General features: G+C 36.0%; 222 protein-coding genes, 6 tRNA genes, 1 rRNA gene, 1 pseudogene, 2 riboswitches and 3 other annotated features (1 of these 235 cut by a window edge). Of the genes and pseudogenes, 56 read left to right on the top strand and 174 right to left on the bottom strand.

The genetic code is table 11. The features are described from left to right. A protein-coding gene (locus tag ACVYAD_RS10630; protein ID WP_349659318.1) for a hypothetical protein crosses the window boundary here: on the top strand, window positions 1–538 show its 3' portion. 80 nt of this gene lie to the left of the window's left edge; 538 of the gene's 618 nt are visible here — the last part of the coding sequence; the start codon falls outside the window, past its left edge; its stop codon occupies window positions 536–538. Window positions 539–792: 254 nt separating this feature from the next. Here ACVYAD_RS10630 and ACVYAD_RS10625 read toward each other — a convergent pair whose 3' ends face one another. The 12 genes from ACVYAD_RS10625 to putP form a co-directional block, all read right to left on the bottom strand. Next, window positions 793–1,107 carry an antibiotic biosynthesis monooxygenase family protein gene (locus ACVYAD_RS10625; RefSeq protein ID WP_079562489.1) on the bottom strand — a complete coding sequence of 105 codons (315 nt, stop codon included), beginning with the start codon at window positions 1,105–1,107 and terminating at the stop codon, window positions 793–795. A gap of 1 nt (window position 1,108) precedes the next feature. Further along, window positions 1,109–2,119, bottom strand: a complete 1,011-nt coding sequence (locus tag ACVYAD_RS10620; protein WP_476426319.1) for a siderophore ABC transporter substrate-binding protein — start codon at window positions 2,117–2,119, stop codon at window positions 1,109–1,111. Window positions 2,120–2,182: 63 nt separating this feature from the next. Further along, window positions 2,183–2,944 carry an iron ABC transporter ATP-binding protein gene (locus ACVYAD_RS10615; RefSeq protein WP_349659320.1) on the bottom strand — a complete coding sequence of 254 codons (762 nt, stop codon included), beginning with the start codon at window positions 2,942–2,944 and terminating at the stop codon, window positions 2,183–2,185. Then, complete coding sequence (locus ACVYAD_RS10610; protein ID WP_349659321.1) at window positions 2,941–3,894, bottom strand: iron chelate uptake ABC transporter family permease subunit; 954 nt, start codon at window positions 3,892–3,894, stop codon at window positions 2,941–2,943. Before ACVYAD_RS10610 ends, ACVYAD_RS10615 begins: the two co-directional genes overlap by 4 nt. Continuing rightward, window positions 3,887–4,837 (bottom strand): ABC transporter permease, encoded by a 951-nt coding sequence (locus ACVYAD_RS10605; RefSeq protein WP_349659322.1) that lies wholly within the window; start codon window positions 4,835–4,837, stop codon window positions 3,887–3,889. Before ACVYAD_RS10605 ends, ACVYAD_RS10610 begins: the two co-directional genes overlap by 8 nt. A 413-nt stretch (window positions 4,838–5,250) precedes the next feature. Then, window positions 5,251–6,303: a YkvI family membrane protein gene (locus tag ACVYAD_RS10600; protein ID WP_349659323.1), complete on the bottom strand. Its 1,053-nt coding sequence runs from the start codon at window positions 6,301–6,303 to the stop codon at window positions 5,251–5,253. Between the two features lie 62 nt (window positions 6,304–6,365). Then, a complete protein-coding gene (gene menC / locus ACVYAD_RS10595) occupies window positions 6,366–7,472 on the bottom strand; it encodes an o-succinylbenzoate synthase (RefSeq protein ID WP_476426316.1) in 1,107 nt (368 codons plus the stop codon). 22 nt (window positions 7,473–7,494) lie between these two features. After that, the gene (locus ACVYAD_RS10590) at window positions 7,495–8,319 is read right to left on the bottom strand and encodes a GNAT family N-acetyltransferase (RefSeq protein WP_476426314.1); all 825 of its coding nucleotides are present in this window, start codon (window positions 8,317–8,319) and stop codon (window positions 7,495–7,497) included. Further along, window positions 8,319–9,464 carry a M20 peptidase aminoacylase family protein gene (locus ACVYAD_RS10585; RefSeq protein WP_476426312.1) on the bottom strand — a complete coding sequence of 382 codons (1,146 nt, stop codon included), beginning with the start codon at window positions 9,462–9,464 and terminating at the stop codon, window positions 8,319–8,321. Before ACVYAD_RS10585 ends, ACVYAD_RS10590 begins: the two co-directional genes overlap by 1 nt. 193 nt (window positions 9,465–9,657) lie before the next feature. After that, window positions 9,658–11,145, bottom strand: coding sequence for a peptide MFS transporter (locus ACVYAD_RS10580; protein ID WP_476426311.1), 1,488 nt, complete (start codon window positions 11,143–11,145; stop codon window positions 9,658–9,660). 408 nt (window positions 11,146–11,553) lie between these two features. Further along, window positions 11,554–12,840 carry a GTPase HflX gene (gene hflX, locus ACVYAD_RS10575; protein ID WP_476426308.1) on the bottom strand — a complete coding sequence of 429 codons (1,287 nt, stop codon included), beginning with the start codon at window positions 12,838–12,840 and terminating at the stop codon, window positions 11,554–11,556. 159 nt (window positions 12,841–12,999) lie between these two features. Beyond that, window positions 13,000–14,487, bottom strand: a complete 1,488-nt coding sequence (gene putP / locus ACVYAD_RS10570; RefSeq protein ID WP_349659329.1) for a sodium/proline symporter PutP — start codon at window positions 14,485–14,487, stop codon at window positions 13,000–13,002. Window positions 14,488–14,670: 183 nt separating this feature from the next. Between putP and ACVYAD_RS10565 the strand changes: the two genes are divergently transcribed. Beyond that, a complete protein-coding gene (locus tag ACVYAD_RS10565) occupies window positions 14,671–15,831 on the top strand; it encodes a class I SAM-dependent methyltransferase (RefSeq protein WP_476426307.1) in 1,161 nt (386 codons plus the stop codon). Window positions 15,832–15,840: 9 nt separating this feature from the next. On the opposite strand, the gene ACVYAD_RS10560 is transcribed toward ACVYAD_RS10565, so the two are convergent. From ACVYAD_RS10560 to ACVYAD_RS10550, 3 genes are read right to left on the bottom strand one after another with little or no spacing between them, the layout of a single operon-like run. Further along, window positions 15,841–16,158, bottom strand: coding sequence for a hypothetical protein (locus tag ACVYAD_RS10560; protein WP_476426305.1), 318 nt, complete (start codon window positions 16,156–16,158; stop codon window positions 15,841–15,843). Window positions 16,159–16,199: 41 nt separating this feature from the next. After that, window positions 16,200–17,519, bottom strand: coding sequence for an ABC transporter permease (locus ACVYAD_RS10555; RefSeq protein ID WP_349659332.1), 1,320 nt, complete (start codon window positions 17,517–17,519; stop codon window positions 16,200–16,202). A 1-nt stretch (window position 17,520) separates the two neighbouring features. Then, the gene (locus ACVYAD_RS10550) at window positions 17,521–18,207 is read right to left on the bottom strand and encodes an ABC transporter ATP-binding protein (protein ID WP_476426303.1); all 687 of its coding nucleotides are present in this window, start codon (window positions 18,205–18,207) and stop codon (window positions 17,521–17,523) included. A gap of 444 nt (window positions 18,208–18,651) precedes the next feature. Between ACVYAD_RS10550 and ACVYAD_RS10545 the strand changes: the two genes are divergently transcribed. The 3 genes from ACVYAD_RS10545 to ACVYAD_RS10535 all read left to right on the top strand — a co-directional run bounded on the left by ACVYAD_RS10545 (window position 18,652) and on the right by ACVYAD_RS10535 (window position 22,604). Then, window positions 18,652–19,272, top strand: coding sequence for a DUF47 domain-containing protein (locus ACVYAD_RS10545; protein WP_079562474.1), 621 nt, complete (start codon window positions 18,652–18,654; stop codon window positions 19,270–19,272). A 20-nt stretch (window positions 19,273–19,292) separates the two neighbouring features. Beyond that, a complete protein-coding gene (locus ACVYAD_RS10540; RefSeq protein WP_349659334.1) occupies window positions 19,293–20,309 on the top strand; it encodes an inorganic phosphate transporter in 1,017 nt (338 codons plus the stop codon). Between the two features lie 183 nt (window positions 20,310–20,492). After that, window positions 20,493–22,604 carry an MMPL family transporter gene (locus ACVYAD_RS10535; RefSeq protein WP_476426300.1) on the top strand — a complete coding sequence of 704 codons (2,112 nt, stop codon included), beginning with the start codon at window positions 20,493–20,495 and terminating at the stop codon, window positions 22,602–22,604. 114 nt (window positions 22,605–22,718) lie between these two features. Here ACVYAD_RS10535 and ACVYAD_RS10530 read toward each other — a convergent pair whose 3' ends face one another. The 20 genes from ACVYAD_RS10530 to ACVYAD_RS10435 all read right to left on the bottom strand — a co-directional run bounded on the left by ACVYAD_RS10530 (window position 22,719) and on the right by ACVYAD_RS10435 (window position 45,950). Beyond that, window positions 22,719–23,330 (bottom strand): alpha/beta hydrolase, encoded by a 612-nt coding sequence (locus ACVYAD_RS10530; RefSeq protein ID WP_349659336.1) that lies wholly within the window; start codon window positions 23,328–23,330, stop codon window positions 22,719–22,721. Between the two features lie 18 nt (window positions 23,331–23,348). Beyond that, the gene (locus ACVYAD_RS10525) at window positions 23,349–23,540 is read right to left on the bottom strand and encodes a hypothetical protein (RefSeq protein WP_349659337.1); all 192 of its coding nucleotides are present in this window, start codon (window positions 23,538–23,540) and stop codon (window positions 23,349–23,351) included. Window positions 23,541–23,562: 22 nt separating this feature from the next. Further along, window positions 23,563–24,027, bottom strand: a complete 465-nt coding sequence (locus tag ACVYAD_RS10520; RefSeq protein ID WP_349659338.1) for a hypothetical protein — start codon at window positions 24,025–24,027, stop codon at window positions 23,563–23,565. A gap of 708 nt (window positions 24,028–24,735) precedes the next feature. Beyond that, window positions 24,736–25,347, bottom strand: coding sequence for an NUDIX hydrolase (locus ACVYAD_RS10515; protein ID WP_349659339.1), 612 nt, complete (start codon window positions 25,345–25,347; stop codon window positions 24,736–24,738). A 12-nt stretch (window positions 25,348–25,359) separates the two neighbouring features. Further along, window positions 25,360–26,439, bottom strand: coding sequence for an AI-2E family transporter (locus ACVYAD_RS10510; RefSeq protein ID WP_349659340.1), 1,080 nt, complete (start codon window positions 26,437–26,439; stop codon window positions 25,360–25,362). Window positions 26,440–26,734: 295 nt separating this feature from the next. Beyond that, on the bottom strand, window positions 26,735–28,432 hold the full coding sequence (locus tag ACVYAD_RS10505) for a M3 family oligoendopeptidase (protein ID WP_349659341.1): 1,698 nt from the start codon (window positions 28,430–28,432) through the stop codon (window positions 26,735–26,737). A gap of 73 nt (window positions 28,433–28,505) precedes the next feature. Next, window positions 28,506–29,066: a YdcF family protein gene (locus tag ACVYAD_RS10500; protein WP_432760135.1), complete on the bottom strand. Its 561-nt coding sequence runs from the start codon at window positions 29,064–29,066 to the stop codon at window positions 28,506–28,508. A 99-nt stretch (window positions 29,067–29,165) separates the two neighbouring features. After that, window positions 29,166–30,908, bottom strand: coding sequence for a methyl-accepting chemotaxis protein (locus ACVYAD_RS10495; protein ID WP_476426297.1), 1,743 nt, complete (start codon window positions 30,906–30,908; stop codon window positions 29,166–29,168). Between the two features lie 351 nt (window positions 30,909–31,259). After that, window positions 31,260–32,555: an arsenic transporter gene (locus tag ACVYAD_RS10490; protein WP_476426295.1), complete on the bottom strand. Its 1,296-nt coding sequence runs from the start codon at window positions 32,553–32,555 to the stop codon at window positions 31,260–31,262. Between the two features lie 90 nt (window positions 32,556–32,645). Continuing rightward, entirely contained in the window at window positions 32,646–33,365 is a 720-nt protein-coding gene (locus ACVYAD_RS10485; RefSeq protein WP_349659345.1) for a YebC/PmpR family DNA-binding transcriptional regulator, read from the bottom strand. Between the two features lie 319 nt (window positions 33,366–33,684). Beyond that, window positions 33,685–34,149, bottom strand: coding sequence for a low molecular weight protein-tyrosine-phosphatase (locus ACVYAD_RS10480; protein WP_349659346.1), 465 nt, complete (start codon window positions 34,147–34,149; stop codon window positions 33,685–33,687). 217 nt (window positions 34,150–34,366) lie between these two features. Beyond that, window positions 34,367–34,975 (bottom strand): lysophospholipid acyltransferase family protein, encoded by a 609-nt coding sequence (locus ACVYAD_RS10475; protein WP_349659347.1) that lies wholly within the window; start codon window positions 34,973–34,975, stop codon window positions 34,367–34,369. Window positions 34,976–35,055: 80 nt separating this feature from the next. Beyond that, the gene (locus ACVYAD_RS10470) at window positions 35,056–35,886 is read right to left on the bottom strand and encodes a putative RNA methyltransferase (RefSeq protein ID WP_476426294.1); all 831 of its coding nucleotides are present in this window, start codon (window positions 35,884–35,886) and stop codon (window positions 35,056–35,058) included. Next, window positions 35,886–37,262 (bottom strand): MATE family efflux transporter, encoded by a 1,377-nt coding sequence (locus ACVYAD_RS10465; RefSeq protein ID WP_476426332.1) that lies wholly within the window; start codon window positions 37,260–37,262, stop codon window positions 35,886–35,888. Before ACVYAD_RS10465 ends, ACVYAD_RS10470 begins: the two co-directional genes overlap by 1 nt. Window positions 37,263–37,748: 486 nt before the next feature. Further along, entirely contained in the window at window positions 37,749–38,516 is a 768-nt protein-coding gene (locus tag ACVYAD_RS10460) for a tyrosine-protein phosphatase (RefSeq protein ID WP_476426292.1), read from the bottom strand. 557 nt (window positions 38,517–39,073) lie between these two features. After that, window positions 39,074–40,045 (bottom strand): ABC transporter substrate-binding protein, encoded by a 972-nt coding sequence (locus ACVYAD_RS10455; protein ID WP_476426291.1) that lies wholly within the window; start codon window positions 40,043–40,045, stop codon window positions 39,074–39,076. 4 nt (window positions 40,046–40,049) lie between these two features. Beyond that, window positions 40,050–40,589, bottom strand: coding sequence for a hypothetical protein (locus tag ACVYAD_RS10450; protein WP_476426290.1), 540 nt, complete (start codon window positions 40,587–40,589; stop codon window positions 40,050–40,052). 195 nt (window positions 40,590–40,784) lie between these two features. Then, window positions 40,785–40,974: riboswitch (cobalamin riboswitch) on the bottom strand. A 250-nt stretch (window positions 40,975–41,224) separates the two neighbouring features. Then, a complete protein-coding gene (locus ACVYAD_RS10445; RefSeq protein ID WP_349659352.1) occupies window positions 41,225–41,773 on the bottom strand; it encodes a hypothetical protein in 549 nt (182 codons plus the stop codon). A 604-nt stretch (window positions 41,774–42,377) separates the two neighbouring features. Next, the gene (locus tag ACVYAD_RS10440) at window positions 42,378–43,562 is read right to left on the bottom strand and encodes a C40 family peptidase (protein ID WP_476426287.1); all 1,185 of its coding nucleotides are present in this window, start codon (window positions 43,560–43,562) and stop codon (window positions 42,378–42,380) included. A 399-nt stretch (window positions 43,563–43,961) separates the two neighbouring features. Continuing rightward, a complete protein-coding gene (locus ACVYAD_RS10435) occupies window positions 43,962–45,950 on the bottom strand; it encodes an ABC1 kinase family protein (RefSeq protein WP_349659354.1) in 1,989 nt (662 codons plus the stop codon). Between the two features lie 494 nt (window positions 45,951–46,444). Between ACVYAD_RS10435 and ACVYAD_RS10430 the strand changes: the two genes are divergently transcribed. Beyond that, window positions 46,445–48,139 carry an FAD-dependent oxidoreductase gene (locus tag ACVYAD_RS10430; RefSeq protein WP_476426330.1) on the top strand — a complete coding sequence of 565 codons (1,695 nt, stop codon included), beginning with the start codon at window positions 46,445–46,447 and terminating at the stop codon, window positions 48,137–48,139. A gap of 40 nt (window positions 48,140–48,179) precedes the next feature. On the opposite strand, the gene ACVYAD_RS10425 is transcribed toward ACVYAD_RS10430, so the two are convergent. The 13 genes from ACVYAD_RS10425 to hmpA form a co-directional block, all read right to left on the bottom strand. After that, the gene (locus ACVYAD_RS10425) at window positions 48,180–49,124 is read right to left on the bottom strand and encodes a c-type cytochrome (RefSeq protein WP_476426286.1); all 945 of its coding nucleotides are present in this window, start codon (window positions 49,122–49,124) and stop codon (window positions 48,180–48,182) included. A 274-nt stretch (window positions 49,125–49,398) separates the two neighbouring features. After that, window positions 49,399–50,103, bottom strand: coding sequence for a DsbA family oxidoreductase (locus ACVYAD_RS10420; RefSeq protein WP_476426284.1), 705 nt, complete (start codon window positions 50,101–50,103; stop codon window positions 49,399–49,401). Window positions 50,104–50,116: 13 nt separating this feature from the next. Further along, window positions 50,117–50,893, bottom strand: coding sequence for a sulfite exporter TauE/SafE family protein (locus tag ACVYAD_RS10415; protein WP_197143828.1), 777 nt, complete (start codon window positions 50,891–50,893; stop codon window positions 50,117–50,119). Between the two features lie 104 nt (window positions 50,894–50,997). After that, window positions 50,998–51,225 carry a sulfurtransferase TusA family protein gene (locus ACVYAD_RS10410; RefSeq protein WP_349659512.1) on the bottom strand — a complete coding sequence of 76 codons (228 nt, stop codon included), beginning with the start codon at window positions 51,223–51,225 and terminating at the stop codon, window positions 50,998–51,000. A gap of 411 nt (window positions 51,226–51,636) precedes the next feature. Continuing rightward, window positions 51,637–52,764: an MBL fold metallo-hydrolase gene (locus ACVYAD_RS10405; protein ID WP_476426282.1), complete on the bottom strand. Its 1,128-nt coding sequence runs from the start codon at window positions 52,762–52,764 to the stop codon at window positions 51,637–51,639. Between the two features lie 88 nt (window positions 52,765–52,852). Continuing rightward, window positions 52,853–53,248: a DsrE/DsrF/DrsH-like family protein gene (locus tag ACVYAD_RS10400; RefSeq protein ID WP_079562216.1), complete on the bottom strand. Its 396-nt coding sequence runs from the start codon at window positions 53,246–53,248 to the stop codon at window positions 52,853–52,855. A gap of 12 nt (window positions 53,249–53,260) precedes the next feature. Further along, on the bottom strand, window positions 53,261–53,815 hold the full coding sequence (locus tag ACVYAD_RS10395; protein ID WP_476426280.1) for a sulfurtransferase TusA family protein: 555 nt from the start codon (window positions 53,813–53,815) through the stop codon (window positions 53,261–53,263). Between the two features lie 64 nt (window positions 53,816–53,879). Beyond that, window positions 53,880–54,176, bottom strand: coding sequence for a rhodanese-like domain-containing protein (locus ACVYAD_RS10390; protein WP_349659361.1), 297 nt, complete (start codon window positions 54,174–54,176; stop codon window positions 53,880–53,882). A gap of 12 nt (window positions 54,177–54,188) precedes the next feature. Then, window positions 54,189–54,530, bottom strand: a complete 342-nt coding sequence (locus ACVYAD_RS10385) for a rhodanese-like domain-containing protein (protein WP_349659362.1) — start codon at window positions 54,528–54,530, stop codon at window positions 54,189–54,191. Between the two features lie 43 nt (window positions 54,531–54,573). Then, window positions 54,574–54,834: a metal-sensitive transcriptional regulator gene (locus ACVYAD_RS10380; RefSeq protein ID WP_476426278.1), complete on the bottom strand. Its 261-nt coding sequence runs from the start codon at window positions 54,832–54,834 to the stop codon at window positions 54,574–54,576. Window positions 54,835–55,087: 253 nt separating this feature from the next. Then, on the bottom strand, window positions 55,088–55,312 hold the full coding sequence (locus ACVYAD_RS10375; protein ID WP_079562211.1) for a sulfurtransferase TusA family protein: 225 nt from the start codon (window positions 55,310–55,312) through the stop codon (window positions 55,088–55,090). A gap of 18 nt (window positions 55,313–55,330) precedes the next feature. Then, window positions 55,331–56,392: a YeeE/YedE family protein gene (locus tag ACVYAD_RS10370; protein ID WP_349659364.1), complete on the bottom strand. Its 1,062-nt coding sequence runs from the start codon at window positions 56,390–56,392 to the stop codon at window positions 55,331–55,333. 181 nt (window positions 56,393–56,573) lie between these two features. Then, the gene (gene hmpA / locus ACVYAD_RS10365) at window positions 56,574–57,740 is read right to left on the bottom strand and encodes an NO-inducible flavohemoprotein (protein ID WP_476426275.1); all 1,167 of its coding nucleotides are present in this window, start codon (window positions 57,738–57,740) and stop codon (window positions 56,574–56,576) included. 190 nt (window positions 57,741–57,930) lie between these two features. On the opposite strand from hmpA, the gene ACVYAD_RS10360 reads away from it, so the two are divergent. After that, complete coding sequence (locus ACVYAD_RS10360; protein ID WP_476426274.1) at window positions 57,931–58,368, top strand: Rrf2 family transcriptional regulator; 438 nt, start codon at window positions 57,931–57,933, stop codon at window positions 58,366–58,368. Between the two features lie 51 nt (window positions 58,369–58,419). Here ACVYAD_RS10360 and ACVYAD_RS10355 read toward each other — a convergent pair whose 3' ends face one another. From ACVYAD_RS10355 to ACVYAD_RS10330, 6 genes are all read right to left on the bottom strand, one after another. After that, window positions 58,420–59,400 carry a GNAT family N-acetyltransferase gene (locus tag ACVYAD_RS10355; RefSeq protein WP_476426273.1) on the bottom strand — a complete coding sequence of 327 codons (981 nt, stop codon included), beginning with the start codon at window positions 59,398–59,400 and terminating at the stop codon, window positions 58,420–58,422. Then, window positions 59,360–59,614: a hypothetical protein gene (locus ACVYAD_RS10350; RefSeq protein WP_476426272.1), complete on the bottom strand. Its 255-nt coding sequence runs from the start codon at window positions 59,612–59,614 to the stop codon at window positions 59,360–59,362. Before ACVYAD_RS10350 ends, ACVYAD_RS10355 begins: the two co-directional genes overlap by 41 nt. Window positions 59,615–59,815: 201 nt before the next feature. Continuing rightward, window positions 59,816–60,193 (bottom strand): VOC family protein, encoded by a 378-nt coding sequence (locus tag ACVYAD_RS10345; protein WP_197143839.1) that lies wholly within the window; start codon window positions 60,191–60,193, stop codon window positions 59,816–59,818. Then, window positions 60,190–60,627, bottom strand: coding sequence for a DUF1801 domain-containing protein (locus tag ACVYAD_RS10340; RefSeq protein ID WP_386828739.1), 438 nt, complete (start codon window positions 60,625–60,627; stop codon window positions 60,190–60,192). Before ACVYAD_RS10340 ends, ACVYAD_RS10345 begins: the two co-directional genes overlap by 4 nt. Before the next feature lie 486 nt (window positions 60,628–61,113). Further along, on the bottom strand, window positions 61,114–61,770 hold the full coding sequence (locus ACVYAD_RS10335; RefSeq protein WP_476426269.1) for a YdeI/OmpD-associated family protein: 657 nt from the start codon (window positions 61,768–61,770) through the stop codon (window positions 61,114–61,116). A 124-nt stretch (window positions 61,771–61,894) separates the two neighbouring features. Then, the gene (locus tag ACVYAD_RS10330; RefSeq protein ID WP_476426267.1) at window positions 61,895–62,389 is read right to left on the bottom strand and encodes a DUF1648 domain-containing protein; all 495 of its coding nucleotides are present in this window, start codon (window positions 62,387–62,389) and stop codon (window positions 61,895–61,897) included. Window positions 62,390–62,700: 311 nt separating this feature from the next. Between ACVYAD_RS10330 and ACVYAD_RS10325 the strand changes: the two genes are divergently transcribed. Continuing rightward, complete coding sequence (locus ACVYAD_RS10325; protein ID WP_476426265.1) at window positions 62,701–64,395, top strand: methyl-accepting chemotaxis protein; 1,695 nt, start codon at window positions 62,701–62,703, stop codon at window positions 64,393–64,395. Window positions 64,396–65,204: 809 nt separating this feature from the next. On the opposite strand, the gene ACVYAD_RS10320 is transcribed toward ACVYAD_RS10325, so the two are convergent. Then, window positions 65,205–65,972, bottom strand: coding sequence for an HAD-IIB family hydrolase (locus ACVYAD_RS10320; protein ID WP_476426263.1), 768 nt, complete (start codon window positions 65,970–65,972; stop codon window positions 65,205–65,207). Between the two features lie 279 nt (window positions 65,973–66,251). Then, window positions 66,252–66,489: a binding site (T-box leader), on the top strand. Between the two features lie 123 nt (window positions 66,490–66,612). On the opposite strand from ACVYAD_RS10320, the gene ACVYAD_RS10315 reads away from it, so the two are divergent. Then, entirely contained in the window at window positions 66,613–68,184 is a 1,572-nt protein-coding gene (locus ACVYAD_RS10315; protein WP_349659373.1) for a 2-isopropylmalate synthase, read from the top strand. A gap of 277 nt (window positions 68,185–68,461) precedes the next feature. Here ACVYAD_RS10315 and metG read toward each other — a convergent pair whose 3' ends face one another. The 4 genes from metG to rsgA all read right to left on the bottom strand — a co-directional run bounded on the left by metG (window position 68,462) and on the right by rsgA (window position 72,916). Further along, window positions 68,462–70,096 (bottom strand): methionine--tRNA ligase, encoded by a 1,635-nt coding sequence (gene metG / locus ACVYAD_RS10310; RefSeq protein WP_476426260.1) that lies wholly within the window; start codon window positions 70,094–70,096, stop codon window positions 68,462–68,464. A 132-nt stretch (window positions 70,097–70,228) separates the two neighbouring features. After that, window positions 70,229–70,495 (bottom strand) — a binding site (T-box leader). Between the two features lie 165 nt (window positions 70,496–70,660). Beyond that, a complete protein-coding gene (locus tag ACVYAD_RS10305) occupies window positions 70,661–71,308 on the bottom strand; it encodes an HAD hydrolase-like protein (protein WP_476426259.1) in 648 nt (215 codons plus the stop codon). 62 nt (window positions 71,309–71,370) lie between these two features. Next, window positions 71,371–71,790, bottom strand: coding sequence for a FosM family fosfomycin resistance protein (fosM, locus tag ACVYAD_RS10300; protein ID WP_476426257.1), 420 nt, complete (start codon window positions 71,788–71,790; stop codon window positions 71,371–71,373). A 52-nt stretch (window positions 71,791–71,842) separates the two neighbouring features. Next, complete coding sequence (gene rsgA, locus ACVYAD_RS10295; protein ID WP_476426255.1) at window positions 71,843–72,916, bottom strand: ribosome small subunit-dependent GTPase A; 1,074 nt, start codon at window positions 72,914–72,916, stop codon at window positions 71,843–71,845. A gap of 640 nt (window positions 72,917–73,556) precedes the next feature. Here rsgA and ACVYAD_RS10290 point away from each other — a divergent pair. Then, the gene (locus tag ACVYAD_RS10290; protein ID WP_476426253.1) at window positions 73,557–74,489 is read left to right on the top strand and encodes a polyprenyl synthetase family protein; all 933 of its coding nucleotides are present in this window, start codon (window positions 73,557–73,559) and stop codon (window positions 74,487–74,489) included. A gap of 3 nt (window positions 74,490–74,492) precedes the next feature. Here the strand turns inward: ACVYAD_RS10290 and ACVYAD_RS10285 are convergent, their stop codons facing one another. After that, a complete protein-coding gene (locus tag ACVYAD_RS10285) occupies window positions 74,493–74,666 on the bottom strand; it encodes a hypothetical protein (RefSeq protein ID WP_476426252.1) in 174 nt (57 codons plus the stop codon). Between the two features lie 69 nt (window positions 74,667–74,735). On the opposite strand from ACVYAD_RS10285, the gene ACVYAD_RS10280 reads away from it, so the two are divergent. After that, window positions 74,736–77,012, top strand: coding sequence for a histidine kinase (locus tag ACVYAD_RS10280; protein WP_476426250.1), 2,277 nt, complete (start codon window positions 74,736–74,738; stop codon window positions 77,010–77,012). A gap of 5 nt (window positions 77,013–77,017) precedes the next feature. Continuing rightward, window positions 77,018–77,638 (top strand): response regulator, encoded by a 621-nt coding sequence (locus ACVYAD_RS10275; protein ID WP_476426249.1) that lies wholly within the window; start codon window positions 77,018–77,020, stop codon window positions 77,636–77,638. Between the two features lie 256 nt (window positions 77,639–77,894). Here ACVYAD_RS10275 and lanKC read toward each other — a convergent pair whose 3' ends face one another. From lanKC to ACVYAD_RS10195, 16 genes are all read right to left on the bottom strand, one after another. Further along, window positions 77,895–80,492, bottom strand: coding sequence for a class III lanthionine synthetase LanKC (lanKC, locus tag ACVYAD_RS10270; RefSeq protein WP_476426247.1), 2,598 nt, complete (start codon window positions 80,490–80,492; stop codon window positions 77,895–77,897). 38 nt (window positions 80,493–80,530) lie between these two features. Then, window positions 80,531–80,707, bottom strand: a complete 177-nt coding sequence (locus ACVYAD_RS10265) for a SapB/AmfS family lanthipeptide (RefSeq protein ID WP_476426245.1) — start codon at window positions 80,705–80,707, stop codon at window positions 80,531–80,533. A 307-nt stretch (window positions 80,708–81,014) separates the two neighbouring features. Next, window positions 81,015–81,398, bottom strand: a complete 384-nt coding sequence (locus tag ACVYAD_RS10260) for a hypothetical protein (RefSeq protein WP_476426244.1) — start codon at window positions 81,396–81,398, stop codon at window positions 81,015–81,017. Window positions 81,399–81,429: 31 nt separating this feature from the next. Then, window positions 81,430–81,627 carry a helix-turn-helix transcriptional regulator gene (locus ACVYAD_RS10255; RefSeq protein WP_476426243.1) on the bottom strand — a complete coding sequence of 66 codons (198 nt, stop codon included), beginning with the start codon at window positions 81,625–81,627 and terminating at the stop codon, window positions 81,430–81,432. A 1,016-nt stretch (window positions 81,628–82,643) separates the two neighbouring features. Next, complete coding sequence (locus ACVYAD_RS10250; RefSeq protein WP_476426242.1) at window positions 82,644–82,823, bottom strand: thiocillin family RiPP; 180 nt, start codon at window positions 82,821–82,823, stop codon at window positions 82,644–82,646. A 25-nt stretch (window positions 82,824–82,848) separates the two neighbouring features. Then, window positions 82,849–83,034, bottom strand: coding sequence for a thiocillin family RiPP (locus tag ACVYAD_RS10245; protein ID WP_476426240.1), 186 nt, complete (start codon window positions 83,032–83,034; stop codon window positions 82,849–82,851). Between the two features lie 23 nt (window positions 83,035–83,057). Continuing rightward, a complete protein-coding gene (locus ACVYAD_RS10240; protein WP_476426238.1) occupies window positions 83,058–83,243 on the bottom strand; it encodes a thiocillin family RiPP in 186 nt (61 codons plus the stop codon). A 17-nt stretch (window positions 83,244–83,260) separates the two neighbouring features. Then, window positions 83,261–84,046 carry a hypothetical protein gene (locus tag ACVYAD_RS10235; RefSeq protein ID WP_476426236.1) on the bottom strand — a complete coding sequence of 262 codons (786 nt, stop codon included), beginning with the start codon at window positions 84,044–84,046 and terminating at the stop codon, window positions 83,261–83,263. 71 nt (window positions 84,047–84,117) lie between these two features. Further along, on the bottom strand, window positions 84,118–84,723 hold the full coding sequence (locus tag ACVYAD_RS10230) for an ABC transporter ATP-binding protein (protein WP_476426234.1): 606 nt from the start codon (window positions 84,721–84,723) through the stop codon (window positions 84,118–84,120). 14 nt (window positions 84,724–84,737) lie between these two features. Further along, window positions 84,738–85,364 (bottom strand): hypothetical protein, encoded by a 627-nt coding sequence (locus ACVYAD_RS10225; protein WP_476426233.1) that lies wholly within the window; start codon window positions 85,362–85,364, stop codon window positions 84,738–84,740. Further along, entirely contained in the window at window positions 85,357–86,820 is a 1,464-nt protein-coding gene (locus ACVYAD_RS10220) for a nitroreductase family protein (RefSeq protein ID WP_476426231.1), read from the bottom strand. The genes ACVYAD_RS10225 and ACVYAD_RS10220 overlap by 8 nt, the downstream gene beginning before the upstream one ends. Further along, window positions 86,813–87,400, bottom strand: coding sequence for a hypothetical protein (locus ACVYAD_RS10215; protein ID WP_476426230.1), 588 nt, complete (start codon window positions 87,398–87,400; stop codon window positions 86,813–86,815). Before ACVYAD_RS10215 ends, ACVYAD_RS10220 begins: the two co-directional genes overlap by 8 nt. A 59-nt stretch (window positions 87,401–87,459) precedes the next feature. After that, complete coding sequence (locus ACVYAD_RS10210; RefSeq protein WP_476426229.1) at window positions 87,460–88,677, bottom strand: YcaO-like family protein; 1,218 nt, start codon at window positions 88,675–88,677, stop codon at window positions 87,460–87,462. Next, on the bottom strand, window positions 88,670–89,356 hold the full coding sequence (locus tag ACVYAD_RS10205; RefSeq protein ID WP_476426227.1) for a lantibiotic dehydratase C-terminal domain-containing protein: 687 nt from the start codon (window positions 89,354–89,356) through the stop codon (window positions 88,670–88,672). Before ACVYAD_RS10205 ends, ACVYAD_RS10210 begins: the two co-directional genes overlap by 8 nt. Before the next feature lie 2 nt (window positions 89,357–89,358). Further along, a complete protein-coding gene (locus ACVYAD_RS10200; protein WP_476426225.1) occupies window positions 89,359–91,470 on the bottom strand; it encodes a hypothetical protein in 2,112 nt (703 codons plus the stop codon). A gap of 13 nt (window positions 91,471–91,483) precedes the next feature. Further along, complete coding sequence (locus tag ACVYAD_RS10195; RefSeq protein ID WP_476426223.1) at window positions 91,484–92,401, bottom strand: hypothetical protein; 918 nt, start codon at window positions 92,399–92,401, stop codon at window positions 91,484–91,486. Window positions 92,402–92,899: 498 nt separating this feature from the next. Here ACVYAD_RS10195 and ACVYAD_RS10190 point away from each other — a divergent pair, with 498 nt between their 5' ends. Together ACVYAD_RS10190 and ACVYAD_RS10185 are read left to right on the top strand one after the other, a co-directional pair. Further along, complete coding sequence (locus tag ACVYAD_RS10190) at window positions 92,900–93,982, top strand: type III polyketide synthase (protein ID WP_476426221.1); 1,083 nt, start codon at window positions 92,900–92,902, stop codon at window positions 93,980–93,982. A gap of 1 nt (window position 93,983) precedes the next feature. Further along, window positions 93,984–94,526, top strand: a complete 543-nt coding sequence (locus tag ACVYAD_RS10185; RefSeq protein WP_476426219.1) for an isoprenylcysteine carboxyl methyltransferase family protein — start codon at window positions 93,984–93,986, stop codon at window positions 94,524–94,526. Window positions 94,527–94,602: 76 nt separating this feature from the next. On the opposite strand, the gene ACVYAD_RS10180 is transcribed toward ACVYAD_RS10185, so the two are convergent. The 4 genes from ACVYAD_RS10180 to ACVYAD_RS10165 form a co-directional block, all read right to left on the bottom strand. Further along, window positions 94,603–95,397 (bottom strand): hypothetical protein, encoded by a 795-nt coding sequence (locus ACVYAD_RS10180; protein ID WP_476426217.1) that lies wholly within the window; start codon window positions 95,395–95,397, stop codon window positions 94,603–94,605. 14 nt (window positions 95,398–95,411) lie between these two features. Then, the gene (locus ACVYAD_RS10175) at window positions 95,412–95,708 is read right to left on the bottom strand and encodes a hypothetical protein (RefSeq protein ID WP_349659381.1); all 297 of its coding nucleotides are present in this window, start codon (window positions 95,706–95,708) and stop codon (window positions 95,412–95,414) included. Beyond that, a complete protein-coding gene (locus ACVYAD_RS10170) occupies window positions 95,701–96,276 on the bottom strand; it encodes a hypothetical protein (RefSeq protein WP_349659382.1) in 576 nt (191 codons plus the stop codon). The genes ACVYAD_RS10175 and ACVYAD_RS10170 overlap by 8 nt, the downstream gene beginning before the upstream one ends. 142 nt (window positions 96,277–96,418) lie before the next feature. Then, a complete protein-coding gene (locus tag ACVYAD_RS10165; RefSeq protein ID WP_349659383.1) occupies window positions 96,419–97,060 on the bottom strand; it encodes a BMQ_0737 family morphogenetic spore coat protein in 642 nt (213 codons plus the stop codon). A gap of 456 nt (window positions 97,061–97,516) precedes the next feature. Here ACVYAD_RS10165 and ACVYAD_RS10160 point away from each other — a divergent pair, with 456 nt between their 5' ends. Both ACVYAD_RS10160 and ACVYAD_RS10155 read left to right on the top strand, forming a co-directional pair. Continuing rightward, window positions 97,517–98,887, top strand: a complete 1,371-nt coding sequence (locus ACVYAD_RS10160; protein ID WP_476426214.1) for a hypothetical protein — start codon at window positions 97,517–97,519, stop codon at window positions 98,885–98,887. A gap of 252 nt (window positions 98,888–99,139) precedes the next feature. Next, entirely contained in the window at window positions 99,140–99,760 is a 621-nt protein-coding gene (locus ACVYAD_RS10155; RefSeq protein ID WP_476426213.1) for an exosporium glycoprotein BclB-related protein, read from the top strand. A gap of 147 nt (window positions 99,761–99,907) precedes the next feature. Here ACVYAD_RS10155 and ACVYAD_RS10150 read toward each other — a convergent pair whose 3' ends face one another. From ACVYAD_RS10150 to ACVYAD_RS10085, 14 genes are all read right to left on the bottom strand, one after another. Then, window positions 99,908–100,420, bottom strand: a complete 513-nt coding sequence (locus tag ACVYAD_RS10150; protein WP_476426211.1) for a YfiT family bacillithiol transferase — start codon at window positions 100,418–100,420, stop codon at window positions 99,908–99,910. Between the two features lie 151 nt (window positions 100,421–100,571). Then, window positions 100,572–101,000, bottom strand: a complete 429-nt coding sequence (locus ACVYAD_RS10145; RefSeq protein ID WP_476426209.1) for a hypothetical protein — start codon at window positions 100,998–101,000, stop codon at window positions 100,572–100,574. A 154-nt stretch (window positions 101,001–101,154) separates the two neighbouring features. Beyond that, window positions 101,155–101,799, bottom strand: a complete 645-nt coding sequence (locus tag ACVYAD_RS10140; protein WP_476426207.1) for a hypothetical protein — start codon at window positions 101,797–101,799, stop codon at window positions 101,155–101,157. 15 nt (window positions 101,800–101,814) lie between these two features. Next, window positions 101,815–102,033, bottom strand: a complete 219-nt coding sequence (locus tag ACVYAD_RS10135) for a GNAT family N-acetyltransferase (RefSeq protein ID WP_476426329.1) — start codon at window positions 102,031–102,033, stop codon at window positions 101,815–101,817. Window positions 102,034–102,197: 164 nt separating this feature from the next. Further along, window positions 102,198–102,461 carry a hypothetical protein gene (locus ACVYAD_RS10130; RefSeq protein WP_476426205.1) on the bottom strand — a complete coding sequence of 88 codons (264 nt, stop codon included), beginning with the start codon at window positions 102,459–102,461 and terminating at the stop codon, window positions 102,198–102,200. 92 nt (window positions 102,462–102,553) lie between these two features. Next, window positions 102,554–103,324 carry an alpha/beta hydrolase gene (locus tag ACVYAD_RS10125; protein ID WP_476426204.1) on the bottom strand — a complete coding sequence of 257 codons (771 nt, stop codon included), beginning with the start codon at window positions 103,322–103,324 and terminating at the stop codon, window positions 102,554–102,556. After that, on the bottom strand, window positions 103,321–104,121 hold the full coding sequence (locus ACVYAD_RS10120) for an ABC transporter ATP-binding protein (RefSeq protein ID WP_476426202.1): 801 nt from the start codon (window positions 104,119–104,121) through the stop codon (window positions 103,321–103,323). The genes ACVYAD_RS10125 and ACVYAD_RS10120 overlap by 4 nt, the downstream gene beginning before the upstream one ends. Window positions 104,122–104,132: 11 nt before the next feature. Further along, window positions 104,133–105,134, bottom strand: coding sequence for a FecCD family ABC transporter permease (locus ACVYAD_RS10115; protein ID WP_476426327.1), 1,002 nt, complete (start codon window positions 105,132–105,134; stop codon window positions 104,133–104,135). Window positions 105,135–105,156: 22 nt separating this feature from the next. After that, on the bottom strand, window positions 105,157–106,164 hold the full coding sequence (locus ACVYAD_RS10110) for a FecCD family ABC transporter permease (RefSeq protein ID WP_386828702.1): 1,008 nt from the start codon (window positions 106,162–106,164) through the stop codon (window positions 105,157–105,159). Window positions 106,165–106,439: 275 nt separating this feature from the next. Further along, on the bottom strand, window positions 106,440–107,423 hold the full coding sequence (locus ACVYAD_RS10105; RefSeq protein ID WP_476426201.1) for an ABC transporter substrate-binding protein: 984 nt from the start codon (window positions 107,421–107,423) through the stop codon (window positions 106,440–106,442). Window positions 107,424–107,639: 216 nt separating this feature from the next. Then, the gene (locus ACVYAD_RS10100) at window positions 107,640–108,470 is read right to left on the bottom strand and encodes an AraC family transcriptional regulator (protein WP_476426200.1); all 831 of its coding nucleotides are present in this window, start codon (window positions 108,468–108,470) and stop codon (window positions 107,640–107,642) included. Beyond that, window positions 108,452–108,946 (bottom strand): DinB family protein, encoded by a 495-nt coding sequence (locus tag ACVYAD_RS10095; protein ID WP_476426198.1) that lies wholly within the window; start codon window positions 108,944–108,946, stop codon window positions 108,452–108,454. Before ACVYAD_RS10095 ends, ACVYAD_RS10100 begins: the two co-directional genes overlap by 19 nt. Window positions 108,947–108,970: 24 nt before the next feature. Continuing rightward, the gene (locus tag ACVYAD_RS10090; protein ID WP_476426196.1) at window positions 108,971–109,537 is read right to left on the bottom strand and encodes a nucleotidyltransferase family protein; all 567 of its coding nucleotides are present in this window, start codon (window positions 109,535–109,537) and stop codon (window positions 108,971–108,973) included. Between the two features lie 41 nt (window positions 109,538–109,578). Continuing rightward, the gene (locus ACVYAD_RS10085) at window positions 109,579–110,391 is read right to left on the bottom strand and encodes an alpha/beta fold hydrolase (RefSeq protein ID WP_476426194.1); all 813 of its coding nucleotides are present in this window, start codon (window positions 110,389–110,391) and stop codon (window positions 109,579–109,581) included. A 331-nt stretch (window positions 110,392–110,722) separates the two neighbouring features. Between ACVYAD_RS10085 and ACVYAD_RS10080 the strand changes: the two are divergent. The 3 genes and pseudogenes from ACVYAD_RS10080 to ACVYAD_RS10070 all read left to right on the top strand — a co-directional run. Beyond that, window positions 110,723–110,872, top strand: a pseudogene (locus tag ACVYAD_RS10080) (sulfite exporter TauE/SafE family protein); the annotation flags it as partial. Between the two features lie 445 nt (window positions 110,873–111,317). After that, a complete protein-coding gene (locus tag ACVYAD_RS10075; protein ID WP_476426192.1) occupies window positions 111,318–111,503 on the top strand; it encodes a hypothetical protein in 186 nt (61 codons plus the stop codon). A 1,021-nt stretch (window positions 111,504–112,524) separates the two neighbouring features. Continuing rightward, on the top strand, window positions 112,525–113,016 hold the full coding sequence (locus ACVYAD_RS10070) for an SRPBCC family protein (protein ID WP_476426190.1): 492 nt from the start codon (window positions 112,525–112,527) through the stop codon (window positions 113,014–113,016). A 480-nt stretch (window positions 113,017–113,496) separates the two neighbouring features. Here the strand turns inward: ACVYAD_RS10070 and ACVYAD_RS10065 are convergent, their stop codons facing one another. Both ACVYAD_RS10065 and ACVYAD_RS10060 read right to left on the bottom strand, forming a co-directional pair. Next, the gene (locus ACVYAD_RS10065) at window positions 113,497–114,006 is read right to left on the bottom strand and encodes a transporter (protein WP_476426188.1); all 510 of its coding nucleotides are present in this window, start codon (window positions 114,004–114,006) and stop codon (window positions 113,497–113,499) included. A gap of 519 nt (window positions 114,007–114,525) precedes the next feature. Next, window positions 114,526–115,038 (bottom strand): DNA-deoxyinosine glycosylase, encoded by a 513-nt coding sequence (locus ACVYAD_RS10060; protein ID WP_349659403.1) that lies wholly within the window; start codon window positions 115,036–115,038, stop codon window positions 114,526–114,528. A 262-nt stretch (window positions 115,039–115,300) separates the two neighbouring features. Here ACVYAD_RS10060 and ACVYAD_RS10055 point away from each other — a divergent pair, with 262 nt between their 5' ends. The 3 genes from ACVYAD_RS10055 (at window position 115,301) to ACVYAD_RS10045 (ending at window position 119,031) form a co-directional block, all read left to right on the top strand. Further along, a complete protein-coding gene (locus ACVYAD_RS10055; RefSeq protein WP_476426186.1) occupies window positions 115,301–116,887 on the top strand; it encodes an ATP-binding protein in 1,587 nt (528 codons plus the stop codon). Window positions 116,888–116,889: 2 nt separating this feature from the next. Further along, complete coding sequence (locus ACVYAD_RS10050; RefSeq protein WP_476426184.1) at window positions 116,890–117,603, top strand: response regulator; 714 nt, start codon at window positions 116,890–116,892, stop codon at window positions 117,601–117,603. 105 nt (window positions 117,604–117,708) lie between these two features. After that, window positions 117,709–119,031 carry a CitMHS family transporter gene (locus ACVYAD_RS10045; RefSeq protein WP_349659406.1) on the top strand — a complete coding sequence of 441 codons (1,323 nt, stop codon included), beginning with the start codon at window positions 117,709–117,711 and terminating at the stop codon, window positions 119,029–119,031. Window positions 119,032–119,116: 85 nt separating this feature from the next. On the opposite strand, the gene ACVYAD_RS10040 is transcribed toward ACVYAD_RS10045, so the two are convergent. Beyond that, window positions 119,117–119,905 (bottom strand): DUF2268 domain-containing putative Zn-dependent protease, encoded by a 789-nt coding sequence (locus ACVYAD_RS10040; RefSeq protein WP_476426182.1) that lies wholly within the window; start codon window positions 119,903–119,905, stop codon window positions 119,117–119,119. Window positions 119,906–120,012: 107 nt separating this feature from the next. Here ACVYAD_RS10040 and ACVYAD_RS10035 point away from each other — a divergent pair, with 107 nt between their 5' ends. Further along, window positions 120,013–120,273, top strand: a complete 261-nt coding sequence (locus ACVYAD_RS10035) for a hypothetical protein (RefSeq protein ID WP_349659408.1) — start codon at window positions 120,013–120,015, stop codon at window positions 120,271–120,273. Window positions 120,274–120,360: 87 nt separating this feature from the next. Here ACVYAD_RS10035 and ACVYAD_RS10030 read toward each other — a convergent pair whose 3' ends face one another. Further along, window positions 120,361–121,098 (bottom strand): polysaccharide deacetylase family protein, encoded by a 738-nt coding sequence (locus tag ACVYAD_RS10030; RefSeq protein WP_476426179.1) that lies wholly within the window; start codon window positions 121,096–121,098, stop codon window positions 120,361–120,363. Between the two features lie 203 nt (window positions 121,099–121,301). Between ACVYAD_RS10030 and ACVYAD_RS10025 the strand changes: the two genes are divergently transcribed. The 3 genes from ACVYAD_RS10025 (at window position 121,302) to ACVYAD_RS10015 (ending at window position 123,059) form a co-directional block, all read left to right on the top strand. Further along, a complete protein-coding gene (locus tag ACVYAD_RS10025) occupies window positions 121,302–121,604 on the top strand; it encodes a YunC family protein (protein WP_079562172.1) in 303 nt (100 codons plus the stop codon). A 117-nt stretch (window positions 121,605–121,721) separates the two neighbouring features. Next, window positions 121,722–122,345 carry a DUF2238 domain-containing protein gene (locus ACVYAD_RS10020; protein ID WP_476426178.1) on the top strand — a complete coding sequence of 208 codons (624 nt, stop codon included), beginning with the start codon at window positions 121,722–121,724 and terminating at the stop codon, window positions 122,343–122,345. A gap of 63 nt (window positions 122,346–122,408) precedes the next feature. Next, window positions 122,409–123,059, top strand: coding sequence for an SIMPL domain-containing protein (locus ACVYAD_RS10015; protein ID WP_476426177.1), 651 nt, complete (start codon window positions 122,409–122,411; stop codon window positions 123,057–123,059). Between the two features lie 80 nt (window positions 123,060–123,139). On the opposite strand, the gene ACVYAD_RS10010 is transcribed toward ACVYAD_RS10015, so the two are convergent. The 4 genes from ACVYAD_RS10010 to ACVYAD_RS09995 form a co-directional block, all read right to left on the bottom strand. Next, window positions 123,140–123,796, bottom strand: a complete 657-nt coding sequence (locus ACVYAD_RS10010; protein WP_349659412.1) for a uridine kinase family protein — start codon at window positions 123,794–123,796, stop codon at window positions 123,140–123,142. Window positions 123,797–123,890: 94 nt separating this feature from the next. Next, window positions 123,891–124,760 (bottom strand): DUF4097 family beta strand repeat-containing protein, encoded by an 870-nt coding sequence (locus tag ACVYAD_RS10005; protein ID WP_476426176.1) that lies wholly within the window; start codon window positions 124,758–124,760, stop codon window positions 123,891–123,893. A gap of 29 nt (window positions 124,761–124,789) precedes the next feature. Further along, window positions 124,790–125,488 (bottom strand): ABC transporter permease, encoded by a 699-nt coding sequence (locus tag ACVYAD_RS10000; protein WP_476426174.1) that lies wholly within the window; start codon window positions 125,486–125,488, stop codon window positions 124,790–124,792. Beyond that, entirely contained in the window at window positions 125,481–126,404 is a 924-nt protein-coding gene (locus ACVYAD_RS09995) for an ABC transporter ATP-binding protein (RefSeq protein WP_476426173.1), read from the bottom strand. The genes ACVYAD_RS10000 and ACVYAD_RS09995 overlap by 8 nt, the downstream gene beginning before the upstream one ends. Before the next feature lie 157 nt (window positions 126,405–126,561). On the opposite strand from ACVYAD_RS09995, the gene ACVYAD_RS09990 reads away from it, so the two are divergent. The 3 genes from ACVYAD_RS09990 (at window position 126,562) to ACVYAD_RS09980 (ending at window position 128,761) form a co-directional block, all read left to right on the top strand. Next, window positions 126,562–127,287 carry a response regulator transcription factor gene (locus tag ACVYAD_RS09990; protein ID WP_476426171.1) on the top strand — a complete coding sequence of 242 codons (726 nt, stop codon included), beginning with the start codon at window positions 126,562–126,564 and terminating at the stop codon, window positions 127,285–127,287. Further along, entirely contained in the window at window positions 127,278–128,393 is a 1,116-nt protein-coding gene (locus tag ACVYAD_RS09985) for a sensor histidine kinase (protein WP_476426170.1), read from the top strand. The genes ACVYAD_RS09990 and ACVYAD_RS09985 overlap by 10 nt, the downstream gene beginning before the upstream one ends. A gap of 122 nt (window positions 128,394–128,515) precedes the next feature. Then, window positions 128,516–128,761 carry a group-specific protein gene (locus ACVYAD_RS09980; RefSeq protein ID WP_476426169.1) on the top strand — a complete coding sequence of 82 codons (246 nt, stop codon included), beginning with the start codon at window positions 128,516–128,518 and terminating at the stop codon, window positions 128,759–128,761. Window positions 128,762–128,807: 46 nt separating this feature from the next. Here ACVYAD_RS09980 and ACVYAD_RS09975 read toward each other — a convergent pair whose 3' ends face one another. The 9 genes from ACVYAD_RS09975 to ACVYAD_RS09935 all read right to left on the bottom strand — a co-directional run bounded on the left by ACVYAD_RS09975 (window position 128,808) and on the right by ACVYAD_RS09935 (window position 137,589). Continuing rightward, window positions 128,808–128,966 carry a DUF1540 domain-containing protein gene (locus ACVYAD_RS09975; protein ID WP_082172635.1) on the bottom strand — a complete coding sequence of 53 codons (159 nt, stop codon included), beginning with the start codon at window positions 128,964–128,966 and terminating at the stop codon, window positions 128,808–128,810. 728 nt (window positions 128,967–129,694) lie between these two features. Further along, complete coding sequence (locus ACVYAD_RS09970; RefSeq protein ID WP_476426168.1) at window positions 129,695–130,957, bottom strand: erythromycin esterase family protein; 1,263 nt, start codon at window positions 130,955–130,957, stop codon at window positions 129,695–129,697. A gap of 52 nt (window positions 130,958–131,009) precedes the next feature. Continuing rightward, window positions 131,010–131,747 (bottom strand): ABC transporter permease, encoded by a 738-nt coding sequence (locus ACVYAD_RS09965; protein WP_476426166.1) that lies wholly within the window; start codon window positions 131,745–131,747, stop codon window positions 131,010–131,012. Continuing rightward, window positions 131,748–132,458 carry an ABC transporter permease gene (locus tag ACVYAD_RS09960; protein ID WP_386828651.1) on the bottom strand — a complete coding sequence of 237 codons (711 nt, stop codon included), beginning with the start codon at window positions 132,456–132,458 and terminating at the stop codon, window positions 131,748–131,750. Then, window positions 132,455–133,366 (bottom strand): ABC transporter ATP-binding protein, encoded by a 912-nt coding sequence (locus ACVYAD_RS09955; protein ID WP_476426164.1) that lies wholly within the window; start codon window positions 133,364–133,366, stop codon window positions 132,455–132,457. The genes ACVYAD_RS09960 and ACVYAD_RS09955 overlap by 4 nt, the downstream gene beginning before the upstream one ends. A gap of 644 nt (window positions 133,367–134,010) precedes the next feature. Beyond that, window positions 134,011–135,363, bottom strand: coding sequence for a sensor histidine kinase (locus ACVYAD_RS09950; RefSeq protein ID WP_476426162.1), 1,353 nt, complete (start codon window positions 135,361–135,363; stop codon window positions 134,011–134,013). Beyond that, window positions 135,360–136,028 (bottom strand): response regulator transcription factor, encoded by a 669-nt coding sequence (locus tag ACVYAD_RS09945; protein WP_476426161.1) that lies wholly within the window; start codon window positions 136,026–136,028, stop codon window positions 135,360–135,362. Before ACVYAD_RS09945 ends, ACVYAD_RS09950 begins: the two co-directional genes overlap by 4 nt. 234 nt (window positions 136,029–136,262) lie before the next feature. Continuing rightward, window positions 136,263–136,706: a VOC family protein gene (locus tag ACVYAD_RS09940; protein WP_476426159.1), complete on the bottom strand. Its 444-nt coding sequence runs from the start codon at window positions 136,704–136,706 to the stop codon at window positions 136,263–136,265. 79 nt (window positions 136,707–136,785) lie between these two features. Continuing rightward, complete coding sequence (locus ACVYAD_RS09935; RefSeq protein ID WP_476426158.1) at window positions 136,786–137,589, bottom strand: GNAT family N-acetyltransferase; 804 nt, start codon at window positions 137,587–137,589, stop codon at window positions 136,786–136,788. A gap of 233 nt (window positions 137,590–137,822) precedes the next feature. On the opposite strand from ACVYAD_RS09935, the gene ACVYAD_RS09930 reads away from it, so the two are divergent. Then, window positions 137,823–138,668, top strand: a complete 846-nt coding sequence (locus ACVYAD_RS09930; RefSeq protein WP_476426156.1) for an aldo/keto reductase — start codon at window positions 137,823–137,825, stop codon at window positions 138,666–138,668. 69 nt (window positions 138,669–138,737) lie between these two features. Here ACVYAD_RS09930 and ACVYAD_RS09925 read toward each other — a convergent pair whose 3' ends face one another. Beyond that, window positions 138,738–139,121 carry a winged helix-turn-helix transcriptional regulator gene (locus ACVYAD_RS09925; RefSeq protein ID WP_349659440.1) on the bottom strand — a complete coding sequence of 128 codons (384 nt, stop codon included), beginning with the start codon at window positions 139,119–139,121 and terminating at the stop codon, window positions 138,738–138,740. A gap of 110 nt (window positions 139,122–139,231) precedes the next feature. Between ACVYAD_RS09925 and ACVYAD_RS09920 the strand changes: the two genes are divergently transcribed. Continuing rightward, window positions 139,232–140,416, top strand: a complete 1,185-nt coding sequence (locus ACVYAD_RS09920; RefSeq protein WP_386828635.1) for an MFS transporter — start codon at window positions 139,232–139,234, stop codon at window positions 140,414–140,416. A gap of 62 nt (window positions 140,417–140,478) precedes the next feature. Here the strand turns inward: ACVYAD_RS09920 and ACVYAD_RS09915 are convergent, their stop codons facing one another. Further along, a complete protein-coding gene (locus ACVYAD_RS09915; RefSeq protein WP_476426153.1) occupies window positions 140,479–141,030 on the bottom strand; it encodes an SMI1/KNR4 family protein in 552 nt (183 codons plus the stop codon). A gap of 155 nt (window positions 141,031–141,185) precedes the next feature. On the opposite strand from ACVYAD_RS09915, the gene ACVYAD_RS09910 reads away from it, so the two are divergent. Continuing rightward, window positions 141,186–141,593, top strand: a complete 408-nt coding sequence (locus ACVYAD_RS09910) for a YuzC family spore coat inner layer protein (protein WP_476426151.1) — start codon at window positions 141,186–141,188, stop codon at window positions 141,591–141,593. 150 nt (window positions 141,594–141,743) lie between these two features. Further along, window positions 141,744–141,848, top strand: a riboswitch (SAM riboswitch). 98 nt (window positions 141,849–141,946) lie between these two features. Beyond that, the gene (locus ACVYAD_RS09905) at window positions 141,947–142,684 is read left to right on the top strand and encodes a cyclase family protein (RefSeq protein WP_476426149.1); all 738 of its coding nucleotides are present in this window, start codon (window positions 141,947–141,949) and stop codon (window positions 142,682–142,684) included. A gap of 123 nt (window positions 142,685–142,807) precedes the next feature. Here the strand turns inward: ACVYAD_RS09905 and ACVYAD_RS09900 are convergent, their stop codons facing one another. Then, window positions 142,808–143,581: a Cof-type HAD-IIB family hydrolase gene (locus ACVYAD_RS09900; protein ID WP_349659445.1), complete on the bottom strand. Its 774-nt coding sequence runs from the start codon at window positions 143,579–143,581 to the stop codon at window positions 142,808–142,810. Between the two features lie 542 nt (window positions 143,582–144,123). Here ACVYAD_RS09900 and ACVYAD_RS09895 point away from each other — a divergent pair. Together ACVYAD_RS09895 and ACVYAD_RS09890 are read left to right on the top strand one after the other, a co-directional pair. Continuing rightward, window positions 144,124–144,819, top strand: a complete 696-nt coding sequence (locus tag ACVYAD_RS09895; RefSeq protein ID WP_349659446.1) for a DUF2225 domain-containing protein — start codon at window positions 144,124–144,126, stop codon at window positions 144,817–144,819. 23 nt (window positions 144,820–144,842) lie between these two features. After that, window positions 144,843–145,196, top strand: coding sequence for a hypothetical protein (locus tag ACVYAD_RS09890; RefSeq protein ID WP_349659447.1), 354 nt, complete (start codon window positions 144,843–144,845; stop codon window positions 145,194–145,196). 539 nt (window positions 145,197–145,735) lie between these two features. Here the strand turns inward: ACVYAD_RS09890 and ACVYAD_RS09885 are convergent. Further along, complete coding sequence (locus ACVYAD_RS09885) at window positions 145,736–146,911, bottom strand: DUF4272 domain-containing protein (RefSeq protein WP_476426147.1); 1,176 nt, start codon at window positions 146,909–146,911, stop codon at window positions 145,736–145,738. A 57-nt stretch (window positions 146,912–146,968) separates the two neighbouring features. Continuing rightward, entirely contained in the window at window positions 146,969–147,799 is an 831-nt protein-coding gene (locus tag ACVYAD_RS09880; protein ID WP_476426145.1) for a MerR family transcriptional regulator, read from the bottom strand. Between the two features lie 176 nt (window positions 147,800–147,975). On the opposite strand from ACVYAD_RS09880, the gene ACVYAD_RS09875 reads away from it, so the two are divergent. Then, the gene (locus ACVYAD_RS09875; protein ID WP_476426143.1) at window positions 147,976–148,443 is read left to right on the top strand and encodes a GNAT family N-acetyltransferase; all 468 of its coding nucleotides are present in this window, start codon (window positions 147,976–147,978) and stop codon (window positions 148,441–148,443) included. After that, entirely contained in the window at window positions 148,430–149,785 is a 1,356-nt protein-coding gene (locus ACVYAD_RS09870) for an MATE family efflux transporter (protein WP_476426141.1), read from the top strand. Before ACVYAD_RS09875 ends, ACVYAD_RS09870 begins: the two co-directional genes overlap by 14 nt. Before the next feature lie 108 nt (window positions 149,786–149,893). On the opposite strand, the gene ACVYAD_RS09865 is transcribed toward ACVYAD_RS09870, so the two are convergent. From ACVYAD_RS09865 to ACVYAD_RS09835, 7 genes are all read right to left on the bottom strand, one after another. Continuing rightward, a complete protein-coding gene (locus ACVYAD_RS09865; protein WP_476426140.1) occupies window positions 149,894–150,349 on the bottom strand; it encodes a GNAT family N-acetyltransferase in 456 nt (151 codons plus the stop codon). Window positions 150,350–150,598: 249 nt separating this feature from the next. Beyond that, window positions 150,599–151,138 (bottom strand): GNAT family N-acetyltransferase, encoded by a 540-nt coding sequence (locus ACVYAD_RS09860; RefSeq protein WP_349659453.1) that lies wholly within the window; start codon window positions 151,136–151,138, stop codon window positions 150,599–150,601. A gap of 126 nt (window positions 151,139–151,264) precedes the next feature. Then, window positions 151,265–151,528 carry a CD3324 family protein gene (locus ACVYAD_RS09855; protein ID WP_386828608.1) on the bottom strand — a complete coding sequence of 88 codons (264 nt, stop codon included), beginning with the start codon at window positions 151,526–151,528 and terminating at the stop codon, window positions 151,265–151,267. A 285-nt stretch (window positions 151,529–151,813) separates the two neighbouring features. Further along, window positions 151,814–152,860, bottom strand: a complete 1,047-nt coding sequence (locus ACVYAD_RS09850) for an AI-2E family transporter (RefSeq protein WP_349659455.1) — start codon at window positions 152,858–152,860, stop codon at window positions 151,814–151,816. A gap of 911 nt (window positions 152,861–153,771) precedes the next feature. After that, window positions 153,772–155,172 (bottom strand): amino acid permease, encoded by a 1,401-nt coding sequence (locus ACVYAD_RS09845; RefSeq protein WP_349659456.1) that lies wholly within the window; start codon window positions 155,170–155,172, stop codon window positions 153,772–153,774. A 178-nt stretch (window positions 155,173–155,350) separates the two neighbouring features. Continuing rightward, window positions 155,351–156,610 (bottom strand): DUF4179 domain-containing protein, encoded by a 1,260-nt coding sequence (locus ACVYAD_RS09840; protein WP_476426137.1) that lies wholly within the window; start codon window positions 156,608–156,610, stop codon window positions 155,351–155,353. Beyond that, a complete protein-coding gene (locus ACVYAD_RS09835) occupies window positions 156,594–157,118 on the bottom strand; it encodes a sigma-70 family RNA polymerase sigma factor (protein WP_349659515.1) in 525 nt (174 codons plus the stop codon). Before ACVYAD_RS09835 ends, ACVYAD_RS09840 begins: the two co-directional genes overlap by 17 nt. Window positions 157,119–157,332: 214 nt before the next feature. On the opposite strand from ACVYAD_RS09835, the gene ACVYAD_RS09830 reads away from it, so the two are divergent. Together ACVYAD_RS09830 and ACVYAD_RS09825 are read left to right on the top strand one after the other, a co-directional pair. Next, window positions 157,333–158,085, top strand: coding sequence for an IclR family transcriptional regulator (locus tag ACVYAD_RS09830; RefSeq protein ID WP_476426135.1), 753 nt, complete (start codon window positions 157,333–157,335; stop codon window positions 158,083–158,085). Window positions 158,086–158,219: 134 nt separating this feature from the next. Continuing rightward, window positions 158,220–159,155 (top strand): aldo/keto reductase, encoded by a 936-nt coding sequence (locus ACVYAD_RS09825; protein ID WP_476426133.1) that lies wholly within the window; start codon window positions 158,220–158,222, stop codon window positions 159,153–159,155. 55 nt (window positions 159,156–159,210) lie between these two features. Here the strand turns inward: ACVYAD_RS09825 and ACVYAD_RS09820 are convergent, their stop codons facing one another. The 4 genes from ACVYAD_RS09820 to ACVYAD_RS09805 all read right to left on the bottom strand — a co-directional run bounded on the left by ACVYAD_RS09820 (window position 159,211) and on the right by ACVYAD_RS09805 (window position 162,445). Next, window positions 159,211–159,819 carry a flavin reductase family protein gene (locus ACVYAD_RS09820; protein ID WP_476426131.1) on the bottom strand — a complete coding sequence of 203 codons (609 nt, stop codon included), beginning with the start codon at window positions 159,817–159,819 and terminating at the stop codon, window positions 159,211–159,213. A gap of 14 nt (window positions 159,820–159,833) precedes the next feature. Next, entirely contained in the window at window positions 159,834–160,772 is a 939-nt protein-coding gene (locus ACVYAD_RS09815; RefSeq protein WP_476426130.1) for a ring-cleaving dioxygenase, read from the bottom strand. An 85-nt stretch (window positions 160,773–160,857) separates the two neighbouring features. Then, complete coding sequence (locus ACVYAD_RS09810) at window positions 160,858–161,451, bottom strand: NADPH-dependent FMN reductase (protein WP_386828594.1); 594 nt, start codon at window positions 161,449–161,451, stop codon at window positions 160,858–160,860. 469 nt (window positions 161,452–161,920) lie between these two features. After that, entirely contained in the window at window positions 161,921–162,445 is a 525-nt protein-coding gene (locus tag ACVYAD_RS09805) for a GNAT family N-acetyltransferase (protein WP_476426128.1), read from the bottom strand. Between the two features lie 352 nt (window positions 162,446–162,797). On the opposite strand from ACVYAD_RS09805, the gene ACVYAD_RS09800 reads away from it, so the two are divergent. Beyond that, window positions 162,798–164,267, top strand: a complete 1,470-nt coding sequence (locus tag ACVYAD_RS09800; protein WP_476426325.1) for a serine hydrolase domain-containing protein — start codon at window positions 162,798–162,800, stop codon at window positions 164,265–164,267. Between the two features lie 64 nt (window positions 164,268–164,331). Here the strand turns inward: ACVYAD_RS09800 and ACVYAD_RS09795 are convergent, their stop codons facing one another. Together ACVYAD_RS09795 and ACVYAD_RS09790 are read right to left on the bottom strand one after the other, a co-directional pair. Next, window positions 164,332–164,895 (bottom strand): cupin domain-containing protein, encoded by a 564-nt coding sequence (locus ACVYAD_RS09795; RefSeq protein ID WP_476426126.1) that lies wholly within the window; start codon window positions 164,893–164,895, stop codon window positions 164,332–164,334. 152 nt (window positions 164,896–165,047) lie between these two features. Further along, the gene (locus tag ACVYAD_RS09790) at window positions 165,048–165,488 is read right to left on the bottom strand and encodes an SRPBCC domain-containing protein (RefSeq protein WP_349659465.1); all 441 of its coding nucleotides are present in this window, start codon (window positions 165,486–165,488) and stop codon (window positions 165,048–165,050) included. Between the two features lie 373 nt (window positions 165,489–165,861). On the opposite strand from ACVYAD_RS09790, the gene ACVYAD_RS09785 reads away from it, so the two are divergent. After that, a complete protein-coding gene (locus ACVYAD_RS09785) occupies window positions 165,862–166,701 on the top strand; it encodes a YitT family protein (RefSeq protein WP_349659466.1) in 840 nt (279 codons plus the stop codon). A 94-nt stretch (window positions 166,702–166,795) separates the two neighbouring features. On the opposite strand, the gene ACVYAD_RS09780 is transcribed toward ACVYAD_RS09785, so the two are convergent. From ACVYAD_RS09780 to ACVYAD_RS09765, 4 genes are all read right to left on the bottom strand, one after another. Further along, window positions 166,796–167,698 (bottom strand): D-alanine--D-alanine ligase, encoded by a 903-nt coding sequence (locus tag ACVYAD_RS09780; RefSeq protein ID WP_476426123.1) that lies wholly within the window; start codon window positions 167,696–167,698, stop codon window positions 166,796–166,798. A 4-nt stretch (window positions 167,699–167,702) separates the two neighbouring features. Next, window positions 167,703–169,151: a MocR-like pyridoxine biosynthesis transcription factor PdxR gene (pdxR, locus tag ACVYAD_RS09775; RefSeq protein ID WP_476426121.1), complete on the bottom strand. Its 1,449-nt coding sequence runs from the start codon at window positions 169,149–169,151 to the stop codon at window positions 167,703–167,705. 237 nt (window positions 169,152–169,388) lie between these two features. Continuing rightward, window positions 169,389–170,831, bottom strand: coding sequence for a sodium/proline symporter (locus tag ACVYAD_RS09770; protein WP_476426120.1), 1,443 nt, complete (start codon window positions 170,829–170,831; stop codon window positions 169,389–169,391). 86 nt (window positions 170,832–170,917) lie between these two features. Continuing rightward, window positions 170,918–171,799 (bottom strand): LysR family transcriptional regulator, encoded by an 882-nt coding sequence (locus ACVYAD_RS09765; RefSeq protein ID WP_476426119.1) that lies wholly within the window; start codon window positions 171,797–171,799, stop codon window positions 170,918–170,920. Window positions 171,800–171,937: 138 nt separating this feature from the next. Between ACVYAD_RS09765 and ACVYAD_RS09760 the strand changes: the two genes are divergently transcribed. Both ACVYAD_RS09760 and ACVYAD_RS09755 read left to right on the top strand, forming a co-directional pair. Further along, a complete protein-coding gene (locus tag ACVYAD_RS09760) occupies window positions 171,938–172,633 on the top strand; it encodes an L-2-amino-thiazoline-4-carboxylic acid hydrolase (RefSeq protein WP_476426117.1) in 696 nt (231 codons plus the stop codon). Between the two features lie 5 nt (window positions 172,634–172,638). Continuing rightward, the gene (locus ACVYAD_RS09755) at window positions 172,639–173,850 is read left to right on the top strand and encodes a hydantoinase/carbamoylase family amidase (RefSeq protein WP_476426116.1); all 1,212 of its coding nucleotides are present in this window, start codon (window positions 172,639–172,641) and stop codon (window positions 173,848–173,850) included. Between the two features lie 188 nt (window positions 173,851–174,038). Here the strand turns inward: ACVYAD_RS09755 and ACVYAD_RS09750 are convergent, their stop codons facing one another. Beyond that, complete coding sequence (locus tag ACVYAD_RS09750) at window positions 174,039–174,209, bottom strand: GrpB family protein (protein ID WP_476426114.1); 171 nt, start codon at window positions 174,207–174,209, stop codon at window positions 174,039–174,041. 11 nt (window positions 174,210–174,220) lie between these two features. Beyond that, window positions 174,221–174,922: a class I SAM-dependent methyltransferase gene (locus ACVYAD_RS09745; protein ID WP_476426112.1), complete on the bottom strand. Its 702-nt coding sequence runs from the start codon at window positions 174,920–174,922 to the stop codon at window positions 174,221–174,223. A gap of 219 nt (window positions 174,923–175,141) precedes the next feature. Between ACVYAD_RS09745 and ACVYAD_RS09740 the strand changes: the two genes are divergently transcribed. Then, window positions 175,142–175,918, top strand: coding sequence for an ABC transporter ATP-binding protein (locus ACVYAD_RS09740; protein WP_476426110.1), 777 nt, complete (start codon window positions 175,142–175,144; stop codon window positions 175,916–175,918). A 2-nt stretch (window positions 175,919–175,920) separates the two neighbouring features. Beyond that, on the top strand, window positions 175,921–177,555 hold the full coding sequence (locus ACVYAD_RS09735) for a hypothetical protein (RefSeq protein ID WP_476426109.1): 1,635 nt from the start codon (window positions 175,921–175,923) through the stop codon (window positions 177,553–177,555). 45 nt (window positions 177,556–177,600) lie between these two features. On the opposite strand, the gene ACVYAD_RS09730 is transcribed toward ACVYAD_RS09735, so the two are convergent. The 5 genes from ACVYAD_RS09730 to ACVYAD_RS09710 all read right to left on the bottom strand — a co-directional run bounded on the left by ACVYAD_RS09730 (window position 177,601) and on the right by ACVYAD_RS09710 (window position 181,260). Then, window positions 177,601–178,218 (bottom strand): ABC-2 transporter permease, encoded by a 618-nt coding sequence (locus ACVYAD_RS09730; RefSeq protein ID WP_476426107.1) that lies wholly within the window; start codon window positions 178,216–178,218, stop codon window positions 177,601–177,603. A gap of 4 nt (window positions 178,219–178,222) precedes the next feature. Further along, window positions 178,223–179,080 carry an ABC transporter ATP-binding protein gene (locus ACVYAD_RS09725; RefSeq protein ID WP_476426106.1) on the bottom strand — a complete coding sequence of 286 codons (858 nt, stop codon included), beginning with the start codon at window positions 179,078–179,080 and terminating at the stop codon, window positions 178,223–178,225. 293 nt (window positions 179,081–179,373) lie between these two features. Further along, complete coding sequence (locus ACVYAD_RS09720; RefSeq protein WP_476426104.1) at window positions 179,374–179,679, bottom strand: monooxygenase; 306 nt, start codon at window positions 179,677–179,679, stop codon at window positions 179,374–179,376. Window positions 179,680–179,737: 58 nt separating this feature from the next. After that, the gene (locus ACVYAD_RS09715; protein ID WP_476426102.1) at window positions 179,738–180,676 is read right to left on the bottom strand and encodes a DsbA family protein; all 939 of its coding nucleotides are present in this window, start codon (window positions 180,674–180,676) and stop codon (window positions 179,738–179,740) included. A gap of 23 nt (window positions 180,677–180,699) precedes the next feature. Beyond that, window positions 180,700–181,260: an NADPH-dependent FMN reductase gene (locus tag ACVYAD_RS09710; protein WP_476426100.1), complete on the bottom strand. Its 561-nt coding sequence runs from the start codon at window positions 181,258–181,260 to the stop codon at window positions 180,700–180,702. A 170-nt stretch (window positions 181,261–181,430) separates the two neighbouring features. Here ACVYAD_RS09710 and ACVYAD_RS09705 point away from each other — a divergent pair, with 170 nt between their 5' ends. Continuing rightward, entirely contained in the window at window positions 181,431–182,000 is a 570-nt protein-coding gene (locus ACVYAD_RS09705) for a TetR/AcrR family transcriptional regulator (protein ID WP_476426098.1), read from the top strand. 66 nt (window positions 182,001–182,066) lie between these two features. Here ACVYAD_RS09705 and ACVYAD_RS09700 read toward each other — a convergent pair whose 3' ends face one another. The 3 genes from ACVYAD_RS09700 to ACVYAD_RS09690 all read right to left on the bottom strand — a co-directional run bounded on the left by ACVYAD_RS09700 (window position 182,067) and on the right by ACVYAD_RS09690 (window position 184,220). Then, window positions 182,067–183,017: an alpha/beta hydrolase gene (locus ACVYAD_RS09700; RefSeq protein WP_476426096.1), complete on the bottom strand. Its 951-nt coding sequence runs from the start codon at window positions 183,015–183,017 to the stop codon at window positions 182,067–182,069. An 83-nt stretch (window positions 183,018–183,100) separates the two neighbouring features. Further along, a complete protein-coding gene (locus ACVYAD_RS09695) occupies window positions 183,101–183,604 on the bottom strand; it encodes a GNAT family N-acetyltransferase (protein ID WP_349659476.1) in 504 nt (167 codons plus the stop codon). Window positions 183,605–183,644: 40 nt separating this feature from the next. Then, complete coding sequence (locus ACVYAD_RS09690) at window positions 183,645–184,220, bottom strand: GNAT family N-acetyltransferase (protein ID WP_476426095.1); 576 nt, start codon at window positions 184,218–184,220, stop codon at window positions 183,645–183,647. 522 nt (window positions 184,221–184,742) lie between these two features. Between ACVYAD_RS09690 and ACVYAD_RS09685 the strand changes: the two genes are divergently transcribed. After that, a complete protein-coding gene (locus ACVYAD_RS09685; RefSeq protein WP_349659478.1) occupies window positions 184,743–186,407 on the top strand; it encodes a methyl-accepting chemotaxis protein in 1,665 nt (554 codons plus the stop codon). Window positions 186,408–186,456: 49 nt separating this feature from the next. On the opposite strand, the gene ACVYAD_RS09680 is transcribed toward ACVYAD_RS09685, so the two are convergent. Then, window positions 186,457–188,229 carry an oleate hydratase gene (locus tag ACVYAD_RS09680; RefSeq protein ID WP_476426093.1) on the bottom strand — a complete coding sequence of 591 codons (1,773 nt, stop codon included), beginning with the start codon at window positions 188,227–188,229 and terminating at the stop codon, window positions 186,457–186,459. A gap of 721 nt (window positions 188,230–188,950) precedes the next feature. Here ACVYAD_RS09680 and ACVYAD_RS09675 point away from each other — a divergent pair. The 4 genes from ACVYAD_RS09675 (at window position 188,951) to ACVYAD_RS09660 (ending at window position 192,928) form a co-directional block, all read left to right on the top strand. Continuing rightward, complete coding sequence (locus ACVYAD_RS09675; RefSeq protein ID WP_349659480.1) at window positions 188,951–190,006, top strand: FecCD family ABC transporter permease; 1,056 nt, start codon at window positions 188,951–188,953, stop codon at window positions 190,004–190,006. Continuing rightward, complete coding sequence (locus ACVYAD_RS09670) at window positions 190,003–191,019, top strand: FecCD family ABC transporter permease (RefSeq protein ID WP_476426091.1); 1,017 nt, start codon at window positions 190,003–190,005, stop codon at window positions 191,017–191,019. The genes ACVYAD_RS09675 and ACVYAD_RS09670 overlap by 4 nt, the downstream gene beginning before the upstream one ends. Before the next feature lie 15 nt (window positions 191,020–191,034). Then, a complete protein-coding gene (locus ACVYAD_RS09665; RefSeq protein ID WP_476426090.1) occupies window positions 191,035–191,847 on the top strand; it encodes an ABC transporter ATP-binding protein in 813 nt (270 codons plus the stop codon). 139 nt (window positions 191,848–191,986) lie between these two features. Next, window positions 191,987–192,928, top strand: coding sequence for an ABC transporter substrate-binding protein (locus ACVYAD_RS09660; protein ID WP_349659483.1), 942 nt, complete (start codon window positions 191,987–191,989; stop codon window positions 192,926–192,928). A gap of 115 nt (window positions 192,929–193,043) precedes the next feature. On the opposite strand, the gene ACVYAD_RS09655 is transcribed toward ACVYAD_RS09660, so the two are convergent. After that, window positions 193,044–193,358 carry a hypothetical protein gene (locus tag ACVYAD_RS09655; protein WP_476426088.1) on the bottom strand — a complete coding sequence of 105 codons (315 nt, stop codon included), beginning with the start codon at window positions 193,356–193,358 and terminating at the stop codon, window positions 193,044–193,046. Between the two features lie 231 nt (window positions 193,359–193,589). Continuing rightward, window positions 193,590–193,831, bottom strand: a binding site (T-box leader). A gap of 151 nt (window positions 193,832–193,982) precedes the next feature. Further along, window positions 193,983–194,609, bottom strand: coding sequence for a nitroreductase family protein (locus ACVYAD_RS09650; protein ID WP_476426087.1), 627 nt, complete (start codon window positions 194,607–194,609; stop codon window positions 193,983–193,985). Between the two features lie 123 nt (window positions 194,610–194,732). On the opposite strand from ACVYAD_RS09650, the gene ACVYAD_RS09645 reads away from it, so the two are divergent. After that, window positions 194,733–195,110, top strand: a complete 378-nt coding sequence (locus ACVYAD_RS09645) for a winged helix-turn-helix transcriptional regulator (protein WP_476426085.1) — start codon at window positions 194,733–194,735, stop codon at window positions 195,108–195,110. A 75-nt stretch (window positions 195,111–195,185) separates the two neighbouring features. Here the strand turns inward: ACVYAD_RS09645 and ACVYAD_RS09640 are convergent, their stop codons facing one another. The 6 genes from ACVYAD_RS09640 to ACVYAD_RS09615 form a co-directional block, all read right to left on the bottom strand. After that, window positions 195,186–196,625: an MDR family MFS transporter gene (locus ACVYAD_RS09640; RefSeq protein WP_476426083.1), complete on the bottom strand. Its 1,440-nt coding sequence runs from the start codon at window positions 196,623–196,625 to the stop codon at window positions 195,186–195,188. A gap of 625 nt (window positions 196,626–197,250) precedes the next feature. Next, window positions 197,251–198,870, bottom strand: a complete 1,620-nt coding sequence (locus ACVYAD_RS09635; RefSeq protein WP_476426081.1) for a DUF4179 domain-containing protein — start codon at window positions 198,868–198,870, stop codon at window positions 197,251–197,253. Further along, the gene (locus tag ACVYAD_RS09630; protein ID WP_476426079.1) at window positions 198,857–199,390 is read right to left on the bottom strand and encodes an RNA polymerase sigma factor; all 534 of its coding nucleotides are present in this window, start codon (window positions 199,388–199,390) and stop codon (window positions 198,857–198,859) included. The genes ACVYAD_RS09635 and ACVYAD_RS09630 overlap by 14 nt, the downstream gene beginning before the upstream one ends. A gap of 816 nt (window positions 199,391–200,206) precedes the next feature. Beyond that, complete coding sequence (locus ACVYAD_RS09625) at window positions 200,207–200,443, bottom strand: small acid-soluble spore protein Tlp (RefSeq protein WP_476426077.1); 237 nt, start codon at window positions 200,441–200,443, stop codon at window positions 200,207–200,209. Between the two features lie 408 nt (window positions 200,444–200,851). Next, window positions 200,852–202,213 (bottom strand): TraB/GumN family protein, encoded by a 1,362-nt coding sequence (locus ACVYAD_RS09620; protein WP_349659491.1) that lies wholly within the window; start codon window positions 202,211–202,213, stop codon window positions 200,852–200,854. 252 nt (window positions 202,214–202,465) lie between these two features. Continuing rightward, complete coding sequence (locus ACVYAD_RS09615; protein ID WP_476426075.1) at window positions 202,466–202,714, bottom strand: LapA family protein; 249 nt, start codon at window positions 202,712–202,714, stop codon at window positions 202,466–202,468. Between the two features lie 492 nt (window positions 202,715–203,206). On the opposite strand from ACVYAD_RS09615, the gene ACVYAD_RS09610 reads away from it, so the two are divergent. Beyond that, the gene (locus tag ACVYAD_RS09610) at window positions 203,207–204,562 is read left to right on the top strand and encodes a DNA methyltransferase (protein WP_476426073.1); all 1,356 of its coding nucleotides are present in this window, start codon (window positions 203,207–203,209) and stop codon (window positions 204,560–204,562) included. A 212-nt stretch (window positions 204,563–204,774) separates the two neighbouring features. Here the strand turns inward: ACVYAD_RS09610 and ACVYAD_RS09605 are convergent, their stop codons facing one another. The 8 genes from ACVYAD_RS09605 to glmS form a co-directional block, all read right to left on the bottom strand. Further along, the gene (locus tag ACVYAD_RS09605) at window positions 204,775–206,544 is read right to left on the bottom strand and encodes a hypothetical protein (RefSeq protein ID WP_476426071.1); all 1,770 of its coding nucleotides are present in this window, start codon (window positions 206,542–206,544) and stop codon (window positions 204,775–204,777) included. Continuing rightward, window positions 206,544–208,979, bottom strand: coding sequence for an ATP-binding protein (locus ACVYAD_RS09600; protein ID WP_476426069.1), 2,436 nt, complete (start codon window positions 208,977–208,979; stop codon window positions 206,544–206,546). The genes ACVYAD_RS09605 and ACVYAD_RS09600 overlap by 1 nt, the downstream gene beginning before the upstream one ends. 95 nt (window positions 208,980–209,074) lie before the next feature. Then, window positions 209,075–210,610 (bottom strand): Tn7-like element transposition protein TnsE, encoded by a 1,536-nt coding sequence (locus tag ACVYAD_RS09595; RefSeq protein WP_476426067.1) that lies wholly within the window; start codon window positions 210,608–210,610, stop codon window positions 209,075–209,077. Then, complete coding sequence (locus tag ACVYAD_RS09590; RefSeq protein WP_476426065.1) at window positions 210,591–212,435, bottom strand: TnsD family Tn7-like transposition protein; 1,845 nt, start codon at window positions 212,433–212,435, stop codon at window positions 210,591–210,593. Before ACVYAD_RS09590 ends, ACVYAD_RS09595 begins: the two co-directional genes overlap by 20 nt. A 100-nt stretch (window positions 212,436–212,535) precedes the next feature. After that, window positions 212,536–214,227 (bottom strand): ATP-binding protein, encoded by a 1,692-nt coding sequence (locus tag ACVYAD_RS09585; RefSeq protein WP_476426063.1) that lies wholly within the window; start codon window positions 214,225–214,227, stop codon window positions 212,536–212,538. Further along, window positions 214,202–216,358 (bottom strand): Mu transposase C-terminal domain-containing protein, encoded by a 2,157-nt coding sequence (locus tag ACVYAD_RS09580; RefSeq protein WP_476426061.1) that lies wholly within the window; start codon window positions 216,356–216,358, stop codon window positions 214,202–214,204. Before ACVYAD_RS09580 ends, ACVYAD_RS09585 begins: the two co-directional genes overlap by 26 nt. Continuing rightward, window positions 216,355–217,194, bottom strand: coding sequence for a TnsA endonuclease N-terminal domain-containing protein (locus ACVYAD_RS09575; RefSeq protein WP_476426060.1), 840 nt, complete (start codon window positions 217,192–217,194; stop codon window positions 216,355–216,357). The genes ACVYAD_RS09580 and ACVYAD_RS09575 overlap by 4 nt, the downstream gene beginning before the upstream one ends. A gap of 150 nt (window positions 217,195–217,344) precedes the next feature. Then, entirely contained in the window at window positions 217,345–219,147 is a 1,803-nt protein-coding gene (gene glmS / locus ACVYAD_RS09570; RefSeq protein WP_476426058.1) for a glutamine--fructose-6-phosphate transaminase (isomerizing), read from the bottom strand. Between the two features lie 741 nt (window positions 219,148–219,888). On the opposite strand from glmS, the gene ACVYAD_RS09565 reads away from it, so the two are divergent. Beyond that, window positions 219,889–220,230, top strand: a complete 342-nt coding sequence (locus ACVYAD_RS09565) for a PadR family transcriptional regulator (protein ID WP_197143166.1) — start codon at window positions 219,889–219,891, stop codon at window positions 220,228–220,230. Then, window positions 220,220–220,792 (top strand): hypothetical protein, encoded by a 573-nt coding sequence (locus tag ACVYAD_RS09560; RefSeq protein WP_349659501.1) that lies wholly within the window; start codon window positions 220,220–220,222, stop codon window positions 220,790–220,792. The genes ACVYAD_RS09565 and ACVYAD_RS09560 overlap by 11 nt, the downstream gene beginning before the upstream one ends. Before the next feature lie 58 nt (window positions 220,793–220,850). Here the strand turns inward: ACVYAD_RS09560 and ACVYAD_RS09555 are convergent, their stop codons facing one another. The 13 genes from ACVYAD_RS09555 to ACVYAD_RS09495 form a co-directional block, all read right to left on the bottom strand. After that, window positions 220,851–221,372: a type 1 glutamine amidotransferase domain-containing protein gene (locus tag ACVYAD_RS09555; protein ID WP_386831836.1), complete on the bottom strand. Its 522-nt coding sequence runs from the start codon at window positions 221,370–221,372 to the stop codon at window positions 220,851–220,853. 304 nt (window positions 221,373–221,676) lie between these two features. Next, on the bottom strand, window positions 221,677–223,029 hold the full coding sequence (gene glmM / locus ACVYAD_RS09550) for a phosphoglucosamine mutase (RefSeq protein WP_476426056.1): 1,353 nt from the start codon (window positions 223,027–223,029) through the stop codon (window positions 221,677–221,679). A gap of 299 nt (window positions 223,030–223,328) precedes the next feature. Further along, on the bottom strand, window positions 223,329–224,444 hold the full coding sequence (locus tag ACVYAD_RS09545) for a CdaR family protein (RefSeq protein WP_476426055.1): 1,116 nt from the start codon (window positions 224,442–224,444) through the stop codon (window positions 223,329–223,331). Beyond that, the gene (cdaA, locus tag ACVYAD_RS09540; RefSeq protein WP_197143161.1) at window positions 224,437–225,273 is read right to left on the bottom strand and encodes a diadenylate cyclase CdaA; all 837 of its coding nucleotides are present in this window, start codon (window positions 225,271–225,273) and stop codon (window positions 224,437–224,439) included. The genes ACVYAD_RS09545 and cdaA overlap by 8 nt, the downstream gene beginning before the upstream one ends. Before the next feature lie 149 nt (window positions 225,274–225,422). After that, window positions 225,423–226,049 (bottom strand): anti-sigma factor, encoded by a 627-nt coding sequence (locus ACVYAD_RS09535; RefSeq protein ID WP_349659505.1) that lies wholly within the window; start codon window positions 226,047–226,049, stop codon window positions 225,423–225,425. A gap of 13 nt (window positions 226,050–226,062) precedes the next feature. Next, a complete protein-coding gene (gene sigW / locus ACVYAD_RS09530) occupies window positions 226,063–226,626 on the bottom strand; it encodes an RNA polymerase sigma factor SigW (RefSeq protein WP_197143159.1) in 564 nt (187 codons plus the stop codon). A gap of 133 nt (window positions 226,627–226,759) precedes the next feature. Beyond that, complete coding sequence (gene rocF / locus ACVYAD_RS09525; RefSeq protein ID WP_476426053.1) at window positions 226,760–227,665, bottom strand: arginase; 906 nt, start codon at window positions 227,663–227,665, stop codon at window positions 226,760–226,762. 218 nt (window positions 227,666–227,883) lie between these two features. Then, window positions 227,884–227,956: transfer RNA gene (locus ACVYAD_RS09520), tRNA-Lys, on the bottom strand. Between the two features lie 12 nt (window positions 227,957–227,968). After that, window positions 227,969–228,043, bottom strand: a tRNA-Gln gene (locus ACVYAD_RS09515). Window positions 228,044–228,061: 18 nt separating this feature from the next. Beyond that, window positions 228,062–228,145 (bottom strand) — tRNA-Tyr (locus ACVYAD_RS09510). A 14-nt stretch (window positions 228,146–228,159) separates the two neighbouring features. Next, window positions 228,160–228,235: transfer RNA gene (locus ACVYAD_RS09505), tRNA-Val, on the bottom strand. 73 nt (window positions 228,236–228,308) lie between these two features. After that, window positions 228,309–228,383: transfer RNA gene (locus ACVYAD_RS09500), tRNA-Glu, on the bottom strand. Between the two features lie 126 nt (window positions 228,384–228,509). After that, window positions 228,510–228,586 (bottom strand) — tRNA-Asn (locus ACVYAD_RS09495). Window positions 228,587–228,855: 269 nt separating this feature from the next. On the opposite strand from ACVYAD_RS09495, the gene mbcS reads away from it, so the two are divergent. Beyond that, window positions 228,856–230,433 (top strand): acyl-CoA synthetase MbcS, encoded by a 1,578-nt coding sequence (gene mbcS, locus ACVYAD_RS09490; RefSeq protein WP_476426052.1) that lies wholly within the window; start codon window positions 228,856–228,858, stop codon window positions 230,431–230,433. A gap of 126 nt (window positions 230,434–230,559) precedes the next feature. On the opposite strand, the gene rrf is transcribed toward mbcS, so the two are convergent. Beyond that, window positions 230,560–230,675 (bottom strand): 5S ribosomal RNA (rrf, locus tag ACVYAD_RS09485). Window positions 230,676–230,686 lie beyond the last annotated feature (11 nt).

Genomic DNA, 230,686 nt, shown 5'->3' with positions numbered 1-230,686 from the left:
CACGATTAAAAAACCTTCGAAAGAACAGCAATGTATAGAGCAAATAATTGTTGAAGCCGAGCAACAGGCTTATAAAGAAACATTGGCAGAGTATAAAAGCAAATCTACATTTTCAAATTTTATTTGCAATATTCCTGGATTTGAGGATACTTTTCAGCAAAAGCTAGACGCTTTTATTGAACAATATGGAATTAAAAGAGTATCTGAAGAAAATCAATCTATAGCACCTTTAGTAAGTCCATTTACTTCTGGATTAAACATACATACACCTATAATCTATACGTTTCCAAGCTTTTGTATTATAAATGCTAGAGGCAATTGCTCTAGCATTTATAATAGAAATGCCGCTGTCGGCTTACCTGTTTATCTCTATAATTCAGAAATAGAAATGTCCTCTTTAGGGAAAAATAATACTGCTGTAAAGGAAGCTAATTATGCACCCAAACATTTTACCGAGGTCTCCATTAGTGATAATGGTATTTCTTTTAATATTACGACAGCATTTAATGCATGGAATAAAGCGTCCATTAAGCATTAAGAAATAAAACTACATTGGGATGGCACGGTTATAAATTTGTGCCTCCCTTCTTCCTTAATAACGTTTTATGTGTCATTTCAATGCTTCTATTCATCACTTAATTTTTCTATTCGCCACTCTGACTTCTTTCCATCTCGCTAGCCATTCTTTCCTTCGCTCTCTGTCACTTTGCCTATCTATTGTTTTTTCTACGAGACCGTACGTATTCGTATAAAAAAGGTGCCTCAAATGGACTTTGAGACACCTCTAAATTATTAACCTTTTACATAATAAACTTCTTGTCCGCTTTCGATGATGTGATCAGGCTTCGGTTTACCAGCATTTGCTTTATGACCAGCAATATGCTCCGGGCTCTTCTCCCAATTTTTCCATGCTTCTTCTGATTCCCATCGAACCACAATTAACACTTCTTCATCACCACGTCGTACTTTTTTCAAAAGTACTTGCTTATCAATAAAGCCTGGCTGTTGTTCAAGTAATGTTGGACCATCTTTTTTAGCACCAAAACGTTCAACTACTTTATCGGAATTCCCTTCCGTAACGACAATACGTTTAATTTGTACAAACATATTATTTAAACGCCTTTAAAATGTCATCAGCTTTTTGTGTTTCAGAAGTTAAACCGCCACCAGATAAATACCAAACTTGTGGATCTAAATAGAAGATTTTACCGTTTTTCGCAGCGTTAGTAGCACCAACGATTTCGTTTTCAATTGCAGCTTTTGTACCAGACTCACCATCTGGAGTTACAGCAGCATCACGGTCAACTACGAATAAAACGTCTGGGTTTGTATCACGAACATATTCAAATGATGCGTTTGAACCGTGTGTAGAAGCTTCAATTTTTTCATCAGCAGCTTTCACACCATAAACATCATGAATTACACCGAAACGCGAACCAGGACCATATGCAGATAATGCACCTTCAGAACCTAGTACGATTAAAGCTTTTTCTTTAGCTGAAGCTGTTGCCGCTTTAACTTCCTCTACTTTTGCTTCGTAAGCAGCAAATGCATCAGCAGCTTCTTTCTCTTTACCAAAGATCTTACCAGCTAATTCAACGTTAGCTTTGAATGATGGCATGAAATCTTTTGCATCAACACCTACGAATACTGTCGGTGCAATTTTAGATAACTCATCGTAAGCTGCAGCTTGACGACCAGAGATGAAAATAATATCTGGGTTCATTTCAGAGATTGCTTCAAAATCAGGTTCTTTTAAAGCACCAATATTTACGTAAGATTTATCAGCATATTTGCTTAAATACTTTGGAACTGATTTTTGTGGTACACCTGCAACTTTAACGTCTAAAGCATCTAAAGTATCAAGGAAACCATAGTCAAATACAACAACTTTTTCTGGCACTTTATCAAGAGTTACTTCTTTAAATGTATTTTCACCTTGTGTGCTACCTGGAATTGTAATTGGATAAGCTGTAGCTTCTTCTTTTTGCGTCTCAGAAGGTTTGCTATCAGTTGAAGAATCTTTCTCTTCTTTTTTTGCTTCGTCCTTAGAACCACAAGCAGCTAATACTAATAGCATCATAGCCATTAATACAGTTAGTAATTTCCAATTTTTCATTGTAAAATTGCTCCTTTAAATTTAATTTATAGTTAATAGATGGTTATCCCATCTTTACTATTTTTAAGAGTTGAAATACACACAAATGCGACATCCATTTTGTTCTTGAACAGGAATATCCATATCGTAGATTTCTTTAAGTGCATCAGGGTTGATAATGTCATTTGTTGGACCATCTTTGACAACACGACCATTTTTTAATGCAACAATATGATCAGAGTAAACGGAAGCAAAGTTAATATCGTGTAATACGATGACAACCGTTTTTCCTAACTCATCCACGAGCTTACGCAAAATTTTCATGATTTGCACAGAGTGCTTCATGTCTAAATTGTTGAGCGGCTCATCAAGCAAAATATAGTCTGTATCCTGTGCAATAACCATTGCGATAAATGCACGTTGACGTTGACCGCCGGATAATTCATCCAAATAATTGTGTTGAATATCCTCTAAATTCATATATTGAATTGCTTCATCTACTTTTAGTTCATCCTCCGGCTTTAAATTACCTTTTGAATAAGGGAATCGCCCGAATGAAACAAGCTCACGAATTGTTAAGCGTACATTCATATAGTTCGACTGCTTTAAAATAGATACTCGCTTTGCAAAGTCATCTGATTTCCAACGACGTACATCAGACTTGTCGAGTAATACTTCTCCAGTATCTGCATTAAGTAAACGGCTTACCATTGAAAGCAATGTTGATTTACCTGCACCATTTGGTCCAATAAAAGATGTTATTTTCCCTGGTACAACGTCGACACTGACATCTTGAATGACCGGTTTTTTCCCAAAGTACTTGGAGAGTTCTTTTACTTGGATCATCCTGCTGACCTACTTTCCTTCAATAATAAGTAGATGAAGTATACGCCACCTACGAAGTTTATAATAACGCTCAGGGTTGTATCGAAGTTAAATATACGTTCGACCATCCACTGTCCACCGACTAAAGCTACAATACTCATTACACAAGAACCTATGATGATCACAGAGTGCTTGTACGTCTTAAAATATTGATACGATAAATTTGCTACGATTAAGCCAAAGAACGTAATAGGCCCAACTAGAGCTGTAGACACGGCTATTAACACCGAAGATAATATGAGCATACGCTGTACAAGCTTATCATATGGTACCCCTAGGTTTATGGCTGTATCCCGACCAAGAGACATTACATCTAGTTGGTTCATATGACGCCAGCCATAAATAAAGGTGATGATGATGGCAACAGCTGCAAGCCATACTAAATCCGAATTGACATTGTTGAAGCTTGCAAACATTTTACTTTGTAAACTTAAAAATTCATTCGGATCTATTAAAACTTGGAAGAACGTAGTTACGCTTCCTAAAAACGTTCCGACAATCATACCGACAAGCAGTAAGAAATAAATCGGACGCTTACCTTCCTTGAACAATACGCGATAAAAAATTAACGCAAAGATAACCATAGCTGAAACAGCTAGTAAGAAATTGTATTTGGCATTAATGACGAATATCGACATAGAGCCAAAGAAGTAAAAGATGAACGTTTGAACCATCATATATAATGCATCAAGTCCCATTACACTTGGCGTTAAAATACGGTTATGTGTAATCGTTTGGAAAACCACCGTCGAATAAGCAATCGCAATTCCGGTTAACGACATTGCAAACACTTTAATGAGACGACGTGGGAACGCATAATGAAAGTTACCATTAAGTTCATAAAATACATACAGTAAAATAGATGCTACAGCCAAACCTAGTAAGATCAACATTTTTGTACGGTTACGCATATGCTTTCCCCCTAAATAACATAATTAGGAAGATTGCACTTCCGATGACACCGACAGTCATACTAATCGGAATTTCATAAGGGAAAATCAGTACACGCCCTATAATGTCGCAGAATAACAAGAACGACATTCCTAGTAGTGCGGTATGAGGCAATGTCTTAGCAAGATTATCCCCTTTGAACAGCGAAATTATATTTGGAATGATTAAACCTAGAAACGGTATCACACCAACTGTCAGTACTACCGTTGTCGAAATAAGTGCTACTAACACTAAACCTAGATTCACAATGAATTTATAGGAAAGACCAAGATTTTTTGCAAAATCCTCCCCCATTCCTGCCACTGTAAAGCGGTTCGCATAAATGTAAGCTAATATAAGCACGGGTACACTTATGTATAAAAGCTCATAACGACCTTTCATCATTAATGAGAAATCTCCTTGTAACCACGCAGAAATGTTTTGGATAATATCCGCCTTATACGCAAAGAAAGTTGTAATTGAAGAAAGGATATTCCCAAACATTAAGCCAATAAGCGGTATAAAGATCGCATCTTTAAACTTGATTCGATTTAATATTTGCATAAACAATAATGTGCCGGCTAAAGCAAATAGGAAAGCGAAGGAAATTTTTTGAAAATACGTGACGTTTGCGAAAAACATCATCGAAATTAGAACCCCCAACTTCGTAGCATCTAATGTACCTGCTGTCGTTGGTGACACGAACTTATTCCTACTTAAGCTTTGCATAATTAAACCAGCAATACTCATACCTGCACCTGCTAACAAAATTGCTACAAGTCTCGGTATACGACTAATAATAAATAGTCTAGTTTCTTCTGATTCGAAGTCTAATAGATCACTCGGTTTAATATCAACTACTCCGATAAATAGTGAAACTATAGACAACACAACAGTTGCTGTTAAAAGATATCTTTTTTTCATTGTAATCCCCGGTAGATTCATTTTTGCTCGTAATAATCATTGAAAATGATTATCATTACTCACGATTCTCATTATAAGCTCGTTTCCATTCTCAGTCAACCTTCCATTGAGAATTATTCTCGTTTTATTTGAGAATCTTTAATAACACGAGCTTTCTTAATGGAATTCTTATTTATTTGGTTCCTCAAAGTTAAATATCTCTACTTTTTCGTCACAATAAAAAGGTAATTGAGAATAAAATACTAATTTTTTCTCAATCACCTTTTAAATCAATTGATAATTGCGTCCGGAGGCTTTGGGCCAATAAATGTCTTTTGTGCGAAAGCGAAGCGGACAACAACAACAACATGATGTTGGTCACTCAGTCGTGTGTTGTTATTGCTTTTGCTACATAAAACATTCGCTGAAAGAAATTATGCTATTCGTCGAACGCCTTTGAGCCACGCAAAAACAATTAAAATGATTAATATAAAACCTACATACCCCATCACTGCATATAGCTTGGCTACAAGCGTTGTAAAGCCAGCGAGACTTGCTAAAAAGCCCAATGCGCCGATAAAAAAGGCAGTAACCTTAAAACTAGCCTTATTAGGTTTAAAAAACCTTACCATAAATGAATAGAACATCCCTACCGCTGTATTATAAATCATCCCTAATAAGGAAAAAGACATCAACAGACCGACTAGAGGATGAATTTCATTTGCTAAAGCTAGCATCGGTATATCTAGGCCAACGATAACATTCATTTTGGCAAGAAGGGATAGGTTAATAAGAAGAATTAAAGCTCCGAGCAAAACCCCACCAATAATGCCTCCCATCCCCGCCACCTTCTCATTGCGAATAGATCCACACATAACAGTTAAAAGAGAAAAACACACACCGATATTAAAAGACGTATACAGTAAAGCTGTAGTCCACCAGCTTTTAGTACTCACTTGTGCTTGTTGTGCGATAACAGCTTGTTCGACAAAGGTCAAATCCATCGTAGCTATTGAATAGACAGCTATGATCGAGACAATTGCTAGCAGATAGGGTGTAGCAATAGCAATAATGTTTATGATACTCTTTACATTCATCATAACCGTCGCTATAGTCAGTACAATCATACAAATGCTCCCTAGCCAAACCGGCAGTCCAAACATTTGATGAAACGTAGCACCTGCTCCTGCAAACATGATTACTGCTACACCGAATAAGAAAAGGGACAGTAAATAATCCATCACAAAGCCTACAGTATTACCTGATATTTGATAAATTAAATCCTTGTGCGATGTCGTACGTAATCTTGAGCTAATTTGTGCAAGGCACATTCCTACTAAAGCAAATCCAAATGTCGCAATAAGTGCACCATATACCCCATGAAAGCCATAGCTTGTAAAATAAAGTACGATTTCCTGTCCTGATGCAAATCCCGCACCGACGATAATTCCTACATAGGCACCACCGATTTGCAAACTTTTTTTCAATCAGTTCTCTCCCTGTTTATCCTTATTATCGGGATCATCACTAAAGTGTGGTGATGATCCTATTATTGATAGACCTTTCTGCTGATTGTTAGCTTATCGATTACCTTCAAATTAGGTGTATATCCAATACCAATTGTTTGTGGCACACGAATATAACCATCCTCTACAATTACTTCAGGTGTAATGATATCCTCATACCAATAATGACTAGAGCCTGCAGTATCCCCTGGTAGCACAAAATTAGTGAGCGATGTTAATGCAATATTATGCGCTCGTCCGATTCCTGCCTCTAGCATGCCACCACACCAAACAGGAATTTTATTTTCCTTACATAAATCATGAATTCTTCTCGCTTCTGTTAAACCGCCTACACGTCCTATTTTAATATTGATAACACCACAACTACCAAGCTCTATCGCTTTTCGAGCATCTTCATAGGAAGTGATGCTTTCATCTAAACAAATAGGTGTTTTTATTTTTCGCTGTAGCTTAGCATGATCGACAATATCATCTACAGCTAAAGGTTGCTCAATCATTAATAGATTAAATGCGTCAAGTTGCTGCAATACATCCATATCGTTCAATGTATAGGCTGAATTAGCATCTACCATTAATGGCAGATCGGGCATTTCAGCTCGTATAGCACGTATAACTTCTACATCGTGACCAGGCTTAATTTTCACTTTTACTCGTTTATAGCCTTTATTTACATGGCTTTTTAATAGCTCTATTAATGCTTCGGTGGAAGATTGAATACCTACGCTAACGCCTACCTCTATTTGTTCCTTATGTCCACCTAATGCTTTTGCAAGTGATTGTTTCGTTTGTTGAGCATAAATGTCCCATATAGCCCCTTCAATAGAGGACTTCGCCATGCAGTTACGACGAATAGAGGAAAACAAAGCACTAACTTCATCTGGATGCCCAACCTCTTTATGTAACAAGATAGGTATCAAGAAGTCTTCAAGCATATGCCATGTTGTTTTTAATGTCTCCTCTGTATACCAAGGCGCTACAAAGGCAACAGCTTCTCCCCACCCTACAGTTCCTGATTGATCTATCGCTTCTATAAGTAAAAATTCCTTTTCATCAATTGTGCCAAAACTCGTTGTAAACGGAGATTTCATTGGCATTTTCATATGTCTAACTGTAATCTGTTCTAATTTCACAAGATTTCACTCCTTATCCTTATTATAAAGCTAATAAGGAGCGTCTGACTAATAGATAGCTATGGACATATTCCTTGTGCTTTTTCATTCGAACGATTGCATAATCTTGTTCAAATAATGTCGTTAAAATAGTACGAACTTTATAACGCCAGTCTTCTGCAAGCTTAGGACTATCCACTTTCATCTTTTGTAAATATTGAGGTATGGGCAATAAATAAGCATCCTTATAAAATAATTGCTCTCGCTGAAATTCACCTTCAATATCGAGCACTGGTAAGCCATCTACCGTTAAAGACCACGGTACAATTTCTTCGGCTCCCTCTTCTAGTTCATCTAAGGAATCATCTACTCGCTCGCGTTCGATCCACCATTCTACGACAATTCGATCCGAAGGTAGCCCATCGTTAAAATCATCCTTGAGCGGACCATAATAATCATTTTCATACTGAAGACTAAAGGAATTGAGCTTCAAAAACGATAAATTAGCCATACATGCTTCTAGTGGATCAAATAGCCAAATCACAAGCTGAAACCCATATTCTTTTGCATATTCCTGCTGGGCATGCTTTAATAATTCACCTACACCTTGTTCACGATATGTTTTCTCCACGCCAATCATGTGTGAGTGTAAATACATTTTTCCATGTCCATAGCCAACAAAGCAGTAGTTAAAGCCGATCAGCTTGTCGTCTAAATACGCCCCAAGTACTAATCCACCATTTTGTACAGCCGCTAACAATTGATGAGAGGGAATAGCCTGACTCCCCCAAATTCTTTCGTTTAAAATTTGCACTTCTGCAACCTCTGTAGGTGTCATTACTTTTTGAATACGCACTCTCTCTAACATTATGCTGACCCCTCCTTTGTATTCCCTGACTCCAACGCTAACAATACCGCTCTTGTAAGAATTTCAACTCCAGTTACTAGCCTTGCCTGCTTAAATTTCATCTTCGGATGATGTAGTCCTGGTGCTAGTCCACAGCCTAAACCTAACATCGTAGATTTTAAATGTGGGCGTTGGACAGCATAATGATGAAAATCTTCTCCTCCAGGTGTATGAATTGGCCTTCTTAAATTTGACACCCCTGTTGCTTGCACGATTGCTTTCTCCATAAGAGATTGAGCGGTTGAGTCTACCTCAGCAGCTACTATATTTGCCACTGTACGTAATTCAATCTGTACTTTATGCAACAGCTTGGAAGAATCAATAACCCTTTTTACTCCCTGTACAAGTGCATCCATCACATCATTTTGTTGAGCTCGTATATCAATGGTGAACGCTGCACTCCCAGGAATAATATTGCCGGATTCTCCTCCTGCATGAAATTTAGTCATCTTAATTGATACAGGAACCATCGGATCTGTATGAATGGTTCGTAAATCTTCAATAATAGTTGCTCCTACTTCAATGGCATTCACGCCAAGATGCGGTCTAGCAGCATGGGCATCTTCTCCAATGATTTCTCCTTCTAATAATCGAGAAGCTCCATGGTGCAACGCGGCACAATATGTACCGTCTTCAAGCTCTTGGACAGGTCTTACATGGACACCAAATAAAAAGTCTAAATCATCAATGACTCCTTCTTTTAAAACAGAGAAAGCGCCTGTTCCTTTCTCTTCCGCTGGTTGAAAAATTACACGAATTGTACCGTTGAATGATGGAGCAAGCTCTTTCAAAAGTAAGAGGGCACCGATTGCCATCGTCATATGTCCGTCATGGCCACAGGAGTGATTCGCACGAAATTCACCATCTACTTCCTGCCATAACGCATCCATGTCCGTACGTAAACCGACTTTAGGTTGACCATTCCCTACATCAACATAAAGCCCTGTACTGTTTTTAAAGCGTATTGGTGAAAAACCTTCACGAGTTAGTAAATCGAAAATATAATTTGTTGTTTCTACCTCATGCCAACTTATTTCTGGATTCGCGTGCAAGTACGTGAAAATCTCCATTAATCTTGGCCTCAAACGACTCAAAGCTTCCTTCATAGCATCCAACCCCTTAAATTATCATACTATTAAGATTATTATAAATGAAAATAATAACTTTTCTACTCTAAAACGTCCCGCATCCAGCCATTTAACCACAAGTTATGTGATGAGCAGATTATCAACAAAATATTCTTTATACAAAAAAAAATGCAAGCACAGTTATTTGAATAACTGTACTTGCATTTTTTGATTAATTAATACCTCGCATAGCTTTTGAAATAATTGGCGATAGCACTAATATTATGATCCCGAAAACAATTGCTAATGAGCCTAAGAAACCGAAGTATGTGAATTCACTTACCACTTCATAGACTTTTACAAGTTGTGCGTTGATCGCTTGCGCTGCTGCGCTTGTTAAAAACCAAAGAGACATCGTCTGTGCAGCAAAAGCCTTTGGAGCCAATTTTGTAGTAACTGACAACCCTACTGGCGATAATAATAACTCCCCAACTACAACTAAAAAGAATGATAATACTAACCACAATGGACTTACTAAATCTGTACCACCAGATAAATACGCTGGAAGCATCATCACTAAGAATGACAATCCTGCAAAGAATAATGCATATGCGAATTTACGCGGTGTAGATGGTTGCTTATCTCCCCACTTCATCCATAACATGGCAAATAACGGAGCCATTGTAACGACGAATAAAGGGTTTAACGATTGGAACCAAGAAGATGGGATATGAAAACTACCAATATCCAATCGTGTACGACTATCTGCATACGTTGCTAAAATAGTCGCCCCTTGTTCTTGGATTGCCCAAAACATTACAGCCGATAAAAACAAAGGAATATAAGCGAGCACGCGAGACTTCTCGTCCTTCGTTGTTTTCTCACTGCGATACATATAAATAAAGTACAACGTTGGAATTACAATACCTAGCGCCGTAATAATTAAACCAAAAACATTCACTGTTAGTACGCCAGTTTTAATACCAATTGCCCCAGCAATAATAATAAGTAGCGCTAAAATCCCAAATCGAGAAAAGACTTTTTTACGTTCTTCAGGCAGTAGCGGGTTGTTTACCTGTAAACCTGCTAACCCTAAATATTTTTTCCCTGTTAATTTAAAAATAATTAAACCAACTAACATTCCGATCCCCGCTACGCCAAAGCCTAGGTGGAAATTATACTGTTGTCCAATTGTTCCGACAATTAATGGTGCAAGGAATGATCCCATGTTAATGCTCATATAGAAAATTGAAAAACCTGCATCACGACGACTATCTGTATCAGCATACATATCTCCGACAATGCTTGAAACGTTCGGTTTTAATAAGCCTGTCCCAATAACAATAAAGAACATTGAAACAAATAAAATGCTAGCGCCACCAGGTAACGCTAGCAGGAAATGTCCAAACATAATGAACACGCCGCCATAAAAAATGGTTCTACGTGTACCTAGTATTCGGTCAGCAATCCAACCACCGATAATCCCTGACATGTAAACCAATGATCCGTAGATAGCCATAATTGAGTTCGCTAGCCCACGATCTAGGCCTAAGCCACCTTCATGCAATTCATAATACATAAAGAAAATCAGAATTGCTCGCATACCGTAGTATGAGAATCGTTCCCAAAATTCAGTGAAAAATAATGTAAAGAGCCCTTTAGGGTGTCCGACAAAGCCATTTTGAGGGACGGATTTTACAATTTCATCTTTAGTAGACATAAAAATATCCTCTCCCGATTTCATTATTCAATGATAATATTATTACCCAAAAGTAAGGATAAAAACTTTATTTCATCATACTAAAGCGTTTTAAAAACTTTTTCAAGAGTTTTAAAAAATGTTGGAATTTTACACCTTTTCTTTAAATTCAGACTCATTTTGCTATATTTATAGCAAACCTATTGATATTACTGAGTTTTCTTACTCTTTAATATCTACTAATTTATAAACTTCTACAAAATTATTCTAAAATATTTTATAATCAGATTATTTACTTTATTTACAAATAAGCTAGTATTATCTAGAATTTAATCCACAATGATATAAATTCGCTTTTTCTTTTGCAACAAAAAAACACGTTAGAAACACGAATAGTGCTTCTAACATGTTTTTAGAACATGTCTGTGATTAATTAATTACATATTGTTGGAATTTTGCGTAATCCGCTTCTTTTGCCTCTATTGTTAACAGCGTGCCATTTTCTTCATATACTGTTTCATAGACAGAGGCATGTTCATTTAAATAAGATACGATATTTCCCTGCTCATACGGAATGAGCATTTTACATGTTATATAATCAGAGAAAATATGCTGACGTATCATTTGCAATAATTCCTCTAATCCAGTCCCATCCTTCGCTGAAATCCAAATATTATCACCACTGATCACAGGGTATGGAACGTTGGCTATATCAGCTTTATTATACACATAAATTGTTGGAATCCCTTCAACGCCAACTGCTTTAAGCGTTTCATTTGTTACTTCCATCATAAAGCCGTGCTCAGAATTGGAAACATCCACAACATGTAGTAATAAGTCGGCATCACGAGCCTCTTCTAGAGTTGAGCGGAATGCCTTCACTAGATGATGCGGTAATTTGCTAACGAAACCAACTGTATCTGTTAATAAAAATGTCTTCTTATCAGGTAATTCTATTTGACGGACAGATGTTTCAAGTGTGGCAAAAAGCATATCCTTTTCAAACACTTGTTTATGATCTTCCTGCCCTATTTTCGTAAGTAGCTGATTCATAATGGTTGACTTACCAGCGTTCGTATAGCCAACAATGGAAACGACAGGGACGGCATTTTTACGTCGTTGTTTACGCTGCGTCTCTCGTTGCTCCTTCACATGCTCTAGGTCCTTCTTAATTTTCGCAATTTGATCCTCAATTTTACGACGGTCTAGCTCGAGCTTTGTCTCACCTGCACCACGGTTTTTAAAGCCACCTCCAGTACCGCCACCTTGACGACTGAGAGAAGCATGCAAACCAACCAAACGAGGTAACATATATTGCAATTGCGCTAACTCGACTTGCAGCTGGGCTTCACTTGTTTTAGCACGACGTCCAAAAATATCTAAAATCAACATCGTTCTATCAATAACCTTTGTTTCTAAATCGCGCTCTAAATTACGGATTTGCGAAGGAGATAATTCATCATTAAAAATTACTAAATTCGCCTGTACTTCATCATAAAAGTTTTTTATTTCTTCAATTTTCCCTGTTCCAACATAATGAGATGGCGTAACTCGCTCTAAATTTTGTGTGACTATGCCAGCTACTTCAACATTTAAAGCTTCAGCTAAATTTTTTAGCTCCTCCATTGAATAATCAAAATGCTCATCATTCCGTAAATTTACGCCAACTAAAATAGCTTTTTCCACCAATATATCTACTTCTTTAATTCTATCCATCCACAAACCTCCCACCAATGCCTTGATGCTACTACGACAAATTTTCTTCATCTTACCATATAATGTCCAAATTCGTGTTGTTTAGTAGTTATCTTATTTTCAATAACATATATATCGTAAAAAATGCGCCTTCTATACAAAAAGGCGCACTACATTTATTTACTTACGTTCTTCTTTTAACAATACCTCAGTGCGATTGAACTCGTCTTCAATATCTTTATTCGGTTTATATGTCAAGATACTGACAATAACCGCAACGATTAAGCATACGAAGAAGCCTGGAACAATCTCATATAATGTATCAGATAAGACCTTTATTTTCCCCCAAATGAAGGCAGTTGCAGCACCTGCTATCATCCCACTGAGAGCTCCGTAATTCGTTAATTTCCTCCAATATAGAGACAGCAATATTACTGGACCGAATGCTGCACCAAAGCCAGCCCAAGCAAAGCCTACTAAGCCTAAAATAGAACTATCTGGATTCCATGCTAAAATCGCTGCGATAATAGCTACAACTAAAACAGCGACACGGCCAATAAAAACATAATGCTTATCATCTGCCGTTTTATTAAATATAGCTTTGTAAATATCTTCTACAAGCGCTGACGAAGTAACAATTAATTGTGATGAAATTGTACTCATAACCGCGGCTAAAATGGCAGCTAGCATTATACCTGCAATAAATGGGTGGAATAGGATTTGGCCAAGTACAATAAATACTGTCTCGGCGTCCTTTAACTCACCTGCATTTTGTTCATAATAAGCCACACCTACCAAAGCTGTTGCAATCGCCCCGAACAAACTTAGCATCATCCAGCCAATACCGATACGACGTGCCTGCTTTGTTTCTTTTACTGAACTTATTGCCATAAAGCGTACGATAATATGTGGTTGTCCGAAATAACCTAGTCCCCATGCAAGTGATGAAATAATTGCCGCAGCAGTTGCAGTTGCTGGTAATAAACTTAGATGTTCAGGATTTACAGCTTTAATAGATGCTATTGTGTCTCCAATTCCACCTGTTAAAAACAATCCAAATAACGGTACAGAAATAAGTGCAATAAACATAATTAGACCCTGTAAAAAGTCTGTATAACTAACAGCTAAAAATCCTCCAAACAATGTGTATGCTACAACAACAGCAGATACAATCAATAAACCAGTATGGTAGTCATAGCCAAATGAACTATCAAAAAACTTGCCTCCTGCAACCATTCCCGAAGAAACATAAAATGTAAAAAAGATTAAAATAATAATACCTGACGCAATTCTTATAAGCTTTGTGTTGTCACGTAAACGATTATCTAAATAACTCGGAATAGTAATTGAGTCATTAGCAACTTGTGTATATACACGCAGTCTCGGTGCTACTAGTAACCAATTCAAATAGGCACCAATCGTTAAACCAATAGCAATCCAAGCCTCAACAATTCCAGATAAATAGATCGCACCCGGTAATCCCATTAACAGCCAGCCAGACATATCTGCTGCACCTGCACTAAGCGCTGTGACAGCAGGGCCTAGCGAACGCCCGCCGAGCATGTAATCGGTTAAATTAGATGTTTTAATAAATGCATACCAACCGATTCCTAGCATAGCTATCATATAAATGATAATCGAAAGTAATTGATACATGTTTGCAGACATATTTTTCCCCCTTATTTCCCCATAAATCTTTTTATTAAAAATTCTCTATATTTAAAATACCACAAATATACAAGATAACCTATAATTATTCAAAGAGCGAGTTCTAAAATTTATAATAGCAATGCAATTCATAAAGTATGTTAAACTAGTGCCATCTATAACACGATAAAGAAGGCGAAATGTATGACATATGAAGAAATGAAAGCTCAGCTTATAGAGCGGATTTTACAACAACAACTTGTTACTGCGACAATCAGTCAACCACGTATGAAATCAAACGAAATAATACGTATAAAGCTAAAACCTTTATTATTGAAGGATACTTACCATATACAAATTGAATATCAATTTGAACGTATTTTAAAGCATGAAAATGTTTTATTAGAAGATTTCCCTGAGAAGCTAGAAGCATTTTTTAACGATTACCGCCAAGCACATATTGATTTTATTGATGAAAAAATACAAGTGCAGCTATCAAAAAAGAACAAAGTACTATGGAAATCTGATAAGTCCCCAACGCCAAAGCAAGTTAATTTAGCGCATAATCGCAAGAAAAACTATTTGCTGGCAGAGGATAAGCCATATCCATTTTTAATTCGTCTTGGCGTACAAACGGAAGAAGGAAAAATAAAAAAACAAAAATACGATAAGTTTAAACAAATCAACCGCTTCATCGAATTTATTGATGATGCATTAACATATTTACCAAAAGATCGTCAGGTTCGTATTTTAGATTTCGGTTCAGGCAAATCCTATTTAACATTCGCCTTATACCACTATTTAAAAATCGAAAAAGGCTTAGACATTCGTGTCACTGGTTTGGATTTAAAGAAGGAAGTCATCGAAGAATGCTCACAAATCGCTCAGGATTTAGGCTATGAACAACTCGAATTTCTAGTAGGAGATATTAATGATTATAATGATGAGTCTGCCGTGGACATGGTAGTAACTCTACATGCTTGTGATGTTGCTACTGATATGGCATTGGCACGAGCTGTGAAATGGGGAGCAAGCGTTATTTTAAGCGTCCCTTGTTGCCAGCATGAGCTAAATCGCCAGCTTAATACACCAGCTCTTGATATCATGCTTCAGCACGGTCTCGTACGCGAGCGTTTTTCAGCGCTTGCAACGGACGCAATCCGAGCAGAAATTCTATCACTTGTGGGCTATGAGGCACAACTGCTGGAGTTTATCGATATGGAAAACACACCAAAAAACATTTTAATAAGAGCATATCATACTGGTAAAAAGCCAAGCTCTGAACAGCGCGCTAGCTACGATGCATTTTTAAAGTTACTAAATGCCAAGCCGTTTTTAGCGAATGAGTTACAAGCTTACCTATAATATACCGCGTTATTTGTGAGTGAAGCGCGGGTATTCGCCTCCCTTTCGCGGGTATTTCATCGCCAAGCGCGGGTATTCGCCTTCCTTTCGCGGGTATTTCATCGCCAAGCGCGGATATTCGCGCTGCCTCTGCGGGTATTTCATTGCGGAACGCGGGTGTTCGTCTTCCTTTCGCGGGTATTTCATCGCCAAGCGCGGGTATTCACTCTCCTTCCGCGGGTATTTCATCGCCAAGCGTGGGTATTCACTCTCCTTCCGCGGGTATTTCATCGCCAAGCGTGGGTATTCACTCTCCTTCCGCGAGTATTTCTTAATTTGCTTAATCACATTAAGAGGGCGGTCCAATAACTTTTGGACCGCCCTTTCTATTATAGTTCTTGTCGTAATGCTTGAATAACGTCAATTTTTGTGGCCTTTCGTGCCGGACGATAGCCTGAAATCATCGCTACACCAATACTAATAGCTGCTGCAATAATAACGAGCTGCCAAGGAATTAGAGAAAATGTAATGTCACTTTTACTAAATGCCTCTTCCCCTGTTGCTGCTTCTAGAATTACAGGCAGTGCAGCATTTGCTACGAAGCTAATAATATATGAAATAACTACAGCTATTAAAGTCCCAATAACACCGATGAACGTACTTTCCATTAAGAACAATCGTTGAATAAGCTTTGGACTTGCTCCAATCGCCTTTAAAACACCGATTTCACGAGTACGCTCTGTAACTGCCATTGTCATTGTATTGAAAATGCCAATCGAGGCAATCAAGACAGCAATTGTTCCTACAAAAATTAAGCCGATCTTTAAAACTAGGAAAAATACATTCATTTTATCCAACTGCTCAGTCACCGAATAAACGTTATAGCCATCGTCTTTTAGTTTGTCTAAAATTGATTTTACATTTTCCATACTATCAGCGAAAATATTGAATTCTGAAAGAAACATGTCATCTTCTTTAACATTACCCGTTGCTGCTAAATTAGTTGCTAGCATAGGCTTTTGCTCTGTATCCATATAAATAGAGTTATTGACCATCCAATCATAAGAAGGCTTCTTCATAACACCGACAATCGTATACTTTATTTTCTCGCCCTCTTCTGCACCCTCAGTACGCGGCATTAATGCTAATTCGATTTCTTTACCAATTAATGAGTCCTTATACCCTTCCTCACTACCATTATAAAACGTGCCTTCCGCTTCAGCTTTTTTACTTTTCTCTTCAATAATTTTGCGCTCAGCATCATTTATTAATGTTTGAGCAAAATGATAACCTACAACGATTTCGTTTGGCTTTGTTGGATACTTTCCTTTTGCAAGCTTGCCACTTACTTGCTCAAAATCTTGCATATTCGCAACGTATACATCAGATAGTGTATCGCGGTCTTCAAAAAATGAATGTCCGGATGCATTGACAGTAATCGTTTCAAGTACTGTTTTCACATGTTCTATACTTTTTATTTCATGGATTTGTTCCTCTGTAAATTGATCATTACCAAACACTTGAATTTTCGTAATATTTTCATCCGATAATATTTCATTACGTATGGAATCCTGCAGCCCAAACCCAACTGATGCGAGGACAATCAAAAATGCACACCCCATCGTTGCCGCTAGTACTGTCATAAACACACGTAATTTATTTTTCTTTATATGCTGTGTAACAAAATCTAATTGATCTTTAAATAACATGTTATGCTTCCTCCTTTACAAGTTCCCCATCGTACATGCGGAAACGTCGATGTGCTATCGTTGCTACTTCCTCGTCATGAGTAATGATGACGAATGTTAAACCAAGCTCACGGTTTAGACTTTGAATGAGCAGCAATATATCTTGCTCTGTTTCTGAGTCAAGACTTCCTGTCGGCTCATCTGCCAGCAAAATAGGTGGATTTGTAATTAAGGCTCTCGCAATACTAACACGCTGTTGCTGACCACCCGATAATTCATTCGGGTAATGGTCTGCTACCTCCGTTAAACCAACCTTGTCCATTAATTTTTTCACCTTTTCAGTACGTATTGCTTTCTTGATACCTTGCAACTTCAATGGTAGTTCTATGTTTTCAGACGCCGTTAAGCCTGGCATCAGTTGAAAGTTTTGAAAGATAAATCCGAAATGTTGCAAGCGAAAGGCTGCACTTTCTACTTCAGTAAAATTAGCTGCTTCTTTACCGTTTACCTTAATAGATCCTTGTTCAGATTTCATAAATCCTGCTAGTATTTGTAATAAGGTAGATTTACCGGATCCGCTTTTACCAACAATTGCGATAATCTCTCCTTTTTTCACCTCAAAGTTGACACCCTTTAATACCGGAACCTGTTTTTCCTTGCCTTTCTTTCCAATTAAAAATGTATGTTGTAAGTTTTCGACTTGAATCATTTTCAAATAAACACCCTTTCACATTCTTTAAATCCATCACCATAACGTGTGATTCTTTCTCTATTGTAGACAAGAATTCTTAATAAAGTTGAAGGATAAAAATGAAGATATTCTTAAGAAAAGGGATAACTATGAGTAAAGCAATCCCTTTACATCCCCTTTACAATTCTGACATATAAGTTATTCAAAATTTTATGTCTCCATAGTATTCTTTTGTATTAAACAGAAAGTATAAACCCTTATAAAACCTATGTTTAAAGCGTTTTCCTGTACTAATAAAAACAAATACAGAGGTTCCATTATTATTTTGTGAGCAAATTGTATATTACAGGATTGTAAAGTTTTATGGAGAATAGAAAAAATTTATGTAGATAAATTAAAGATTTTGTTATGATAGTAAAGTTTAGAGGCCAATTTATTTATATCCAGGAGGATTCGATTTACATGCTTAACTCAAAAAAACAAGACCCTTTCTTTATAGCTTTGCATAAAATTGCTGAGAATATGAGAGAGGCCGTACATTACGCAAATGATTTTCGTATTAACAGTGTAGCTGACTTAAAAGAGATTAGCATTACTATGAAAAATTACGAAACAGCTGGTGATAAGCTCATTCACGAACTGATCGTGATGCTAAACAAATCATTTATGACACCTATCGAGCGCGAAGACATTCTAGAATTTGCCATTCGTATGGACGACGTATTAGATGGTACGGAGCATTGTATCGCTCATTTTGAAATGTTCTCTCTAACAGAAGTTGACGAATCAATGCGTACTTTCTTAGGCTATATTTCAAAAAGCGCTGATGAAATTGTGAAAGCAACAGAAGAGTTAAAGAAAAAGAATCTTATTGGCATGCGCCCACACGCAATTCTTATTAAGGACTATGAACGTGAATGTGATGAAGTACAACGTTCGTCTATTAAACAACTATTTTTAAATGAAAAAGATCCGATTCGACTTATTAAATATAAAGATATATATGAACAACTTGAAGATATCGCTGATCATTGCCAAAACGTTGCAAATACTATGGAAACAATTATCATGCGTAACGCGTAATTAGGAGATGGGCACTTACAATGAACACAATCATTATTCTAACCGTACTGGTCGTTATCTTTGCCCTAACATTTGACTTTATCAATGGCTTCCATGATACAGCAAATGCTATTGCAACTTCGGTTTCCACTAGAGCATTGAAACCTCGCGTAGCTATCATGATGGCTGCAGTGATGAACTTTATCGGAGCTATTACTTTCGTCGGTGTTGCAAAGGCTTTAACAAAAGATATTGTAGATCCATTCGCTTTAAATGCCTTTGCGGGAGATACAACTGGTTCAGTCGTTATTTTAGCGGCATTAATCTCCGCTATTATTTGGAACTTACTAACGTGGTATTTCGGTATTCCATCGAGTTCTTCACATACTCTGATTGGCTCCATTGCTGGTGCAGCAGTTGCATCTGCTGGCTTCGATGTTCTAAACTATGGCGGCTTCACTAAAATCATTATGGCCTTAGTGCTATCACCAATCCTTGCGATTTGCGCTGGCTTTATTATGATGACACTGTTTAAATTATTGTTTAAAAACTTAAATTTATATCGTACGAATAAAGGTTTCCGTACGATGCAAATTTTCACTGCCGCCATTCAATCTTTTACACATGGTACAAACGATGCACAAAAGGCAATGGGGATTATGACGATGGCGTTAATCGCTGGTGGTTTGTATACAGGAGATGAAATTCCTTTCTGGGTACGAGCTGCAGCAGCAACTGCCATGGGGCTTGGTACTTCAATCGGTGGCTATAAAATTATTAAAACAGTCGGCGGTAAAATTATGAAAATCCGTCCAGTAAACGGAGTTGCAGCAGATTTAGCATCTGCGTCTGTTATCTTCGGTGCTACATTAATTCATTTACCAGTTTCTACAACACACGTTATTTCTTCCTCTATCATGGGTGTCGGCTCTGCACAACGTGTACGTGGCGTAAACTGGGGGATGGCGCGTAAAATCGTCACTACTTGGATTATTACAATGCCAATTTCTGCAGTTATGGCAGCTACGATTTACTTTTTATTATCGTTATTCTTTTAACTTCTTCCCACTCCATAGATGGTGAGAAACATGTGGATTTCATGGAATTATGCCAAGGCATAATTGATTTTGATTGCATACTAAGACTCCTGTTCCTTATTAGGGACAGGAGTCTTTAAATTATTACACGACAAAATGTGACACATCCTTTACACTATTTTAAAAAGGGGGACAGTACCTACTATGAAAACTTTTTCAGCTTTTATAACAGCCCACGCTAAAGCTATCGTAGCCTTATGGTTCGTCATTTTTATTTCCATGGCTATGTTTGCTATACAACTTCCGAGTAAACTTCATGGCGACGGTTTCTTCGTGAAAGGAGATCATACCTACGTAACAAATGAGCTTGCCAAAACATTTGATTTACCTTCCGAGACAATTTTGGTCGTCTTCAATCCAGCGGACGATAAGAAAATTCAAGATACATTAAAAAAGTTGGAAAAAATTAAGGAGATTCATTCAATCCAGTCACCACTCGATGATGTTTCTTTACAAAAGAATGGTATAGCTTATGCCATGATTCATCTAAAAAATAATATTGATCAGTTACCGGATGTTGTGAAAGACATTCGTTCATTAATAGAAGATGACGGTGTGAGCATTACTGGCGGACCTGTTATTTCAGCGGACATCAATACAGCCAGTCAAAAGGATTTAGCGTCAGCAGAGGCGATAGGCTTACCAATTGCTATCATAGTGCTATTACTAGCTTTCGGTACTGTCGTAGCCTCCATCTTACCTATCGTTATTGGCGTAGTTACTGTTGTCACTGCGTTTGGAATTTTGACTTTGTTTAGCGGTAATGTCAATTTATCGATTTTTGTATTAAATATAGTACCCATGCTTGGACTTGCATTAAGCATTGATTTTGCCTTGTTATTTATTAACCGGTATCGCGAAGAACGTGCTTACACATCCATTGTACAAGCTATTCAAACGTCTATACAGACAGCCGGCCGTTCAATCATCTTTTCTGCTGCTTGTGTCATGATCGGCTTAGGTGCCATGATTGTCATTGACGTCGAGATTTTTCATAATATCGCTTTAGGAGGCGCAATTGTTGTATTTCTTGCAGTACTTTCCGGCTTAACCTTGCTACCTGCTACGATGATGTTATTAGGAGATCGCCTTAATAAATGGCGCCTATTACGTGTAAAATCTGGTGGTACAAATCGTTGGCGAGGTTTTGCTGGTTTTGTCATGAGACATCCTGTTGCCATCGTTATTGCGGCTTTATTATTACTAGGCATTGGCATGATTCCATTGAAGGATATTAAACTTACAATTCCTCAGGTGGATTCATTACCGGCTAAATATGAGGCACGTACTGCTTATGATCAGCTAGATGAGACGTTTGGACTTGGTGATACCTCAACATTATATTTATTAGCTGAACGTAAAGAAGGCTGGGAAGATAATGAAGCAAGAAAGCTTATTTACACTATTCAAGAAAAGTTGCTTGATGATCCATTAGTAAATCATGTTTCAACCATTTATACGACGGCTAACATTAAGTCACCTGAGGAATTGACTGCTTCTTTGAAAACTCCACAAGTGGCAGAACAAATAAAACCAATTCTAAATACGTTTGCTAAAGATAAACAACTCTTTATCCCAATTACATTGGATGCAGCCGGTTCATCCACTACCGCTCAAGAATTTGCTCGAACATGGAAAGATAAAGATTTAGGTGTCGATTTCACGCTCGGGGGTCATGCGAAATTCAATCAAGAGATTTTCGATGAAATTGCTAGTAAAATTTTCTTGGCTGTATCTATTATTATCATTTCAACGTTCTTTATTTTAATGGTCGCTTTCCGCTCTATTTTAATCCCACTGAAAGCGATTATTATGAATATCATTGGACTTTCATCAGCCTTCGGTATTCTCGTCTATATTTTCCAATATGGACATTTGGGCATTGAAGCCGGTACGATTGTCCTTATTATCCCAGTAATTGTATTTTGTCTTGTATTCGGCTTAAGTATGGACTATGAAGTCTTTTTAATATCTCGCATTCAAGAAGAATATCAAAAAGGGGCGGATAATACACGTGCCACGATTGACGGTCTAACTTCTACAAGTCGTATCATTACGTCAGCAGCGCTTATTATGATTGTTATTACAGGGGCATTCGCTTTTACAGATGTGATGCCCGTGAAGCAAATTGGGGTTGGTATAGCTATTGCGGTCGCCATCGATGCAACAATTATTCGCCTCATGCTTGTTCCTAGTCTTATGAAGCTCTTTGGGGACTGGAATTGGTGGCTGCCCTTTGCGAAGAAACAGAAATAAACGGAAATTAAAATTAATTATGCCTCAGCATCCGAAATCGGCTTTGTGTTTGGACACCTACTGAAAGAAATTAAAAAAAATCCGCACCCTTACTCAAAGGTTGCGGATTTTTCCTTATTTTGAATAAATATGGTCGTACCATTCTTTTGCAGCTTCTACCTCAGGCATTGTTAGCTGATGACCATAATTAAACCATACAGTTGTTACATCGGCCCCAGCTGACGTTAAAAGCGCCTCTAAATCTTCAGATTCCTGAGCAGTACACATTGGATCATTCGTTCCAGCACCGATAAAGACAGGAGTTGAAGAAAGTGTAGGCAATTTAATATCGCGTCTAGGCACCATTGGATGATGCAATATTGCACCTGCTAGAGCATCTTCATAATGGAATAATAGGCTAGCAGCAATATTCGCACCATTAGAATACCCGATAGCAACAACTCGATTACGGTCAAAGCCATACTGCTGCGCTGCTTCTAATAAAAAATCATTTAATTCCTTCGTACGGAAAATTAAATCCTCTATATCAAAAACACCTTCCGCTAATCTACGGAAAAAGCGTGGCATACCATTTTCAAGGACATTTCCACGGACACTTAAAATACTTGCTGTTTCGTCAATTTCCTTCGCAAGGCCGATTAAGCTTTGTTCATTTCCACCTGTACCGTGTAACAGTAAAAAAATTGGTTTTGTTTCATCTGTTCCTTTATAAAAAACGTGCTGCATTTACAGTCCACCTCTCAATTATCTTGAATTCGAGATAATTGTAGCCTGTGGCAAAATTAAATTCAAGCTCTTTGACTTATTTATTTGGCGATTTTCACTATTTGGCTGTTCCTTATGATCTTTATAAAATTTTGTGATCGTAAATACTGAAAATAAACAAGCAGCTAGAACAACAACAATAACTATTCCCACTATTTTTTTCCCATTCATTCGTTCGTATCCCCCGAATTACTTATTTCTTTTTACGAAAACCTTCTTCTAGTAAATATTCTTTCGCAGCATCGTGTGTACCAAAGGCTTCTTCTAAGTTTTCTCCATGATAAACATTCCACGAACGTTGCTCAAAGGCTAGCATTAATTGAGCACCTTCACGATTTTGCCATAGCTCTTCGATCGGCTCTTGCTCCTCTGCTTCTTCCGATAAATATTGGATGGCATCTTCAATAATTTCACGAAGTTGTTGTTCATCGTAGTCACGAATATTTACTAGGCCTTTATCGCTTGCTTCTTCCTCGTAGCGCAATAAATCACCGACAAATACAAAACCGTTGCCATTTGGGTGTAGTTTTTCCACAACAATTGTCTTTTCATAAAGGCTATCCATAAAGTGATAATTTACGCGTTTCAATGAAATTTCCTTCTTTGTCAGTTCAGGAAATGAGTCGATGATGGCTTGCTTTTGTTCAAATGTTAGCATATAAAAATGCTCCTTTTCTATTCAATATCTCTTTTAGTATAACTTATTATTCCTGTTATATTGAAGTAAAATAGGTAGTACTAAAAGTAAAGTTTAATGTCCATAACGTGTAGGTTGATTGTGTAGGTTGATTGTGTAGGTTGATTTCCGTTCCGATTGGGCGCTTTCCTGTGGGCGTCCGATGAGCCGCTTCGCTTCGCTGCAGGGTCTCGGACCATCAGGATGTTGGTCACGAAGGCGTTAGCACAGGACGTGATGCTCTTAGCCTTCGTTCCTCTATATCGCTAATCCCCGAGGAGTCGCCCAATCTCCACTCCAATCAACTTATTCGCATAGCATACGTTTTAACAAAACGTCATCACTAAATTAAGATGAGAGACCCAAATTAGAAAATCACATCACTATAACGTAGAAGGCGTTATAACAGGACGTGACGCTTTTAGCCTTCTTCCCTCTATTACGAATCCCAAAGGAGTCACCCAAGATCAACTTATATACACGGCATACTCTTTAACAAAATTAATGATTAGACAAGAAGTCAGATCCTAATCATTTTTACTATTAAAGAAAAAATCCGCTTAAACTCTCTGTGGAAAAAATAAGAATGTACCAATGTGGCACATAGCTTATCCCACGGAAAGCGAAGCGGATTTACCTTTTACAATTATGCTAGAATTCCTATGAAGGTTTTTCAGACACCACACAAATTCATAACATTTTATCTTTTACAAACTGAATAACATGTGCAACGTATAGTTCCCGGTATGGGACAAATTGTGCAGCACTTACAGGGCGCACAATTTTCGCTCGTTGACCATCAGGGAAATATTCATAGCCTTCAATATTTAAAGTAGCTGTCTCTCCTAAAAAGAATGCCTCTGCCTCGTCAAGCTTTGCTCGAACGACCCCTGACACTTCCTCATACTGCAGGTTAAATGATTCCCAATCATGTTTGAATGGATATATAAAAACATGACAAAATTCATTGTCAATCATGTTTTCTGAAACGATACTACAAGATGTCATGCCCATTTTAACTACTTCGTGTACGTCAACATCGAGTCCTAGCTCTTCCTTTACTTCGCGAATTCCTGACTCGACTGTCTCTACGGCTAATAAATGCCCCGCCGCTGTAATATCAAGCAAACCAGGATAGTCCTTTTTTTGTGCACTACGGATTTGGAAATAGATATAGTCCTCATTGACAAGCCAACAGTGGAATGTTTCATGCCATAGCCCTTTTTCATGTACCTCTGCTCTCGTTGCTGTCCCTATCTGTTCATGCTGTTCATTAAAAACTTTCACAATTTCTTGTTCCATTTTTTCCGACTCCTATACCGACTTCGTAGCCTTTTTCTTAATCACGTTCCGTTCATCATAAATATTGGATGCGATTACTTTTAATACTGCATAAAACGGTACAGCAATGATAATACCGATAAAGCCTGCAATATTACCTGCTGCTAAAATAACTGTAATAACGGTTAACGGATGAATATCGAGTGTTTTCCCCATTACATTAGGTGTTATAAAGTTACTATCAATTTGCTGCGCCACGAGCGTGACAACAGACACCCATATGACTAACACTGGATCCTGAACAACAGCCACAATCAGCGCTGGTGTAAAGGCAATCCATGGTCCTATAAACGGAATCATATTCATAAAGAAAGCAAATATAACAAGAAGCAATGAATATTCTAAACCTATAATTAAATACCCGACATACATAATGAGTGCAAGTAAAAAACTAATTTGTAGCTGTCCTTGTATGTAGCTACGTAAAACACCATCAATTTCACTTAACGTTTTCTTCACCCATTCACGGCGTTCACCACTAAAATATTTATAAACTGATGGTGCAAATTTTTCATGATCCTTCAACATAAATATAAAGAAAAACGGAATTAAAATAGCTAATAAAGAAACTGAAACAACTGATTGTAAAAACGATACTAGTCCCTTACTTGCCGCAAAAGCAATATCCTGCACATAGTTTGCCATATTGTCGATAAGATCTTTTAACTGTGGCGGGAAGTTATCCCTGTTTCTCAATACATAATCAGCTGCATCTTGAATACTAGCACTAATCTGCGGTACATTTTTCACTAAATTATTTACCTGTACGGCAATCGGATTACCAACGATCCACCCAAAGCTACCTACAAGCGCTATTAATCCAACGATTATCGTTAAAATGCTCGCCCATCTCGGCCATTTACGCTTCTCTAAAAATCTCTGAATCGGTTCTGTAACATAATACAAAACACCGCCCAGTAATAAAGGCACAAAAATAGCTTTTAAGATAATTACAAGCGGCGAAAAAATCCAATGAATCTCTATAAAATATTTAATGACTAATAGGGCAAGTAAAATCCCTACGCCTACTTGAAACCAAACTTTCCTCGTCACTTTAATTCACTTCCTTTTATCTCAGTTACTGAAAATACTACTTATATATTAACCATTTCGCAAGTATCCTATTAATTATTGTCTAAATATGAGAGTTTATCAATTATGCCTCGGCATAATTTTAGCTGCCGCATTGCATTCGCTACAAAAGACATTTGCTGAAAAAAGTTAGCACAAAAAAATTCGCGACCCTCCAATGGGCAATCTCGCAAGCCCCTCAAATGCCAAAGCATCCGAGGAGGCTCATACGGTTTGCCTTCCATAGGAGTGTCGCAAATTTTCACAATGTAGTAGTTTATAATTTTGTATCGTCTATTGAATTTAAGTAATCTTCAATATCGCCAATAACCGATTCAACACAACCGTCCTCAAATGGTGAAATTAAGCCTGCTTCTTTTACAAGCTTCGTAAAGGACATAGAACCACCTAAACCACATAAATGCGTATAGTCCTTCCAAGCAGCTTCAAATTCTTCACGTGAACGTTTCCAGAACTGGAATGCACAAATTTGTGCTAACGTGTAATCAATGTAATAGAACGGACTTGCATAAATATGTGCCTGACGTTGCCATATACCACCTGCTTCTAGATAGCTATTATGATCATAGTCACGGTGTGGTAAATATGTCTCCTCAATTTTTTTCCATGCAGCTTTACGTTCAGCTGGTGTCATATTCGGATTTTCATAAATCACATGCTGGAACTCATCAACTGCAACACCGTAAGGAAGGAATAATAAGCCACTGCTTAAGTGTGTGAACTTATATTTTTCTGTATCTTCCTTAAAGAATAGCTCCATCCATGGCCATGTGAAAAACTCCATACTCATCGAATGAATTTCACAAGATTCATAAGTTGGCCATAAATATTCTGGGATTCCGATATCACGGCTTGAATAAACTTGGAAAGCATGTCCTGCTTCATGTGTTAACACATCGATATCACCTGAAGTACCATTAAAGTTCGAGAAGATAAATGGTGAGTGATAGTTTTCGATAAACGTACAATAACCGCCACTCTCTTTTCCTTTCTTCGCCACTAAGTCCATTAATTCATGATCAATCATAAAGTTGAAGAATTCACCCGTCTCTGGTGATAGCTCCTCATACATTTTTTTACCGTTCGCAACAATCCATTGCGGATCACCTTTTGGTGTCGCATTTCCTGATACAAAGTTGAATGCTTCATCGTAGAACTTAAATTCAGAAATACCAATACGCTTTGCCTGACGTTCATATAACTTAGTTGCAATAGGTACGATTAAATCACGAACTTGGTCACGGAATTTCTTTACCATATCTGCATTATAGTCAATGCGATTCATTCGAACATAGCCTAGCTCGACATAGTTTTTATAGCCTAATTTAACAGCGATTTCATGGCGCACTTTGACAAGTTCATCATATAATTGATCAAATTCCTCTTCATGCTCAGCAAAGAAGCCAAAGCGTGCATCCGTTGCCGACTTACGCATTTCACGATCAGTAGACTCTGCATACGGACCAAGCTGAGCAAGCGTTAATGTTTCACCATTAAAGTCAATTTGCGCAGAGGCAACAAGCTTATTATATTCTGAAACGAGCTTGTTCTCCTTTTGCATTAGATCAATGACTGCTGGAGAAAAACCTTTAATTTGATAGGTTGCTAAATCAAATAATTGCTGGCCCCATTTTTCTTCTAACTGCTCACGGAATGGTGAAGCGATTAGTGCTTTATAATATTCTGTTGTTACCTCTTCCAGCTCAGGTCCAACCTCATCAAAATAATCGCGTTCTGCATGATAGAATTCATCATTTGTATCAATCGAAGCACGAATATACACTAGGTTTGCCATCGTGGCATAGTCATTACTCAATCCGTTTAATTTCTCAATTATTTCACTTTGCTCGTCCATCGTTTGCGCATTTTTAAATTGGTCAATTAAAGATAATTGTTGCTCTTTCATTGCCTCAACTTTCGGACGGCTGTATTCATAGTCTTTAAATGTTTTCATAAAATCCCCTCTTTCTGTCATATCCCCCGTTACATTTCTATTATATGCCAAATCTATAGTATTAAGAAATAAATTAATAGCCAAATACATATGTTTTTAATAGTGCGGCCTTTTCACGAAGCGTTAACTTCAATTCCACCGATTTTGGTGTTTTTGCCGCAACGACATCTACTTCAAAGCCTAAAGACTCCGCTAAATATTTTGCACGCTTTAAATGGAAATCATTAGAGACAATCGTGATTTTCTTAGTTTCTTTAGGCAAAAGTTCTTTACTAAATAATAAGTTCTCGTAAGTTGAAGTAGATTGGTCTTCCACTACTATTCTATTTGTATCAATACCATTGTCCTGTAAGTATTTAAGCATGACTGAAGCCTCTGTCCGATCTTCATCTTCCCCTTTTCCACCTGACACAATCACTTTTACACGAGGATACTTTTTCAAATACTTTACTGCCTCTTCTAATCTATTTTTCAAAGAAAGCGATGGAATTCCTCCCGGTTTTACCTTTGCTCCCAGGACAATCATGTATGTAGCTGTTCCGTTTGCAGCTGGCTGGACACCCTGTTTCATCTCCTCGCCGAGCCAAATATAAACAACACTACTCATAGCAAGTAATATAACCCCTAATCTTATTACCCATTTCTTCACGATTGACCCCCCTTACCTTTTATTAACGTTTAGGCAAAAAAAAGGATGCTTGTACTGAAATTGCTGTACAAACATCCTAATTGATTATCTTAATATAAAGCGCTTAATAGAATCCTGTAACGCTGTTATTTCATCTGTTAAATCATTAGAAGATTCACTAACAACCTGAATGGCACGCTGTTGTTCATCAACGGATGCCGTTACTTCCTCTGATGCAGCAGCATTTTTCTCACTAATCATCGCAATACTTTCGATAGATTGCATAATGTTATTTTTTGAGCCATTCAAATATTCTACTCCAGTAGTCATTTCCTTAATAATAGAAATGATTTCTTCTACGGCCAATCCTATTTCCTTAAAGGATGACTCTGTTATGGCAACCGAATCATTTTGCTGACGAACAATGACGTTTGTTTTCTTCATTTCATCGTTCACTAAATTAGTTTCACTTTCAATCCCTTTTAAGGTTGTACGTACTCGCTCTGTTGCTACAGATGTTTGATCCGCTAACTTACGTACCTCCTCAGCAACAACCGCAAAGCCTTTGCCATGCTCCCCAGCTCTAGCTGCCTCTATCGATGCGTTCAATGCAAGCAGATTCGTCTGATCAGAAATCTCCGTAATCGTACCGACAATGCCTTCAATTTCCCTAACTTTCACAATTAAGCTATTAAATACAGCATGAACATTATTAATCACTTCTGAAGACTCGTGTGATGTCTCTTTTAAGCTCTTTAAATTTAAGAGTCCGTCTTGATTTGATCGCTTCATATTTTGAGATGCATCAAGCATTACTTCATTTTTGTCATGCAATAATTCAATCTGTCGCGCAAAATCAATAGCTGTTCTATTCGTATCCTCTGCATCTGAAGCTTGCATTAATGCGCCGTTTGAAACCTCATTTATCGCTTTTACTATTTCATCTCCATAAGCGTTTGTTTCCTCTGCCACAGATGTTAAATTTGACGATGTCGATTGAATTTCTACAATAGCTTCCTCTACATCTGTAATTAATGTTTTCAGTTGATCAACCATTTCATTAAAGCCTTCATTTAACTGACCAATCTCATCCGAGCGTTGTAGATTTTCAATTTCTACAGTTAAATTCCCTTTGGCTACCTCACGTACACGTTTCGATAATTTTCGCACTGGTAAAGCTAAATGTCTTGAAACCATTATGACAACTACAGTACCTATAATGATGGCACCTAATAATGTAATACCAATAACAAATAATAATGAATTAGCCCCTTCATTAAAATCTTGCATATATGTACCCGATACAATGATCCATCCCCAATTTGGATCCTTTGCAGAATAAATTATTTTATCAGCTACTACATCTTGCCCTGGTAGCTCAAACTCATATTTGGTATATCCCCCACCCGCAAGTGCTTTTTCAGTTACTTCCCGAATAAAGTAATTTCCGCTACTATCTTGATCGTTCCATAGGTTATCCCCTTCTCGAGTGGGATGGGTTGTTAATGTTCCTTTATCATCTAAAACATATAGATACCCATACTCCCCCAAGTCTCCAGGATAGTTAATTGGCCTCTTTCCTTCACTATCCTTCGGTCCTAGAAATGCCTCCCGCACTTTCTCCTGTGCAACTTCTAAAGGAACGTCGCCCCTTTTAACACTCTCATTTGCAAGCTCGATTAATTGCAAAGAAGATTCAACACTATTTTTAATAACTTGTTCACCAATATCATCCAGACCTTTTTTTGCTTTACTATAGCTAGCTAAGCCTATCACTAAGCTAGGGATAATTAATAATGCTAGTGAAATGATAATTAATTTCCCCTGTATCGAACGTGAAAACTTCATGCTTTAGCCCCCCTTTTCTCCTCTTTCACTATGACTATTAATCTATATTATGTTATGATTCTGAATATTTCACAATGGGTAAAACGTAATTTACGTTCGAATTCTTCGCCTTTTTACGCAAATATGCTTGATTACTTAATGTGGGGGATTCCCATTGCTACTGGACCTATTTCCGGCGGCGTCCAGCCTTCACTCCATATCTAACAAATATGATTCCAAACTTTTAATGACGATTTTCAAATATGCATAATAGGTAAAAAAACTATCTTTCTACAAGGATATACCTTATAGAAAAATAGTTTTTTGATTTTTATCGTCATTAAAATGTTTAGACACTACCTTAGTTCTCGCCTATGATATGATTTTAATCCATATTACTAAAGCTATTAAAGTAGCGAAAAGGGTTGGGATTGTTAACATAATACCTATTTTTAAATACTGAACCCAGCCAATCTTTATTCCTTTTTGCTTCAGTATATGGAGCCATAACAATGTTGCGAGTGAGCCAATCGGCGTCATTTTAGGGCCTAAATTTGTGCCGATGACATTTGCATAAATAAGCCCTTCTTTAATAATTCCAGTTGCACTAGTTTCAGCAATAGCTAATGCATCAATCAGTACAGTTGGTAGGTTATTCATACTAGCTGACAAAATCGCTGCTACAAACCCCATCGTAATTGTCGCTACCATTAATCCTTGCTGTATAGAGTGCTCTAATAGACTTGCTAGCAATCCGGTCATTCCTACATTTTTCAAGCCGTAAACAACCACATACATACCGATAGAAAAGAACACAATATTCCACGGTGCCCCTTTCACAACTCTCTTTGTATCTACAATATGGCTACGCCGTGCTAGTAGGAAAAAGATAGCTGCTACACCACATAAAATAAATGACACTGGAATTTTGAAAAACTCACTCGTTAAGAAACCAACTAATAGAATGGCTATAGCATACCATGATAATAAAAATAATCTCGAGTCACGAATTGCAAGCTTTGGATTATCAACTGCCTCGAGTGAATATTCTTTTGGAATTGAACGGCGAAAGACAATATAAAGTACGACTATACTTGCTAGTAAAGAAACTATGTTCGGTACCAGCATATGTAGGGCATATTCCATAAATCCAATACCGAAATAGTCTGCCGACACAATATTTGTTAAATTACTAATGACTAACGGTAAGGATGTTGTGTCCGCTATAAAGCCACTTGCAATAATAAATGGAAAAATCATTTTATCGGTTAAATTCAATTTACGGATCATTGCGAGAACAATTGGTGTTAGTATTAAAGCTGCACCATCATTTGCAAATAACGCTGAAACAATAGCACCTAGACAGGAAAGGTAAATGAATAAGCGTATACCACTTCCCTTTGCCACTCGTGCTATATGTAAGGCAGACCATTCAAAGAATCCTATTTCGTCTAAAATAAGTGAAATAAAAATAATTCCTATAAACGAGAACGTTGCATTCCAAACAATCCCCGTCACCTCAACAACATCTTGCCAGGTAACAACTCCGAGCGTTAACGCAATTGCAGCACCAAAACAAGCAGACCAGCCGATTGATATTTTACGTGGCTGCACTATTACAAAAAATAAAGTTATTAAAAATATGGCAATCGCTAAAAGAGCTTGCACAGATTTCCTCCCTGCCTCCGGTGGATGTTTGGACACCCGCAGAAGTTAAAAACCAGTAGCTTTATTCGCTACTGGTTTCATATGTTTATATTATTCGCCTAAATCAGCGTTATGGTAGACGTTTTGGACATCCTCTAAATCTTCTAATGCATCAATTAATTTTTCAAATTTCGCAATGTCGTCCCCAGTTAATTCTACTTCTGTTTGCGGAAGCATTGAAAGCTCCGCTACTGTAAATTCTTGAACGCCTGCTGCTTTTAGTGCTTCTTGTGCAGCAAAAAATTGATCTGGCTCTGCATAAATGATGACAGCCTCATCTTCTTCAAGAATATCACGAGCATCAACATCTGCTTCCATTAAAATTTCAAGAACTTCATCTGCTGATTTACCTTCTAAACCAATAACCGCTGTTGAATCAAACATGTAGGCAACAGAACCACTGACACCCATATTCCCATTATTTTTACCAAATGCTGCACGTACATCAGAAGCTGTACGATTAACATTATTCGTTAAAGCATCAACGATTAACATAGTGCCTGCTGGTCCGAAACCTTCATAACGTAATTCGTCGAAGTTTTCATCGCCGCCACCCTTCGCTTTATCAATTGCTTTTTCAATAATATGTTTAGGAACGCTATATGTTTTTGCACGCTCAAGAACAACTTTAAGAGCACGGTTTGATTCAGGATCTGGCTCGCCTGATTTAGCTGCCACATAAATTTCGCGTCCAAATTTTGCATTGATACGACTTGTGCTTTGGTCTTTAGACGCTTTCTTTTCTTTAATATTGTTCCACTTACGACCCATTGTTTCCACTCTCTTTCAAATTATAAGTTGTTTATCAATTACGCCTTTGCGTAATTGCGTCCGGAGGCTTTATCTTCATTTATACACCTTTGAATAGGAGTGACAATTTCGCTCACCTTATATAGAGGAAGATCTACCGCTGAATGAAGATAATCATAGATGCACAGTTGTTCATCATTAAATGGTGATTAAATACTTTTCGTATCTTTACTCTGAAAATAATAACACAAATGATGCTTACAAAGCTAGATATGCCAATGTTTAAGATCATTTTCTGAAGCCATATAATGGTTGGTTGATTTCCGTTCCGACTGGGCGCTTACAGCTTGTATTGTCCTTTGATTTTTTCTAATAATGCATGACAGCCTTCTAAAACTAAATCATAGGTTTCTTGGAAATCTCCTGTATAGTACGGATCAGGCACGTCTTTTCGATGGTCAGTTAAATCTAAAAAGCGAAAGATCTTTGTGGAATCCAGATTCCCTAGCATCGTTCGGATATTACGTATATTGCTTTCATCCATGCCAATAATGTAATCAAAATTTTCAAAGTCAGCCTTTTGTAATTGTCGGCCTTGCATCCCTTTCGTTGAGATGCCATATTCTTTTAGCTTACCTTGTGTTCCTCTGTGTGGAGGATCTCCAATATGCCAAGAGCTTGTTGCAGCCGAATCTACCTCGACTTTATGACTCAAATGCTCTTTCTCTACCAAATCACGCATGACCGCTTCAGCCATTGGTGATCGACATATATTCCCCAAACATACAAAAAGTACTCGAATCATTTTTATGTCCTCCTACAATCAATCTCACCTTGGCGTATCGTAGCTGTCGCTACAGTAAGCATTCGCCAAATGTAGATAAAGCACTCAAAATCAATCGATTCTGAGCGCCTTTTAAGTTATCCCATATTACTAGCTGTAAGCTACTACTTCAAAATGATGTGAAGATAATAGTTTGGGTTCTTCACATAGAGGGTTTACCTCTGAATGGTGTTTCACTTTATTTCTTTTTTGCTGCAACTCGCTTCTCTAATTCTTCAGTTAATGCTACTAATTCATGCTCAAGGCGATTTGTAAATTCCTCACGCCCTTCTTTACCTTTACCCGTTACGTAAAATGGCTCGCCATAAATTAGATAACCTTTACCACGTTTAAAGACATCACCGGCATTACGCGCACCAATGTAAGCAGCTGGTACAATTTGTGCTTTTGACAATTGTGCTATTGTAATCGCACCTTGCTTTAAATCCGATCCTTCCGCATTTCGCGTACCAGATGGGAATATCCCAACAATTTTTCCCTCTTTCAATAGCTGCGATGGAATTTTAATAACGCTTGGACCTGGATTGTCACGGTCGACTGGAAAGGCATTTAAACGCTCTATCAGCCAGCCAATACCCTTTATATCAAACAATTGCTTTTTAGCCATAAAGTTAATTTCTCGAGGGTATACAGCAACACCAAGATTTAAAATATCAACATAGCCCGTATGTGTACATGCAATAATAAACCCACCTTCCTTCGGTAAGTTTTGTTCTTCATATACACGCGCTTTTGAGCCTGTTAATTTTAAGATCACTTTTACAACATTTGCTATAAATTTATACACTGTTTCATTCCTACCTTATTCAATAGTTATCCCCATTGTAATCGAAAAGACCAGTATACTGCAATTGCAGGTGAAAATATCTAGACTCTTCCCACTAATACATCAACATCAATCGTAATTTCATGTAACAGGATAGTGGATCCTTCTTTTTTATGCCAGCCCATTGGTGTCATTTCCAGCAGTGCTGGTACAAGCTCTGTAGCTAGCGGTACCGTATATGTAATACGTTCTACACTAACATCGGTGAAGCTTTCTTTAAAACGAGCAACTATTTGTTCATTCGAATACGACTCTTTAGTAGAATCCGCATATAATTGCGCTCGAAGCTCATGTAAGTACCCACTTTGAGGTACAACCTTAACAACACAACCATTGTGAGTTAATAGACGTTTAAATTCTTCATAATTGGCAGGCGATAAAATATTTAATATGGCATCGAAGCTCGACCTTGCAAATGGACTTTTCGCTAAATCACCAACACACCACATTTGCTCTGGATAATGTCGAGATGCAGCAAGGATACCTTCCTTCGCTATATCAATACCAATTCCTATCCCATGTTTCTTTGCCATAATACGAGCTAAATGCGAACCTTCACCACATCCCGTATCAAGTACGGTTTCTGCATTAGCAATTAGCTCTCCGATTTTATCTTCTACTACATCATAAATCCCACTATCAATAATCGCTTTTCGTGATTCAAACAGCTCTTTGCTATACTTAGAAACGGCACCATGTGTCAGCATATTAATGTAGCCCTGTTTGGCAATATCGAAAGAATGATTTGAGGAACATACTAATCTACCTTGTTCAAAAACATCCATTGACTCCTGACAAATTGGACAAGCAAAAAGCTTTATATTTTTATCCATTAACGCTGCTCCTGCAGCTCTTTTAGAAAGTGCCCCCATTAATTTTCCTCCTTCGGTTCTGTAGGTGAAACAAGTGCAAAGCGCTCCCACTTACGACTTCTCCATCTAAAGTATACGATAATAGCTCGCATCCATTCATCTGCCGCAATCGCTAGCCAAATACCTACTAACCCCCAATTTAAAACGAATACAAACAAGTATCCGAGTGGGAGACTCATACATACCATTGATAAGAAACCAATTTTCAATGGAAATCTTGCATCCCCTGAGGCACGCAGCGAGTTAATAACTACAATATTCATTGTTCGCCCTGTTTCAAGGAGAATACTTAATGCTAGGACAGATGCTCCGATGGCAATTATCTCTGGATTATCTGTAAAAACGTGCATAAGTTGCTTACGGAATATCGTTACAACTGCAACCATTGTGATTGTAAAAGCAAAAGCTGCGCGTACACTTGTCCAAAGTTGATGATAAGCTTGATCCTTTTTACCAGCACCAACACTTCGTCCAATAATTATAGCCGTACCTGTTCCGATGGCAATTGCAAATAAATACGTAAACATCGAAATATTCATGGCATATTGTCTCGCCGCAAGTGTCTCTGCGCCTAAGTAAGTCGCATAATAAAGGAAGACAATCTGACAAAACTGATAAAGCACCTGCTCAAATGCTGAAGGTAAGCCTATATTTAATATTTTTTGAACATATTCCTTTGAATACTTGAAATAATATTCTAGCTTCACTCTTACTTCCATGACTTGATACAACAGCCAGAAAAACACAAGAACTGCCAAACCACGGCTTACCACTGAGGAAATAGCTGCACCTTTTACACCTAACTCCGGTAATCCTAAGTTACCAAAGATTAAACCGTAGTTTAAGATAACGTGTAGCACATTCATACCTAGTGATACATACATCGTTTGCTTTGTCCATCCATGTACACGGATAATTGCTGCTAAAGCATTTATAATAGCCTGTAAGAAAATAAAGCTTCCGATGATTACCAAGTAGCTTTGAGCGTATTTAAGCACTTCCCCTTGCAAGTTCATCATAGTCATTAAATGACTTGAAAAGAAGAAAAATAAGATACTCATCATTAGTCCAACAACCAAATTCATCGTAACTGCTAAAGCGGAAATCTTCGCAGCCTCAATAAATCGCCTTGAACCTAAATATTGAGATACAACAATGGAAGCACCATTACCAACTACCTCAAGTATTAAAATTGCAATATGAATATATTGATTGGCTGCACCAACTCCTGATACAGCATTATCTGATAAAGCACTGAGCATAAAAGTATCGGCTAGTCCCATTAACATAAATAAAAATACTTCTAAAAATATCGGCCATGTTAAATGGAATAAACTTAACCTATCTGTCTCTTTAATATCACTTTCTTTTAATATATCTGCCAATACTTTCCACTTCTCCTAATCGTTTCATAAAGATTTTTACGGGCTGCCCAACTTTCAACTACCTTCTTTACCATCTATACAGATAAATTACTGCCCAATCAATTATGCCTCGGCATAATTTCGTCCGGAATGGCTTTGTGCTTAGGCCTGCAGGTGTTTTTTGTGCGAAAGCGAAGCGGCAACAACACGAGGGCCGACACGATGTCGGTCATTTCCGTAATGCCACAGGACGTGGCGCTCTTAGACTGAGTTCCTCTATTTCAGCGGGTGTTTGGACACCCGCTGAAATAAGTTAAAAATATATAGTATCTTATCATAGATTTTTAGGCTGTAAAGAATTTTTATAATGAAACACCTAATTATACCTTGGCATAATGCTTCCATAAGCTTTTTGGCCAATATGAGTTAAAAGATTATGCAAAGATAATACAATACGCAAAAAATCCCTCTCACAATTTTATGTGAAAGGGTTTCTTATCATAGTAAACAATAATCCTTCAATTGCTTACGTTTTTCAGTTGTTAACCCAAACTCTTGCTCTAAAAAAGCTGTCTTAGAGCCATATCGGTTATCCATTGCATCAAATGCTGCTTGTAGATAGTCTTCACGGGCAGACATTAACGCATAAAATTGCTGTAATTCTTGATCGCTATAATCTTGCTGAATTGTTAGAGCCATTCGTTCGACTAAGGGACGTAAATGTACATTTGTATCTAAATAATCCTCCATGATCGTCTCCTCAGGGACATCTAAAGCAAGTAAAATAAGCGCACTGCCAATACCTGTTCGATCCTTCCCGACTGCACAATGATGAACAAGCCCTAAATTTCCAGGTTGTTGAATCGTTGCTATTAACTCTTTGAACGATGCATTATTAAAAGGCATTTGTGCATAAAATTCTCGAAACATCTCCGTGCTTACAACCTTATAAAAATCTTTCCCACCAGCGTTTGTGGGCATCTCAAAAGCATGATTTCCTTTAGCTGGTATTTGAATATAATTGGCATATGGGAATATCGGATTAGGATTATTTTGAGCCTCATGGTTGTCTCGATAATCAAAAATTGTTTTCACACCTAACGTTTCAAAGCGCTCTTTATCTGATTTCGTCATTTTACCAAGTGCTGCTGAGCGATAAATCAAACCATTCTTAACAGCACGCCCATCTCTCGACTTATAACCACCCATATCCCGAAAATTATAAACTTCCTCAAACGGAATAATATTCATATCAAACTGTTTCACTGACTACACCCCTCCCTGTTAGTAAGCATACTTATCTCTATTTTATAGAACAATTCGATATAATACCAATTTTCGCACTAGGGGATGTCATATACTTCTTAGACCAACGAGAGATTTATTTGGGGGTGTTTCTCTATTGGGGCAGAGCAGTTATCCACTTTATTCTTTCTCTTTCTCAACCAAGCGGAACAGTTATCCACTTCACCCGTTCTCTTTCCCACCTAAGCGGAGCAGTTATCCACTTTACCCGTTCTCTTTTCCACTCAAGCGGAGCAGTTATCCACTTTACCCGTTCTCTTTCCCACCTAAGCGAAGCAGTTATCCACTTTACCCGTTCTCTTTTCCACCCATGCGGAGCAGTTATCCACTTTACCCGTTCTCTTTTCCACCCAAGCGGAGCAGTTATCCACTTTACCCGTTCTCTTTTCCACCCATGCGGAGCAGTTATCCACTTTATTCTTTCTCTTTCCCACCCAAGCCGAGCAGTTATCCTTTTTATCCATCAAAAAAGCTGCCCTTGATAAAGGACAGCTCAAAACACTATTTTTCAATATCAATTATTTAAATAACTCAGGGTATACTGCTTTTGCGATTAACTCAACAGCTTCGCCAATACGCGGACCTGGACGACTTGAAATATCATTATCTATATAATAAACCGCTTTATTTTGAATGGCCGTGATTAAATTCCATCCATCACGAGAAAGGATTTCTGCTTCTGGATTTTCCACATAGTTTTTGTTTACTGTTGATAAAATGACATCTGGGTTTTTCGCAATGACATCTTCCTCAGATACCTTTTTCCAGCTTTGGAGGTCATCAAAAACGTTTTTAACATTTGCAACATTTAAAATTTCTTGTTGGAATGTACCAGAACCAGCTGTATATATATCTGGCTTTGGACTAATTTCTAAGTAGATTTTTTTTGGATCTTTCACATCTTTAACTTTCGCTTGGACATCTGCAATTTTAGCTTTAATATCTTCATTTAACTTTTCGCCTTTATCTTTGATGCCCATAACCGTTGCAACTTGTTCGATATCCCCATAAACATCATCAAATGATTTAGCTGACTGAATGGCAAACACTTTAACACCCGCATCTTCAAGAGTTTTTAATGCATTTAAATTGTCAGCATCTAATCCAGTTGTATAGGCAATAACAACATCTGGCTGTAACGCTAAAATACGCTCACTATTGAATATTTCAGAATTAGAGACGCGCTCAATTTTTTGCGCTTCTTCTGGATACGTATCATACACAGTCGCACCAACTATTTTATCACCCACACCTAGAGCAAATAAAATCTCTGTATTACTCGGTTGTAATGAAACAATAGTTTTAGGTACTGCATTAAACTCAACTTCTACACCACGGTCATCCTTAACTTTATAGCGAGTAGTTTTCTCAACTTGTTGATCTTCTTTAGAAACAGCATCTTTATTTGTATCTTCTTTCGTGCCACAGCCAACTAATACAAGTGCCAACATCAACACAGAAAGCCATTGTAGCTTAAACATTTTCTTCATTTCATTAATTCTCCTTTTTCTTTTTCATCGGGTATGACTTACTAATAAACGGTATTTCAGCAATACCAGCATGCTGATTCATATAGACAGCCATTACAAAAAATACATTGGCTAGCAATCCTAAATAATCAAAGAGAATAGCTGGTACTTCGCGTTCTTCAGATACTTTGTGCAAAACACGGTATGATTTTTTCGCTTCACTACGACATAAATGTAATACAGAAGCTGCATCTGTTCCTTGAGGTAATACAAAGTTTTGTATTTCCTCTTTAACATGACTAACATAGAAATCATAGCGATCACTAAGCCGAGTCAAATCATCTTCGGTTACAGCTAATTTACCTCGAACCGAGCCATTTACATGGTAAGCCATTGGCAAAATGGCTAGTAAATCAACTGCTACTACCTCTACCGTTTCTTTTTTAACCGCCGCCAATGCTACACCAATATGTGTTGTTAGGCTATCCGTTCGAATTTCAAAATCTACTGTAGATGCCTTTTCACGCATAAATGGATAACAAGAATAACGTGCATCTTTTTTCAAATATAAATCCCCGCTTTCCTTCATGAAAAATTCTTACCTTAATAACACCTCGGCTTACACCAGGTGAATTATAAGCGCATAAAAAAACGTTGTTCCCACTCCTAAGGAAACAACGAAAAATAGCATAAATAGTGTCGCATAAATACGACATAGCCTATGTATTTGCCGCATATTCTCCTAGCTTCCGAAGAGTTTCTATACGTTCAAACAAAGGTCGGTCTCCTGGCTTGTACAGCTCACTACGTTCATAAAAAACCTTCCCATCGGATAATTCGACAGTGGTATATTTTTACGACTTCTGTACTTACAGTTGCGGAAACAGCTCCGGTTTTTCACCGAATTCCCGATTATGCTATAGTTTAGCACCTTTATTCTGCAAGAATTATTCACTTGTTATGCAGTTTATCATAGATTGATAGGAAAAAATAGCTGTGGAATTTTAGAATAAACAACGATGGATAAAAATCATGCAGGTATTACCGTATGCACGCGGATATATTCACTGCCCCATTGGGTATTCATCCTGCTCGTGCAAATATTTATTATGCCTCATAAATTAAAGCATTTAATTTTTTTATACGTTATAAAAACTATTTCTCATAATGAAAGAATTTGCAAAAAATAGTCATTAACTTTTATCGGATGGCATTTTTATATTTCTTTTTGGATTTAACATCTTTCTCTTCCTCAATTAAACGCTGTGCAATTTTTAGTAGTTTTGGGTCATTTGTTGCATCGAATAGCTTTTTAAAGGATACAATAATATCATAGCGTATTAATGTCGGGTGCTTTTCGTCTAAGCATGTTTGATATCTTTTAGCCAAATATGATACGACTAAATCTCTTTGTACCTGCCCCGCTAAGCCTATTTTCCAAATCGCCTGTAAAGTATGCCTCACAGTGACTGTTTCTTCATCATACGTTACTGCCCAAATCTTTAAGAAGTCCTCTAATACTCTTTCTTCAGGATCACTTTTTGCTGCCAGTGCGCATAAAAATTGTGCAGCACTTGCACGTATATGTCCATTTTTGTATGTAAGAGTTTGAACTAGTTGTTCCCAAACTGAATAGGTCCAATCAACTGGTTCCTGCATAATTTTCATTAATTCTTCGTATGATTTGTATTGAATATCACGGTCACGCTCTGTTAAATTACTAAAAAGTTGCAAAATCTCTTTTTCCATGATTCATCCCTACCTTTATTGTTTCAGAACGTAAAAAATAGTGTACTTGTAAGTGTTATCTCATTTACCATCATGCGTTACTTTGCTACTACAAAATAAAAGCCTCATATAATTGTAATTTCAGAGCAAAATCCCCGATTGTATATTTCAAAATTATCAGAAATGACATTCATTATGCAAGAATCTTTTCTTTTAGCTATATGAAGATAGAGGAATACTCGTTAGGATTATCATTGGAGTTATCTCACTTATTAGCCTTCGATTGAGTCCAAGCAAAATACGTAATAACAAAAAATTGATGCTAATTCTTTTTTCGGCTGTATTATCATTTTTATAACTGGGGCTATAGTTGTAAAAATATCTACCTATGTAAATTTATTCATTACAAAAGTTATTTTACTCATTATTGACCGAGTAGTCGAGCCTAAATTAATGAATAACATTATATGTTTGCCTAATAGGTTTAATCGTAGAATCTTAACTATAGTTTAAACAGTTGATAATTTCCAGTACCGCCAAATAATGAAAAAAGGTTATCTTTGTAATTTCTTTTACAAAGATAACCTTTTCGCTATTTAAATCGTCTATATAATAGTACGGCTTATTAAATACGACCGAAGCCTACTAAATATTGATTCCACCAATCAAGTGATTCAATGACAACACCTTTATTTTGAGCATCAATCATTGTGTTGTTCCCTAAGTAAATACCTACATGCGCTATACCCGAACCATAGCTGAAGAATACTAGGTCACCTACACGTGCTTCACTTGCTGAAATACGTTGTGTTGCTAAATATTGTTGTGATGCTGTACGTGGTAAAGATACGCCTGCTTGTTTGTAAGACCATTGTACAAGACCTGAACAGTCAAATCCTGTCGATGGGTTACTACCGCCCCAAACATAGCTACGACCTAGGAATTGTTTCGCAACTGAAATAGCATCACCTGAAGATGCAGTGCCTGCTCCTGAACCAACAACCACATTTTGTGAAGATTTTTCATTGTTAGCTTTGCCACTATTATTAGCATTGCTATTGCTATTATCGTTAGTGTTAGTGCTAGTGTTTGTTGCTTGTACAACTGGAGTAGCTGCTTGAAGTGCACGTAAACGAGCTGCCTCTTCCTCTGCTGCTTTACGTTCTGCTTCTAAACGCTCTTCTTCTTGTTTCGTTGCAATTTGTGCTTTTAATGCAAGAGATTTTGCTTCATTTTCAGCTTTTTTCACTTCCATTTCGCTTTCCTTCTGTTGAAGCTCTTGGAATTGCTTTTGAAGCTCTTTTTGTTTTTCATCTAATGTTGTTTTTTGTTTCTCTAAGCTAGCCTTATCTGCTTCTTGTTGATCTACTAATTCTTGGTCAGCATCCATTAATGTTTTTACCGCTACGACACGGTCCATTAAATCTGCAAAACTTTTTGATTCAAGAACAGCGTTTAAATAAATACCTACAGTATTATCTTGAGCTTGATATGCAGCCATACGGTCACTTAAAATCGCTGAACGTTGCTCAATACGTTTTTTAGTGTCTACAATATTTGCATCAACTTCTTTAATGTCCGCCTGTACTTTGTTAAATACTTTTACTTTTTCATCGATCTCTTTTTGTAGGTTTTTTAGCTCTTCGTGTAGCTTTTTAACCTCTGTATCTATTTTAGCTTTCTTATCAATCATTTGTTGAGATGTTTCTTCTGCGTGCACTTGAGTTGGTTGAACTGTATTAAATAATAAGCCGCCCGCTAATGCTAATGCTAGCACCATCGACTTACGCCATTTATTGCGCTTACCCACGTTATTCTTTCCCTTCACTAGTCAATTTCGTTCGTAGAATTTTAATGTACTCATTGGAACGATTTCTTTTATTTTTTCTTATATTTTATTAGCCTTTTAAAGTTTAGCACTATTAGCATAACTTTTATACTATTTCGCGCCTTTTTAATGGTTTAGTAAAACTCGCAACATTCTTGTAATATTTACTTAAATCCCGATAAATTCTACAAAATTACGTTTTATTCTACATATCAACGTTTTTGACTACTTTACCCTTAGTCCTACTCTCTGTTTTGTAATGTTTTTGTAATATTTCTAGAAAACATTTTTAACATAAAAAAAGGTAAGGGAACATTTTCCCCTACCTACAAATAATGTGTAACCATAAACAAAGATTGATTTCTCTCCAAGTTGGCGCTTCTATTGCTTCATGGCACGAAGCGCTTGGATAGAAAGCCGTACTAACAGAATGGCACATAGAAATAACCCTAAGTATGCTGCTGTATTTAAATAGATCGCATACGTGTCATGAATAAATTGTGAAATGGCTAAAAGTGCTACTGAAATAATGCCAAAGGTAATACCAACGAGAAGTAAGACGAAACGGGAAAACAGATTGGTAATAAAACGAGCATTATCCTCATCTGAAAAAACATCGTGATGTAAGATAATTTTCCCACTTTCTACACGTTGAATAAGCTGGTCGACTCTTCTTGGCATTTTGCGCAATGTCGGAATAAGCATGGATAATTCTTCTTGTAAACGTTCCTTTGTTGCCATCGGTTCTTTAAATGGCTTCAGGAAGGATGCCCGCATATATGCGGATGAAAAATCTTTCGCTTCCGTAAAAATATCAAAGCTTGGGTCAATTACCCGTAGTGTGCCATCCAGTGTTACTAAGGAACGCAGTGCTAAACCTACTGCGGGATAGAAAGCAAGACCAAAATCACGAACAACTGTAAATAACGCATGTATCAATTCCTCTGTCGGAATCCGATCCACGTAAGAGATTTTCAAGAGAATTTGATCTATGGCTTGCTCCATCTTTGCACGGTCTGCATGGCCCGAATTTTCAACCAATAGTGTTAAGCCATCATATAAAACACTTGCATCATTTAGCTGAATTCCCATTAAAAATAGCTTTAAACCCTCTTGCTGTGTAGCTCCCAAACGGCCAACCGCTCCAAAATCAAGCAGTATTGGTGTGCCATCCGTCTCATCAATATGAATATTCCCCGGATGTGGATCTGCATGGAAAATACCAGAAAGAAGCATCTGCTCAAAGAAGGAATATAAAACAGTCCGTGCAAACTGCTTACGATCACTTTCAAATTGGTTAAATTCAGCTATAGCATTTGCAACACTTTTTCCTCGTACATATTCCATGACAATAATATTTTCATTACAATATTCTGTATAGATTTTAGGAATCCGCACCTTATAATCGCTTTTGGCAAGTGCCTTTGTCACCTGCAATGTATTTCGAACCTCAATATCTAAATGGATTTCCTCGCGTAATCCATCTGCAAATCCTTTTGCAAGTTCTCGAAAACCAAGTGACTCAGCCCATGTAGACTTGTTCGAAAGCCAATTAGCGAATTCCTCCAAAATGTCGAGATCGTCTCGCATAATCCCCTTCACTTCTGGACGCAGTAGCTTTACCACGACTTCATCAAAATTTTTCAATCGCGCCTTATGTACTTGTCCAATGGATGCTGCCGCAATAGGCTCCATTTGAAAGTTTGAAAATATTTCATTCATAGGCTTCGGAAGTGAATCTTCTAAAATTTGTGTTACCTGTTCTGGTGGTAAAGGCTTCACACTATCTTGTAGCCTCTCTAACTCGGCAATAAAGATAGGAGAAAATAGTTCCTTACGAGTGGAAAGTACTTGACCAAATTTAATAAATATCCCACCACATTGTTCCAAAGTTACTCTTAAAGCAATGGCAAGCTCTTTTTCATTTTCACGTTGTCTTGCGTATTTAATCGTTTGAACAACGCCATTTGTCACCGCTATTTTCAATACATGACGCAAGCGCTTTTGTTGTCGCCAGTAGCTTCGAAGGCGCATGAATAAATTTTTTTGCCCATTACGATGATCTGTAGCCCTCATACCGCTTGGGTCGAAAAGCTCAAAAACGAGATAGAGCAACATCGAAATTAGTAGCATGCTACCAATCCAAATAAGTGTGCTGACCTCTGTCACTGTTTGCATCATCGGTTCGTATAAAAAATCTGTATGACGTAAATACGTATACCAATAAACGAAGGACGTTAGCGTCACACTAATGACTACAGAAAGAACCCTACGTATAAAATTAATATTTGAACCAATTAATCGGCCACTGACAAAATAAATAAGTCCTGATACAACAATGATTTGGATTAAAAATTTCAAAAAAATCAACAGCGTCACCTCCGATACCACTTCCTAATACCGCTAGTATAACAAATGTAAGGCTCATCATCCTTACGCAGGGGTCACTTCCCTCCCTTAGAAGGCTCTGATTTCCGCTACGTGCTACTCGCTTTGTCGCTGACGCTTCGCTTTCGCGCAGAGCAAGGCTTCCTGCGAGAGTCGAGTAGCCCTTTGCTACAATCAGTTAAAATAGTCATATTTTACTGATATACCCAACTTTTAGTGATAAGCAAATCCGGTTACTTAATTTCTTTTACTAAGTTTATCTCCAAAATTTTGTCTATTTGTTTACTTCTTTAGTATTTATCCACGTACAATGATTTTTACTCAGTAATTTTCGTTGATAAAATACCCAAAGGGGTATATAATTCACTTAAAGCAATATTTATCCACAGTTTTATTCATTATCGACACAAGAAAAGTCTTGATTTATCCACAACATACCCCGTTATGTATATTACAAGAAAAGGATGTGCTTACTCATGAGTAAAAAATTTTTAGTTATCGGTGGTGTCGCAGGCGGTGCCTCGACCGCTGCACGTATTCGTCGACTCGATGAACAGGCTGAGATTATAATGTTTGAAAAAGGAGCGAACGTTTCATTTTCAAATTGCTCTTTACCATTTCATCTTAGTGGAATTGTTGATAACAGCGACAAATTAATCTTAATGACACCTCAAGCCTTTCAAACAAAATACAAGATTGAAGCACGTGTTAATCAAGAAGTTTTACATATTAACCGAAAAGATAAAAGCATTACTGTAAAGGATTTAACTACTGACACTGAGTATGAAGAAAGCTACGATACATTAGTGTTATCTCCTGGCGCGAGTCCAATTGTTCCAATCTTAGACGGCGTTCATTCTTCACACGTTTTTACTGTTCGTAACGTCGTGGATATTAACCGTTTAAACAGTTATATCCAAAGCGATGACATACAGGATATCGCTGTTATCGGTGGCGGATTTATAGGCGTGGAGGTTGCAGAAAATTTACGACTTGCCGGTTTTAATGTCTCACTCGTTGAGTTTAGTCAACAAATCATGACGCCATTTGACTATGATATGGCACAAATATTACACAAAGAAATGATGGATAAAGGCATTAATGTCATCGTCAATGACGGCCTAGCTAAAGTTACGGCAGATTATGTAGAATTGAATTCAGGTAAACAATTGAAAGCACAAGCTGTTGTATTAGCTATCGGCGTTCGTCCCGAAATCTCTTTAGCGAAAGAAGCCGGACTGGCAATAGGTGAACTTGGCGGCATTCAAGTTGATGCTAATTACGCAACATCCGATCCTTCTATATACGCTGTGGGCGATGCTATAGAAGTATTCCATCAGCTAACTCATAAACAAACTCGCTTGGCACTAGCAGGCCCAGCGCAACGACAAGCACGAGCAGCAGCTAACCATATGTACAATATACCTCAACAAAACAAAGGAGTTATCGGCTCTTCAAGCGTGCAAATTTTCGATTACACGTGTGCCACAACGGGCTTAAACGAAAAAACAGCGCTCGCACATGGCTTTCAAGCCAAAAGCGTGTACTTGATCGCACCAGACAAAGTTGGTTTAATGCCAAATAGTAACCCACTTCATTTTAAACTTGTTTACGAAGTGCCGACTGGGAAGATTCTCGGTGCGCAAGCGATTGGAAAAGGCAATGCTGACAAACGCATCGACGTTATTGCAACTATGATAACAATGAAAGGCACATTAGAAGACTTAAAAGAGCTAGAGCTATCATATTCTCCAATGTTTAACACCGCACGCGACGTTGTTAATTTAGCTGCACTCGTTGCTCAAAACCAGTTATATGGTCATTATAAACAAGTAAAAGTTGACGAAGTTAGAGATCTCGTTGAAAATAATGCCTATTTCTTAGATGTCCGCGAAAGAAATGAATTCGAGGCAGGTCATCTCATTCATGCGCATAATATTCCGTTAAGTGAGCTCCGCGAACGTTTGGATGAGATTCCACAAGATAGACCCGTTTACGTACATTGCCGATCTGGCCAGCGAAGTTACAATGCTGTAATGACCCTCCAGAACAATGGTTTCTCTAATGTCTTTAATGTCGCTGGATCCTTCCTCGGTATTTGCTTGTATGAATATTTCACTGATGCAACAACTAACAGAGATAAAATTGTCACGGCCTACAATTTTAAATAACATGAAAGGGATGCCGCTAGTTAGCAGCATCCCCTTTCATTTAATTAGTAGAAAGTACTTTCTCCCAATTTATTGTGCCATTTTTAACTTGTTCCCGTTTTTCTTTATTCATAATATCATTTGGACGTCCGCCTTTTGGCCAATCTTTATTATGATTTCCCCATTCAGGTCGATCCTGCGATAAAATAAAGGCTGCTAAATCAGCGGCATCTTGATCTGTCAAAGTACCAGCTGCACCGACTGGCATATTATTTTGGATGTAACCAGCCATTTTTGACATTCTTGCCATACCCGCTCCGTCATTGAATGATTTTTCACCCCATAATGCCGGACCTGTATTAGCACCATTACCTGAGCCATCTGCCGCGTGACACGCGATACAAGACTGAGCATACACTTCCTCACCATTCTTAACATCCGGTATAGGAATGTCCTTCATATTACTTGTACCTACCCATTCACGCTCCGCCCCGATAGGTACACCTTCTGAAATATAAGAGAAGTACGAGACCATCGCTTCTAACTCTTTGCTATTCATGTCAAATTTCTTACCGTTCATACTGCGAACCATGCAACCATTAATACGCTCCTCAATCGTTACAATATCACCAGAGCGCGCGATATATTGGGGATAATCCGCCATAACACCTACTAGTGACGAAACTTGCTCATCGTAACCTGCCCCCGCATGACAGCTTGTGCAAGACAATTGATTCCCAACATATTCTTCTGCAGCAACATGTGTATTATTGACAAGCTCATAACCATATAATATTGCTTCCTTCATAGGTCCATCCGGTACTTCTTCAATACTTGGTGGCGCATAGACAACTGACTGAGCAGCTGCTGTTGTTGGTACTTTCGTTTGTACAGCGGCTTCTTTGCTTTCTGCATCCCCTAAAATTTTGTCGCTAATGGCTGCTCCTACAAAAAGCGTGCCCGCTAACAGCACTACCCCCGCTACTCCTGCTACTATAGGTTTCATCTATAATACCCCCCTTTGTATAATCACCTATATTTTAGCAAAATAGCATCTTTTTCGATGTGACTTTTCTCACACTTCACGCAAATAGAATCATTTAGAGGATAAAATTATGAAATTCGTTGTTCTACAACACATTAAACGAGACTTAATACCTCTTGCAGTATGTACTATTTCCTGAATTTGTAGCTGACGCTTCACGTTCGTGCAGTTCAACATTTCCGAATGAATATAAAAATGCCGAGCACAGCATTGTACCCGACATTTTAGCGTTCTACTAAAATTTACATTCACCATCAGCACAAATAGCTTCACCATCACCTATCATCTTTAACACCGGCTGAACACCTGCTATCTTCGCCGCCTGATGCAATGTTCGTACGAAAACTTCATTCGGCTCTGCACCTTTAATACCGTAACGATTTTCAAAAACAAAGAACGGAACACTTTGTACACCTAGCTGTTGAGCATCATAACGATCTCTGTCTAAAGCTTCACCGAAGTCAGTTGATGCCAGAATACCCTTTGCTATTTCAACATCTAAGTTTATATTTTCTATGACTTTTAACAAGAACATATCATCGTTTAAGTCTTTTCCCTCCGCAAAATAACCATTCATAAGCTCTTCCGTGTAGACCGACTCTTTACCAAAGTGTCGTGTCCATTTTGCTAATCGATGAGCTTTTTCAGTATGCGCTGTTTTCATATCTTCAAAATTGTAATGCAATCCAACCTCTTCGGCCCGCTTTGCTATACCCTTAGTAATATCCTTCACTTCTTCTATCGAGGAGTCAAATTTTTCAGCCATACCCTCATATAAAGTTGGTGCATCTTTCTTAGGTGTATCTGGTCCAATTTGATATGCTTTATATTCAATTTCTACCTGCCCTAAATAACCTGCCGTGTCAATGGCGCGTTCCAATTCTCTTTTGCCAATATAGCAGAACGGACATGTGAAATCCGAGAAAATCTCAATTTTCATTTTCTACAGCCTCCTACAATATATCTATCCAAATTTTAATGGCAGTTGCTAAAATAAGAACCGCTAAAATAGATTGTAAAACTTTTGTGTTTAATTTTTTCCCTGCTTTTGCACCTAATGGAGCCGCTATTAAACTAGCTACAATCATAATGAATGCAGGATAATAATCAACTTGTCCCGTCATCAACTTCCCAATCGTCCCGCCTATTGAGGATATAAAAGTAATAGCAAGGCTTGTAGCGATTGTCATACGTGTTGGTATACCTAGCACTACTAGCATTATAGGTACTAACAAGAAGCCACCAGCTGCCCCAACAATTCCCGAACCAATACCAACAACGAATGCTAATATGGCCGCTATCGGTTTATTGAACGTTACCTCATCCAACGGCTTATCGTCAATTTGTTTCTTAGGAATAAACATCATCACTGCAGCAATCAACGCCAATACACCATAAACGACGTTAACCCCTGCTTCAGATAAAAATTGGGAGCCATAACTACCAACGAAACTTCCTGCTAATATGGCACCACCCATATAAATAATTAGTGATTTATTTAAATAACCACCTTTACGATATGCCCATACCCCAGCAATAGAGGCAAAAAACACTTGAACCGCACTAATCCCTGATACCTCATGTGCTGAAAATGCTGCAAAACCAAGTAAAGGCGGGATATATAATAACATTGGATATTTTATAATCGATCCGCCAATTCCGAGCATTCCCGATACATATGAACCTACAAAGCCAATCAAAAATATTGTAATAATCCATGCTAAATCCATCTTTTTTCCTTCTTTCTGGTCACTGGCGCCTTAATGGCATTGTTATATCAATTGAAAGGAGGGTTGTTCTAAACTTCCAATAGAAGAGACAACCCTCACCAGTTTTAAGCTTTTTGAATAAAGAATGTAATGACACCAGCGTCTTCAGATTTGTCTAAAATTGTATGACCGCCAGCTTTGGCCCAAGCAGGAATATCCGCAAGAGCCCCCTTATCTGTTACTTGAACTTCTAAAATTTCACCCGAAGTCAATGTATCCATAGCTTTCTTTGTTTTCACTATAGGCATTGGGCAAGATAAGCCCTTTGCATCTAGTTGTAAATTTGATTTCATATTTTTCTCCTTGGAATCAGCAAAGCTTGTAAGCGATTTTGCCGGTTCTTTTTGTTTTTTCACGACTTTACGAAGGATGAGCACCTTCGCTTCACGGTATTTCCATGCTATAACCACGCATGCGTACTCATTACATTTAACCATCTCATCAATTATGCACCGGCATAATTGCGTCCGGTTTCGACTTTGTGCTTAGGCCTGCGTAAGGGCCGACACGATGTCGGTCACTCAGGCGTTTTCACAAGATGTGAAGTTCTTAGCCTGAGTTCCTCTATTTCAGCGGATGTCTTTTGTACCAAAAGCCTAGCGACAGGTGCAGATGTTTGGACACCCACTGAAAAGTAACTTAAATCCGTATTCATCTCACCATCTATAGATGTGAGGGATTTCCGCTGAAAGAAGTTAAACAGACTATCGAACTGCGCAACGATTTGGACCAATTTCCATCTCTGTCTGCTCATCCTGCGTTGGCGTAATCTTCCCCATATTTACTTGACGAATTTCTTGATATGCATTTGGCTGTGGAGGTAGATGTTCTGTTACGACACTTCGGAATTCCGCTTCATCTTTAATATTTAAGCCGTGATTTTCAGCAAATAATTGTCCAAGATGTTTTGCTACAGTTCCGTCTTCATTTAGTTCATCAATCATCATAAAATGAGCTGGTAAAACAATTAGATCATCCGATAATTCTCTGTATCGCTTGTAAAGTGTTTCACGCAAATCACCAACCCAATCTTCTGCAAGACCCGCTAAATCAGGGCGTCCAATTGAATCAATGAATAAAATATCACCAGTTAATAAATATTTGTTATCCACAACAAATGAAGTTGAACCAATTGTATGACCAGGTGAATAAATCGCTCCTACGTCAATTCGAGAGGCGCCCACTTGGACAGCTGTGCCATCAAGTAACGGTGTATAGTCAAATACAACTTCTTCTGCATCTTTCGGTGGTAAATAATACGTAGCACCAGTAGTTACAGCTATATGACGTCCACCAGAAATATGATCAGCATGCAAATGTGTATCGAACACATATTTAATGTTTACGTTTTTCTCTTCTGCAAAGCTTGTGAATACTTCAGTAAAACGAACTGCGTCGATAATCGCCGCTTCACCTTCAGAGATGACCATATAAGAAAGGCAGCCCTTCCCTAAACGTACAAATTGATAAAGCTCACCACCACCCGTTAAATCACCAACTTTAATCGGTTCTAAATATTCACTCCACGTTTTCATTCCACCAGCTAAATATGCAACCGTACGCCCTGCATCTGATAACATCTCAGCTATCATCAGTGATGACCCTTCTTTCGCACAAACGACTAACACATCTTTATTAGCTGGAATCTCCGATAAAATATCCTCAACGCCATCTAGTAGCTCAAAATACGGAATATTAAGGTATTCAAATTTACGGCCATCAATTTTCCAATCTTCGAATGCATCTGCATTTCGAACATCTAAAATAAATAATTCTTCATTATTAATTACTTTTTGCGCTACTTCTGCTGCACTCCATTTTAAAACTGACACTCCTATTACCCCCCGAGGTATTATTTTATTGGTTTTTTTAACGGAAAGGATTGTCCTCTCCGCCTATATAGTGAACTATTTATTTTTATTAGAACGTTAATGACGGTGCTGCATCTTTTGCAAACTCTAAGAACGTCACAGCTCCCCCAACTTCAATACCTTCAATAAAATCATCTGTCGTTAAACCCATTACATCCATAGTCATTTGACACGCGATCAACTTAACTCCTAATTCCTGCGCCATCTCCACTAATTGCGGAATTGCTGGTACATTAGCTTTAGCAAACCCTTCTGCAAAATGCTCCGCTCCCGCAGGCATAGGTAATGCATGCATCCCTTGTTTATGAATTAAATTTAATCCTTCGAATGTAAAGAAGATCGCTACTTCTTTCTCCGTAGCTGCCGCTGCAGTTGCAATATTGAACACCTTATACGCATCGAAAAGACCACCGTTACTTGCAATTATCGCTACTTTATTTGACATAATAAATTCCTCCTAAATATGTTTTGTTAAATATCCCGTCCAGGAAGTCATCCCTGGTAGAACGTTAAATACTTTTGTAAAACCCTGTGCCGCCATCTTTTGAGCAGCTAAATCACTGCGCTTCCCAGTTCGACAAACGACATAAATTTCTTGCTCTTTATCAAGTTCAGAAAGGCGTCCCTCTAGCTCACCCATCGGAATTGACTTTGCTCCTTCGATATGACCAAAAGCAAACTCTGCCTCCTCACGAACATCGAGAATAAGTCCTCCTCTTGCCATTGCCTCTTTTAACTCAATTGTATGTTCAAAAGTTTGCTCATCCATCTTGTCGTTTGAGCATTTACGAATATAATGTTTAAGCACACTTTCTTCTTCCACTGTCCCAACATATTGATGACCTACAGATTCAGCCCACGCAGCAATATCCGCCTTCGAACCCTTATCTGTTGCTGATACTTCTAAAATTTGACCATCTACTAAATCAGCCATCGCCTTTTTCGTTTTAACGATTGGCATAGGACAAGAAAGTCCCTTGGCATCCAGCTGAAAATCTGCCTTAATACTCATAACTTCCTCCCTTATACCTGTATAGGTATTATTTTTGTTAAAAAAATATAGCAGGTGCATCCTCTTATTTTACTTCGCCATTCCAAGCAAGCATGCCACCAACCATATTAGATACATCGAAGCCTTGGCTTTCTAAAAACTGAGCAGCATTACCACTACGACCACCTGATCGACAGACCATAACATAGGGTTCATTTTTATTTAGCTCATGCATACGAAATTCAAGTAAGCCAAGTGGGATATGAATAATGCCAGGAATGTGTCCTGACTCCACTTCATCTACTTCACGTACGTCGATTAAATTTATTGCCTGCCCTTGCTCTAAAGCTTGTTGTACTTCCATTACTGAAATTTCCTTCATACTATTCTCCTCCTAATACGCACTCATGCCTCCACGGACATTTGTCACACGCTCAAATCCTTGTTTCTGCAGCTGTTTACATGCCCGACTACTACGCATACCGCTTTGGCAAATGACAACGATCTCTTTATCCTTCGGTAACTTGTCAAAGCTAGAACCGAGCGGAATATTTTTGAACTGCGGAATATTTCGCCCCTTATATTCGGCAGGTGTACGCACATCAACAAAAACTTTATCCTTATCATTTAGAATATTTTTCAATTGTGCCGCTGAAATTGACTGCACACCTTTCGTTGGCTTCATTCGCCAAACGAAAAATGCTATAACAACAGCAAGTATAATCCATGTTTCCAAGTAATATCGCCTCCAACTTGATACTATTAAGGGTATATAAAATCTATCTACTTTTAACGACTAAATCCATTGCTTCTTGGATGGCGTTATTCATTTTTCCCGCATCCCCCTCAGCAGTCGTTACACACTCCAATAAATTTTCACTAACGATTACTCCGATAGTTCGATCAACCGCAGAACGCACGGCAGATAGCTGTGTAATCACATCTTTACAGTTTTTTTCTTCTTCCATCATGCGTAAAACACCACGCAATTGACCTTCTATTCGCTTTACTCGATTAACTGTTTTTGCATCGTAAGCCATACTGTTCACGCCTCCTTTCAAAACGATTGATTGAACTTGCTTACGAGATTTATAATATACCCCATTAGGTATATTGTCAACATGAAAGCTCTAATTTTTTCTTAAACATCATTTCCATGTTATACCCCTTCTGTATCAACGTTTTACCCCATTAATCTCAGGTAGTTATCTTCATCTCCCTTTAATTTTTCATAAAAAAAGCGAGAAATCCGACGATGCTATCATCGAATTTCTCGCTTATATGAACTTTAAATTATTTCTTTTTAATCGTAATTGTCCAAGCCGCATCGCCAACTTGCTCATACTCCGTTACCTCATGCCCTTCTTCAGCTGCCCAACGAGGAATGGATTCTGTACCTTGTGTACAATCAAATTGCACTTCTAATTCATCGCCTGAATTTAAGCCTTTGATCGCTTCTTTTGCCTCTACTAAAGGAAATGGACAAACCATTCCCATAACTTCTAATATTTTTTTCATATGAAAGCACTCCTTTTTTTATGCTGGTATTATTTCTGTAGCTTGCTTAGCTTTTTTACTTGGTCGAACGAACACAAAGTAAGATGCAGTCCATGTACCTAAAATCATAAACCCTAATGAAATCCATCCTTGCCAAGTCATCATCGCCGTCATCACCAATCCATTACCAATTGAGCAACCTCCTGCTAAACCTGCGCCGAACCCCATCATAAGTCCACCACATAAGCTGTTAATCGCCGTTTTTGTATCTGGAATACGGAATCTAAATTCGCCACTCATTTTTGCTGCTAATAATGATCCTAAGAAAATACCTAGCACTAAGAAAACACCCCAGTTGATGAAGCTAATTTGTCCAGTCACCAAAAACTGCAAAATATTAGCAGAAGGTGTTGTAACGCCTAACCCACCTATGCGTCCAGTAGCAACACTTAATGGCCACGCTAAAGTTGCAATCACTCCAATAATTGTTGCAGTTATAAATGGATGCCAACGTTTTTCAAATAGTATATGTGCTAATCCCGTTTTTTTCGGCTTTAACCCCGGAATTTTCACTCGTGGCTTCTTTAGCTCACGGTAAATGATAAATGTAACGACTACTACAAAAATCGTAATAATCAACCAGTTATTTACGCCAAGTGTCTCGGCAATAGAATTACTTTCAATTTTCGTTTCTTTAATAGCCGTATCCATCGGCAACAATACACCTGATTTCATCATTGCTGCTACAAGCATATAACCAGCTAATGCAATCCAACTGCCAAGTAAACCTTCCCCTGCACGATACCAAGTACCTGTTGCACAACCACCTGCGAAAATAATGCCAATTCCAAAAATAAACGAACCAACAATAACAGCTACGATTGGTAGCGAACCAGCACTGAATTCAAATACCTTTAAACTAATTAAGGTATATACACCCACACTTTGTATTGCTATTGCAATAAGTAATGCGTAAAACATACGGTTATCTTTTGTTAAATACATATCGCGGAATCCGCCAGTTAAGCAAAAACGACCACGTTGCATAACAAATCCAAGTAAAGCTCCGCAAATAAGTCCTGTTATAACCATTTGAACCATCGTTATTCCCCTTCCGATACCTTAGTATTCTTATAGGGTATATTACCACTTGTTTTACTATGAATTCAATGACTTTTTTTACTATTTTAAATACAATGACTTTTTTCATATTTGCGCACACAAAAACCCCTTGCTACAAGTGCAGAAAACTGCTTCTTATAACAAGGGGTCAGATCATTATTTATTTGGCTAACTGCATTGCTGGACCAAAGAATTCATAATGAATTTTTTCGTCTTTCACGCCAATCTCATATAGATTTTCAATGATTGCTTCCATAAAGCCAACAGGTCCACATACGTAAACATCTGCATTATCGGCTACTTTTTCGGCTAACAATTCTTTTGAGATTTTCTTATTTTCATCCGAATATAACGCTGTATATGACGCATTTGGTAGCACATTTACTTTCTTTTTGATGTCATCGCTAAATGCTACAACTTTTTCATTGCGTGCACACTGGATAAAGCTCACTTCGTTTGTTGCATCGTCTGTTAGTGATTGCAGCATACTATTCAATGGTGTGACACCGATACCACCGCTTATAAATGTAATAGGAGTAGAAGTTTCTTCTAAGACAAATAGCCCCGCTGGAACACTTACATCCACTAAATCTCCCACTTCTAATACGTCATGAATAAAGTTAGATACTTTACCATTTGGCGTATGATCACTTTCACGTTTCACTGAAATACGGTAGCCGTCTTCTGCGTCTGCTTGCGAAAGCGTATACTGACGGTTCATTAAATATTGTTCGCCTGGTACTTTCACACGGATACTGATATATTGACCTGGCTCATAAGCTGGTAGCGGCGTACCGTCTTCATTTTCAAAGTAGATAGATGTAACAAGATCACTTTCTACTACTTTTTTCGCCACTTTCAGTTGTTTAAATAAGCGCCAACCGCCATTACGCTCAGCTTTTTGATATAGCTCTTCTTCTACTTGAATGAAGATATCTGCAATGACGCCATATGCTTCAGCCCAAGCATTAATAATATCATCTGTTGCTGCATCACCAAGCACTTCTTTAATCGCTTTTAGTAAGTTTTCTCCAACAATTGGATAGTGCTCAGGTAAAATACCTAGACTACGGTGTTTATGAGCAATTAACATCACCGCTGGTAAAATAGCTTCTAAATTTTCAATATGAACCGCAGCAGCATAAACTGTGTTTGCTAATGCTGTTTGCTGGCGACCTTTTTCTTGGTTTGTATGGTTGAAAATATTTAATAATTCTGGATGAGCTTGAAACATATTTTTGTAAAACGTTTTAGTAATCTCCACTCCATGAACTTCTAATACAGGAACTGTCGCTTTAATAATTTGTACTGTTTCTTGTTTTAACATATCGCATACCATCCTTTCGTGATTACAATATAACGCTATCAATTTCTTAAAGCAATATGTAAAATACATCTTTAACAAAATGGACATAATTAATGTATTTTAAATACATCTTTAAAAAAGTATTGAATTTATTATACTTCAATGTAAAAATGCTATAATTATTTTGAACTATAGAAAGTAGGGTGTTCTTATGCGCTTAACTTTATACACCGATTATTCTCTTCGAACACTCATTTATTTGGGTGCAAAGGATGAAGGCCAATTATCAACTATCCAAGAAATTTCTGATGCTTACAATATATCGAAAAACCATTTAATGAAGGTGACACATCAACTTGGATTATTGGGCTATATTGAGACAATTCGAGGACGGGGCGGAGGAATTCGCCTAGCGATTGATCCAAAAACCATTACAATTGGTGAAATCGTGCGTCATACAGAAGAGGATTTTCATCTTGTCGAATGCTTTGACAAAGAAAATAATCTATGCAAAATTGCACCAGAATGTCAGCTAAAAGGCGTATTATATGAAGCATTACAAGCTTATTTATCAGTCTTAGATCGCTATACGCTTGATGATTTTTTACATTCGAAAGACAAGTTGATGGCACTGTTGCTTGGCGAATAAAAATACCCGCACAACTCAAGTTGGACGGGTATTTCTTATGTCTATATTGTTTTACAATGCCTTTGAAAAGAAAATCATATCTAGCGCACGAATTCCATTTTCAAAGATTGGCTCTGGATAATTACTGAAAAAATCTTTTTCAATTGCTTCCATTCGAAAACCTGCTTTTTGATAGAACGCAATATTATCAATACTAGAATTCGCAGTTCCAACTATTATCGTTTGATATCCTTGTGTTTGACAAATTGTAGTTATTTGACGAAGCGCTTCTTTTCCAAGCCCTTTACCTTGATACTTCGGTACGATCGCAATATTTTTTAATTCTACTGTCTTATCAGACTGTTCTAGAAGTAACGCTACACCCGCTAACTGTTCCCCACATTTAATCTCATATAATTCACCATCATTTAAATATTTCCGAACAGCTTCTTCACTTTCATCGGCCAATAACAATTGTGGTAAATAGTCTTCCCTCACACCTTCCACTTTCTTTAAAGATGTACGATATTGGACAAAATCTTCGCGCTCAAAAACATTTAAAACACAAGGTTGCTTTTCTTTGACCTCTAGCCATGAATGCTCCTTCGGAAAATCACTTTCAACTCCGAGTCGAATAAAAGGCAACTTTTCCTGTGCCTTTTGTGAGCGAATATTGACCTTTCTAGCTCCTGCAAAAACATACTTTAACCCTAACTCAAAAAATGCAATATCTAAAATGGCAATTTTAGATTGAAGATTATAGCCTTTACCCCAAAATTCATAGCCTAGCCATGAGCCAATATGACAGCTCTTTTTATTGTGATCAATAAACATTAACGCCGTTACACCAATCAGTTGTCCTTCCTCATCTAAGACAACACGAGGAACAGTCTTTCCTGCTTCTTCGTCCACACACTCACGTTTAATAAAATTAATCGTATCTTCCACTTTTCCAGCAGGTAACCCTAGCGCATCTCGAACCTGTGGCATAGAAGACAGTGCATGCATTGCTTCAGCATATTTTATAGCGTGTCTCACTAAAGTTACGGCCATATTCTATTCTCCTTTTAATATGATCGTGCCCTAAGCATTGGATTTTTGTATCATCCTCTAATGGCATAAGAGCTTTTTCCATCCATTTATTCATGTCTATGGCTTCATCACCATAGCGTGAGGTTGATTTCCGTTCCGGCTGGGCGCTTCGTTGCTGGCGCTTCGCTTTCGCACAGAAAACATCCCCTTTGTTGCTGACGCTTCGCTTTCGCACAGAAAACATCCCCTTCGCTGCAGGGACTGTTGGTCACGAAGGCGTTATCACAGGATGTGATGCTTTTAGCCTTGGTTCCTCGATTGCTGGTTCCCAAGGAGTCGCCCAGTTCTAACGAAGATCAACTTATACACATAGTATACGTTTTTAAAAAAGTCATCCCTAACTTTGACGATGAGGCATATTCATTTATTCCTAAATTTAATTATATGTTAGTTGCCAAGATACACCGAAACGATCCTGAATCCAGGCAAATTTCTTTGAAAACCCATAATTATCAAGCGGCATTAACGCCTGTCCACCCTCTAAAATTTGAGCAACCAGACTGTCGATTTCATCTATAGACTCACATTCCACAAAGATAGAAGTTGACGGTGTAAATGTAAAGTTATGTTGTATCACACTATCATTCACCATTATTTTCAAACCCTTTAAATGAAGAACAGCCATTGCAACCTGTTGTGAGTCTTCCATATAAGTTAAGCTTTCTACTTGTAACTCCGAAAACCATTGTTGATATTGCTGGATAGCTTCATTGGCTTGTCCTTGAAACATTAGAAACGTAGTGGCACTTTTCATTTATTTAACTCCCCTTCATATTTTGTAATCCATTGTGCTGGTGTCATTTTCGAAACGAGCTCTCCAATTAATTCGTACGGAATATTTTTAGTGTTTGTAAAACGAATACAGCTTTTCCCCATATTAAGCTTTGTTGGAACTCGTTTCGCGTATTCCTCTTGGAACCACGAGAGTAACGCTTGATCTGCATAAATGCCCATATGATAAACCGCAATATGACGTTTTTGTGCAGCAAGACTTATAAAGGGTAAAGGAGTATTCGGTGTACAATGGTAGCCCTTCGGATAAGTAGATAACGGGACAACATAGCTTATCATGTCATAATTCATATTTTCTTCAAAACCCTCTGGTAAATTGCTTTCTACCACATCTACAAGTTTGGCAAAACCCTCCTGCCATTTTTCATCTACTTGCTCAATATAAGTGTTTTTCATACTCTGTCCCCCTTTTCAATATAGTATTATTGCTAGGTGTATATCTTTATAAAAGACTCTTTCCATAACGTAGAATTGATTTCCGTTCCGACTAGGCGCTTTGTTGTTACTGTCGCTTCGCTTTCGCACAGAGCAAAGCTTCCTGGGGGCGCCCGCTGAGCCGCTTGGGGCAACAGATGTTTTTTGCGCGAAAGCGTAGTGCTAACGTAGTGATAGTAGCAGGATGTTGGTCACGAAGGCGTTATCACAGGACGTGAAGCTTTAGCCTTCGTTCCTCTATATCGCTGATCCCCAAGGAGTCGCCTAGTCTACACTCCAATCAACTTAAATTTCATACTAAATATCATCCCTATTTTTTTATGATGAGCCAATCTGATTTCCGTTTTTAATCGCTCTATTGTGTAATGGATACTAGGCTAATCATAGGATTGCCAATTACAATGAATATAGCATCACTAAAAGGAAACAATAAAGTCTCTTTGTTTTTTATGCTTTACCTTCCGCCTTTGCTTTTCGGTATAATTCCTTTGTTTTGTAGCCTAGTCTAATAATTTCACGCATCTCCTCCAAGCGCGCTACCTGCGTCTCTTCCTTTTTCGCACTATAAATATATCGGGCCCAATCTTTTTGATAGCCCGGTGTTAATCCATCATAAAATGTTAAATCACCCTTATTTTCCGCAAGTGAATCACGCAATTGAGGAATCATACCTTCATAGTCGCTTACGCATTGACTACTCGCTGTCTTCTTCTTACCACGGCTTTTGCCATCTCTTTTTATGCTTAATATTGAAAATGTCTCATCTAAAGACATAAGACTCGCAAATTTATAATCACTGCCAACAATGTATTTTTCATCGTCTACTTGAATAGCCGGGAAGATTTCATCGCGATGAATAAATTGTTCATACTTCTTATTCCCTTTTTTCGGATACACAAAAAATAAATAGCCTTGTTCCACGAGAGTGTTTAACTTTATTTCATTTTGTAAATACGTTACCATTTCATCAATAGTAAATACAAAGGTAATGATTCGATCATGAGGTGTATTCCCTAATTGGGGTATCCCCTCTAGTAACATATCCTGCGGCTGATTATGAATAGCAATGGACAATCCATCTTTAACTTTAAATTTCTTTTGCATAGTTTTGACACCTCTTTTAATGATCCATACAATTTTCTCTTAGTTTTGATAGTATAGCTGATTTAATGAAAAATTCGTACAAAAAAAACGCTCAAATTTTCTCGAGCGTTTAAATTGAGATAAGTTACTTAATTTTTGTAGCCGCAACTATTGCTTTAACAATCGGAATGATTATTACAATTAGCACAATCGGCAAGAACCACCAACCAATATTCTCTGTCTCCCCAAGTGCAATACGTATCATTTGGAATGATATAGCTGCAAATAAAATGAGACAGAGGTTTTTTGTTTCATTCAATCCTTTTCGGCTATTTAAATAAAAAGCCTCAACATTACTTTCATTTAAGCGTGCTGGGTAATTATGCGTATGTGGAACCTTTTCAAGGAACCCTAGAAAAATCCATAGAAATAGTCCAATAAACGGAAGGATAAATAATTCTATTTTGGAACCCCAGCGATCAACTTCTCCTGCTCCGTTAAAATGTCCTGGAATCTCCTCAGGTAGTTTGCCCCACATGACAAAAATATAAAGGATAGACAGTACAAATAATCCACCACCGATATAGTCCCAAATCTTTTCATATGTTGTTTTTGGCAATTTCAAAACAGGCCTATACATCTTCCCACATCCTTGCTTATTCCTTTACCATTTCTACGTTACTACAGTTCATTTAGTTTCAAATTTGCGCAAATTGTCTTAATTGTTTGCAATATGCACATAACTATCCGCTTTCACTAGCAGTGAAACGGCACTTTATTCTACCTTTTTTATCATTTTATCTACAACTTACGTCCTTACTCTTCCTATTCAATATAGTAGAAATTCTCATAATACTTTGTAAAATTAATATAATCTGATATAAATGGTATATACATATTTCATTTTTTTGTAACATTTCTACTAAATTACTGAGAAAGGAAACGACAACTATGCGATTTACTATCTATAAGAAGCTAACACTCGGTTTTTTTATTGTTATTTTAGTATTAATTGGCACTATCGGATTAAATTTTAAACAGCTTAATTCCGTAAACAAAACATATCGCGTGTTACTTGAAGAACAAACAACAAAATCTATTAGTATACAAGAGCTTCGCGCAATTGCTAAACAAGAAATTGTAAATATGAGAGGCTATCTATTACTTGGAGACAAGCAAAATTTTCAAAGTAATACGGCGTCCCGTGAAGAATTTAAAAAGAAATATGATGAATTAATGGCATCATTCGATTCTCAAAAATCAATTGAATTATTAGAGGCAATCAATAAAAGCGAGCAAGATGTCCAACAGTTCGCAGATCGAATGTTTTCATTAAAGGCAGATGGAGAAACAGAACAATATGTAAAGCTTGATAGCACACAAGGCCGACTAATTATTAAACAATTCGATGAACGTGTAGCTAACCTTGCTAACTACCAAGATGAATATATAAAAGAAAAAATCGCTGCTACATCAAAAGAAATTCAAGATATTAAATTCCAAATGATTATTCTTGGTATCTTTGCTGTTGTCATAAGTCTGATAATTGCTATGATCATGGGAAGCCTTATTTCCCGCCCAATCAGGGGAATGGCAAAGACTGCGAAAAAGATTGCTGGGGGCGATTTGACAGCTGAGCAAATTCAAATTAAAAATCGTGATGAAGTAGGCGATTTAGCACTTGCCTTTAATCAAATGGCGGCAAACTTAAAGGATCTTATTACAAATGTACGTCATAACACTGTACAAGTAAGTGGTTCTGCTGCTGAGCTAACCGCAAGTGCTGAACAAACTATTCAAGCGACAGAACAAATCACTTCCTCTATACAAGAAGTAGCAAGCGGCTCCGAAGCTCAAGGGAAAAACGCTACTGAAAGCTCGGTAGCTATGAAAACTATGACAAAAGGCATTCAACAATTGGCTGTGACTACAGCTGCTGTTTCAGAGCTTGCTATAGAGACAAATACGGAAGCGAATAAAGGAAATGAATCACTACACCGTGTTATTACACAGATGGACACAATCAATTCAGCGGTTTTAGAATCTGCTAGCGTTGTGAAAGATTTAGAAAACCATTCTGTTGAAATCGGAAATATTATTAGCCTCATTACAGATATTGCAGAGCAAACAAATTTACTAGCATTGAATGCTGCAATTGAGGCTGCACGTGCAGGAGATCATGGTCGAGGATTTGCAGTAGTTGCGAATGAAGTAAAAAAATTAGCGGAGCAATCCAAACGATCTGCTGAAAAAATTTCAACTTTGATTTCAGAAATCCAACAGAATACACACCACGCCGTAGCTGTTATGGATACCGGTACACAAGAGGTTCAAGTAGGTATGCAAGTTGTAAAAGTAGCGGAGGAAGGCTTCTCAAAAATCGTTGAACTGACCGAGCATGTATCCAAACAAATTCAAGAAGCAACGACAGTTTCAGAGGAAATGTCATCAAACGCTGAGCAAATTTACGCATCCTTTGATGAAATTGCAACAATCGCACAGACGTCTTCTTCCAATCTACAAAATGTAGCGTCTGCTTCCGAGGAACAGCTTGCGACTATTGAAGAAGTGGCCGCTTCCGCTGCCACACTATCAAACATGGCCGAGGAATTACAAACACAGGTTTCGCGTTTTAAAGTGGAGTAAGGAATTTGGTAAAGTTTCTATAATAGCTAATTATCATAACGTGGGGTTGATTTCCGTTCCGACTAGGCGCTTTGTTGCTGCCGCTACGTTAGCACTACGCTTTCGCACAGAGCAAAGCTTCCTGGGGGCGTCCGATGAGCCGCTTCGCTTCGCTGCAGGGTCTCGGGCCAACACGATGTTAGTTACGAAGGCGTTATCACAGGACGTGATGCTTTTAGCCTTCGTTCCTCTATATCGCTGATCCCCAAGGAGTCGCCCAGCCTCCACTCCAATCAACTTAATACATTGCATGCATTTTAACAATATTATGCCTCGAAGCACAACGACTATAGTTAAACGTATGAGCTGTTTTCAAAGCATCTACCTGGTAAAACGTAGAAAATCATTGATTCTACGAGTGCAAAGTCAGCTCATAAAACAAATATATTTATCCTTTTCTTTTTAAAAACCAAAATAATAAAGTTAAAATGAAAAGAACAAATGGTGTTAGTCCAATATATTTAAAAGAATTTTTTGCTCCTAATAAAAAATAAAATGCTATAGGCAAAAATGTAATTGTACTTATCAGCATAAAAACCCAAGACTTTTTAAAAATACCTACTATTAATGTGACTCCAAAAATGAAAAATGAGAGCTGCCATAGGAACAAAATTGTGTTAGAATCCGCCATATCGTCTTCTCCTTTTTAACATCTTCCTATATGAGAATGGGCTCTGATTATCCCTAGATGGTATCTATCGATGACATTCATTTATGTGTACAGGATTCTTCGATTTTCTAATAATTACCAGTACGAGCAGCACGGGAATCTAATCAATTACAGCCTCTTCCTTGTACTTTTCATTTAACACACTTAACATCTTAATAATTGCCGTTTCCTCACTTGGTACTTGTAAGGACGCAAGCTCACGTACTTTATGTTCACCTACACAAACGCTTTCTTTTGCCTTTGCAAACATGGACGCATCATTCGTATCATTACCAAATGCGATAAATTCACCTTCAGCGATACCTAACTTCGTTAAACCATTCCATTTATCTATGCCGCTCGGGCTCATATCTACAATATTTTCAGATGTATGTTCATACAACGAGATTGGTAGTTTTTTTAGTTCGCCTACTATTTCATTACGTTGCTCTCCAGGGAATAATACAGCTTTCACTATATCCTTCAACTCTTGCAACGAAACATTTTTCGCAAGTTTTAATGGATCTAAATTTTGATAAATTGGATGTGTCTCACTACCTGTATATGCATAATCCCAATCACCGTCTATTAAATACGGCAATCCAAATGCTGAAATAATGTTTTGAATCTCTTCTACAATTTTTGCTTCAAATGCTGTTACCTCAATAATTTCACCGTTCCGTGCAACAAATGCACCATTTCCCCCTACCATTGAAAATTTTCGCATTGTTTCAGGTAATACTGGTAGTAAATCACGAATCGGACGAGCTGATGCAAAAATGATTTCATGCCCGTTTTCGATGCAAGCTTCTAAAGCATTAGTAACACCCTCACTTAATGGTTGTCCCTTAAAGCAAATCGTACTGTCTAAATCAAATACAAATTTCATTGTCACGCCCTCTTTCTAAACTGTTAATTACCCATTTATTATCTCATAAATATTTACATTTATTGTAGAAATAATAGTGATTATTATCATAACGTAGGGTCGATTTCCATTCCGACTGGGGGCATCCGATGAACCAAATAAGAGAATTTTTTTATCATTTTCAAATGTTTGATTTCATAATAAATGAATGACCTCAAACAAGACAGAAAAGAAATAATTTTTAGAATATTATTGACAAATCAAAAATATCGCAGTATGATTGCTTTCAACAACACATTATTGTAGGCCAAGATTGGAAATAGTAGAAATGAAAGTGTACTTGTAGAGAGTCGGTGGTTGGTGCAAACCGATAGGCACACATTTTGAACTCGTCCATGAGCCACTCCCTGAACTTTAAGTAAGGGACGTCGGTTTCCTCCGTTAACGGGATAGACAGTGATAGCTGTCGATAAGGGGGCTTTTTCTGTAAAGAGAACGTCAATTAGAGTGGTACCGCGAGCATAAACTCGTCTCTATATTTTTATATAGAGGCGAGTTTTTTTATTTTTATTGGCCTAGGTGTGGATTTCGTCTCTAGCAGAGCTAAAGGTTAAAAGCAGAGACAATATTAATATTACTACTACAAAAGGAGTGTTTGAAAATGGGAAGAAAAATTTGGGTGTTTGATACGACTTTACGTGATGGCGAGCAAGTGCCAGGTGCAAAACTGAATTTATATGAAAAAGTAGAGATTGCTCAGCAACTCAAAAAATTAGGCGTCGATATTATCGAAGCTGGGTTCCCCGCTTCATCACAAGGAGATTTTGATGCAGTTAAAGCTGTTGCACAAAAAGTTGGGAATACAAGCGACATTATGATTACTGCTTTAGCACGTGCTGTACAGGCAGATATTGATGCTGTTTATAATGCTGTAAAATATGCAGAAAATCCGATGATTCATATGGTACTCGGTACTTCTGATATTCATGTTGAGAAAAAATTTAGTAAATCCAAGGATCAAATTCTACAGATTGGCGTAGATGCAGTAAAATATGCGAAAACTCTTCTACCACAAGTCCAGTATTCAACAGAAGACGCTTCTCGTTCAGATTTCGAGTATCTTTGGAAAACCATTGAAGCCGTAATGAAGGCTGGTGCAACAATGATAAATGTACCTGACACAGTTGGCTTTGCAGAACCAGAAGAATTTGGAGCGATGATTTATAAACTAAATGATCGTATGAAAAACTTAGACGATAGCGTTCTGTTAAGTGTTCATTGCCATAATGATCTTGGAATGGCAACTGCTAATACGCTTGCTGCGATTAAAAACGGCGCAGATAAAGTAGAATGTACAATTAACGGAATTGGCGAACGCGCAGGAAATGCTGCATTAGAAGAGGTAGTCATGGCATTGAAGACACGTAGCTCGGTATACAATGCTGAGACGCGTATCAACACAAGAGAAATTATGAATACGTCTCGTCTTGTTTCAAGCTTTATGGGCTTAGACGTACAAGTAAACAAAGCGATTACTGGAGATAATGCTTTTGCCCATTCATCTGGTATTCATCAAGACGGTCTTCTTAAATCTCGTGATGCCTATGAGATTGTCCATCCAGAAGATGTAGGTCTTGACGATATGGAGCTAGTCCTGACAGCTCGCTCTGGACGTCACGCGGTGAAAAATGCTCTTGAAAAACTTGGCTTTTCAAATCTTACAGCGGATGAATTCGAAGGAATCTTCGAAGGCTTCTTAAAGCTGGCTGATGCAAAGAAAGAAGTTTACGATCACGATTTATATGTTATTGTAGAAAGCTATTATGAAAAGCATGATGCAAACAATGCTAACGCCACTCACTATAGTGATCAATTCTTTGATTTCGATGATTTACAAGTCGTCAGCAACGTAAGTTTCCCTTCAGCAAGTGTGAAAGTACGTAAAGGCGGGGAAATATTTAAAGCAAGTGCAGTTGGCTCAGGTCCGATTGATGCCCTATATTCAGCCATCGCAGAAATTACAAACATCGATGTGAAACTTGTAGAGTATAATATCAATAGTGTTTCTCGTGGTAAAGAAGCGCTTGGTAAAGTAAAAATAACAATCGAGCATGAAGGTGAAAAATATATCGCAAAAGCTGCAGATACAGATATTTTAAAAGCGAGTGCGCTAGCTTATATTAATGCCATCAACAGTATTGTTGTTGCTAAATTAACGCCTGTTATGAACTAAATAATAGATCAATTATGCCTCGGCATAATTGCGTCCGGAATCGGCTTTGTGCTTAGGCCTGCACGAGGGCCGACACGATGTCGGTCATTTCGGTATTGCCACAGGACGTGGCGTTTTTACCGATGCAGGTCAGTTAGCCGTTATCGCATGGATGCGATGATTCCCCTAAGCACTCTTTTCCGATGCCGTGACATCCGCCGGAGGCTTTAACTACTTTCATCTGAAAGAAGTTAAAAGCAGTATGGCACTATTCGGAGTCATACTGCTTTTACTTTTCCTATCGACTGCCCTCAACTAACTTTTGATATTCCTCTTCAATTAGTGCCACATCAAGACGTTCAAACAGTGGTGTCACTTCACTAATGCTTGTTGGTAAGTCTACTTGTTCATGCCACTTCACTTCTTTGATCCCTAACATTTTTCTCACCTTCTCAGCTGAAAACGGTAAAAATGGATGTAATAGCTGTCCAAGGTTGGCAATGATATAAACACATGTTGCTAATGTTTGATTTCCAGCTTCCACATTCTCTTTCACCTGTAGCCATGGCTGCTGCTCGTCAAAATAGCGATTAGCCGCACGAATATATTCAAAAACAGCCTCTAATGCTTGCTTAAAATGACCCGCTTCTATATGATTCCCAACATCATTAAACAGCTGAGTTGTTCGTTTTCGAATAGTGTCATCTACCTCTGCATGAGGCACTTGACGATCAAACGATTTCTCTAAAAACTTCAATGTACGATTAACAAAATTACCGTAAGCGCCAAGTAATTCACCATTATGACTATAAATAAATTCTCGCCAAGAGAAATCAGTATCGCGATTTTCTGGCGCATTCATTGTTAAAAAGTAACGAATAGAATCTGCATCGTATCGACTTAAAATATAAGGCACCCAAACCGCCCAGTTTTGACTCGTCGATAATTTTCGTTTTTCTAATGTTAAATATTCGTTTGATACAATATTTGTAGGTAATGCCTTTACTCCCATCCCCATTAGAATGGCTGGCCATATAATTGTATGGAACGGGATATTATCTTTACCATGCACATAATATGAAATCGTTTCTTCATTCCACAAATCTTCAATCGCTATTTGGTGCTGCCTTGCCCATTCCAAACTCGCTGTTAAGTAACCTGCTACTGCTTCAATCCACACATATATTTTTTTGCCTTCAAAACCTGGTACTGGCACATCTATTCCATTTGGTAAATCCCTTGTTACAGCACGATCCGGAACCCCTTCTGCCAAGTAACGCTCTGTTAGACTTAAGGCATTGTCTCGCCAGCGTTTTTCTGCCTTTGCCTCCGCTAAATAAGTCTCTAGCCTCCCCTGAAACTGACTAAAGGCAAAGTAAAAATGCTCTGTCTCCTTGATAATTGGCGCATTCCCACAAATCTTGCAGCGTTTATCGATTAAATCGAGCGGGTCTAAAATGGTTGAGCAATTATCACATTGGTCACCACGTGCCATCGCACCACAGTTTGGACAAATCCCCTCGACAAATCGGTCAGGTAAAAACTGCTTGTCCGTTTCACAATAAGCCTGTTCAATTTTCTTTTTGTATAAAAAATTGTTCGCTAATAGCTGTAAAAAAATTGTTTGAACAGATTCATGATGGTGCTGCGCATCTGTCCGCGTATGCAAATCATAGGTAAATCCTAATTCATTGAAGCATTTTGAAAACTCTTCGTGATAATGATTAGCAATTGCTTCCGTTGTCGTATTTTCCTGTGCAGCCCGAATAGAAATCGGGGTGCCATTACAGTCACTTCCTGAAACATATAATACCTTCTCGCCCTTTTGTCGATAATATCTAGCCAAAATATCGCCCGGTAATAATGCAGCAACATGCCCTAAATGCAAAGAACCGTTTGCATATGGCCACGCGCCTCCAATAACAATTGTCATCCTAAGTTGCTCCCCTCGAAAAAATGTAAAAAGTGTAAGGTGTGTTGATCAACCATTTTTATTCATCTAAACCTGTATTCACTTAACCAAGACACCTGAAAAAATGTATAAAAAAACGCCCTAATCAAAATTGATTAGGACGAGTATACCCGTGTTACCACCTATATTTACAAATAACTCTCACTATTTGCCTCCATCAGTGCGTCTCATTTCAAATTTCAATGAGAGATACTGCCGCTGTTGTAACGAGTGCCCATCTCGTCGTAATCTACTCGCAAACTTGCTTTCGGTACGAAGCTCAAAGGTCATTTTCAAAAGGGGACATTTACCTCATTTCCACCAACAGAGGCTCTCTATATAATGCTTATCCAATTTACTTTTCCTTATCAATGCTTTTATTATAGATTTCCACTATCTTACTCTTTTTACCCTTGAATTGCAACGCATGTCGATAAATATCTGAAAGTTCTCGATAAAACGAAAAAGTTAGGCGATAAATCAAAAAAGTTGGGTGATAAATCATTCAATCTTCTCGATAAATCAGGAAATGTAGTCGATAAAATTTTAGCCTAACTTCAAATCTAGTAAGTTTTTTAAATCATCGATGACGATGTCTGCTTTCTGTAATTCTGTTTCCTGTGCAAAGTCAAAACGAACACCAACAGAGAATAACTGATTGTCATGAGCAGCTTGAATATCAGAAGAACGATCACCAACAACTGCCCCGCGTTCAATAGCATTTTCCTCAATTACCTTTTTCACTAAATCCGATTTATGACCACTCGAAATGGACTGAATACTATATGTACTTTTAATAAAACGTTGTAATTGATAAGTTTCTACTATCGCCTGTAAATACTCAGTTTGTCCATTACTAGCAATGAATAAATCGTAGTTATCCGCCAAAGCAGACAGTGTTTGCTCTGCATGTGGATACAATGCGCCCTGACGATTTCGTATTTGTTCAATAAGCTTAACATGGAATAATGCATTGCTTTCTTTCCGTGTCGCTAGCGTATGCATAGGACATAACGTTTCCCACACAACAGGTAATGGAACCCCCATAATTTCACGGTATTTCTCTATTGGCGTTTCTCCCTGCCACAAGCCCTTTGCACGTAGCACATCGAACGTTGCCGATAGTGCTGGTTCTAATATAAGATTTGTTTGAAATAAAGTACCGTCCATATCAAAAATAATAGCTTTTTTCATAAAATCACCCCTTCTACTATTATCAACGTATTCATTAGAAAGAGTGTTGCAACCTTTAGACATCAAAAAAACTCCATATGCATTTTTTCCTTTTTATAATAATCCAAGCGATCCTGTAAAGTCCCTGTATGAAATTCGAACTTATGACCGTCTGGATCTGTGAAATAAATCGATTTTTTATCTCTCACATCTCTTTGTCTACCTTCTAGGATATTGACATTAAGTTGGATTAACTTTTCATACAATTTGTCAAAATCTTCCTCGTGGATAGAAAAAGCTAAATGTGTATAGGATTGATGTATTTCATTACGAGGAATATCCTTTTCTACATTCAGGGCAAGCCACAGCCCATTTACATCAAAATAGGCTGTACTTTTCCCCTTCACTAATAATTTTGCGTCAAAAACCTTTTCGTAGAATGCAATGGATTCCTCTAGATTTGAAACTGAAAATAATAAATGATTTATGTTTCGGATTGTCATATGTGTGTCCCCCAACTATGAGATAACCGTTCACCCTCATATCAAGTTTCGTTTAATTAGATTTTTTACCTTTCTTCCCCTTCGCAATTTGCTTTGATTTGCGTTGCTCATTAAGTTTTGCCTGTGCATTTGCTTTTCGTTCGATAAAAGCAAGCTCTCTTTGCAATTTAAAATAGCTTTGAAGGCGGGATTGTTCAAGCACACCATCTGTAATGGCTTGCTGTACAGCACAATGCGGCTCCTTCTGATGTTTGCAATCTCTGTAACGACAGGCTGTAGAAAGTTCCTCAATGTCCTTAAAACTAGAAGATAAGCTGTCACTCTGATCCCATAATTGTAATTCTCGCATTCCAGGTGTATCAATTAAACAGCCACCACCTGGCAATAAAACTAATTCACGATGTGTGGTTGTATGGCGCCCCTTCGCATCATCTTCACGAATATCCGAAACCTTCATATAGTCCTCACCACTAAGGGCATTCGTCAATGTAGATTTCCCTGCTCCAGAAGAACCAAGCAATGCTCCTGTTACGCCTTCCGTAAATAGCGCACGAATATCCTCTAAGCCCTCACCTGACAGAGCACTAGTCACAAAAATATCCACACCGAACGCTACAGACTCAACCTCACGTATTTTACTAGCAATATCTTCACAAAGATCAGCCTTCGTCAATACAACGACCGGCTTCGCACCTGAATCCCACGCAGCTACTAAATAACGTTCTAAACGACGAATATTAAAGTCTGCATTTAAGCTCATCACTAGAAGCACGATATCAACATTCGATGCTACGATCTGCTCTTGTACTTCCGCCCCCGCTGCCTTCCGTGAAAAGACTGATTTTCGTGTAAACAATTTATGAATAATCGCCTTTTCCTCACCAGTCATTTTCTCAACTAGCACCCAATCCCCAACTGCGGGAAAATCCTCACGTGCTAATGATGTATACGCGTAATGTCCAGCAATCGTTGCCAGCCACTCTCCTTCTTCAGCCAGCACACGATAGGAATGCTTATGCTCCAATGTAACCCTAGCCGGCACACAGTTCGCTAGCTTAGCCTCCTGTTTAAATCCAGTCATTTGATCTTCAAAATATGTTAAAAATCCTAAAGTTGTTAAATTCAATTTGTTTTCCTCCTAAATATGCATATCGTTTATCATCACTTGAAAATAAACACAAAAAAACCATGTCTCTGCGCAATTCGGCAGTTACAAGGTTCACAGGCACATTTAAGAGAATATACAAAACACCACAATCATGAATTAAATTGTATATTTTAGGCGTGTGAAATTGAACAAACCGAATTGCAGCTCATTAAAAACGGATCTATTCATCATGTCACATCACCTACTTTCGATTTTGTTATTTTTAATATAACGGAATCTTCCGAAATTGTCAATTATAAGATATCTTTTTAAAGAATCTTCACCATAACAATGGGGGTTATTACCTCTCCGACCGTCGCTTTTTTAAGAGCGACTAATACCTATAGTACAATAGGTATTACTCACAAAGGCGTCAAGTAAAACGATTATCAAAATATGATCCAAAATCAACAAAAGTTGATTTTGATACCATTTTAAAGTGTGTTATCGTTAAAACCAAATATTAAAGCCTATATCCAAGAACTTACATCTACTAAAATTCAAGACATCTTAACCATTTATAAAAACCATGCTATACTGTAATATACTCACTTAATTACCAATATTGTAAAAAATATACTTAATCACTTGCAGACATTTTATAAAGAAAGGATAAAATATGAACACGACTACTTCCCAAAAAGAAATTATGGATTGTGCATCTAATTGGATTATTGAGTCTTTTTTCAACCAGCAATTACAAGATGCTGCCCTTGGATACATACAATATAAATTTAAACAGCCTTTAAATTTCTCAAAATTAACTGAAATACACTACAAAGTTTTTAGAAATGTACATAATAAAAAAGAATTAATAGAAATTCAAACTATTGTAGAACTTATTCTTTTATCAGCTGATATATTAGATGATATTCAAGACAATGATGCCCCGTGTAATCCTTGGAGTAACAAAAGCCTTAGTTGTAATTTAAATATTTTACTCGGGTACTTGCTTATAGCTTTTCAAAGAATACATTACATCGACTGTTCTGAAAATGTAAAAAAATTCTTTAATATAATTATATATCCATCTCTACTTGATGCAATTAATGGACAACATACTGATTTAACTAATAATCATACTACTGAACAAGAGTATTTTGACATGACAGCATTGAAATCAGGATCTCTCATCTTGTTGGCAAATTTACTTGGTGCCGGAAATGTACACCCAACAACATTTGAAAAAATAAAAGAATACTCCTATTATCTCGGCATTATTGCACAAGTAAGAAATGATGTAAATGATTTATCTTACGCGATACATAAAAATGATATCAAAGATAAAAAGAAGACACTTCCTATTTTATATTATCTACACATACAAGATCCAAGATTTGCATCAATAAAGGAGTATTATAACAATGATGTCTCTTTTGAAGAATTGCTTGATAGCGAGCTTCATGCATTACACTCTTGTATTAATAGCGGTGATGCAATAACATATTGTAAAATTGTTGAGCAAATATATCTAAACAAGTTTAAAGAATGTATATATTCTTTAAATATCCCACCTAAGTATAAAAATTTACTACTCACTATCAAAGTTTAGACGTTATTTTGAAGCCCAAGAGCTTGAAGTCGGTAGAATAGAAGTATTTGCGCTTTCAAGGGATTTCAGAGCATTCTTAATTATTTCGATTTCATCTGCAGATACCATATATGCCAATTTTTCTTGCCCGACATTACTCGAATTATTTAATAAAAAATGAACTAAATCCATTAACATTTACATTACATCCTTTCAACTATATGTTATTTGTTCTTAAAAACACTATTAATGATAGGAAGCGAAATTATGGTATTTAAAAAAATCTTTTTAATTTTAAGTGGTATATTCATAATTTTACATTTTTATTTATTTTCATTAATGCTCAAGCCATATATGGGTATAAATATTTCTAGTAATTCATCTGGTGACTATATAATAACCCATATTAATAAAAACGATGGATGGGTACGTTATACAGCCGTTTCACCCGGTGATATTATTACAAAGGTTGACGGACAGCCAATCTCTGATGTCTCTATAAACAGAGGAAGCGAACTAGAAATTACAGATGGTGAATTTACGCAAATAGTTACTACTCCAAAATTTGAGACAAGACGTACTATTGAAGAACTAATTATTCCAAATATATTTTCTGTACTAGCACTAGTTTTATCCATGTTAGTGGTTAAATCTCCGAATGCTGTAAATCGATATTTCATTGGATTCTTGTTATCAGCTGCTTTGAGTTTATTTGCTTCGACCGAGTCTGGAAGGGATGATATTATCGCCAATATCATCATGGCTATTTTTCTGCCACTTGGATCATTGTTTTTAGTTTTATTTATCTTTGCTCTTCTTCATGACAGAGGAATTATTCAACAACAATCATCTATGTGGTTTAAATTTAATAAAGTATTATGCACAGTTGTCGTATCAATCAGAGTATTCAGTTTATTTTATAAAGGGCATATTTCAGCAATTAGTGCAAATTTAATTTTATTTTACTTTTGCGCAAACGTTTTTTGCGTGATTCTTATATTATGTTACTACTACATAAAGAACAAATCTCAGGAAGGAAAGATTATACTAAAATGGTTGTTATGGATTAATATACTTGCCTTTACACCATTTATATTACTCCATGCATTACCTTATATTCTAGATTTACCTTACCTAGACGACGATGCTGTTGAAATTTTTTTATTTATCATCCCTATTGGCTATTTCTATTTATCTGTTTCTAAACAATTAATTGATTTAAACTTCATTTTAAATCAAATTCCTTATTACTTTTTACTTTCACTTTTACCTGCAATAAGCCTTGCTACAATTATTATTTCTGACAACTTAAATCCTGATTCTAAGATTTTATATTTTTTCTTATTAATGTTTGTAACTGCAAGTATTATTGTTATTTTACTTTTTACCAAAGAGAAAGTGGACTTCATCCTTCGACACCGACTTTGGATGCGGGATGATAGTTTGTCTCAACAACTTGAATTTTTTATTCAAAAATTATCATCAAGTATGAAAGAAAATGATTTAAAAAATTTGTTTATTAGCCAACTTCAAGAATCGTTAGGGCCAAGCATTATTGCTTTTATAGCATTTGACTATCTTAAAGACGATTTTCAGTTAGAAGAAATTTCGAGAGACGAACAAGCCATTCACCTTTCTGAAAAATTTAAAGATATGATGCGTAATCATAAAAATATAGATTTGCTTGAATATCAGGGTTTGTTAGGTATGAGGATTCATACTATCGAATCTTCCCACACCTATATATGGATTGGCTATAAAAAGAATCAAACAGTTTTTAATCTTCATGAAAAAGTATGGTTTATTAATATTGTCAAATATTTAAGGCTCGTATATGAAAACATTTTCGCCGTTGAAAATCTAATTCATTCTATTGAACAAACCAAACTTCAACAAACACAATCTTCTTCTACTTTATCTCGTTTTTTGTTTCAGCTATCCGAGCAAGAAAGAAAACGTTTAGCAGCTGATCTTCATGATTCAGCTTTACAAGATCAAATTATTTGGTATCGTACACTTGAAAACTTGATAGCTACGAATCCTAATCTTTCGTTTGAGACAACGGAACAATTAAATCAAATAAAGACAGGGATGCAAGATGTCATTCAACAAATACGAACTACATGCAATGAACTTCGACCAGCTTTAATAACAGAAGTCGGATTAGTCTCAGCTTTGGAGGCATTATGTGAAAAGACGCAGATGAAGGCTGGCTTTGACATAAAATATGATTTCTCTCCGATTATTGAACATAACGATTATAATTTAGAAGTTTGCATTTATCGTGTTATACAAGAGCTTCTCAATAACGCATATAAGCATTCCAACGCATCTTTAGTTTCCCTATGTTTATGGGAAGATGAAAAGCAAATATACCTAGATTATCGGGATGATGGTGTTGGATTAACTACAACTACAACAATAAATAATACGCATACAGGACTAACCGGTATAAAAGAAAGAATTTATAGTTTTAAAGGACATATTGTCTTTCTAACTGAAGTTAGTCATGGTGTTGAAATTCATATAACAATTCCGAGGTGAAACAATTGATTCACATTCTTTTAGTAGATGATCATCAAGTGGTCGGTCTAGGTACTAAAACCATATTAGAAAATGAGCGAGATTTTAAGGTTACTTATTTACATGAACTAAATGAGGTACATAAAGAATTTGAAATGCATGATTATGATATTTATTTATTCGATATCCAAATGCCTCAGTGTTCAGGTATTGAATTAACAAAAAAGCTTTTATCAATACAGCCCAAAGCTAAAATTATTTTATATACGGGCTATGACTACTATTCACAATTTAGTTCACTTATGGCTTTGAATATTTGTGGGATAGTTAGTAAAACTGTTCCTTATGAAGATTTAATTATGACTATACGTGCTACATTAAAAGGGTATGCTTTATTGCCTTTACCCTTATTAAAAGAACTTAAACAAAAATCACCCTCAAGCAATAATTTAAGACTCACTCAAAAAGAAATATCAATTCTTCAAAGCTTGCTTAAAGGGTATAGTAATCAAGAAATTGCTGATCAATTGTTTTTAAGTATACGCGCCATTGAATATAACTTAACTAAAATTTATAAAAAATTAGGCGTAAACTCTCGTACAGAAGCTGTATCAGAGGTAATACGCTTAGACATTTTAAAAAGGTGATCTGCCCTAATGTTCTAATAATATAAAGTAAGACATGCTCCTGAGGTTAAGAACATTAAAATGTAGGAAGCTATTTGAATATCCTCAGATTGTTAGAAATACTTCTAACAATTTGGGGGTTATTAATAAGCTGTAAAAAGTCTTTACCACTTGTAGTTTTTGAATTTTTCCGTTCTCTATTTTTATTCATTAAATGTTGCCTTATTCTAGCTAATTGATTTTGAATTTTTTATAGCAAATGAATAATTTCACAAGCCTAAAGAACAGCTATTTCTTTAGCTGAGTTTTGAATTGAAGAAAAAGTTTCTTTCAATTTAGGTAATGGTAACCAAGAAAATCTATCTTCTTCTATTCCTGAAAGTGCCAACAACATCCCCGCTGCTCCAGAAAAAATGTCACCTGAAAGCTTATAGCAATAGTCTCCCGGCATAAAATATTTATCATGATCACTAAGTACATATAAATTTAAGGTGTTTAATGTTCTATCTAAGAATCTTCCTCCCGTTTGAAGCTCGATATCAATTGTGTTGGCAGTTATGATCATCCCGCCTAAGCCACGAAATAAACCCGAACCGTAAAAGCATTTGGAACTAGCCACTTCCCCTATTCCCTTTAATTCAGTTTCCCATCTCTTATCCTTTAACAAATGTCTTAACTCTATCATGCTAAGACCTACACCCGCGCTGCCACCTGCAAGGTACGGAATAAACCTGTTGTTTTCTTTATCGTTAACTTGATACACTCCTGAATTATCCATAATACATATACTTGTATCTTTTTCTAAAGCTTGCAGGGAAAGTTCTAACCATACTTTGTCATCAGTAGCTTTATATAAGGCACTATAAAATAGAGAAACACCTGACCATCCATCTATTAATCCTAGTGGAATCGCATCAGCATCGTTAGAAGTTACCACTATATCTTTTTCAAGAAGAGAACGCAACTGAAGACCTATTTTAATAGCACGATCAAGCATGGTCTTTAAATCTGGTATATAGGATGCAGATATAAATGCTAAGCCTATACCAGCTAATCCCGTTCTGATTGAAATATCTGCATTATCCGATTCTAATTCTATTGAATCATAGATTGCTTTGGATCTTTCAATCATCCCTAATTCATAAAGTACTCCTGCTACTCCTGCTTTTCCTGAAAAAAGCCCATTATCAAGCTGATTAATATATTCTTCCGAACTATATTTTAATGTCCAGGATTTTGCTATTTCAGGTACATCACCTGTACGTAATAGTGCCATGATTACTCCAAAGCCACCCGTTAGTATGTTAAAGAATCCACCTAAGGTTTCATATTGGCGAATATCCCCAGATAATAGTTTATTATCAGTCTTCAAATCATTGACAATACCTGCTCTGATTGATGAGATAATTTCCGGTAAATCTGATCGATTAAAATATTTAGATGGCGCAGATAGAAGACTTTTTTGCGGGATAACGCTCCTTTCATTACATTCACTTCCAATTTCTTCAATTAATCTCATTGCCTTACTACCGAATTGATCAAAAATCCATTGATCATGTTTCTTTATGATATTCACCGCTATATCTTGAACAGGTCCTATCGGTAGAAACACATATCTCGCAATGCGAAGTAAGGCAAACCAATCTGTCTGTTCCCTTGAAAGATTTGGAGCACCTACGAAACCAAGTCGCATTAAACCTGAAGGAATACTATCGTTTAAATGACTCGCAGCTTCAAAATCAATTAGTTTAATATCGTTAGAAGCTGTTACCATTACATTTGCTGGCTGCAAGTCGCCCATACCAACGTCTCTAGCATGGATAGATTGCAGAGCATCTTTTAATTGTCTTAGTATAGAACATGCATTATTACAATACTCACTTGAGTCTTGCTGTGCAGAGAATGGATAATTCGTGGCTATCCAAGTATCTAAAGATGTCCCGCTAATATACTCTTCTGCTAAAAATACATGTTCCCACTCTTGAAATTTTTTATGAAATGAAACCACAGATTCTAATCCTAGAAGTTTCTTTAAAATACTAGCCTCATGATTTAAACGCTCTACTGCATCTCTTCCTTGACCATCTAAACCTGCATGTGGGCGCCCCTCTTTCAATACCACTTTAGTACTTGAAGGTATGTGATTTGCCACATAGACCCCACCACCATTACTGAAGTGCAACGCAGATTCAATAGTATAATTATCAAGCTCTGATTCAGCAGTTTGTATTTTTTCATGCTCTTCTGTCATTTTATTTACAATTGGCGGTTCTTCTACAAAATCGGGAATCGTATAATAGGGTAATCGATAATCGGGTATTAACTCACCTAAAGGATTTAGAATGGCTGGAATTTTTGATGCACCCTTTATCAAGTACATTTCCTTAAATGCCCCGTACCTAAAATAAACATTCCCATCCAACCATCTTTTATCGTTCAATATGTATGGACCGTTTGAAAAGTCTTTTAATAGAGAATGTAGCTTCTCTAAAAGGAAAGTAAATTGATTTTCGTTATTCGGATAAATCGTAATAAATTTACCTGATGATGCCCTGTCACCATATTTAGAGTTCTTTAATATCAATTCCCACACATTTGATACATGCTTAAATGGAACTGAATTCTCAAACAAAAAATCCGAAACAACTTCTAACATTTCTTTAGCTTCTTTTGGAGTAGAACTAATATGTATCTTCCAACCCTGAATAGGCAAATCAGAGTCAGGCTTAGAATAATATGTCCAATGTTTATCCCAGTTTATAACCCAATTGAAGGGTACATTAGAAATTTTCAGAGCCGACTCTGTCGCCTTTTCAAGTGGAGGCTCATAATATTTCTCTTTATGATTAATATATTGTACATAACGCAAATCCATAAATTATTACCTCCACTCTGAAATTAGCTACTTAAGTTTTAGAATCCTGTACCTAGACCACCGCAAGTAAATGCACTCATTTGGCTTGGTGTACCGATACACAAGAATTGGCTGTTTGTGGAATTACGAGCTGCACCTTCTAAATTTCGGTTATTATCTACATCCATCTTTTGCAACTCTAGTACATTTGATTTCTTTTTGTTATATGTCATCATTTTCACCACCTTTCAAATTTCAAAATGGAATATCTTGTATATCGCTATCATTTTACATCTTACAAAAACAGAAAACAACCAAATATTTACTTATTTTACATTTTAATTACACAATACGGTGCATAAGACCCCCATCTATCATTGACATCTCCATACCAAACTAACGCTTAAAAAACTTTAAAAATTGTTTATTTTCCAACAAATTAAAAAGTAGGTTTATAGATAGGTACTTAAAAATTGATAAGAAAAGTATAATAAATTGCTTTATTAGATAGGGATTCTGCTTCTTATTCTGAAAATACATATTTTAAAGATGGTTTAATTTATACATTCTTTTAATACCTAAAAACCCAATAAAAGCGAAAATAATAACACCTATTAAATAGATTTTCTGACTTGTTATCACAGAAAGTATCGTTACACTAATACATCCAACAATAAATAATATAATCATGATTACTGAGAAACTATCGTATTGTTTTTTATTGAGAAAATTTGTCAAAACAATCAATACTAGCTGTTGTGCTACAAATAATGCAGCAACTGCAAAGAAGGCTATTCTTTCATTTAATGCTATTAATACAATCATTAAAACTATAGCCATCATCCATGAAGTAAGCATTACATAATAAGAAGCATTTTTTAAATTCATTTCTTCTCTTTCATCTGTTTTACCTAAAAGGGATTTCATCTAAATTCCTCCTTTTTATTAGTAGTTAAGGCTACTCATCTTCGAAAATAAATATTTGTTCAATCGGCTTATTGAAATGCTTAGCTATTTTATAAGCTAATTGAAGTGAAGGGTTATATTTGTAGGTTTCCAAAAAATATATAGTTTGCCTAGAAACCCCAACTAAACTTGCTAAATCTTCCCTCGATAATTTCAATTTCTTTCGCTCATTTTCAATTGTATTTTTCATTTTCCACACCCCTTCGTTAAGTATATTTAACAACTTTACGTTAAGTATACTTAACACCCCTTCATATGTCAACATTATCCTTTTACTTATAAATATGGCTCATCACCAAAAGTCGTAAGTGACAAAATCAGCGACCTGTTCTAAACGTAAACGGAGGAATAAACGGTCTTCATTTCGATAGCCGAAACCACGGTTTGATGAGTTTAATTTTATTATTCGTGCCTTCCATAATGCCACTTAAATAGTCGTGAAATAATGCTATCTAGCAACGCTTCTTCACGTGTTATCAATGTTTTTGCGATTTTAGAAACGGCACCGCGCATATGATTCAATGCTCGATAAATATGTATAGTATGTAAATTTCTGGACATTTCGCAACAAATCCGCGTTCTTCTTCAGTTAATGGTTCAGGTTTTCGTGCCAAACAACGGTCAATGAAGCGCGATTTATGATGCTTTTTGGCCTCTCCTAAATAACGTCGTCTTCGTTGCTGGGCAACGGTGAAAAACTACAAGAGATGAAAGCGATCCAGCAAATGAATCTCGGTTGGATAAACTGCTTGGATCGCGTTTGCCATCGCTGGAGCGAAATCACTGACCACTGCACGAATAGGACTCGTTACTTTCTATAAAAAAGTGGTAACCTCGCCTTAATCTCAGTGTGGGACAATCGCCAAAATACGACCTGTAATCGGCATTTAAAACACCGGTCGTATAATTATGTCCTTTGCGCAAGGCGACCTTATCTACACAGATATTTGTGGCAATTTCTTCACTTAATTCATCAGCTGCATACAAGTAATACCAACGCTCAACAGTCGTATAGGGCTTAACGGTAATAGCATTTTGATAAACTTGGAGCACAAAGAGAAATGTAAAATTATTGAATTAACAGAAAGTCAACCACACATTATGGTGAAGAGCCAAAAGTAGTACAAACTATAAATCAGTTTGTACTACTCATATATTAATTTATGTACTTGAAGTAACTTCAAGCCATCAATCAATCATTAATTATTAATCACCAGCTGATGAAAATGAACTTCCAGATGAAACACAAGCTCCCCAAGAAGCTACACAAGCAAATGTACCAGCCGTTGTAAAGCCGTTGTACTCATGTACTTCAGTTTCTTCAACAATTTCGATAACTGACGACATTTGAGCATTACGCTCTTCAATATTTGTGTTTGTTTTCATATTAATTCTCCTCTCTACTTCTTTATCAACCAAATGAAGATGCTGATCCTACTGTTGAAGCGCAGCCACCGACAGTACTTCCAAATGTACCTGCAGATCCCCAAGTACCTGCTATTTCTAAAGAATTGTCTTCTTCTTCTAAGTAAATTGAGAACTGCTTGTTCATTTCTTCATTAGGTGCATTTTTTACCATTTCAAATTTTTTATTCATATTAGTTCTCCTTTACATAAATTTTAACCCCAACATGACACTGTACCAAGCGATGATGCACAACCCGTTGCAGTACCTAGTGTAGAAACTGTTGCGAAAGAAGCTGCAACTTCTAACGAAGTTTCTTCTTCCTCTAAATAAATAGCATTCATCGTTTCAACAACTTGATTTTCTATTTTTTGTTCAACTTGAATTTTTCCTGTTTTCATATGTTTTTCACCTCCTTTCAAAGATCTAGTCCTTTTTTATTAACAAATACAACTTCTAAAACTGTAATTACTAATGCATAAATCAAAATGTATAAAATATTATTCACATACGTACCAAAAAAGTAATCACCGCTTATTCCAAAAAGAACTAGACTACCATCGTAATATCCCATTAAAGGATTAATAATCAAAAATTTCTGAATATCTCCCAAACTTATATTTAATTGTGTTGAAAATAATACTGAGAAAGTTAAGCTAAAAATGATAATTAGCATTGTAAATGTCCCTATATTATTAGCAATATTTTTATTTGAAATTTTGCTGCCTAAAATAGTTGCTAATGGATTTAAAGTAAAGAAACTTACATTAATTAAAATTAATAGCTTCAGGATAATATCAAACTCCATATACCCTAGACTACTGAACAATAAAATAACAAATATACTATGCAAATTCAGAATGATAATATTCGCTACTTTTCTTCCAAATAAAAATTCTGTATCTGATATAGCAGTTTGTCTAAGCCATTGATATGTACCTTCTTCCTTGAACCCGACTATATTTTGTAACGGAAATACAAAGGAATAAGTTAGTACACCAAACATCAGAGATGTCGAGAAAAACTGACTATTAACTAGTAACTCCAGTTCTTGTTCAGACATATTAGATTTTCCAATCATTAATACTGCGATGCCAAAAAACAACAAGGGCATAAATATATTCGTTAGTAACAGTTGATAACCTCTAAACTGTTCAATAAGATGAATTTTAGTTACAGAAAACAGCATATCTTTATTTACCATAGTATTCTCCTAAATCATTTGTTTATTTGTAAGAAACTGTTGTTAAACATCTATCATTTCACGCGGAACCATCAATCATTGTTTTTTAGTTCAATCATATAATCGAACAAATTTTCATAGCCTTTTATCTCATGGCTTATCATAATGATTAACTTGTTATTATTTTTCGTATACTCTTTTAGATTTACACAAAGCCTTTCTTTTTTACTTTTGTCTAAACCTGCAAATGGTTCGTCTAAAATAATAATCTGTTTATTTAATAAACAAGTTAAATAGATACTAAGTGCTCTCTTCTGGCCACTAGACATTTTCTTAATAAGTTTTTTTTCTAGCTTGTCAATCTCTAAGCTTTCCCTTAACTGCCTGTCATCGCTTAAAATATTTTGATTAATCTTTTTCCAGAAACTAATTATTTCTTTCCCTTTTAAATCCGGAAATGCCTGAAACTCCTGCGTTTGATACGCAACTGAATCTTGAGATAAGCCATTTGGGAATATTATTTCACCTTGCTGGATTTTTAAATTACCTGAAATTATTTTAGATAAGGTACTTTTCCCGCAACCATTCTCTCCACATAAAAGATATATATTTCCAAATTTTAAATCCATGTTTACATTGTGAAATAATTGAGTATCATCATTGTAGCTATAGGATATATTCTCTAAGATTAGTTCCATCCTAAAAATCCCCCTTATTTGGAAGTGAATGCATAAGAAAAAATCGGAACATTCTGACTTCCTAACACAACACTATTCCATTCATCTTGAATTATTCCCGCAAAAACAGTTCCTTTTAGTTCTTTGTTAATGCCATAAATACTTGCTAGCTGACCAAAAAAACCACTTAAATGTAAGATTTGTTTGTACCAAGTTAGTTCTTCATAACGATTTTTCAAATCATTTACATTCCAAAGAAAAAATAGTACACCTGCAGCCAAATGCATTTCTTCCTGCAAATATAAATTACTATTCTCAATTTCTTTACGTAAAGGAACTTCTTCAAATTCCCCATTCACGAATCGATAAATGGTTTTGTCATTCTTTTGAGCGATTAAACTTTGATTATCTACAAATCCAAATGTAAGTAAATCTTTGTCATACATTATTTCTCCCTTTATTTCTTCCAAAAAGGTAAACAATTCTTTAATATCATGGTATTTTAGTCTCTCCATACCTTCTTTTTCAAATAATCTAAAGGAATTTCGAATGTGGATATTTTTATCGTAATTTAAATTAGCTAAACTACGTATTTTATTCAAATCGAATAGTTTATCAGATTGCTTCGCTGAATATGTTTCTCTTACAATTTCTTCAATCATATTTCTTTATCCCCACTCCTTGATTGATTATTATATTGCTCAGATTTAACCCTAAAGCTTTAGTAATAGCTTTCTCATCAAAACTGTCCATAAATAATACTTCCGAATTGGCAGATAGAGTATGTTTTAAAGCTACTAGCGTTGCTAACACCACACCGCTATTTAAATTGGCGACTTTAAAGCCGAATTCTCTGTATTTTTCTGCGATTATATCGACATCACTACCAACTAAAATTACTCCTTCATAACCATCCAAATTTTCTATGAAACATCTTTTAATTTGTTCGATGCTATTTGATATTTGGAACATATTATCTTTAATATTATTGTATAAATAAATACCAATACCATTTAATTTATTTGGATTGAAATTTAGGTAAAATAGTCGATTGGAGTTTATATTGCCTCCCGTAGGCGTATTTTTTTTCCTTGAATCATTTTCTTTAAATCCATTTAAAGCTATTAACAGTTTATGAATATCATCAGGAATTTCGCCATCAAACTCTAACCAAAATTCCCCATTTATTTCTTTTCGCGCTAGCTTTAAATTCCCAGCTCTATAGTGTAAAAAATGCCCCTTTTTATGTGAGTAGTGACCCGCCGAAAATGCTGTAGCTAATTCGAATTTTTCTAATAAACTGAGGTCTTCACTCATTTCCATTACACTTTTAAAGGTCGTGTGGTTATTTGAGAAAATATACATACCACGATTAAAGTTATATTCTGCTAATTTTAAAATAAACTTCATGGCTGTCATAAAAATTATTTGGGCATCTATCGCTTGATAATCATTTATAAAATTTAGACCTTTATATAACTGTTTTGCTTGATTCTTCGAAATGGCATCTCTCGATATAACCGGTCCAATTATTAATCCATCATTTGTTTTACAAAAAAGTAAAGTTCTATTATTTTCATCCACTAATTCGATGTCTGCCAAATCCTTCACTTCTTTAAGCTCCCAGTCCGCTTTATTATTTTGAGTTACCTGGAAACCATCTAGTACAAACAAATCATTTAGCTTCTTTTTTACTAAACTATTATTGATGCTAAGCTTCAAACCAATGGATTTTTTGTAGCTTTCAATCGCTTCAACACTTTTGTAATTATTCGTAGATTGATTTAACTTAGAATAATATTGAGCGTTTTTTAATGTTGGTTCTAAAGAATCTAAACAACCATTTTGATGTAAAATACTTAATAGATATAATAGTTCATTTCCAATTTCTTCATTTGTGTGAAGTTCTTCAATAAATTGTTTAAAAGGCTTATTATTTTGTTGCAAAGCATTAAGCAGCTGTAGTGTTAACTGTATAGACTTTTCACCTTTTAATTTGAATGGACCTTTTACACCTCCGTAAATAATTATTCCATCGTTTACAAAATACTGTACGCTAGGAAGTAAAGTCGGTGTCTCTGGCCAGTAAATCATTGGATCCCAAATCATATTAGTCATTCGCTAAAACCCCCTTCATGCTGGCATATAATGTTGTTTGATCATACATGAACGAATCACAATACCGACAACCTGTAGTGCCACTAAATTTTTCAAGAGAATACAAATTGTTTAGCATGTTATATGAAAATAATGCACCTGATAATTCGTTCTTATTAATTGAATTCAGTAAAATATTGCAAAAGTTTTCAATCTCATATCCAAAATTGTTTGGAATTGTTTTATAATCAACTCTATTAAATAGAGTGTCATACAATTTCAGAGTAAATATATTTTGCTTGGATCGTTTAATTACACATTTAGGACAACAATACTCCTTTGCTTTCTCACCAGTAATATTAAAACCGAAGACATAAATATGATTCGGTGTGATAAAAATAGGTATGTATTTCAACCCGTTGATTTTATCAGCTTTTTCCTCAAGCTCATTTACACATAATCCATCATATACAAGTAAAACTACTTCTTCTGATTGCAAATTTTCAATATTACTATACGGAATAAGGCTCACTGGTTGCTCAAGTTGCTTAAAAGCATCTTCAAAATAGTTTTTTCCTAATCCTAAGCCTGAAATGATCATTATTATTACTTCCTTTTCATTCAAATTTGGATTAATTATCATGTATTTAATTTTATAAGTTACGAAAAAGCTAAAGGATAATGATTTAATTTAGTTAAATAGTCTTCCCCATAAATCGGTTTAGCAAATTGTTCAATGCGCTTAGAGTCTAAAAAACGGCTTCGATAAACAAATGAAATTGGTTGTAATTGAGGGATAATAACTTTCACAGATTTAAAGCCCTTTTCAAGCACTTCTCTACAACTCATATCCGTAACATAAATCGACATTTCTAAATTTTTCAAGGTATTCACTAGAAACTTTAGCTCTTCTTTTTTACATTCGAAGTTTTGCCCTACATATTGTAGCTGTTCAAGTGTGGGGGCTTGTTTGAAAAAATCAAACACGTGATCATTGAAATCATGGGCCATATACCTTCCCCCCTCATCTACATGGACAAAATTTCTATAATCCACATTTTCATCAAATTTAGTTTCTTGGCTAAAGCTAAACATGACCGAAATTAATTCCTTTTTCAACTTACGTTTAATATTAGTAAAATCCGTATCAGCAGCGAACATTAAAACATTTTTCACCTTATCACTAAAGTTTGATTTAGCATGAGCACATACCGTTATAATGCCTGGAACAGTACTGACGTCATAAAAATTTACTTCGCCTAAGAAAGGTGATGAAAATACTTTTTGCTCCTCTTCATCTAAAAAGTGGTTTATTCTCCCATTAACTCGCTTCAAAAGCCATGTAAGTGCGATACCATCTCGCTCGATTACTTCATAAATACCGTTAATCGTAGCTTGAATATGATCTTCATGCAGTGCTGCACCAGTAGAAATCGGATTCGTTATTTTGTCCCCATGAAAGCTTTTATCGTTATATAAATACACATAGTTTTGAGGAATTAGCTTAATTTGCTGTGTATGTAAATCTACGCATTCAATCCAGCTATACAACTCATTTTCATCAAAAACAATATTAGGCGAATTTTCATATTTATTATTTGATGGGAATTCAGTCATATCTACAACCTGATGTTTTAAATTTGAGTATGTATCAACGATGACTTTTCTCACATTAACAGCGTTAGCGATTCTTTCGATTGCTTCAAATTCTGCATACTTTTTTGCATCTTCTTTTGTAGGACCTGTACCAGCTCCATACAGTTCTTTAGCTGCGTTAGTAATTTTTTTATCAAACAAGTAGTCTACTTTACCTACTTTTGAAATCGATATATACGTTTCTTGGATTCCAAAATTCGGTGCGATAATCCAGTTATTCATGGACATTTACTCCTCTATCACAGTTTTGTAGTAAAAGATAATATACGTACACTTCGTCACGAGGATTATAATTAAGTCTATTAAGCGTCATATGAATAAAATTAAATGCTAAATGTTTTTGATCTTCTGGTGTGGCAATAGTTAATTGATTAATTATTGGTTTTACCTCATGAATTAATTTATCTATTAATGACTCATCGAAATGTACGCTTTCAAAATTAAACGATAAACTACTATTAGGACTAAAATATTTGTAAGTATTAGCCCAGTATTTCATAGCCTTTTGTATAAACTCTGGATTGTACAACGAGAAACATTCTAGTAATTTTATGACTAAACCAACGACTTCTTTTTCCTCTAAGCGATTAAATACAACGAAATCACTCACTATGCCTGAGAAATCCTCATACATACTTAAATTCTCTTTATACTTAAGTATTTCCTGATCGTATATTCTTCTAAAGACTGAATTTTCAGGAAAAAGAGCGTGTAATTTATTATTAAAATCATCTATATTTTCTACGTCTTTAATTCGAAGTCTAAAATGTTGACCCCTTAAATCACTATATATCGTAAAGAAAAACTGCCCTTTAGAAAGTTTAAATTGGTGTATTAATGCCTTTGAGCAACTTATAAACTTCTCGTAACTACAGTTATAAATATGGAAACTCTCCCACATATCTATAGTTCCTCCTCAACAATTAAATTAATATATTCAATTAATTTTGATGAGCAATTATAATTCATTCCATTCGGATTTTGTTCCATTAAATACATATCTTGCTGCTTAACATATTCTATAAAAATATGTACTGCTTCTAAATTTAACAACGAAATATAAATAGGTTTTTGAAATGGATTATTTATAGCGTATAAAAAGAATTGTATTGGCATTTGGTTTACTTCAAAATGCTCTATGAGATTTAGCATCGTTGTAAGCGGATCCTTAACTAAGCAATTTTCAATTTGCTTATAGTTCACCTTAAATGATTGTCTATCATTTACTAACATTAGCTTTTCCTTCATTTTACCTTCCATTCTCCAGGGCGAAAGTAAATTTAATAGTATCCCTTTAGCTCCAGAATATAGATGAATAGGTATACTACCGAAGTAAATTAAGTTAATAAGTTTTCCCATATACTTAAAAATTAATTCACCCTTTAAAAACTCTATTTCTATATCTTTTATATCCTGTGGCCAATAAATCTTTTGATATGGCGAATGACCTGTATTTACATTTGATGAAATATCATTATCAATTACGAGTTCACACATTTCTCGGTTAGCAGGGTAAACGGTTTTTAAGTATTCATCTATATGTTTTTTAGCGACAGAATCCATTTTTAAAAATTCCCGTCCTAATAAAAATCCGTTGCCAGGATAAATATTATTGTAAAAAATCATATCGTTATCTAATTTATTAAAAAAAATACTATATGATTTCTTTTGCTTGCACTTAATTTGATAAGATGGCCTATCACTATTTATTTTCCAATAATCTTCCCTGTAAAGGATTTTCCCTTCTAGATCAAATAAATAATCCAGTAATGTTTTATTCCCATGTTGTAAATGAAGCTCATATAGTTTTTCTGCATAAGTTTTATACTTCTGATTTTCAACCACTACATCTGCCATTTTGTTTTTTTGAAAATCCTTGCTCTTTGTAACATCGAAAAAGTTTTTCTTTGAGTCACTATAACCTATATAACTTATATACACTGGCTCATTACATATCACATTTATAATTTCTTGCTCGACACCAAAGCTTTGTAAATATGTTTGTAGGTTCCCTTTAGTTATAACTTCATTTCCATCGCCCACCAATTTGTTACTAATATCCCTTAAATTTTCGTCCATCTTTAATAAGTCTTGTAAGTTATTTAAGTCACTATAGAAGTCTTTATTAATATTTATTAAATGATTTTCTATTACAAACTTTAAATCATGACGAATTTCGGATAAATCTAAATAACGAAGTTCTTGATCTTCACTATTAGATTTATTTTTCAGAAACGAATTATACTCGTTTGAAAACAATAAGTTCTCCCTTATATAAAACGATTTAAAATTAGTACTTATGCTCTGAATTTTCTGCAAAAGACAACTTTTATCTGCCCTTTTAACAAATGGTGAAATTTGATACTTTAAAAGCCCAACTATTTTTGGGTTTTTCGTCATCGCCTCTAGTACAGCTGAAACAAAATATGGATTTACTTGCTTTACTTCCCTAAGTGATTTTTCAACTACTCCCTGTTCTCCTGGGAATGAAGTTATTCCCGTATAACTAAGAGCATTAGTTTTTAAAATGTTACGTTGAACATAAGAATATCTATTTTTTTTATATGATATTTTCCTGTATTTTTCTTCATTTATTATCTGTTCAAAAGCTAATGCATTTGTTTCTAAAATTAGCTTTTTGAAATTTTCATTTTGTAAGAAAAAATGATACTTATTTTCTTTATTTATCTTTTGGTTTAAAACTTCATAAAGATTCTCAATCTCCAGTTTTATCTTCGCCAACTGTGTAGCACTGTCTACCTTATCAAGCAATGCATTTTGAATTTTATCTTTTTTTAATGCATCTCTTATTTTCATGACCTTTTTTAACTCTTCTTGATTATTTTCAAGGTATAATGATTTAGATAGCTCTTTAATTTCAATTAAAATGTCTTCTTTTAACTCTGCATACTTTACTTTTAATAGTTTTAATTGCTGAACTTCTTCGATTGAAAAATCATTTAAGTGCATAAATGTTTTAAAATCGAATAAACTTTCTCTTTTATATGTATACATTCAAATCACCAACCTATCCGAATAGACTAATGAACATGTTCACCAAATTGATGATCATAAATAGCCATATCAAACTAAAAAGTAGTGTATATAAGAAATAAAAACATAATTTAAAGATCCCTAGTTCTTTCAGGACTACTTTTACATTCCCTTTAAAAATCTCTTTTATATAACTTACCATTTCATTTCTTAAGTTAGATTTGTCAAAATAATTAAGAACAGATTGAGTAAAATCCGTTGGTAAAAAAATATTATAATTGTAAATAGCTAGCAGTAATTGGAAATTCACTACAATTAACAATGTAGGGCTTTCAAATACGACATACAACGATAAATATGTCATTAGTAATAATAAATCTGCAACTAATCCAACAAATGCAATATTCATTTTTTTCTTAGTATAAGAGGTCGGAAATATACGAACGAAAAATATTGGCATAGTATAATATTTAAATTTAAAACCAACCTTCTCGATTCTAATATTAAGCATTCTAGCTATTAAAATATGAGATCCTTCATGAAAGAAGATTACTCCAATTAAAAACAACAATACACCTTTCGCTAATGCACTGGTATTTAATAAAACATCATTATTTAGAAAGAAGACATTATTAAATACCGAATACTGAAAAAACAACCAAACATTAATAGGTATCAGTATAAAATATAGCGACAAAAGAAAAATTTTAACTTTTTCTGTACTTAGTTCTTTTTTAAAGCTAATAATCCTATTAATAACATCAGCTGTTCTATTCAACTTTTTTGTATTTTTAAATCTTTCATTTGTAATGTAATCGAATATTTCTTGTTCAATCATTTTATAGTCATTAATATTATGGTTGTTTCTGACCCTGTAGCCTTTTGAAGTTTGTATATCTACTATATAAGATAGATTTCCATCGCTATCATATTCACATATAATATCCTTCACTATAATTTCTCCTTTCTTTTAAAATATTAACAATTCAAAGTGCCGAACTATCTTATGCTCTAATTATTTAGCTTTTTTAATGTTTGTTCTTGAAGCTATATATTCATATCTACTCCCTTCTAGCTATAAAAAATAAGCATACTTATATTTTTGCTCTTATATCTCTACTTTACAAAATCGAATAGATGCTTAATAACATCGTATATACAAATAAAGTTAGCAACAATAACTTCGGAAAAACTAATCAATATGGATAAATGTAGTTTTTTTTAATTAATGATTATATTAAAAATATAACACCTCTTTTACTTTCTGCCACCGAAGCACTTCCACAAACATCCCGCATACTAAAATTAGTATTTCCCACAAATCCCGCAAAATTCTCTAAAAAATTTGGGCCTTTTTAAGCCGACCAAAATTATAAAATTACAGAATCATGTATTCCCTCCCCCCCTGCATACAATAAACAAGACCACTATTGGCGAAGGAGATGTTGAATTGTCAAAAATCATTTCGATCAGTACATACAAACCACCGTACACATTACAACAGACAAATGCAGAGGAGCTAACGAAGGAGCTTTTTCATGCAAAAATCCCTAAATTAGAACGCTACTTAAAAGTGTTTGAGAATGGTGGTATTGCAAAACGCCATTTTTGTGTGCCACCGGAATGGCATCGTACGGATCATTCCTTTGAGGAACGTAACGATTTATATATTGAGCTTGCTACACAATATAGCGTTAACGTCATTCAAGCCTGTTTACAAAATGAAACGTTTTTACAATCACCGATTTCTCCTAAAGATATCGATGCTATTATTTTTGTGAGTAGCACAGGCATTTCCACACCGAGTATTGATGCACGGGTTATGAATCAACTTCCTTTTTCAGACAGACTTAAGCGTATTCCACTTTGGGGACTTGGCTGTGCTGGTGGTGCAGCTGGTGTTAGTAGAGCCTATGATTTTTGTCGTGCTCACCCGAAAGCGAAAGTTCTTGTCGTTTGCGTTGAGCTTTGTAGTCTAACCTTTCAGCCAAATGATTTTTCAAAAAGTAATTTAATTGGTGCCTCTCTTTTTGCGGATGGCGCAGCATGTATACTCGTCTGTGGAGACGAAGTGAATATCGCAGTAAAAAAATCAACACCTACAATTATCGGAACTGGCTCTAAGTGGATGCCAGATTCAGAAAATGTTATGGGCTGGAATATTAAAAATAATGGCCTACATGTCGTTTTTCAGAAAAGCATTCCTGCCATCATCACCAATTGGCTCGGTCCATTCATTGAACAATTTTTATTGGAACATGAACTGTACAGTGAACAGCTTGACCATTTCATTGCACATCCTGGCGGTAAAAAAGTATTAACAGCCTATGAAGAAACACTTTACTTAGCTCCCCAAAAAACCGACATTTCTCGGGAAATATTAAAATATCATGGAAATATGTCATCTCCTACGGTGCTATACGTGTTGGAGCAATTTATGTTAAATGAAGGACAAGTAGAGGATACTGGTTTGCTCGTCGCTCTTGGCCCTGGCTTTTGTGCTGAAGCTGTATTACTTAAATGGAGGGAGTAGCATGATGATTTACATTATTTTGGTCCTCGTCATTCTACAAAGATTGACAGAAGTTTTCATTGCAAAACGCAATGAAAAATGGATGCTCTCACAAGGGGCCTATGAAGTCGGTTCCTCTCATTATCCGTATATGGTTACTTTGCACGCCGCCTTTTTCTTGTTTTTAATGATTGAAGTAGCTACTAATCATAAAAGTGTATCGCCTTTATTTCCGTTATTGTTTTTATTATTTATTGCCGTTCAAGCATTACGCATTTGGTGTATCCGTTCATTAGGGTCTTTTTGGAACACAAAAATACTCATATTGCCTAATGTAGAAGTGGTACGGAAAGGCCCTTATACATTTATGCGTCACCCAAATTATGCAGTGGTTTGTTTAGAAATTATTCTTTTGCCTTTAATGTTTCAAGCATACTTCACAGCCTTCTGCTTCACACTTTTAAATATAACAATGCTATCTGTACGCATTCCAATTGAGGAAAAAGCTTTACGAGATGCAACAAATTATAATCATGTATTTCACAAGAAGATTTCGGAATCCTAGCCGAAATCTTTTTCCACTTTACAACACAAAAAGGCTGTTTCATCTTCCTTTTGAAACAGCCTTCCACAACATACTTTTATACAGTTTTATCAGTATTGATTTCTATCGTTAGCTCATTCAATTTGTGATCCAGGTCTTCAAGCAAGCGTAATTTATGATTCAACTGCTTTTCAAAATCCATTGATTGAGCCAATACCTTATTCACTTGAGCATCTACGCGTGTCAGGAACTCGGGATCTACCTTCATTTTTCCATTTAGGGAAGGGCTTTGTTTTTTTACATCTGCTAATTCTTCCGATAATTTTGCTATTTCACTGCTTTTCTCCTCTATTTCTTTGGCTAAATGCTTGTTAAGAATGTCTGAATCGGCTTGCTCTAAACGGGATCTTTCGATGGCTTCAATGATCAACTTCATTTGTTGGCCTATATCTCTTGTAAAAACATTCAACTTATTTTCAAGGCCATCCACTGAAGTCTTATCTGAACTCATAGAAAGTAATTCATCTTTAGTGAATTTTAGAGTTTCCTTTAATAGCTTATTTTCTGCACGCAGTTCTTCCAGTTCTTTTAATAAACCTTCTATCGAAGAAAGTTGTTTTTTCTTCTGGATTTCTCTTCCTTGTATATCATCAAAGTAAGTTTTTATTGTTCTATCATGGTCTCTCTTCAGCTTTAAAAGCTCCATCGAAAGCTCCTTTTTTTGTTTTGCTAATTGAACATTTTCTCGCTCTAATCTCAGGACTAGTGAATAATAATCACTATCTCTGAGCCTTTTAACTTCATTTTTATATTTCGCTAATTCGGCTCTTAAAAAAATGATCATTTGCTGAAGTTGAATAGGATCATTGTTTTTGACAATATCATTATCCACACTTACACCTCCTATCACGACAATTTTTTAAGTAAACTAATCACTTCTTCAAATTGCTCCTTACTTTCCTCTAACATCTCATCAAGCTGTTTAATCAGCTTCATTTCTATTTCCTCATCGCCAACTTCTTCAACTTTTCTCTTTTCTCCTGACATTAAATAGGCAAGAAGTAGATTCAATGTGCCTTTTTCGAGATAAGCAAAGCTATTATTTTTCGTATTACTATAGTTAGATAGATTCGTAAGCTGTTCCTTTATTAGTTGATGGACAACACTATCTATTTTTTGATTTATATTTTCAGACTCACTCATTTTCATCCTCCTGTGTATAACTCATTCCATTGAGATTAATAGGGTTTAAGACGACGACACCCTCTTCGAACTGATCACAATATGTAAAACCCATAATACTTCCTGAATAAGATGAATTATTACCCCATTTGATTTGAAAGTTAGGAAATGATAGTGTCTCGTTTGGCTCTAACGTTGTTTTTCCTATAGGTCTAAGCCAAAACTCCTCCTTGCTCGATTGATCATTAATTCGCTCCCAGCTACTGTTTCCTTTTAAATTTGGTGCGAAATGTTCATAGACATACCTTCCTGAGAAGGAGAATGGGGAGTCTTCAGGTAGCTTTATACATAGAGAAGGATTCGTTATAGGCTGATTACCTATATTACGAATATGATAAGAGCCCAGGCATAAGCTTTCCTCATCGGGATTATAAGAAATATTGATTGAGGATGTGAAATAACTAATAACGTTGACACTTTCCGGAACGATCAACTCCTCAATCGCTTTTTTCATTTCATGAACATAAAAATCCGTTTGGTTTTTTAACTCATTTATTTTTTCTTCTACACGATCGATGCGAGTAAGCATAATCAGTACCCCCTTGCTAATAGTATTGAATTAATCCAAGCAATTTCAAAATTCTTTATGTGGCAGTTACGTCATTCCATAAAAAAAAAAGAGAGGATTACCCTCTCTTTACAATATGATGTTCTTCTATGTGTTAGTACCATTAACCGACAGGTGGGAATATAGCAGGGCATTGCGCTGGGCGAACTACACCCGGACATGCGAACGGTAATTCTGCTCTTGGCTCGCAGAAAGTCGCTAAAAATTCCACAGTAACTGGGAATGTAGATTGAATACTTTGGCAAACAGATAAAGTAATAGTTAATGCAGAAAACGTAATTGTACCTGTACCAGCTGTTAATGTTCCAGTTGTACATACGAAACAATCTAAATCTGTGAATAAAATTTCTACATCTGTCCCTTTTGGCGCACATAATGTAACTTGTTCGCAACGAGAAAGTGAAACAGTATTGCTTGTAAACGTAGTGCCGTTCGGTAAACAAACAACTATTGTAAGAATAAAATTCTTTTGAATAGTTAAATTTTGAAGACATACAGTTGAACCATCGATGGAGAATTGGCGATTCTCACGGTTCAAAATAACAATAGGATTAGTAGCTGATGGAACTACCCTACACGTAACTACCGCACCAGTTAAATCTGTCAATGGCGTTACCCCTGGAAAAGTAATTGGTCCTGTAGGAGAAAAATCAAACGACATTTCCTTTACAATCCAGTCAAACACCTTATCGACGTTTATACAAATTAATTCTTGTTGCGCCTGGGATGGCATATTGTCTAGCATCCTTTTGACACCTCCATAAATTTTTTATCTTTCGTTTGTATCATATGTTTTTTTGCTATAAGTGTATGGGCTAATGAATAATTTGTTTTGATTTTTAATCAATGATCCCTCGGCACAGTTGTAGCTGTCGCTACAGAAAACAGTTGCCGCTGTCGCCCAGATAAAACGATGTTGGTTGTCGCTTCACTTTCGTACAATTAAACTGCCGCAGGACATGGTGTTCTTATACGGAGTTCCTCTATTTCAGCGAATGTCTTTTGTACCGAAAGCGTAGCGACAGGTACAGGTGTTTGTACACCATTAAAAGAAGTTAAAATTCTTCAGTATCAGAATGAATCATTTTTGCTTTTCTCCTCATCTAATGGAGGAATTAAAATGTTCGAAAGGTCGGTATATTTGTAACAGAAAGTAAATATTTTTAATAAAATATGAATGGATAGAAAGGGGTGAAATGCAATGGAAAATTCAAAATTGTACTCCACTCAAGACATTGAAAAAATGAAGCAAAAGATAGAAACCTACAAGGACACGTTAACTTCATTAAAAACTGGAACTTCAATTGAAGATTACCTATTTATGAAAATGGATTTTGACGAGGTTAAAACGCAAATGGCACTTTTAGAAGAGCTAACTGAAACTATAGATGATACGAAAAAAAATCCAAAAATCAGGGGATATGATGAGCAGGTACAGTTACTATCGGCACAAATTGGATCTCTGAATCAAACGATTGAGGGCATGAACCAAGAAATATTAATGGTTTTAAACAAATTACTGACGATTGAAAATACTGAAGCTTTAACAACTATACCTAAAACTGAAAACACATCTAATTTTTTTGCTAACAGTGTACGAAGGGATCTGAACATTACACAAACAACAAATCAATCGGCGATTACATCAAAACAGCCATCTTATAAAATGCTACAAAGTCTTGCAGGTAAAGCAATAAATACGCAATTAGATGGTAACAATGGTATACCTTCTACTCGTAACGAATATCAAAGAGAGGTACCCGAGGAACGCCATTTTAATCAACAATATTTTCAATCAATAAATACTCATCCAAGCCAAATATATAATGGCTTATATAGAAATACCACCGCCGATTCCACCTTCCATTTTAAACACGCTACGAACACACAAGAAATTCCAATTAGTATGAATGGACCTGCTTTACCACCTGAAGATACCTCAACTCCTGAGAATTACAGAAGAAAAAACACTGCTGTCACTGTAGATGAAATGAACTCTACAATAACGAATGAGCCAAGCAATCTTGAAGAACTTGAAACTGTTAATGAGCCTGTCACGGAAGCTGTTGATAATGCTAATGAACCTGTCATTCTGGAAGCTGTTGAAACTGCTAATGAACCTGTCATTTTGGAAGCTGCTGATACTGTTAATGAGCCTGTCATTTTGGAAGCTGCTGATACTGTTAATGAGCCCGTCATTTTGGAAGCTGCTGATACTGTTAATAAGCCTGTCATTCTGGAAGCGACTGAAACTGTTAATGAGCCTGTCACTCTGGAAGCGACTGAAACTGTTAATGAGCCTGTCACTCTGGAAGCACCTGAAACTGCTAATAAACCTGTCATTCCGGAAGCAGACAAAGTGGTTAACGAGAAAGAGGACGTAAATGAATCCTCTATTTTAAAAGTTGATGAATGTGAAATTCTTGAACCTATATTAGAGGAAGTATATGAAACCCATGCACAAATTGAAGAGGTAAACGAGCAACCCGAGTTAAAAGACGAAGCACCTGAGGAAAACAAGAAAAAAGAGAAGGGTTCTTTGTTTTTCAATTTCTTTCGAAAATGGAGTTAGTTTAAAGTTGTGGTGTCCCGAGGGTAACAATCTAGATATGTACGATAAATTTGTCCAATACGTGTGAAAATACATATTGGACTTTTTCTGTTTAACTAACCAGAAAGTCAAATTCATTATAGAATACTTGCCATTGACAATAACGCCTCTAAAATGCCTCAATAAATTCCACATATAAAAACTACAATGTGGATATTTGCCCTAACCCTATAATCTTAGCTGAATAGAATAATGAAGAAAGGGGGTGTAAAAATGTGTATGAATTGTATGAATTCAGCGTGCGGCGGCTGTGGAAATAATAATAATGATTGTGTTGCACGCGGTCCTTTTGAAGCTATAGATGCTGCATGTATTACTACTCCGCCAGCAACAGGCTCTATCATCCCATTCTCATCAGGTATTGTTCCTGTTGTTTTAACAGCAGTTGCCGGTGGCTTGATCGGTACTGTAAGTGAGGTAGGGTTCGGCACGTCTATTCCAGGGGTAACTCTTGTTGGCACAACTATAGACGTGACAAGTGCTGTTCTTGGAACGGAGGCCTTTTCAGTTCCACGTGCAGGTACTATTACATCTATATCTGCATCATTTTCTGCAACAGTTGCTTTAACCCTTATAGGAGCAACAGCAACAATCAGAGCACAAATTTACCGCGCGCCTGCGGGAAGTAATATTTTCAGCCCTACAGATGCATTTGTTGATTTAGCACCAGCTCTATCAACAATAGCAGTAGGTACTATTGCATTTGGTACTAGAAACGTTACACCAGTACCAGTAGCTGCTGGTGATCGTTTACTAATGGTGTTCTCCGTTACTACATCAGGGCTTGCTGCTGTTATTACAGGTAACGCAAGTGCAGGAATTAATATTGTATAATAGATAATTATGTTCGTAAGTTAGATTAAAGCTAACATACAGTACCTTTATCCGTGTAACATATGATATTTACTTGAAAAACAATTTCAAAAGTAGGTGATTTTCTCCTAAGAAAATCGCCTACTTTTCATTCTAATAATAAAGTTATTATTTCGCCAAAGCGATCTGAATATGAGCAAGATGATGCTTCCCGTGCCAAGCATATAAGGCAACTGCTTTTTCAAGCGTCATTAATCCTGAATCAGGATGATTAAATGCTCGTTGTAATTGCTCTGCTGTTAAGCTTTCTAGCAAATAAACCCAGCGTGCATGTAAGCCTTCAATCAATTTATAAGATACCGAAACTGGTATTTCCGAATCCGGAAGCTGTGCCCATTCCGCTTCGTTATAAGGCTTAATCGTTGGAATATCCTCTGTTAAAGCTAGCTTAAAACGGATATAGCTATTCATATGACTATCTGCAATATGATGGACAAGCTGCGTAACCGTCCAGCCATTTTCTCGGTAAGATTTGGTTAAGGCTTGTTCACTTGCTCCGTTTAGTGCCTCTGCTAGTTGTGTCGGTAATAGACGAATATCCTCTATCCATTCCTTCACTTGCTGCGCTGTCACTACTTCCGGAAATTGAAATTGTCCAATTGGATATCGAAAATCGGTCATGTAGCTATCCTCCATTTCTATGTTCTTAATTTTCATATTACCAATTTTATATTTTTCACGCTATTCACATTTATCATTCTAAGTAAAACCCTCATTTTGTAAGAATTTTATCTTACAAAACGAGGGTCACATTATATGGTATATTAATTTTTTATTCAGTAATATCATAAATTAACGTATCAAAATAGCTCCCATTCGTATAAAGTAAAATTGCCCAGTCCCCAGGTTTCGGGATCTTCACATTTGAAGGTGCATGTGCATCTGCACCATTAACAGATCCACTAAGTCCTATATTCCAACCATTTACTAAAATCGGATGTATGGTGTTAGAATTTTTGTGATACCTGACAATTGTTAATTGATTATCACGTTCTTCTTCAATACCCCAAATATGCCACATCCATTTTTGAGTGTTTAAACTTGGCATATCGACTCCAATAACACCTGATTTATTTGAGTTACCAATAATACCTCTGTCTCCAAATTCAACAGCCTTTTTGTCCCAATCAATTGAATTAAAATCACTTTCTTGCACAAAGTCAGGCAAATCATCTGGCAGAGTAACTGCTTTCTCATTCATTGTGCAGCCTACTAAAAACAACAACACTGAAAACAAAACTACACACTGCCTCACTTCATCCCCCCTATTATAATCATGGCTCTTTCCTATGAAACGATTTTTCTGCACACACTTTTACAGATTATTCAGAAAATATATTTTCTAGTTCAACCTATTATTCTATAAACCTCATCACATATTTAACTAACGACTTTAGAGGATGAATAATCGTTAACGCTGACTCTTTTTCGAATTGCCTCGCAGCCTCAACCATTGAAAGCTGTGCAACCGAAATATGCTGCTGTTCCCCTGCTACATGATGAAGAGTTTGTTTAATAGCGTTATTATACGCATCCTTTTTTCCTTGAATAATCAATTCAAACGTATTGTCGATAACTTTTACTTCAGCATTAATGGCTTTTTCATGTAGTAAAGCGTATTGCTGAAGTCTGTTCATCGTCCCTTCTACGGTTTCAGGATTTGTAAAAAGAATTGTTTGAGGCTGTTTTTCTTCACATACTGTTTCAAAGAACGGCTCATCGATTTTAATAATGGGAATAGAAAGTTCTAGCTGTTCTTCCTCTAACAATGCAATATAATTCGTGCACGTTATTAGAATGACATCTATATTACAGCTTTCCATCCATTTAAGTTGTTCTTTAATCTTAAAGGCTAACCCTTCAGTTCCTTTTGAAACTTGCTGGATAAGACCTGGATCCACAAAATGGATTAGTTCTACCTTCTCCGTATTTTGAAATGCCTGTTCTATATACTCAATATTTGAATGATGTGCATGTAAACAACCAAGCTTTTTCTTCAAGTGAAGTCCCCCTAATTAGTAAGCCATTGTCGCTACAGAAAGAGCGAAACCGTTACGATTTTCTTCTTTGTCCTCTTTTGTGACAACATAACCTAATGAGCGATATAACTCAATGTTTCTTGGTACGCTCATTCGTACTTTACATTCGCTAATCAATTTTCCCTTCATACATGCGAATTGTTCAAGCTCTTCAATTAATGCCTTAGCCAATCCTCGTCCTTGCTTTTCTGGAATAACGGATAATCTAAAAAATCAATTTCGCCTTGGCGTAATTGCGTCCGGATTTTGAATTGTGCCCGCACAATTCATTCCTTCCAAAATCCGTGACATCCGCCGGAGGCTTTATCTTCATTCAGTGTTTAAACACCCATTTAAAAGGAACTACATCTTCATTCATCTCAACATCCTCCGAGGAGGGAGTCTTCTTCTGAATGAAGATAAATTCTTTGAGCACTAAGTGTGAATCTTACAATCGCAACTGGTTGCTTATCGATATATCCGATGAAGGCATGCTCCCCTTTCTCCATCGTCTGTTCAATCGATTCAATTGTTTCACTTAGTGCACTTGATGGTGGTGTTGCATGTTCATACTCTTTAAAGGCTTGTAGCATAACGTTATGAATTGCTGATGCATCCTTTGCCTGCGCTAAAATAATGTTCATATACCAACATTCCTTTTTAATTAAAAATACATTATATTGCATTTTCAACCAAAAATAAACCGCATCATCACAAGATAATGCGGTTAGTACTATTAGTTTTTATTCACAAAACGAATGGCTTTACTCATTACCGTTGGGACGACGGATGCATGATTTTCCTCCAACGCTTCATAAAACGCAATGTCCATAATTTTTCCTAAATCGCTCGCAATTTGTTGAGCATCATCCACCATAAAGGTTTCAAGTTCCCCTACGCCGATGAATAATTTTTCATATGCAAATGGACGCTCTTTTATAAATTTTGAAGCATAACTGAATAGTTCATGCTCATTCCACCAAATAGAAGGGCTAATCGCTATATAACGTTGGAAAGTTGCTTGATGATGGAATAATTGCCAAAGCACAAAGTAGCCCGCTAATGAATGCCCGAACAGTGATTGCTGCAGCGTATTTACAGGGAATTGAGCCTGAATACTTGGCTTTAATTCCACCTCTAAAAATCTACTAAAGTTCTCTGCTCCCCCATGTTTCTCATGGCCCTTACCTTTAAATCTTGCAGGATACGTATACGTTTCGGCTTGTCCTGTAAAATCATAAAACCGGCGTTCATGCATGTCCACACCATGCCCAATTCCAACAACAACGGCTGGTAAAACTCCTGTTTTTGGTGCATTACGGCTCTGTAGGCGGACCGCTTCCTTAACAAGATGGAAATAGGACGACCCATCTAATACGTATAAGACTGGAAAGCCTCCTTCCGGTACTTCTCCATTCGGTACATAGATATTTACCGTATACGTATAATCCGTAAACTTCGATACAATTTCTTGCGTCACATAATCAAGTGCTTTCTCCTCAATCATTTGTCGGTCTCCTTCATAACATCATAGCCGTAACATACGGGTGTTTTCGTAACTGGATCTTGCATAATACGTGCATTAATATTGAATACGTTACGCATAACATCTACACATAAGATTTCCTCAGGTGTTCCTGTTTTCATTACAGCCCCCTGTCGCATTGCGATTAAATGATCAGAATATCGCGCCGCGTGATTAATGTCATGCAATACCATAACAATCGTACAACGATGCCGCTCATTTAAGTTTTTCACAATTTCTAGCACCTCTAACTGATGTGCCATATCTAAATAAGTTGTCGGTTCATCCAACAACAGAATACTCGTTTCTTGCGCTAAGGCCATTGCAAGCCATACACGTTGGCGTTGACCTCCAGAAAGCTGAGAAAGCTCTCGATTTCGGTACTCCATTGTATTTGTCACATTTAAAGCCCATTCAATCATTTCCTCATCCTTTTTTGTTAAGCGATTCACATTATTTCGATGTGGATAACGACCATAAGCAATGAGCTCCTCAACCTTTAACTGACCTGGTGCAATAGGCGTCTGTGATAAAATAGCTAGCTTTTTCGCAATGTCCTTCGTCGATAAATTTTGCATGTTTTGATCCTGTAAATAGACCGTCCCCTGCTGCTTCTTTAATATACGACCAATTGTTTTTAAAAGCGTAGATTTACCACATCCATTAGGGCCAATAATAGTCGTAATCTTTCCTTCTTCTATTGTTAAATTTAAGCCTTCAAACACACGAACCTGTTCATAGCCAGAAGCCAAATTTTCCATTCTAAATGCCGTTTGCATACGATTTCCCCCTATGCCTTCGATTTCACTAGTAAATATAAGAAATACGGAATCCCGATAATCGAGACAACAATACCAACTGCTAGCTCAGATGGCGCAAACACTGTTTTTCCTATAAAATCAGCTGCAATAAGCAATCCCGCACCTATTAACGCACTTACTGGCATGACGTAACGATGTTGTATACCTACAAGCTGTTTAGCAATATGCGGTGCCATTAATCCAATAAAACCGATACTACCTGATACCGATACACAGGCACTGACTAAGCCAACACTCGCCAATAACAACTTCATTTTCTCTTTTTCTACCGCTATCCCTAAGCTAGTAATACTATCCTCTTCTAATTGAAAATAATCGAGCAAATATGATTTCCGATAAACGTAAAAGCCTAATAAAATAAGCCACGGCAGCATAGTCACAACAAAAAACCAGTTTGCATTATAAATGGAGCCTGCCATCCAAACTGCAGCAGCTTCAAAATCCTGAGCATTCATTTTCAATGATAAAAATAATGACAATGCTCCGAAGCCACTATTAATCGCAATCCCTGTTAAAATTAGCCGTTGCATATCTAAATGGCCATTTTTCAGGGCAAATGAGAAAATTAACACAGCGGCCATCGCACCACCGACAAACCCAAAAATCGGCATCATTAAAATAGATAACCAGCTACTCATATCTGCAGATGTAAGATGTAATTGAAAGAAAAACATAAATATGACCACTGCTGCACCGGCGCCAGCATTGATCCCTAGAATCCCAGGGTCTGCTAGACCATTGCGCGTAATACCTTGTAGCACAACCCCTGCCATTCCTAAGCCAACACCAACTAATGCTGCAATGACAATACGTGGTAACCGGAATTCAAAAATGACAAGATCAAATTTAGGGTTCGGCTCAATTCGTAGCAATGTTTTTAAGATATCCATCACGGACATATCAAAAACACCATTTGTAAGATGGAGATAACTTGCACCAAAAATTAATAACACCAATATTGAAACAGTCATTACGAATACACTCGAGGTTTTTTTACGCACGTTTTTCACCTCCGTGTTTACGAACTAAATATAAGAAGAATGGGACACCAACCAATGCCGTTAAGACGCCGATTGGAGTTTCGAATGGATAATTAACAAAGCGACTGAGCACATCACAAAGCGCTAAGAAAAACGCACCTACTACAGCTCCACACGGAATGATAAAGCGGTAATCTACGCCAACAAGGAAACGTGTAATATGAGGAATAACTAACCCTACAAAGGCAATCTTTCCTACAAGTGCAACAGCCGTTCCTGTTAAACATACAACGGCAAGCATACTAATAATTTTCACGGCTTTTGTTTTTTGCCCAAGTCCAATAGCGATATCTTCTCCTAATGAAGTGATCGTAATAGCCTTAGCTGATAATAATGCAAGCACTAAACCAACTAACCCAAATGGAATAGATAGCATGAGCATATCCATATCCACCATATGGACCTTTGTGTTATACCAAACACTTACCGTTTGTGATACTTGGAAATACATCGCAATAGCTGTAGCAATACTGCTTAAAAACGTACCAATGACCGTCCCAATAATGGCAAGCCTTACTGGTGACAAACCATTGCGAATTAAAGAGCCAAAACCAAATACAATCCCTGCGCCTAATGCTGAACCGAGCATAGAAAGTAAAATCATTTGGTAATTAGGAAGCCCTGGGAAAAATACGATTGCTAACGTAATCACAAATGCAGAACCATCATTCACGCCCATTAATGATGGGGACGCTAAATAATTTCGTGTAATACCTTGCATCACTGCGCCAGCTACTGCTAAAAATGCTCCCACCAATAAAACAGCTGCAATTCTAGGAATACGTCCTGTTCGTATAATTTGGTGGTCCACGTTCGAAGGGTCAAACGCAGTGATCGCCTGCCATACCGTTATTGCGCTAATGTCTTTCGTGCCGTACATAACGGATACTAATGCCACAATCGCAATTAGGAATGGAGAAGCTGCTAATATTGAAAATGCTACAATGTTTGTTTTTTTCAACTTCCACACCTTTTTCTATATCAAATATGCCTCGACGTAATTGTAGCCGTCGCTACAGAAAACATTTGCCGCTGTCGCGCGGATAAACAATGCGTCCGGAGGCGTTGGGCCAACAAATGTTTTCTGTGCGAAAGCGAAGCAACAGCAACACAACATGATGGTGGCCACTCAGTCATTGCCACAGGACGTGGCGTTCTTAGACTGAGTTCCTCTAACTTATAAAAGGCTGGTAATAGCCTGGTGATACCACCAAATCTACTACCAGCCTCTTTATACTATTTAAGTAATTTTTCAGCTGCGATATCTAAGAATTTCACCTTAGACCATGCAGTACCACCTTGTGCTAAAGGTTCAATGGCATTCACGAAAATTTGATTATTTTGTGATGCTTTTAAGCTTGTAAAGATCGGATTTTTTTGTAGCTCTTCTAACGCTTTTGGTGCGTCAGCATTTTCTGATTCCTCGAATTGAAGGAAAATAGCATCAGGATTAACCTCGGCTAATGTTTCAAGAGATAGTTCAGCCTGTGCCTTTGCAGTTGTTAAAACCTCTGGTATTGGAGCCCCTAAATCTTCATATAGAACAGGGTTTAAGTAAACGCCCGCAGGATAGATATACATGATGCCGCCACGTACTCGAATAACTAGAACTTGCTTGTCCGCTAATTGCTCTTTAGATTTCACTTGGGAATCAGCAACCTTCGCTTCATAATCTGCAATGATTTTTTTTGCCTCATCTTCTTTCCCTGAAAGCTGTGCAAGTAACGTTAAGTTCTCTTTCCAATTTGTAGAGACATGTGAATACGGAATCATCGTTTGAATTTTATTAAGCTTTTCAGCCATTTCCTTAGGGTATTTTGAGGAACCTAAAATAACATCTGGATCAAGTTGAAGAATGGCTTCAGTATTCGGTGTCATTTTATTTCCAACAAGCTCGGCACCTTCAAATTCAGAAGCAAGATATGCTGGAATTTTCCCACCGATATCAAGCACACCAACAGGCTTGATACCGAGCACTGCCGCATCTTCCATAGACTCTAAGCTTGCAGCTACTATATTTTTAACATCTGCGGCAATTTCATATTTTTCGCCTAAGTATGTAATCGTTTGTGTCTTCGCTCGATTTGTTTGCGTTTCTGATGCACTAGTTTCTGCAGCATTATTTGTAGATGTAGATGATTCTTCTGCTTTATCCGTTCCACACGCAGCCAAAGATAGAGCTAATAGAGCAGGTGCACACATTTTAAAATATTTATTCATAGATATTCTCTCCTAACGAACTTCATTATATTGATAATGATAATCATTTTCATTTATAAGTCAATAGTATTTTTTTAATTGATATCTATTATCATTTACGGATACTATCCTAACAAAGTGGAAAACAGTTGTGAATGGACGATTTCACGAATCACATGGACTTTTGCCGATTTCCGATCACAAAAAAAGCTGCTTCTTTTTTCAAGAAACAACTTTTTATAAGTATTTAGCTTCCTCAAGCATTGTTTTTCGATATGTTGTCGGCGACATTCCCGTACATTTTTTAAATACTCGACTGAAATAAAAGCAATCTATATAACCTACACATTCTGCTATTTCCGCTACTGGCGAATCATCATATTTCAGTAACTCCTTCGACCGTCGAATACGATATTCCGTTAAGTAGACGCTAGGATTCATCCCTGTATGCTGTTCAAATAGATAGGCAAACCTACGACGCTCCACGCCAAATTCTTCAGCTATTTTCGAAACAGAAAGTTGTGTAGCATAATTCTCATGTATATACTGTAAAGCTTGCTCCATCTGGTCACTTGCCGTATCGAGCACCTTCACTTTTGCCGACATAAGAATGGCTTCCAAAAGATTCATAAATAGAGTCTTTGCTTTTAGCACTGACATATTACCTGGCATGGCTTGGCTTTCTATTAACTGCTGTACATAGTCAATAATTTTAGTATGATAGCCTGTATTGATTAAAAAGTGCTGGGTTGATAATGGATATAAAATTGACTCTTCGGGAGAAAGTTGATAATGAACAACTGCGTATTCCCATCCTTTATCATCAGAAGCTTTAATTTCGATTGGCATTTGTGGTCCTGCATGTACGACCATACCTGGCTCCATTGCATAAGGGGTACCGTTAAAACTAAATATAGCGTTACCAGCAAGCGGCACAACCAATCCACACTTCCCCGGGGCTGTCGTTCGACCTTTGTCTACTTGGCCTGGCTCCATTTTATTCGTAAAAACATCCGTAAATTTTACAGACGCATGTGCATAGTAATCGATTAAATGCTTGATATCCATTTTATAGCCTCTATATTCTTTAAAACTTTTTGGATTTGTGAAAAATGATGTTGATCATGATCTACTAAACTAGCAAAATAACTGTAAAGTGTTAATTCAGAAGCACCTATTGTAAAAGGCAGTTGCCACTGCTTATCCACTATTTTATAAAGTGCGTCAATTAGCTGATGTCTCTGATGGATAAAATCGGCTATCGTTTCTTCTCTACTTTGTGCACGACTATTCCTTGCTGCACAAGCATTTATCTCTCCTACATCTGGCCCTTTTGGTAAGCTCCCCTCTATAAAAAGAAACGGTAGACGTTGCTTTAACACAAATTCATCCCACGGTGTAAGATGTCCAATGACCTCTGCAACCGTCCATTTCCCAGGCTCTATAGGGGTACGCCATTGTTCTTCAGTTATGCCTGCTAAACTTTCCACAAATACGATAGATCTTTCATAATGCGAGATTATTTGATGTTTATCGTGACACAAACCCCTTCGCTCCTTCGCTTCATTTTAGTAGACAATTTGTAGCTTCGACCAACTTGATTCCCACTGCTTGTTACGAACTCTATTCAAATAAACCTCATACCTCGGAGAGTCCTTCTGAAAATATGGTGTAGGAGCGACAATTCCAGAAACCAAGTGCTTAATACCATGCGGTGCAGCTATCTCAAGTTTTCCATTAGCAAGCCTCACACCAATAGCTGTTGGCATTTCTGGAAAATGCGCAATGCCATCAATAGATGATTGATAAGGATCACTGTTATTTACTACATGCATTCTTGCTTGGTTTTTCACAGACCAAGGCTCATCAGGTAAATACTTCGTCAATTCTTGTTCATGTTGCTTCTCATAGTTATCTGAGAGATTTACTTTATCAAAATATATCACATCAATATCAGCTAATGGCGTTCTATATTCTTTTTCATGCAGACAATCCCACACCTTAGATCGAATAAATCCTGCACATATCCATGAATCAGGTAATTGGAGTTTTTCTACAGTTTTTAAAATGTCCATCATCCATTCATCTGCAGCAATCAAGCTTTTTAGCTCTTCTTCTGTTTTTATCAGTTTCATTCACCTCTGAATTTGTCATACTAATGCCTGCACTCTTTTAATTAATGATTTTCAACCCATGTTCTTATTTTGTTAGCAACATCCTTAGGTGCTTCACGAAAAATATCATGGCCTGCATCAGCGATTGGTTCAATATCCAGGTTTTTAATTCTTGATTGCAAAATTTGAACGCTCTTCTTTCTAGCAGATTCTAGTTCAACTGGTTTTGTAGCGCGTATTAAAAGAGCCGGGCAGTGTACCTGTCCTACTACATCTGTAACTGATTCTGCATAATTACCTTTTACCATGGATTGTGCTGTAAAAGTAGAAATCGTTAGTCTAATTTCTCCATCTTGTTCCTTAACTTGAGCCCTTGATGCTTCTTTAAGCTCTTCCGACCATCTTGAAAGCTCTTCTTTTTCCGATTCAAAAAATACGTCCCAAGATGGGAATCTTACTTCATTACAGAACTTCTCAATATTTTGTAGTTCGCTTTCTAATGTCATTCCTAAATCTTGAGGTGACAAATAACCGCCATCTAACAAGACAATCCCCTTTATTCGTTTAGGGTATTTAGCAGCAAAATGCACTACCAAATCAGCTCCTAAGGAATGACCAATTAAATAATGAGATGCATTACCTAACTGCTTATTTAGTATTGTTTCTATTTCTACAATTAAATTGGAAGGAAAATAAGCGTTTTCTTCTTCCAAGGCTTTTGCATAGCCGTGTCCAGGTAAATCAAAGGTGACTATATGATACTCTGGTAAAAGTTTAGCTAGTTCTCCATATGCTAAGCCCGTACTCCCTAATCCATGAAAAAAGATTAAAGTTGGACTTTGAGAGTCACCCCATTGATATATATTTTGTTTCATTGCTACCATCCCCTTTGGTTAATGATTTTCCCCATCAATTACAATGATAACCATTTATAGTTCTATTTCAAAGAGGCAAGCAGATGAAAAAAGCGTTTGGCAAATCAGGAGAGGTTGGAGCTTTATGGGGACTATATTTCGAATAGTATTTATAGTGGAAAGAAAAAATTGGCTGACCTTTGTATCGATTATATTTATAAATTTATTTTATACAAAATAAAAAATAATATATTAGATTTATAAATTATTTACCAGTACCCTTTAACTAATAACGTTAAAGGAGACGTTTATGAAAAAATCTTTTATTTTGATTGTGACCTTTACCATTGTAATGGGACTTTTTTATACGAAGCTTTCACTGACGCTCGTCAGTATTGGAATTATTGCCTCTTTTATCGGCACTCTTGCTGGGGGTGCTGGGCTTATTACGATCCCGGCTATGATGCTTGTTGGCATACCTATTCAAACAAGCATTGCTACGATTGAAATCAGGAATTTGTAGCTACAATATAGCGCTCTAAAGCTTGTTGATATGACATGGTAATTCCCCCTTTTTTAACTCATCTTAAAATCCATTAATCGGAAATGCAAATAGCATGTTAGTAAATTACTTCCTAATATGCTGTTTGCATATACATAATTACTCTACACTGCAATTATGGTAATATAAAACTTATTTACCAACTACATAAAAATAACCGTTTAAGCTGGGGCATCTTTTCACTTAGAATATAGTATTCGTATTTATATCATAACGCTAAAGTAAGCCGTTACAGGGTTATGAGAGTGCATTAAAAAAAGACGCTGATGAAGGAAAATGGTGAAAATTCAGGCTCCCGACATATTTGGTGGAAGTATGGAAGAAAATAGTTTCAAAGGTTGAATGGATGTAGCAAAGCAAATAAGAAAAAGATAGGTGGTGAACAATGATGATTAATAGTAAAGCTGTACTTATCCCTATGTTAGTCTTATTTATTACACTTTTACGCCATGTAATAATTCAATGGGGAGAAAATACGACCGTATTCTGGTTCTATTTATTCGGTGTAATCTTTTTGGCAATTGTTTTATTATATTCATTATTTGTAACTAAAAGAGAGAAAGAGCTTTAGTATCGAGAACAATGTTAACTGGATTATTCACATTCAAAAAAATGAAAAACCTCTACTAATCTGCACCCAATTGTTAGACACAAATTTAACAAAACGGAAGTGCTCTTTCCTAAAGAGGCTATTGTAAAATTCGTGATTAATTTGATCAAAAACTTTTTCGAAATAAAGATTAAATTTTGGACTATTAATAGAGGAAATTTAATTCAAACAAAAAATAAATAAAGAGAGAAATATATAATGAAAAAATCAAAGATACAAAGAATACTTCCCTTATTTATATTTTTTTGTGTTGCCTTAGTTGTAGCAATCATTGAAAATGCGTCATTTTTTATTAAACTCTATGGGTTGGGCATAATTGCATGTATATGTTCAGGAACTCTTATGTATTTTAGAAAAAATAACTAGCGAAATTTTGTAGTGAGCACCAGCTATGTTTTGAATAAGATTATGATGGCATATAAGCAACATCCTATAGTCATTCTTTTATCCGGAACAACCTTTACAATATATGGTTCTAACAAGAAAATAACATCAGAATCATTACTATAAATCCCCTTACTTATACAAAGAATAGAACCAATAAAACGGAAGTGAGATAATCATATGCAAAAATTTATGATTAGTATTACTTTTACAATAAGTCTTGCGTTTGGAATATGGGTTATTGACCAATGTGTAGCTAAGGGTTTCCTTCGCCATCTGTTAATTGGGGTACTTGTTTCTGTATTATTTTCTTTAGTGAGTACCTTCTATCGAAAATATTCGCAGAACAATAGCTGACTGAATATGAAAAACGCAATCCAAGCCCCCTACATAAATTAGCTAATTAAATTCCTCCACAATAGCTTATAGCTCAACTGCTGAAACACCTACAAAATATATCTTTTTCTTTTAACAGCGTAATTAAGATTTACTATTAAATATTGAATTAATTCACTCATACAAAACCGTCCCATTAATATGCATGACAAGGACTGTAGAGGGAGTCTATGATAAGAGTAATAAAATAAGGAGGACTCCCATGCTCGCTACTATTCAAAATCAACATAATCGCTATATCGTGAAATTTAACCGTCCGCTGTCACATTCAGTTGATGCCGTTTGGGCCGTTTTAACAGAGAATGAAAAGCTTCAAAAATGGATGAATAACTTAGAAATTATTGATCTTCGAAAGAACGGCAAAATCCACTTTAATATGAATGATGGAACAAATGCTTTTCAGGAAATAACAATTACAGACTATGTTGAGAAGGAAGTGCTCGAATTTGATTGGGGCAAAGATACAGTTAGATTTGAACTCTCCCCCTCTGGCAGCGGCTCCATATTAGTATTGCTTGAATCGATTGGTGAGCTAACTGAGCATACCCCTAAAGATTTAGCCGGGTGGCATATATGCTTAGGCCTACTTTCGGATTTATTAAATGGAACGGTACATGAAGAATTCCCAATGGAAGAATGGCAAAAGTGGTTTGCAGAGTATAAGCAACTAGTTGCTTACGTAGAGAAGATTTAAGCATATCAAGAATAAACCCCTAGGGTGTGAACTTTATGCCCTAGGGGTTTTTAAATGTTGAAAAACAAAATAGGTAAGGAAGTCTTAGTGCATGTTGCGGTGCTTTAAATGAGGTTGATTTCGTTCCATGCTACTTGCTTTCGCACAGATCATGATACTGTTGCTGCCGCTTCGCTTGCACTTCTCTTTCGTATTTTTCGCTATAACTTAGAGTGACATACGAGAAGATACATGCCATGTGAAGTGGTTGATTGGAGTGGAGACTGGGTGACTCCTTGGGGATCAGCGTCACAGATGAGACCCTGGAGCGAGCAACGCGAGTGAAGCGGGCTCATCGGATGCCCCCAGGAAGCTTTGCTCTGTGCGAAAGCGAAGCGGCAGCTACAAAGTGCCCAGTCGGAACGGAAATCAATCCCTCATTTTGCTGAATAGCTATACTTTATTTAAAATGACAACTTTATTTCATAGACATGCTCTTAATTACCATCTCGAACATTCATACGAGCGAATATTTCTTCTTGCAATAGTTTGGAAGCGCCAGCCACTTCTGCTACTCCATCGGAACCCTGTAATAAACTCTCTTCCTACAGAAGTTAGGAAGAACCAAAAGCTTGATCCATTAAACATCCATATATACGTATTTCTAAATAGGCATGACCGAATACCACTTGTACCTATTCCGAATGGTGGAGTTGATGGTGCAAAGCTAGGTGGTGGACCTAGAGGCATTTGACCTGCTGGTGGTGGGCCAAAGCTAGGTGGTTCAAACGATGGCGGTGGGCCGTAACCTGGTGGTCTAGATGATGATGGTGGACCAAAACCAGGTGGACCGAACGATGGTGGTGGGCCGTAACCTGGCGGGCCAAACGATGGTGGCGGACCAAAACCAGGCGGTCTAAATGATGGTGATTGGCCAAAACCAGGTCGTCCGAATGAAGGTTCGAAATCGGATTCTGGAAATGGCATAATCTGTTCATATGGATTGCTCATGATAAACCCCTCCTTTTACATAATTCAATATATGTAGGAGGGCTAATAACCGTTGAGCAATTGCCTATTAGCCTTGTATTTAGTCGACCTAAACTGCATTCGTATTTCCACGGTGAACATTCTATAAGAAAAGGTATTTTTTCAAGAAAAGGGGTGCTTATGCGAAAAATAATTTTACTAATTACTACAATTTTATTGTCCCTTGGGATTTGGATTATACTGCACCATATATCGATTTTGTTATGTGGGAAAACTTTTCTTATGATGTAGTCGGCGAAGATGAATGGGCGCTGAATAAGAGTAATTAATTCAGATCCGAGAAAATTCGGTACTCAGGTGATGACAATCGGATTTAACGACGAAGAGAAAAGTTTTGCCTTAGCTGAAAAATACCATTTTAAATGCTTTTATAGCCCAGCAGGATCTTACTACGACACATGGCAGTAATGTCACCCTCATCTATTAAATAATGCTCACAATCCTCTCCCTCATGCAAAACTAAACGAAGAGGATTTTTTGTCATCTAGACAAATAAGAGTGCATCACTCGCCAATCCTCAAGCTTTTCTTCAAAAGATTTAATATTCTTCCCTGGTATTGGGCTTGTCGAAGGCATTTTTTGATATGCTCGACCATCTAAAATCGCAAGGCCGATATGCTTTTTAAACACCTCAAATGCCTTTGCACCATTAAAAAGCACTAACTCAATATTAGGATAGTGTGCAAAAAGCGTTTTAAAATCATTCGGCTTTTCATTACGAATAGCAGCATCTAAGCTTCCTTTACGCTCACACGACTCTATTGTATCCCAAAGACCAATATGATGGTTCTTTAGCAATTTTAACCTTTCTCCATAATCCTGCGGTATAACCACTTCTACTATTTCTCCAATAATCGGCCAAAAGTGATTGCGCGGGTTCCCATAATATTGCTGCTTCTCTAATGATTGCTTTCCTGGCATCGAGCCGACAATTAGCACCTTCGTAGACAAATCTATAACCGGTGGTAATACATTTTTAAGTTCATTTGACATGACAATCACTCCTTCCTTCTATTGTAGCGGAAGATTTGTGGCCATGTCATTGAAGGGCATGTATCACATATTAAAGTTCAGTCTCATCACCATAACTTGGGGTGACTTCCGTTTCAACCGGCACGTTCCTAAGAAAGGGTCTTTCTCTATTTGTTGGATATTTATGATAGACTAAATCAAATGCACTCTTTTTAAGATGTTTTTGTCAACATGCTGCCACTTTAGTAAATGACGAGTATTTAAACTACATAGAGGTGAAAATATGAGAAGTTGGTTCCAGTCTCTTACGGCTAGAATGATTTTTTTAATAAGTATCCTGATCCTTTTAATATGTGGACTGTTTATATATCTTTTACAAGAACATATTCGCGATACGACAGAAAAACAGATGGGGATGGAAGCATTAAATATTGCAAAAACCCTCGCATCTACAGAAGAGATTATTGCGGCATTCAAAAAAGAAGAGCCAAGTGAAATAATCCAGCCAATCGTCGAACCTTTAAGAAAAGAAATTGACGCAGCATATATTGTCGTTGGAAATTCTGAAGGAATTCGTTATTCACATCCTTTAAAAGATAAAATTGGAGAAAAAATGATTGGCGGAGACAACGATGCAGCATTGCTAGATAGACAAGCTTATATTTCTAAAACTATAGGATCACTAGGTGAATCGATTCGAGGTAAAGCCCCTATCCTATTAGACAATAAAATTATCGGTGTTGTATCTGTCGGTTTTTTAACAGAAAATATCGACACAATCATCGAAAGCTATATTCACAAATGGAGCAAATACACCGTAATTATTCTTTTAATAGGCATATTAGGTGCAATAGCAATTTCCGTTTATATAAAAAAATTGTTGTTTAATATGGAGCCTATTCAAATTGCTAAATTATATCAACAAAACAAGGTCATTTTAGAAACAACCGCAGAGGGTATACTGGCTGTCAATCATTTTAATCAAATTACTACCATTAATAAGAGTGCTTATGAAATGCTAGATTCGGCTCACAATAAATCTCTCTCAGACTGGATGGGTGCAAAAATTGAACATATTTTTACGCCTAAAATTGTTGCAGAGCAAAACATTCATAATTTAGAGCTACCACTTGATGAGCATATTATTATTTTAAATAAAGTGCCTTTAGTTGAAAAGAAAAGGAAAATTGGTTCGTTATACACCTTTAGAAAAAAAGTAGATATCCAAAAAATCACTGATGAATTAAAACAGATGAAGCAGTATGCGAATGTTCAACGAGCCTATACTCATGAATTCGCTAATAAGCTTCATATCATTTTAGGTTTACTTGTTCATAAACATTACAACGAAGCCATTGATTTTATTAAAGAAGAACGAAACATACAACTTAAAAACCAAGCTTTTTTAAATAGCAAGATAACTACCCCACTTCTACTTGCCTTAATTCAGGGGAAAATTGCAGAAGCCGCAGAACTGGGGATTAAACTCGAGCTAAACGAAATTTCTTCATCTATCGAATTATCTAAACAGCAAGAAGATGCTATCCTAACAGCTCTTGGTAATGTACTTCAAAACGCTATTGAAACTTTAAAAAGCTGGGAATCCTCAGATAAAATAATTCGACTATCCATCAACAATTATAAAAATCATTACTTATTTGAGATTCAAGACAATGGACCCGGTATTAATCACAATATTTACGATAAAATTTTTACAAAGGGTATATCGACTAAAGAAGGATTAGACCGCGGCCATGGACTTGCTATAAGCAAGAAAGCTCTTCAGGAGATACATGGGGAAATTTTATTGGATTCCGGTGATTTATCAGGAGCATGTTTTTTAATTATAGTTCCTAAAGGAGACATTTGAGAATGATAACATTAAAAAGTGTATGGATTATTGAAGATGACTTTAGAGTAGCAAAAATTCATGCCGATTATGTTCATAATATAGAAGGTTTTATCGTCACTGAAAATTTACGCACAGGAAAAGAAACGATTGAAAAGCTGGAGATGACTTCTAACTTACCAGAAATTATATTAACAGATTTATATATTCCGGATGTTGAAGGTAGCACATTAGTAAGTCATATACGTCACCTCTATCCATCTATAAAAATTATCGTAATATCAGCAGCAACTGAAATAAGTTTAATAAAGGATATAGTAGACTTAGGAATTTTAGATTATTTAATAAAGCCCTTTGAAGAGCAACGACTTCAACGCGCATTTCAGAAGTATTTGCAGGAACTTCGTTTATTTCAAAATAGCAAAAATGTCACTCAAAATGACATTGATTCTTTATTTTACAATGAATCAAACAATAAGGTAGTAGATGAAGAAACCTTTGTAAAAGGGATTGATTTGCACACATTACAAATTGTTAAAAGCATTTTTGAAGATCTCAAAACCCAAGAGCTCACAGCCTCACAATTAAGTGATCTAATCGGTTCTAGTCGTTCAACAGCTCGCCGTTATTTAGAATACTTAGTTGGTGAGCAGTTTTTAGAGACAAAACTAATTTACGGTACCGTTGGAAGACCTGAACGGAAATATGTTTTTCATGGAACTTATGAACAAAACTAATATTATGTTATTTATTTAACATATGATTATATTATTTTCCTCTCTTTAGCACTGTGATATTTTTTAAATAATCTGAATGATTAATCGCAAAGGGAGGAAATACTTTTGAGTCTAAGTATAATCGGTTTTTTAACAATTATTATTATTGTTGCTCTACTAATTAGTGGTCGTGTATCACCACTTGTAGCAATGGTTATACCACCTATCGTAGCTGCATTCATAGCTGGCTTTAACTTCGATGAATTGGGAGAATTCTTTAGTTCTGGATTAAGCTCTGTGATGAACGTAGCTGTTATGTTTATATTCGCTATTATTTTCTTTGGTATTATGCAGGATGTAGGTTTATTCGAGCCATTGATTAATAAAATGATTGCGCTTTCAAAAGGAAACATTATTGTCGTTGCAGTGATAACAGTGATAATTGCTGTAGTAGCGCAACTAGACGGTTCTGGAGCTTCAACATTTTTAATTACAATCCCAGCATTACTGCCTTTATATTTACGTTTACGGATGAATCCATATCTTTTGCTGTTATTAGTTGGGGGAGCAGCAGCAGTTATTAATATGATTCCTTGGGGTGGCCCATTAGGTCGTGTTGCTTCAGTTTTAGAGACAGATGTAACTGAACTTTGGTATCCTTTAATCACTATTCAAATCATTGGTGTCGTTTTAATGTTAGCTTTAGCGGTGTTCCTTGGTTTTAGAGAAAAGAGGCGTATTCTGAAACAATACGGTACCCTGGACTTCACAAATGATGATCATACTATTACACAAGGAGTTGTTTCATCAGAAGTAGACACAAGCTTACAACGACCAAAACTATTGTGGATTAATGCAATAGTTACTGTTCTTGTTATCGGAATATTAGTTGCAGGTATTTTACCAGCAGGATTAGCCTTTTTAATTGGCGTCGCCATCGCCTTGCCAATCAACTATCGTTCTCCTAAAGAACAAATGGAACGTGTGCGAGCACATGCTCCGAATGCCTTAACGATGGCGTCTATCATTATTGCCGCTGGATTATTTTTAGGCATACTTAATGGTACTGGGATGTTAACTGCAATTGCCAACAACGCCGTACACATACTACCATCAGCCCTATCATCTTATTTGCATATCATTATCGGGGTTTTAGGGGTACCGTTTGATTTATTATTAAGTACGGATGCATATTACTTCGCTTTATTCCCTGTAGTTGAACAGATTGGCTTATCTTTCGATATTGATTCTCTTTCAACTGCCTATGCGATGATTATTGGTAATATTGTAGGTACATTTGTATCGCCACTTGCCCCTGCCGTTTGGTTAGCTTTAGGCTTATCAGGCTTAGAAATGGGGAAACACTTAAAATACTCTTTCTTCTGGATGTGGGGATTGAGCATTACTTTACTATTCATTGCAGTAGCATTAGGAATTATTGCTATCTAACTCATCACCGAATGTTGGAGATGAAATATAGTACCAGTTGTCGAGTAGTGAATCGGCAGCTGGCTATTTTTATAGAGGTAGCGTCTTATAAAGAAAAATCAGAGCCAGCAAGTATTTCCTCTGAACTTTTTTCATGAAGTTTATTTGATGAATGATTTTTTATATAGGTCCTTACTATTTCGTAACCAATGCAATATCCTATCCATTGAGGAAGCTTTCCACCATATAAGAATTCAATATGATTGTTTAATCCTTGAATATTGATTTGAGGCAAAAAATGCTCCTTCCAAATTTCTAGCATCTTATTCAATGAGTAGTACCTCAACCATGGTGCTAACCATTTATCCCCGTAAATTTCCTCCACTGCACATTCTGCTAATCCTTCTAAAATTAAAGAATCTAATAAAGTCACTTCGTCTAGCGATTTATTAACATATTGCAGACGACAAACATGGTTATACTCATGTGCAAATAACGCTTTAAGCTCCTGCTTTTCAAGCTCTCCTATATATAAAAACATAGCGTTTGGATAGGCAACACCGTTTTTCTTAGTAATCGTTTGCTCCTTCGTGATTGGGAAGATATAGATTGGTATATTTGGACCGCTCCATCTCTCCTTTAAATAAATAAATTCCTTCTGCACTACTTCCCAAACATTTTGTTTTTTTAACTTGTTAATATCTATTTTTTCATGTGACTGAAAAAGTCCCTGTTGCAGTAACTCAAATTGGATTTCATCTAGAGATCCGCCAATAAAAACCTCTACTAAACGACTGCAAATAATAGAGCGTTGTAAGTCCTCAAAACTTTTGTGATTTAGCTTTTGACTAGCTATTAATTCATTGAGCCACTCATCTGTTGGTATTACTGACATACATTCCCCCCTTACTTTAGCTTATGTCTAAAGTAGTCAATCGGCTAGTGATAATGTTCGCAACCGCATATATTAGCTTGTAAGGAAGTCGAAAGGAGGGATAGTTTGTGAATCCAGCTGATACTTATAATCTTTGTTGTCAATATCATGGTAAACGTGTAAGGATTGAAGAAAGATGTGGCAGAGTACATTATGGAGAAATAACTAGGGTGGATAGAAGACAAGTATGGATTCTACCTGATAGACGATTTGGTGGTTATGGTTTAGGATGGGGTTGGGGTTTCGGAGGAGCAGGAGCAGGTTTTGGAATTGGAATCGCATTTGGGGTAGTTGCCGGAATTGCCCTAGCACCACTACTATTTTGGTAATATTGAAATGATTAATTTTACTATCCGTTGCGCGAAGACATGGAGAAAAAATAAGCCATTTCAATCTACTGAGATGGCTTATTGTCCTCATTGCACTTGCTCTTGTTGCTGTTTGATTTTAATCAACTCGGATATTGTGACAAATGTATAGCCTTGTTTCTTCAGTTTTGGCAATATTTCTTCCAACGCTTTGATGGTCTGCGTACGATTGCCGCCTCCATCGTGGAACAAAATAACATCACCTGGCTCCGTTCCCTTCATCACTTTTTGCACTATTTTATTGACCCCTGGCTGTTTCCAATCTTGAGTGTCCTGATGCCAAGACCACATCACTACTTTGTATCCATCCTTTACAGCGGCATTGATCATTTGATCATTATAATTACCACCTACTGGACGGAACAATACTGGTGCAAATCCAGTAATACTATAAATTATTTCCTTTGTCTTACGTAATTGTGACTGTAATTCAGCTATGGAAGCTTTAAACGGATGTGAATACGTATGATTGGCAAGCTCATGCCCTTCTGAAAAAGATCGTAAAACAAGGTCTGGATATTTTTCTGCATTTTTTCCAATAATAAAAAACGTCGCTTTTGCATCATACTTAGCCAATAAATCTAAAATAGCTGCCGTATACTCGGGATGAGGGCCGTCATCGAAAGTCAGAGCAATTATTTTGTCTTTTACGTTAATGTCCCATACAACTTCCCCTGTCTCCTCATAATAAGGTCGACCTTTATCCGCATAGGTTGTCACTACTGTAGAAATTACCGATATGATTAAAAAAAATAGGGATATAACCAATACATATTTGCGTGTCATAAGCATCACCTCCCAAGTTCAAATTCACATAACTCCGTCAACTTACTATTTACGAATTACAATGAATTATACTTATGAAGGTTTGGCTGTTTTCTCCTCTTAAAACACTGGTCATCTTTGGTACCTAATAATTTTTTTAATAAAAATATCGAACACCTTTTTAACTATCGCCATATGTATATAGAGAAAAGGAGTGATTTCGGATGGTAACAATTGAGCCTATTATGATCAAAGGCCATTTTTTCACTGCAATAGTTGTTCAATTACCAAAAACAACACTGCTAACAATTTCTAACGACACGGGGTACATTATGTGTGGAGCTTTAGATGTTGGTCTATTAAATGACCGTTTAGCAGATCGGAAAATTATTGCCGGTCGAGCAGTTGGCGTGAAAACGATAGATGAGTTATTGACAGCTCCATTAGAATCTGTGACATATGAAGCGCATCAACTTGGTATTTCTGAAGGAATGTCTGGTGTAGAGGCATTATTAAGAATGGTATAACAAAATTATTACAAAGCGTCAGTGCAATACGACTAGGCGCTTTTTTCTTCAGTCCTATGTAAAAGTGTATAAGCTATTTACTCTATTCCTATACTTTAGACAAAAGGAGTGTTTGTTTTGTCTAAAGATAATCATCGGAAAATACATGTGATTTTGTTGTTAATAGTACTTATTATTTTCGTGTGGTCTGTCATAAAACCAGTTTCCTATTTAGATTGGCTCGTAGAAGTTAGTCCTGCAGTCGTTGCAATTATTATTGTAGTCGCTATTTATAACAAGTTTCGCCTTACAACACTTTCTTATTTTATCATTGCCCTTTTGTCTATTTTAACATTCATCGGTGGACACTATACTTATTCGGAGGTTCCACTTTTTAACTGGATTAAAGAGGAGTTTCACTTACAACGAAATGACTACGATCGATTTGGGCATTTCCTAAAAGGTTTGATGGCCATTGTCATAAGAGAAATATTAATACGAAAAACACCACTAGTTAAAGGCGCCTGGTTAACAGGCATATCCATAAGTATACTCCTTGCTATTGCTTCTCTCTATGAAATCATTGAATGGCTCAGTACAAAAATTTCAAAAGGGAGTGAAGGAGCGAAAGATTTTGTAGGTATGCAAGGAGATCGATGGGATGCACAATGGGACATGCTTTCGGCCTTCCTTGGGACAATTTTGGCTTTACTGCTATTTACAAAACTCCATGATAAATTGTTGAGAAGGCAGGCAAAGTAAATCAATTTTCTTCTGTAGCTTGCATAGGATAACAAGTATGAACCATTCGAAAGGTGGTACTCTATGTACTATGCAAGTGTTAGTCAACAACCACCCCATGTATCTCGCGTGATTGCTGTCACTGGAAATGGAGAAGTAATGGCTACTCCAAGTTATGTTCAACTTCAAATAGAAGTCCATTCAAGAGGAAAAAATGTACAAGATGCGCAACAAGAAAATACAATAGTGATGAATCGTGTTATCCAATCTCTTTTAGCTCTCCATATACCTAGAGAAAATATTCAAACAGCTGTCTATACTATTTCACCAATTTATGATTATGAAGATGGCAAACAGATTTTTAATGGCTACGAAGTAACAAATGCTATTACCGTTAAAGTCACGGATACGAGTCGGATTGGTAAAATTATTGACACAGCAGTAGACAATGGTGCAAATCGTATTTCCTCTATCCAATTCGACATTGACAACGAAGATGCCTATTATCAACAAGCTCTTAGTTTAGCCCTTCATAATGCCCAGATGAAAGCTAAAACGATTGCAGAGACGATGCATTTGCCCGTCCAGCTTCAACCAATCGAAATCGTTGAGGAACATAAAAATAGACCTGTCCTATATAGATCGATGGCGATGACTGACTCCGCCATTTCTACGCCTATTGAACAAGGGCAAATAGCCGTTCATGCGACTGTTCGAGTGAAATTTCAATATTAATTTGTATCCTTACATGAGCCTTCTGCTTGAATAGCATGAAGGCTTTTAAAGTTATTTAAGCTTGTAGTTACAATTTGAGATTATCTGTAGTTAAATTCAAACGTATTTTTTTCTAGACATACTAGTTCATCAGAAGTTTTAACAATAATATCAAAATACTGACTATACGAATGCATAAACAATTCATATTGAATTCGACGTTCTTCATGCGACTGCTTTAAATAATGGATATCCGCTCCCCTTTCAACTACATCCCGGTATGACCGTCTCTTCATTTCCGTATCATTATCTGTATAAAAATAAATTTTCAAATCAAATAGCTTTGGATTAATAAATGCTACACTCATTCCTTCTACAATAGTTACTTTATTTTTTGAAGAAATTAACGCACTTTTCATATAGTGCGTATCTATTGTCAATAAATCCAGGCCTTTTCTAACCATTTGAATGTCTCTTTCCAAAGAAGGTAAATGATGCGCCGCTGGATGGCAAGCTGTCATTTTAAAATGATGCTGCTCGTTTCGATAAGGATAATTGATAATTGTATGCTTTCGTATATCCGAACTAACAATATATGGGTCCGTATTAATATAATTTACGTCATCATGATTCAGAAGGTGCATAAGCCTATTGGCAAACGTTGTTTTTCCTGCTGCACCATGTCCAGAAATTCCGATAATAATTGATTTATTTTCTTTTTTGATCCAAGTAACGATATCTTGCAATAACCTATCCATTTTTCCCCCCGCTGTTGCTTTCATATTTAACTCAAAATCTCATTGATATTAACTACTGCTCAGAAATCATTTACAATTTTTAGTTTTTATAGTGCTATTTTACCTGAATTATACCAGATTCACTAATTATTTCTAATCTTTTTGTAGCTTCGCCAATTTTACCTTTCATCGAATCTTCAGTATGTGTTTCTTTCTTAAATCCTTGTAAATCAACAATAATATCAGAGGATTTACTGCTAGCTACCACCTCTAATGACTTTGGTGCATGTTTATAGAATACTGAAATATCTCCTGACCCGGTTTCTATAAATGTTGATTTTTCTTCATCCATTTCTTTCATAAGTACTTCACCGTTTCCAGCAGTAATTTTCATTTGTGGACTAGAGACTCTAGTAATGTAGCTATCACCATTCGTAGCAGCAATCGTTAATTCATTCACAGTGCTATCCATCATCTTCAATTCCCCATCCTGCGATGTAAATTCACCCTTATCTGCCACTAATCCTTTAATGACCTTATATCCTGAATCACTGGAGATTATAATGTCTTTTGTTGTTAAATTATTAATGTTAATATCACCATTGCTATTGCTTACCCCAATGTTATGCACTGTGTTATTCGGAATAGAAATACGAATTGTTCCTTTATCTCCAATGCTAATGTTTTTAAAAAAACCTTCTTCAGTATCATGTTGAAGTACGTTAATTTTTTTACCGTCCTGTTTAATTTCTACCGGAGCATTTTGCTTTTTTTGTTGCTTTCCATCAATCGCAATTGTCAGATCATTAGAGTCAGTACTTTCCAATAAAATGTTCCACGTTTCATTATTTATTTCTAATTCTTCAATTTGTTGCGCATCAAAGGTCTGTTGCTTTTTAAAGCTCTGTTCGCTATTTACTTTAAGAACGAGCACTACACCTGCGCAAACAATTATTAATATAAGAATAATTATAGCTTTTTTCACTTTATCTCCTCATTTCTCATTGATGGGTATTATGTTAAATCCACTTTATCTACCTTTCGATAAGACAGATAACCAATAAGAAGCCCTAATAAACACAAAGTAATTGGCACAGCAATTATTTGATATAGACTTGAAGAAGTAGTTCCATCAGAAACTGTTGCATTAATAACGAATCCAATTAAAACAGCTGACGTAATTGTCGAAGCTGTCGACTTTTTTCGCATACCAAAGTACAAAGGAATTAAGCTTACCCCAGCCATCATAAATGCATTGATAAAGGTTGACGGTATAGTAGCTACCATCTCTTGAATCTCAACAGGTGTTTCAAACAAACCAATCATCGGATTTAAAAAATAAACAGCGATATTAATCATAAAAGTTGCAATCATAATGCTAAAAAAACAAAATCCGAAAACTAAAGAAAGCTTAGCAAGAATAAGTTTTTTCCTTTTTAATGGATACGTAAATAATAATTGAACTGTCTTATTTTTATATTCATCAATAACTAAACGAGCTAAAATCACACTTGAAAAAATAATAAAAACTATTCGGATTAAAATATCTGTTAACGACATAAATTCTGTATAATTTAAAAACTCACTCTCGCCATCACCGCCTATTGCCATAAGTGCAACTGCAGTAAAAATCCCTATAATACAAATGATTAAACCTTTAAAATAGCCAGTCATACAATTCTTTTTCCATTCAAGCCTTAGCAGTTTATGCAATTTGATTCCCTCCATTAATAAGATTTAAGAAATACTCTTCTAAATGCTGTTGCTGTTTTTTAATTCCATTGACAACAATGTCATTTAAAACAAGTTCTTTATTAATTTGAGATTGAGAATTGTCATGTTCAAAAATTCGAATACAATGTTGATTCACAATTTCATATTTCCGAATACCTAACTTGTTCTCTAGCACAGGAATTGCTTTTTTCACATCGTCTATTTTAATCTCCAAATACTCCATATTCTCTTTTCGAATATCCTCCATCTTCACCTCTTTCAATAATTTACCACTGTGAAGAATACCAATTGTATCTGCTATCGATTCAATTTCTGATACGATATGACTTGATATTAATATAGTGATTCCATGCTCTTCTTTTAACAGCAATAAAAGCTCTCGTATATCTTTAATGCCTATAGGATCGAGACCATTAATCGGCTCATCAAGAATTAGGATTTCTGGTTTTGCGACAATTGCCCGTGCGATGCCTAGCCTTTGCTTCATCCCAAGCGAAAATTCGTGTATTTTTTTATGTTCAACACCATTGAGACCTACTATCTCTAGCGTTTCCTCCACTGCTCCCTTTTCATAAACTCCAATATACTCACAGTGAAGCTCTAAATTTTCTTTAGCTGTTAGTCTTTCATAAAATTCCGGATACTCGATAATACTGCCTATTTTGCTCAAGTATTGATATGAAGTAGTAGAAATGGATTGATTCATTATTTTAATTTCACCTGAAGTTGGTTTTACTAAGTTTAAAATCATCTTCATGATCGTCGTTTTTCCAGCCCCATTCGGACCTAAAAACCCATAAATTTCTCCCTTCTTAATGTTCATGTTGACATTCGATACGGTCTTGACTCCTTTAAAGCTTTTACTTAATTGATGTATTTGAATAACGGTTTCCATGTTATTTACTCCCTACTATTTTGAATTCGTTACATTAAGCTTAATAAGTGAAAGTAAAATCAAAGTAAACTCGATGGAAAATGACAGTAATTTTTTCAAGAGAATACGGATATAAAGATTAGAAGCTGTTATGATGAAATTGAAATGAGGGATAAAAATGGAAACTACTGAAAAAATCCTAATCGTTGATGATGAGATTGGTATATTAAAATTATTAGAAATTACATTACGAAAAGAAAACTTTATAAATATTGATACTGCCTCAACGGGAAAAAGTACACTACAGCTTGTAAAAGAAAATCAGTACGATGTTATTTTGCTCGACATTATGCTACCAGATATAAGTGGCTTTGAACTTTGCACAGAAATACGTAAGCATTCAAACACACCCATTATTTTTGTTAGTGCTCGCTCTACTGATTTTGATAAATTAACGGGATTGGGTATCGGTGGAGATGATTATATTACAAAACCTTTTAATCCTTTAGAGGTAGTCGCCCGAATAAAGGTCATCCTTCGACGTCAAAAAATGTATGAGCGTTCTCAGCAACAGCAGCATACAAAATTTGATTTCGGTTACTTTGCTCTAAATCCTGAATCGGCTACATTAACCGTTAACAATCAGCTCGTGGAATGTACAGCTAAAGAGCTAGAGCTACTGCATTTCTTTTGTAAAAATCCAAATCGTATTTTCACAACTTCACAGCTTTATGAATTCGTGTGGGGAAATGATGTATATGGCGAGGAGAAAACCGTAACGATTCATATTTCAAAGCTAAGGAAAAAGCTTGGGGATGATACACGTAAGCCTAAAATAATTGTGAATTTAAGGGGCATTGGCTATAAATTCATTCCCCCGAAAGAGGATTCACTATGCGAATAAACACTCGATTTACGTTGCATCTTGCATTGGGGATTATTCTGTGGATGATTTTGAGTGGTATTTGTATAATTATCGGTCTCGAAGGTATTCTTCCACTCTTTAAAAAATCTGTGAGTGAGGATTATGAGAATTTACTAGTTCTATGGATTTTTGGGTTTAGCACCCTTGCTTGTATTGCCGTATTTGGTTGGTATTTTGGGGGTCCTCTTGGTTTTATAATGTCTTGGATCCATCAGCTATCACAGGAAAACTACAAACAGCCTGTTGGACTATCTAAAATTTATACACGCAAAGGAAAGCTCCATATGCGTTATATGCTATATCAAGAAGTACTTCAACACCTACAATCCTTATCAGGAAAATTAAAAGCTGCTGAAACAGAACGTGAAGAGGTTGAACAAGCAAAACAGGAATGGATTGCTGGTATTTCACATGATTTAAAAACACCATTAACGTATATTACAGGCTACTCTACTCTATTATTAAACGAACAATACGATTGGTCTAAGGATGAAGCTCGTTCTTTTATTCAAGAGATTGCAGATAAAGGCATGCATATGGAGGAGCTTATTCAAGATTTAAGTCTCGTTATTCAGCTTAATAATACAGATGGTCAGTTACCCTTGCATAAAACTGAGCAGGATATTGTGGATTTCACAAGAAGAATTGTTGCGAACATAAGCAACAATCCACAAGCAAATGACTATATATTGCACTTTAAAACTGATACATCTGTTATAAACATTGACTTTGATACGAAATTCATGCAACGCATATTACAAAACATTCTTATGAATTCCATTATCCACAATCCATCTAACACAAATATTTATACACAGATTTCCGATAGAGTTGAGCATGTAGAAATCCACATTGTGGATAACGGCGTAGGGATGTCTCAACACATGATGGAAAATATATTCCAACAATATTATCGTGGAACTACTACAGAATCTTCTTCTGAAGGTACTGGACTGGGCATGGCGATCGTCTATAAACTCGTTCAAGCTCATAATGGCACTATTTCTGTACAGAGCGAATCTTCTATTGGAACAACGTTTATTATTACGTTGCCTAAAAATAATATGGGACTTGAACACTTTTAGATTTCGCCTAAGCTGTGGATTGGTCGATCCGAGCAATGTGAAGGGCTATTGGAATCATTCATGAAATTATATTGTTGGACATATATTTAAGCATCATAAATTGGTTCAACAAGGAGGATTTCATGCAATCTGAAAAATTGCGATTACGAAAGATTCAACATCTTGCTCATGAAATTACTGATGAAATGAATAACGGTGGAGTACTTACTCACTTAGAAACGTTGATTCCTGTTATTGATAATTTATCTCGTGCGATTGGTGACTTAACAGATTCCTATGGAAAGTATTCATTAGATTATGTAGAGGAAAAAGTGAAAAATGCTCATACGCTTTTGTTTAACAAAGAAAAAGTGAATGTCTATTTATAAAGATATAGGAAAAGGGTAACCATTTATATGGTTACCCTTAAAACATTTAATGTGTTTCAGGATTAAATGTTTTACAATCTGTTTCTTCACTGTTAGATGCCTGTTGTCCTTTTTGACTTACAACATAAATTTTTTCTGCACCACATCTGTTTCCAGAGTTCCAAAATGTACAGTTATTGACTTCACAAAGAATTTCTTGTGCCATCGTTTTTACACCTCCTCTTTTTTATCATTAACAAAATCGAGGTATTCAATACTTAGTTATAGAAGGTGTAATGAAACGGAAATATACATCATTATTCTTCGATTTCATAATGTTGAAAAACAAAATGGTCAAAGAAATCTTTGTGAATGTTGCGGCTCTCTAAGTGAGTGTGAGTGTGATTTCCGTTCCAGGCTATTCGCTTTGTCGCTGACGCTTCGCTTTCGTGCAAAGCAGAGCTTCCTCCGCTACGTTGCTGTCGCTGCGTTAGCACTACGCTTTCGCACGAAAAACATTCGCTCCGTGCAGGGTCTCGCCTGTCTCGCTTTCCCACAGACAATCCATTGTTGCTGACATATTGTTTTATTACTATAAATTAAAGTGACATCTAAAAAAACACACCCAAAGTAGTGGTTGAGTGGAGACTGGGCGACTCCTTGGGGACCAGCAATAGAGGAACGAAGGCTAAAAGCATCACATCCTGTGATAACGTCTTCGTGACCAACATCGGTGCTGCTGCCGCTTCGCTTTCGCGCAAAAAACATCTGTTGGCCCGAGACCCTGGAGCGAGCATCGCGAGTGAAGCGGCTCATAGGACGCCCCCAGGAAGCTTTGCTCTGTGCGAAAGCGTAGCTGCAGCAACAAAGCGCCCAGTCGGAACGGAAATCAACCCCTCATTTTGCCATAAAAGTCATACTTTAATTTCATTGTCACAATAATTTTTCTTCACGTTAATCAATAACCTTTGTTGGTGTTGCCTTTTGCACAATTATAATGCCATCATATGCCTCAGAGGGTGTCATATTAATTGTATAAAGCATCTTCATAAACTTATACCAAACGCTAAAGTCATCTCCGACATTACCCATTCTTTGTTTTTTTGCTAAGATGTTAGCTAAATCCGCAGATTCATTAGCCTTTTTAAAGTCTACATAGAATATATTTTCCTTCACTTCGCTGAAAGCATCTATTAATGCATTTCGGTGCTTAATTGTATACTCTTTTCTTACGCCAGACTCATTTTGTGCCTGAAACGTATTTTTAACAAAGTCAGTCCCAATAGCAAAGTAGGCATCTTTATATACTTCGTCTAAGTATTGGCCCATAGATTTGTACCCTGCCAGATTCGCCGAAGTTTTCTCTATATGTCCATTATGAGCAGACATCAGTACTTTATCATGACCTCGAGCACCTTCAAAATCAACGATCCATTGTAAGTTGTTTGCTAAATATTCATCACGAAGATTCGCATAATTACTATCACTTAAAAACAATTGTGTTCGCTGTTTCATAATTTGCGCATATTGAGCAGCAAGTAAATAAGCTTCTTTCGACGATTTCTTCTCATAAGAATCTTTATTTGTTTGCAAATCCTTTATGATTGCATCCATATTTTTGTCAAGTTCCTCTAGCTGACTACTAGATAAATCTCTCATTGTTTTATTCGTCGCATCTTTTAGCTGTGCCTTATATTGCTTAGCACCTTCACTATTGACCACTTCGTAATAGTCTAGTAACCCTTTTTTACTATAGTCATAGCGTTGCATATCGTTACCGTAAAAATAAATTTTATCTTTCTCATTGGCAGTCATGTTGTAATCATGCATCCACTGAACAAACTCAATCATTTGCTCTGTTTTATAAATACCATAATCCAATGCTTTTACCGCTTCCTCAGCTGTGCCAGTACCATTTAAAATAAACTGATTAATTTGCTGAGCGCCACCAAAATCCCCTTCTAACACAAAAACACGAACATTTTCATTTTTTATTAAAGCTTGAAATACATCCTTCTTTAAAGTTTGGAATTCAACGTTACCATGTGTCGCTTCTCCAAAACCAATTACTTTCACGTCATTTGGAATATCGATATTTTCAACCGCGGATGTATATTTTGAAGCATCCTTAACAGCCTCTACCTTTCCCCATCCCGCTAAAACAAACACAAGAAATATTGTTGAAATTAACAAAAAACTCCTTTTAACAAGTACCATTTAAAAAAGCCTCCCTTTATTTATAAAAAAGTTATTCCGCGTTAGCAGCACTTTATACAGCTTTTCGTTGGAAATATAAATATCCTCCAAGGAAAAACAGTAAGAAACCTCCTCCTACAACTGTTAATAATTGATCCCAAGGCACGAAGAATACATCGTCCGTATTGCCTCCAACATACATCATTGAAAATGGTTGCGCCCATGGATAGTAAGGTCCGATAGTTTTTGAATTGATTGCTAATATAGAAGGTAAAGTAAAAATTACATTAACTGCAAATGGAGCAGCGAAGCTTTTAAACATGATAGACATCCACAACTGCAAAGCTACTAATGGCAATGTTGCTACCCATCCTCCGATAATGCTCTTCCAGACAATTTCCATCGGGAGAGGGTCTGTATAGCCCTTTAACATACCTACAGCAAATATTGAACATAAATATAGTAATTGCATCGCCATCATAAGAATCATAATTAACACGTATTTTGCAGCAAACACTTTCCCTCTTGTTACCGGCAATGCTAAAAGCTGTTTCCAACCGCCAGATTGATGCTCATATCTACAAATAAGACTTGCAAGTACCCCTGCAATTAAAGGTAGAAACAATAATGCGTATGTTAAATTCATTGAAAACAAAGAAATGTACCAAGGATTCACATCAAGATCTTGCGTATTAGATTCTAAGTTTGATGTTAATCCGATAAAAAGTCCGATTATCGGCCCTGCTAAAATGATTGGCACCATTTTAGATTTTCGCAGTTTAAACCATTCAGCGCTCAGTATTGACCACATTTACTTTACATCCCTTCTAGCGAAATCTATCATTCCGATAATATACAGCAAAATACCAATGCTGATTCCAAGCATGACATTTATAACGGGCTCATCCCATTGATTCATTAAAGATGGCCATTTCCAAATCATCCAATCCGGCAATACAAAGGAGGAATACGCAAAAATCACGCCGAAAATACCTACTGTAATTGGGATCCCCTGATTATGACAAACGCTTGCAATCCAAAGTTGAAGTGCCAATATTGGCAGCGCTGCAAAATATGGATAATAAGCAAATTTAGCAATCTCCATATATGGTGTACTATCGCCTAAGTCTAAAAAGACTCCGTATGCCAGTGTCATTAGCATTAAAATCGTGGAAGACAAGAACAGTAGAATTGCTAGAACAGTGAACTTTGATAAATACACCGTTAATTTAGACACCGGTAGTGCAATTAATTGCTTCCACGCGTTCGTTTCATTTTCAATGCTCGCTATAAATGAAGTTAAAATAGCAATCCCTAAAACGATAGCAAGTGGTGTAAATGAATGAACATTTAATAAATAGTAGCCCCAATCGTCCTCACTTTGCTCTAACAAATAGTCCCTTCTTACACCGTAATTCACCATTTGTAGAGCAACAACACCTATTGGTCCTAAAGCTGTTAAAAACCATAATCCTTTGCGTTTAATTTTCAAAAAGTCAGAAGTTAACAGTTTCCCTATCATAGCGCTTGCTCTCCTGTTGTCATTTGAAGGAAAATATCCTCTAAAGATCGTTTCTCTTCCTCTACTCGGTAAACCGATATGCCTTCTTGTACAAGGATTTGTACAATATGTGCAACCTTTTCATCTGAGCATTCATCAAATAAAATGAGGTCATCCTTATGTTCTGCCTTAATACCATTAGCTACTAATGAACGCCAGCCCTTTTCACCGTCGCTCACTTTAATGACTACCTTTGGCTGGGCAAATCTACGCATTGCTTCAATTGAATCTTGGAAAATCATTTTTCCCTTTGTCACAATACCTACTTGCGTAGCCATTTGATCAATTTCAGATAATAGATGGCTTGAAATAATAATTGTCATTCCATACTCTGAAGGCAGTCGTTTAATCAAATTACGAATTTCGATAATACCAGATGGATCAAGACCATTCGTTGGCTCGTCTAAAATAAGTAATTCAGGATTATGTAACAACGATGCAGCTATACCTAAACGCTGTTTCATCCCAAGAGAAAAGCCCTTTACTTTTTTATTTGCGGCATCCTTCAAACGAACAATTTCTAACACTTCATCGATACGTGACTTCGGTACACCTAAAATTTTTCTTAACGCTTCTAAATTTTCATAGGCCGTTAAATGTGGATAATAAGAAGGGTTCTCTACTAATGAACCAACCTTTGATAAAATATTAATTCTTTCCTTCGTTAAATCTTTTTGGAACATTTTAATAGTCCCAGAAGATGGCTTCATTAGGCCAAGAAGCATACGAATTGTCGTCGTTTTCCCCGCTCCATTCGGTCCTAAAAATCCATATATTTCACCTTTGCGTATTTTTAAATTTATATTTGATACAGCTTGCTCTTTACCAAAGCTCTTTGATAAGTTTTCTGTTTGTACGATATATTCCATTGTCCTCACCTCTGTAATTATCATAAGAAATGAAGGTTAAAAATAGGTAAGGTTCAAGGTTAAATTTTGTTTAAAAAAGACATTTTATCATTACGTGGGTTGATTTCCGTTCCGGCTGTGCGTTTTGTTGCTGCCGCTTTGCTTTCGCTACAGAAAACATTTGTTGTTGCTGTCGCTTCGCTTTCGCACAGTTAAAACATTTGTTGCTGTCGCTTCGCTTTCGCACAGTTAAAACATTTGTTGCTGTCGCTTCGCTTTCGCACAGTTAAAACATTTGTTGCTGTCGCTTCGCTTTCGCACAGTTAAAACATTTGTTGCTGCCGCACCGATGTTGGTCACAGAGGCGTTATCACAGGAAGTGATGCTCTTAGCCTCAGTTCCTCTATTGCTGATCCCCAAGGAGTCGCCCAGTCGTAACGAAGATCAACTTATTTACATAGCGTACATTTGAACAATTAAAAAGAAGATATCTTATGAAAGCAATTCCAATCACCTTACTATAAAGTACTACTCCGCCCTTTTCCCACGAAGTCTGCATGGATTATGAATCCAAAAAACAGATGCCATAAGCTTTGCAAACATACTATTTAGACAATCAATCTAAATATGAAATGAAGCATGCCTAACATACTTCACGGATTATGCTACTTGTAGTGTTTAATTTTAATCTTGGTGCCAGATTCACTTGACTCAATATCCCAATCTAAATTCATGCCCTTCACCATAATATCGACTATAGATAAGCCGATACCAGCGCCTTTAGCATTTGATTCATTTTTCATTCCGTACCCGTGATCTTTTATGATAAATGCATCATAATGCTCCGTCGATTCGGTTTCAACGCCAATATATTTCCCGCTACTTGCATGGCGTAATATATTTTGAAATAAATTATCAAATATTCGTCCAAGCCAAATCGGATCTACTTGCCATTCATTTTTCTCAAATGAATGTAGCTCAATATCGATTTCAAAGCCTTCCTTTTCAAACACTGGATACCATGTAGTCATTTGCTCACGCGTAAAACGTATAACGTTGATTTCTTTCGCCTCAAATTTATATTTACTAGCCATCAGTAATGTATAGGACATTAAATTTTCTATTAAAGCGTCAACGCTAACAATCGATGCTTCCATTGCCTTAATCGCTTGCTTTCCATCCTCTGATAATACCTCTTTACTAACTGAATATGATTGTGCTCGTATTTTCGTTAATGGTGTTCGTAAGTCATGTGATAAATTAGCAATCAATTCACGTCTTAACTGCTCTTCCTGCTGCTCACGATTCTTACTCTCCCTAAGCTCACACACCATGCGATTAAAGCTTTGTTCAAGCTGACCAATTTCATCCTTCTTCTTGACCTTCGTTTCAATAGGTAAGCCGTCTACATCACGAATTTCCATCGCTTCCTGAAGACGCAATAGTCGTCTTCGAATCCCTCTGAAGAATAAAAAAGATATAGCAATGAAAAATAATATAATCACAATAACGCCAACAATTAAAAGGTTCCCATATTGTTCATAAACATTTCTAAGTGGTGGATTAAACACTTCTTTAGGAATCTCAAAAACGATAAACCCATTCGATTCATCCTCACCTAAAAAGGCAATGACGGTAAATGGATCCCCGCCATAACGCTCTTTAATAAATTTTGTAGTAAATGCTGGTGTCCATTTCGATGGAAGCTGTTCCTCCACATTCACTTTTGTTAGTAAAGTTCCATCCTCGTCTACCCAAAACATAGAAGATTTTGGATATTGTTTTTGCCAATCCTCAAAATGTTGAGAAACTGCTTCATCTGTAAAACTTTTTATACTTTTAGCTTCCGTATGCCACTTTTCCTCTACTTCGCCTTCTCTGGGAACTTCACTTGAAAAATCAGTTTTTCCTATTCCAAACATAAAAGCGGCACTAGCAAAGTATGATAGTTGAACAATAGAGATGGCTAAAAAAATAATTAACATATACTTAACTAATAATGAACGAAAAAATTTCATTGTTTCACCCTATATCCAATACCACGAATGGTTTCAATAATTGTTGGCTTAGCTGGATTTATTTCTATTTTTTCTCTTAAGTATCGAATATGTACCATTAATGTCTTATCGCCTTCTATGTAGCTTTCTCCCCAGACACCTTCATAGAGCTGTTCCTTCGTTAAAATTTGATTTAAATGGCGAATAAAATACTGTAATAAATAGAATTGCTTACCCGTTAATTGAATTTCTTCATTAGTTTCCTTGTTGATAATCCGCATATCTTTCGTATAAATTTTTAAATGCTGAAGATCTAATACATCATCATTTTTTTGATATCTTCTTAGTAAAACCTCTACACGGGCTATAAGTTCATCTGGGTGGAATGGCTTCGTTAAATAATCGTCTGCGAAGTTAAGGCCCTCTATTTTATCCTCAACAGCAGTTCGTGCTGACAGCATTAAAATCGGGATTTCTTTATTTTCCCGCTTAATTCTTTTGCCAATTGAAAAGCCATCTAAGCCCGGCAGCATCACATCCAATATAGCGATATCTTTAAAAGCTATGTGCTGATCGACCTCTTCTCCAGATTCAAGCCATGTAACCTCATAGCCTCTTTCCGTTAAATCCTTTGTCACCCATTGACCAATCTCTTTTTCGTCTTCTACGTACAATATATTATACAAAATGGTAAACCTCCCAATCTACTCTATATATTTGAAATAAATGTTATTAAAAGCATATTTGTATTATACGATTTCATAGATTTGTACTCAATCATTGTCTGTAAAGTGAGAGAGTCATTGAATAAATCACATCTAAGGCTAGGGATATGTCGATAAAATTAAAAAGTTGGGTGATAAAACAGGCTAACTATAAAAGACGTATTTGGATTCCCTCCAAATACGTCTTTCTTTCTTTTATTCAGTAATAATCAACATATCACGATCATCAAACTGCCACATATCTCCGTAAGCAACTTCCCAATAGTAGCCGTTTGGGTCTTGGAAATAGCCACTATAGCCACCCCAAAATACAGTTTCTGGCTCCTTAACGATTTCCGCCCCTGCCTTTTTAGCTAAATCAAATACTTGAGCAACTTCTTCTTTTGACTTTCCATTATAAGCAAGCGTAATCCCATTAAAGCCATTGCCAATCGCCGGTGGATTTGCTTCGTTTATATCTTTTACTAAACGCTCAATCGGAAACAGCGAGATTTTTGTCCCTCCATTATTAAAGAAAATAACATCCGGATTTGTTTCTTCACCATAAACAATCACTTCAAACCCTAGACCCTCTCTATAAAACCTAAGAGACTCGACCATATTTTTTACACCCAACGTGATTAAATTTAAACGATTCATCCCACTCTCTCCTTTATAAAAGATTCAATTACTTATTCTATCTTAAGCATTGAATCCCCTTCTAGCTTCTTGACAATCCTTATGTCGCTTCAGTCCATATACTCTTTGTATAAGCCATTTTCAATCCACAACGTTCCATATTGTTTTGGCTAATGGATGCAAATTTGGCATGCCCTATTATTACACTACAATTTTGTTTGAGGGATTCATTGATACGAAACTGTATTAACGCTTGGTGAATTCCTTGATTATGGGCAATTGGTTTCACAGCAGAGGCCGCTAAAACGGCCGTCCCATTATGTACATATAAAGAAGCAACACCAACATCCTCGTTTTGAAGAGAAGCGATATAAAATGACCAACCGGGTTTGTCATGTAACACTTGATTATTTGTCGCAACACTTTCCGCTAAAAATGCTGGCATACCAAAACCTTCAACATAGATATTTCCGTAACGGTCAAATTCGTCTTCATTGATTTGTCTTATTTTAATGCACGATTTCTTTGTTTTCCTTACCGTCTCTTCATTTAGCTCACAGTATAATATTGCATGAAAATCACTCTGAAAAAGACCAGCCTTATGTAATTTTTGTAGCGAAGTAGCATTTACATATTGAGGGGCTAAATCAAAACGAGCTTGTATTTCTCTTGTTCTATAAAAACTAAGGATTTTATCTATCGTATTCTCCGAACTCAAGCTATCACCCTTTACAACATTGTAAGAGGGACCGGGGATATTTTTTATGGAGAAAGCATAGGCACCATCAAATTGACCAATCTCAACTCCCATAGCATTGTTCTGAATTTCCTTAATTGCATTCAGCCTCGACTCAAACATCTTGATTTCCGTCATTTCAAAGTGATCTGCCAAGTTTTTCGTCATTACCACTCCTCATTCACCACCCTATAATATTTACTTTTCTACCACTAATTGTAACCTACATAGAAGACCGAACTACATAAAGTAATAAAAATTTCTCTCTGTGAACCATTGATATCTCACAAAAGTAACCTCTACGTTTCTATGAAACTAAAAAGTGCGTACTTTTTTTTGCAATGGTATGGAAGCATAATGAGAAAGCAACGAAGCACAAACGAAAATTGGAGGACAGAAAAATGATTAATCATTTACAAGATAAAATTACATTAAATAACGGCTTACAAATGCCTGGTATGGGTCTAGGCGTATTCCTTGTACCGAATGATGTTACAGCAGAAATGGTAAAAAATGCAATCGAGGTTGGATACCGTAGTATCGATACTGCTGCTATATATGGTAATGAAGCAGGTGTTGGTGAAGGTATTCGTCAAGCACTAGCAACTACTGGTTTAAAACGCGAAGATTTATTTATTACATCTAAAGTATGGAACGATGGCTTAAGCTACGAAGAGACAATCGCAGCATACGAAGACAGCTTAAAAAAATTAGGGCTAGATTATTTAGACCTTTATCTTATTCATTGGCCAGGTAAAAATAAATTTGCAGAATCTTGGAGAGCACTTGAAGATTTATACGAACAAGGGAAAATTAAAGCTATTGGGGTATGTAACTTCCAAGTATCACACTTACAAGATCTTCTTAAAATCGCTCGTATCAAACCAGTTATTAACCAAGTGGAACTTCATCCACGATTACAACAAACTGAAGTACGTTCATTCTGTGAAGAGCACAATATCCAAATGGAAGCTTGGGCACCATTAATGCAAGGTGGACTTCTTGAAAATGAAACTATTTCTAAAATAGCTGAAAAATACGGGAAATCAAATCCTCAAGTTATCTTACGCTGGGATATTCAAAATGGTATCGTCACAATTCCAAAATCTGTGCGTAAAGAACGCATGATTCAAAACGCTGATATTTTTGATTTCACACTAACTGATGAAGAGATGGCAATCATTAACGCCATGAATCTAGATCAACGTGTTGGACCAAATCCAGATGAATTTGATTTTGTCATGTAAACGATAGCTATGTAAATGTGAAAGAGACTGTCTTATTTTCTTCTCTTAGACAGTCTCTTTCCAATCTATTTAAGATGTATGTTGTATTGCGATATCTTCATCACGTTGCATTATTAGTACATCTTCACCTTGCTCTTGCATCATTTCGATATGTTTTTCACCCCAAGTGCAAAGCACGTTCAGCACAGGGTCCATCTCTTGACCATAAGGTGTTAGCGAATATTCAACTTTTGGCGGTACTTGATTGAAAACCTCGCGATTAATTAAGCCAGACTGCTCTAATTCACGCAATTGGGTTGTTAGCATTTTTTGCGAAATGCCTGGAATCAATCGGCGAAATTCATTCGTACGAATCTTACCATGGTGGTTAAGATGACAAAGAATAACAGGTTTCCATTTACCCCCAATTACTTCGAGAGTGGCTTCAACACCAATATTAAAAACTTTTTTCATTGTGAACCCCCTGTAATATTCAAAAGTAACTAAAAGTACCCTATACAACTTTACGATATGTATGAATATTACTATATACTATAAAAAAAATCAAAGGAGATATTAATAGAATGAAAGATACAAAAGTGCCGAATGCCAAACTAACATTACTCGCACTTGCGATTAGTGCATTTGGTATCGGCTCTACAGAATTTATAAGCGTTGGACTACTTCCATTAATTACAGAAGATTTTGATATATCATTAAGTACTGCAGGTTTAACCGTATCTATATATGCACTAGGAGTAACTATTGGTGCACCGCTTTTAACAGCATTAACATCGCGCATAAGTCGCAAAAATGTATTACTGCTTGTTATGGTACTGTTTATTATCGGTAATTTACTTGCAGCAATAGCACCCTCATTCTCATTACTACTAACTGGGCGTGTTATTTCAGCATTAGCACATGGTGTGTTTATGTCTATTGCCTCTGTTATCGCTGCAGATGTTGTAGCGCCTAATAAACGAGCAAGCGCAATAGCTTTTATGTTCACAGGGCTAACATTAGCAACTGTCACTGGTGTCCCACTAGGAACTTTTATTGGACAAGTAACTGATTGGCGAATGTCGTTCATTTTCATTGTGATCATAGGTATTATTGGATTAATTAGTAATGCCATACTTGTTCCTAGTCAGTTATCGAAAAGCAATCCAATATCAATTCGCGATATCGGAAAAGTATTAGGGAATATACGAATGTTATTAATTCTCTTTATTACTGCCATCGGATATGGTGGCGCATTCGTAGTATATACGTATATTTCACCAATTTTAGAGCAGTATATGGGCTACTCACCTAAAGCAATAGTCGTGATTTTAGTTGTATACGGTATTTGCGTTGCCATCGGTAATACATTAGGTGGTCATTTTGCGAATAATAACCCTTTACGTTCTATCTTTATTATCCTTATCGGCTTAGCATTATCTCTACTCGGCATCAACTTCTTTTTAGAATCATCAATCGGTGGATTAATAATGGTCTTAATTATGGGACTATTTATGTTTATGAATGTACCGGGATTACAGCTTTATGCCGTTCAGATTTCAGAAAAATATATACCATCAGCTATCTCAATGGCTTCAGCATTAAATATTTCGGCCTTTAACATTGGTATTTTCCTAGGATCATACATTGGAGGAATTATCGTTCGCCAACAATCATTAGCGCATACTCCTATATACGGATTCGGCATGGTGATGATTGCTGCAGCTACTACGTTCCTATGGTTAATCTTCGATAGAAACAAACAATAGGTACGTTTCTTATAAATAAAAAATGTGAGGAAGGTGCTTTCTAAAATGCCCCTTCCTTATTGCTATTTATTAGATTCAAGGAAAGTATCATCAAAATATGCTTTAAAATTTGGATACAGATAGTCTAATGACGATAGAATATCGGCATCATCATCAAATAAAATTTCATGTTCAATTTCATATATGGCACAACTTTCTTCATCAGCATTATTATTTAAATCAATACAAATTATTTTTCCATACTCTGTATCCCACGAAAATGGAAGATATCCTAAACTGCATAATGATGGATTAAACATATCTCTTACATTATTTAAAGGATCCTCAATACTTTGGTCAGGTATTACACCAAAATAATGATGATACGTTGAAATAAAAGCTTTATACCATTCGGGAAAATTAAGTCCGAACTCTTTTTCTAACGTTTGAATATCTCCCTCCGTTACGGTGGAAGGAATCATTCTCCACACAGACCACTCTGCATCGATATCAACTACCTTCATTTCTTCAGGTACATCCGGGCACATCCACCTACAAAATCCATCTTCAGACACCTGATTATAACGTTCATAGTAAACTTCAAAACCATTTTTTATGTATGCACGAATATCCATTTTAATAACTCCTTTTGAAGAAGAATAAATTGATCGGGATTTAAGCCGTTGAACTGAGGTCCTTTTCGCTCAAGCTTTTCAAAGCACGGCCATTAACACCTAAAGTCTCTGTTGTACATAAGATAATGTATCAACTATAGGATAGGAGGAATTTAGTGTATTACAATCCTTATCCGTATTTTGTCTATCCTAATTATTATCTGGCATGGGTAATGGCAAATCAACCAACTACTCAACTACCTTCTAGACATCTAGCAATGCCTGACCCAACGAATAGAGGTCCATTTCCATCCATCAATACAGTAAAATTAAAGACTTCTGCGAAACGAATCAAAGTTATTATGCAGCAAGCACAATTACTTACGGATAAAATTGATGAATCAGAGCAATTTGCACATGATCTTATGAACGCAGCACAACAATCAAATAAAACAGAAGTTGAAAAGTTAATTGCGTCAACAGGCATTACGGTAAAATTCGATACTACCTATACACCAGATGGATTTCGTATACTATTTACTGATAGCGGCTGTTGTAAGCTAACACTAATTTTGGGTTGGTGAAAAGTTGGTCCTTTGAAGAGGGCCTCTTTTTTTTGCCTTTAGCATCTTCTTTATGAATTATAACCACGTATCCCTACTGAACTTGTAAACTATATATAAATATGCTAAAGTATTCATAAATTTCATTTCTGAAAATTCTTATATTTTATTTTCTTATCAAGAGAGACGGAGGGATTGGCCCTATGAAGTCTCAGCAACCAGCCTATAGGTATGGTGCTAATTCCAAATGGCAAAATTTAGCCTTGAAGATGAGAAGACTTACTGCATTTGCTTTGCACAAGAGTCCTCTTCTACAAGGAGGGCTCTTTTTTATTGTTGCATTCAAAATAATTAACAGAAAGCAGGGAAATATTATGGCAAACGACCTTTTACAAGCAATAAAATTATTGAAATCAAAAGAATGGGTTGATTTAACACATATATTCGGTCCAGACTCTCCTCATTTCTTTATGTTTGATGATGCAAAATTTGAAACATTATTTTCCCATGATGATGGCTTCTTTGCACAACAATTCACTTTCCCTGGGCAATACGGAACACATATCGACCCACCTATCCATTTCGTGCGAGATGCACGTTATTTAGAGGAATTGGAGCTAAAAGAACTAGTACTACCACTAATCGTTATTGATAAATCGAAGGAAGCTGAAATTAACAACGATTACACGTTAAGCATTCAAGATATTCTTAACTTTGAAGCTGAATATGGAGAAATTGAAGAAGGTACCTTCGTTGCGCTACGTACCGATTGGAGTAAACGTTGGCCAGATAAAGAGGCTTTCAGCAACAAAGATGCTGATGGCAATAATCATATTCCTGGCTGGGGATTAGAAGCGTTGCAATTTTTATTCAACGAACGAAAAGTAAGTGCGATCGGCCACGAAACTTTTGATACGGATTCAGCAACAGATTTTCGTAAAAACGGTAAGTTAGATGGCGAATATTTTGTGCTTGAGCAAGATACTTATCAAATTGAGCTTATGACAAATTTGGATAAGCTACCTCCAAAAGGCGCCGTTATATTCAATATTGTGGCAAAGCCTGAAAAAGCATCTGGATTCCCTGTCCGCTCATTTGCTATATTGCCTTAATATAGCAACAGGTCTGATTCAATACATATTGCACCAGACCTTTCTTAATCATTTATTTAGATTTTTTTCCTTTTTAGAAACACGATCAACATAAGAGCTATGAACTTAATACGATTTTTTCCATTAAATGATTTTTAGCTCACGAAGAGCATAATCAATACCATCTTCTGTTGATTTCTTTGTTACAAAATTAGCGACATTTTTTAAAGCTTCACTACCATTACCCATTGCAATACCAAAGCCGACCTGCTCTAGCATGTCGATATCATTATCTCCATCCCCAAAAGCAAGTGCTTCTTCTGTACTCAAGTCGAAATATTCTAGTACAGCTTGAACAGCAATAGACTTAGAAATATCATGTTGCAAAATATTTGTAATGTAAGGATGCCACCTTTTAAATAATAAATGAGGAAATGTAGAGGTATACTTTTTCTCAATATCCTCATCAACATATAAACACATTAAATACACCTCTTGCGTTACAATATCTTCATTGATAACGGGAAACTCCCGCAAAGATAATGTTTCTTTCATAGCTTTTAATGTTTCTTCTTCTTGGACGTTATTCATTGATAATGTTTCTGTGAAAAACGATAGACTTTGTTTATTTTCATCAGCAAAAGCCTTCACTACTTGGACCACTTCTTTGGCGACCGGTATTTTATGTATGACTTGATCTTGGTGCTTAACATATGCACCATTAGCTGTAATAAACGTCTCTATTCCTACATTTCTTAAATCCTGGCACATTGATAAAGGTCTTCCTGTAGCAGCTACAATATGAATTCCTTTATCCTTTAATTGTTGAATAGCATTCCTTGTACTTTCTTGCATACGACCATCTTCATAATTAACAAGCGTTCCATCTACGTCAAAAAATACAATTTTATAATCCATTGTTCTCTCCTTTTCATTTTGTATATTTTCACCAAGTGCATTGGTGATAAATCTATAATTAAAAGGCTAATTTTCACTACAGGCAAGCGTTGTATGACTCCTCTTATTGGTCAACATCCAATTCTACATTTTTCCAACTATTACAATTTTCATTTTACATTAAGAAACATCTTTATACCGAAATTAGTTATAGGTAATATTACATATGCAATAACTTTTTTAATTAAATATATGTACGTATTTTGACAAACTTAAAAGAATGTATAACTTGCTTTAACTACACCGATAAACACTATTACGGGTACATACCTAAATTTCAAAAAACTAAGAAAGTAATGAACATTTTTATTTTAATAATTCTAAAGGAGTATACCAAAGAACATAGAATTGTTAAAATAAGAGAAACTAAATTAAATATATTGAACGACATTGTCCTTCATATAAATAGAACAAAAGAAATATACCCACATCCATCTCACTACCTTCAGAGGTGAGAGTATTCTACATGAAATTATTATTTGGGTGGAAAGGAGTTGATTCTGATGGCATTTAACATTTACTACTATGAAAGTAGTGTGGATTGTAAGTTTTGTAAAAAGCATTTTACTACATATAAAGTACGCCCTAATCGATATAAAATTATCGAAGAACAAACAGACTTCATGCCAGTTTATGAGGGTTTAAACCCGTTATTATATGAGGTTGCCGTTTGTCCGCATTGTGGCTACGCTTACCACAAATCAATGACAAGAACGTATGGACCTTTCATGCTTCTTATAGATGAGCTTTACATTAAAGAGCTACAAAAACCAATGGATATTTGCAAAGAACGTACGATTGATGATGCCATTGTAAGCCTTAAATTAGCCTACCTTGTATCAAGAGCATCAATGGAAGAGTCACTTCTTATGGCCAATTTCGCACTAAAAATAGCATGGCTATATCGCTTAAAAGATGATCATGAATCGGAAATGCGCTACCTCTTTGCTGCAAGAGACTTTTACAGTAAATCTTTTGCATCCAATCAAGAGGGCGGTGAGAGAATTCAATATTTACATGCAGAATTAAGCCTTCGACTTGGAGATATTGCTGAGGCGAAAAAAGGATTCTCTCGATTAATTGCAGATCGACATGTTTCCAATAAATATCGAAAACTAGCACGAAATCGTTGGGAAAACTATAAATATGACGATCAACCTAACAACGTAAATGACAATATAGAAGAAGTCATCAATTAATATAAACAGGGAGAGTAATAAATATGCTGCTATTCACCAAAAGGATTGATGTGAGAGAAGAAGATATTTTTTCGGAATTACATCATTTTTTACTAAGAAAAAATAATCGCTATTTAACGAACGATGAGGTAGTTTCATTAACTGGGGTTTCATCAGACCTACTCTATAAATGGGTCAAAACAGGAAAATTAAAAAAATCGATTTTCCCTAATTTAGGTGCACCTTGTGAACGCTGTGGACAAATTACTCAGGCAAAAATCTGTGTTAGCTGCTCATCAACCATCGTTAGTACATTAAAACAAGAGGAAAAGGATCGTGCATGGTTCAATCAAATACAACGGAATCATCCTAGAGCTAGCACTTATCACTATAAATAAAATTACATCTCTACAGTGTACTTACACTTTGGAGATGTTTTTTTACCTTCCTCCGCTTAAATAATCCAAAATAATGACATTTGACCAAATTTAAATAAACTCCCCTTTTACTTTAAACTTCACTATCTATAATTGGTCTTAACATATAACGAAGGACTGATAGAGAGTGACAAAAGGTAAGTAACGTAAGGTCTTATTATCATTAAGTATCGCACTAACAAGCTTTGTAGCGTTCAACGGAGTTTCAAATGCATCCGCAGCAGTTCCAGCGATAGAAGAACGCTTAGCTTTAGATTCTTCTGATTGATAAAGTAAGTAAGCCGAATTATATAAGGTAAAACTTTAATCAGTGGGGGTCTCTTCATCCCCACTGATTATTAGTCTTTACCATTCGAGTTTTTACGGGCAGTCCTTTCTTACTTTTGAGGTGAGGTTTGCACCTGACGCTTCACTTTCGGTAAAGTAAATTACTGCACATTAATACAGGATTAAATAATATTATTAAAATAGCAAACTAGTTTGCTACTTTTCATTTAAATTCAAGTATCCATCGAAATAGTATCCCATTCTTCATTACGATGCCCTATCAACCAGAACAACCCCCTACGTCTTTCCATAACGATACTTTCATTCATCCCCGCAGGAGCTGGTCGTTCTTGTATACGACTATCTACGCAAGCCCAATGATATCTGTAGATTTTGTCGGCTTCATCCAAAATATCTTCCTGACTACGAATGCCCGCTTGAAGATAAAATTGTTCAAATGTTTCACAGTTAGAAACAACTTGAATGGCATACTCGCAATCGCATACTTCATCAGGAAAATCAAGCTCTTCAACAAAGCCAAGTGCCCAAATAAGCGTCCAATAAGCCTCGTATTGCCATGAAATATTAATGGCTTCTTGCACATCTGGTTCTGAAGCTTGTAAAAAGTCTCTTTCATTTTCAGTTAGATAGTTTTCCACTTTATATGTGCGTAACATATTAACGAAAAAGTCCCGCGACTCTTCCACATTTCCGCCTTGTGCCACATCACAAGCAAATTGAATAACAATTAACAGAGCTACAGCTCTTCTAGCAATGTCTTCTTGGGTTTTAAACTGACAATCCTCAATTGGTGGGAGCTGAGGGAGTGAAGCTGTATATGGAATAACTCTTTCCTTTAAATAAGCTATCGTGTTATTTTTTCTTTGCTCCCCTTCTTCTGATGACACCTCTTGTCCCATTACTTTGTGTGTACACGCTTGAGGTCTGAAATTGGACGGTCCTGATTGCCCGTCAGGATAAACAATAACGGCCCCTTCATCGTCTAACAAAGTGCCATTCGGTAAAAAGCCAATCCCCCCTATTTTTGATAGCAGGTCCGTAAATAACAGCAACTGGTCTTCATTTATTTCTTTTTCTGATTCGATCGCAATCACTGTATTTAAAACGGATATTTGAGTCAACACTAATTCTTTTAACGGATCTTCTTCAAAAGGAATGTTATTGTAATACCCCATCATCCCAGGAATATTATTAACGAAGTATTCTGGATTCGTATCTTCAGACATGACTCTAATGATTAATTTATGTTTTTTAAACAGCGCCTTGGACTTTAATAAATACTCGTTTTCATTTTTACCAATAGCAAAACCTTTTGCAAAAACATCTGTAATTTTAAACTCAATATCATCAATGTTGTTCTTAGATGCAAATATTGTGAAATAGTTCATTCTTCTCTCCCCTTTTATTCACCAACTATTTTTTGTACCTAGAGTGCATACTACTGATCAACAACCCTTTTTAATTTCTATCATAATTTTCGTTACATAATCCTCTTCACGATTTTTAATAACGGCGTCATAAATATATTCCTCATATACGTATTTCCCTAGTTCAAAGCCCCTTTCTCGCATGACCTTAAATAATCGCTCATATGATTCACCCAATGTAGTGGACGTCCCTACATGGTATCCAACAATAAAATCCCCTTCAATCGCTTCGAAATAAGGATGGCCCTCTCGTGGATTCGGCTGCTCTATATACAAGTAACTATAGTTATCATAATTTCCGGCTAATATTTGCTCTCTTCTTGTAATCCCTCCAATGGGATAACCTGTGTCTAATTGCGAGCGATCTAATTCATCAATAAAGTCTGAAACAGCCTTCGTAAACTGTTCTTCCGTCGAGTCCTCGATATTTTTGCTTAAATACAACGTTGCCTCTGGCAGATGTTCAATCGTAATACTATCAAAATCAAGGTGTAAGGCTTCTTTTGTTAAATCGATTTTGACATCAATAATGCTTTCAATCATCTCCAGCTCATGGCGTTTTTTTGCTACAATTTCCTTTTGCTGATACATTAAGTCTAAAAAATTTTCAGGTGATTTTTCTGCCATATATTTTTGAATATCTTTTAAAGACATGCCGACCGCCTTTAATAGCTCGATTACACTAAAAAATTCATATTGTGCAACAGAATAATAACGGTAGTCTTTACCATCTTTCATAATTGGTGATAATAAACCAATTTGGTCGTAGTAAATTAACGTTTGTTTATTGACCTTACAAATTTTAGCAAACTCACCAGTTGTAAAATATTTTACATTTTTATTAAACATTTTTAAGTTTCCCTCCTTGACTATATAGTAACTATATACATTAGATTGTAGCTATTCACAATTAATTATGCCACTGCATAATTGAGTCCGGAGTCGGTTTGTGATTGCATAAAGATCCCTTTCCGATTTCCGTGACATCTGCTGAAAGAAATTAAAAATAGAAAGGTTTTGACATTATGTTCACGGAAATTCGTGACATTACAGCTTTAAACAAAGAGGAAGTATTAGCATTACGCATTGCTGATAATCAGCAAGATTTTATTGAAAGTACACAACAATGCTTAGCGGAGGCAAAAGCAGATAAACGCTTTATCCCCGTAGGATTATATAAGGAAAATAATGCAGTCGGCTTCGCTATGTATGGCGTGTTCCCAGAAAAGGACAATTCACAACGTGTTTGGTTAGATCGCTATTTCATTGATGAGCGCTACCAACACAAAGGATTGGGAAAATACTTTATACAGCAGCTTATTCAATATTTAGTAGCTAAATACAGCTGTCAAAATATATATTTAAGCGTTTATGACAACAATACAGTAGCTATTCAGTTATATAAAAAGTTTGGCTTCGTCTTTAACGGTGAGCTAGATACTAAAGGTGAAAAGGTGATGGTAAAGGAGGTACATGCTGATGACTACCATTAATCCAATTGAAACAAGGCCTCTTAGGCCCTTGTTTTTATCATACTTATTCCCGGCTATGGTTGGTATGTTGCTGATGTCAGTCAATATTTTAGTGGATGGTATTTTCGTTAGTCACGGAGTTGGACCAGCCGCTTTAGCAGGTGTAAATATCGCCGTACCAATTTTCTCGATTTTACTATCCATTTCCCTTTGGATTGGTATGGGTGGAGCAACACTATTTTCAATTTCCCTCGGTGAGGGTAATAAAAAACGAGCGCATCAGCTCTTTACATTAGCATTTACAACAATGATCGTTGTCGTCATGACACTGATTCTATTCCTTTTATTAAATTTAAAGGAAATCTCCTATATATTCGGGGCAAGTGACGCCACCTTCCCTTATGTTCAAGAGTATCTACATGTTATTTTGATTTTCGGTGTGTTCTATACAATTGAAAACTTACTAAGTATTTTTATTCGAAATGATGGCAATCCAAAGCTTGCGATGATGGGCTTAGTCACTACATCAGTGTTAAACATTATTTTAAACTACATCTTTATTTTCGTACTCAATTACGGCGTAACTGGCTGTGCCCTAGCTACAGCAATCTCCACAATAATCGGTATGTCGGTGCTATGCCTACACTTCTTCCGAAAGCAATCCGAATTAAAATTTGTCCGTACATTTTTCAGCATATCTGATTTAAAGAAAATATTCGCTATTGGGCTACCAAGCTTTATCGTTGAAGCCTCCGTCGCTGTAATGGTTATTTTATACAATGTTACATTTTTACATTATTTAGGCTCAGAAGGCGTTACTGCTTATGCAATGGTTAACTATATTCATACTGTACTGTTAACAGTATTCCTTGGCATCGGTATGGCTCTACAGCCACTAGTTAGTTATCACCACGGTGCGAAGTTGATTGACCGATTAACAGCATTATTGAAAATAGGTATTGCCACTGCAATTATTATAGGTTTAACGACTGTCATTATTGCTACGTTATTCCCTTCTCAGCTAATTGCATTATTTGGTGATAGCACATTTGACATTCGCAATATGGCTACACAAGGCTTTGTACATTTTGCAATCGGGTATGTATTCCTTGGAGTGAACATGGTATTTGCAGAATTCTTCCAGTCAATTGAAAAAATACGTCTTGCAACAACCATCATGTTACTTCGCAGTATTCTATTATTTATCCCTGCTCTCGTACTATTGCCTAAACTCCTTGGCCCACAAGCTATTTGGTGGACATTCCCTGTCGCAGAAGGTATTACCGCATTGCTAATTTTTATATTTATGAAGAAAAAAAAGCATACCATTTTTTCGAAAGCAAGTTCCTTAAAGGCACAATAAATGAAGTTAACCCCCTTTCAATCGACAGGGGGTTAGCTTATTAATGTTTCTCTTTCACTTTAATGAGGACAAATTCAAAAGGGACCTTGAATTGTTCCCTTTTCTTTATTATTCATGTAAATATTTGATGACAGCCATTTCTTTACCAAAGCGATCACCATAATCTTCAAATCCCAAACTTGAATATAAATTATGCGCACCTTTATTTTCTGGGTGGTAACCTACTATAACTTTTTGCGCATTTGGTAATTTAGCTATTTCTGAAATCATTAGCTTAGTAGCCGCTTTCCCTATACCCTTACCTTGAAAATGCTTATCTATCATAATTCGATAAATCCAATAGCCATCAAGCTCTTCTTTAACAGAATTAAACATTAAAAAACCTACTACTTTCTCTTCAAAATAAATAACGTATGGTTTTAATGTCGGCTCAAACTTTGCTTGCACTATTGAAATAGCGTTTGGTTCAATATAATTTCTTTGTTCTTTTGATATTTCTAATAGACAACACTCATACCAATTCTCGGCATTAACTTCTACAATCTTCACTGAATTCTTATTCATATTTTTCCCCTTCCGAAATCAGGGAAAACGCTTTATATCTTTATTAGTTTAGCGTTATCCCCCAGTATTTAAAGATAAAAAAAGTTTTGTTTGTCATAATGACCGCCCCCTTTAACAAAGATTTATTTTTATATCATATCATATTTTACCATTTACTATCACAGTTACCATAATGTGTGGTTAATGTCTGTTCAGACTGAGCGCTTTCCTGTTAACGCTGGCGCGATACCACTAAAGCAAGGTTCAAGACTAATAGCTCTTTTTTAATTCCATATATTCATCACGTAAAATACTCATAATAATTTCATCTGAATACTTACCGTTCATATATAAGGATTGCCTTAAAGTTCCTTCCTTTTTGAAGCCTACCTTTTCGTACGATTTTATTCCCCGAATATTATGGGAGTATACTTGTAACTCTAAGCGATTAAGCTGAAGCTCCTCGAACGAAAATTGTTGAACAAGCTGAACCGCTTCAGCCCCATATCCCTTACCGCAATCTTCTATCCTATGTAAAGCTATGCGAAATATTGCCTTTTTATCGTCTAAGTCTATTTCCATAATAGCTAAATCACCAACAACTCGGCTATTTTCTACTAAGCAAATAGCAAAATCACAGCGTGTAGAATCTTCGCTAAATCGACTCAAAGCCTCTCTAATCTGATCCTTCGTTAAAATGTTACGTGTACCTGTCATATACATAATCTCTTCATCTTGAAAACACTCGTAGATACTATCTACATCTTCTTCAGTAATTGGTCTTAAAAATACACTTTGCCCTGTAATCATAAATTAACCTCCCCCTTTAACTATATTGAACAAGATCTCTAGCGGAAAGAATATGCCTAGTTCGATTAAGAAACGTACAAGACATACAAAAAGCACTAGCAAATCAGGTGCTAGTGCTTAAACAAATTACTTTGTATATATAATTTTTTTAATCGTTTCTACAGCTAAATGATATTCCTTAGATAATTGTTCAATAGAAGCTCCATTTGTAAACGCTTCTTTTATAGACTTATTCCTATTCTCAATATATTTCTTTGAGCCTGAACGAGCACCCCACTCTAAATACGTGTTTTCTATTTTAGGAATATAAATCGTTTCACCTTGAACATATTTTTGGATTTCTATTAAAAGCTCTTTCGGTAATATAGCTGAAGCCTTCTTATAAGCCATTTATGCCAACCCCTCAATTTTATTTTGAAATGAATAAAATAAGGTAGCAAAGCTAATTTTATAAGAAATACTTCAAGGCAAATATTGAAATCTACCCCATGCAAAGTATTGCCATATCAAAATTAGGCTTTGCATGGGCTGCTTCCGTATCTAGCAACTTAACATAATTACTCACATCTATCCCCCAAAATTGTGTCATAGTTCATTTTATCATATGTATATATTTTCAATTAATAAAACAAAAAGGAATCAGACACACTGATTCCTTTTTGAACGAAACTTTATTCAATTTATTTGTCCACTTGTGCTTCCATTACTTTTTGCCGTATCCTCTGAGGACGTAACGCCCAGAATATCGAGAAGGAACATGAATAATGGAATACCAATAATTAATCCCCATACACCAAAGAAATGCTCCGAGAAGAGAATGACGATGAATGTATAGAAAATTGGAAGATTTGTCTTGGCAGACATCAGCTTTGGATTTAAGAAGTATGCCTCCATAGCATGTAGTACCATAACGATCACCAAAATATAAACAATGTACATTGGTCCACCGATACTATATGCAATTATAGTGAGAGGAATCAAGGACATGATGACCCCTGCAACTGGCACTAATCCTAATATAAAGAGCATAATCCCCAATGCAATTAAATGCGGGAAGCCCATAATGTATAAAGCAATAACAGATAAAACACAGTTGACAGCGGCAATAATGAACTGCGCCTCAATAACTTTACCGAATGAACGAATGAAGATCCTCGAGAAATAATGTAGTTCATCGTATAGATGGCTCATTTTACTATCTTTAAATTTCGCTGTAAAATCTATAATCCGCTTCTTCTCAAGTAAAATAAACAAGCTTAAAATTAGTGCGATGAATATGTGCAAAATAACTTTACCAATATTCGTAAGATTTTTTAGCGTGAGGTCTACACCCTGCTCTAAATATTTACCCAGTTCAATCTTCTCAAAGGTTGGAGCTAAATACCTTGCAATCTCGTTATCATCTGGATCGAGACTAAAGCTAGCAATGAGGTCAAAGAGCTGTGTAATTTGTTGGGTTACGACAGGCAAATACTTGTAGATAATTGCAACAATACCTGCGACAAGTAAAAGATAAAGGGTAACTGTCACAGCCTTCTCGTTCATTGGTGTGTATTTTCTAATCATTTTTGTTGTCTTCGTAGTCAGTTGATTCATCAAGTAAGTAATAATGAACGTGAGAAGAATAAGATTGATCATACTTCGCATCAAATATAGTGCAATAGCGATCCCAACAAGAATTATAAAACGTTTAAATCCGTGGCTTCGAAAGAAATTACTCATGTATTCACTCCTTCTACAAAACGGCTTCGCTGCCTTTACTGCCTGGGTTTCGCTATCAAATGAACATAAGCAATTAATAAATTGATGTAAAACATTTCGTATCATCCTTATGTATATGCCCCCTTCTTTGGATTATTATTCCCATCATCACTTAGAAAAAGACTTATTTGCATGCCGCTTTATAAGTCTTATAAGAAATAAATAAATCCATGGAGCGAAAAGAATTATATGTCTTATCAAATTGTAAATTAATGATCATACTTTTGTACTTTATTGAAAGCTGTATCAGCGTTATAAGCCTTAATTCTATTATTCTATTATAACCCTTTGAACACCATCATAGCTAATGTAACTACTTTTATGAAGTGAATCAATTATGTTCCGGCATAATTGCGTTCATTCCTATTAATCAAGAACAGATTTTGGTATTGCTCCTTAGTTTCAGTATGATATTCTTATTAAAATTTTAAACTGAAAATAATAGAAAAGATGGATTTTGTGAAAGTTCCATAAACCTCGAAGGATATTCATAACCAATTGCTCCTTATGAACATCAAGTTGCAGTATCGAGTCCCTAAAATATGTGGACAAGATGGGAATGTATCTGAAGAGCCATTAGCTCAAATGAAGTTAGAATAGAAATATCCGGAAGAGTCTTGAAAGTGCATATATGGAACTTCAAGATTTAACGAAGATAGTCTTTTTATTTGTTTGGGGAAATTAATATGGCACAAGAAAAGCAAAAAATTATAAACGGCTTTCTTGGCTATGCCTTCTGCGAAATCGACGCCTGGGCATATAAGGGAGTTTAACTTATACTATGTTGTGATTCACAAGGATGTGCGCCAGATCTGCATTAAATTTAGGTTTAAAAAAACACCTCTTTAGAACGAAAGAGGTGTTTTTCTCATTTATAGATTTTCATTATCAGAGCCCATTTTAGCATGCTTATATCCATAGCCTATGTAAATAACTAATCCTATCGCTAACCAAATCATAAAGCGCACTATAGTAAATAACGGTAGACTAAATATTAACACAATACATCCTCCAACCCCTATAGTTGCTACAAGCCATAACGCAGGTACTTTGAATATACGCGGTTGATCTGGTCGTGTATAACGAAGAACAACGACACTAACTGTTGTTAAAGCAAAAGCAGTTAAACCTCCGATGTTAGCAAATTCTGCTAATTCTCCGATTGATAAAAATCCTGATAAGAGAATACCTGTTCCAACTACAATTATAGTTGATAATACAGGTACTCCTGTTTTTTTATTTGTTTGTGCAATACGTTCTGGCAGTAGCCCATCACGACTCATTGCAAACAACACGCGCGTCGCACTAGTTGTATTTGCAATCATCGTAGCAAGCAATCCAAAAATAACCGATACTGCGATGATAGCACCTCCCCATTGAATACCAACAGATTGTAGTGCATACACTGTAGGATTTGGAACATCCAATTCAGGGAATGGTACAATACCTGTTAATACTAGCGCAACTAATGCATAAATAAGCGTTAATACACTCAGACCACCAATTAAAGCTTTTGGTATTGTTTTTTGTGGATTTTTTACTTCTTCCATAACAGTTGTTACACCATCAAATCCCGTAAAGGCAAAGAACACTAACGCCGCTCCCGCCATTACACCTGACCAGCCAAACGGTGTAAATGGTGTCCAGTTTATAGGGTTAACGTGAAAAGCCCCGATAGCAAGGAATAAAACAATCGCACCGACTTTTGCCATTGTAAATAGCATATTTGATCGACCAACATTTTTAATCCCGCTCATAGCAATCCAAGCTACAATAAGCCAACCAACCACAGCTGGTAGATTGACCACTCCACCATGAGCAATATCTTTTGTTAAGGCTCCCGGTAAGTGGATACCGACAGATTGTAAAAATGAATCGACGTAGCCACTCCAACCAACTGCGACCGTGCTAGAAATAACGATGAATTCCAGTAATAAGTCCCAACCGATCATCCAGGCAATAATTTCACCTAGTGCTATATAAGAATAGGTATAAGCGCTACCTGCAACGGGCGCCATCGCAGCGAATTCGACATAGGCTAATCCAACTGCAATTGTTACAAGACCCCCAATTAAGAAAGAAACAACGACACCTGGGCCTGCATGAAGAGCAGCTGTAGTTCCTGGTAGTACAAAAATTCCAGCTCCTATTGTAGCCCCTAGTACATACAGCAGTAACTGCAACGACCCTAATTCACGCTTTAGTTTAAAACGTTCAACTTCAGTTATTTTATTGGCTTGCTCAATTGACTTCCTTCGAAAAAAATTCGCCATAATAACCACTCCATTTCCAATAAACAGCTAACAAATATCATTTTTATGCATTTTTACTAATAATCAGTATATTATATATATTTTCAAATCCAGTCAACAATTAGATTATTATAGCAATTTATCTTTTACTAGAAAACGAGTTGATCGACACATTCTTTTATATCAAACTTTTGTAATACTATTTTACTGGAATTGTGACGTTAGCAGATGTCTCAACTTCCATATACGGTGTCTCTAAAATATGAATAATTGGTTTTCCCACATTCGTCTGATAGGATACTAGAAATTTATTTGGTCCAATTGCATGAGCATACTCTATGATTAGGCTTTCACCCGATTCCGACTTAACATCAAGAGATATTAGATTATTATTATAAGGGAAATCACTATCGACATAAAAAGACAGCGTAGCTTTCTGACCCTTATTTGTCACTTCTGTGATAACAAGATCCCCCATCTCACCTTGTGAAATTCGTTGCGGTAATGTATCAGCAAGTGGGACAATTAAATCTTTACGTTCCATATCAAACGAGGAGAAATAATAAGCTATCTTTATATCAGTAATATTTTTATTTAAAGGTTCTGTTAAGTACGTATAAGTTGTACTTTTGTCATCCCCACTTCCTGATTGGTGCAATACTTTCAGTGGAGCTCCGTTTTGGTCCATTATAGTAGCATTTAAAACCCCAGCCTCTTCGGAGAACAATTTATCCGAGGTAGCATCAAATTTCACCTTTATCTTTGTCGATGTTGTTGAAGCCTCCACACTTTCTACACCAAATGAGATGCCATTAACTTTCCCTGATTGACCAGATACTAATTTATGACTATCATTTTTTACTTTTTTTATAGGTGTAGAGAATACCCATTCCCCTTTTGTAGATCCTACTTGTAAAAATTTTAACGTTAAATCAAATTCATCGGGTAATTCTTCGTCGATAGGAAATTCCCATAAACCGCGAAATCCATCTTGATCTTCTAAAACCCGTAAACTTTCACCCGTATTGAGTTCTTTCCCATTAACATACAAAAAGCCTGGTGCGATATCCATATATTTTGGCATTGAAAAAATCACATTCAAACGTGCGCCATCATATACGATCTCCTCTACTGTAATGGCTATACCGTTACTAGTTACCGTTTTATTTAACTTCACCTTATTGTCATCAGAAAGCGCCGTTTGTAGCCCTTCATCCTGTTCTACGATATTATACATAAAGCCAAAAAGCGGCATATCTGCTAGCACATTTGCCATTTGAGGAGAGATAAAACCAGAACCTAAAATCAAAACTACACTTGCTACAATAGAAACAATTGCAGTTCTCCAACCTTTTTTGCTTTTTTTCATTTCTGAGCGCATTCCTTTTTCAATAGCTTGATCAAGTTTCTCTAATGGTACGTCAATGTTATTTATAGCTTCTTTAATATTGCTCTCCATAAAGTTCACCCTCCTTGTTTAGAAATTTTTTTAGCTGCTGAATGCCTCTATGCACATTTGTTTTGACTGTCCCCTCTGGACAACCTAATAAATCTGCAATTTCTTTTATTTGCAAATCTCGATAGTATCTCAATAAGATAACGGTTTTATATTTTTCCTCTAATTGTTCAATGGCTTGCAATAAATCTAGCTTTTCATCGTTAGTTAAACTTTGCTCGTGCTCCGGCTGTTGTTCAAGCAACGGAACAATCTTTTCATTTTTTCGTAGCATCTCTAATGCTGTATTAATTAAAATTCTCATTAGCCAAGTGGCAAAATACTGCTCTTCTTTCACTGTATGGATATTGGCATACGCCCTTGTTATTGTCTCCTGCACTACATCTAATGCATCGTTTTCATTTTTCATATAAATATAGGCCATCTTATATAGCTTTAATTTTTCTTCCTGTAACAGCTCTATAAACGCTTGGTCATTCCCCTTTTTCGCCTTTGACAATAATGACTTCACTTTCAATTTTTTTCACCATCCTTTCGTGTTTCTATATGTTAGATGTTGTAAATATGTAAATCGTTTCAATAAAATAACAAACATGGGCACAAAAATTCTCCTCTAGTAAGCATATCTAAAGGAGGATTAAGATAACTGCAGTCATTTCCCAACCTAGTAAATCAATAGTAAAGATGATATTGTACAAGCTATCTAGAAGCAAGGAGAGGACAAAATGGATTCCTATGAAGTATCAACATTAAAAAAAGGCCTTTTGATTTTAGATATATTACGTCAGAAGCATTCTCTTACATTAACTGAAATTATGGAAGAATTATCAATGAATAAGACGTCTGTTTTTCGCATGCTTTATACGCTAGAAAAAATGAATTATGTTCTTAAATATAATAAGTATTATCAATTAAATCCTCATATTTTTAGGGATGAGCACTTATATTGGCACAAAGATATCCAATGGACGTCTCTCGTAGCGCCATACCAATTAGCCCGCCAAGAAGAAATAACTACTTATATTGGTATTTTGGAGGATTGCGAGATGGTAATAAAAAATGTGATTAGTGAGCCTTTTGAACAGCCTGCTTTTCATGCGATCGATACTCGGACGCCTATGCATTCAAGCGCTCTAGGAAAAGTAGTATTAGCTCATCTGTCACCTAAAAAACAACAGGAACTATTAAATAGTATTGAACTTAACACCTTTACAACAAAAACCTTCTATGATTATGGTCTTTTGATTCCTCATTTACAGGTCATTAAAACTCAAGGATATGCTGTTGATAATGAAGAAACGAATGAAGGTAAATGTTGTATCGCCGTTCCCATTTATGTGAATGAAGAAGTCATCGGGGCAATTGCTTTCCACGGTTCAACGAATCAAATTAAGAAGACTGCCATTCGGTCGTATGCAAAAAAGTTAAGCGATGCAAGTCAGCAATTGACCGAAGAAATTCATTATCTTTTAGCATAATGTTAAGATCTTTAGTTGGTCATTTTTTGCAATTAAAATGCACTTGTTTCTATATATGAAACGACAACGATGCATGTTGGTTAAATATTCTTTTTTACTCTATTCTGATTACAGAACAACGAGGAGGTAGGACTATGAAATTTCATACTTTGAAAAAAACAAATATCAAGATTTCCGAAATTGGTCTTGGGACGAATGCTGTAGGTGGGCATAACTTATTTGAAAACTTAAATGAACAAGATGGGAAGGAACTAGTTTCAGCTGCACTTGACTTAGGGATAACTTTTATTGATACAGCAGACATTTACGGAAAAGGGCGTTCAGAAGAACTTGTTGGCGAAGTATTAAAAAATTACTCTAGGGATGAGTTCGTTTTAGCAACAAAAGGAGGTAGACATTGGTTTGAGGATGGTTCAGTAAAAACAGATAATCATCCGCAATATCTACGTGGGGCATTTGAAAATAGTTTGAAACGGCTACAAATGGATTACGTAGATCTATACTACCTACACTTCCCGGATAACGAAACTCCTCTTGCGGAGTCGATTGGTGAATTGTCACGCTTAAAAGAAGAAGGAAAGATCCGAGCAATAGGCATTTCAAACGTAACATTAGAACAGCTTATAGAAGCAAATGTGCATAATGATATTTCTGTCCTACAATCTCCTTACAATATGTTAAATCGTTCAGGAGAGCAGGATTTATTGCCATACTGTATAAAAAATGAAATTTCATTTATTCCTTACGGACCACTTGCATATGGCCTACTTGGCGGAAAGTATACAAAAGACTTTAAGCTAGGTAAAGGTGACTGGCGAACTTCAGACCCTTTATTCCAAGGCGAATTATTTGAACAAACATTAGTAAAAGTAGAAGCATTAAAAGGAATTGCAGAGGAAAAGCAAACGACATTACCAAATTTAGCACTTGCTTGGTTATTAGCTCAAGATGGCGTTGATGCAGTTATCCCAGGCGGGAAACATAAAAAACAAGTGGCCAACAATGTGAAAGCAACGGATGTCCTATTAACAAACGAAGATTTAGTGAATATAGAGCGTATTTTAAAATAATTTTAGAACGAAAAAATGCGAAAATGCTGTTATACCAACATTTTCGCATTTTATTTTAATCAGGACGTTCTATCTCAAATATATCTCCAATTTTTGCGTAATTTGAGCCGGCAAGTCTGCTAACTGCTCTTAGTTTTCTTGGATCAATTCGTCCTTCATTATAAATGGTCTCATCTATATGATATTGTACGACTTCACCAATAAACAAATCACCTGTCTGTTCGTCTCCATTCATTAAAGGAATCGACTGTACTAAACGACATTCCATTCGAACTTTCGCCTCTTGAATACCTGGTATAGATATCAATTGGCTATCGATTAATGTAAATTGCGCTCGGTCAATCTCACTTTCAGTCACAGGTAAGGACGCGGCTGTTTCATTCACCTGCTTAACATTATCCTCATCTACAATATGCACAACAAATTGTTGCTGATGATGAATATGGCGAGCAGTATCTTTTAAGCGCTCATTTGGTCTTTGAACAGCTAGAGAAATCATCGGCGGATTGGAAGACACGATATTAAAAAAACTAAAAGGCGCGCCATTGATGACCCCTTGCTCTGACTTCGTCGTAACAAAGGCAATAGGTCTCGGAATAATACTGCCAATCAATAACTTATAATTCTCGCGCTCTGTATTTTCCTTAGGATCAATTGAAATCAAACGTCCCATCTCCTTTAATCAAGTGCACGCACTTCGATTGGAATTAATGTTCTTTCCAATTGTTCACGATGCTGTTCGTATTGAGATGGTAACATTAATTGGCTTCCCATTGTCTCAGGTGTCTCATCATGAGCGAATCCTGGTGGATCTGTCGCAATTTCAAATAAAATCTCACCGGGTTCACGGAAATAAATCGCATTAAAATAATTACGATCTTTCACTTCGGTTACATGTTGTCCATGATTCATTACGTGCTCTTGCCATTCTAGGTGATCCACATTATCCTGTGCTCTCCAGGCAATATGATGAACTGTTCCAACGCCCATTTGACCGCGCATACCAGGAACAACTTTTAAATCCACTGTATTGCCAATATCTGCGCTGGATTTGTAACGAGTATACTCGCCTTCTGCTGCTACTTTTTCAAGACCCATAACTTCAGTTAATACTTTTGCTGTCTCTTCTGGGTGACTTGAATACAGTGTTGCACCGCCAAATCCTTTAATGGCAACCTCAGGAGTTACTTCGCCAAATGTCCATTCATTCAATTCGCCTTCTGCACGTGCCACTAATTCAATATGAAGTCCGTGTGGATCATCAAATTGTAATACTTGTTCACCAAAGCGTTCAGCTTTTTGGAATGGAATAGTGAATTTCGCAAGACGATTAACCCAAAATGGTAGTGCTCCTTCTGGTACAACATAAGTAGTTACACCAACTTGGCCATCACCAATACGTCCTTGATAAGCATTTGCCCATGGAAAGAATGTAATAATTGTACCAGGTTTACCACCTTTGTTACCGAAGTAAAGATGGTATGTGCCAGGATCATCGAAGTTTACTGTTTGTTTAACTAAACGCAAGCCTAGTACACCAGCATAAAAATCAATATTTTCTTGTGGATGCCCTACAATAGCTGTGATATGGTGAATACCCGCAGTATGTTTTTTCATGTTAACAAGCCCCTTCATGACTAAATGTATTTTCTCACCTATACTTTACCCAATACCGTTCTACCTCAATCTTTGAACATGATTATTAACGAATTGTATATAAAGCTTTTGACCAAGGAATTAATTGATCTAACATTTGGTTAACAGAATCTGTTTGCACTTCTTTTGGTTTAAAATCAGTACCATTTTCAAAGTCTGTGAATAGTGACAATGCTGGGTGTACACGTACATCTGCAATTAAAAGTTCACCCATAATACCACGTAAATGTTCAGCTGCTCGTGCACCACCTACAGAGCCATAAGAAACAATACCTGCAGCTTTGTTGTTCCATTCTTCACGTAAATAATCTAGTGCATTTTTTAGAGCACCCGTAATAGAGTGATTGTACTCTTGTACGATGAATACAAATCCATCTTGTTTTGCAATAATTTCTGACCAAGCTTGTGCACCTGAAGCATCTTGCCCTGGCTCACCTAGTAAAGGTAATTTGTAATCTGCAATATCAATAACTGTATAATTAGCATCTCCTCGTTGATCTGCGATTTCTTTTACCCATTGTGCTACTTGCGGACTTACACGACCTTCACGTGTTGATCCGATAATAATTCCGATATTTAATTCTGCCATTGTTTTTTCCTCCTCTTTTTTTGAAGCAAATAATTTATTTAAAAAACCCATTATGATTACCTCCTTATGCTGTAAAACGTTAAATTTTACTTTTTACACGGATTAAAAGGTTCGAATTCGTTTATCTTGAATTAAGTTATCTTGAATTCGAGATAATAATAACACGATGGGTTAATTTACGTCAACATGTTTGTATATAAAAAAAGCTAAGGAATAAATCTAGAATAATGCGTATCAATAAGCAAAAGTTGATTTTCACTCCGAGTTGGCGCTTTCCGCGGGCTTGGCTTCAATCTCCTCGTCACTCCGTTCCTGCGGGGCTTTCCGCCCAAGCTCATCCCGCAGGAGTCGCCACTCTCCGTGAAAAATCAACAGCTCCTCACGAATAGACAAGCTGACCTAAAATAGTAATATATCTATAATTAACATGATAAGAATATCCATCCTAAATAGGTTTGTTTACTTTTCACCCAATATAAGTCTCTTCTTTCTCATCATCCTTTTCAACCTATACTTTATTTTAAAAAGGTACATCATCCATCTTAATAGGAGTTGTTCTACCTAAAATCCAATCATCTTTTATTGCACCATATAGGATACTATCAGTTATAGTCCCATCTGCATTTTCCCAGGCATTTCTTAAATAGCCCTCTTTCACAAAGCCAGCTTTCGTAAAGCATTTTCTCATACCGATATTATCGACTCTCGTATATCCCTCGATACGAATCTTACCTTTTTCTCCAAACAGATAGTCTTGTAACCAAAGGAGTGTTTTTACTCCGTATCCTTTTCCTCTATAACGTGTACTTAAACGGATATCGAATAAAGGGATTGTATCTTTTATGTCATGAATTATAATAATCCCGACCTTTTCTTCATTATCAATGATCCAATACGTCTCGCGATCGCTGTAATAGTATCCTTCTGCATACCCTTTTCGAACGGATTCCTCTTTCACATTTTGTTCAGTATGATAAATCCACTTGTTTTGAGTTAATAACTCCACTAAATCTTCAATTTCATCTTCGAATAGTTTATATTCCATTCTTATTACCCTCCATTGCATAAAATTGGACTCATCATTATAGCGTAGAGTTGGATTAAGTAGATACGTTACTTTTAAATTCTATTGTTCTTCGAATAGTATTCACAACAAATATCATATACTTTAAAGAAGTGTATATTTTTGGCTATTCATCAAAAGTCAGGGACGGTATTTGTTAAAATGTATATCATGCATATAAGTTGATTTTCGTTACGGCTGGGTGACTCCTTGGGAATCAGCGGTAGAGGAACGGAAATCAACCACACGTTTTGGTGATGGGCTTTTGTTAAATTTACTTCATAGAATCAATTATGAAGGGAAAATTTTTTGGAGGAAATGGGTGAAAACGACAATGAAAACAACCCCGCTATATAAAGCTATTTTAGTTTGTTTATTATTAATTCCATTCAATCTATTTCTATCAGTCTCACAAATCTCCGCTGCAGAACAAGACATTAAGAGTACTATAGACAATTATGTTGAAAACTTTTTGGAAGAGCAACGAATTCCAGGAGCATCTATTGCTATCGTTCATAAAAATAATATCTTTTACTCTAAATCGTGGGGTGTAACTGGAGAATCCGAAGAAAAAATAACTGCTGAAACTCCATTTGTAACCGGCTCTATCAGTAAGTCGTTAACTGGCTTAGCCATCATGAGATTGGTTGATGCAGGCACCATTCAATTAGATGATCCCGTTCAAAAGTATATGCCCTGGTTTACACTTAAAGATAAAAAGGCCGCTTCCCAAATAACGATTAAACATTTGCTTACCCAAACAAGTGGGATAAGCACTTATTCTGGCTTATCTATATCGGACAAAGAATCTAATGATTTGAGTGCTATAAAGGAAAATGTAGAAAGTTTATCGAATATTAAACTGACTGCTGCACCTGGAGAAAAGCATCAGTATAGTAATGCTAACTTTTCTATTCTTGGCGCTCTCATCGAAGAAGTGACTAATCAAACATTTTCTGAATATATGGAGGATCAAGTTTTTTCTCCATTAGGGATGAAAAATGCAGCCGCTAATAGTAGCATGGCCTATGAAAATGGATACTTATCTGGTTATCAATCATGGCTTGGTCACCCTGTCAAAAGTGCAGTCACCTATGATAATGGAGGTGCACCGTATGGATATATAACGGCAAGTGCAACAGACATGGTGCAGTATATTAAACTTCTTAGTCAACATAAGCAAAACAATTTTTTAAGTAAAAATGCGATGAACCTTTATATATCACCGTTTGTTCGAACTAGTAAATCTCGATATTACGGCCTTGGTGTACGAATCTCCTATCCTGAATCTAAAGAAGAAATGATATGGCATTCTGGTTCAAATCCTGACGCACGCTCAGAAGTATTTTATCTACCAGAAACCGATTGGGGCGGTGTGATTCTCACTAACAAAAGTCATATATTAGAGGAAAAGTCCCTTCTTTACTTAAAACAAGGGATTATCAATATTTTAAATGGGAAAGAGCCTGTTGACGCACCTAAATATAAACCAACATTACAAATCATAGCAATTGCTATAATCTGTTTACTTTTTGTGATGTTTATTTATCTTTTAATAAAGGTTAAAGCTAAAAACGTGAATAAAAGAGGCGTGTTGGTTATATTCGGTTTCATACTTTTAGTTTTAGCCATGATTTCAATTCCATTATTAAGCTATAGTATAGAAACACCTTGGCATACGATTAGATATTTTGCTCCTGATATTGCATTTTTGACTATAATGATGGTTACTCTTTTAACTTTGAACGGCTTATTTTCTATATATATTTCATTTAAACGACGACAAAAAAGACAACTTCTCTAAGTAGGAGTTGTCTTTTGTAGTTCTACTTGTATGATCGAGGAAAAAGCTACATATCTAAAATTGATTATTCATCGCCATGTTCATATCCTGCTTCCGAGGCCTCAGCATCTGCTTTCGTAACATGTACCGTACCAAACGGATGGTTAGGAGGAGCGTATATCGAATAAAGCTTGAGCGGCACATTCCCTGTATTTGTGAGGTTATGCCATGTTCCAGCAGGTACTACTATGGCATAATTTTCATAGACCCTTCTTTCGTAGTTTAAATTGCTTTTACTAGGGCCCATTTGAGCAAGTCCCTCACCCTGTTCAATATATAAAAATTGCTCAACATTTGGGTGTACTTCCAAACCAATATTATCACCAACATTAATACTCATTAAAGTAATCTGTAAGTTCTTTCCCGTCCACAAAGCCGTACGATACGTATCGTTTTGCTTTGTTGCATTTTCAAGATCGATGACAAGTGGCTGAGCTCCATAATCTTTAAATTCAATACTTCCACCATTGGAAAAACGAGAAGGTTCAGCGCTGTTCGCATACCCTACCTGATAAGGAAGTGTCCAATAAACTAGGTGATCTCCATAGTTATACATAGGCATGTTTCCGTAATAAGGAATGTAGTACATTTTCTCAATCCCCTCACACATTATAAGAACATCCTATGCAGCTTGCTAAGGAATTGTACTCCATTTAACATCATCGTTAGACATAACACTTTGAACTACTGATAGCTTTAAGGAGTCCACTTGTTACAACGGGTCTATACATCAAAATTCTCTTAATGAATTAACGATGCTCTTAAAGTAGTTATTCCGTTTTCTAAATATCCCTTTAAGCAAGTTAATGTATACACCCAGCCTTCTTTTTGTTCCATCATTTTTGCTATTACATCCGGGTTTTCTTCCTTAAATCCTGATTCAACTACTTTAATAACTGTATTTGAATCCTCCCCCGTAAGTGTAATTGTAACCATCGTTCCGTTCCCATGTTCTTCTCCCCAAGTAAACGCAATAGTCCTATTTATCTCGATATCAAGCACAGTAATAACAACCTCTGCTTTATACTCATCATATTTTAAAGTAAGCTTTTTTCCCTTTTCCCATCTCTCTGAACTACTTGAGAACCAAAAGCCCCCGATTTTATTTGGAGATACAATAGCTTCAAATACTTCACTTGCAGGCTTATGGATTTTTAATTTGGTAATTACGTCAGTATTCATTATTAATCATCATCCTTTTATCAAATTATACTCGGTACAAAAACATTTGCTGTAAGTAGTTAAACTCTTTCTAAAATTTCCCCATTTCCTTCTTTACTATTCCCACACAGTTCTTAATTCACCATATGTAAGGTTATATTTTGAAAATGTAGTGTAAAGAAAGTACGATTCTCCAAAATGAAGAATAGCACTTCGAGAGGTATGTTTAATACTAGCCTTGTAAACAATCTCTCCAATTCGATATTTCCCCTGATAAAGGACATACTATCAATTATAGATTTATCAAAAATGAACATTCCAAAAAGTATATAATTTGACTAGAACTTGATATAGTATGTATTTAGGAATAATCAATTTGTTTGGTGGTGTATATATGAAGAAGTTCAGTATGGATTTTTTAATGATTACGGTCGGAGCGTTGCTTTTTGCACTAGCTGTAAACTTATTTGTTATACCTAATGATTTAGGTGAAGGTGGCGTAACAGGTGTAACAATCATTGCTTATTATTTGTTCGGATGGTCGCCTAGTATTGTAAGCCTTGTGTTAAACGCAGCTTTATTAGCAGTTGGTTATAAATTTTTAAGTAGACAAACGACTATTTATACGATTATTGCAGTATCCCTTCATTCGCTCTTTTTACATTTAACAGAATCGTGGTCAATTTCTTCAAATGAAATTATCGTGAATACTATTTTTGGCGGAGTGTTCGCTGGAGTTGGCATAGGCTTAATTATAAGAGTTGGTGGAACAACAGCAGGTTCAACAATCTTAGCTAGAATGACCAATAAATATTTAGGCTGGAGTATTAGTTATGGTTTATTGTTTTTTGATTTAATCGTTGCTTTTTCATCTTATTTTATTATTGGGGCAGAAGCATTAATGCTTACTATTATTATGCTTTATGTCGGTACTAAGGTGATGGAGTTTGTTATTGAAGGTGTGAATCCAAAAAAAGCTGTTACAATCATTTCGAAAAAACCAGAAGAGATTGCCAGTCATGTAAATGGTTTTATGAATCGAGGCGTGACAGTCCTATCAGGTCATGGCTATTATACGAAGGAGCAAAAAGAAATTCTGTATATTGTCATTAGTAAACAAGAAGTTGTAAAACTGAAGAAAATCGTCAAAGAAATAGACAAGGATGCCTTTATTGCCATTCATGATGTACGAGATGTCTTTGGACATGGATTTATTGAATTATCAAAGGCTTAAAAGACAACTGAGAAAACACCTTTTGTTGAAAATGAGTTCAATCCCTTATCAACATTAAAGGTGTTTTTTAGCCATCCATACTTCACTGAACCCTTTATTCTCTAACCTGTAAGGAAGTTTCAATAATCGTATCTAAAAGTTGTGTATAAGACATTCCTGCCGAGGATGCGCTTTTTGGCAGTAAGCTATTTTTTGTCATTCCTGGCAATGTGTTTACCTCCATGACATATGGAATTCCATCCTTGAGCATCATATCAATTCTGGCATAAACACTACATTTTAATGCGTCATAACTGGCCTTTGCAGCGTTAGCAACTCGGTCATGTATGGCTGGCGGAAGTTCTACAACCTCCTCTATCGTTGCAGCATCTTCGTATTTCGCCTTGTAATCAAAAAATGTTGCTGTATGGCGAATCGAAATAATCGGTAAAAGCTTACCATCTATAATAGAACATGTTATTTCTTCACCCTTTATATATTTCTCAATAATGATCTCAGCATCCCCATTGAATACTTCCTCAACTGAAGTGAGTAAAGAATCTTTATCATAAACTATTTTTACCCCTACACTGGAGCCACCCGAATTAGGCTTTACTACTAACGGATATCCCATTTTGTCTAATTCATCCCACTTAAGCTCCTCAATATTCGAAAGATGAAGCCAATTTGGAGTTTCAATTCCTTCATAACGTAAGATTTTTTTCGATATATTTTTATCCATACAAATACCGCTAGATAGCATCCCACTTCCGGTATATGGAACACCCAACGTTTCTAGCACACCTTGAATCGTTCCATCTTCTCCAAATTTTCCGTGAAGCGCTAGCAAGGCTATATCGAGGTTTTTCACCTTTTCTATAAGCTCTTTTTTATCATGTAATTCAATTGGTACAACTTCATATTTACTCTTATCTAAATGAGCAATCATTTCTTCCCCTGTCATAATCGAGACCTGCTTTTCAGAGGAAACGCCCCCCATTATCACGCCAACCTTCATATTTTCAACTCCCCATTTCATTTTTCAAGGTATCTCCAATAATCTTAATACCACGCACAATATCCTCTTCTGTTAGCCGAGAAAATCCTAAGCGAAATGTGTTACTTCCTTCGCCATTGCTGTAAAAAACATCTCCAGGATAATAAACAACTCCCCTTTGATAGCACTTTTCCAATAATATACGTGCATTCATACATTCTTCTAGCTCAATAAAGAGATGCAATCCACCATCTCCTGTCATTCTCTTAAAGGGAATGTATTGATGGCATGCTTGACGGGCTAGTTCATATTTTTTCTTATATACGAACTTAGCCTTTTTTAAGTATTTTTCAAAATAGCCATCCTGTAAATATTGATAAAGGACAGCCTGATCCAGTGTCGATGTATGAATAGTACGGGCTCTTTTCATACTTTCCAGACAATTGATGAGCTCCTTATCTGCTAATATCCAACCAACACGTAAGCCAGGAAAAAGAATTTTAGAAAAGCTACTGATATAAATAACATTGTTGCCCTCACCGATAAAAGTCATTAACGGTGCTAAATGCGAACCTGAATAACGTAATTCTTCATTAAAGCCATCCTCTACAATTGGAATTTGATATTGTGAAAAAAGCTTAATAATTTCAGCTCTTTTTTCAGAGGATGTAACAATGCCTGTCGGGTTATGATAAGACGGGATTAAGTAGGCAAAATCAAATTCCTTTTCCGACAAGCTTCTCTCAACTTGTTCAATATCGATACCATCATCCTTCATGTCGATTCCGTGGATGTCAAATCCATGTAAGCGAAAAAGCTTTAATGCCGCATGATGAGTAGGATTTTCGCAAATAACACGTCCAGATTTTTTCGCTAAGGAAGATAATAAAATATCCAATCCCTCGGTAAAGCCATTCGTAATCAAAATATCCTTATTGGAAATATCTACGCCCTTCATTTCCATATAGTGAAGAAGGTACTCGATTAACGGTTTATAACCCTTTGCGTATCCGTAATTCAAAACGATATCTCCTTCAAGGGACATCCGAGTCAGAAAGGCTCTTTTAAAATTTTCAACATCAAAAAGCTTTTCTTCGGGGGCAACGCTATTAAAGGAAATCATGCCTTTTTCCCAGTGAATATCTTGCTTCATTAAATCTAATTCATCAGCTAATAAGGTAGCTTTATTAAGCCTTTCCTTCCATTTAAGCTCGATGGAAGGTGCTTTCAATGTTGCGACCTTCCCCACAAAGTTTCCTTTTCCTTTTATCGCATAGATAATGCCCTCTTGCTCTAAATCTGCATATGCATTCAGTACCGTATTTCTACTGACCAATAATAATTTACTTAGTTCACGGGTTGATGGAAGCTTCTGATGCTCCAGCAAGTGTCCCTTCATAATCTTTTCTTTCAAATAATTTTTTAACTGAATATAAACCGGACGATCATCGATAAGCTTAAAATCATTAAACATTTCCTTGACCCCCTTGCTTTATTTTTACATAACAACATTTAACCTAAAAGGTCCACGCCATATATATTTTTCTTTCAAAGTGGTTGCTCGAAGAAACAACATATAAATTAAATTCCTTATTGCAAACGTTGTGTTTATAATAAAAGAAAAACTCCCATTTTGAAAAAAATAAATCAAAATGGAAGTTATATTCATTCACAAAGTTATTTAAAGATAATTTTTTTATTATAATTACATTCAATCAAACTGAAGTTCCTCTGTATCGGGACACACTAGAGAAAAGACAATACCAACGATTAAGCAAATAAAGAACGTTGCTGCTTTGGCAGAGATAATCGCTTCAAGTGGTGAAAGTGACCAAGCGATAGCACTGATAAAACCAACAATAATTGTTGCAATCACACCTATTCCTGAAATACGTTTCCAGAAAAAGATTAATAGAATAATAACTGAAAACGTATTGCCAATGCCTGCCCATGCAAAGGACACAAGATTATAAATAACAGAGCCTGATTTTAGCGAAATAATAATACCGACAATACCACTGATAACCGCTACAAGACGTGAAAGGTGAACTAATTTTTTACTCGAGATATTCCAACGTAATGTTTTATGGATAATATCTTCACTAATGGACGTTGTGATTACTAATAATTGTGATGAAGCTGTTGACATAATGGCCGCTAAAATACCTGCAACGATAATACCTGCAACCCAAGGTGGTAAGATTTCAAATACCATATGAGGCAAAATCATCTCTGGATCCTCTATTGATCCTTGTTTGTATAAAGTTGAAGCGAAAATCGCTGATAAAAAGGCGCCAACATAAACAATCAGCGTCCATATAATGGCCATATTGCGACCTATAATTCGTTCTTTTTCCGTTGTGATAGCCATAAAACGAGAGCTCAATTGAGGTTGTCCCCCTAACCAGCCAAAAAACCAAGACAGATTGGTAAATAACATAGCTCCTAAAGCCAGTCCATTTAAGCCACCAACCCAACTATCTGCACCATTGCCCATATTTGCAAGCTCTGTCGAAACACTTAAGCCTTGATGCTGAATTTCCATGTAAGCTGCAATAGGCACAATGATGAATGATATAAGCATTAAAAAGCTTTGGATAGTATCTGTCCACACGACTGACATAAATCCTCCCATACAAGAGTAGGCAATTATTATTGCAGCAATAATAATTGTTCCCCATGTAATATTAAAGCCAGAAAATGAATAAATCGTTTTCCCCATACCTGAAAATTGAGCAGCCAAATAACAAACAAAGAATAACACAAGAACTGCCGAAGCTAACCAGCGAATTATATCTGCATGTTTAGGAAATTTGATAGCGATATAATCTGTTAAACTATTGACCTTATATTTTTGTTGCTCAATCATAAAGCGTTTTGACAAAAATAACCACGAAGCAATAACTCCTAATAGCATACCTGATAATATCCAAATACCTGATAATCCGACTACATAAATAAAGCCGATTGCCCCTAAAAACATATAAGCTGATTCGCCAGTAGCTCGCTCAGAAAAAGCCAGCGCCCAGCCAGGCAACTTATTCCCTCCTAGAAAGTAATCGTTATGTGACAAATCTTTCTTACTGAAATAAATCCCTATTCCAAGCATCGCAATTAAATATATAAATATCTCCACATAAACAATAGTATGCATGACTTTTCATTCCTCCACCTGATTAAAGTAAACAATACCAATTGGTTTTATCAGATAGTAGAGCGGAACTTATTGTTTGTCAATAGCTATACTTGCAAAGAAGAAGCAAAATATTTCGATATTTCCACAAATTTTAAAGCCCCTGGAGAAAGATGAATACTGTGTTTGTGCGCAATTCCGACATGTCTCACATACGATTTATAAATTTTTTTTCGGATTAGATTAGTTGGTGCATGAAGCAAAAGCGAATTTGGCACGATTGAAACTCCTAAATTTTCATTGACCATTGTCAAAATTACTTGATCGACAGACAGTTCATAAACAATATTAGGTTGAATTTTATGTTCGGATAAGATACGCGAAACATCACGGTCAATATTGAGCTTCGGCATAATCCAACGTTCATGTTGTAATTGCTCTAAATAAAGTTTTTCCTCATTCGCTAAAGGATGATCCTTAGCCATAATACAAACAAGTTCATCATCAAAAACAGCATCAAATACAAGTTTTTTCGAATTTGGCTGTACTAAAAAACCGATATCCACAACACCATTATGCAGCCAATCCTCAATTTGATCATAATCTCCCTCCATCAAGCGAATGCTTAAGTTAGGATGATGCTGTTCAAAGTACGCTAACACTTTTGGTAATAAAACGAGCGAAACACTAGGAAGAATTCCAACTGACAATGTGCCTCCAATGAGATTTTTTAAATTGGCCACTGCAGTCTCAAGCTGCTGCTGTTGCTGTAAAATTTTTGAGATATGCTCATAAACAATTTTTCCTTCACTTGTCAGAACGATATTGTTGCGATTGCGGATAATAAGAGATAACTCTAGTTCTGCTTCTAAATTACTGATGGTATGGCTAATAGAAGACTGTGTAAGATTTAGCTTCAATCCAGTTTCAGTGAAATTCCCTGTATCAATAAGCGTATGGAATGCGATATATTGTGCTAATGTCGCCATAGGTATTCAAACTCCTTTTATGATTTTTTTTCATATTCGATTATGTAAATATTCATTTGATTTATATTAACAGCCCACTCTATAATAAAAATAAATTCCTAGTAAATCAATAAGAAATGTTGAGAGGGGGCTACTAGTATGGCAGATGAAAAATTAATGATGAAAGCTTTATCCATGGATGTGATTACAGCAAAAATGTTTACTGAATTACATCTGTCTATTACTGAACAATATGGGGAGCATGGTCGTGAGTTAGTTCAAAAAGGATTAGAGGCCTTTAGTTTAAAGGATGCTGAAGCAATGGCGAAAAAAGCAACAGCAGAAGGTGAAAATCATACTTTCTTTGAATATCTACCTCAAAGTGTTGTAGGAGAAGAAAAATTTGCTAATTTAACAACGTATGCCCGCTTTTCAAAAATGTTTGCTCAAATCGCTAAACAAGTCGTTGATGAATATGGTGATCAAGGTGAACAAGTCATTATGCGCGCAGTCGAACGATTCGGTAACAAACGTGGTGAAGGCATTGCCCAACGAGCACGCACCAATGGTTTAGAAAATTCTGTAGAAAATTACTTAACAAATTATGATATGGGTCGCAGTGATTTATTTGAAATTGATACGATTTATAAGGAAAATGAAGTTGAACAAACATTTACAAGATGTCCATTTGGTCAACAGTGGGCAGATGACGATATGGATAACTACGGTATTCTTTATTGTAAAGTAATCGATCCATCAATAGCTAAAGGGTATAATGAAAATTTTGAAGTGGTACACGATCAATTTGTATTGCGTGAAGGTCAATGCCATTTCCAATTTCAAATGAAAGAGTGATTCTCATGATTAATGGCAATCGACTACTACAGCATCTTCATGAATTAAGTAAAATTGGACAAAATGAATCAACAGGTGGCATTAATCGTTTTTCTTTTACACTAGAGGAACAACAGGCAATTGCATTAATAACCTTGTATATGGAAGAGGCAGGTATGACGGTCACTGTTGATGCGGTTGGGAATATCATTGGCACATATGGTGAAGGAGACGAAGCCATTATGCTCGGCTCTCACATTGATACGGTACCAGAGGGTGGAAAATATGATGGTGCCTTAGGCGTACTGGCGGCAATCGAAGTTGTCCAAACCATTCATGAACAACAGCTTTTATCCACAAAAAAAATTCAGGTTGTCGTATTTAAGGATGAAGAAGGCACACGATTTGGCTTTGGTTTAATCGGCAGTAGTGCTATGGCAGGCCTTTTAACAGAACAACGATTACAACACACCGATGAAGCAGGTATTACCATTGGAGAAGCGATGAAAGAATTCCAATTATCACCTCTTCCTTTAATAAAAGCACAACGTAATGACATAAAAGCCTATTTAGAAATGCATATTGAGCAGGGCAAAGTATTAGAAAATGAAGGCTTACCTATTGGTATAGTGACGGGCATCGCAGCGCCCTTATGGTTAGAGGTGACAGTAACAGGAGTTAGTGAGCACGCTGGTGCAACACCCATGATGATTCGTCAGGATGCCCTAACCGCTGCAAGTGAAATGATTTTAGCCATTGAAAAAATATTAAATGCTACATCCGATTCTGTAGCTACTGTCGGAAAACTGAATGTATCACCAAATGGCTCAAATGTTATTCCTGGCAAAGTTACATTTACAATTGATCTTCGTGATATTGACGAACAAAAAATCAGCACCTTGGAAAATGCTATTTTACAACAACTTCAAAGAATTGCTGAGCACAGAAATGTAACACTATCATCGAAAGTGTTACAGCGTATCAAACCAGCAAAGATGGATGCCATGCTACAACAGCAACTAGCCGCCAGCATTGAAAAGCAGGGAATTCAACCTTATTCCTTAATAAGTGGTGCTGGGCATGACGCCATGAATATTGCAAAAATTGCACCAATCGGTATGTTATTTGTCCGCTCAAAAGATGGCATTAGTCATAACCCATTAGAATATAGTTCAGATGAGGATATTGTCATTGCCACAAATATTTTTTACGATACTGTAGTAGAGCTTGCTAAATAGCATACTATTATAATAGAAGAAAAATATAACAAGAAGCCATCCGTAACGTCATTTTCGGATGGCTTTTAAGCAAATTTCGAGTGTTTATTCTCTAAACCCTCCCTCCTTTGCTTTCATGATAATCATTTTAATAAACGGCTCTTTTTCTTTCGTATATGTCGCCACTTCCTCTAAACTCGGTACCCCTACTAGAATATCAATAATCGGTTTTGCTTCAAGTCCTTTATCGATGTACTTCCAATATGCTCAATACGATTAGCTTTATCGCCTAAAGCTTCTTTAATTCTGTTTTGTTCATCTGCATATTGTTGTTCCCAGTTTGAATTATACTCAGACAGTTGAACCCTAATTTTCCCCATCAGCTGACCACCTAATTAATTCTTTTAAATAAACCTACTAAAAATCCTTCCAAACCAAAATATTCGTCTTCATCAGACTTGGCTAACATTTTTCGTATTTCAATTTCTTCTAATGACTGAAAGATATCTCTTAGCTGATTTTTGGTATACCCTAATCCGCCTTCTAAGCTACGTTTAATATAAACTTCTTCATCTGTGATGGCAGAACCACCATATGCACCATGTTCCTCGAACGAACATAAAGCGAAGAATCCATTAGGTTTTAATAATTTGTGAATCAATTCAATATACGTCACACGACGATGAGGGGCTATGTGGTGAAAACAACCCGAATCATAAATAAAATCAAAGCTTTCTTCTTGAAAATTCAGTTCAAAAATATTAGTACAAATGAAATCCACATTTACGTCTGCTTCATCAACCCTTTTTTGCGCCCATTGCAATGCATGATCCGATATATCAACACCAACAACTGAGCAACCTTGCTTTGCTAAGTAAATGGCATTTCGACCTGCACCACAACCTAACTCTAAAACTTTATTTGGACGGATCATCTTTTTTTCTAAATAGCTTACTAAGTTCTCATCAGGTTTATTAATAAAAAAGGGGATTTTTTCAAATGTTTGATCATAAAATTCATTCCAAAACCCTTGCGGTTCACGTAATAAATTATCTAATACTCCTAACAATTGTTCATTTGATTTGATTAGCATTTTACGCCTCCCGTTTGCACCTATCGTATTTTCAAAAAAACCAAATATTCCATCTCTTTATTATAAAACAAAGTTGGACGATGCTGAAAATGAATCATTCTCAATTCATTAAAGGTATATTTATACATTTCTAAATTTACTATTATATTTATGGATATTTTCTCTAAATCAATTACACTAAACATAAGATACAGTGAAAAAACCGAAAGGAGTTGCAACATGGAAGAAATCTTAACGATTACAAATTTGACGAAAAGTTATGGTAGCAAGGAAATATTAAAAGGAATCGACTTGCACGTCTCGAGAGGTGAAATCATTGGCTATATCGGCCCGAACGGTGCTGGTAAAAGTACGACTGTCAAAATCATTTTAGGAATTGAAGGTGATTACGGTGGAGAAATTAAACTGTTCGGAGAAAATATCAGCAAAGACAGCCTTGAATATAAACGAAGAATTGGCTATGTACCGGAGATAGCAGACGTTTATGATAATTTAACGGGGTATGAGTATTTAACCTTCATCGGGCAGCTTTATGGTCTTGAATTAGAGGTTGCTGCAGATAAATCAAAATCCTTAATGGAATTGTTCGGTGTTGGAGAAGCGTATCATTCCAGAATATCTTCTTATTCAAAAGGGATGCGGCAAAAGCTATTAATTATCGCTAGCCTTATACATAATCCCGACTTGTTATTTTTAGATGAGCCAATCAATGGGTTAGATGCGAATAGTGTGATGATTTTCAAAGAAATTTTGACTCAACTGGCTGCTCAAGGAAAAACAATATTTTATTCCTCTCATATCATGGATGTTGTCGAAAAAATCAGTAGTCGTATCATCCTGTTGAATGATGGGAGAATTGCTGCCGACGGGACATTTGCCCAACTACAGGCAGACAATACTGAAGGAACTTTGGAAAGAATTTTCAACCAATTGACAGGCTTCCATGATCATCAGGAAATTGGCGAGAAATTCGTTTCTATTGTACAAGAGGTATGATCATGAAAGATTTCAAAATCCTACAATTGCTTGATAAAATTCAATTTATCTTTGTGAAAATGGGCGTCGATTACGACATCATGCGCAAGATCCTCCATATTAAACTAACAATGGATGAGCGCAAAGTACCGACAATATTTAACCAAGCATCAAATAAAAACAAAGAAGATCAAAAATACGGCTACATCAAATCTTTATGGATTTATGTTTTATTTGGGCTTATGTTAATTCCTTTTATGGGATTTGGTCAAAACTATCTTTTCCAGATGAGTATTGCATATGCCATGATTATTTTTATCATCACGACAACATTGATTTCTGATTTTTCTTCCGTACTTTTGGATGTACGGGACAGAAGCATTCTCTCAACCAAGCCTATCTCTGCTAGAACGATCAATGCAGCCAAGTTTATGCATATTTTCATCTACTTGACGTATTTAACGATTGCTTTTACTGCCATCTCCCTAGTCGTTGGCCTATTCAGCCAAGGAATTGTATTCTTTATTTTAACGTTGCTCTTACTAGTTTTAATTAATATTTTTATTGTCGTATTAACTGCTGTTTTATATATTGCTATTTTAAGATTCTTTGATGGAGAAAAGCTGAAAGATATCATCAATTATGTACAAATCGGCTTATCCTTAATGCTGATGATTGGCTATCAAGTTCTTATTAGATCCTTTGAATTCGTCAATTTCGATATGGTCGTAACATTTCATTGGTGGAGTGTTTTTCTCATTCCTATGTGGTTTGCCGCTCCTTATGAGTTACTGCTAAACGGTAACACCTCTTTATTTACGGTGATATTTAGTATTTTAGCTGTCGTCATGCCAATCATCTCGATATGGCTTTACCTAAAGCTAATTCCAACCTTTGAACGGAATCTACAAAAACTATTAAACACAAGCAAATCGAAAAAAGAAAAGAACAATCGACTTAAGACGCTTTTGTTAACAATCATTTGTAGAACGAATGAAGAAAGAGCTTTTTACCGCTTCGCCTCCCTTATGATGAAGCAGGAGCGAGAGTTTAAACTAAAAGTATATCCATCTTTAGGGTTTTCCTTTGTCATTCCATTTATTTTTATGTTTTCTTTTTCAAGGTACGAAGCTATTGATTATTCCGTTAGCATGGGCTATTTAAATATTTATTTCAGCATGCTAATTATTCCGACAGCTGTGCTTTTGCTCGGGCATTCAGGAAAATATAAAGCAGCTTGGATCTATAAAGTCTTTCCAATGAAAGATTATACAAACTTAAAAAAAGGTAGCTTAAAAGCTTTTTTGATTAAGTTGTATATTCCATTGTATATTGTTCTGAGCATCATTTTCTGCTTCATTTATGGTACGAGAATTATCCCAGATTTACTGGCGGTTTTAGTAGCAAGCTGCATGTACACAGTCATTTGTTACCTCGGAATGGGAAGCAAGATTCCTTTCACAAAGCCTTATAATGAAGTTGGCGATGCCCAGAGTTGGAAAACGTTTATATTGCTTCTCCCTTTAGGTGTTCTAGCGGGACTGCATTACGTCATGGTAGCTCATATTTCTTATGGTGCAATCATCTACTTACTCGTGCTTGTCTTCACAAATTTTATACTATGGAAACTTGCGTTTAAGCATACAAAAACGGCATGATAGGCTCATGCCGTTTTTCTTCTGAGAACTTTTTCAAAAAAATTTTTAAAATGCTTTTCTCTCATATATACGAATAGAAAGTAGCCACGATCCAATATACAATATAACAATTGTAAAGATAGCTATTAAATACATTTGCGTTTCTTGTAAAGTCATGAACTTTTGTATTAACGCTCTTAATTTATCATTAAAATCAGGAATAAAGGTATTAATTATTAACATATAGATACCAAATAAAGCACCTGAAGCAATCATAAAAAATTGCGATTTAAATTTATATGCAATTGGTAACAAAAATGAAATAGCGATCATAACAAGACCAAAAATAAGCAACATTTCCTTCCATATAAACAACACTTCTTTTCCATTCAAGAGGAAATTACCGACATAAACAATGAATATAAATATTGTTGCAAATATTAGTGAACCTATATATTTTGAACTGACAATTTCCTTTCTCGTATACGGTAGCGAATTAAGCAGAATGTTCGCGTTATCTTTTTCATCATAAGAAAAAGCACTCATTATAAATACTACACTATAAACAAATCCTATTAATATTAGGGATGAAATATCTGCCACTAAATAAAGTATGATAGTTGCAATGTAAAATAGAATCAATTTCTTTTGTATTAAAATATCCTTAAGTACAAGGTTAAACATACAGTTACCATCCTTTCTTCGTATAATACATAATATCTTCAAGCGTTGGTTTTTCCACAATAACAGAGTCCCCAAATATGTTTGCCACACGATTTTTATCAGCTGTTAATGCTTCAAAGCCTGTATTCGTTTTTCTGATTGAAATAAACTCTTGTTCCGTTTCTTTATCCAATAAATCTAACTTCCCTTTAACAATGGCATATTCCTCTTCAATTTTATAAAACTCTTTCGTAAAAATATGTTCTCCTTTATGAATAAAGGTAATATAATCTGCAATACGATCTAAATCTGTTGTAATATGTGTCGAAAAGAAAATTGTTTTTTCCCCATCCTGCATTAACTCATGTAAAATGTTTAGTAACTCTCTACGAAATATCGGATCGAGCCCAGCAGTCGGCTCATCCATAATAATTAGTTCTGCATGATGAGCTAGAGCAATAGCTAACGAAGCTTTCATCTTCATTCCCTTCGAAAAAGTCTTCATATTTTTATTTAATGGTAGTTCGAATTTTTCAACATAATATTGAAAAGTGTTATCATCCCAGTTTTTATAGGCTGGTTTAATAATCTTTTTCATATCCTTTAACGTAACATTTTCATAAAAGACATTTTCATCATAGACAAACCCAATACGTTCTTTTATTTCTTTTTCATGTCCCTTATATTTCATACCAAATAATGAAACAGTACCACTATCTTGTTGTAATAAGTTCATAATCAACTTGATCGTTGTTGATTTACCTGCACCATTTCCCCCAATAAATCCAGTTACATAGCCCTTTTTAACGTTAATAGAAAAATCTTTTACCTGAAATCCTTTAAAAGATTTATGAATATTCTGTAATTCAATAACATTTTCCATCATCCATCCTCCGTATACAATAATGTAAGGCATTTTATTGAGTATCCGTTTCTTTCGCGAAATGAACGAACTTATTCCAACAAATATAATAAGTCCGTATTTCTCGAAATTCCCACAAAAACAATGTGTATATACTCTATATACAATATATACATATCGGATTTATTTTGCAAGTAATAAATTATTATTGAGCTCAAAAAAAACATGAGACTGTTAAATCACAATCTCATGTTTTCAATTCTGAGTTATTTAGTTGATAAAGCTGCCACTGATGACCTTCATTAGCTAGGAAACTATTTAATCGGAGCATTATTAATTGTTGATAATACTTCATTCACTTCGAAGATTTTCCCACGAATATTGGTAATACCGAAACTTGTTAATCGTTCTGAATGCATAGCTAAATATTTTTCAGCATCTGTTTTGGTTTCAAATAAATAGATCCCGCCAGATTCTTTATCCGCGGCATTCTCAGTCCAAATCTTCCAAATCATACCCGGCTCTTCGTTAATACTTTTTGCTAAATCAACGAATGCCATAGACATTTCTTCGCCGAATGGGCCGTCCATTGTAAAATCAACCTGTAATAAATATTTCATGATTAAAACTCCCTTATTGATTTTTTATAACAATTAGTTTTATACAAAAATGACTTTTTTATTTATTTACAAAATAAGTTTCACCAAGTATTTCTTTCGCATCATAATCAGTTGGTGAAAGCTCGTTCTCCACAAATTTGTGAATGTCCTTTTGCTCAATATCATACATAACTTCAATCTCTTTCGAAAAAAGAAGCTTTTCTTTCTCAAGTAAACTAAAAAGTGCTGGTTGTGATTTTGGCTGTAGTTCATCTAAATGAAGAACTTGTTTTAGCCCAGCAATATAGGATTCTAACGTTCGGCTACCGACAATTTTCACACCTTTATTTTCTTCGTTCAACATGATAATCGTTGGAAATCCTCTAACGCCTAGTTTTGAAGCTAGCTCAAAATCTTCATTTAATAATTGCTGTCCAATCGAAAGTTCAGCTTCTTTTACAACTTTTTCTCCATTAAGACCAAGATTATTCACGATTTCAATTAATACCGATTTCTCTGCAATATTTTGATTAAATACGAATACAGCTTCTCTTGCACGGCGCAAAAACACATTTGCTAAATCCCCACCTTGCTTTTGAATCACTTTAAAGACTCTAGAAGGAGGATAAGATGATTGAATGGGATTTTCAAACCAAAGCGTACCATCAATCGGCATACGACTATGATCGCCAACCTCTCGCCAGTGTCCAGCCACATCTGATGGACTTGATATACCATTAGATACATCAGCAAAGCCATTCCATTTTTCTAGCAAACCACCCATTAAAGTATGGAAATTGACATAATGACCATACTGCTCTACAAAACGACGAAGAACTGGCTCTAAAGCCCAACAATGCGAGCAGATTGGATCTGTCACATAATATAAATCAATCGATTTCCTTTTTTGATTGAAATCAACCACCTGCATTTCGTTATCTTCTGAAACACCACATACACCAGTTTCTAAATCGCAAATTAAATTATTATTATTCGTCACAATACTCACCACTTTCATTTTAATATCAATAATTTTAAAAATTAATTTCTAATTGTTCTTAAAGCACCGGACCATGCTACGACTTGATTTAACATAGATTGAACTGTCTCTTGATGAAACGCTGCTGGTTTGAATACTCTCATCTCCTCAAAATCAGTAAAGAGATTCAGTGATGGCTGTGTTCCTACAGTTGCAATTTGTGGAACTGTTAGAATCAACCTTAATTGTTGAGCTGCAGTAACGCCTCCAGAAGAACCATAGCTTACAATACCCGCTGCTTTATTATTCCATTCTACATACAGATAATCGATAGCATCTTTTAATCCAGATGTAATGCCTCTGTTATATTCGGGAGTGATAAATACAAACCCATCAAATTCGCTAATTTTTTTAGACCAAGCTTTCGCTTCAGGAGTTTGATAATCTTGCGACATAATAGCAGGGATAGATTCATTGTATCTCGGCAGATTGTAATCCTTAATGTCAACCAACTCAAATTTAGCATCTGTCATTTTAGAGGCGATCGATTTCACCCACTCTGCCACTTGTAAATTCACTCTTGCCTCTCTTGTACTCCCAGTAACAATACCGATATTAATCATAATTAATCCTCCTTAAGAAACATTGCTTTATCATTTATAAATAAGCATATTTGCTTTATAATCGTATTTTAGTAAATACTGAAGATCATCTGTACCAATAGTTCTTTAGATTTGTCGTATATACAACACATCAAAGAAATTGTTTAAAAAGTAGGGAGTGATACAAAAAAATGACTCAATCAAAGACTGACCCTCGTTTTCTTCGTACTCGCAAATTAATTATGGATTCTTTTATTGAACTTTCAGGTCAAAAAGAATTTAAGGATATTACTGTGAAAGATATTACGACAGAGGCTATGATTAATCGCGCAACATTCTATTATCACTTTCAGGATATATATGATCTATTGGAAAAAGTATTATCAGAAGTATTATTAGTTGATTTAAATAATAGTATTTTCGAAAAAAGTAATCTTAATGAAGAATCAATTATTCGTATTTTTACAGCCATAACAAACTTTCAAAAATCTTTATCTAATCGTTGCCATAGAGGATACGAAGATACCATTTCCCGTATTATTAGGGAGCATCTTGAAATCGTATTTTACAAGATGTTATTAAAACAACATAATATGAAAGAGGATGCGGCACTAAAAACTACCGCTGTCATACTAAGCTGGGGAATTTACGGTGCTTCTGTGGAATGGAGAAAAAATAGTATGAATACATCCCCGGAGGATTTTATTAAATTGTCAATTCCTTATATATTATCCGGGATTACTTTAGATTTTAAAAACTAGGAGTTTCCATATCACATAAAAGCAGAGCATGTTTTGAAAGGATTGTTCAAAACATGCTCTGCAGATTTAACGATTTAAACTCTCTATATATTTTTCTGATTCGTCCGCTATTCGCTTAAATTCAATATCATGAATATAGTGTGAGCAATCCAATTTTATTAATGTGCCGTCTTTATGCTTATTGATGAACTCCTTTTGAAATTCATTCCACTCATCTTCATTCCAACCTGTCCCTTGACCGTTTGATGAGAATAAAAGCATAGGAACATTTGGGATCCCAGCCGCTCCTACCTTTTCAGCATTTCCTTTAATACGCTGAACTTCATTTACCATATTTTTAGTTGCCGTTCTGCGGTAAAAAATCACTTTATACAATTCTTTTTCCTCATCCGTTAAAGTCCCATATTTTATAGCATCACTTTCAGACAGACCCGAAATCCATCTAGTAAAACCAATATTTGCAGCAAAGGCACTTAAATGAACTAGAGGCATATTTATATCATATTCTTTATATGCAGCAGGAACGGCCATATCCAATCCTATAATTGCCTTTACTTCATTCGGGTAGACCTGTGCCCAATACAATGCTTCAATACCGGACATAGAATGAGGAAATAAAATATACGGTCCTTTAACGCTTGATTTTAATAGAGCTTCTCTTGTTTCTTGTAATATAGTATCCATATCACGGTCAGTATCTGAAATGTCACTAAATCCATAGCCTGCCTTTTCAACGACAACAATTTTATATTTATCGCTTAACAATGAATATAGTGATTTAAAATCTAAAACAGGTGAGCTAGTGCCTCCTCCAGACATAAATACAAGCGTATCTTCTCCATCTCCTTCTATGTACACATGCATCTTATGACCATTCACTTCTACCATTTTCCCTGTTGGCGTAAATAATTGATCTTCCTTTGATAATTGGTTTTGATGACTAATATAACTTGTCGCAATGATCACCAAAAGTATCACTGTAATGATTGAAAAAAGTATTAAGATTCGTTTAAACACTGTCTTTCAGCCACCCCTCACAAAATTTTCACTATTCATCAAAAACAAATTAATAATTTCCGCCAACAACATTTGTATAGCTTTTAGAGTTCCAACAAGTAATCGATAAACCGTTCCTTTTGGCCATTCATTTCGAACTCATCACCACTTATACACACTTGTTTAAAACCGTTTTTTTCGAGAACCTTTTGAGATGCAATATTATTTGTTGTTGTTTTTGCTTTAATCTTTTTAACACTTATTTCTGTTTCTAAAAGTAGTTTTAAGGCTTTTGCCCCTATCCCCTTCCCGCCATATTCTTCACCTACTCTATAACCAACCTCTGCTATATTGTTCGCTGTATCAATATCTACTAAATTAATTCTTCCAACAATATTGCCTGAGTTATCCTTTATTAAGTAGAATTTCGATTTCTCTTCTTCTTGTTCAGCTAAAAGTTCTCTATGTTTTATTTTAAACGCTTCAAACCTATAATAATCTTCTCCACGACTAGGTACCATTTGTTCAAAAAATAGTCTATTATCCGTTTCAAACTGAAATAATTCTTCTGCATCACGTTCTTTTAAGCTATTAATTGATATTTCCAAGATAACTCCCCCCCTTAGTTCTTAAAAACTACCATATAACTTATATATTCTTCTTCGAAAACTCTATATTCAACAAACTATAAATCAACATATCTTTGCATTCTCCTGTAACACTATGGCATTCAAACTGTCTTAAGCAGCCTTCTTCTTTAAAGTTGAATTTCGACAATAACTTCTTTGATGCTATATTTTCTTCCGTGACAATAGCCTGTATTCTGACTAAACCTAACTGATTAAATCCTATTGATAATACTTCTTTAACAGCTTCAGACATAATACCACGATGCCAATATTCTTCAGATAATTCATAGCCCATTTCAGCTCGTTTGCCTGCAAATTCACTCAAAAAAATAGTGCCAATAACTTCATCCGTTTCTTTGTTAGTAATAGCAAAACGAATAATCCAACCTTTATCATAACCTTCGTTCCAAAAATGAATTACTTCATAACTTCTTTCTAAAGTCTCTGGTCCGTTCCAATTAAGATAACGATATACATTTTCATTTGAATAATAATTGAATAAGGCAGGAGCATCCTCCAACTTCAACTTTCTTAATTTTATGCGTTCAGTTTGTACTGTTGGAAAAGAAGTTCCTAATAGTTCGGTAAAGTTCATTTTTTTCTCCCCTTTGTTTGAATGAATATCAAAATAAACTAAAGATGAAAGTTCTAAAGAAGCTAATTAAATTATACCCCGCCTAGATTGACTGAAAAAACCTTATATATATTTCCTAAAAGAAAATAAGCCAATGTGGTCAAAAACCACACTGGCTAATTCTATTCTATTCTTCTTCTTTTCTCTTTTAGTACAATTCTTTAAATACTCTTTGAAGACAAATAATATTTTTTACCTAAAGTAACCGTGTCCGATTCCGCGACAGCCGCCGGAGGCTTTGGGCCAACATGAATGTATATTTTATTACTCTAACTGTTCACTCTCCAAAATAGGTATTTTCGATCTGTTCAAAGCTTCATAAAATTGTCGAAAATCAAAAGGACTTTTATACCTCACTTTGTTACAAACTAAGTAGCAAGTCTCTCAATCTATTATTGACATTCCTGTTTTATTACATAATACTATACTTAAAATTTGAGTTTTTTTAGGTATAAAGTTCTTAAAACTCAGAGGGGGAACTATATGAAAAACAAAAGCATTAAGCGACGATTATTGTTTTTTACATTAGGTTTGTTGTTATTGTCATCTGTCATTAATTCCGTATTAGGTGTATGGATTGTTGGCAAAAACAGTAAAGAAGTTTTAATTGAGAAAGCTAATGAACAGGTCTATGAAATCGCCAAGCAAGCTGAAACTATATTAAATTCCGAGAGTGACCCCATCCAGTCTTTACAGGATTTTGTGGAGTTAAAAGCAAAGCAAGAGAATGTGACTTATGCTATCGTCATTGATTCCAATGTAAAAGCAGTGGCGCATAGTGATAAAGAGAAATTAGGAAAAACTTATGAGGATGCATACACAATCGATGGTGCTAAACAAGGAAAAAAACAATTTACTAGATGGTATGCCGAAGTTCAAGGTATATGGACATATGACATCATGGAGCCTATCTATAAAGATGGCGAGCTTTATGGAGTAATTGATATCGGGGTGCCTGAAAGCGGTATTCAATCTATTACAAACTCTGTACTAAGCTATCAGATTATTACAGGCATAGCGAGTTTTATCATTATAGGTGCTTTAATGTGGTGGATTATCGGTCGCATTGTTACCTCCATTAAGAACCTTGAAAATATCATTCATCAAACTACTAGCCTAGACTTTACCGAAAATCAAGAATTGGAGAAGCTATTGCATCATCAAGATGAAATTGGTCTTATGGCAAAAGGCATCTCTGGCATGCGCTCTGCATTAAAGGATGTTACCGTCAATATACATAAAACTAGCTCCGAGCTATCAGATTCTTCAAAGATTCTTATTCAAATAGCTGAAGATACGGTACGTACGACTGATGAAATTAGTTCAGCCATTAATGAGATGGCAAAAGCTACAGAGGAACAGGCTCATGATACAGAAAAAAGTGCAGAACAATTAAATCAACTATCCGGAAATATTGATCGTGTTATTGAGCACACAGAGAAGATTGCTTCCATGACAGAGGATATTGATCATTTAAGTAATGAAGGTGTAGAAACTGTTAACCAACTCTCTGTTTGGTCAGAGAAAAATCGTGAATCTTCACAACAGGTAAGTAACATCGTTCAAGAAGTAGATAAAACTTCATCTGATATATCAAGTATCGTTAATACAATCACAGATATCGCAACTCAAACTAATTTATTAGCTCTAAACGCATCCATAGAGTCAGCTCGCGTTGGTGAAGCAGGTAAAGGTTTCGCAGTTGTTGCTGATGAAATTCGAAAGTTATCGGAACAGACATCTAATGCTACTGAAGATATTAAGAATAAAATCTCTGCAATTCAGGATATTTCTAAAAGTGCTGTGCAGGAAATTAATACGAGCCTTAGCATTGTCGAACAAAATGCAAAAGCTACAAAGGATACTAGTGAGATCTTTAATACAATAAAGACAGCTCTAGATCAAACGAATGAAGTGGCACAAGAGGTGAAACATTTATCTCATGAGATGGATGAACGCAAGGAGCAAATCATTAGTGCCGTACAAAGCATATCTGCTTCTGCCGTAGAAACCTCTGCTGGAACAGAACAAGTTTCCGCTTCCGCAAATGAACAGCTTAAAAGCATCGAGACCGTTTCAGAAAAAGCTAAAGATCTAAATGCTATTGCTGATGCTTTAAGAGATGAAATGAAAAAATTCACTATTTAATGTAAAAAAAGCTGATTCATAATTGAATCAGCTTTTTTAGCATATATTTTTATATCAATTTACTGTCTTTAAGTAAATCATAGATAATAGTGTCTTTTACTTTATGAATACCAAATTTACCTATTTGTTTTAACATAAACGGCGCATCTACATCTGTTAACTTTTTACCATCTAGTAAGCGAGCAGTTGAAGCTAACAAAGTACGAATATCATAAGTAGATCCAAATACTTCTGGAACGCCTCGATCAATATCTAACAATTGATAAACAGCTTCCATTGCTGTTCTTACTGAATATTCAGTTGTGAATACTGTGTCTCTTTCTGTTTCACTAAAGTTACCAATGAAGGCTAAGTTAGTAGATCCTTTAGGGACAACTAAAGGACGATCTCCCATTGCTCTAGGCATGAAGTAAGATGTTATATAAGGCATGTAACACGGAATTGTATTACAAGAATTTTGCGCTAAATCCGGTATTTCGTCTACAGGTACACCCATATGATACAACCACTCTTGCGCTATCTCACTTCCAGAACATTCAGTGATACTCTTTTTAATAAAATCACCAGGTTTATTAGATAGTAAACCATAAATCCAAACTACTAATTGATCTTTTGGTTGATCTTTAAAATGAGGTTGTCGGTTTAATGTATAGCTTAGCATCCAATTAGAATCTGTAGCTGTTACAATACCACCAGTTACTACCTTGCCTGCATACGGATCTCTTTTACTTATCTTTTCAATATATGGAGCAACTTTAGCATCCAATGTAGTTAGTGTTGCTGAAACAAACCAACTTTCTTCTGGAAGATCATCACAGAATTTTTCTGGTCTACCAAACTCAGAATCTTGAGAAGCAATGTTTTTCCAAAGTGACCAGCTTCCGCCTAAATCAGTGCTTATAGGAGCTGGCGTATTATTGTCACCATAAGTTGTACTCTCCGTAATACTGCCATTTGTAACAAACACTAATTCATTTTCTGTTAACTCAATATTCTTTTTCACACCATTTTGTTTTAACACTAAAGTATGAGCTACTTTTTTGTCTCCCACTTTATCAACTAAAACATTCTCTACAACAGTATTAAATTGGAAATCAACATTATGGCTTTCTAAATACTTAATCATAGGCAGTACTAACGATTCGTACTGGTTATATTTTGTGAATTTTAAAGCTGATAAATCAGGTAGACCCCCAACATGGTGAATGAAACGCATAATATAACGACGCATTTCCATTGCTGAATGCCATTTTTCAAACGCAAACATCGTTGACCAATATAGCCAGAAGTTTGATTCAAAGAACTCTTCAGAGAAAACATCTGTAATTTTTACATCCTCTAACTTCTCTTCAGGAGTAAAGAATAATTTAATCATTTCTTCAGAAGATTTATCAGATAATGTAAACTTGCCATCATCCTCAAGTCTTTGCCCTCTATTTTCAATCAATCTACATTTAGAATAGTTAGGATCCTCTTTGTTTAACCAATAAAATTCATCTAAAACAGAAGCGTTTTCTACTTCTAAAGATGGGATTGAACGGAATAAATCCCATAAGCACTCAAAATGATCTTCCATTTCCCGACCACCACGGATAATAAAACCTCTTGTCGGATTTAGAATACCATCAAGGCTACCTCCTGAGATATCTAGCTCTTCGAGAATATGAATATTCTCTCCCTTCATTTGACCATCACGAATTAAAAAACATGCGGCTGACAGTGAAGCTAGCCCCGAACCAACAAGATACGCTGACTTCTCATCAACACCATCAGGTTTTTTAGGACGTGCGAAAGCCTCATAATTACCATTACTGTAATACATAATACCGCCTCCATAAACTATTATTGTGATATAGCATACCACCAATTTGCATGATAATGGTAAAATGAGAGAGAAATTAACAAAAAATTCAATTTTGATGTTAAACATTACATATACATATACCCTATTATTTGACATAACAATTCATTGCATTTTTATAAATTGTTTATCAATGTCTTTTAAATAAAGGATTTTATGCAACACCTAAAATTAGATTGTCATTGTAGCGGTTCAACTTTAAGGAACTTGGATTTATTGAATGATCTCCTTCTATACTACTAAGCATAAGACTGTCCTAAGTAGTTAAAGTACACAACCTTTCAATTGCTGCCTCTTATAATTACTATAGTAAGAAAACAAAAAAATAGTAATTCAACTTTTTAATTCAATCCGTTTTATTCAAATTTGTAAAATCTACCTTTTATAAAACTATTTAAACTTCTATGCGAATTTATTATTCTTAGAATAATTTTATAGCCTCCACTCTTTTTGATAAACCACTTAATGTAAGCGCTGTAAACGAATTTTTAAACGTATAAAAATAAACAAAATTAATATATTTTAAAAAATAATGTTTGACACCTAAAAGGACGGTATGTAGAATAGAACGAGTGATTATGAGAATCATTATCAATTAAGATGAAAACTATATTTTTTTATTACTGATTGAGAATAAATCTCATTCAAAAGAATATATGTTGTTAGTTAGGATGGTTAACGAATGGAAGCAAGCGTAAGGAGCATAGACCAACAAGAAAAGAATACGAAAAAGATTAAGAGCAGACCGCTTATTGCTTCTATTATTTTAATAGCAGGTACGATTTTATTAGCTTTAAGTATGAGCACGTCCATTTCATTTGGAGCAGCAGATATTAGCTTAAAGACTGTTTGGCAAGCTGTTTTTCAGTTTGATGATTCAAATACACATCATAATGTCATTTGGGAGCTTCGCATTCCAAGAGCAATTGGAGGAGTGGTCGCTGGTGCGTTTCTAGCGGTATCTGGAGCAATTATGCAAGGTATGACACGTAACCCTCTTGCCTCACCTTCTTTAATGGGGATTACAGATGGTGCGGTATTTGGAATTGCCATTACATATGCATTTTTCCCTAATTCCCCATACATAATGTTTGTTATTGCTTCATTTATTGGTGCTGCATTTGGTGCAAGTATTGTATATGGTGTTGGTTCGTTCTCACCAGGAGGGCTAACACCTGTTAAATTAGCGTTAGCTGGTGCAGCTATTAGTGCACTGCTTGGGGCCATTTCGTCTAGTATCGCACTTTATTTCAATCTTGCTCAAGAAGTAAGTATGTGGAATGCAGGAGGCGTTTCAGGTGTGAAATGGGTAAGTATTGAAATGCTCCTACCAATTGGACTACTTTGTCTTGTTATTGCAATTTTATTGTCAAGATACATTACTATTTTAAGTTTCGGTGAAGAAATTGCAATTGGACTTGGGCAAAATACAACCTTCATTAAATTTATTGGTACTGTACTTGTGCTTGTTTTAACGGGATCAGCTGTATCTATGGCAGGCTCTGTCGGATTTGTTGGGCTTGTTATCCCACATATGACGCGTTTTCTTGTCGGATCCGATTATAGATGGGTCATTCCATGTTCAGCAGTACTAGGTGGGTTATTAATAGAATGTGCAGATATGTTATCGAGGGTGATCAACCCTCCATTTGAAACGCCAATTGGTGCAATTACTGCTTTAATTGGTGTTCCATTCTTCCTTTATTTAGCTCGTAATGAAGGGAGAGGAAAAATATGAGGCAACGTATCTTAACAACAAAGAATATTTCAGTTTTAGCTATTTTAGCTGGCCTAATTGTATCGGTATTTTTAATTAGCTTAAATACAGGAACATTTAAAATACCACCAATAGATGTATTGAAATCGTTAATTGGGTTAGGGGCCGAAGATCAATCTGTCATATTATTCGAGTTTCGTATGCCTCGAATGGTTATCGCGATTTTAGTTGGTTCAGCGCTAGCGATATCAGGGGCTATCATGCAAGGTTTATCTCGAAATCCACTTGCTGACCCAGGCATCATCGGTATAAATGCTGGTGCCGGATTAACAGTTGTAGTTTTCGTCTATTTTTTCTTCGGGAAAGTTGGAACCGGTACGCTACTATCTGTATTCATTCTTCCGTTATTTGCGTTAGTTGGTGCATTATTAGCAGCGGTTATTATTTATACTCTAGCTTGGAAGAACGGTGTTTCATCCACTCGTTTAATTCTTGTCGGTATTGCAGTGGCAGCAGGATTCGGTGCTGTTAGTTTAATCTTCTCGATGAAAATGACCTCAAATGATTTTCGTTTTGCAACTATTTGGTTGGCAGGGAGTTTATGGGGAACGGATTGGAAATTTGTATTAAGTGCACTTCCTTGGATGCTCATATTTATACCATTTGCATTTTGCAAGGCACATGTATTGAATGTCATGAATTTAGGAGATGCAGCAGCGGTTGGCCTTGGTCTAAATATAGAGAAAGAAAGACGTAAGTTATTATTTATCGCTGTTTGCTTGGCCGGTGCATCGGTAGCTGTTGCTGGTGGAATTGGATTTATCGGATTAATGGCACCCCATTTGGCAAGACGCCTTGTTGGGGGGAAATATCAAATTATGTTACCGACAGCAGCATTAATCGGCACGCTTCTATTACTATTTGCAGATTTAATTTCAAGAAGTGTACTAACAACCTCAGAAATACCAGTCGGTTTTGTTATTTCTATTATTGGTGCACCCTATTTTATTTATTTACTTATGAAGACAAAATAAAAGGAGTCTTTTTTAATGGTAACTTTAGCAGTTGATTCGATATCCGTTGGCTATAATGAAGGATTAATTATAGATGGACTATCAGTGGAGATCCCCGAAGGAAAGATTACAACGATTATTGGACCAAATGGATGTGGGAAATCTACATTGTTAAAAGCAGCTTCTCGCATTTTAAAGGCAAAACGCGGGTCTGTTTATCTTGATGGAAAAGCAATTGAGAAACAGTCAACGAAAGAAATTGCAAAGAAAATGGCAATTTTACCGCAGACTGCAGAAGTGCCGACAGGTCTTACTGTGTTTGAGCTTGTTTCATATGGTCGTTTTCCACACCAAAATGGATTTGGAACGCTGAAGGAAGAAGATTATCGCTATATTCACTGGGCACTTGAAGTGACAGGGATGACAGAATTTGCAAACCGTTCAGCAGAAGCTTTATCAGGTGGCCAACGCCAACGAGTTTGGATTGCGATGGCGCTTGCCCAAGGAACGGACTTACTTGTTTTAGATGAGCCGACAACTTACTTAGATATGGCTCACCAGTTAGAAATATTAAAGTTATTGAAAAAATTAAATCAGGAAGAAGGCCGTACAATCGTTATGGTCATTCATGATTTAAACCATGCTTCTCGTTTTTCTGATCATATGGTTGCTTTAAAAGCTGGTAAACTGATGCATCAAGGAACTCCAGATGAAGTAATGACAAGTGAAACACTTCGAAATGTGTTTGAAATTGAAGCACTAATCGTTTCATGTCCTGTAAACAGTAAGCCTATTTGTTTAACTTACGATTTAACGTTAGTTAATAATATAGAGCTAGAAAAAGCATAATAGGAAATCCCTCTTTCTCTCTTAAATAGATAGAGAGGAAGCATTCTAATGGGTGCTGAGCTCCTCACTTAGCCTGAGAGGCTGAACACCCATTAGAATGAAATGGGTCGTAGACAAATTATCCGGGAGGAACAAAAATATGAAGAAATTTAAACTATCGTTACTAGCAATGGTATTAGTTGTTACATCTATACTATTTGCAGCTTGTTCTTCAGATAAGAAAGAAGAAGAAAAGACCGACGCAAAAGCAGAAGAGCGTACGGTAGAACACGCTAAAGGGGAAATTAAAATCCCTGCTAATCCAAAGAAAATTGCTGACCTTAGTGGTTCAACAGAAGAATTATTAATCTTTGGCATGAAACCAATCATTACTGCAAATACGTCTCAAGAAGAGATTGATCCACATATTGCAGATCAATTAAAAGATGTAAAACCAGTCGGCTCAGCATGGGGTGACAAAATTAATATCGAAGCAGTGGCTGCTGCAAAACCAGATTTAATTCTTATCAATGATCGTCAAGAAAAAATCTATGATCAACTATCTAAAATTGCACCGACTGTTATGTTAAAAACTCCATTAGATCAATGGCGTCCGAAGTTCGAGGAGTTAGGAAAAATCTTCGATAAGGAAAAAGAGACAGAAGAATGGTTCAAACAGTATGACGAAAAAGCAAGCAAGTTACACGACAAAATCGTTGCTAAAACTGGTGATGCAAAATTCATGAAAATGGCTGCATATCCAAATGCATTCCGTGTATACGGTGACTATGGTTACGGTAGCGTACTATTTAAAGATTTAAAATTACCAGCAGTTCCAGGTACACCAATGGATGAAGCATTAGTACAAGTACAAAAAGAAGCTTTAATTGACTACAATCCAGATTACCTATTCGTATTTACAACAGGTGACGGTTCTGAACGCTTGAAAGAATTCCAAGAAGAAACAATTTGGAAAAACATGAACGCCGTTAAGAACAACCACGTATTTATTATTAAAAATGATGCAGTCAATAAAGGATACTTCCCTCTTGGTAAAGAAATGATTTTAGACGAAATTGCTGAATTTGTTTTAGGGAAATAATAAAAATGAGAATCACCTTCGTAATATAGAAGGTGATTTTTTTAATAACAACTTTGCTTAAGGATAATGAAATAGTCGTTTAGTTATCGATTGTCGAATAGTTCAACCTAGTCCCTTATTTTATAAATCGTATTAATCTTTTCTTCCCAATTTGCAAAATCTCATCATTCATTAATATTATGTCAGTATCATCTTCTTCAAGTTTTTCCCCATTTAAAGAAACACCCTTTTGTTTCATTAATCGCATAAATTCACTTTTACTTTTAATATATCCTTCAGCAATCAATGCTGGAATAATATCTAGTACCGATTCTTTCCCTATCTCAATTAACAGTGTGGGGATGTTAGTAGGCATAACCTCTCCTCCATTAACGATCCTCCCTTCACCATTTTCAATCATCTCTAATTGTTCTTCCAGTTTTAAAAACATACAATACAACTCCTTCAATATTGAATTAATATTGCAAGTTCTATAAGAGTAAAAATCAATTTCGCCTTGGCGTAATTGTAGCTGACACTTTGCTTTCGCTACAGATAAATTCTTAGATTGGATCCCTCTATATAGGCGTTAGGACACCTACTGAAAAGGAATCACATCGCATTCATCTAACCACCCGCTTCTGCTGAATGAAGATAAAAAAAACGCCCTTTAGGAATATACCTAAAGGACGTGTTATGAACGTGTTACCACCTTAATTTAAGAGCTACTCACATAACTCTTCTCCATAGGTACGGCTAAATGCGATACCTTTGCATTGATTACGGATGCAAACCCGTCGTAGCCTACTAAAGTTCGGTACGCAGCTCCAAGATGAATTCATTTTAACTTTCCTTGCGCCTCTCATCGACCGGCTACTTTCTGTAAGTTCCATTAAAACTACTAGTTCTCTTCAACACTTTTACTCTTATACTCCAAATTGTTAACAACAATTTTTCGTTATGCAAACCTTGATAATTATTATAGTGTTTTTATTTGAATTGTCAATAAATTAAATTGATATTATTTTTGCAAGCTTTTAATTCACATAGTCCCTCAGCAATGACCATAAGAACACTAAATTATGTTGTTTCTATACATTACCTTACTAACATTATGCCTTACGGTCTTATGGCCGGCTTTAGTACCTTTACCAATGGCTATAAGCATAACATCTAAATACCTTTCAGAAATATTTAAGATATCTTTTAATTCCTTAGAATCATAGCCTGACATAGTAATAGTGTCAAAACCAGCTTCATTTGCTAACAAAATTAATGACATTGACGCAAGACTTACATCTCTAGTTAACTCTAGTTTTAAATCTTCTTTTGATTTATTTTCATAATAATTTATTGCCGCATTCGCTAAATAATCTCTTAGCGATGCATCAAAATAGCCCGCTTGAAAGCCTTCTTCATGTATCTTAATAATATTATCTTTGTCAAATGCCTGATAATCACCCAACATAACAATTAAAGTTGAAGCTTCTGTCACTTGTTGTTGATTAAAAGCTATAGGCATTAATAAATTTCTTAAATCCGGATCATCAATAATTAAGTATCGAGTAGCTTGAATATTATTCCCATTAGGTGACTTACTTGCACTTTCAACTAATGACGTTAGAATTTCTGAACTTATGATATAGCTTGAATCATAATGTCTAACTGAACGTCTTTTTTCCAAAATATTTTTTACACTCATTGTATCAACTCCGAAATTTTTATTTATTGCACCTTTAATTATAGTAAGCAATAATAAATAAGAAAATAACGCACAAAAATGTGGTATAGCCACTTTTAAGTGCCTATTTAGGGGTGAAAGCACATGGTTAACTATAATACTGGAATCAACATTTTTATGAATATCGCAGGTGGAAAATGGAAATGTTTAATACTCTTTTTCTTGAGCCAAAAATCAGTAAGGACAAAAGAGTTTTATGATTTATTACCTGGAATTACACAAAAAGTCTTAACGGATCAATTAAAACAGTTAGAAAGAGATGGACTTGTACGAAGAGAAATTTTTAAAGAGGTACCACCAAAAGTAGAATACAGCTTAACGGATTTAGGAAGATCATTTATACCAGTATTAAATACAATGTGTGCATGGGGTAATCAGTATGCAACTATTAACGGTATAGATAAAGAACAACAAATCAATTGTGATCAAACTTCACCTGATGGTCCCCACTCTATGAAGTAAGTAAACAAAATCGAAAACAATATGAAGTTACTAGAATATACATATAAAAAAGAGGACAAGCTTTGTCCTCTTTTTTTATTGCTCCCTAGTTTGTGTGGTTGGCTTTAATAAGAACCAAACAATTACTAAAGTTCCTAGTGCTAATATAAAAGTTCCCATATAAATAAAATGCACACTTGAAGCTAATGCTTCTTGCGATTCGGTTACTACGTTTGTTGTAGTTCCTTCATGTCCACCAGAAGTTACAAGATCAAGATTTTTAATACCACGTGCATGAATCATCGTATTGAACATCGCCCCGAAAACTGCAGCTCCTAATGTTTGACTAAACGTATTGATAAATGTGTTTAAGCCAATTGCCGTCCCGCGCGTATGATTTGGAACAGCTGCTTGAATTGTTACCATATAGATAGGTGTAATGAGTCCCATCCCTAAGCCGAATAGTCCAACTGCAACATAAATTAGGAATGCTGGTGAATCTGTCGACAATGTAAATAATGAAAAGGCAGCAACCGAAAGAACGCTAGCTCCAAGTAGAATGATTTGTTTCGTATTTAAGCTACCTACTAATTTACCTGAAAGAATAGTGCCAAATGTCCACATTACAGGTAGTGGCATTAAAATGAGTCCAGCGTCTGTCGCGTTTTTTCCTAATACACCTTGGCTCCAAATCGGAAGATACATTGTAATACTAATAATCATTGCACCCGAAATAAGTGTAAGTATATTAATAATAGATAATGTACGGTTAGAGAAAAGTGCTAGCGGAATTAATGGTTCCGGAGATTTTTTCTCAATGCATAAGAAAATAATGAATGCAACAGCTGCAAAGATTAAGAGACCAACAATTGTCATGTCCCCCCAGTTTTGCTGACTGCTACCTGTTAATAACGCGTATAGTAGAGCGATTGTACTTAAAGAGAAGACTGTTGCACCAAGATAGTCGATATGATGCTTAGCAGGCTTAATAGATTCTTTATAATAAATGACAATCATTATGCAAGCGATAATTCCAAATGGAACGTTTAAGAAGAAGATATAGCGCCAAGAAAGGGAATCGACTAAAAATCCGCCAACTAATGGTCCGATCACACCAGAGATACCCCAAACAGCACTAATCCACCCTTGTGCTTTTGCACGGTCTTTCACTTCGCTATATAAGTCACCAATGATTGTCATTGTTATTGGCATAATAGCGCCTGCGCCTAGACCTTGAAGGGCACGAAAGACGATGAGCTGTTCCATCGATGTAACGATACCGCAAAGTGCAGAGCCAACTAAAAATATTGTAGCTCCGATCAGTAAAACTTTTTTACGACCGAATAAATCAGCCAGTTTCCCGTAGATTGGAGTCGAAACAGCTGTGGCAAGCATATAAATTGCATAAACCCAACTAACAAGTTCGACACCTGACAAATCATTCGTTATACGGGGGATTGCTGTACTAATAATTGTTCCTTCTACAGCAGAAAGAAATGTCATTAACATTAATGATAAAATAACTTTTTTTCTCATATTTTTCCCTTTCACTTCCATCTAGTTAAATAACCTCATATATAGCTAAGTTTTTTTATTATAAACTATGTATCTTCTAAAACGTCAAATTTAATATCTCCATCATTGAAACGGATATCAATAAAACAATTATCGTTAGACCCCGTTAATTTCTCCCTCATCAACATTATGTACTTCAACTAATCTGCCCCGGTTAGCACGAAGGCGATCAATCTAATCGAACAATCGCCCTCGTTAATAAAAATGAAAAGTTATTTATTAACCTTCTTGATAATTGCTTATTCTATAATTCACGAGACAACCATCAATTTTAACACAAATATCCATAAAAAAACCACCTCAAAGAAAATCTAAAGAGGTGATCGATGTGCAGAGATAATAAAGTTGTAAATTGAGAAAGTAGAATAAAGGAGCGTTATAGTATCTCATTTAAAAAGAGCTTGTTACTTTAATTAAAAGGCCCAACTTCTCTGCAAATTAATATAGAGAAATTGGGCTTTTACTTTATTTCATTTAGTTATATTGAATAGGGCTATCTATAGTAGGAGTTAGATTTTCAATTAAAAATGTTTCTCTTTAAGTTCTGTTAAATTCTCACTAGGCTTTCTGATATTCATAATGCAGGTCATTTTCCAGACTTAAGTGGAATACGAAGCTCTTCGTTTGGCTTATTGATGCCATAACTATAAATGTAAATATCTAGCTCTTTCTTGTCGAAATTTTCATAAACGTGCATAGATTTATTACTTTCATCATAAGATTCCGGTTCCCCTAAGATCTGTTCTTTACCGTCCAAATAATAAGTTCGATCGACCCCATCAAACGTCGGGTCTGAGCTCAAGGTTTCCACATAGAGGTTATTGTCCTTCAAATAATAAGTCCATGAGATTGGATACCCCGCAATGCTAGACGTTGTAGTTTGATGTTTTTCTGATATGTCAGTCAAATGGATTGGTTTGTCGTTCTCGTCTCCGTAAAAACCATCGATACGGTGCTTCGCAACGAGGGTTATAGGCTGATTAGCCAGAGAAGCTACATCTAGCCCTTTCACTTCAAAGCGTAGATCTTGTCCTTTACCCATAGTAGAATACCCCCCTTTTAACAGAGTTCCACCTACATCTAGCTGATACTCTCCAAAAGGAAGAGTGTAGTAGTCTTCTTGAGTAATTTTCAAACTAACTTGGGTTGGTGTAACCTTCATTTCATGGATTTTCGTGTTAGGAACATCGCCCATAGGAATATCTAGCACTTGCTTAAATGATCCATTTTCCAACTGTTTTTTGGAAAGATTCATATTTATGCTCCAAGTACTTTCTTTTGTTTCAAGTATGTGATCATAAGAAAGTTGGAATTTAGTTCCTTCTTCACGTAAGGTGTCAGACTTAAATATTTGACCCTCATTTGCTCCCCCTTCTAGGAATATAGGTGACCCTTCCGCTTTTTTAACAGATTTATCCGCGTCATCGATGGCCTCGAAATATATCCATCTTTTCTGCATTCCAGGATCCGTAAGCGTAACGTCTGATTTTAGGAGAACTTTACCTTCAGCTTGTTCAAAAGACTGCAAGGTCACACTGTCCATACCATCCTTTTGAATTGGGAACACTTGCGTAGTAGAGTCATTAGGATTATAGCTGATGGACTGCTTCTTATTGCCAATCAATTGAATATTCTCCATGATAAACTCAACATCATTCATCTGCCCTTCGGCAACCCAGTCCGTCTCAAAATACCCCTGGAATACACCAAGCTTCTCGTCCCACTTGTGTTGTCCATAATTTCCTTCAATAAAGTTGCCCTTCGAATCTTTTAGTCCAATCACTTCAAAATCTATGTCCTTTACATCCTTGGATGTTTCAGGTTTCAAACTATACAGCAGGAAAGTTCTGTTCTCGTCTACAAAGGCCGTATGTACGGTTAACGTAACACCATCCTTTGTAACGGATTGCTCAATCGTTTGACCTAAGCCCTGCTCTAATGCGGACTGAATACCTTCCCTATGCGAAAGCATGCTGGACCAGTCATAATTCAGAGCTGCATAAACTGGTGTAGCCATCAAAGCTACAGATAGCCCCGCCACCAATGCAAAGCGCTTTCGCTTTCGAGGACGGAGCACAACTGGTTCACCCCCAGCAACCTTTAGCTCGTCCTGCTGAATACTGCTCCACATCTGATCAAAGTCAGGGTAATCCACGTTATTTGATGCCTTCATTTGGTTTTTAACCTTGTTTTCAATGCGTTCCAAATTGGTTCTCTCCCTTCAACCATAAGTTGTTTTTTTGTTCAAGCTTTTTGCGCATGATTTTCAATGCCTTATGGAGTCTCGACTTCACTGTACCCACAGGAATCTGCAGGGTTTCAGCGATCTCTACCATCGATAGCTCACCGATATAGCGGAGGGTAACAACTGCCATCAATTTGTCTGGTAGTTGCTTCAGTAGTTCCTCCCATTCTTCCTGAGCTGTTTTTTCTAATACAACGGTGTCTACGGATTTAATTGAAAATGTGGCCTGCTCATGAAGCCATTGAACCTGACCCTGTTTATCCCGCTGAGTCTGATTCCGTTTTAGCAAGTTTAAGCAATGGTTCATTGCGATGCGCATAATCCAGGCACGCGTATGCTCAACGTTTTTCCAATCCTGACGAAAAACGGTGATAAATACGTCATGGCAGAGATCTTCCGCATCTTGTGCGTTTCGCAACATGTAATAACATGTGCGGTATACATCCTTGTTATAAGAATCGAATAATTCACGCTCTGTCAATCCAAGGCACTCCTTTCTTTGCGTTATACTTTATAAACAAATGACTATTGGAAAAGGTTCATCTTTTTTAGTAATTTTATTCTTTAATTACACTTAATTACTTTTTCATACTTTATTATTCATTACTATGACAGCTACAACAGAAGAGAAAGCTTTTATCCTGTAGAAACCCCATCTTGTGCGTTCCGCAGCATGTAATAACATGTAGGGTATTCATCCTTGTTACAAGAATCGTAGTTCACGCTCTGTCAATCCAAGGCACTCCTTTCATTGCGTTATACTTTATAAACAAATGACCCGTGGGAAAGGTTCATCTTTATTAGTAATAGTATTCTTTAATTATATTTAATTACTTTTTCATACTTTGTTTTTCACTACTAAGGTAGCTACAATAGAAGGTTTCTCCTAAAGAAACCCCGCATTTTGAAACAATGTCAAAGCGCGGAGTTCAAATTTCAGCTATTTTAAATATGATAAATCAGATGTTAGCCTGCATATATGTATTTTTTCTGACATACTAATCCACTAAATATTTTTAGCTACATAAAAATCTAATGTGGTAATCTTCTTCCGAAAAGTCCCCAGAGCCCATTCCTTGTATAAGCTCTTTAAATACGTAAATCCACAATTGAAGAAGTCATCCAATTTGTGTTGAAGTCCATGTTCTAAAAAGGGATATAATAAGTCATTTACAACCTCATAATAAAAGCAGACGGTGATATAGAGGTCCATTATAGAACTTCTAAACCATCTGCTTTTATTAGGAAGTACTTTCAAGTTGGAGAAAAGGTAGTTCTTCTTCCTAAATCACCAATTCTACACTTCTCCATTTTTACGTGCTGCCATTTCATCTTGCATTTCTTCTTTTAATGCTTCAATTGACTTTTGACGTCGCTTATTTTTTTCTTTAATCATTTCACTTTGCATAGGGTCTGCAAATTCCAAACTAATCTCCGCTTCATGGAGTTTTTCTTCAGTGTTCTTAACGATATCACGAATTCGTTCCACGTTATTGGATCTATCATCTGGTTTTGAGTGTCTAGAATTAGCCATGGTAACCTCCTAAAATTTTTACAATCAATATGCCTCGGCATAATTATTGCTGACGCTTCGCTTTCGCACAGATAAACAATGCGTCCAGAATCGGCTCTGTGTTAGCATAAAGAACGCCTTTCCGATTCCATTACATCCGCCGGAAGCTTTAACTTCTTGCAACAAGTATTTGGGCCATCCATTGCAAGAAGTTAAAATTAGTTTGTATTTTTTTTATGTTTATATGTACACTAATTTTTACTAAGAAAAGTGCTTTCACCCTTTTAGCACGACAAGCACTGGAGAAAGGCTGACAGTTTCTTGCTATGTGAGGAGAAAAAAAGCCCTTAAGGAAATAGATCCCTTAAAGGCTTTTTAACTAAATTAAGGTACAACTTACCCTTAATCCCCATGCTCTTTAGTTTTTCTTTATTGATAAAATGGCTTCACTTTGTACCCGTCTTTCTCCAAATGATAGCGAATGCTTTTCTCACCTAAAAAGTGACCTGAACCAACAACAACAAAATACGTACCTTTTTTCTCTTCAAGTACATTCATAATTTTCTTTGCCATTTGTTCATCTCGTACACCAAATAGCATTTCATTGTACTCTGACGTCCCGCCTTCCATCGATTGGAAGCTTTTTGCAAATTCTTCAACGTTACCCTGCTTCCAGCTTGTAAACCACTCTTGGAGAACTTTAGATTGATTTTCTTCAGATGGATTGATTATGCTATCCAACACAGCGACTAAAGACTGCTCCTGTGCTTCTGGTGATAACGCGTCAAACATATCAACTTGAGCTTTCATACCCTCTAATTCAATTACTGGCTTTTTCTGCAGATCTGCATTTAATAAAAAGTACATATCAATACCGTGCATCGCCATTTCTTGTGGCGTCATACCAAATGAATTATCTGTTGACAGCATTGCTAAGGTGCTTGACAGCGTCCAAGGCTTTTGCAATGTCAGTTGTTCCATCGGGAGATTATATAGCTTTGCTACTTTTTCAAGTTTCGCATATGTTTCTGGCGCAACAGCATCTTTCAGTGTTGTGCCATCTGAATACATTGCCTTTTTCGCATAATAATCAAGACCTTTCGTATCCAGAATATTTGCCTCTACTAATAGCGCATCCGCTTTATCGAACGCCTTCACTAGTTTTTGATCGAATGGATATAAGTCAGGTGTACCTAGGTGAATGGAGCCTAGTAAATACACAGTCGTATCCTCATCCTCTACTACCCAGGCTACCCCCTTCGCTCCTTGCTCTGCAAGTTCATAGGTAATCTTAATCAATCGAGAAGCTAGTAGAACAGCCTGCTGCGTCGTTGCCTTTTGCTCTAAGTGCAGTTCGTTTGAATAACCTTGTAATATGTTATGATCTTTCATAAATTTAATGGCATCCGTGCCGACAGGTAAATCATAGCGTGCGACGATATTATACAAGCGATTCACAATATCACCGCGTGTGTTATCGTTCTTCACGTTCACTGGCTTATACTTTTTATTTTCCGCTAAGCCCAGTGAGGCAATTTTCTTTTCTGTTAATGCCAGCAGTTCATTTACCTTGTCCACAGAAATTTCTTTATGGAAGTCTTTATCATACCATGTAGTTGGGTAAATTCCGTATTTTTCACCTTCGACTAAGGTTTCAATAACCGGATTACTTATCGATGGTGATAGGGGCGGTGACTGCTCCTTCGCATGGATCACTGGCACCACCGTTGTTAGCATCAATGAAGCGCCAAGCAACGCAGCACTCGTGCGTTTCAGTATTTTTTTCATCATATTATCTTCTCTCCCTTTGTACTTATTATTATTCTATGAATATATTACCATATAATTGTTAACTATTTTATGTTAAATATGAGAATAATTATAATTTTGTATTAATCTATTTTCTAACCTCAAATACAAAAAACCGTCCTGATTTTTAGGACGGGATTAAAATAAAGTTGTTTAATTTTTGATGTAAAATAATATAATCGTTTAATTCTAAGTGTAGTTTTACAATCGGACTCTTAGTGAATAGCTCAACATTTAAGAATGTTGATCCATTTCACCACCTGCCTTTTTCAAAGCTCTTTGAAGTTGATAAATTTTCATCATACTAATTAATCCAACTAATAGGGCTCCCAATAAGACTGACCCAATAATAACGAGGATCAATGGCCACTCAGCTTTACCAAATAAATAATTTACCGTTACCTTGTCAACATTTATAACTGAAAATACCGCGATAATTAAGACTACAAATATTGCTAATATTAAGTTCCACTGCTTTTTCATATGCCACCTCTTTCATTGCTATCTACATTCTATAATTACTATTATAAAATCTGGAATAGCTTGGGACAATCACTATTTCACGGTAGGGGTATAGCCTTAACAACTCTGTCTTTATTACCATGAAACATCCAAAATAAAAAACATCCGCTCACTTCTTATTACAAGCGAACGGATGCGAATTGCACGGATATTTAAATAATTACTTTAAATGACTTTATTATATGCTAACAAGAAGATGTTGGTTTGGAATAAAGTTTAATTAAAAGTTTGCTGCAGACATTGATTTTATAATAGAAGAAACTCGCACATTTTGAAAAAAGTTTGATTAAAATATGTGGATTTCATTTAAGACATGAGATTATTTTTATAAAAAAGTTTGATCATTTTCTAAATAATAAAGTGTCTAAAGACCTGAGTATTATTCTCGAGATTTTTTAAATACCTGGAATATTACTCTTTATTGATATATAATTTAAAAAGGTGGTGATTTTCATGAATGCAGTTGACCGCAAAATAATTGAAGCTATAGAAAATAGAAAAAGCTCGAATCACCAATATTGGGATTTTAAGTCGGCAACTAAAAAAAGTGGTATTCATACCTTGATGAGATATCCTGCAACAATGGTTCCTGAGATGCAGCGGGAATTAATCAAAATCCTTGTAGAATCTACTGGTGCTAAAAACATCTTGGATCCGTTTATGGGATCTGGAACAGTTTTAATTGAGGGATTGAGAAATAACCTCACTGTATATGGAAATGATATCAATCCATTAGCATATTATTTGTGTAAATCGAAATTAAAGTATATTCCAATTAAAACTTTAAAACGTGAATTAGAAAATCTCGAAACACGTATTGAGAACATCGATATTTGTAATAGTGAATATTATTTCGAAAAAATTGATAAATGGTTTAAGCCAGATATAATATCCTCTTTATCTAAATTAAGAGAAGAAATCATGAAGATTAACAATCAAGAAGTTAAAGAGTTTTTCTTAGTTACTTTGGCTGACATTATTACTCAAACAAAGAACTCTCAATCATCGACATTCAAACTACACATAAAACCTGAAGATGTAATAGAAAACTATCAAGTTGATGTAATTGAGCTTTATTTTGATAAACTCACAAAAAATATTATGAACTATGAAAGTTTTATACACGAAATTCGAGAAGCAAAAATATGTAATTCTTCTAGTCAAAATAAAAAAGTTAAGTTATCTTGTGGAGATTCAAAAAGTTTAAGTCAAAAATTAAAAATCAATGAGGGAGAAATTGACCTGATTGTAACATCACCTCCATATGGTGATAATCATACAACTGTTACATACGGGCAATTCTCAATACTCCCTTTACATTGGATAAAAGATGGTATTAAAAAAAGCATCTTAGATATGTCATTGCTAAATAATTTTAATTCTATTGATACAGCTAGTTTAGGCGGTAAAAATGCTAAAGTTGAAATTATCGAAGCATCCGGAATATTAGAAGAATCTGCACATCTAAACAATTTCTATAATTATTTACTCCGTTTAGGACAAATAGAAAAGGCCAGAAAAGTAGCCTCATTCATTATTGATTTTAAACTCACTTTGAATGAATTGAGTAAGTTTTTAAAAAGAGATGGGTATATGGTATTAGTTGTTGGTAATCGGAAAGTCCATAATATTGAAGTTCCATTTGACAATATAATTCGAGAGCTATTGGAAAATGAATTTAACCTTATCCATAATTTCGACAGAAGAATTATTAATAAAAAGATTCCACAGAAAATTTCGAGAGTTAATGCTAATCCTGTTGAATCAATGAATAATGAAATAATTCTCATCTTCAGAAAAAATATATAACATTTCGTAATTTAACAGACAAAATAAGAGCCAAATGGCTCTTATTTTTTTGACGGAATTATTAGATAGCCAAGCTACTGCATTTTCCAGACTATTGTTCATATACTCGATTGTATCAAGGCTATTCTATATTATTATGTAGAGAACTTTTTAAAAATAGACTCATAAACAATATTTAATGAACACAAGGAAACTACATCTTGTGATAACCTCTAGATAATTGGAGAACTATTAACTGCTATTCGTGTTAAATGCTCAACATATGCTTGATGAATTGCTTGAGCCTCATCCTGCTTTATCCTACCCACTCTTCTTATATTTTTTAATTCCAAAATTTTTAATTCTCTATTCTCATCTACTATATCTAACTCTAGCCCCTCAAATAATAGTTCCCCTAAAAATTTCCCTATATCCATATCTACATTCCATCTGTCAAATTTCTCTTTAAAATCAATAAATCCATTACTAATAGTCTTTTTCATTGCATAGCGAATATATCGATTGTTATTTATAACATCATTATCAATTTTAATTTCACCACCAGATTCTAACAATAATGAATCTAAAAGAAATGTAGGAATCTTATTATAAATAGTTTTTGGTTTATAGTCGTACACTTTCTTCTCTGCCAAAAAATTAGTACAGATAAAGTTAAAATTTTTCTGTTTTTCTTTTTCTGTATTAATATAGTTATTAAGCTCAGTGAGAATCTCCGCGCTATTAATCAACTGTTTGAATTCGGGAAGAATTAACAGTTCATTTAAAAAAGCAGTTTTTTTAGTATGACTTCTAAATGAGTATTTTAAAATAGCTTCTAAAATTTTTGATATTTCTTTAGAATTAATTACTGTATTTTTTTTCTCTATTTCCAACAACAAGAATTCAGCGTCTACTCTTCTCCCATTTGCTCTTACAGTTATATCACAATTCTGTGAACATACCATGTATAGCTTATTACTAACTTCAATCAAATCTCCATAACAAATATCATCACTTCTGTATACCTGATATAAGTCCTCCGGTTTATTTATAATATGATTTAATTCTTTAATTATCCTTGCCTGCAAATTATATTTTTCTATATCTGTTGTGCTTTCAATATGTTTATGAATGAATTTCCTTAAAGATACAATTATGTTATGTTCTGTAGACTTTATTTCGTCTAAATAAACATTTTCAAATTTATTTTTATATATCGAATACAAAATTTCATCAATATGTTGTCCTTCAGATAAATAATTATAGTGTAACAACAATTCATTATTATTAACTTCCCAAACTTTAGGTAAAATGGAATGCATTGTATTTCTTTGGATCGTATTAAACTTTGATAAAAGATTCGCTTTTTGAGATTTTAAAACTGCGGTATTAATTGCACCCTCTTCCAGTTCTACACTCTTTTCAACAAAATTTAAATGAAGAGCCAATTTGTCAGCAGTTTCTTTATCTAAATTAAGTTTTTCTAAATAAGTATTTACATCTGAGTAATTTTTAAACTCTTCTATTTGAGAAGTGTATATAAAAAGATATCTATTATCTTTTCCCTCCAATAACTTTGAAATACTAAGTAACACTTCTTTTAATTTGTCATAATATCTTTCTTTAGTACCTTCAAGTCGTTTATCTACAACAAAAAGTATTGAAGTTTCATCACTATATAAATAACCACTATTTATCTTTTCTAGAAATTCATTAGGTAAATACCATTCAACATCATCATCTAAAACTTCAGTAAAATACCTATAATTCATTTTTGTTTCTTCAAGAATAGCTTCTACCTCGGCATCTTCCATCTCTATCGATTCAAAAAAATCCTTCATTGTTAATTCTGGATAATCATTTTTATAGTCATAAAACTCTGTTTCGTATTCTATCAGGTGATTGACAATCTCATCTGTTACATCAATTAAAGGCGTATTAATATTTATAAAAGCATCATCAATTATTACTACTTTATCTATGGAAAATTCTTCTAGATTCATTATTGTAAGTCTCCTTGGAATATAATTTCAAATTTATATCTATTGCCATGTGAATTAGTTTCATTTAATAACCGAATATCTCCGCTAACTTCCTTTAACATTTCTTTTACAATATAAAGACCCATGCCCCTTCCTTCGTTTAACGGTTTATTGCTTATAAAAGGTTCAAATAATTTATCTGAAATATCATTATGAATACCAAATCCATTATCCCAAACATGAATTTTATTATTATTTATAAATTGAATATTAATAATTGGATTGTTAATTTGCATCTTATTCAACCAATATACCGAGTTGATAATTAAATTCTCAAATATAATTTTTAAACCTTCCTTAACAACTTTATGCTCAAAACCATCCCCTTTTATTTCCAACTTAACATTGTTTTCTTTATACAATAATAATGGGGAGTCTTCAAAAGTTTGTATTAAGTACTCTTTTAACTCTACAACATCATATCGTCTTCTCTTTGAATAGGAGTTTATATCTAGCATAGAAGCATATCGATTCAAAAATTTGGTATTAGAGTCAATTAACGAAAGACTTCTCTCTGCACTTCTCCATACTTCTTTATTATTCGATAATAATTTTCTCAATTGTAAAGAACTAAATTTAATACCATTTGACAATCGTGTAATCTCATGAGCTAAAGTCTCAGCTACAATTGTTGCACCAATTAATGGGTAAAGTTCCTCAAGGTTTTCCCTTTCTAACTCAATTTGATTATATTTTTTATATTGATCTTTTTCTAAATTTTGTATATGCGATTTTATTTCTATTATTTCTTGTTTAATATCGGTGGTTACCTTATTTAAAACCTCTTTCCCCTTTTCATCCTCTATATACGGAATTAAATTTGCTATTTTTTCCTCAGATAAACTAGTTTTTTCATCAATAGTCACATTAAATTTTTCAAACGGATTTTCTATTTTTTTGAATTTAATTAAACCATCATCAAAGCTTACTATCTCATTGTTTTTAATTTTAGAACGTGGCACTTCAAATTTTGCTTTAAATTTGTCATCCTCAGAAGTCATAATAATTGCTAAAAAATCTCTCATTATCATTAGGAAATTTTTTCCGTACTCATCTTGTTTTAATCCTTCTCGGTTAGTTAACTCTGAGAGTTTTTCTAAATTCTCTTCACCATCTATATATACATAACCTATTACATTATTAGGAGAATAAATATTTCTATAATATGTTCGTTCTATATGACCTAAACCAAGCCAATCCTTTTGTTCACCTAACATAACTCTAAAATTATTTCTATATAAATTTACTCCAGCAGCACTATCCAACAAATTCCTTATTTCTGGAGATGATCGAGGCGAAGCATAAATCGCTCCCTCAAAATCACTAGGCAAAAAATATTCCCCTGCATCATCTTGATATAGATTTTTCAAATTAACTTTCGGATACTTTTTATTAATATCTTGCTCTAAAATCCCAACTTTAAATGGCTTCGTATGGCAGTATTTATCATAAAAATCTTCATAATTAATTGTACTAATTAGTTCAAATTCCAGGTCTTCCATTTTTTTCTGAAGGTTTCTTATTACACTTTCTACATATTGTGGACTTCTAGAAATTTCAAATTCAACAGATTTATCAGTTAAATTAAAATTAAATTTAGTCTTTGAACTAGCTATATTTTCAATTCTTGTTTTATCATATAAATCACTTTTAAATATTTCCTTATTCAGATCAATTTTCACAGAAAAGTTTGTTTTCTTATCTTGGAATGGATTCATAAAGGACAAAACATCTTTTTCAATTTCTTTCCTTGTTTCTTTTTTCTCCCAATAATTCTTCCCCTTTAATCCTTTTATGGTTATTCTGGTACCATGATCTTTCCCACAGAATTTATTACCTTCATATTCTAATTTTTGTATAGATATTGGAATTAAATCTAAACTCATAGAGGATTTTTCAAAATCACTCCAATTAAGAGTGAACCTATAAAAATAATTTTGATTTTCTTCAACTATTTTTTCTTTCTCTAAGGTACCAAAGTTAGCATAAATTTGTTCATGATTTAAGTGGTCTAATACTTCTAGATTTAATTTTGTTTCAACTATTATAAAATTTCCCAATCTATTTAAAGCTAATCTTCCTACACCTTTACTACCTAAAGCTAATCGTTTAAAAATATATGAATATTTTTGATTATGTTGTTTAAATGATGTGGCTATTCTTAAAAATCCATTTTCGATAATATGACGATTCATTCCATTCCCATTATCTTCAATAATCATTGAACCTTTTCCACATTCGTTTTCCATCATTGTATCAATCATTATTTCACATTTTAATGCATCTGCATCCGAGGAATTCTTTACTAATTCTAGTAATGCTACTTTTTCATCTGAAATCAGCATTTCGCCCAGGTGGCTGATTATTCTAGAATCAATTGAAATATGACTTTCCATTTTAGCCAACCCCCTTATATATATTTTAATATTTGCACAAGTTTCCTTTATTTTGTTTTTCTCTATTACATTATACGCATATAATTTATCTAAAACTATTTGTAAATTTTATTCCTCAATAAATTTGCTCTATGTTCAAAATTTCTTTTACCATGTCTAAGAGTTAAAAATCTAATATTATTCATCTCCAACTTACTTTTCTCCCATACGCCGTTACTATTAATTAATCCAGATAGAGTTTTTTTGTATAAAATTAACTTATCTTCATACTTATCTACGAAGTAAATCAAAGTAGATATCGCTTTACCTCCTCGTTCTATTTCAATCACACTCACCTCTGTACCATGAAAAAACTTGACCTCAGCAATCACGTACTTCCTCTCAGTCACACCATCACTTAAGTAAACAAAACGTTTCGTACCGGAATACTCCTTTAAACTCCCTTGAATAATATTAATGGATTGTACTTCCGAAAAATCCTGCAATGCTTTCAATACTTTAATAAACTCACCTAACTCACCGTCAATTTGAATATCCACCAACGGCTGTTGTTCTAGTCCTCTTGTAACTTGGTTTCCACCTACATCAGCTGTTGAGCGTTTACCCTCATTATTTATAAATCGCTTCTTTGTATTTTCATCTTCAAATCTACGATTTTTATTAGAACCTTTACGAATCTTTGTTATTTTAGGGGGCTTAATATATTCATGTAGCTGATTGTCCATTTCAATAATATCAAAATCATCTGTTGCTCCCTCAATTTCTTCATTTAACAATAATTCATCATGCTGTCCGTTTAGATTTTTCTTAGTATGTAATGTATATTTCTTAGGTTCAGTGGATTTTTCAGACTGTGCAACTTCTGGGTGTTCAAATGTAATTTCACTGCAAGGAATCAGTTTATTTTTCACGCTTACTACCCTTAGTACAGTGCCACCATTCGCATTAGGTTTCACTATCGCTTTAATGGTAATAGGCTGTCTAAATGACCAATCAAAATCTAAAATATCAGTATTGTTAAATGTATATGCTACATTTTCAAATACATTTCTTAAATCTTGATTTGTGAGTAGCCAAACGAGTTGGTATAAGAAATTTGATTGTGTGTATTTTCGATGATAAAGCGTTGTAAAATCCAAATGAATCTTATTATTCTCATAGTTCTCTATAAAATATTGTGGAAATGAGTGTGCCTCGAAAAGTCTATATAGTAGAAAACGGTTCGGTGCTAAAATGCTTCGAACTACCTCAATTAACGGAAGAATATAGCTTCGGTTGCCTTGCTTTACAATAAAACTCCTTGAAATATCTTTATCATTCGTCCCGAAAATTCTCCATTCTTTCTTATGGGTTTTAACCTTATTTGGATAAATTGTAATGTCAATTTCCTCAGTTTCTTCTGGGGGAATGCTGCTTTTTCTTATATTGCCGTTCACATAATAATGTTGGATTGCCAGTGCAGGGAGGGTACCCCAATCGACTAATAATTTTTCTGTTATACCTTTAGCTCTAAAATATGCGTAAATCATTACTTTCTTCTCACAGTGAAAAGGAGAGCTAATCCAAATTAATTGTGCTTGCTCTCCATTTTTAAAAGGCCATTTATTCAATTTAACTTGTTGTTTGATCATCGTTTCTCACTACCTGCTTCATTTCTATATACCGTTTTAATAAAGGCTTTATATCCTTAAAATGATGTGATTTAACAGCTGCTATTCGTTGCACCTTCCACAATATCACAGGCTCCTTGTTCTCTAGCAAATCATCAATTACTTTGTAGCAACGACGTAATTGGAACTCCTGTATGGACTCCGTTAATTCATTTAACAACTGTTTCGTTTTTGGTAACTTATCTAAACATTTCTCTAAATTGGCAAGTATTCCTAACTTCTTGCCCATTTTCGAAGCAGTTATACGAGTAGGTTTCTCTTCTCGTAGTAATTGCTGATACAGCATTTTAATTTGTTGCACATATTTTTGGTCTCGCTTCGACCAATCTACAGATGTTGTTGTTTTATATCTTAGCTGTACTTTAGGCAGCACACTTTCTAAACAACTTCGATCATAATGATATAAAAACATAAACTGTTTCGAAAATCTTTTTCGCAAGGCTGTACGAGATAGATTTGGATTCTGTAGAATTTCATTTACTAATTCTTGTTTATATTGGACTAATTTATTAATATTGTATTCAGGACTTTCTACTTGTTTTAATTCGACATTTCCATTTAAATACCTTTTAATTGTTTTAGAATCTACACCTAAAATTTTCGCTATCGCTCGAATGCTCCATGTTTCTTTTTCAAGAGCTTCTAATTTCTTTATCCATACCTCACCAAATGCTTTTACTCGACCTACTTCAAACATATCTGCTGTATGCTTCCTTGCATAAATAAAACCACATGAACATGTAAATGTACCAATCAAATTTTTGGATTTATAGTCTCTGGTCACTTCTACCTTTTGAATTATTAGTTGCTTGTAATGCGATGCAGCCTTATTCAAACAAGGGAATGGTCCTTTACCAAAAGCACCAAAATCTTTTGTAAGCACAACAAGTTCCTCTATATCGTGCTTTAAAAAATAAAGAAAGAGCAAATGACGAAATGGATGTACGTGACGCTTCATATTACGGGTTAATACCTTTAGCCAATTATATTCATCTTCCTCACTTAACTCGCTTTGATAGCATTTTAAAAAGTCACTTGAAAATGTAATTTTAAAAGCTTGATACAACTCATGCTGACGAACCCGATTCGAAGCTGTTATTAAATCCTGCTCTCGTAACAATGCTTTATATTTAGAATTAATGTCTTCCCTTGAAAGTGAGTGCAACGGTAAATGAAGCAATTTGTAGGCCTGCTTTGCTAAATATACTGACATTTCTTTATGTGGATCAATTTCATATAACTCTGATAAATTCATATGGTTTAATTTGAAACGAATATACTCAATGCGACTATCTTTGATTACGGGGTATTTTCTTAATAGAACTTCGTGGTGGGGACAATAATCTATTCCTTGTAGTTGATGTTCCCGATGGATATACGGCTCTCCATATTGCTCTGTATCTGATTTTGCACAAATAGCACAATAATAGATACCGTTTTTAATACAAATGCTTCCAGCGACCATTCCTAGCCTTGTATAAAGTGCCTTACCATCTTCTTTTACATCGTTTAATATTTCTTGTTGACGCTGCTTCGACAAAAATGAAGCATAATAAGGATAAATTGTTTGGTTAGCCAATAGTGATTCTATAGAATATTGAGCACCTAGTTTTTCTGCTAATACAGAAAAATAGCTACCCATTCCTATACTCGGTATCACAGAACGATTGTCAAACAACTCTTCCAATGTATCTTTACAATCAATATTGCCACTATAAAAATGATACCTGGCAATTGCTGAATATATTAATTCATTTGGATAAGGATTTGTAAAAAACGGTAACATCTAATGTCCCCCTAGTAATACTCGACTTATTTCTATAATGCCGATATAACTAGCTTTTCAGACATAGATGTTACCCTTAGTTATGAAAAAGTATCATAAATCATTTAATAAACTCCTCTAAAAACGATTTTATATATCCATTTACTTTTAATAATTCATACGGATGCTTTTTTCTTTCTAACGCTTTTGCTCTTAACCTTACTAACGGTAACAATTCATCTTTGTGTGTATGATTTAATTTTTGTTCTTTTTTCTTTTGATTTAAAGTCATTGCATTCTGTATAGCTTCTAACTTCAAATTGTTATATTCACTTTCAATTGGCTGGTTATCTACAACTTTGGAGACTACCCTTCTTATATCGTTAGGATTTAAGGTATCAAAAATTCCTAATGAAGCAATCTCATAACTAAGATTTTCAGTTATCTCTAGTCGTCTGTACTGAAGAGTATTTTGACGCTCTGTCATAGCTTCCTTGACTTTACCCTCATATTCAGTATTCTTCTTATGATTAATCATAAGATCATCTAGATTAATCATAATATCCTCATATTTATACATTGCCTTTAAGTCATTTGTACGTAATGCATTCATCATTGGTTGGATAATTTTCATATCTTCTCTTGCTGTTTTCTTTATTACTTTCGGTGTAATTCTTTCTTCTCCATTTGCTTCATCAAATAACGCTCTTTCTTGAGCTAAAATGAACAAGTTAACTGCTACTGAGGTAATTCCTTGGCATTCCTCATAAAATGTTTTTTTCAACTCTTCCGTTAGTTCTGAATGAACCTTTAAACATTGATATGCCCATAGAGTTTCTAAGAAGAATTCCCACTCTTCACTATCTTCTACCATACTATCCCATATAATTGAACCCTCACTTGCTGCACGGCGAGCTTGTCGGAAGTTCCCTTTAAATAGTTGTTGTGCTTTCGAGGTACCGATTAATACTGTTGGTATACCTACTGTGTTTGATAATGTCACAAAGAAATTTAGCATTTCTTCCTGGTCATTTTTTGAATGAAGTAAATGCTGAATTTCATCAATGACAAGAATACCAATACCGTACATACTGGCTAATGATGTCATGTGTAATAACATTGTTGATGTAACACGATTTAAATAACCGAATTTCTCTAAATAACGTGTACCTAATAAATCATCAATTGCTTTGAAAAAGCTTTTACATAAGGTCGATAAACTACCGTCATACGGACAGTCTATTTTAAGCCAAACGATTTGAGTGCGATTAAAAGGCTGTCCTTCATACAATTCATGCTTAATGACTTGCGGATACATTAACAACAAACGTTCAATTGCAGTAGTTTTTCCGATACCTGAGATGCCAATAATCGATAGACTATCTGCTGTTGAACGAATATGGTTTAAGCGTTCATCAATATATTTATGCGCCTGCTCTTCATCCTCACGTAGGTGATGTAATATTCGAATCCGTTCAAGGAATGATTTATCTAACGGATTACGGGCTAAATAACCACGACGAATCAAAGTCGATAACCGACGCTCTACTTCAAAATGGATTGGCAACGGCTGAATGAAGTTTTTCACACGTTTTAAAACATGATAACGGATATTCGCTTCACTTTTCTTATCTTGTTCACTAATACGTGGCGTCACCACAAAACGATCCAACACATCATCTTCATCAAAGATTGGCGGTAGGGCTTCAATAAAAGGATTATGAGCATATTCAATAAGCATTTGAGTCTTATAACTTGCTTCTTCCATATCTCCTTTTAAGACGACATTATTCATCTTTTCCAAATTCCTCATCTCGCTTCCTCTTTAATTTTTCCATAAGACGTGAAGGTGATTTCTTTTGTGGTTGCTCTTCTAGTTGTATTCTTGATGTAAAATCTATGATTTCTGTTGAATGTTCAGCTACTTTGGTTGACAAATCAAATTTTTCTTCCTCGCGATTAGCTTGTTTTTCATTCGCTTTGTTATCTCGAATCGCAGCTAGTTTTTCTTTTTTACTTGTTGGTTGATGTAGGGCTTGTTTTTTCTTTTGCTCTGCTACCTTAATAATTTGATCCATCATCGTATCTGTATTTATCGTAAGCTGTACTTGTTTAGAGCGTTCCTCTTCCTCTAATTCATTTCGTAGTTGTTGCTGGAAAACAACTTCTTCTAAAAAGTCCAATTTATATTGCTGGCTAGGCTCTAATAAAATGCACGTTTCATAATCCATTCCGTTATCATTCGGGATATAAATTTTGTCTAAATGACGTGGATCATACACAATATCAATACTTTTGTTTTTCAGCTTTGCATACCATTGTTCTTCGATTGCTCGCTTTGATCCATATAATAAATTTTTGAACTTGATACCTACTCGTGAAATTGTGGCTTTACCACGTGGCAACACATTTAAACGTAAAATATCCCTATCTACTGTTCGAAGACGACCTTTCCGATTTTGAATACCCCAGTTCCATAAATTTATAGGAGTTGGCACAATTCCATCTGTAATCATCGCTTTTTCCATCGGATACTTATCAATGATTTTATGGTTATGCTGAAGCATCATTGTAATGATTAATGCCGTAAACTCCTTTAAATTCAGCGTAGCATCGAGCCTATAATCTCTATCTCCACGCTCTCGATATTCTTTTTGAATAGCACCAGGCGCTTTCTGTTTTACTTTGCCATTCATTGTACGGAATTTACGTTCAACTATACCTTTTAAATCCCCACGATATGCAGTTGTATTTTCGATTTTGATATTTAAATTATTAATAAGACCAGCTACTGCATAGCCTTCAAATTCGCCCCGGTCTGCGATAATAATTTCAGGCAAATGATACGTCGGCCATTGCTCCTCGGTAATATCAATATCGTATTGCTTACAAAATTCGACTTTATCAGCAACCATATTATCTAAAGCCATCATTGCACCTAGCCATGACGGGCCCTCTAAACCTACATATATCCCTGTAACGATTCGTGAATATACATCAACAATTGCGTAAACAACAGGTCTTCCAATAATTCGATTTACATCAAAAGAGCTGACTAAATACATATCTGCAATTGTTGCATCGACTTGAAAACGCGTCCCAGGTCCATTCGTTTCTACTTTGGAATTACTTATAATTGGACGGTACTTTAAATCATATTCCTTAGCACTTTTACGGAATTCTATATCTTTCTTTGGATCTTCAATCTTTTTGAACCAGTAGTAAAATTGATGATAGGATGGAATACGATTTGATTCCCAAATACGATATTGTATCTCTCCGTTTTCTTTGTAGCGATCTGAATAAAAATCTCGCAAAATAAAATGATAAACATCTTTTAAAGAATAATTATTAGATTTGCGATAATATTTATTAATGGCATGTTCAAACTGCGTTTTAATCTCATCAGTTATATTAATACCACTTCGATATTCACCGTTTATAGTTACTCTACGTGGACGACCAACTTTATCATGACTTAGCTTTTTAGTTTTTCCTCGACCGCCTGAGTTTGCATAATCGGGTAACATTGCATTTTTATTCATGCCACGTTGCCAATAGCGACTAAGTAATTTTTTGACCTTCGTTGGTGTAACATTCAATTCTTCAGCTATCTCTTTAATTTTTATTTCTCTACCATTCTTCAGACGCAAACTATTCATATGTTCTAGGCAATACGTTTGAATGATTTCCCAGTCTTTATCTCGCTTTTGAATTTGTACCTTAGTCAAGTCTTCTTCCACTACACCACGCGCAAAAGGATCAGTGATAATAAGCCATTCTTTTTGTTCTATATCCGTTATTAGCGAAGAATACAGCTCCTTTTTAGGCATTGATGTGTTGGCGTCGATATTAACGATATATACATAAGATTCTTCGATTTCTATAATACGAATACGTGTTGAATCTTTTACAGATTGAAGCACTTGGTTAATATAAATCATCCGTATTTCACCTTCTTCAACTTACTTTCATCAATTGACTGGATAGCAATAGGTTGTTCTACGTTTAACAGCTCTAGCATATCTACCCGAATAATTTTCTGCGAAAGTAAATGATAAAATAGCGTCATACCACTTCCCAAAGGCATATGTGTCTCTTTATCAAATACATTTGTAATTTCTCTAATACTTTGGCTTTCGTTTAATATTCTTTGTAACAATGCCATTGCTAAATCTTCAATATGTTGAGAACTTATATTTTGAAAAGCATCATATTGTTGAATATCATAATAGTCATGAATATAACTAATATTCCGAGCCATTTCTTTAGAAATCTCTAACTCGGTTACAATGCCCCAATCAATTTGTCGGCGTTCCCAGTAAATCCGTTCTATTTCAAATTTCTCAATAACTCGCTCCTTTAAAAGCTCGTCCTTCATCTTGATTGTTCTTGCGATTTCTGCTAATCCTTCACCTTTATCTACTGTTAATAAAAAATCTGTTGTCATCACAACTGGCTCATTTGTTTTTGGGTTTGTAGGATGTTTAAGACCTAATTCATCTGCAATGACAATTGTTTCTTCTAACGGCAATAAAGGAAATTGTTCTCGAATATCAACAACAGAATCCGAATATTCAGTTAAATAAAAGTAATTTCTTTCCAAATCTGATAGAAATTCATGCTGCCTATTTGTTTTAATACCTTTTAAACGTGTAGACCGACCTTTCGAAGACACATCTTGAATGTTTAACCATGGTTTATAATCGGCTCCAACTCCAGAGCCACGACCTTCTTTAATCCACTTTTCGGCTTTAGATGTTCTAGTTCGTTTTGACATAAAAACACCCCTTTAGATAATATTATCCAAAGGGGAAAAACGGTGCAACTTTTTTACAAACGGTATAACTTTATTTTAAACGGTACATCTTTTTTATAAACGGTACGACTTTATTTCAAAGCTACAGAAGAAGCCTGTATCTGCATAAAATTACTCAACTGTCACTGATTTAGCCAAGTTACGTGGTTTATCTACATCACAGCGGCGGTGTAGTGCTGCGTAATAGCTAATTAACTGTAATGGCACTACAGATACAAGTGGTGTTAGGTATTCATGAACTTGAGGGATTACTAAACGGTCCCCGTCTTCGTCTACTCCAGCCATGGCAATAATGCATGGATATGCACCACGTGCAGCTACCTCTTTAACATTACCACGGATATTTAATGATACTGCTTCTTGTGTGACAAGGGCAAACACTGGTGTACCTTCTTCGATTAAGGCAATTGTTCCGTGTTTTAGCTCACCACCTGCGAAGCCTTCTGCTTGAATGTAAGAGATTTCTTTTAGCTTCAAGGCACCCTCAAGGCTTACATAGAAGTCGATGTTACGACCGATGAAGAATGCGTTGCGTGCGATTTTTAAGTAGTCCTCTGCGATATCCTCTAATACATCTTTTGAATCGATAATTGTTTGGATACCATTTGCTGCAATCGCAAGTTCTTGTTTTAAATCGAATTCTAAGCCTTTGCCATTAGCTTTCGCCGTTACATATGCTGTTACAGCAAGTACAGCCACTTGTGCTACATATGCTTTTGTAGAAGCTACTGCAATTTCTGGGCCTGCATGTAATAAAAGCGTATGATCCGCCTCACGTGATAGTGTAGAGCCAGGTACATTTGTAATTGTTAATGTTGGATAACCAAGCTCTTTAATTTTCACAAGTACTTGGCGGCTATCTGCTGTTTCACCTGATTGTGTAATAAAAATAAACAATGGTTTTTCTGAAAGTAATGGCATATTGTAGCCAAATTCACTTGAAATATGAACTTCCACTGGAATACCAGCCATTTTTTCGAAATATTGCTTACCAATTAGACCTGCATGATAGCTTGTGCCGGCTGCAATAATATATAGACGGTCTGCTGCTCGTAATGCTTCTAAAATATTTGCGTCAATTGTTAAATCGCCATTCTCGCCTTCGTATGCTTGAATGATTTTACGAATAACTGTTGGCTGCTCATCCATTTCTTTTAACATATAGTGAGGGTACGTACCTTTTTCAATATCGCTCATATCAAGCTCTGCTGTGTATGGTGCACGCTCTACTAATGTACCGTCTAATTTTGTAATTTCAACGCTAGCTTTGTGTACGATTACGACCTCTTTATCATGTAGCTCCACATATTGGTCTGTTACCTGTAGCATCGCCATTGCATCTGAAGCTACTACATTGAAGCCTTCACCAACACCTACTAAAAGTGGTGATTTATTTTTCGCAACGAAAATTGTATCAGCCGCTTCTGCGTCTAAAAGAGCTAATGCGTATGAGCCGTGTAATAAAGATAAAGTTTTACGGAACGCCTCAGTCGTGCTTAAACCTTCTTTTACAAATAGCTCTACTAATTGCACGATGACTTCTGTATCTGTATCAGATTTCATCGGGATACCTTTTAAATATGTTTTTTGTAATAAATGATAGTTTTCAATAACTCCGTTGTGTACTAAAGTAAAACGTCCTGATGCACTTTGATGAGGATGTGCATTTAGACGATTTGGCACACCGTGAGTTGCCCAACGTGTATGACCAATACCAACTTTTGCAGCAACGTCCTCGTCTACTGCATCACGTAAATCAGCAATACGTCCTTTTTCTTTGAAGACTGTTACTCCATCTTCATTACGTACTGCAATACCTGCTGAGTCATAACCACGGTACTCTAGTTTCTCTAAACCTTTTAATAAGATTTCCTTTGCATCTGTTTCACCAATATATCCTACAATTCCACACATAAATTTCTTGTCCTCCGATATCGTCAATTTGACGCAATGACAAATTAGACCTCAACCTATCGAATTTTTTATGAATGTAAAAGCTATGCCGATTTTACGTAAAATAAGCATACTCATACAAACACAAACTTAACACTCATTCAGCCATCTGAATAGTAACCATTCGATACGTGAGATTTTCTATTTATCTATTGCTTTAACTATACCTTCTCCATTTTCTGTACATTCAATCACTCAAATGCTTTCAAAATGAAAAGTGACAATCGGGTATGTCGATCGGGAGGCATCCGCCGAATTTTCGATAAACCTCCACCTCGTCTGCTGAAGTTAGCTTCGTCCAATTTCTTCAGCTCAGGCGCTATAATTGTTTTTCCGATTTTGCGCGTTCTTCCCTCCTATGCGCTCTCGTTAAATGATAAGGTCGGACCTCATATTCAACTTCTCCATCATACTCAATCATATGCTATACGTCAAATTTTCGTTATAAAAAACACCTATTTATCCTACTTTTTAGTGACAAAGTGTAGACAAACAATCTGCTATAAAGCATTAATTTGAAATTCCTATTAAATATATGATGTTTTTTCCATGCCCTCTTGCTGGCCTAAACACAAAGCCGATTCTGGACATAATTATGCCGAGGCATAATTAATTTCGTTTGACAAAACCACTACTTAGCAATACTATATACAGTACTTAGCAACACTTAGTACAGGTGAAGCTTAGCCTGGGGGTGAGATCATGGATAATCTGAGTGAAATGCTCAAAGGAGTTTTGGAAGGTATTGTATTAGAAATCATCAGCCGTGGTGAAATCTATGGTTATGAGATTGTCAAACATCTCACGCAAATGGGGTTTGAGGGCATAGCCGAAGGAACTGTTTATTCGTTACTAATGCGTTTGGAAAGAAACCGTCTTGTCAATATTGTCAAAAAGCCATCTGAAATGGGTCCACCAAGGAAATTTTATACGCTTAATGAGCAAGGGCAAGAAAAATTAATGTCCTTCTGGGCTAAATGGGATTTTTTAAGTAGTCGTATTGAAATTTTAAGAAATAATGGAGGAAACAATCATGAGCTTTAGTCGTGAAATTCAAGAGAGAATTAATCGTTTTGCGAAAGAACAATCTCAGAACTATTTGCAAGACGCTGAAATGACCTATATGGAAAAGCTACGCAAAAAAAGTGGGCAAACTAAACGTAAAATCGACAAGCAACTATCCAAGTTTAAAGGGCGTTCCGATCAAGGTCGAGAAGCACAAGACGACATGATGCTATATATGAGCGATTATATGAATGATTTAATGTCACAAGGTTTAACGGAGCAAGAAGCCTTCCATAAGGCAAGCGAGGAATTGAAATTCGCCAGTAACTCTGAGCAATCTGAGGATTTAAATGAACGTTTCCAACAGTATTACGAAGATCGTGACCCAGCAGATTATGAGGCGATCGGGTTGTTTTATGGTGGTTTTCTATTTTTAGGATTGGGTATCGGCGGTTTAATCGGCTTTCTAACTGGCGGTGGCTATGAAGCTTTCTTGGACCGAGGCTGGATTAATACTGCAATCGGCGCTGGCGTTGGCATTATCATTGGTATCGGACTTGGACAAATTACCAATGCTATTATCGCGTTAAAAAAGAAGTAGGACTGTCCTAATTAAATTTAACATACAAGGCACAAGCATTCACTTGTGCCTTGCATGCTTAGCCTTCTTCACTCTCTAATAATTTCACAATTTCTCGATTAAACGCTGGTAAATCCTCCGGCGTGCGACTTGTGACTAATTGTTTTTGGCAAACAAACACTTCCTCATCATGAAATATTGCACCTGCATTTTCTAAGTCTACTCGAATGGATTTGTAACCAGTTGCGTCACGACCATTTAATGTTTTTGCTGTAATGAGTAATTGTGGTCCATGACAAATAGCAAAGGTTGGCTTCATATCGTCCATGAACTCCTTTACAAATGCCACAACACGATCATCTACACGTAATATATCAGGAGAAAACCCACCTGGGATGAACAATGCATCAAATTCAGAAGCCGTTACCTCATCGATGTCTCTATCAATTTTTACTTTCTCTCCGTGCTTACCTTCTACCTCAATGCCCGCTGTCGTATCAATCGTTATTAGTTCATGACCTGCCGCTTCTAATGCTCCTTTAGGACTCGTAAATTCGGCGTCCTCGAACATATTAGTAATTACCGTAGCAATTTTAGCCATTGCAATACAACACTCCTTGTCATTGTGACTCTGTACTACTGTTCCCATTCTCTTTGAAAACATTCATTTCGTCGGAAGGCTTTCAATACTTGAAACACAAAATCGTTCTATCCGTCACATTTCTGAGCCTAATAAAAAAACCCGACCTCCTTTGAAAGGAAATCGAGTTGTTGATAAATTTCGCCTTGGCGTAATTCCGTCTGGATTTTAATTGTGCCTGCACAATTAAAAATCCGTGACATCCGCCGGAGGCTTTAGCTTCATTCAGTTGGTGTTTATCACCTACTGAATGAAGCTAAACTATTTATTCCGTTAAGCCCATTTCAGTACGTACAACATCTGCTATACGCTCTACGTAACGCTCGCAGTCTTCTTCTGTCGCAGCTTCTACCATTACTCTTACAAGTGGCTCAGTACCAGAAGGACGCACTAGCACGCGACCGTTACCAGCCATATCTGCTTCTACCTCAGCGATTACTGCAGCAACTTTTGTATTTTCCGTCACAGCATGCTTGTCTGTTACACGTACGTTGACTAAACGCTGTGGAAAAATTTTCATTTCAGAAGCAAGCTCTGACAGTTTTTTACCTGTAGATTTCATAATGTTAACAAGCTGAATACCCGTTAATAAGCCATCACCAGTTGTATTATAGTCTAGGAAAACAATATGACCCGATTGCTCGCCACCTAAATTATAATCATTAGCGCGCATTTCTTCTACGACATAACGATCACCTACAGCTGTTTGTACACTGTGCATATCGTTATCTTCAACAGCTTTGTAGAAGCCCATATTACTCATAACCGTTGACACGATTGTTTGTTTTTTCAAGCGACCAACTGTATTTAAATGCTTACCAATGATGAACATAATTTGATCACCATCAACAATTTTACCGTTTTCATCTACTGCGATTAAACGGTCACCATCGCCATCGAATGCTAAACCAACGTCAGCACTTTTTTCTGTGACAAATTTAGCTAATACTTCTGGATGTGTTGAACCGACACCTTCATTAATATTTAAGCCTGTTGGTGAGGCACCCATTGTTGAGATATCCGCTTCTAAATCTGCGAATAGGTGTGTAGCTAGTGAAGACGTAGCACCATGTGCACAATCTAATGCTACATGGATGCCCTCAAATTCTTCAGTCACTGTTTGCTTTAAATATTGAATATATTTTTGTCCACCCTCGAAGTAGTCACTTACTGAACCTAAATCTGCCCCGATTGGACGTGGTAATGTATCTTCTTGTGCATCTAATATTGCTTCGATTTCAGCCTCTTGCGCATCTGTTAGTTTAAAGCCATCAGGACCGAAAAATTTAATACCATTATCAGCAACTGGGTTATGTGAAGCTGAAATCATAACGCCTGCATTTGCGCTCATAATTCGAGTAAGGTAAGCCACACCTGGTGTTGAAATAACACCAAGACGCATTACCTCCACGCCGATTGATAAAAGACCAGCTACAAGTGCACCTTCAAGCATTTCACCTGAAATACGTGTGTCACGACCGATTAAAACCTTTGGACGGTCCGTTGCATCCTTCGTTAAAACGTAGCCACCTACGCGGCCAAGCTTAAATGCAAACTCCGGTGTTAATTCACTATTCGCGACGCCACGGACGCCATCTGTTCCAAAATATTTACCCATTTTGATTATTCTCTCCTTCAATGCAAGACGGTGGTTACGCTTGTCTACACTGACAACTAGATCACTCGTCTGCTTACTTTTGGAAAAGTCTATTTTCGTTCATTTTCTGGTAACTATTCATTTTACCCCTACGCCCATTTATTCGGACTTGTAAATCAGCGAAGATAAATTGAGCATAAGGTATTTTGATTTTAGCCCGAGCAACCTTTTTCGTTAATGTTTCAAAACCGAAAATGACACCCTACCGATAGAGAACGAAATCTCTACTGAATCAAAATAAAATTATAGTCAGTTATTGTTTAAGAATCAACATCTTCTGATTTTTCTGTTGGTGGCGTGTTGTCCTCAGAAGGAGTGTCCGGTTCCTCCTTATTAGGTGGAGGAGTAGGAGTAGGTGTAGGTGTAGGCGGTGGATTAGGTGTAGGCGTAGGAGGGTTAGTAGTTGTTGTTGTCGTAGTTGTTGTTTTCTCCTGCTCTACCTTCGTAACGTCCGCTTTCACTTTAATCCTTGATTCAGATATTTTTGTCACACCTTCTGGTAATTTCACATCAAATTCATAAGTTTTTGATTCTGTAATTTTCGATAAGTCAACCTCTATGGGTATGACAGTTAAACTATCTAGGATAGATTTTCTACCGTATACCCTCACCATTGTAGGGCTAAATGTTAATTGGTTAACGGAAATACCATTTGCCACTTCCCCTATTTCCTTAAGCACTACAGGTAACTCCCTACTGTATGCTCCAATATCTACTTGTACCTTCACTGTTTCTGGTTCAATCGTAACGTCTAGCTTATTTAAATCACGATCTAGTACTTGAACTGCCGCTACCTGTGAGAACGATTCTTTCAAGCCTTGTTCACCCGTTACAGTAGCTTTTACATAGCTAATTCTTTCAATTGCACTTTTGGCACCTGTTACATACACTGTAGCTGGATTAGCAGTCATGCCATTTAAAATATACCCTTCTTCAAGTAAACGATTACTCATCTCAGGGTCAACTCGAAACTCCTGTTTTACTTTTTCCTCAATGTTAACCTTAACAGTCTCAGGGTCAAATGTAACTTGCAACTTATCAGAAATGTTTTCGTATTGTAGGTTAACATTATGTTCGCCTATAAGTAATTTACTCAAATCCACAAATACAGAAAAATCCTTCGTTGCCTTTGTTTTCATTACAAGTGGCATTGGACCTTTTATCGTAACATCCACCGTCTTAGGTATACCTGTAACAATGAGGTTCTTATCATCATAAAAAACATCTACAGGTACTTCTCGAATTACCTCTGTTTGCTCACTCGATATTGTTTTACTTTTAGGAGATAATTCGGTACGAACGGAGAAAAATAACAAAAAGGCTAGAAATAGTGCGACGATTCGTAACACCCAAGGGCTATCCATCATTTTATCCATTCTTTTTCCCCCTCCAAGTTAACTTAGAGGCTGCATTTGACTCCTGAGCTAATCCGAACCACATTTTACGTAACAGTCCTTCGAATTCCTCTAAAGAAAGATTTCGATGTAGATTACCATTCATTGTAAGACTAATGGCACCAGTTTCTTCTGATACGACAATAGTAATGGCATCTGTCACTTCACTTAAGCCAAGTGCAGCTCGGTGGCGTGTCCCAAGCTCTTTAGAGATAAATGGACTCTCAGAAAGCGGTAAATAACAAGCTGCTGCCGATATTTTATCTTTCTGCATAATCACTGCTCCATCATGAAGCGGTGTATTAGGTATAAAAATGTTAATAAGTAACTCCGATGAAATTTCGGAATTTAGTCCTATGCCCGTTTCGATATATTCATTAAGACCAGTTTCTTTTTCAATAGAAATTAACGCCCCTATACGACGTTTGGCCATATAACTAACAGATTTCTTCATCGCCTCAATAAGCCTAGTTTGTTCTTCCTCAACTTGATTAATTGAACGTTGGAATAGTTTCCCTCTACCAATTTGTTCAAGACCGCGTCTTATTTCAGGTTGGAAAATGATAATAACCGCCAAGAAACCGAAATCGATAACTTGTTGTAACATCCACCCTAACGTTTCTAACCCCAAAAATTCTGTAGCAAGGCGCGCAATAATAATTACGAATATTCCTTTTAATAATTGGACAGCCTTCGTACCTTTAATGAGGGTTAAAATTTTATAAATAACGTACCATACGAGCAGTACATCTAATAAGTTAATAACAATATTCACAGGTGTTAAATTAGCGAAATGTTCGATAATTTGCACGTGGCATCCCCCACTTTTCATTGCGAATCCATACACATTTAAGTATAGCACATTCTTAACAAATGTAACTTTTTTCAAATAAAAAGTCTACTCAAAAGAGTAGACCTTTCAGCCTCTCACGTGCACTATTTATTAGGACGTATAGAGTGTTATTTAGTTGCTTGGTTCTCCTCGAATGTTACAGCAGACTTTACTGAATTTTTAATCGTATACCAAAGCCATTCAAATACTTCGTCAATTTCTTCTATTTTTCCTGAAACAACTGCTGAAGATGCCATATACTGTCCATTAATAACGGTAACATTGCCATCCACTTCACCTTCAACAATTAAATCACCATTTTTAACAACTATGTCGCCTTTTACAACTTCTCCCTCCGGTACAATAACCGTTTGACCTTCAACAACAAGGTTTGGTTGTTTAGTCACAGAGAAATGTTGGTCATCCATGAAATTACCTAGTAAAGTTGCACTCATGAATAAACAAAAAACTGCTGCTGCCACAAAGAATGGATGCCGGCGAATCCATTTTTGCATGCCTACACGACTTTTTGGTTTCGGTAAACGAGCCATGACGGCTTCTTCAAAATGCGGAGGTGCTGTAATGTGGGAAGCACTCTTCACAAAGGCGATTGTTTCACTTAATTCCTGCATCAATTGTTTACAATCATTGCATGTATGCAAATGGCGTTTCAACTCTTGCTCATGCTCACGACTAATGTCACCATCTAAATAATCATGGATATAGTCTATAATATGCTCTGGACAAGTATTCATGACGCTCCCCCTCCTACAGATTGTTTAATTGCTTACGTAATGCTTCACGTCCGCGGTGAATCCTCGTTTTCACCGTTCCAAGAGGCATATCTAAAATCTCGCTAATTTCCTGTAATGATAATTCTTCAATATATTTCAATACTATAACTGAACGGTATTTATCCGGCAAACGTCCAATCTCATATTGAATGCGGTCTTGCAGTTCCATTTGCTCGATCTGTTCCTCTGGTAGCTGGTCATCTGCTGCGATCTGCGAATACATATCAAGCCCTTCTGTACCAGCTACTTCCGCATCTAAATAATAATCCGGCTTTTTCTTCCGGATTCGGTCTATACAAAGGTTTGTCGCTATGCGATAAAGCCACGTCGAAAATTTTCTTTTCTGATCAAAAGTATGCAAATTCATATAAGCACGAACAAACGCTTCTTGTGTAATATCTTCAGATTCTTGCTTGTTCCCTAACATCCTATAGCATACTTGGTACAGTTTGTGCTGATAGAGACTCACAATATCTGCAAATGCGTTTTGATCACCTTTAAGCACTTGTTTTATTCTCTTGTTTACTAACGCATCCATTGTGTTGATTTCTCCACCTTTACAACTGTCTTATACTATACGACCCATCGATAAGAAAAGTTTCATTTTATTATTAATTATAGCAAAAGATTTTTATACATTGTGGCAATAGGCAATTTTTTGTCAAACATCTTTAAACTAAGGTTTCACCAAATAAGGAACCCATCAATGCTACTGCAACATCAGCTGTTCTGTTCTTTTCATCTAATATCGGATTAACTTCAACAAATTCAGCAGATGTTAGCATACCTGATTCCTGAAGCATTTCCATCGCCAAATGGCTTTCTCGATACGTAATCCCACCAGGTACAGGCGTCCCAACCCCAGGAGTATAAAGTGGATCTAACCCATCTAAATCAAGTGATAAATGCAAGCCATCTATATCACGCGCTCTTAAATAGGCAAGTGCATCTTCCATTACACGCGTCATTCCAAGACGATCTACCTCATGCATTGTATACACCTTGATTCCTTGCTGTCTAATTAATTCACGTTCTCCCGGATCTACGGAACGTGCTCCAATAATAATGACGTTTTCAGGTTTAATTTTTGGTATATTATTACGAATTTTCACTAAGCGTTCATGACCAAGCCCAATGCTAACAGCTAACGGCATGCCATGTATATTACCAGAAGGTGTCGTTTCAGGCGTGTTAAGGTCCGCATGCGCATCAAACCAAATAACACCTAAATTTTTAAAATGCTCACCAAGCCCAGCTAGTGTACCTATAGCAATGCTATGATCGCCACCAAGTACAAGTGGAAACTCCTTTTGTTCCAATGCCTTACTCACACTATTAGCCAAAGATGTACTCACATCGATAACTTCCTCTAAATTTAATAGCTGTTTATCAACAATTGTACCTTCTTTTTTTTGACTAACACGTATATCCCCTTGATCATGTACTTCATGCCCAACTGCCTCTAAGCGCTCTACAACACCTGCGTAACGGATGGCACTCGGACCCATGTCTACCCCTCTACGAGTTTGCCCATAATCTGTCGGCACTCCAATAATAGAAATATTTAGTTTATTCATTTTTTCATACCCCCTTTAACTTGTAAGTCTATTGTATAGCCTAGATCCTACATGGCTCAACCTAACAATTATATGAATATTTATACAATTAATTATACTTCGGCACCTGGATCGGTAAGGAGTTAAAAAGAGCATAAAAAAATCTCCTGCTGTTTTCAGCAAGAGATTAGTATCTGTAGTTAATGTTACACTTTTGAATATGTTTTATTCTATAAAAGTGAGCCATGAAGGACTCGAACCTTCGACCCTCTGATTAAAAGTCAGATGCTCTACCAACTGAGCTAATGGCTCAAAGAATATAAATGGCTGGGGTACTAGGATTCGAACCTAGGCATGACGGAATCAAAATCCGTTGCCTTACCGCTTGGCTATACCCCAATCATATATATAAAAAACTGGTGGAGGGGGACGGATTCGAACCGCCGAACCCTAAGGAGCGGATTTACAGTCCGCCGCGTTTAGCCACTTCGCTACCCCTCCGAAATAACACATTATGGTGGAGGATGACGGGCTCGAACCGCCGACCCTCTGCTTGTAAGGCAGATGCTCTCCCAGCTGAGCTAATCCTCCATAGAATCAGGTGTTTATTTCTTCACAGTTATTTTTCTTTTTAAGCCTTCGCATTACTACAAAGCTTTAAAAATGGTGACCCCTACGGGATTCGAACCCGTGTTACCGCCGTGAAAGGGCGGTGTCTTAACCACTTGACCAAGGGGCCATTTCAGATATCTCGAACAAGACAAGAATTATAATAACATTTTTTTACGTTCGATGCAATACTTTTTCAAACTTTTTTTGTACTTTTTTATATGTATAACATCATCATTATAAATGGGCAAAAAAATGGCTCCGAAGGCAGGACTCGAACCTGCGACAACCTGATTAACAGTCAGGTGCTACTACCAACTGAGCTACTTCGGAACAATACTATTCAATTCGGTTTTTAAAAACCTCTCAAGTACATTTATTATTATATCAAGCATTATAAATTATGCAATACTTATTGTAAAAATTTTTATATTTTTTGTCGAAGCATTCCTGTGTATTAACTAAAAACCTAATAGTTCTCTATTAGATCTAATATTTCTATTTTATGTATAGAATATTCTTGCTGTATATTATTGTAATTGATAAAATAAAGATAGTTTTAAGAATTTTCTATTAAATTGATTTGGGGGAGGAATGTTCACATGGTAACAAACGATTTAATTGCACCAGAATTCTATAATATTACAGAGGAATTGGAGAAATTTTCTCAAGATAGTGATCGTCAAGCAATAAGATGGCTAAATACTCAACAGGAGCGACGAACGGTTTCCTATGTTGAACTTGTTCAAAAAATGAATCAATACGCGAATGTCTTAACGAAGAAGGGGCTTCAAAAAGGCGATCGCGTATTAGTTATTATTCCACGTCTGCCTGAAGCTTATTTTGTCTTTCTTGGATGTCTAAAGGCTGGAATTGTTCCTATTTCATGCTCAGAAATGTTACGTGCAAGTGATTTAGAGTATCGTATGGAGCACTCTTCTGCAAAGGCAGTAATTGCCTATGAAGTGTTTACTAGTGAAGTAGATCGTATTACTTCTTCAGTAGAAGCTTTAAATAATAAATTAGTTATAGGTTCTGCTACAGGTGATTGGACGTCTTTAAATGAATTGGCTAGTACACAGCCAGATACATTTAAAGCAGCTGCGACGAAAAGAGATGATATGGCATTTCTTTCTTATACATCAGGCACGACTGGTAAACCAAAAGGAGCTGTTCATTCACACGGTTGGGGATATGCGCATATTAGAACAGCTGCTTCTCAATGGCTTGGTGTACGTGAAGGTGATCTAGTTTGGGCTACAGCAGCTCCAGGGTGGCAAAAATGGATTTGGAGTCCATTTTTATCGACTATTATGCTGGGCGCTACTGCATTTGTATACCATGGAGGATTTGATGCAAAAACATACCTTCAACTGCTTCAAGATGAGAAAGTCAATGTATTATGCTGTACGCCAACAGAATATCGCATTTTGGCGAAGCTTGATAATTTAATAGACTATAATTTATCTTCACTACGTAGCGCTGTTTCTGCTGGTGAACCGTTAAATCGACCAGTCATCGAAACATTTATGAACAACTTTGGTCTTAAAGTGCGCGATGGCTATGGCCAAACGGAAAATACTTTATTAATCGGCACGCTCGAAAATTCTGAATTACGTCCTGGTTCAATGGGTGTTCCTACTCCAGGCAATATTGTTCGTATCATTGATCATGAGGGTAACGAGGCACCAATTGGCGAAGTTGGAGATATTGCGGTACATAAATCATCTCCTGCTCTATTTAAAGAGTACTATCGTGAGCCTGAACGTACACAAGCAGCCTTCCGTGGAGATTGGTATATTACTGGTGACCAAGCTAAATGCGATGAAGACGGCTACTTCTGGTTTGAAGGCCGAGGAGATGACATCATTATTTCATCAGGCTATACAATTGGACCATTTGAGGTAGAGGATGCTTTAAATAAACATGAAGCTGTACAAGAATGTGCTGTAGTCGCAGCACCAGATGAAATTAGAGGACATATTGTTAAAGCCTTTGTCATCTTACGAGAAGGCTTCAAAGATCGTGATGAGGCCGAGTTAACAAAAGAACTACAGGAGCATGTTAAAGCATTAACAGCACCTTATAAATATCCTCGAAGCATTGTCTTTATCGATGAGCTACCAAAAACAACTTCTGGGAAGATTCGTCGTATAGAGCTACGAGCTGCAACTGTATAAAATAAAGAAAGGAGACATTTTAACCAAGTAATTGGTGAAATGTCTCCTTTATATATTGCTTTTATTTAATATTCTTCTGGATATAAAAAAAAGCCACTACTGAGATTATCAGCAGCGACTTTTTGCGCCTAGCGACGTCCTACTCTCACAGGGGGAAGCCCCCAACTACCATCGGCGCTAAAGAGCTTAACTTCCGTGTTCGGTATGGGAACGGGTGTGACCTCTTTGCCATCATCACTAGACTATTGTCGAC

The organism is Lysinibacillus sp. G1-3, assembly GCF_056322905.1.
The sequence above is the reverse complement of the archived record's forward strand: the minus strand, read 5'-3'. Positions and strand labels throughout refer to the sequence as shown.

What these genes read in the sequence shown, in the direction of transcription:
- ACVYAD_RS10625 (WP_079562489.1), bottom strand. Translation starts at nt 1,107, where the DNA reads ATGTTTGTACAAATTAAACGTATTGTCGTTACGGAAGGGAATTCCGAT.
- ACVYAD_RS10620 (WP_476426319.1), bottom strand. Translation starts at nt 2,119, where the DNA reads ATGAAAAATTGGAAATTACTAACTGTATTAATGGCTATGATGCTATTA.
- ACVYAD_RS10615 (WP_349659320.1), bottom strand. Translation starts at nt 2,944, where the DNA reads ATGATCCAAGTAAAAGAACTCTCCAAGTACTTTGGGAAAAAACCGGTC.
- ACVYAD_RS10610 (WP_349659321.1), bottom strand. Translation starts at nt 3,894, where the DNA reads ATGCGTAACCGTACAAAAATGTTGATCTTACTAGGTTTGGCTGTAGCA.
- ACVYAD_RS10605 (WP_349659322.1), bottom strand. Translation starts at nt 4,837, where the DNA reads ATGAAAAAAAGATATCTTTTAACAGCAACTGTTGTGTTGTCTATAGTT.
- ACVYAD_RS10590 (WP_476426314.1), bottom strand. Translation starts at nt 8,319, where the DNA reads ATGTTAGAGAGAGTGCGTATTCAAAAAGTAATGACACCTACAGAGGTT.
- ACVYAD_RS10585 (WP_476426312.1), bottom strand. Translation starts at nt 9,464, where the DNA reads ATGAAGGAAGCTTTGAGTCGTTTGAGGCCAAGATTAATGGAGATTTTC.
- ACVYAD_RS10580 (WP_476426311.1), bottom strand. Translation starts at nt 11,145, where the DNA reads ATGTCTACTAAAGATGAAATTGTAAAATCCGTCCCTCAAAATGGCTTT.
- hflX (WP_476426308.1), bottom strand. Translation starts at nt 12,840, where the DNA reads ATGGATAGAATTAAAGAAGTAGATATATTGGTGGAAAAAGCTATTTTA.
- putP (WP_349659329.1), bottom strand. Translation starts at nt 14,487, where the DNA reads ATGTCTGCAAACATGTATCAATTACTTTCGATTATCATTTATATGATA.
- ACVYAD_RS10565 (WP_476426307.1), top strand. Translation starts at nt 14,671, where the DNA reads ATGACATATGAAGAAATGAAAGCTCAGCTTATAGAGCGGATTTTACAA.
- ACVYAD_RS10555 (WP_349659332.1), bottom strand. Translation starts at nt 17,519, where the DNA reads ATGTTATTTAAAGATCAATTAGATTTTGTTACACAGCATATAAAGAAA.
- ACVYAD_RS10550 (WP_476426303.1), bottom strand. Translation starts at nt 18,207, where the DNA reads ATGATTCAAGTCGAAAACTTACAACATACATTTTTAATTGGAAAGAAA.
- ACVYAD_RS10545 (WP_079562474.1), top strand. Translation starts at nt 18,652, where the DNA reads ATGCTTAACTCAAAAAAACAAGACCCTTTCTTTATAGCTTTGCATAAA.
- ACVYAD_RS10540 (WP_349659334.1), top strand. Translation starts at nt 19,293, where the DNA reads ATGAACACAATCATTATTCTAACCGTACTGGTCGTTATCTTTGCCCTA.
- ACVYAD_RS10535 (WP_476426300.1), top strand. Translation starts at nt 20,493, where the DNA reads ATGAAAACTTTTTCAGCTTTTATAACAGCCCACGCTAAAGCTATCGTA.
- ACVYAD_RS10530 (WP_349659336.1), bottom strand. Translation starts at nt 23,330, where the DNA reads ATGCAGCACGTTTTTTATAAAGGAACAGATGAAACAAAACCAATTTTT.
- ACVYAD_RS10525 (WP_349659337.1), bottom strand. Translation starts at nt 23,540, where the DNA reads ATGAATGGGAAAAAAATAGTGGGAATAGTTATTGTTGTTGTTCTAGCT.
- ACVYAD_RS10520 (WP_349659338.1), bottom strand. Translation starts at nt 24,027, where the DNA reads ATGCTAACATTTGAACAAAAGCAAGCCATCATCGACTCATTTCCTGAA.
- ACVYAD_RS10515 (WP_349659339.1), bottom strand. Translation starts at nt 25,347, where the DNA reads ATGGAACAAGAAATTGTGAAAGTTTTTAATGAACAGCATGAACAGATA.
- ACVYAD_RS10505 (WP_349659341.1), bottom strand. Translation starts at nt 28,432, where the DNA reads ATGAAAACATTTAAAGACTATGAATACAGCCGTCCGAAAGTTGAGGCA.
- ACVYAD_RS10495 (WP_476426297.1), bottom strand. Translation starts at nt 30,908, where the DNA reads ATGAAGTTTTCACGTTCGATACAGGGGAAATTAATTATCATTTCACTA.
- ACVYAD_RS10485 (WP_349659345.1), bottom strand. Translation starts at nt 33,365, where the DNA reads ATGGGTCGTAAGTGGAACAATATTAAAGAAAAGAAAGCGTCTAAAGAC.
- ACVYAD_RS10480 (WP_349659346.1), bottom strand. Translation starts at nt 34,149, where the DNA reads ATGATTCGAGTACTTTTTGTATGTTTGGGGAATATATGTCGATCACCA.
- ACVYAD_RS10470 (WP_476426294.1), bottom strand. Translation starts at nt 35,886, where the DNA reads ATGGGGGCACTTTCTAAAAGAGCTGCAGGAGCAGCGTTAATGGATAAA.
- ACVYAD_RS10455 (WP_476426291.1), bottom strand. Translation starts at nt 40,045, where the DNA reads ATGAAGAAAATGTTTAAGCTACAATGGCTTTCTGTGTTGATGTTGGCA.
- ACVYAD_RS10445 (WP_349659352.1), bottom strand. Translation starts at nt 41,773, where the DNA reads ATGGAAAAAGAGATTTTGCAACTTTTTAGTAATTTAACAGAGCGTGAC.
- ACVYAD_RS10430 (WP_476426330.1), top strand. Translation starts at nt 46,445, where the DNA reads ATGAGTAAAAAATTTTTAGTTATCGGTGGTGTCGCAGGCGGTGCCTCG.
- ACVYAD_RS10425 (WP_476426286.1), bottom strand. Translation starts at nt 49,124, where the DNA reads ATGAAACCTATAGTAGCAGGAGTAGCGGGGGTAGTGCTGTTAGCGGGC.
- ACVYAD_RS10420 (WP_476426284.1), bottom strand. Translation starts at nt 50,103, where the DNA reads ATGAAAATTGAGATTTTCTCGGATTTCACATGTCCGTTCTGCTATATT.
- ACVYAD_RS10415 (WP_197143828.1), bottom strand. Translation starts at nt 50,893, where the DNA reads ATGGATTTAGCATGGATTATTACAATATTTTTGATTGGCTTTGTAGGT.
- ACVYAD_RS10410 (WP_349659512.1), bottom strand. Translation starts at nt 51,225, where the DNA reads ATGAAATCAAATTTACAACTAGATGCAAAGGGCTTATCTTGCCCAATG.
- ACVYAD_RS10400 (WP_079562216.1), bottom strand. Translation starts at nt 53,248, where the DNA reads ATGTCAAATAAAGTAGCGATAATTGCAAGTAACGGTGGTCTTTTCGAT.
- ACVYAD_RS10395 (WP_476426280.1), bottom strand. Translation starts at nt 53,815, where the DNA reads ATGAGTATTAAGGCAGATTTTCAGCTGGATGCCAAGGGACTTTCTTGT.
- ACVYAD_RS10390 (WP_349659361.1), bottom strand. Translation starts at nt 54,176, where the DNA reads ATGAAGGAAATTTCAGTAATGGAAGTACAACAAGCTTTAGAGCAAGGG.
- ACVYAD_RS10380 (WP_476426278.1), bottom strand. Translation starts at nt 54,834, where the DNA reads ATGGCTTACGATGCAAAAACAGTTAATCGAGTAAAGCGAATAGAAGGT.
- ACVYAD_RS10375 (WP_079562211.1), bottom strand. Translation starts at nt 55,312, where the DNA reads ATGAAAAAAATATTAGAAGTTATGGGAATGGTTTGTCCATTTCCTTTA.
- ACVYAD_RS10370 (WP_349659364.1), bottom strand. Translation starts at nt 56,392, where the DNA reads ATGGTTCAAATGGTTATAACAGGACTTATTTGCGGAGCTTTACTTGGA.
- hmpA (WP_476426275.1), bottom strand. Translation starts at nt 57,740, where the DNA reads ATGTTAAAACAAGAAACAGTACAAATTATTAAAGCGACAGTTCCTGTA.
- ACVYAD_RS10360 (WP_476426274.1), top strand. Translation starts at nt 57,931, where the DNA reads ATGCGCTTAACTTTATACACCGATTATTCTCTTCGAACACTCATTTAT.
- ACVYAD_RS10355 (WP_476426273.1), bottom strand. Translation starts at nt 59,400, where the DNA reads ATGGCCGTAACTTTAGTGAGACACGCTATAAAATATGCTGAAGCAATG.
- ACVYAD_RS10345 (WP_197143839.1), bottom strand. Translation starts at nt 60,193, where the DNA reads ATGAAAAGTGCCACTACGTTTCTAATGTTTCAAGGACAAGCCAATGAA.
- ACVYAD_RS10340 (WP_386828739.1), bottom strand. Translation starts at nt 60,627, where the DNA reads ATGAAAAACACTTATATTGAGCAAGTAGATGAAAAATGGCAGGAGGGT.
- ACVYAD_RS10335 (WP_476426269.1), bottom strand. Translation starts at nt 61,770, where the DNA reads ATGCAAAAGAAATTTAAAGTTAAAGATGGATTGTCCATTGCTATTCAT.
- ACVYAD_RS10330 (WP_476426267.1), bottom strand. Translation starts at nt 62,389, where the DNA reads ATGTATAGGCCTGTTTTGAAATTGCCAAAAACAACATATGAAAAGATT.
- ACVYAD_RS10325 (WP_476426265.1), top strand. Translation starts at nt 62,701, where the DNA reads ATGCGATTTACTATCTATAAGAAGCTAACACTCGGTTTTTTTATTGTT.
- ACVYAD_RS10320 (WP_476426263.1), bottom strand. Translation starts at nt 65,972, where the DNA reads ATGAAATTTGTATTTGATTTAGACAGTACGATTTGCTTTAAGGGACAA.
- ACVYAD_RS10315 (WP_349659373.1), top strand. Translation starts at nt 66,613, where the DNA reads ATGGGAAGAAAAATTTGGGTGTTTGATACGACTTTACGTGATGGCGAG.
- metG (WP_476426260.1), bottom strand. Translation starts at nt 70,096, where the DNA reads ATGACAATTGTTATTGGAGGCGCGTGGCCATATGCAAACGGTTCTTTG.
- ACVYAD_RS10305 (WP_476426259.1), bottom strand. Translation starts at nt 71,308, where the DNA reads ATGAAAAAAGCTATTATTTTTGATATGGACGGTACTTTATTTCAAACA.
- fosM (WP_476426257.1), bottom strand. Translation starts at nt 71,790, where the DNA reads ATGACAATCCGAAACATAAATCATTTATTATTTTCAGTTTCAAATCTA.
- ACVYAD_RS10290 (WP_476426253.1), top strand. Translation starts at nt 73,557, where the DNA reads ATGAACACGACTACTTCCCAAAAAGAAATTATGGATTGTGCATCTAAT.
- ACVYAD_RS10285 (WP_476426252.1), bottom strand. Translation starts at nt 74,666, where the DNA reads ATGTTAATGGATTTAGTTCATTTTTTATTAAATAATTCGAGTAATGTC.
- ACVYAD_RS10280 (WP_476426250.1), top strand. Translation starts at nt 74,736, where the DNA reads ATGGTATTTAAAAAAATCTTTTTAATTTTAAGTGGTATATTCATAATT.
- lanKC (WP_476426247.1), bottom strand. Translation starts at nt 80,492, where the DNA reads ATGGATTTGCGTTATGTACAATATATTAATCATAAAGAGAAATATTAT.
- ACVYAD_RS10265 (WP_476426245.1), bottom strand. Translation starts at nt 80,707, where the DNA reads ATGATGACATATAACAAAAAGAAATCAAATGTACTAGAGTTGCAAAAG.
- ACVYAD_RS10260 (WP_476426244.1), bottom strand. Translation starts at nt 81,398, where the DNA reads ATGAAATCCCTTTTAGGTAAAACAGATGAAAGAGAAGAAATGAATTTA.
- ACVYAD_RS10255 (WP_476426243.1), bottom strand. Translation starts at nt 81,627, where the DNA reads ATGAAAAATACAATTGAAAATGAGCGAAAGAAATTGAAATTATCGAGG.
- ACVYAD_RS10250 (WP_476426242.1), bottom strand. Translation starts at nt 82,823, where the DNA reads ATGAAAACAAACACAAATATTGAAGAGCGTAATGCTCAAATGTCGTCA.
- ACVYAD_RS10245 (WP_476426240.1), bottom strand. Translation starts at nt 83,034, where the DNA reads ATGAATAAAAAATTTGAAATGGTAAAAAATGCACCTAATGAAGAAATG.
- ACVYAD_RS10240 (WP_476426238.1), bottom strand. Translation starts at nt 83,243, where the DNA reads ATGAAAACAGGAAAAATTCAAGTTGAACAAAAAATAGAAAATCAAGTT.
- ACVYAD_RS10235 (WP_476426236.1), bottom strand. Translation starts at nt 84,046, where the DNA reads ATGGTAAATAAAGATATGCTGTTTTCTGTAACTAAAATTCATCTTATT.
- ACVYAD_RS10230 (WP_476426234.1), bottom strand. Translation starts at nt 84,723, where the DNA reads ATGGAACTAATCTTAGAGAATATATCCTATAGCTACAATGATGATACT.
- ACVYAD_RS10225 (WP_476426233.1), bottom strand. Translation starts at nt 85,364, where the DNA reads ATGATTGAAGAAATTGTAAGAGAAACATATTCAGCGAAGCAATCTGAT.
- ACVYAD_RS10220 (WP_476426231.1), bottom strand. Translation starts at nt 86,820, where the DNA reads ATGACTAATATGATTTGGGATCCAATGATTTACTGGCCAGAGACACCG.
- ACVYAD_RS10215 (WP_476426230.1), bottom strand. Translation starts at nt 87,400, where the DNA reads ATGATCATTTCAGGCTTAGGATTAGGAAAAAACTATTTTGAAGATGCT.
- ACVYAD_RS10210 (WP_476426229.1), bottom strand. Translation starts at nt 88,677, where the DNA reads ATGAATAACTGGATTATCGCACCGAATTTTGGAATCCAAGAAACGTAT.
- ACVYAD_RS10205 (WP_476426227.1), bottom strand. Translation starts at nt 89,356, where the DNA reads ATGTGGGAGAGTTTCCATATTTATAACTGTAGTTACGAGAAGTTTATA.
- ACVYAD_RS10200 (WP_476426225.1), bottom strand. Translation starts at nt 91,470, where the DNA reads ATGTATACATATAAAAGAGAAAGTTTATTCGATTTTAAAACATTTATG.
- ACVYAD_RS10185 (WP_476426219.1), top strand. Translation starts at nt 93,984, where the DNA reads ATGATGATTTACATTATTTTGGTCCTCGTCATTCTACAAAGATTGACA.
- ACVYAD_RS10175 (WP_349659381.1), bottom strand. Translation starts at nt 95,708, where the DNA reads ATGAGTGAGTCTGAAAATATAAATCAAAAAATAGATAGTGTTGTCCAT.
- ACVYAD_RS10170 (WP_349659382.1), bottom strand. Translation starts at nt 96,276, where the DNA reads ATGCTTACTCGCATCGATCGTGTAGAAGAAAAAATAAATGAGTTAAAA.
- ACVYAD_RS10165 (WP_349659383.1), bottom strand. Translation starts at nt 97,060, where the DNA reads ATGCTAGACAATATGCCATCCCAGGCGCAACAAGAATTAATTTGTATA.
- ACVYAD_RS10160 (WP_476426214.1), top strand. Translation starts at nt 97,517, where the DNA reads ATGGAAAATTCAAAATTGTACTCCACTCAAGACATTGAAAAAATGAAG.
- ACVYAD_RS10155 (WP_476426213.1), top strand. Translation starts at nt 99,140, where the DNA reads ATGTGTATGAATTGTATGAATTCAGCGTGCGGCGGCTGTGGAAATAAT.
- ACVYAD_RS10150 (WP_476426211.1), bottom strand. Translation starts at nt 100,420, where the DNA reads ATGACCGATTTTCGATATCCAATTGGACAATTTCAATTTCCGGAAGTA.
- ACVYAD_RS10145 (WP_476426209.1), bottom strand. Translation starts at nt 101,000, where the DNA reads ATGAATGAGAAAGCAGTTACTCTGCCAGATGATTTGCCTGACTTTGTG.
- ACVYAD_RS10130 (WP_476426205.1), bottom strand. Translation starts at nt 102,461, where the DNA reads ATGAACATTATTTTAGCGCAGGCAAAGGATGCATCAGCAATTCATAAC.
- ACVYAD_RS10125 (WP_476426204.1), bottom strand. Translation starts at nt 103,324, where the DNA reads ATGATTGAGGAGAAAGCACTTGATTATGTGACGCAAGAAATTGTATCG.
- ACVYAD_RS10120 (WP_476426202.1), bottom strand. Translation starts at nt 104,121, where the DNA reads ATGCAAACGGCATTTAGAATGGAAAATTTGGCTTCTGGCTATGAACAG.
- ACVYAD_RS10115 (WP_476426327.1), bottom strand. Translation starts at nt 105,134, where the DNA reads ATGACTGTTTCAATATTGGTGTTATTAATTTTTGGTGCAAGTTATCTC.
- ACVYAD_RS10105 (WP_476426201.1), bottom strand. Translation starts at nt 107,423, where the DNA reads ATGAATAAATATTTTAAAATGTGTGCACCTGCTCTATTAGCTCTATCT.
- ACVYAD_RS10100 (WP_476426200.1), bottom strand. Translation starts at nt 108,470, where the DNA reads ATGGATATCAAGCATTTAATCGATTACTATGCACATGCGTCTGTAAAA.
- ACVYAD_RS10090 (WP_476426196.1), bottom strand. Translation starts at nt 109,537, where the DNA reads ATGAAACTGATAAAAACAGAAGAAGAGCTAAAAAGCTTGATTGCTGCA.
- ACVYAD_RS10085 (WP_476426194.1), bottom strand. Translation starts at nt 110,391, where the DNA reads ATGAAACAAAATATATATCAATGGGGTGACTCTCAAAGTCCAACTTTA.
- ACVYAD_RS10075 (WP_476426192.1), top strand. Translation starts at nt 111,318, where the DNA reads ATGATGATTAATAGTAAAGCTGTACTTATCCCTATGTTAGTCTTATTT.
- ACVYAD_RS10070 (WP_476426190.1), top strand. Translation starts at nt 112,525, where the DNA reads ATGCTCGCTACTATTCAAAATCAACATAATCGCTATATCGTGAAATTT.
- ACVYAD_RS10065 (WP_476426188.1), bottom strand. Translation starts at nt 114,006, where the DNA reads ATGAGCAATCCATATGAACAGATTATGCCATTTCCAGAATCCGATTTC.
- ACVYAD_RS10060 (WP_349659403.1), bottom strand. Translation starts at nt 115,038, where the DNA reads ATGTCAAATGAACTTAAAAATGTATTACCACCGGTTATAGATTTGTCT.
- ACVYAD_RS10055 (WP_476426186.1), top strand. Translation starts at nt 115,301, where the DNA reads ATGAGAAGTTGGTTCCAGTCTCTTACGGCTAGAATGATTTTTTTAATA.
- ACVYAD_RS10050 (WP_476426184.1), top strand. Translation starts at nt 116,890, where the DNA reads ATGATAACATTAAAAAGTGTATGGATTATTGAAGATGACTTTAGAGTA.
- ACVYAD_RS10040 (WP_476426182.1), bottom strand. Translation starts at nt 119,905, where the DNA reads ATGTCAGTAATACCAACAGATGAGTGGCTCAATGAATTAATAGCTAGT.
- ACVYAD_RS10030 (WP_476426179.1), bottom strand. Translation starts at nt 121,098, where the DNA reads ATGACACGCAAATATGTATTGGTTATATCCCTATTTTTTTTAATCATA.
- ACVYAD_RS10025 (WP_079562172.1), top strand. Translation starts at nt 121,302, where the DNA reads ATGGTAACAATTGAGCCTATTATGATCAAAGGCCATTTTTTCACTGCA.
- ACVYAD_RS10015 (WP_476426177.1), top strand. Translation starts at nt 122,409, where the DNA reads ATGTACTATGCAAGTGTTAGTCAACAACCACCCCATGTATCTCGCGTG.
- ACVYAD_RS10010 (WP_349659412.1), bottom strand. Translation starts at nt 123,796, where the DNA reads ATGGATAGGTTATTGCAAGATATCGTTACTTGGATCAAAAAAGAAAAT.
- ACVYAD_RS09995 (WP_476426173.1), bottom strand. Translation starts at nt 126,404, where the DNA reads ATGGAAACCGTTATTCAAATACATCAATTAAGTAAAAGCTTTAAAGGA.
- ACVYAD_RS09990 (WP_476426171.1), top strand. Translation starts at nt 126,562, where the DNA reads ATGGAAACTACTGAAAAAATCCTAATCGTTGATGATGAGATTGGTATA.
- ACVYAD_RS09985 (WP_476426170.1), top strand. Translation starts at nt 127,278, where the DNA reads ATGCGAATAAACACTCGATTTACGTTGCATCTTGCATTGGGGATTATT.
- ACVYAD_RS09980 (WP_476426169.1), top strand. Translation starts at nt 128,516, where the DNA reads ATGCAATCTGAAAAATTGCGATTACGAAAGATTCAACATCTTGCTCAT.
- ACVYAD_RS09975 (WP_082172635.1), bottom strand. Translation starts at nt 128,966, where the DNA reads ATGGCACAAGAAATTCTTTGTGAAGTCAATAACTGTACATTTTGGAAC.
- ACVYAD_RS09970 (WP_476426168.1), bottom strand. Translation starts at nt 130,957, where the DNA reads ATGGTACTTGTTAAAAGGAGTTTTTTGTTAATTTCAACAATATTTCTT.
- ACVYAD_RS09965 (WP_476426166.1), bottom strand. Translation starts at nt 131,747, where the DNA reads ATGTGGTCAATACTGAGCGCTGAATGGTTTAAACTGCGAAAATCTAAA.
- ACVYAD_RS09960 (WP_386828651.1), bottom strand. Translation starts at nt 132,458, where the DNA reads ATGATAGGGAAACTGTTAACTTCTGACTTTTTGAAAATTAAACGCAAA.
- ACVYAD_RS09955 (WP_476426164.1), bottom strand. Translation starts at nt 133,366, where the DNA reads ATGGAATATATCGTACAAACAGAAAACTTATCAAAGAGCTTTGGTAAA.
- ACVYAD_RS09950 (WP_476426162.1), bottom strand. Translation starts at nt 135,363, where the DNA reads ATGAAATTTTTTCGTTCATTATTAGTTAAGTATATGTTAATTATTTTT.
- ACVYAD_RS09940 (WP_476426159.1), bottom strand. Translation starts at nt 136,706, where the DNA reads ATGAATCGTTTAAATTTAATCACGTTGGGTGTAAAAAATATGGTCGAG.
- ACVYAD_RS09935 (WP_476426158.1), bottom strand. Translation starts at nt 137,589, where the DNA reads ATGACGAAAAACTTGGCAGATCACTTTGAAATGACGGAAATCAAGATG.
- ACVYAD_RS09930 (WP_476426156.1), top strand. Translation starts at nt 137,823, where the DNA reads ATGATTAATCATTTACAAGATAAAATTACATTAAATAACGGCTTACAA.
- ACVYAD_RS09925 (WP_349659440.1), bottom strand. Translation starts at nt 139,121, where the DNA reads ATGAAAAAAGTTTTTAATATTGGTGTTGAAGCCACTCTCGAAGTAATT.
- ACVYAD_RS09920 (WP_386828635.1), top strand. Translation starts at nt 139,232, where the DNA reads ATGAAAGATACAAAAGTGCCGAATGCCAAACTAACATTACTCGCACTT.
- ACVYAD_RS09915 (WP_476426153.1), bottom strand. Translation starts at nt 141,030, where the DNA reads ATGGATATTCGTGCATACATAAAAAATGGTTTTGAAGTTTACTATGAA.
- ACVYAD_RS09905 (WP_476426149.1), top strand. Translation starts at nt 141,947, where the DNA reads ATGGCAAACGACCTTTTACAAGCAATAAAATTATTGAAATCAAAAGAA.
- ACVYAD_RS09900 (WP_349659445.1), bottom strand. Translation starts at nt 143,581, where the DNA reads ATGGATTATAAAATTGTATTTTTTGACGTAGATGGAACGCTTGTTAAT.
- ACVYAD_RS09895 (WP_349659446.1), top strand. Translation starts at nt 144,124, where the DNA reads ATGGCATTTAACATTTACTACTATGAAAGTAGTGTGGATTGTAAGTTT.
- ACVYAD_RS09890 (WP_349659447.1), top strand. Translation starts at nt 144,843, where the DNA reads ATGCTGCTATTCACCAAAAGGATTGATGTGAGAGAAGAAGATATTTTT.
- ACVYAD_RS09885 (WP_476426147.1), bottom strand. Translation starts at nt 146,911, where the DNA reads ATGAACTATTTCACAATATTTGCATCTAAGAACAACATTGATGATATT.
- ACVYAD_RS09880 (WP_476426145.1), bottom strand. Translation starts at nt 147,799, where the DNA reads ATGTTTAATAAAAATGTAAAATATTTTACAACTGGTGAGTTTGCTAAA.
- ACVYAD_RS09875 (WP_476426143.1), top strand. Translation starts at nt 147,976, where the DNA reads ATGTTCACGGAAATTCGTGACATTACAGCTTTAAACAAAGAGGAAGTA.
- ACVYAD_RS09870 (WP_476426141.1), top strand. Translation starts at nt 148,430, where the DNA reads ATGACTACCATTAATCCAATTGAAACAAGGCCTCTTAGGCCCTTGTTT.
- ACVYAD_RS09865 (WP_476426140.1), bottom strand. Translation starts at nt 150,349, where the DNA reads ATGAATAAGAATTCAGTGAAGATTGTAGAAGTTAATGCCGAGAATTGG.
- ACVYAD_RS09860 (WP_349659453.1), bottom strand. Translation starts at nt 151,138, where the DNA reads ATGATTACAGGGCAAAGTGTATTTTTAAGACCAATTACTGAAGAAGAT.
- ACVYAD_RS09855 (WP_386828608.1), bottom strand. Translation starts at nt 151,528, where the DNA reads ATGGCTTATAAGAAGGCTTCAGCTATATTACCGAAAGAGCTTTTAATA.
- ACVYAD_RS09850 (WP_349659455.1), bottom strand. Translation starts at nt 152,860, where the DNA reads ATGAGTAATTTCTTTCGAAGCCACGGATTTAAACGTTTTATAATTCTT.
- ACVYAD_RS09845 (WP_349659456.1), bottom strand. Translation starts at nt 155,172, where the DNA reads ATGGCGAATTTTTTTCGAAGGAAGTCAATTGAGCAAGCCAATAAAATA.
- ACVYAD_RS09840 (WP_476426137.1), bottom strand. Translation starts at nt 156,610, where the DNA reads ATGGAGAGCAATATTAAAGAAGCTATAAATAACATTGACGTACCATTA.
- ACVYAD_RS09830 (WP_476426135.1), top strand. Translation starts at nt 157,333, where the DNA reads ATGGATTCCTATGAAGTATCAACATTAAAAAAAGGCCTTTTGATTTTA.
- ACVYAD_RS09825 (WP_476426133.1), top strand. Translation starts at nt 158,220, where the DNA reads ATGAAATTTCATACTTTGAAAAAAACAAATATCAAGATTTCCGAAATT.
- ACVYAD_RS09815 (WP_476426130.1), bottom strand. Translation starts at nt 160,772, where the DNA reads ATGAAAAAACATACTGCGGGTATTCACCATATCACAGCTATTGTAGGG.
- ACVYAD_RS09810 (WP_386828594.1), bottom strand. Translation starts at nt 161,451, where the DNA reads ATGGGTTTTTTAAATAAATTATTTGCTTCAAAAAAAGAGGAGGAAAAA.
- ACVYAD_RS09805 (WP_476426128.1), bottom strand. Translation starts at nt 162,445, where the DNA reads ATGGAATATAAACTATTCGAAGATGAAATTGAAGATTTAGTGGAGTTA.
- ACVYAD_RS09800 (WP_476426325.1), top strand. Translation starts at nt 162,798, where the DNA reads ATGAAAACAACCCCGCTATATAAAGCTATTTTAGTTTGTTTATTATTA.
- ACVYAD_RS09795 (WP_476426126.1), bottom strand. Translation starts at nt 164,895, where the DNA reads ATGTACTACATTCCTTATTACGGAAACATGCCTATGTATAACTATGGA.
- ACVYAD_RS09790 (WP_349659465.1), bottom strand. Translation starts at nt 165,488, where the DNA reads ATGAATACTGACGTAATTACCAAATTAAAAATCCATAAGCCTGCAAGT.
- ACVYAD_RS09785 (WP_349659466.1), top strand. Translation starts at nt 165,862, where the DNA reads ATGAAGAAGTTCAGTATGGATTTTTTAATGATTACGGTCGGAGCGTTG.
- ACVYAD_RS09780 (WP_476426123.1), bottom strand. Translation starts at nt 167,698, where the DNA reads ATGAAGGTTGGCGTGATAATGGGGGGCGTTTCCTCTGAAAAGCAGGTC.
- pdxR (WP_476426121.1), bottom strand. Translation starts at nt 169,151, where the DNA reads ATGTTTAATGATTTTAAGCTTATCGATGATCGTCCGGTTTATATTCAG.
- ACVYAD_RS09770 (WP_476426120.1), bottom strand. Translation starts at nt 170,831, where the DNA reads ATGCATACTATTGTTTATGTGGAGATATTTATATATTTAATTGCGATG.
- ACVYAD_RS09765 (WP_476426119.1), bottom strand. Translation starts at nt 171,799, where the DNA reads ATGGCGACATTAGCACAATATATCGCATTCCATACGCTTATTGATACA.
- ACVYAD_RS09760 (WP_476426117.1), top strand. Translation starts at nt 171,938, where the DNA reads ATGGCAGATGAAAAATTAATGATGAAAGCTTTATCCATGGATGTGATT.
- ACVYAD_RS09755 (WP_476426116.1), top strand. Translation starts at nt 172,639, where the DNA reads ATGATTAATGGCAATCGACTACTACAGCATCTTCATGAATTAAGTAAA.
- ACVYAD_RS09750 (WP_476426114.1), bottom strand. Translation starts at nt 174,209, where the DNA reads ATGGGGAAAATTAGGGTTCAACTGTCTGAGTATAATTCAAACTGGGAA.
- ACVYAD_RS09745 (WP_476426112.1), bottom strand. Translation starts at nt 174,922, where the DNA reads ATGCTAATCAAATCAAATGAACAATTGTTAGGAGTATTAGATAATTTA.
- ACVYAD_RS09740 (WP_476426110.1), top strand. Translation starts at nt 175,142, where the DNA reads ATGGAAGAAATCTTAACGATTACAAATTTGACGAAAAGTTATGGTAGC.
- ACVYAD_RS09735 (WP_476426109.1), top strand. Translation starts at nt 175,921, where the DNA reads ATGAAAGATTTCAAAATCCTACAATTGCTTGATAAAATTCAATTTATC.
- ACVYAD_RS09730 (WP_476426107.1), bottom strand. Translation starts at nt 178,218, where the DNA reads ATGTTTAACCTTGTACTTAAGGATATTTTAATACAAAAGAAATTGATT.
- ACVYAD_RS09725 (WP_476426106.1), bottom strand. Translation starts at nt 179,080, where the DNA reads ATGGAAAATGTTATTGAATTACAGAATATTCATAAATCTTTTAAAGGA.
- ACVYAD_RS09720 (WP_476426104.1), bottom strand. Translation starts at nt 179,679, where the DNA reads ATGAAATATTTATTACAGGTTGATTTTACAATGGACGGCCCATTCGGC.
- ACVYAD_RS09715 (WP_476426102.1), bottom strand. Translation starts at nt 180,676, where the DNA reads ATGAAAGTGGTGAGTATTGTGACGAATAATAATAATTTAATTTGCGAT.
- ACVYAD_RS09710 (WP_476426100.1), bottom strand. Translation starts at nt 181,260, where the DNA reads ATGATTAATATCGGTATTGTTACTGGGAGTACAAGAGAGGCAAGAGTG.
- ACVYAD_RS09705 (WP_476426098.1), top strand. Translation starts at nt 181,431, where the DNA reads ATGACTCAATCAAAGACTGACCCTCGTTTTCTTCGTACTCGCAAATTA.
- ACVYAD_RS09690 (WP_476426095.1), bottom strand. Translation starts at nt 184,220, where the DNA reads ATGAACTTTACCGAACTATTAGGAACTTCTTTTCCAACAGTACAAACT.
- ACVYAD_RS09685 (WP_349659478.1), top strand. Translation starts at nt 184,743, where the DNA reads ATGAAAAACAAAAGCATTAAGCGACGATTATTGTTTTTTACATTAGGT.
- ACVYAD_RS09680 (WP_476426093.1), bottom strand. Translation starts at nt 188,229, where the DNA reads ATGTATTACAGTAATGGTAATTATGAGGCTTTCGCACGTCCTAAAAAA.
- ACVYAD_RS09675 (WP_349659480.1), top strand. Translation starts at nt 188,951, where the DNA reads ATGGAAGCAAGCGTAAGGAGCATAGACCAACAAGAAAAGAATACGAAA.
- ACVYAD_RS09670 (WP_476426091.1), top strand. Translation starts at nt 190,003, where the DNA reads ATGAGGCAACGTATCTTAACAACAAAGAATATTTCAGTTTTAGCTATT.
- ACVYAD_RS09665 (WP_476426090.1), top strand. Translation starts at nt 191,035, where the DNA reads ATGGTAACTTTAGCAGTTGATTCGATATCCGTTGGCTATAATGAAGGA.
- ACVYAD_RS09660 (WP_349659483.1), top strand. Translation starts at nt 191,987, where the DNA reads ATGAAGAAATTTAAACTATCGTTACTAGCAATGGTATTAGTTGTTACA.
- ACVYAD_RS09655 (WP_476426088.1), bottom strand. Translation starts at nt 193,358, where the DNA reads ATGTTTTTAAAACTGGAAGAACAATTAGAGATGATTGAAAATGGTGAA.
- ACVYAD_RS09650 (WP_476426087.1), bottom strand. Translation starts at nt 194,609, where the DNA reads ATGAGTGTAAAAAATATTTTGGAAAAAAGACGTTCAGTTAGACATTAT.
- ACVYAD_RS09645 (WP_476426085.1), top strand. Translation starts at nt 194,733, where the DNA reads ATGGTTAACTATAATACTGGAATCAACATTTTTATGAATATCGCAGGT.
- ACVYAD_RS09640 (WP_476426083.1), bottom strand. Translation starts at nt 196,625, where the DNA reads ATGAGAAAAAAAGTTATTTTATCATTAATGTTAATGACATTTCTTTCT.
- ACVYAD_RS09625 (WP_476426077.1), bottom strand. Translation starts at nt 200,443, where the DNA reads ATGGCTAATTCTAGACACTCAAAACCAGATGATAGATCCAATAACGTG.
- ACVYAD_RS09620 (WP_349659491.1), bottom strand. Translation starts at nt 202,213, where the DNA reads ATGATGAAAAAAATACTGAAACGCACGAGTGCTGCGTTGCTTGGCGCT.
- ACVYAD_RS09615 (WP_476426075.1), bottom strand. Translation starts at nt 202,714, where the DNA reads ATGAAAAAGCAGTGGAACTTAATATTAGCAATATTTGTAGTCTTAATT.
- ACVYAD_RS09610 (WP_476426073.1), top strand. Translation starts at nt 203,207, where the DNA reads ATGAATGCAGTTGACCGCAAAATAATTGAAGCTATAGAAAATAGAAAA.
- ACVYAD_RS09605 (WP_476426071.1), bottom strand. Translation starts at nt 206,544, where the DNA reads ATGAATCTAGAAGAATTTTCCATAGATAAAGTAGTAATAATTGATGAT.
- ACVYAD_RS09600 (WP_476426069.1), bottom strand. Translation starts at nt 208,979, where the DNA reads ATGGAAAGTCATATTTCAATTGATTCTAGAATAATCAGCCACCTGGGC.
- ACVYAD_RS09595 (WP_476426067.1), bottom strand. Translation starts at nt 210,610, where the DNA reads ATGATCAAACAACAAGTTAAATTGAATAAATGGCCTTTTAAAAATGGA.
- ACVYAD_RS09590 (WP_476426065.1), bottom strand. Translation starts at nt 212,435, where the DNA reads ATGTTACCGTTTTTTACAAATCCTTATCCAAATGAATTAATATATTCA.
- ACVYAD_RS09585 (WP_476426063.1), bottom strand. Translation starts at nt 214,227, where the DNA reads ATGAGGAATTTGGAAAAGATGAATAATGTCGTCTTAAAAGGAGATATG.
- ACVYAD_RS09580 (WP_476426061.1), bottom strand. Translation starts at nt 216,358, where the DNA reads ATGATTTATATTAACCAAGTGCTTCAATCTGTAAAAGATTCAACACGT.
- ACVYAD_RS09575 (WP_476426060.1), bottom strand. Translation starts at nt 217,194, where the DNA reads ATGTCAAAACGAACTAGAACATCTAAAGCCGAAAAGTGGATTAAAGAA.
- glmS (WP_476426058.1), bottom strand. Translation starts at nt 219,147, where the DNA reads ATGTGTGGAATTGTAGGATATATTGGTGAAACAGATGCAAAGGAAATC.
- ACVYAD_RS09565 (WP_197143166.1), top strand. Translation starts at nt 219,889, where the DNA reads ATGGATAATCTGAGTGAAATGCTCAAAGGAGTTTTGGAAGGTATTGTA.
- ACVYAD_RS09560 (WP_349659501.1), top strand. Translation starts at nt 220,220, where the DNA reads ATGAGCTTTAGTCGTGAAATTCAAGAGAGAATTAATCGTTTTGCGAAA.
- ACVYAD_RS09555 (WP_386831836.1), bottom strand. Translation starts at nt 221,372, where the DNA reads ATGGCTAAAATTGCTACGGTAATTACTAATATGTTCGAGGACGCCGAA.
- glmM (WP_476426056.1), bottom strand. Translation starts at nt 223,029, where the DNA reads ATGGGTAAATATTTTGGAACAGATGGCGTCCGTGGCGTCGCGAATAGT.
- ACVYAD_RS09545 (WP_476426055.1), bottom strand. Translation starts at nt 224,444, where the DNA reads ATGGATAAAATGATGGATAGCCCTTGGGTGTTACGAATCGTCGCACTA.
- ACVYAD_RS09535 (WP_349659505.1), bottom strand. Translation starts at nt 226,049, where the DNA reads ATGAATACTTGTCCAGAGCATATTATAGACTATATCCATGATTATTTA.
- sigW (WP_197143159.1), bottom strand. Translation starts at nt 226,626, where the DNA reads ATGGATGCGTTAGTAAACAAGAGAATAAAACAAGTGCTTAAAGGTGAT.
- rocF (WP_476426053.1), bottom strand. Translation starts at nt 227,665, where the DNA reads ATGAATAAACTAAATATTTCTATTATTGGAGTGCCGACAGATTATGGG.
- mbcS (WP_476426052.1), top strand. Translation starts at nt 228,856, where the DNA reads ATGGTAACAAACGATTTAATTGCACCAGAATTCTATAATATTACAGAG.